At 51.8% G+C, this 230686-nt stretch carries 241 protein-coding genes, 1 tRNA gene and 11 pseudogenes (2 of these 253 cut by a window edge); 176 read left to right on the forward strand and 77 right to left on the reverse strand.

Annotated features, from left to right (window positions below; genetic code table 11):
• Together D5085_09460 and D5085_09465 are read left to right on the forward strand one after the other, a co-directional pair.
• On the forward strand, positions 1–1753 hold the 3' portion of the coding sequence (locus D5085_09460; GenBank protein ID QEP43328.1) for a caspase family protein. The gene continues 242 nt to the left of window position 1, outside the view; 1753 of the gene's 1995 nt are visible here — the last part of the coding sequence; the start codon falls outside the window, past its left edge; the stop codon is at positions 1751–1753.
• A gap of 3 nt (positions 1754–1756) precedes the next feature.
• Positions 1757–2725 carry a formylglycine-generating enzyme family protein gene (locus tag D5085_09465; protein ID QEP43329.1) on the forward strand — a complete coding sequence of 323 codons (969 nt, stop codon included), beginning with the start codon at positions 1757–1759 and terminating at the stop codon, positions 2723–2725.
• Positions 2726–2987: 262 nt separating this feature from the next.
• Here D5085_09465 and D5085_09470 read toward each other — a convergent pair whose 3' ends face one another.
• Entirely contained in the window at positions 2988–4886 is a 1899-nt protein-coding gene (locus tag D5085_09470) for a hypothetical protein (protein ID QEP43330.1), read from the reverse strand.
• Between the two features lie 188 nt (positions 4887–5074).
• Between D5085_09470 and D5085_09475 the strand changes: the two genes are divergently transcribed.
• Positions 5075–5518: a hypothetical protein gene (locus tag D5085_09475; protein ID QEP43331.1), complete on the forward strand. Its 444-nt coding sequence runs from the start codon at positions 5075–5077 to the stop codon at positions 5516–5518.
• Positions 5515–6564 carry an IS3 family transposase gene (locus tag D5085_09480; protein QEP43332.1) on the forward strand — a complete coding sequence of 350 codons (1050 nt, stop codon included), beginning with the start codon at positions 5515–5517 and terminating at the stop codon, positions 6562–6564. Before D5085_09475 ends, D5085_09480 begins: the two co-directional genes overlap by 4 nt.
• Before the next feature lie 323 nt (positions 6565–6887).
• On the opposite strand, the gene D5085_09485 is transcribed toward D5085_09480, so the two are convergent.
• A complete protein-coding gene (locus D5085_09485; GenBank protein QEP43333.1) occupies positions 6888–9344 on the reverse strand; it encodes a hypothetical protein in 2457 nt (818 codons plus the stop codon).
• 57 nt (positions 9345–9401) lie between these two features.
• A complete protein-coding gene (locus D5085_09490) occupies positions 9402–14117 on the reverse strand; it encodes a hypothetical protein (protein ID QEP43334.1) in 4716 nt (1571 codons plus the stop codon).
• Between the two features lie 292 nt (positions 14118–14409).
• Between D5085_09490 and D5085_09495 the strand changes: the two genes are divergently transcribed.
• From D5085_09495 to D5085_09520, 6 genes are read left to right on the forward strand one after another with little or no spacing between them, the layout of a single operon-like run.
• Positions 14410–14922, forward strand: coding sequence for a pre-pilin like leader sequence (locus D5085_09495; protein QEP45118.1), 513 nt, complete (start codon positions 14410–14412; stop codon positions 14920–14922).
• Complete coding sequence (gene pilV / locus D5085_09500; GenBank protein QEP43335.1) at positions 14919–15332, forward strand: type IV pilus modification protein PilV; 414 nt, start codon at positions 14919–14921, stop codon at positions 15330–15332. The genes D5085_09495 and pilV overlap by 4 nt, the downstream gene beginning before the upstream one ends.
• Positions 15329–16402, forward strand: coding sequence for a pilus assembly protein PilW (locus tag D5085_09505; protein QEP45119.1), 1074 nt, complete (start codon positions 15329–15331; stop codon positions 16400–16402). Before pilV ends, D5085_09505 begins: the two co-directional genes overlap by 4 nt.
• A 16-nt stretch (positions 16403–16418) precedes the next feature.
• Positions 16419–16931 (forward strand): hypothetical protein, encoded by a 513-nt coding sequence (locus D5085_09510; GenBank protein ID QEP43336.1) that lies wholly within the window; start codon positions 16419–16421, stop codon positions 16929–16931.
• A 38-nt stretch (positions 16932–16969) separates the two neighbouring features.
• The gene (locus D5085_09515; GenBank protein ID QEP43337.1) at positions 16970–20551 is read left to right on the forward strand and encodes a hypothetical protein; all 3582 of its coding nucleotides are present in this window, start codon (positions 16970–16972) and stop codon (positions 20549–20551) included.
• Between the two features lie 31 nt (positions 20552–20582).
• Positions 20583–21011, forward strand: a complete 429-nt coding sequence (locus D5085_09520) for a type IV pilin protein (protein QEP43338.1) — start codon at positions 20583–20585, stop codon at positions 21009–21011.
• A gap of 24 nt (positions 21012–21035) precedes the next feature.
• Here D5085_09520 and D5085_09525 read toward each other — a convergent pair whose 3' ends face one another.
• Genes D5085_09525 through D5085_09535 form a run of 3 tightly spaced genes read right to left on the reverse strand, consistent with a single transcriptional unit; the run spans position 21036 to position 23435 of the window.
• On the reverse strand, positions 21036–21473 hold the full coding sequence (locus D5085_09525; GenBank protein QEP43339.1) for a hypothetical protein: 438 nt from the start codon (positions 21471–21473) through the stop codon (positions 21036–21038).
• A gap of 10 nt (positions 21474–21483) precedes the next feature.
• Complete coding sequence (locus tag D5085_09530; GenBank protein QEP43340.1) at positions 21484–21933, reverse strand: DNA polymerase III subunit chi; 450 nt, start codon at positions 21931–21933, stop codon at positions 21484–21486.
• A gap of 17 nt (positions 21934–21950) precedes the next feature.
• Complete coding sequence (locus D5085_09535) at positions 21951–23435, reverse strand: leucyl aminopeptidase (GenBank protein ID QEP43341.1); 1485 nt, start codon at positions 23433–23435, stop codon at positions 21951–21953.
• A 74-nt stretch (positions 23436–23509) separates the two neighbouring features.
• Between D5085_09535 and lptF the strand changes: the two genes are divergently transcribed.
• Genes lptF through D5085_09550 form a run of 3 tightly spaced genes read left to right on the forward strand, consistent with a single transcriptional unit; the run spans position 23510 to position 26836 of the window.
• Positions 23510–24586 (forward strand): LPS export ABC transporter permease LptF, encoded by a 1077-nt coding sequence (lptF, locus tag D5085_09540; GenBank protein ID QEP43342.1) that lies wholly within the window; start codon positions 23510–23512, stop codon positions 24584–24586.
• A complete protein-coding gene (lptG, locus tag D5085_09545; GenBank protein QEP43343.1) occupies positions 24502–25677 on the forward strand; it encodes an LPS export ABC transporter permease LptG in 1176 nt (391 codons plus the stop codon). The genes lptF and lptG overlap by 85 nt, the downstream gene beginning before the upstream one ends.
• 7 nt (positions 25678–25684) lie before the next feature.
• Positions 25685–26836 (forward strand): MFS transporter, encoded by a 1152-nt coding sequence (locus tag D5085_09550; GenBank protein QEP43344.1) that lies wholly within the window; start codon positions 25685–25687, stop codon positions 26834–26836.
• 19 nt (positions 26837–26855) lie between these two features.
• On the opposite strand, the gene D5085_09555 is transcribed toward D5085_09550, so the two are convergent.
• From D5085_09555 to D5085_09605, 11 genes are all read right to left on the reverse strand, one after another.
• A complete protein-coding gene (locus D5085_09555) occupies positions 26856–28013 on the reverse strand; it encodes a methylamine utilization protein MauG (GenBank protein QEP43345.1) in 1158 nt (385 codons plus the stop codon).
• A gap of 5 nt (positions 28014–28018) precedes the next feature.
• On the reverse strand, positions 28019–29119 hold the full coding sequence (locus D5085_09560) for a DUF1513 domain-containing protein (protein QEP43346.1): 1101 nt from the start codon (positions 29117–29119) through the stop codon (positions 28019–28021).
• A 3-nt stretch (positions 29120–29122) separates the two neighbouring features.
• Positions 29123–30166 (reverse strand): hypothetical protein, encoded by a 1044-nt coding sequence (locus D5085_09565; protein QEP43347.1) that lies wholly within the window; start codon positions 30164–30166, stop codon positions 29123–29125.
• Positions 30163–31374 (reverse strand): hypothetical protein, encoded by a 1212-nt coding sequence (locus tag D5085_09570; GenBank protein QEP43348.1) that lies wholly within the window; start codon positions 31372–31374, stop codon positions 30163–30165. The genes D5085_09565 and D5085_09570 overlap by 4 nt, the downstream gene beginning before the upstream one ends.
• Complete coding sequence (locus D5085_09575; GenBank protein QEP43349.1) at positions 31358–31891, reverse strand: DUF3299 domain-containing protein; 534 nt, start codon at positions 31889–31891, stop codon at positions 31358–31360. Before D5085_09575 ends, D5085_09570 begins: the two co-directional genes overlap by 17 nt.
• Positions 31892–31916: 25 nt before the next feature.
• Positions 31917–33176, reverse strand: coding sequence for an ABC transporter permease (locus tag D5085_09580; GenBank protein QEP43350.1), 1260 nt, complete (start codon positions 33174–33176; stop codon positions 31917–31919).
• The gene (locus D5085_09585; protein ID QEP43351.1) at positions 33164–33853 is read right to left on the reverse strand and encodes an ATP-binding cassette domain-containing protein; all 690 of its coding nucleotides are present in this window, start codon (positions 33851–33853) and stop codon (positions 33164–33166) included. The genes D5085_09580 and D5085_09585 overlap by 13 nt, the downstream gene beginning before the upstream one ends.
• Positions 33854–33856: 3 nt before the next feature.
• The gene (locus D5085_09590) at positions 33857–34399 is read right to left on the reverse strand and encodes a DUF2796 domain-containing protein (protein QEP43352.1); all 543 of its coding nucleotides are present in this window, start codon (positions 34397–34399) and stop codon (positions 33857–33859) included.
• A 9-nt stretch (positions 34400–34408) separates the two neighbouring features.
• Positions 34409–35659 carry a peptidase gene (locus D5085_09595; protein ID QEP45120.1) on the reverse strand — a complete coding sequence of 417 codons (1251 nt, stop codon included), beginning with the start codon at positions 35657–35659 and terminating at the stop codon, positions 34409–34411.
• Between the two features lie 442 nt (positions 35660–36101).
• Positions 36102–36869, reverse strand: coding sequence for a TatD family deoxyribonuclease (locus D5085_09600; GenBank protein QEP43353.1), 768 nt, complete (start codon positions 36867–36869; stop codon positions 36102–36104).
• A gap of 11 nt (positions 36870–36880) precedes the next feature.
• Positions 36881–37114 (reverse strand): hypothetical protein, encoded by a 234-nt coding sequence (locus D5085_09605; GenBank protein ID QEP43354.1) that lies wholly within the window; start codon positions 37112–37114, stop codon positions 36881–36883.
• A 260-nt stretch (positions 37115–37374) separates the two neighbouring features.
• On the opposite strand from D5085_09605, the gene D5085_09610 reads away from it, so the two are divergent.
• Positions 37375–38769, forward strand: a complete 1395-nt coding sequence (locus D5085_09610; GenBank protein ID QEP43355.1) for a Si-specific NAD(P)(+) transhydrogenase — start codon at positions 37375–37377, stop codon at positions 38767–38769.
• Between the two features lie 31 nt (positions 38770–38800).
• Here D5085_09610 and rho read toward each other — a convergent pair whose 3' ends face one another.
• Entirely contained in the window at positions 38801–40057 is a 1257-nt protein-coding gene (rho, locus tag D5085_09615) for a transcription termination factor Rho (protein QEP45121.1), read from the reverse strand.
• A gap of 247 nt (positions 40058–40304) precedes the next feature.
• Entirely contained in the window at positions 40305–40631 is a 327-nt protein-coding gene (gene trxA, locus D5085_09620; GenBank protein ID QEP43356.1) for a thioredoxin TrxA, read from the reverse strand.
• A gap of 168 nt (positions 40632–40799) precedes the next feature.
• Here trxA and D5085_09625 point away from each other — a divergent pair, with 168 nt between their 5' ends.
• Positions 40800–42044, forward strand: coding sequence for a DEAD/DEAH box helicase (locus D5085_09625; protein QEP43357.1), 1245 nt, complete (start codon positions 40800–40802; stop codon positions 42042–42044).
• Here the strand turns inward: D5085_09625 and D5085_09630 are convergent.
• From D5085_09630 to D5085_09650, 5 genes are all read right to left on the reverse strand, one after another.
• A complete protein-coding gene (locus tag D5085_09630; protein ID QEP43358.1) occupies positions 41935–43233 on the reverse strand; it encodes a GGDEF domain-containing protein in 1299 nt (432 codons plus the stop codon). The two genes, D5085_09625 and D5085_09630, sit on opposite strands and share 110 nt — an antisense overlap.
• Positions 43230–45335 carry a hypothetical protein gene (locus D5085_09635; protein QEP43359.1) on the reverse strand — a complete coding sequence of 702 codons (2106 nt, stop codon included), beginning with the start codon at positions 45333–45335 and terminating at the stop codon, positions 43230–43232. The genes D5085_09630 and D5085_09635 overlap by 4 nt, the downstream gene beginning before the upstream one ends.
• Positions 45329–45529, reverse strand: a complete 201-nt coding sequence (locus D5085_09640; protein ID QEP43360.1) for a hypothetical protein — start codon at positions 45527–45529, stop codon at positions 45329–45331. The genes D5085_09635 and D5085_09640 overlap by 7 nt, the downstream gene beginning before the upstream one ends.
• A gap of 170 nt (positions 45530–45699) precedes the next feature.
• Positions 45700–46293: a cytochrome c4 gene (locus D5085_09645; GenBank protein ID QEP43361.1), complete on the reverse strand. Its 594-nt coding sequence runs from the start codon at positions 46291–46293 to the stop codon at positions 45700–45702.
• Positions 46294–46349: 56 nt separating this feature from the next.
• Positions 46350–46661 carry a cytochrome c5 family protein gene (locus tag D5085_09650; GenBank protein QEP43362.1) on the reverse strand — a complete coding sequence of 104 codons (312 nt, stop codon included), beginning with the start codon at positions 46659–46661 and terminating at the stop codon, positions 46350–46352.
• Positions 46662–46903: 242 nt separating this feature from the next.
• Here D5085_09650 and D5085_09655 point away from each other — a divergent pair, with 242 nt between their 5' ends.
• The 6 genes and pseudogenes from D5085_09655 to D5085_09680 all read left to right on the forward strand — a co-directional run bounded on the left by D5085_09655 (position 46904) and on the right by D5085_09680 (position 50218).
• The gene (locus D5085_09655; protein ID QEP43363.1) at positions 46904–47758 is read left to right on the forward strand and encodes a DUF3530 family protein; all 855 of its coding nucleotides are present in this window, start codon (positions 46904–46906) and stop codon (positions 47756–47758) included.
• A gap of 241 nt (positions 47759–47999) precedes the next feature.
• The gene (locus tag D5085_09660) at positions 48000–48260 is read left to right on the forward strand and encodes a hypothetical protein (protein ID QEP43364.1); all 261 of its coding nucleotides are present in this window, start codon (positions 48000–48002) and stop codon (positions 48258–48260) included.
• A 328-nt stretch (positions 48261–48588) separates the two neighbouring features.
• Entirely contained in the window at positions 48589–49056 is a 468-nt protein-coding gene (locus tag D5085_09665; protein ID QEP43365.1) for a hypothetical protein, read from the forward strand.
• 254 nt (positions 49057–49310) lie between these two features.
• Positions 49311–49658, forward strand: coding sequence for a hypothetical protein (locus D5085_09670; protein QEP43366.1), 348 nt, complete (start codon positions 49311–49313; stop codon positions 49656–49658).
• Between the two features lie 9 nt (positions 49659–49667).
• The gene (locus D5085_09675) at positions 49668–49874 is read left to right on the forward strand and encodes a hypothetical protein (protein QEP43367.1); all 207 of its coding nucleotides are present in this window, start codon (positions 49668–49670) and stop codon (positions 49872–49874) included.
• Positions 49871–50218: pseudogene (locus D5085_09680) on the forward strand (type II toxin-antitoxin system VapC family toxin). The gene D5085_09675 and the pseudogene D5085_09680 overlap by 4 nt, the downstream one beginning before the upstream one ends.
• Before the next feature lie 94 nt (positions 50219–50312).
• On the opposite strand, the gene D5085_09685 reads toward D5085_09680, so the two are convergent.
• Positions 50313–50666 carry a hypothetical protein gene (locus tag D5085_09685; protein ID QEP43368.1) on the reverse strand — a complete coding sequence of 118 codons (354 nt, stop codon included), beginning with the start codon at positions 50664–50666 and terminating at the stop codon, positions 50313–50315.
• Positions 50667–50690: 24 nt separating this feature from the next.
• Here D5085_09685 and D5085_09690 point away from each other — a divergent pair, with 24 nt between their 5' ends.
• From D5085_09690 to D5085_09705, 4 genes are all read left to right on the forward strand, one after another.
• Entirely contained in the window at positions 50691–51173 is a 483-nt protein-coding gene (locus D5085_09690) for a class I SAM-dependent methyltransferase (GenBank protein QEP43369.1), read from the forward strand.
• Positions 51152–52180 (forward strand): HNH endonuclease, encoded by a 1029-nt coding sequence (locus D5085_09695; GenBank protein QEP43370.1) that lies wholly within the window; start codon positions 51152–51154, stop codon positions 52178–52180. Before D5085_09690 ends, D5085_09695 begins: the two co-directional genes overlap by 22 nt.
• Positions 52181–53015: 835 nt before the next feature.
• A complete protein-coding gene (locus D5085_09700) occupies positions 53016–53219 on the forward strand; it encodes a type II toxin-antitoxin system HicB family antitoxin (GenBank protein QEP43371.1) in 204 nt (67 codons plus the stop codon).
• Between the two features lie 5 nt (positions 53220–53224).
• Entirely contained in the window at positions 53225–53422 is a 198-nt protein-coding gene (locus D5085_09705; protein ID QEP43372.1) for a type II toxin-antitoxin system HicA family toxin, read from the forward strand.
• 185 nt (positions 53423–53607) lie between these two features.
• Here D5085_09705 and D5085_09710 read toward each other — a convergent pair whose 3' ends face one another.
• Complete coding sequence (locus D5085_09710) at positions 53608–54003, reverse strand: hypothetical protein (GenBank protein ID QEP43373.1); 396 nt, start codon at positions 54001–54003, stop codon at positions 53608–53610.
• Positions 54000–54185: a hypothetical protein gene (locus D5085_09715; GenBank protein QEP43374.1), complete on the reverse strand. Its 186-nt coding sequence runs from the start codon at positions 54183–54185 to the stop codon at positions 54000–54002. The genes D5085_09710 and D5085_09715 overlap by 4 nt, the downstream gene beginning before the upstream one ends.
• Positions 54186–54241: 56 nt before the next feature.
• Here D5085_09715 and D5085_09720 point away from each other — a divergent pair, with 56 nt between their 5' ends.
• The 3 genes from D5085_09720 to D5085_09730 all read left to right on the forward strand — a co-directional run bounded on the left by D5085_09720 (position 54242) and on the right by D5085_09730 (position 56874).
• Positions 54242–54685, forward strand: coding sequence for a hypothetical protein (locus D5085_09720; GenBank protein ID QEP43375.1), 444 nt, complete (start codon positions 54242–54244; stop codon positions 54683–54685).
• Positions 54682–55731 (forward strand): IS3 family transposase, encoded by a 1050-nt coding sequence (locus D5085_09725; GenBank protein QEP43376.1) that lies wholly within the window; start codon positions 54682–54684, stop codon positions 55729–55731. The genes D5085_09720 and D5085_09725 overlap by 4 nt, the downstream gene beginning before the upstream one ends.
• Before the next feature lie 360 nt (positions 55732–56091).
• The gene (locus D5085_09730) at positions 56092–56874 is read left to right on the forward strand and encodes a hypothetical protein (protein ID QEP43377.1); all 783 of its coding nucleotides are present in this window, start codon (positions 56092–56094) and stop codon (positions 56872–56874) included.
• Between the two features lie 251 nt (positions 56875–57125).
• Here the strand turns inward: D5085_09730 and D5085_09735 are convergent, their stop codons facing one another.
• From D5085_09735 to D5085_09755, 5 genes are all read right to left on the reverse strand, one after another.
• Positions 57126–57605: a type II toxin-antitoxin system VapC family toxin gene (locus D5085_09735; GenBank protein ID QEP43378.1), complete on the reverse strand. Its 480-nt coding sequence runs from the start codon at positions 57603–57605 to the stop codon at positions 57126–57128.
• Between the two features lie 487 nt (positions 57606–58092).
• On the reverse strand, positions 58093–58920 hold the full coding sequence (locus D5085_09740) for a formylglycine-generating enzyme family protein (protein ID QEP43379.1): 828 nt from the start codon (positions 58918–58920) through the stop codon (positions 58093–58095).
• Positions 58917–59648, reverse strand: coding sequence for a hypothetical protein (locus D5085_09745; GenBank protein QEP43380.1), 732 nt, complete (start codon positions 59646–59648; stop codon positions 58917–58919). The genes D5085_09740 and D5085_09745 overlap by 4 nt, the downstream gene beginning before the upstream one ends.
• Before the next feature lie 297 nt (positions 59649–59945).
• Positions 59946–60155: a hypothetical protein gene (locus tag D5085_09750; protein ID QEP43381.1), complete on the reverse strand. Its 210-nt coding sequence runs from the start codon at positions 60153–60155 to the stop codon at positions 59946–59948.
• The gene (locus D5085_09755; protein ID QEP43382.1) at positions 60145–60540 is read right to left on the reverse strand and encodes an ankyrin repeat domain-containing protein; all 396 of its coding nucleotides are present in this window, start codon (positions 60538–60540) and stop codon (positions 60145–60147) included. Before D5085_09755 ends, D5085_09750 begins: the two co-directional genes overlap by 11 nt.
• 248 nt (positions 60541–60788) lie before the next feature.
• On the opposite strand from D5085_09755, the pseudogene D5085_09760 reads away from it, so the two are divergent.
• The 6 genes and pseudogenes from D5085_09760 to D5085_09785 all read left to right on the forward strand — a co-directional run bounded on the left by D5085_09760 (position 60789) and on the right by D5085_09785 (position 64466).
• Positions 60789–60881 (forward strand): annotated as a pseudogene (locus D5085_09760) (HNH endonuclease).
• A gap of 306 nt (positions 60882–61187) precedes the next feature.
• A pseudogene (locus tag D5085_09765) lies at positions 61188–61661 on the forward strand (DNA-binding protein).
• Between the two features lie 911 nt (positions 61662–62572).
• Entirely contained in the window at positions 62573–62830 is a 258-nt protein-coding gene (locus D5085_09770; GenBank protein ID QEP43383.1) for a hypothetical protein, read from the forward strand.
• Positions 62831–63051: 221 nt separating this feature from the next.
• On the forward strand, positions 63052–63717 hold the full coding sequence (locus D5085_09775) for a hypothetical protein (protein QEP43384.1): 666 nt from the start codon (positions 63052–63054) through the stop codon (positions 63715–63717).
• Positions 63718–63760: 43 nt separating this feature from the next.
• Positions 63761–64246 (forward strand): hypothetical protein, encoded by a 486-nt coding sequence (locus D5085_09780; GenBank protein ID QEP43385.1) that lies wholly within the window; start codon positions 63761–63763, stop codon positions 64244–64246.
• A complete protein-coding gene (locus D5085_09785) occupies positions 64239–64466 on the forward strand; it encodes a hypothetical protein (GenBank protein ID QEP43386.1) in 228 nt (75 codons plus the stop codon). Before D5085_09780 ends, D5085_09785 begins: the two co-directional genes overlap by 8 nt.
• Positions 64467–64591: 125 nt before the next feature.
• Here D5085_09785 and D5085_09790 read toward each other — a convergent pair whose 3' ends face one another.
• Positions 64592–64981: a hypothetical protein gene (locus D5085_09790; GenBank protein QEP43387.1), complete on the reverse strand. Its 390-nt coding sequence runs from the start codon at positions 64979–64981 to the stop codon at positions 64592–64594.
• A 32-nt stretch (positions 64982–65013) separates the two neighbouring features.
• On the opposite strand from D5085_09790, the gene D5085_09795 reads away from it, so the two are divergent.
• From D5085_09795 to D5085_09810, 4 genes are all read left to right on the forward strand, one after another.
• Entirely contained in the window at positions 65014–65478 is a 465-nt protein-coding gene (locus tag D5085_09795) for a hypothetical protein (GenBank protein ID QEP43388.1), read from the forward strand.
• A 140-nt stretch (positions 65479–65618) separates the two neighbouring features.
• Entirely contained in the window at positions 65619–65891 is a 273-nt protein-coding gene (locus D5085_09800; GenBank protein ID QEP43389.1) for a BrnT family toxin, read from the forward strand.
• On the forward strand, positions 65863–66108 hold the full coding sequence (locus tag D5085_09805; protein QEP43390.1) for a hypothetical protein: 246 nt from the start codon (positions 65863–65865) through the stop codon (positions 66106–66108). Before D5085_09800 ends, D5085_09805 begins: the two co-directional genes overlap by 29 nt.
• Positions 66109–66222: 114 nt before the next feature.
• A complete protein-coding gene (locus D5085_09810; protein QEP43391.1) occupies positions 66223–66852 on the forward strand; it encodes a hypothetical protein in 630 nt (209 codons plus the stop codon).
• Between the two features lie 140 nt (positions 66853–66992).
• Here the strand turns inward: D5085_09810 and D5085_09815 are convergent, their stop codons facing one another.
• The 4 genes from D5085_09815 to D5085_09830 form a co-directional block, all read right to left on the reverse strand.
• Positions 66993–67244, reverse strand: coding sequence for a hypothetical protein (locus tag D5085_09815; protein QEP43392.1), 252 nt, complete (start codon positions 67242–67244; stop codon positions 66993–66995).
• 177 nt (positions 67245–67421) lie between these two features.
• Positions 67422–67631, reverse strand: coding sequence for a hypothetical protein (locus tag D5085_09820; protein QEP43393.1), 210 nt, complete (start codon positions 67629–67631; stop codon positions 67422–67424).
• On the reverse strand, positions 67628–68200 hold the full coding sequence (locus D5085_09825) for a hypothetical protein (GenBank protein QEP43394.1): 573 nt from the start codon (positions 68198–68200) through the stop codon (positions 67628–67630). Before D5085_09825 ends, D5085_09820 begins: the two co-directional genes overlap by 4 nt.
• On the reverse strand, positions 68200–68856 hold the full coding sequence (locus tag D5085_09830; protein ID QEP43395.1) for a hypothetical protein: 657 nt from the start codon (positions 68854–68856) through the stop codon (positions 68200–68202). Before D5085_09830 ends, D5085_09825 begins: the two co-directional genes overlap by 1 nt.
• Before the next feature lie 189 nt (positions 68857–69045).
• Between D5085_09830 and D5085_09835 the strand changes: the two genes are divergently transcribed.
• The 4 genes and pseudogenes from D5085_09835 to D5085_09850 all read left to right on the forward strand — a co-directional run bounded on the left by D5085_09835 (position 69046) and on the right by D5085_09850 (position 70924).
• Positions 69046–69471 (forward strand): hypothetical protein, encoded by a 426-nt coding sequence (locus tag D5085_09835; GenBank protein ID QEP43396.1) that lies wholly within the window; start codon positions 69046–69048, stop codon positions 69469–69471.
• 263 nt (positions 69472–69734) lie between these two features.
• A pseudogene (locus D5085_09840) lies at positions 69735–70184 on the forward strand (transposase).
• A 51-nt stretch (positions 70185–70235) separates the two neighbouring features.
• Positions 70236–70493, forward strand: coding sequence for a hypothetical protein (locus D5085_09845; GenBank protein ID QEP43397.1), 258 nt, complete (start codon positions 70236–70238; stop codon positions 70491–70493).
• Positions 70490–70924, forward strand: coding sequence for a type II toxin-antitoxin system VapC family toxin (locus D5085_09850; protein QEP43398.1), 435 nt, complete (start codon positions 70490–70492; stop codon positions 70922–70924). Before D5085_09845 ends, D5085_09850 begins: the two co-directional genes overlap by 4 nt.
• Before the next feature lie 482 nt (positions 70925–71406).
• Here D5085_09850 and D5085_09855 read toward each other — a convergent pair whose 3' ends face one another.
• Together D5085_09855 and D5085_09860 are read right to left on the reverse strand one after the other, a co-directional pair.
• On the reverse strand, positions 71407–72456 hold the full coding sequence (locus D5085_09855; GenBank protein QEP43399.1) for an IS3 family transposase: 1050 nt from the start codon (positions 72454–72456) through the stop codon (positions 71407–71409).
• Positions 72453–72896, reverse strand: coding sequence for a hypothetical protein (locus tag D5085_09860; protein ID QEP43400.1), 444 nt, complete (start codon positions 72894–72896; stop codon positions 72453–72455). Before D5085_09860 ends, D5085_09855 begins: the two co-directional genes overlap by 4 nt.
• Positions 72897–73640: 744 nt before the next feature.
• Here D5085_09860 and D5085_09865 point away from each other — a divergent pair.
• From D5085_09865 to lpdA, 6 genes are read left to right on the forward strand one after another with little or no spacing between them, the layout of a single operon-like run.
• On the forward strand, positions 73641–74141 hold the full coding sequence (locus D5085_09865; GenBank protein ID QEP43401.1) for a hypothetical protein: 501 nt from the start codon (positions 73641–73643) through the stop codon (positions 74139–74141).
• A gap of 4 nt (positions 74142–74145) precedes the next feature.
• Positions 74146–75495 carry a UDP-N-acetylmuramate:L-alanyl-gamma-D-glutamyl-meso-diaminopimelate ligase gene (mpl, locus tag D5085_09870; protein QEP43402.1) on the forward strand — a complete coding sequence of 450 codons (1350 nt, stop codon included), beginning with the start codon at positions 74146–74148 and terminating at the stop codon, positions 75493–75495.
• Positions 75492–76106 carry a UbiX family flavin prenyltransferase gene (locus D5085_09875; protein QEP43403.1) on the forward strand — a complete coding sequence of 205 codons (615 nt, stop codon included), beginning with the start codon at positions 75492–75494 and terminating at the stop codon, positions 76104–76106. The genes mpl and D5085_09875 overlap by 4 nt, the downstream gene beginning before the upstream one ends.
• 6 nt (positions 76107–76112) lie before the next feature.
• Complete coding sequence (locus tag D5085_09880) at positions 76113–78974, forward strand: hypothetical protein (protein QEP43404.1); 2862 nt, start codon at positions 76113–76115, stop codon at positions 78972–78974.
• Positions 78975–78999: 25 nt separating this feature from the next.
• Positions 79000–80187 (forward strand): 2-oxoglutarate dehydrogenase complex dihydrolipoyllysine-residue succinyltransferase, encoded by a 1188-nt coding sequence (gene odhB / locus D5085_09885; protein ID QEP43405.1) that lies wholly within the window; start codon positions 79000–79002, stop codon positions 80185–80187.
• 10 nt (positions 80188–80197) lie between these two features.
• On the forward strand, positions 80198–81640 hold the full coding sequence (gene lpdA, locus D5085_09890; GenBank protein ID QEP43406.1) for a dihydrolipoyl dehydrogenase: 1443 nt from the start codon (positions 80198–80200) through the stop codon (positions 81638–81640).
• A gap of 4 nt (positions 81641–81644) precedes the next feature.
• Here the strand turns inward: lpdA and D5085_09895 are convergent, their stop codons facing one another.
• The 5 genes from D5085_09895 to D5085_09915 are packed head-to-tail and all read right to left on the reverse strand — an operon-like array spanning position 81645 to position 88503.
• Positions 81645–83933: a methyl-accepting chemotaxis protein gene (locus D5085_09895; protein ID QEP43407.1), complete on the reverse strand. Its 2289-nt coding sequence runs from the start codon at positions 83931–83933 to the stop codon at positions 81645–81647.
• A 20-nt stretch (positions 83934–83953) separates the two neighbouring features.
• On the reverse strand, positions 83954–85012 hold the full coding sequence (locus D5085_09900) for a PAS domain S-box protein (GenBank protein QEP43408.1): 1059 nt from the start codon (positions 85010–85012) through the stop codon (positions 83954–83956).
• Between the two features lie 24 nt (positions 85013–85036).
• Entirely contained in the window at positions 85037–86086 is a 1050-nt protein-coding gene (locus D5085_09905; GenBank protein QEP43409.1) for a hypothetical protein, read from the reverse strand.
• Between the two features lie 29 nt (positions 86087–86115).
• On the reverse strand, positions 86116–87852 hold the full coding sequence (locus tag D5085_09910; GenBank protein QEP43410.1) for a GGDEF domain-containing protein: 1737 nt from the start codon (positions 87850–87852) through the stop codon (positions 86116–86118).
• A 12-nt stretch (positions 87853–87864) separates the two neighbouring features.
• Positions 87865–88503, reverse strand: coding sequence for a thiol:disulfide interchange protein DsbA/DsbL (locus tag D5085_09915; GenBank protein QEP43411.1), 639 nt, complete (start codon positions 88501–88503; stop codon positions 87865–87867).
• Between the two features lie 155 nt (positions 88504–88658).
• Here D5085_09915 and D5085_09920 point away from each other — a divergent pair, with 155 nt between their 5' ends.
• The 3 genes from D5085_09920 to D5085_09930 all read left to right on the forward strand — a co-directional run bounded on the left by D5085_09920 (position 88659) and on the right by D5085_09930 (position 92148).
• The gene (locus D5085_09920) at positions 88659–90326 is read left to right on the forward strand and encodes a glucose-6-phosphate isomerase (protein QEP43412.1); all 1668 of its coding nucleotides are present in this window, start codon (positions 88659–88661) and stop codon (positions 90324–90326) included.
• 142 nt (positions 90327–90468) lie between these two features.
• Complete coding sequence (locus D5085_09925) at positions 90469–91125, forward strand: adenylate kinase (GenBank protein QEP43413.1); 657 nt, start codon at positions 90469–90471, stop codon at positions 91123–91125.
• Positions 91126–92148 (forward strand): ferrochelatase, encoded by a 1023-nt coding sequence (locus tag D5085_09930; protein ID QEP43414.1) that lies wholly within the window; start codon positions 91126–91128, stop codon positions 92146–92148. It abuts the gene before it with no gap.
• Here the strand turns inward: D5085_09930 and D5085_09935 are convergent.
• The 5 genes from D5085_09935 to D5085_09955 are packed head-to-tail and all read right to left on the reverse strand — an operon-like array spanning position 92108 to position 96562.
• Entirely contained in the window at positions 92108–94099 is a 1992-nt protein-coding gene (locus D5085_09935; protein QEP43415.1) for an ATP-dependent DNA helicase, read from the reverse strand. The two genes, D5085_09930 and D5085_09935, sit on opposite strands and share 41 nt — an antisense overlap.
• A 2-nt stretch (positions 94100–94101) precedes the next feature.
• Complete coding sequence (locus tag D5085_09940) at positions 94102–94629, reverse strand: hypothetical protein (GenBank protein QEP43416.1); 528 nt, start codon at positions 94627–94629, stop codon at positions 94102–94104.
• A gap of 10 nt (positions 94630–94639) precedes the next feature.
• A complete protein-coding gene (locus D5085_09945; protein ID QEP43417.1) occupies positions 94640–95359 on the reverse strand; it encodes a DNA polymerase III subunit epsilon in 720 nt (239 codons plus the stop codon).
• Positions 95346–95834 (reverse strand): ribonuclease HI, encoded by a 489-nt coding sequence (locus tag D5085_09950; GenBank protein ID QEP43418.1) that lies wholly within the window; start codon positions 95832–95834, stop codon positions 95346–95348. The genes D5085_09945 and D5085_09950 overlap by 14 nt, the downstream gene beginning before the upstream one ends.
• Complete coding sequence (locus tag D5085_09955; protein ID QEP43419.1) at positions 95816–96562, reverse strand: SAM-dependent methyltransferase; 747 nt, start codon at positions 96560–96562, stop codon at positions 95816–95818. The genes D5085_09950 and D5085_09955 overlap by 19 nt, the downstream gene beginning before the upstream one ends.
• A 62-nt stretch (positions 96563–96624) precedes the next feature.
• Between D5085_09955 and gloB the strand changes: the two genes are divergently transcribed.
• Positions 96625–97398, forward strand: a complete 774-nt coding sequence (gene gloB, locus D5085_09960; protein ID QEP43420.1) for a hydroxyacylglutathione hydrolase — start codon at positions 96625–96627, stop codon at positions 97396–97398.
• Positions 97395–98993 (forward strand): LysM peptidoglycan-binding domain-containing protein, encoded by a 1599-nt coding sequence (locus D5085_09965; GenBank protein ID QEP43421.1) that lies wholly within the window; start codon positions 97395–97397, stop codon positions 98991–98993. The genes gloB and D5085_09965 overlap by 4 nt, the downstream gene beginning before the upstream one ends.
• Here the strand turns inward: D5085_09965 and D5085_09970 are convergent.
• Positions 98990–99298, reverse strand: coding sequence for a PilZ domain-containing protein (locus tag D5085_09970; protein QEP43422.1), 309 nt, complete (start codon positions 99296–99298; stop codon positions 98990–98992). The genes D5085_09965 and D5085_09970 overlap by 4 nt on opposite strands.
• 79 nt (positions 99299–99377) lie before the next feature.
• On the opposite strand from D5085_09970, the gene mutS reads away from it, so the two are divergent.
• From mutS to ptsP, 11 genes are all read left to right on the forward strand, one after another.
• Entirely contained in the window at positions 99378–101960 is a 2583-nt protein-coding gene (gene mutS, locus D5085_09975) for a DNA mismatch repair protein MutS (GenBank protein QEP43423.1), read from the forward strand.
• A gap of 80 nt (positions 101961–102040) precedes the next feature.
• Positions 102041–103084 (forward strand): aldo/keto reductase, encoded by a 1044-nt coding sequence (locus tag D5085_09980; protein QEP43424.1) that lies wholly within the window; start codon positions 102041–102043, stop codon positions 103082–103084.
• 90 nt (positions 103085–103174) lie between these two features.
• Complete coding sequence (locus D5085_09985) at positions 103175–104356, forward strand: hypothetical protein (protein ID QEP45122.1); 1182 nt, start codon at positions 103175–103177, stop codon at positions 104354–104356.
• 8 nt (positions 104357–104364) lie between these two features.
• On the forward strand, positions 104365–106659 hold the full coding sequence (locus tag D5085_09990) for a response regulator (GenBank protein ID QEP43425.1): 2295 nt from the start codon (positions 104365–104367) through the stop codon (positions 106657–106659).
• A 19-nt stretch (positions 106660–106678) separates the two neighbouring features.
• Positions 106679–108721, forward strand: a complete 2043-nt coding sequence (locus D5085_09995; GenBank protein ID QEP43426.1) for a hypothetical protein — start codon at positions 106679–106681, stop codon at positions 108719–108721.
• Between the two features lie 5 nt (positions 108722–108726).
• The gene (locus D5085_10000; protein ID QEP43427.1) at positions 108727–109257 is read left to right on the forward strand and encodes a YfiR family protein; all 531 of its coding nucleotides are present in this window, start codon (positions 108727–108729) and stop codon (positions 109255–109257) included.
• Positions 109254–112253: a response regulator gene (locus tag D5085_10005; GenBank protein ID QEP43428.1), complete on the forward strand. Its 3000-nt coding sequence runs from the start codon at positions 109254–109256 to the stop codon at positions 112251–112253. Before D5085_10000 ends, D5085_10005 begins: the two co-directional genes overlap by 4 nt.
• Positions 112246–113523, forward strand: coding sequence for a diguanylate cyclase (locus D5085_10010; protein ID QEP43429.1), 1278 nt, complete (start codon positions 112246–112248; stop codon positions 113521–113523). The genes D5085_10005 and D5085_10010 overlap by 8 nt, the downstream gene beginning before the upstream one ends.
• Positions 113524–113544: 21 nt before the next feature.
• The gene (murJ, locus tag D5085_10015; protein ID QEP43430.1) at positions 113545–115104 is read left to right on the forward strand and encodes a murein biosynthesis integral membrane protein MurJ; all 1560 of its coding nucleotides are present in this window, start codon (positions 113545–113547) and stop codon (positions 115102–115104) included.
• A 49-nt stretch (positions 115105–115153) separates the two neighbouring features.
• Positions 115154–115693, forward strand: a complete 540-nt coding sequence (locus tag D5085_10020; GenBank protein ID QEP43431.1) for an RNA pyrophosphohydrolase — start codon at positions 115154–115156, stop codon at positions 115691–115693.
• The gene (ptsP, locus tag D5085_10025) at positions 115690–117951 is read left to right on the forward strand and encodes a phosphoenolpyruvate-protein phosphotransferase PtsP (protein ID QEP43432.1); all 2262 of its coding nucleotides are present in this window, start codon (positions 115690–115692) and stop codon (positions 117949–117951) included. The genes D5085_10020 and ptsP overlap by 4 nt, the downstream gene beginning before the upstream one ends.
• Here the strand turns inward: ptsP and waaF are convergent.
• Genes waaF through D5085_10050 form a run of 5 tightly spaced genes read right to left on the reverse strand, consistent with a single transcriptional unit; the run spans position 117928 to position 122323 of the window.
• On the reverse strand, positions 117928–118887 hold the full coding sequence (gene waaF, locus D5085_10030) for a lipopolysaccharide heptosyltransferase II (GenBank protein QEP43433.1): 960 nt from the start codon (positions 118885–118887) through the stop codon (positions 117928–117930). The genes ptsP and waaF overlap by 24 nt on opposite strands.
• Positions 118888–118925: 38 nt before the next feature.
• On the reverse strand, positions 118926–119726 hold the full coding sequence (locus D5085_10035) for an aldo/keto reductase (protein ID QEP43434.1): 801 nt from the start codon (positions 119724–119726) through the stop codon (positions 118926–118928).
• A 22-nt stretch (positions 119727–119748) separates the two neighbouring features.
• Positions 119749–121188: a bifunctional D-glycero-beta-D-manno-heptose-7-phosphate kinase/D-glycero-beta-D-manno-heptose 1-phosphate adenylyltransferase HldE gene (gene hldE, locus D5085_10040; protein QEP43435.1), complete on the reverse strand. Its 1440-nt coding sequence runs from the start codon at positions 121186–121188 to the stop codon at positions 119749–119751.
• Between the two features lie 9 nt (positions 121189–121197).
• Positions 121198–121374, reverse strand: coding sequence for a zinc-finger domain-containing protein (locus D5085_10045; GenBank protein ID QEP43436.1), 177 nt, complete (start codon positions 121372–121374; stop codon positions 121198–121200).
• A gap of 28 nt (positions 121375–121402) precedes the next feature.
• Positions 121403–122323 (reverse strand): branched-chain amino acid transaminase, encoded by a 921-nt coding sequence (locus D5085_10050; GenBank protein QEP43437.1) that lies wholly within the window; start codon positions 122321–122323, stop codon positions 121403–121405.
• Positions 122324–122498: 175 nt separating this feature from the next.
• Between D5085_10050 and D5085_10055 the strand changes: the two genes are divergently transcribed.
• From D5085_10055 to D5085_10100, 10 genes are all read left to right on the forward strand, one after another.
• The gene (locus D5085_10055) at positions 122499–124268 is read left to right on the forward strand and encodes a tetratricopeptide repeat protein (GenBank protein QEP43438.1); all 1770 of its coding nucleotides are present in this window, start codon (positions 122499–122501) and stop codon (positions 124266–124268) included.
• Positions 124219–124881: an outer membrane lipoprotein LolB gene (lolB, locus tag D5085_10060; protein ID QEP43439.1), complete on the forward strand. Its 663-nt coding sequence runs from the start codon at positions 124219–124221 to the stop codon at positions 124879–124881. The genes D5085_10055 and lolB overlap by 50 nt, the downstream gene beginning before the upstream one ends.
• Entirely contained in the window at positions 124878–125747 is an 870-nt protein-coding gene (locus D5085_10065; GenBank protein ID QEP43440.1) for a 4-(cytidine 5'-diphospho)-2-C-methyl-D-erythritol kinase, read from the forward strand. Before lolB ends, D5085_10065 begins: the two co-directional genes overlap by 4 nt.
• A 14-nt stretch (positions 125748–125761) precedes the next feature.
• A tRNA-Gln gene (locus D5085_10070) sits at positions 125762–125835 on the forward strand.
• Between the two features lie 53 nt (positions 125836–125888).
• Complete coding sequence (locus D5085_10075) at positions 125889–126827, forward strand: ribose-phosphate diphosphokinase (protein ID QEP43441.1); 939 nt, start codon at positions 125889–125891, stop codon at positions 126825–126827.
• 96 nt (positions 126828–126923) lie between these two features.
• On the forward strand, positions 126924–127535 hold the full coding sequence (locus tag D5085_10080; GenBank protein QEP43442.1) for a 50S ribosomal protein L25/general stress protein Ctc: 612 nt from the start codon (positions 126924–126926) through the stop codon (positions 127533–127535).
• 26 nt (positions 127536–127561) lie between these two features.
• Entirely contained in the window at positions 127562–128140 is a 579-nt protein-coding gene (locus tag D5085_10085) for an aminoacyl-tRNA hydrolase (GenBank protein QEP43443.1), read from the forward strand.
• A gap of 61 nt (positions 128141–128201) precedes the next feature.
• Positions 128202–129293 (forward strand): redox-regulated ATPase YchF, encoded by a 1092-nt coding sequence (gene ychF, locus D5085_10090; protein QEP43444.1) that lies wholly within the window; start codon positions 128202–128204, stop codon positions 129291–129293.
• A 167-nt stretch (positions 129294–129460) separates the two neighbouring features.
• Positions 129461–129904, forward strand: a complete 444-nt coding sequence (locus D5085_10095) for a hemerythrin (protein ID QEP43445.1) — start codon at positions 129461–129463, stop codon at positions 129902–129904.
• A gap of 16 nt (positions 129905–129920) precedes the next feature.
• Positions 129921–130349, forward strand: a complete 429-nt coding sequence (locus tag D5085_10100) for a globin (protein QEP43446.1) — start codon at positions 129921–129923, stop codon at positions 130347–130349.
• Positions 130350–130373: 24 nt separating this feature from the next.
• On the opposite strand, the gene D5085_10105 is transcribed toward D5085_10100, so the two are convergent.
• A complete protein-coding gene (locus D5085_10105) occupies positions 130374–130565 on the reverse strand; it encodes a hypothetical protein (protein QEP43447.1) in 192 nt (63 codons plus the stop codon).
• 123 nt (positions 130566–130688) lie between these two features.
• Here D5085_10105 and D5085_10110 point away from each other — a divergent pair, with 123 nt between their 5' ends.
• The 33 genes from D5085_10110 (at position 130689) to D5085_10270 (ending at position 160876) form a co-directional block, all read left to right on the forward strand.
• Positions 130689–131315, forward strand: coding sequence for a hypothetical protein (locus D5085_10110; protein ID QEP43448.1), 627 nt, complete (start codon positions 130689–130691; stop codon positions 131313–131315).
• 97 nt (positions 131316–131412) lie between these two features.
• The gene (locus D5085_10115; GenBank protein ID QEP43449.1) at positions 131413–131730 is read left to right on the forward strand and encodes a hypothetical protein; all 318 of its coding nucleotides are present in this window, start codon (positions 131413–131415) and stop codon (positions 131728–131730) included.
• 84 nt (positions 131731–131814) lie between these two features.
• Complete coding sequence (locus D5085_10120) at positions 131815–132567, forward strand: hypothetical protein (protein QEP43450.1); 753 nt, start codon at positions 131815–131817, stop codon at positions 132565–132567.
• Between the two features lie 27 nt (positions 132568–132594).
• Positions 132595–132783, forward strand: a complete 189-nt coding sequence (locus D5085_10125) for a DUF4351 domain-containing protein (GenBank protein ID QEP43451.1) — start codon at positions 132595–132597, stop codon at positions 132781–132783.
• Positions 132784–132885: 102 nt separating this feature from the next.
• Entirely contained in the window at positions 132886–133566 is a 681-nt protein-coding gene (locus D5085_10130) for a hypothetical protein (GenBank protein QEP43452.1), read from the forward strand.
• Positions 133567–133754: 188 nt separating this feature from the next.
• The gene (locus D5085_10135; protein ID QEP43453.1) at positions 133755–134111 is read left to right on the forward strand and encodes an NADH-quinone oxidoreductase subunit A; all 357 of its coding nucleotides are present in this window, start codon (positions 133755–133757) and stop codon (positions 134109–134111) included.
• Complete coding sequence (locus D5085_10140; GenBank protein ID QEP43454.1) at positions 134102–134590, forward strand: NADH-quinone oxidoreductase subunit B; 489 nt, start codon at positions 134102–134104, stop codon at positions 134588–134590. Before D5085_10135 ends, D5085_10140 begins: the two co-directional genes overlap by 10 nt.
• Before the next feature lie 2 nt (positions 134591–134592).
• Complete coding sequence (locus tag D5085_10145; GenBank protein ID QEP43455.1) at positions 134593–135222, forward strand: NADH-quinone oxidoreductase subunit C; 630 nt, start codon at positions 134593–134595, stop codon at positions 135220–135222.
• Positions 135215–136474, forward strand: a complete 1260-nt coding sequence (locus D5085_10150) for an NADH-quinone oxidoreductase subunit D (protein ID QEP43456.1) — start codon at positions 135215–135217, stop codon at positions 136472–136474. Before D5085_10145 ends, D5085_10150 begins: the two co-directional genes overlap by 8 nt.
• On the forward strand, positions 136474–136992 hold the full coding sequence (nuoE, locus tag D5085_10155; GenBank protein ID QEP43457.1) for an NADH-quinone oxidoreductase subunit NuoE: 519 nt from the start codon (positions 136474–136476) through the stop codon (positions 136990–136992). Before D5085_10150 ends, nuoE begins: the two co-directional genes overlap by 1 nt.
• Positions 136989–138254 (forward strand): NADH oxidoreductase (quinone) subunit F, encoded by a 1266-nt coding sequence (gene nuoF, locus D5085_10160; GenBank protein ID QEP43458.1) that lies wholly within the window; start codon positions 136989–136991, stop codon positions 138252–138254. Before nuoE ends, nuoF begins: the two co-directional genes overlap by 4 nt.
• A 15-nt stretch (positions 138255–138269) precedes the next feature.
• Complete coding sequence (locus D5085_10165) at positions 138270–140672, forward strand: NADH-quinone oxidoreductase subunit G (GenBank protein QEP43459.1); 2403 nt, start codon at positions 138270–138272, stop codon at positions 140670–140672.
• Positions 140673–140720: 48 nt separating this feature from the next.
• Positions 140721–141770: an NADH-quinone oxidoreductase subunit NuoH gene (gene nuoH, locus D5085_10170; protein ID QEP45123.1), complete on the forward strand. Its 1050-nt coding sequence runs from the start codon at positions 140721–140723 to the stop codon at positions 141768–141770.
• A gap of 18 nt (positions 141771–141788) precedes the next feature.
• Complete coding sequence (gene nuoI / locus D5085_10175) at positions 141789–142277, forward strand: NADH-quinone oxidoreductase subunit NuoI (protein ID QEP43460.1); 489 nt, start codon at positions 141789–141791, stop codon at positions 142275–142277.
• Between the two features lie 20 nt (positions 142278–142297).
• A complete protein-coding gene (locus D5085_10180; GenBank protein ID QEP43461.1) occupies positions 142298–142903 on the forward strand; it encodes an NADH-quinone oxidoreductase subunit J in 606 nt (201 codons plus the stop codon).
• Positions 142904–142926: 23 nt separating this feature from the next.
• On the forward strand, positions 142927–143232 hold the full coding sequence (gene nuoK, locus D5085_10185; GenBank protein ID QEP43462.1) for an NADH-quinone oxidoreductase subunit NuoK: 306 nt from the start codon (positions 142927–142929) through the stop codon (positions 143230–143232).
• Positions 143233–143241: 9 nt separating this feature from the next.
• The gene (locus D5085_10190; GenBank protein QEP43463.1) at positions 143242–145245 is read left to right on the forward strand and encodes an NADH-quinone oxidoreductase subunit L; all 2004 of its coding nucleotides are present in this window, start codon (positions 143242–143244) and stop codon (positions 145243–145245) included.
• Between the two features lie 40 nt (positions 145246–145285).
• On the forward strand, positions 145286–146803 hold the full coding sequence (locus D5085_10195; GenBank protein ID QEP43464.1) for an NADH-quinone oxidoreductase subunit M: 1518 nt from the start codon (positions 145286–145288) through the stop codon (positions 146801–146803).
• Between the two features lie 17 nt (positions 146804–146820).
• Positions 146821–148269, forward strand: coding sequence for an NADH-quinone oxidoreductase subunit NuoN (nuoN, locus tag D5085_10200; GenBank protein QEP43465.1), 1449 nt, complete (start codon positions 146821–146823; stop codon positions 148267–148269).
• 19 nt (positions 148270–148288) lie between these two features.
• Entirely contained in the window at positions 148289–149029 is a 741-nt protein-coding gene (locus D5085_10205) for a heme ABC transporter permease (GenBank protein ID QEP45124.1), read from the forward strand.
• A 31-nt stretch (positions 149030–149060) separates the two neighbouring features.
• Positions 149061–149234 (forward strand): heme exporter protein CcmD, encoded by a 174-nt coding sequence (ccmD, locus tag D5085_10210; GenBank protein ID QEP45125.1) that lies wholly within the window; start codon positions 149061–149063, stop codon positions 149232–149234.
• Positions 149218–149703: a cytochrome c maturation protein CcmE gene (ccmE, locus tag D5085_10215; protein QEP43466.1), complete on the forward strand. Its 486-nt coding sequence runs from the start codon at positions 149218–149220 to the stop codon at positions 149701–149703. The genes ccmD and ccmE overlap by 17 nt, the downstream gene beginning before the upstream one ends.
• Positions 149700–151700, forward strand: a complete 2001-nt coding sequence (locus D5085_10220) for a heme lyase CcmF/NrfE family subunit (GenBank protein ID QEP43467.1) — start codon at positions 149700–149702, stop codon at positions 151698–151700. Before ccmE ends, D5085_10220 begins: the two co-directional genes overlap by 4 nt.
• Positions 151697–152227: a DsbE family thiol:disulfide interchange protein gene (locus tag D5085_10225; protein ID QEP43468.1), complete on the forward strand. Its 531-nt coding sequence runs from the start codon at positions 151697–151699 to the stop codon at positions 152225–152227. The genes D5085_10220 and D5085_10225 overlap by 4 nt, the downstream gene beginning before the upstream one ends.
• On the forward strand, positions 152228–152710 hold the full coding sequence (locus D5085_10230; GenBank protein ID QEP43469.1) for a cytochrome c-type biogenesis protein CcmH: 483 nt from the start codon (positions 152228–152230) through the stop codon (positions 152708–152710).
• The gene (gene ccmI, locus D5085_10235) at positions 152707–153960 is read left to right on the forward strand and encodes a c-type cytochrome biogenesis protein CcmI (protein QEP43470.1); all 1254 of its coding nucleotides are present in this window, start codon (positions 152707–152709) and stop codon (positions 153958–153960) included. The genes D5085_10230 and ccmI overlap by 4 nt, the downstream gene beginning before the upstream one ends.
• A gap of 12 nt (positions 153961–153972) precedes the next feature.
• Complete coding sequence (gene rnr / locus D5085_10240; protein QEP43471.1) at positions 153973–156216, forward strand: ribonuclease R; 2244 nt, start codon at positions 153973–153975, stop codon at positions 156214–156216.
• 3 nt (positions 156217–156219) lie between these two features.
• Entirely contained in the window at positions 156220–156975 is a 756-nt protein-coding gene (gene rlmB / locus D5085_10245) for a 23S rRNA (guanosine(2251)-2'-O)-methyltransferase RlmB (protein QEP43472.1), read from the forward strand.
• A complete protein-coding gene (gene msrA, locus D5085_10250; GenBank protein QEP43473.1) occupies positions 156972–157517 on the forward strand; it encodes a peptide-methionine (S)-S-oxide reductase in 546 nt (181 codons plus the stop codon). The genes rlmB and msrA overlap by 4 nt, the downstream gene beginning before the upstream one ends.
• A gap of 8 nt (positions 157518–157525) precedes the next feature.
• Positions 157526–158647 carry a hypothetical protein gene (locus tag D5085_10255; GenBank protein QEP43474.1) on the forward strand — a complete coding sequence of 374 codons (1122 nt, stop codon included), beginning with the start codon at positions 157526–157528 and terminating at the stop codon, positions 158645–158647.
• A gap of 25 nt (positions 158648–158672) precedes the next feature.
• Positions 158673–159068 (forward strand): DUF302 domain-containing protein, encoded by a 396-nt coding sequence (locus D5085_10260; protein ID QEP43475.1) that lies wholly within the window; start codon positions 158673–158675, stop codon positions 159066–159068.
• Positions 159069–159103: 35 nt separating this feature from the next.
• Positions 159104–159694 carry a tRNA-(ms[2]io[6]A)-hydroxylase gene (locus D5085_10265; GenBank protein ID QEP43476.1) on the forward strand — a complete coding sequence of 197 codons (591 nt, stop codon included), beginning with the start codon at positions 159104–159106 and terminating at the stop codon, positions 159692–159694.
• A 9-nt stretch (positions 159695–159703) separates the two neighbouring features.
• The gene (locus D5085_10270) at positions 159704–160876 is read left to right on the forward strand and encodes a hypothetical protein (protein ID QEP43477.1); all 1173 of its coding nucleotides are present in this window, start codon (positions 159704–159706) and stop codon (positions 160874–160876) included.
• On the opposite strand, the gene D5085_10275 is transcribed toward D5085_10270, so the two are convergent.
• Positions 160828–162948 (reverse strand): STAS domain-containing protein, encoded by a 2121-nt coding sequence (locus D5085_10275; protein ID QEP43478.1) that lies wholly within the window; start codon positions 162946–162948, stop codon positions 160828–160830. The genes D5085_10270 and D5085_10275 overlap by 49 nt on opposite strands.
• A gap of 268 nt (positions 162949–163216) precedes the next feature.
• On the opposite strand from D5085_10275, the gene D5085_10280 reads away from it, so the two are divergent.
• Entirely contained in the window at positions 163217–164257 is a 1041-nt protein-coding gene (locus D5085_10280; GenBank protein QEP43479.1) for an extracellular solute-binding protein, read from the forward strand.
• On the opposite strand, the gene D5085_10285 is transcribed toward D5085_10280, so the two are convergent.
• From D5085_10285 to D5085_10295, 3 genes are read right to left on the reverse strand one after another with little or no spacing between them, the layout of a single operon-like run.
• Positions 164244–165290 (reverse strand): aminopeptidase, encoded by a 1047-nt coding sequence (locus D5085_10285; protein ID QEP43480.1) that lies wholly within the window; start codon positions 165288–165290, stop codon positions 164244–164246. The two genes, D5085_10280 and D5085_10285, sit on opposite strands and share 14 nt — an antisense overlap.
• Positions 165287–165652: a hypothetical protein gene (locus tag D5085_10290; GenBank protein ID QEP43481.1), complete on the reverse strand. Its 366-nt coding sequence runs from the start codon at positions 165650–165652 to the stop codon at positions 165287–165289. The genes D5085_10285 and D5085_10290 overlap by 4 nt, the downstream gene beginning before the upstream one ends.
• Complete coding sequence (locus D5085_10295; GenBank protein ID QEP43482.1) at positions 165649–166077, reverse strand: hypothetical protein; 429 nt, start codon at positions 166075–166077, stop codon at positions 165649–165651. Before D5085_10295 ends, D5085_10290 begins: the two co-directional genes overlap by 4 nt.
• Before the next feature lie 182 nt (positions 166078–166259).
• Here D5085_10295 and D5085_10300 point away from each other — a divergent pair, with 182 nt between their 5' ends.
• The 5 genes from D5085_10300 (at position 166260) to D5085_10320 (ending at position 169227) form a co-directional block, all read left to right on the forward strand.
• Positions 166260–166967, forward strand: coding sequence for a PspA/IM30 family protein (locus tag D5085_10300; GenBank protein QEP43483.1), 708 nt, complete (start codon positions 166260–166262; stop codon positions 166965–166967).
• A 442-nt stretch (positions 166968–167409) separates the two neighbouring features.
• Positions 167410–168027 (forward strand): hypothetical protein, encoded by a 618-nt coding sequence (locus D5085_10305; GenBank protein ID QEP43484.1) that lies wholly within the window; start codon positions 167410–167412, stop codon positions 168025–168027.
• 33 nt (positions 168028–168060) lie between these two features.
• On the forward strand, positions 168061–168558 hold the full coding sequence (locus D5085_10310; protein QEP43485.1) for a transposase family protein: 498 nt from the start codon (positions 168061–168063) through the stop codon (positions 168556–168558).
• Positions 168559–168566: 8 nt separating this feature from the next.
• Positions 168567–168974: a hypothetical protein gene (locus tag D5085_10315; GenBank protein ID QEP43486.1), complete on the forward strand. Its 408-nt coding sequence runs from the start codon at positions 168567–168569 to the stop codon at positions 168972–168974.
• 10 nt (positions 168975–168984) lie between these two features.
• The gene (locus D5085_10320) at positions 168985–169227 is read left to right on the forward strand and encodes a hypothetical protein (protein QEP43487.1); all 243 of its coding nucleotides are present in this window, start codon (positions 168985–168987) and stop codon (positions 169225–169227) included.
• Here D5085_10320 and D5085_10325 read toward each other — a convergent pair.
• Positions 169213–170328 (reverse strand): hypothetical protein, encoded by a 1116-nt coding sequence (locus tag D5085_10325; protein QEP43488.1) that lies wholly within the window; start codon positions 170326–170328, stop codon positions 169213–169215. The two genes, D5085_10320 and D5085_10325, sit on opposite strands and share 15 nt — an antisense overlap.
• Before the next feature lie 9 nt (positions 170329–170337).
• On the opposite strand from D5085_10325, the gene D5085_10330 reads away from it, so the two are divergent.
• Positions 170338–170850 carry a hypothetical protein gene (locus D5085_10330; protein QEP43489.1) on the forward strand — a complete coding sequence of 171 codons (513 nt, stop codon included), beginning with the start codon at positions 170338–170340 and terminating at the stop codon, positions 170848–170850.
• Between the two features lie 386 nt (positions 170851–171236).
• On the opposite strand, the gene D5085_10335 is transcribed toward D5085_10330, so the two are convergent.
• Positions 171237–172481 (reverse strand): hypothetical protein, encoded by a 1245-nt coding sequence (locus D5085_10335; protein ID QEP43490.1) that lies wholly within the window; start codon positions 172479–172481, stop codon positions 171237–171239.
• 251 nt (positions 172482–172732) lie between these two features.
• Here D5085_10335 and D5085_10340 point away from each other — a divergent pair, with 251 nt between their 5' ends.
• The 5 genes and pseudogenes from D5085_10340 (at position 172733) to D5085_10360 (ending at position 176009) form a co-directional block, all read left to right on the forward strand.
• Positions 172733–173086: a hypothetical protein gene (locus tag D5085_10340; protein QEP43491.1), complete on the forward strand. Its 354-nt coding sequence runs from the start codon at positions 172733–172735 to the stop codon at positions 173084–173086.
• Positions 173087–173538: 452 nt separating this feature from the next.
• A pseudogene (locus D5085_10345) lies at positions 173539–173694 on the forward strand (RNA procession exonuclease).
• 650 nt (positions 173695–174344) lie between these two features.
• A complete protein-coding gene (locus D5085_10350) occupies positions 174345–175241 on the forward strand; it encodes an Rpn family recombination-promoting nuclease/putative transposase (GenBank protein QEP43492.1) in 897 nt (298 codons plus the stop codon).
• An 11-nt stretch (positions 175242–175252) separates the two neighbouring features.
• On the forward strand, positions 175253–175495 hold the full coding sequence (locus D5085_10355) for a hypothetical protein (GenBank protein ID QEP43493.1): 243 nt from the start codon (positions 175253–175255) through the stop codon (positions 175493–175495).
• A gap of 103 nt (positions 175496–175598) precedes the next feature.
• A complete protein-coding gene (locus D5085_10360; protein QEP43494.1) occupies positions 175599–176009 on the forward strand; it encodes a hypothetical protein in 411 nt (136 codons plus the stop codon).
• Positions 176010–176023: 14 nt separating this feature from the next.
• Here the strand turns inward: D5085_10360 and D5085_10365 are convergent, their stop codons facing one another.
• A complete protein-coding gene (locus D5085_10365) occupies positions 176024–176230 on the reverse strand; it encodes a hypothetical protein (GenBank protein QEP45126.1) in 207 nt (68 codons plus the stop codon).
• A gap of 86 nt (positions 176231–176316) precedes the next feature.
• On the opposite strand from D5085_10365, the gene D5085_10370 reads away from it, so the two are divergent.
• From D5085_10370 to D5085_10395, 6 genes and pseudogenes are all read left to right on the forward strand, one after another.
• Positions 176317–177714, forward strand: coding sequence for an MBL fold metallo-hydrolase (locus D5085_10370; protein QEP43495.1), 1398 nt, complete (start codon positions 176317–176319; stop codon positions 177712–177714).
• Between the two features lie 160 nt (positions 177715–177874).
• On the forward strand, positions 177875–178288 hold the full coding sequence (locus D5085_10375) for a hypothetical protein (protein QEP43496.1): 414 nt from the start codon (positions 177875–177877) through the stop codon (positions 178286–178288).
• 148 nt (positions 178289–178436) lie between these two features.
• Positions 178437–178817 (forward strand): hypothetical protein, encoded by a 381-nt coding sequence (locus tag D5085_10380; protein ID QEP43497.1) that lies wholly within the window; start codon positions 178437–178439, stop codon positions 178815–178817.
• Between the two features lie 111 nt (positions 178818–178928).
• Positions 178929–179200, forward strand: a pseudogene (locus tag D5085_10385) (nucleotidyltransferase domain-containing protein).
• Between the two features lie 207 nt (positions 179201–179407).
• Positions 179408–179641, forward strand: a complete 234-nt coding sequence (locus D5085_10390; protein ID QEP43498.1) for a DUF1902 domain-containing protein — start codon at positions 179408–179410, stop codon at positions 179639–179641.
• Positions 179642–180018: 377 nt separating this feature from the next.
• Entirely contained in the window at positions 180019–180330 is a 312-nt protein-coding gene (locus D5085_10395) for a winged helix-turn-helix transcriptional regulator (GenBank protein ID QEP43499.1), read from the forward strand.
• Between the two features lie 66 nt (positions 180331–180396).
• Here the strand turns inward: D5085_10395 and D5085_10400 are convergent, their stop codons facing one another.
• Positions 180397–181641, reverse strand: a complete 1245-nt coding sequence (locus D5085_10400) for a hypothetical protein (GenBank protein QEP43500.1) — start codon at positions 181639–181641, stop codon at positions 180397–180399.
• 381 nt (positions 181642–182022) lie between these two features.
• On the opposite strand from D5085_10400, the gene D5085_10405 reads away from it, so the two are divergent.
• The 6 genes from D5085_10405 (at position 182023) to D5085_10430 (ending at position 185813) form a co-directional block, all read left to right on the forward strand.
• Positions 182023–182289 (forward strand): hypothetical protein, encoded by a 267-nt coding sequence (locus tag D5085_10405; protein ID QEP43501.1) that lies wholly within the window; start codon positions 182023–182025, stop codon positions 182287–182289.
• A 224-nt stretch (positions 182290–182513) separates the two neighbouring features.
• Entirely contained in the window at positions 182514–183632 is a 1119-nt protein-coding gene (gene gmd / locus D5085_10410; protein QEP43502.1) for a GDP-mannose 4,6-dehydratase, read from the forward strand.
• A 6-nt stretch (positions 183633–183638) separates the two neighbouring features.
• On the forward strand, positions 183639–183878 hold the full coding sequence (locus D5085_10415; protein ID QEP43503.1) for a DUF1640 domain-containing protein: 240 nt from the start codon (positions 183639–183641) through the stop codon (positions 183876–183878).
• 5 nt (positions 183879–183883) lie between these two features.
• Positions 183884–184834 carry a GDP-L-fucose synthase gene (locus tag D5085_10420; protein QEP45127.1) on the forward strand — a complete coding sequence of 317 codons (951 nt, stop codon included), beginning with the start codon at positions 183884–183886 and terminating at the stop codon, positions 184832–184834.
• Positions 184835–185022: 188 nt separating this feature from the next.
• Entirely contained in the window at positions 185023–185328 is a 306-nt protein-coding gene (locus D5085_10425; protein QEP43504.1) for a nucleotidyltransferase domain-containing protein, read from the forward strand.
• Between the two features lie 92 nt (positions 185329–185420).
• A complete protein-coding gene (locus D5085_10430; protein ID QEP45128.1) occupies positions 185421–185813 on the forward strand; it encodes a hypothetical protein in 393 nt (130 codons plus the stop codon).
• A gap of 197 nt (positions 185814–186010) precedes the next feature.
• Here the strand turns inward: D5085_10430 and D5085_10435 are convergent, their stop codons facing one another.
• Positions 186011–187003, reverse strand: a complete 993-nt coding sequence (locus D5085_10435; GenBank protein ID QEP43505.1) for an IS630 family transposase — start codon at positions 187001–187003, stop codon at positions 186011–186013.
• 132 nt (positions 187004–187135) lie between these two features.
• Between D5085_10435 and D5085_10440 the strand changes: the two genes are divergently transcribed.
• Positions 187136–187369: a type II toxin-antitoxin system HicB family antitoxin gene (locus D5085_10440; GenBank protein ID QEP43506.1), complete on the forward strand. Its 234-nt coding sequence runs from the start codon at positions 187136–187138 to the stop codon at positions 187367–187369.
• Between the two features lie 58 nt (positions 187370–187427).
• Positions 187428–188549, forward strand: a complete 1122-nt coding sequence (locus D5085_10445) for a hypothetical protein (protein QEP43507.1) — start codon at positions 187428–187430, stop codon at positions 188547–188549.
• A gap of 443 nt (positions 188550–188992) precedes the next feature.
• Here the strand turns inward: D5085_10445 and D5085_10450 are convergent, their stop codons facing one another.
• The gene (locus tag D5085_10450; GenBank protein ID QEP43508.1) at positions 188993–190042 is read right to left on the reverse strand and encodes an IS3 family transposase; all 1050 of its coding nucleotides are present in this window, start codon (positions 190040–190042) and stop codon (positions 188993–188995) included.
• On the reverse strand, positions 190039–190482 hold the full coding sequence (locus tag D5085_10455; protein QEP43509.1) for a hypothetical protein: 444 nt from the start codon (positions 190480–190482) through the stop codon (positions 190039–190041). The genes D5085_10450 and D5085_10455 overlap by 4 nt, the downstream gene beginning before the upstream one ends.
• Before the next feature lie 106 nt (positions 190483–190588).
• Here D5085_10455 and D5085_10460 point away from each other — a divergent pair, with 106 nt between their 5' ends.
• The 4 genes from D5085_10460 to D5085_10475 all read left to right on the forward strand — a co-directional run bounded on the left by D5085_10460 (position 190589) and on the right by D5085_10475 (position 192468).
• Complete coding sequence (locus tag D5085_10460) at positions 190589–191083, forward strand: DUF4276 family protein (protein QEP43510.1); 495 nt, start codon at positions 190589–190591, stop codon at positions 191081–191083.
• Positions 191084–191356: 273 nt separating this feature from the next.
• A complete protein-coding gene (locus D5085_10465) occupies positions 191357–191605 on the forward strand; it encodes a four helix bundle protein (GenBank protein QEP43511.1) in 249 nt (82 codons plus the stop codon).
• A 299-nt stretch (positions 191606–191904) separates the two neighbouring features.
• On the forward strand, positions 191905–192219 hold the full coding sequence (locus D5085_10470) for a hypothetical protein (protein ID QEP43512.1): 315 nt from the start codon (positions 191905–191907) through the stop codon (positions 192217–192219).
• Positions 192220–192249: 30 nt separating this feature from the next.
• Complete coding sequence (locus D5085_10475) at positions 192250–192468, forward strand: hypothetical protein (protein QEP43513.1); 219 nt, start codon at positions 192250–192252, stop codon at positions 192466–192468.
• A gap of 90 nt (positions 192469–192558) precedes the next feature.
• On the opposite strand, the pseudogene D5085_10480 reads toward D5085_10475, so the two are convergent.
• Positions 192559–193159 (reverse strand): annotated as a pseudogene (locus D5085_10480) (hypothetical protein).
• A gap of 214 nt (positions 193160–193373) precedes the next feature.
• Here D5085_10480 and D5085_10485 point away from each other — a divergent pair.
• The 5 genes from D5085_10485 (at position 193374) to D5085_10505 (ending at position 199837) form a co-directional block, all read left to right on the forward strand.
• A complete protein-coding gene (locus D5085_10485; GenBank protein QEP45129.1) occupies positions 193374–193721 on the forward strand; it encodes a MarR family EPS-associated transcriptional regulator in 348 nt (115 codons plus the stop codon).
• 84 nt (positions 193722–193805) lie between these two features.
• Entirely contained in the window at positions 193806–194153 is a 348-nt protein-coding gene (locus D5085_10490) for a hypothetical protein (protein ID QEP43514.1), read from the forward strand.
• A complete protein-coding gene (locus tag D5085_10495; GenBank protein ID QEP43515.1) occupies positions 194138–198061 on the forward strand; it encodes a hypothetical protein in 3924 nt (1307 codons plus the stop codon). The genes D5085_10490 and D5085_10495 overlap by 16 nt, the downstream gene beginning before the upstream one ends.
• A 58-nt stretch (positions 198062–198119) precedes the next feature.
• Positions 198120–199343, forward strand: coding sequence for a DUF2813 domain-containing protein (locus tag D5085_10500; GenBank protein ID QEP43516.1), 1224 nt, complete (start codon positions 198120–198122; stop codon positions 199341–199343).
• The gene (locus tag D5085_10505; protein QEP43517.1) at positions 199340–199837 is read left to right on the forward strand and encodes a hypothetical protein; all 498 of its coding nucleotides are present in this window, start codon (positions 199340–199342) and stop codon (positions 199835–199837) included. Before D5085_10500 ends, D5085_10505 begins: the two co-directional genes overlap by 4 nt.
• A gap of 133 nt (positions 199838–199970) precedes the next feature.
• Here the strand turns inward: D5085_10505 and D5085_10510 are convergent, their stop codons facing one another.
• From D5085_10510 to D5085_10530, 5 genes are all read right to left on the reverse strand, one after another.
• Entirely contained in the window at positions 199971–200444 is a 474-nt protein-coding gene (locus D5085_10510) for a hypothetical protein (protein ID QEP43518.1), read from the reverse strand.
• Between the two features lie 87 nt (positions 200445–200531).
• Entirely contained in the window at positions 200532–200798 is a 267-nt protein-coding gene (locus D5085_10515) for a hypothetical protein (protein ID QEP43519.1), read from the reverse strand.
• Between the two features lie 330 nt (positions 200799–201128).
• Positions 201129–202178, reverse strand: a complete 1050-nt coding sequence (locus tag D5085_10520; GenBank protein QEP43520.1) for an IS3 family transposase — start codon at positions 202176–202178, stop codon at positions 201129–201131.
• Entirely contained in the window at positions 202175–202618 is a 444-nt protein-coding gene (locus D5085_10525) for a hypothetical protein (GenBank protein ID QEP43521.1), read from the reverse strand. The genes D5085_10520 and D5085_10525 overlap by 4 nt, the downstream gene beginning before the upstream one ends.
• Positions 202527–202997, reverse strand: coding sequence for a hypothetical protein (locus D5085_10530; protein ID QEP43522.1), 471 nt, complete (start codon positions 202995–202997; stop codon positions 202527–202529). The genes D5085_10525 and D5085_10530 overlap by 92 nt, the downstream gene beginning before the upstream one ends.
• Positions 202998–203292: 295 nt before the next feature.
• On the opposite strand from D5085_10530, the gene D5085_10535 reads away from it, so the two are divergent.
• From D5085_10535 to D5085_10550, 4 genes are all read left to right on the forward strand, one after another.
• Positions 203293–203532 carry a DUF1640 domain-containing protein gene (locus D5085_10535; GenBank protein ID QEP43523.1) on the forward strand — a complete coding sequence of 80 codons (240 nt, stop codon included), beginning with the start codon at positions 203293–203295 and terminating at the stop codon, positions 203530–203532.
• A gap of 105 nt (positions 203533–203637) precedes the next feature.
• Entirely contained in the window at positions 203638–203760 is a 123-nt protein-coding gene (locus D5085_10540; GenBank protein ID QEP45130.1) for an alpha/beta hydrolase, read from the forward strand.
• A 27-nt stretch (positions 203761–203787) separates the two neighbouring features.
• On the forward strand, positions 203788–204987 hold the full coding sequence (locus tag D5085_10545) for an AAA family ATPase (protein QEP43524.1): 1200 nt from the start codon (positions 203788–203790) through the stop codon (positions 204985–204987).
• A 167-nt stretch (positions 204988–205154) separates the two neighbouring features.
• A complete protein-coding gene (locus D5085_10550; GenBank protein ID QEP45131.1) occupies positions 205155–205502 on the forward strand; it encodes a MarR family EPS-associated transcriptional regulator in 348 nt (115 codons plus the stop codon).
• On the opposite strand, the gene D5085_10555 is transcribed toward D5085_10550, so the two are convergent.
• Complete coding sequence (locus D5085_10555) at positions 205471–205713, reverse strand: hypothetical protein (GenBank protein QEP43525.1); 243 nt, start codon at positions 205711–205713, stop codon at positions 205471–205473. The genes D5085_10550 and D5085_10555 overlap by 32 nt on opposite strands.
• Positions 205714–205729: 16 nt before the next feature.
• Between D5085_10555 and D5085_10560 the strand changes: the two genes are divergently transcribed.
• Positions 205730–206596, forward strand: a complete 867-nt coding sequence (locus D5085_10560) for an Rpn family recombination-promoting nuclease/putative transposase (protein ID QEP43526.1) — start codon at positions 205730–205732, stop codon at positions 206594–206596.
• Between the two features lie 22 nt (positions 206597–206618).
• Positions 206619–206966, forward strand: a complete 348-nt coding sequence (locus D5085_10565) for a four helix bundle protein (GenBank protein QEP43527.1) — start codon at positions 206619–206621, stop codon at positions 206964–206966.
• Here D5085_10565 and D5085_10570 read toward each other — a convergent pair.
• Entirely contained in the window at positions 206944–207246 is a 303-nt protein-coding gene (locus D5085_10570) for a hypothetical protein (protein ID QEP43528.1), read from the reverse strand. The genes D5085_10565 and D5085_10570 overlap by 23 nt on opposite strands.
• On the opposite strand from D5085_10570, the gene D5085_10575 reads away from it, so the two are divergent.
• Positions 207227–207520, forward strand: coding sequence for a nucleotidyltransferase (locus D5085_10575; protein QEP43529.1), 294 nt, complete (start codon positions 207227–207229; stop codon positions 207518–207520). The genes D5085_10570 and D5085_10575 overlap by 20 nt on opposite strands.
• Positions 207517–207843 carry a DUF86 domain-containing protein gene (locus D5085_10580; protein QEP43530.1) on the forward strand — a complete coding sequence of 109 codons (327 nt, stop codon included), beginning with the start codon at positions 207517–207519 and terminating at the stop codon, positions 207841–207843. Before D5085_10575 ends, D5085_10580 begins: the two co-directional genes overlap by 4 nt.
• Before the next feature lie 307 nt (positions 207844–208150).
• Here D5085_10580 and D5085_10585 read toward each other — a convergent pair whose 3' ends face one another.
• Both D5085_10585 and D5085_10590 read right to left on the reverse strand, forming a co-directional pair.
• Positions 208151–209200 carry an IS3 family transposase gene (locus tag D5085_10585; GenBank protein QEP43531.1) on the reverse strand — a complete coding sequence of 350 codons (1050 nt, stop codon included), beginning with the start codon at positions 209198–209200 and terminating at the stop codon, positions 208151–208153.
• Positions 209197–209640, reverse strand: coding sequence for a hypothetical protein (locus D5085_10590; protein ID QEP43532.1), 444 nt, complete (start codon positions 209638–209640; stop codon positions 209197–209199). The genes D5085_10585 and D5085_10590 overlap by 4 nt, the downstream gene beginning before the upstream one ends.
• Positions 209641–210271: 631 nt before the next feature.
• On the opposite strand from D5085_10590, the gene D5085_10595 reads away from it, so the two are divergent.
• The 26 genes and pseudogenes from D5085_10595 to D5085_10720 form a co-directional block, all read left to right on the forward strand.
• Positions 210272–210619 carry a MarR family EPS-associated transcriptional regulator gene (locus D5085_10595; GenBank protein QEP45132.1) on the forward strand — a complete coding sequence of 116 codons (348 nt, stop codon included), beginning with the start codon at positions 210272–210274 and terminating at the stop codon, positions 210617–210619.
• Between the two features lie 19 nt (positions 210620–210638).
• Positions 210639–211118: a hypothetical protein gene (locus D5085_10600; protein ID QEP43533.1), complete on the forward strand. Its 480-nt coding sequence runs from the start codon at positions 210639–210641 to the stop codon at positions 211116–211118.
• 209 nt (positions 211119–211327) lie between these two features.
• Complete coding sequence (locus D5085_10605) at positions 211328–211921, forward strand: hypothetical protein (GenBank protein QEP43534.1); 594 nt, start codon at positions 211328–211330, stop codon at positions 211919–211921.
• Between the two features lie 31 nt (positions 211922–211952).
• A complete protein-coding gene (locus tag D5085_10610) occupies positions 211953–212858 on the forward strand; it encodes an Rpn family recombination-promoting nuclease/putative transposase (GenBank protein QEP43535.1) in 906 nt (301 codons plus the stop codon).
• A 16-nt stretch (positions 212859–212874) separates the two neighbouring features.
• Entirely contained in the window at positions 212875–213054 is a 180-nt protein-coding gene (locus D5085_10615) for a hypothetical protein (protein QEP43536.1), read from the forward strand.
• A gap of 132 nt (positions 213055–213186) precedes the next feature.
• Entirely contained in the window at positions 213187–214413 is a 1227-nt protein-coding gene (locus D5085_10620) for a flippase (GenBank protein QEP45133.1), read from the forward strand.
• Positions 214414–214685: 272 nt separating this feature from the next.
• Entirely contained in the window at positions 214686–215249 is a 564-nt protein-coding gene (locus tag D5085_10625; protein QEP43537.1) for a DUF4065 domain-containing protein, read from the forward strand.
• Positions 215250–215458: 209 nt separating this feature from the next.
• Positions 215459–215692: a hypothetical protein gene (locus tag D5085_10630; protein QEP43538.1), complete on the forward strand. Its 234-nt coding sequence runs from the start codon at positions 215459–215461 to the stop codon at positions 215690–215692.
• Between the two features lie 188 nt (positions 215693–215880).
• Positions 215881–216285: pseudogene (locus tag D5085_10635) on the forward strand (NAD-dependent epimerase/dehydratase family protein).
• Between the two features lie 34 nt (positions 216286–216319).
• Positions 216320–217438, forward strand: coding sequence for a DUF262 domain-containing protein (locus D5085_10640; protein ID QEP45134.1), 1119 nt, complete (start codon positions 216320–216322; stop codon positions 217436–217438).
• Positions 217432–218472 carry a hypothetical protein gene (locus tag D5085_10645; protein QEP43539.1) on the forward strand — a complete coding sequence of 347 codons (1041 nt, stop codon included), beginning with the start codon at positions 217432–217434 and terminating at the stop codon, positions 218470–218472. The genes D5085_10640 and D5085_10645 overlap by 7 nt, the downstream gene beginning before the upstream one ends.
• Positions 218469–219158, forward strand: coding sequence for a hypothetical protein (locus D5085_10650; GenBank protein ID QEP43540.1), 690 nt, complete (start codon positions 218469–218471; stop codon positions 219156–219158). The genes D5085_10645 and D5085_10650 overlap by 4 nt, the downstream gene beginning before the upstream one ends.
• Before the next feature lie 21 nt (positions 219159–219179).
• Positions 219180–219317 (forward strand): NAD(P)-dependent oxidoreductase, encoded by a 138-nt coding sequence (locus D5085_10655; protein QEP43541.1) that lies wholly within the window; start codon positions 219180–219182, stop codon positions 219315–219317.
• Positions 219318–219335: 18 nt separating this feature from the next.
• Positions 219336–219779, forward strand: a complete 444-nt coding sequence (locus D5085_10660; protein ID QEP43542.1) for a hypothetical protein — start codon at positions 219336–219338, stop codon at positions 219777–219779.
• Positions 219776–220825, forward strand: coding sequence for an IS3 family transposase (locus tag D5085_10665; GenBank protein ID QEP43543.1), 1050 nt, complete (start codon positions 219776–219778; stop codon positions 220823–220825). Before D5085_10660 ends, D5085_10665 begins: the two co-directional genes overlap by 4 nt.
• A 385-nt stretch (positions 220826–221210) precedes the next feature.
• Positions 221211–221945, forward strand: coding sequence for an NAD-dependent epimerase/dehydratase family protein (locus D5085_10670; GenBank protein ID QEP43544.1), 735 nt, complete (start codon positions 221211–221213; stop codon positions 221943–221945).
• Positions 221946–221970: 25 nt separating this feature from the next.
• Positions 221971–222090: pseudogene (locus D5085_10675) on the forward strand (ATP-binding protein).
• Between the two features lie 117 nt (positions 222091–222207).
• Positions 222208–223833 carry an IS1634 family transposase gene (locus D5085_10680; protein QEP43545.1) on the forward strand — a complete coding sequence of 542 codons (1626 nt, stop codon included), beginning with the start codon at positions 222208–222210 and terminating at the stop codon, positions 223831–223833.
• A 445-nt stretch (positions 223834–224278) separates the two neighbouring features.
• A pseudogene (locus D5085_10685) lies at positions 224279–225106 on the forward strand (GDP-mannose 4,6-dehydratase).
• 203 nt (positions 225107–225309) lie between these two features.
• Complete coding sequence (locus D5085_10690) at positions 225310–226566, forward strand: polysaccharide biosynthesis protein (protein QEP43546.1); 1257 nt, start codon at positions 225310–225312, stop codon at positions 226564–226566.
• A gap of 45 nt (positions 226567–226611) precedes the next feature.
• Positions 226612–227505: a hypothetical protein gene (locus D5085_10695; protein QEP45135.1), complete on the forward strand. Its 894-nt coding sequence runs from the start codon at positions 226612–226614 to the stop codon at positions 227503–227505.
• 3 nt (positions 227506–227508) lie between these two features.
• Positions 227509–228612, forward strand: coding sequence for a glycosyltransferase family 1 protein (locus D5085_10700; GenBank protein QEP43547.1), 1104 nt, complete (start codon positions 227509–227511; stop codon positions 228610–228612).
• The gene (locus tag D5085_10705) at positions 228605–229588 is read left to right on the forward strand and encodes a GDP-mannose 4,6-dehydratase (protein ID QEP43548.1); all 984 of its coding nucleotides are present in this window, start codon (positions 228605–228607) and stop codon (positions 229586–229588) included. Before D5085_10700 ends, D5085_10705 begins: the two co-directional genes overlap by 8 nt.
• Positions 229589–229600: 12 nt before the next feature.
• Positions 229601–229753: pseudogene (locus D5085_10710) on the forward strand (NAD-dependent epimerase/dehydratase family protein).
• 81 nt (positions 229754–229834) lie between these two features.
• Positions 229835–230356, forward strand: a complete 522-nt coding sequence (locus D5085_10715) for a hypothetical protein (GenBank protein ID QEP43549.1) — start codon at positions 229835–229837, stop codon at positions 230354–230356.
• On the forward strand, positions 230349–230686 hold the 5' portion of the coding sequence (locus tag D5085_10720) for a hypothetical protein (GenBank protein ID QEP43550.1). The gene runs 187 nt beyond the window's last position; 338 of the gene's 525 nt are visible here — the first part of the coding sequence; it begins with the start codon at positions 230349–230351; the stop codon falls past the right edge of the window. The genes D5085_10715 and D5085_10720 overlap by 8 nt, the downstream gene beginning before the upstream one ends.

Consider the following 230686-nt stretch of genomic DNA (forward strand, 5'->3'; position numbering starts at 1 on the left):
ACCCCTCAAACAGTTACAACAGCAGAGTGAACAGCCTTTTGCCGCGATAGCGAAGCGGGCACAGACCCTGCTGCAGCACTGGTTTGACAACTATCCGCAGCCGGTATTTAACCGCCAGCCACCGGAACTAGAGACGATGCCACCCCTACCGGAGCTAGTCAAAGGGGAGTTTGAGACCACGCCGCAGTTTCAGCAGCGGGTACAACGGGCTCAAGATGAGCGTGAAGCGACCCGCCAGCGACTACAACAGCAGTATGAGAACGAAGTGGGTGCCTATAACCGTGCGGTAGAACGGCACAACGACACCGTTAGAGAGGCGCAGCAGCAGCGCGAGCGTGAATTACCGGCACAGCGTAAAGCGATACTGAGGCAGGCGATTTATGACATCATGGGCGAACCCATCTTAACCGACCCGCAATACGATGCCGACAACCAAACCTTTAAAGCCACGCTGCAAAGCAGCTACGGTAGCTGGCGGCAGCCGGTCACGATTAGCGTTCCCCTCAAAGTCGCCCCTCAGTTCAAACAGGCAGTCACCGATGGAGAGCTACAACCGATAGTCAATTTTGACATCACCAACGACACCCTTACCCTCAAAGCTATCGACTTCCCCTACCAAAACCAGACCTATGCCGGTCTTCCCGCTAGTGGTACGACTCAAATGGCTGCGGTACGGGTAACTCTGGAGGAGGCCGCCCCGATTCAAAGCCGTGTCGCCCTAGTTGATACTAACGCCATTGAAACTCTGCAAAGCGGCTCCGAGGCGGGCTACTTTAGCGATGCGCTCAAAATGGAGCATGATCCGCAACTGGCTAAACTGCAGCAGCAGCGGGCAGAGTTAGAGCGACAGCGTAAAGAGGCGCTCTATCAACAACAGCTGGCGCAGCAGCGTAAACAACTGGAGGTAGAAAACCAACGCATTGCGGCGCAACTGGCCCAAATGGGAGGGGAAACCGGCCAGTATGAAGGGCTAAACATGAAAACTAACTGGCAATTCCCCCGGGCACGCACCCCGCAACACGATACTATTGCCGTCATTTTTGGCAGTCGGGAGTATGGCAAAGGGATTCCTATCGTCCCCTATGCTCTGAACGATGCCAAAGCTGTCAAGCAGTACGCCGAAACCACCCTCGGCCTGCCCCAAAGCCAGATTATATTTCAGGAGAACCCCACCCGTGGTCAAATGGCCGGTACCCTTAACACCATCTTACCTAGCCGTATGAAAGCGACCGGGGCTAGCAAAGTGCTACTCTACTTCTCCGGCCACGGTATGACGGCTGACAACGATGCTATGCTGCTCCCCTCCGACTCCAGCCCGCAAATCGCCAAAGATACCGGTTACTCACGCACACAACTGCTGACCCAACTAGCTAGTCTCGATGCTGACCACATCACTGTGATGCTAGATGCCTGCTACACCGGCACCGATAAAGGCGGAAAAGCGCTGCTCGAAGGCAAGCCAGTCTTTACTCCGCCCGATGTGGAACAAGTCCCGCAAAAAATCACCCTCATCACCGCCAGCAGTGGCAAACAGATAGCGTGGATGGATAAAGAGAAGGGCCACAGTCTGCTCACCTACCACCTGTTGCAAGGGCTTTCCGGTAAAGCCGATAGGAATAACGACCGTCAAATCAGCCAAAGCGAACTCGATCATTACCTTAGGCGCGAGGTGAACCGGGCGGCACTACTGCTGCACAACACTGAACAGACGCCGGAAGTGAAAGGCAGAGAGGCGATAGTGGCAAGGTATTAAATTATGAAATTATTATTTATTCTGTTACTTGTCACACTCACCGCCTGCAATAGCGCCACCAAACCGACCCCTGAACAACGGGCGGGACAGCAGCGGCAAGCTGAAGAAGTTGAGCGCAGAGGCCAGCAGGAGCTGGGCACCGTGCGTTGGGCAGCGGGAGCGGGTGAGGCATCGAAAATTCCGTATTTGAAACTGGAAGAGTACCCTGATGATCCGCTTTATAAAGAGCAGCAGCGTCAACGGCAGTTAAAGCGGGAACAGCGGGAAGAACGGGAAAGGCTAGAGAGGGAAGGCCACATGAGCGGCGAGATGGTGCGCGTCCCCGGTGGCTGTTTTCAAATGGGCAGCAACAGTGGTGACAGTGACGAAAAACCGGTGCACCGCGTCTGTGTTAATAGTTTCAAGATAGGCAAATACGAAATCACCCAAAGCCAATGGCAGGCAGTGATGGGGAGTAATCCGAGTTATTTCAGTAGCTGCGGTGGCAACTGTCCGGTAGAGAGGGTGAGTTGGGACGATATTCAACTGTACATCAAAAAACTGAACCAAAAGACGGGTCAACGCTACCGTCTGCCGAGCGAAGCTGAGTGGGAGTATGCGGCGCGAGGGGGAACGACGACTAAATACTGGTGGGGAGATAACATCGGCCGCAACAACGCCAACTGTGACGGCTGTGGCAGCCAATGGGATGACAAAAGCACGGCACCGGTAGGCAGTTTCAAACCCAACGCCTTTGGGTTATATGACATGAGCGGCAATGTCTGGGAGTGGGTGCAAGATTGCTGGAATGGGAGTTATAACGGTGCACCGGACAATGGCAGTGCCTGGGAGAGCGGTGAGTGTGGCCGGCGCGTTCTGCGCGGTGGTTCCTGGTACTACAGACCGGACAACCTCCGTTCGGCCTACCGCTACTGGGACAGCTCCGGCGCCCGCGGGTTCAACTTCGGCTTCCGTCTGATTCTCCAGGACTAACCCTTTGTCCCCCTTACCCTTTTACCCTTTAAACTCAGTGGGACGGATTAGGTGATGAGTGCCGATGGAGCCGTTACAGAGTGCCCCGCGTGCGGGGCTCGCGCGATTTTTTTAGACAGAGTTATCCACAGGTTTAGATTGATTACATGGCCAGAAGTGCCTGCCCTGAATCCGTCCAACCGCAATAGGGCACCCACAGGGGGGTGCCCCTACTCGTTTTCTGGACATGGAAATTTAATTCGGTTTTGACCCCATCTATTCCTCAATACGCCTCCATCCGGTAGTAGATGCGATCATCGCCGCGATAGATACCGAAGGTGGCGCTGGCGGCATCGTAATCGTCACTATCGTCTAAATCGCCATCACCATTCCAGTCGAAACGGAGCCATGACGGGTTGAGCAGGCGCAGAGTTACCCTACCTGTTACGCCACTGCTATCTGGCGTGAGGGTGAATGAGTTGCCTGGGGTGAGCAGAGTGCCGCTTACGCTGATATCGGCACTCGAACCATCGGTGGCGCAGCTTAAAGGGGACGGGATAGTGCAGGTGAGATCACTAGCGGCAGAGAGGAGGGTGCCACTGTCATCTGGGTTGATGATCCAGTTACCGTCACTATCGACATACTCGACATTAAATAGTATTGACTGAGTATCGGTCTCGTTACCGTAGCTGTCGGCGAGGGTGGCGCGACCGTAGCGAAGATGGTTGCCAACGGGGTTAAAGGTGAGCGCTTGGGTGTGAAGCTCATTAAAGATCGTATCGGTCAGACTAATGGTAAAGCGCGGTGCAATCGCTGCGGTAAACGGGGGGACGGGGGTGGCGGTTTTAGTATGGGTGATCTGGCCATCTAGGGTCACCGTCGCGACCCCATCGACAAAATCGGTTGCGCTGGAGGAGGGGTTAGTCAGTTGCCAAGATGTGCCATTTGACTCCGTTCCACTCGCGCTAGTCGCCGCTATGGTGGCTGGGTTAAAGCTGCTGCTCCAAGTTGAAGCAACATTTTGGGTGGTCGCACCGCCGTGATTGATAGCGGTGACGCGAAAGGTGGGGGGGGCGAGAAAGGTAACACTCTCACCGACATAGGTGAAACTGAGCTGGCTATTATCGATAATCCCCTCATCCGCACTGCCATCGACTTTGGTAATGGTGTAGCTAAAGGGGGCAAAATAGAGCTCATCGGTGACCGGGCCTATTGATCCGCTGCCCAAATAGTCCGAGAGCGTGGCGGATAGGGTAAACTGACCCGCCTCACTCCAAATCGTTGTGAGTGAAGTGGCACCTTGTTGATAGTCAGCGGAGGTGCGGGAGAGGGTCGTAGGTAGCGTTTCGCCCTCGATAGTGGCCTGCCCGGGATAGGGGTAAGCGGTTTCATCGCGAGAGTAGGTGAGTGCTAATGAGGCGGGGGAGCTCTCCTTACCAAACTGGGAGGCGGGGGTTGTGCCATCGGCTAAGAGGGCCGTGAGGGTGACCTCCCCGCCGACACCGGCTTTGAACGGTGTCGCGCTGGAGGAGCTATTTGCTAACGAGAGAGCATCTGGCTTCACCACAAAAGGGTTTGAGTTAGCGCCGGTCAAGGTCGCACCGTTGAGGCTAAGGGGGTCAGTGTGGAGTCGAATTTGACCGACATTATTATATTGAAACGAAAAAGGGGCGTAGCCATTGGCATCGAATGTCAGCGTAATGGGGCCGCCTGCGGCAGCGACCGTGGTGGGGGTTCCACTGGCAAAATCGGCCAAATTGACCAACTCTAGCTCGGCACCGGCAGCGCAGCTTGCCGGATCGATGCAGCTATAACCGACATTAACCGAACGGCTTTCGCTACTTATCGCCGCGACGCAGGCACCTGTGGTCTCATCGGTCTCGACGGCACGCAGATAGAGTGGTGTCTGGGCATGGGGGGGCTCGCTGCTGGGTTTGCCTCCGGTTTGGGTTGCGATATTGTCAAACTTGAGTAGAGCATCGACAAAAGTTATGTGAGGATCGTAACTAGGTGATTCGGCAATAGAGTGGCTATCGCTAAGATTGATATTAACAGGACTAATTGGCTCTGTTTGGGTGAGTGTTACCGTCGTCGCTGATGCACCGAGAGAGAGCGTGACTGGGTTGGGGCTGATGCTATCTATTGCTGGTATAGTTGAAATCGTGATGGGAGTATCTTCCATGACACTAAAAACATTGCCACTCTCATCATAAGCGGTTACTGTTATTTGGGTCGATTCACAGGTTAACACCGTGTTGTTATGGGTAATGCGATAGTGATCGGGACGGGATATGATGGAAGGGCAGGGTTCGTCCAGATAGTTTACTACCCCTGAGTGTCAAGATACCCTGAGACCACCCCTGATGAGAAATGAATGTAGAATCAGGGGGGCAACAGAGGAGATACACGATGCCCAAAGATACTACCGTTTTACCCTCCAACGAGGTTACCGACCCCGATGAAGAGAAGCGCTCCTACCGCAAATTTAGTGAGGAAGAGAAGCTTCGGATCCTAGCAGAAGCAGAGCAGTGCAAGGAGCCGGGTCAGCTAGGCGAGCTGCTGCGCAAAGAGCAGATCTACAGCTCCCATCTGACCAAATGGCGCCGACAACTGCAAGCACAGGGGCAGGCTGGCCTGAAAGGGAAACAGAGTGGTCGCAAACCGAGCCTAGACAAGCGAGATAAGGAGATAGAGCGTTTAAAGAAGGAAATTCAGCGTCTTAGCCAACGGTTACAGCAGACCGAAGGGGTGATTGCGCTCCAAAAAAAAGCCTTCAGCTTATTGGAGCAGATGAACACAGAGATAAGCTTATGAGATTAGTTGAAAAAGAGTGCCCCAGTTCGGTGAGCATAAGAGCCGCTTGCGATAGCCTAGCGCTCTCGCGTGCAGGCTACTACCGCCGACAGGCTCCGGTTGTCTCCCCCCGAGCGAGCCTTCCAAGACCCGTCGCAGCCAATGCGCTGAGTGAGGCAGAGAGGCAAGCCGTTCTGGGGCTTTTGAACAGCGAACGATTCTATGACCAACCTCCGGCAGAGATCTATGCTAGCCTGCTGGATGAAGGGAAATATTACTGTTCAATCAGTACGATGTATCGGATCCTTCGTGCTAATCAACAGACGGGAGAGCGGCGAGCTCAAAAACCGGCCAAATCACACGCTATCCCCCGATTACGGGCGACCCGCCCGAATGAGGTTTGGACATGGGATATCACTAAGCTTCCCACCACAGAGCAGGGTAACTTCTTGAATCTCTATGTGGTGATGGATCTCTACAGCCGTTTTATTGTGGCTTGGATGGTCTCAAGGAAGGAGAATAGTGAGCTCTCCAAGCTGTTAATCAGTGACGCAGCGGCTCGCTATCGGGTCGCGCTCAGTGGCTTAACACTGCATCAGGATAGAGGTGTGCCGATGACCGCCAGAGGCTATCTCGACTTGATGGCCGAACTGGGGATCACCTGCTCCCACAGCCGTCCACGAGTCAGTAACGACAATCCGTTTAGCGAGAGTCAATTTAAAACACTCAAGCAACAACCCGATTATCCTCAACGATTTACAGGAGTTGACCATGCCAGAATATGGTTTAGTGACTATGTTGACTGGTACTGTTTCCACCACCACCATCGAGGGATTGCGTGGTTCACTCCAGAGCAGGTATTTACCGGTCGTTACAAGGAGGTTAGCGAGCAGCGTGAACAGGCGCTGAAGCAGGCCTATCAGCAGCATCCGAAACGCTTTATTCATGGTGAGCCCAAGGTTAAGCAACCCCCTACTGAGGTATGGATTAACCCCGCTCTACCGGAGGAGGGGGTGGGGTCGCTGGAGGTCAACTATCCAACCCTGAATAGAGCGAAGGAGAGATGAGTGACGGTGCCGCTAGTGGGTCTATCGTCGATGGCTTTAGCCGGTTGTGGTGGCTGAATGACAGAGCGTTATCCATAGCCCGCCCCCCGGAGACCCCCTTATTATCGTAGGGGGGCGGGCTGTGGGTAACGCGGTGCAGGAGGGAGGTTCCTAGATTAGGGGTTGCAGTTCGCCTTGCAGCTCCCCCTTGCTGAAGGGCTTGGCTCTTGCGGCAAAGGGCCATGAGGGTCATGTTCGCTCCTTGTTGCGTCATGACTCAACATAGGCGAAATTTGCCGGTGAGGGCAGTGGCAATCACCGGCTAGATTTAGAGCTTTATTTTTTTAACAACTGGTCTCAAATTGCTTGACAGCTTCCGCTACCTCCTGCCAGCTATGACCGATGCGGATATGATCTATTGTAATGCTATCATCTGGTTGTAAGTTAACCGTTCTAAAGCCAATACTATTAAGGCTACTAATCGCACTATTGGCTATCCCGGTAGTGGTGGTAGGAGGCGGTTCACTCTCTAAAGTAGAGGGGTTCACCCATAGCTGGTAGTGGCTATAGTTAGCGCTAGGTGAATCGCTCTGTTTGGAGAGTTTACCAACAATAAAATAGGTAGAGTCGGACTGAATATCAGTGGCATAGCTATCATTGCTGCTTGTGGTTCTGACAAAAAAATCTTCAGGGCCAGAGCCGTTACCTCGGTTCATTTTTATTCCAATATTAGGGTGTGTGGTGTAACTAGAGCTATTAAACCATAGTGCCATGAATTTATTATTTTCCTGACTGCCGCTAAAGCGAACCAAGATACTGACATAGATATCTTGTTGTTCACGAGGCTGATTCAATGTACGAAGGGCCGACTGATTATGGTTGCCAAAAAGTTTTAGGGCGCGTGATCCACCCTCAACACACTCTCCTGCTGTACTATATTGCAATGGGTTGGCTTGGCTATCGATCACCTGTTGTGTTGAGCTGTTTCCATCCCATGCACTACCCCAACCGTTCCCGCCATCGTAGCCGGTAATTGAGCTGTTACCTGGGTGTTGTTCAAATGAGTCAGATATCATCTCCATTGTCGTATCACAAAAATCTTGTAGCGTCGCGGTTGTTAGTGACGCTGCGTTGTAGTGAATCGTTGTGTCGCTGCCGATCACAATGTTACCTCCGGCGCTGAGCGCACCATAGTAGTGGGCATGAGAACCAGAGTTGGAGTTAAAGTTTCCCGTCACATAGAGGATAGCAGAAACTGTTTGGTGAGAAGAGCTGTTATTCCAATCTCCATAGGCATAGATAGCCAGTTTCTCACTAGGATCAGGAACATTGTAACCTTGAGCATTGATTTTAATTCGATAGGGTATTGTTACATCATTTAAAATATAGAGGTACGCTGTGCCCGTACCGATTACCTCTATATGTTGTTCGCTACTGCTGAGCTCTAATGTCTCAATCCAGTAGGTGGCGCCTGCGCGAAGTTGCAATTTGTTTTTGTAATTTAATTTTAGGTGTTTTATATAGTATTCGCTGTAAGCTCCGTTGTCGGAAATAGTCACCTGATTATTTCCTGTAACATTAGAGTGAATAGCGTCATAATGATTGCTTCCTTGACTTCCTAATACATAGCTGTGTGGTGGTGCGGGAGCCGACCATCCAAAAGTTTTGCTAACGCTCTGATTGCTATATTTAAATGCGGGAGCAGGTAGCGAGGGTGAGGCAGAGCCGCTCGGTTGACAATCGTCAGACTCGCAGGTGTTTTGCCCATACTGGTTATAGGTTATGCTATTTGTTGTGCTGATGATAGGGGTATCTTGACCCTCGATTTGACCATTCCAGTTGAAGGTGATAGCTCCACTACTAGAATGGTTCTGAAGCCCGCTAGGAAAAATAGCTCCGCACGAGCTCGGTGTGACATTATCGCAATTAAAGGCGCTCTGAACTTCTGCTTTTACACTATCGGTGTAGGTGAAGCTAGTGTTGCTACCTACTTTGACCGTGCCCTTGCTTAAAATGGCACCAGTAATATCGTTGTTATTGTTAAATTCAATTGTTGTGTCGCTATGCGGCGTATATATAATGCCATTAAAATCGATATCTGACGAGCCGTTTTCACCATTGCCAATCTTGACATCTGCGCTACTGTAAAGATAAATAATAAAATTTTTGGTTGAGCCTGTTGAGTTAAAGTGTACTTGGTTGCCAGCATCGATTTTTGATTTTATATAGAAGTTAACCGAACCGGAAGGGTCGATAATTAAATCAACACTGTTACCAATGGTTAGTTTTTCTATGTAATAGTCTCCGGGGCCTAGATAGATAGTGTCGTTACTGCTAATGATGAGTTCTTTAATGTGGTATGTTCCAGAGTTAAATCGAACATATTGATTATTGTTTATTTGTATATCTATTTTATTGTATGTGTCGGGGGAGATGGTGAGGGTGTTTTTTATAGAAATATCGCTATTACTAGAGAATGTGGGAAATGAGTCTGGTTCAAGAGGGCTGAATGTTACGGCTACATCTTGCATAACGCCTTCTGGTGTGGGGGAGTCTAGCCCTTGGTCACCGCTAATAGCAACGCCATTAATCGTGCTGGCGCTACCCCCTTGTCCACCATACTCAAACGAATCGATGCCAATCACACCATAGTTTAATAGGGTATTTATGTTGTCGCAGTTTGCTGCAAGTATTTGCTGAGAAAATGGGGAGAGTAATAGCAGCCACAACATGGGCAGGCTCTTAATGTAATAGAGTAAACAGCCATCTTTTGAGGCTGTGTTTTTATTAGCTTTAATCATCACATTCTCCTGATGATATGAGTGTTCTGTTTTATTACCAAGACTCATCTAGCGCTCTCAATACGCTTCCCGCCAATAGTAGATGCGATCATCGCTGCGATAGATCCCGAAGGTGGCGCTGGCGGCATCGTAATCGTCACTATCGTCTAAATCGCCATCACCATTCCAGTCGAAACGGAGCCATGACGGGTTGAGCAGGCGCAGAGTTACCCTACCTGTTACGCCACTGCTATCTGGCGTGAGGGTGAATGAGTTGCCTGGAGTGAGCGAAGTGCCGCTTACGCTGATATCGGCACTCGAACCATCGGTGGCGCAGCTTAAAGGGGACGGGATAGTGCAGGTGAGATCACTAGCGGCAGAGAGGAGGGTGCCACTGTCATCTAGGTTGATGATCCAGTTACCGTCACTATCGACATACTCGACATTAAATAGTATTGACTGAGTATCGGTCTCGTTACCGTAGCTGTCGGCGAGGGTGGCGCGACCGTAGCGAAGATGGTTGCCAACGGGGTTAAAGGTGAGCGCTTGGGTGTGAAGCTCATTAAAGATCGTATCGGTCAGACTAATGGTAAAGCGCGGTGCAATCGCTGCGGTAAACGGGGGGACGGGGGTGGCGGTTTTAGTATGGGTGATCTGGCCATCTAGGGTCACCGTCGCGACCCCATCGACAAAATCGGTTGCGCTGGAGGAGGGGTTAGTCAGTTGCCAAGATGTGCCATTTGACTCCGTTCCACTCGCGCTAGTCGCCGCTATGGTGGCCGGGTTAAAGCTGCTGCTCCAAGTTGAAGCAACATTTTGGGTGGTCGCACCGCCGTGATTGATAGCGGTGACGCGAAAGGTGGGGGGGGCGAGAAAGGTAACACTCTCACCGACATAGGTGAAACTGAGCTGGCTATTATCGATAATCCCCTCATCCGCACTGCCATCGACTTTGGTAATGGTGTAGCTAAAGGGGGCAAAATAGAGCTCATCGGTGACCGGGCCTATTGATCCGCTGCCCAAATAGTCCGAGAGCGTGGCGGATAGGGTAAACTGACCCGCCTCACTCCAAATCGTTGTGAGTGAAGTGGCACCTTGTTGATAGTCAGCGGAGGTGCGGGAGAGGGTCGTAGGTAGCGTTTCGCCCTCGATAGTGGCCTGCCCGGGATAGGGGTAAGCGGTTTCATCGCGAGAGTAGGTGAGTGCTAATGAGGCGGGGGAGCTCTCCTTACCAAACTGGGAGGCGGGGGTTGTGCCATCGGCTAAGAGGGCCGTGAGGGTGACCTCCCCGCCGACACCGGCTTTGAACGGTGTCGCGCTGGAGGAGCTATTTGCTAACGAGAGAGCATCTGGCTTCACCACAAAAGGGTTTGAGTTAGCGCCGGCTAGGGTCGCACCGTTGAGGCTAAGGGGGTCAGTGTGGAGTCGAATTTGACCGACATTATTATATTGAAACGAAAAAGGGGCGTAGCCATTGGCATCGAATGTCAGCGTAATGGGGCCGCCTGCGGCAGCGACCGTGGTGGGGGTTCCACTGGCAAAATCGGCCAAATTGACCAACTCTAGCTCGGCACCGGCAGCGCAGCTTGCCGGATCGATGCAGCTATAACCGACATTAACCGAACGGCTTTCGCTACTTATCGCCGCGACGCAGGCCGCTGTGGTCTCATCGGTCTCGACGGCACGCAGATAGAGTGGTGTCTGGGCATGGGGGGGCTCGCTGCTGGATTTGCCTCCGGTTTGGGTTGCGATATTGGGCTCAAACAGCAGCATGGCGTTGACAAAATCTATTTCACAACTCCCTTCGACCCCTTGGTCAAAACAGCGGGTAACGCCGGTTGCCGCCGGTGAGCTGTTGTCCATCCCGAGCGTCACTCTCCCTTCGGTCGGGCGCTGAAGGGAGAGTGTTGTCTCACCGATGAAGGTCGGGGTATCTCCCTCTAACCACGACTGAGTGGCTGAGTTAGCCGGATTGAGTGTCAACGAAACTGAGTCGGTGTAGAGGCTATCGCAGGTCTCATTGGCGCACGCCTTAAAGGTTATCTCTGCGGCGATACAGGTTAGGGCGCTCCCTTGGTGTTCGATACGGTAGTGGTTAACGCCGGTCACCGGATTGATATCTTTGGCGCAAATCGTGAGATCATCGACTTCATGACTATCATTAGAGCCTCCCGTTGAGCCGGTGAGGGTGAGCAGAAGATTTTCGGGCACGGCGGCCTGAGTCTGGTTCGGCAGATTAAGAATATCGATAGCGGCAATTAGGGGGGTAAAGGGGGCATTAGGATCGCTATTGTCGGTGCGTCGCTCTAGTGTTAACCACGACTCTCCCGCCTCTCGGCTATCGAGTGTTAGGCGGTAGCGATGGCCGCTGCTATTGCGGATGGTTGGGGTGAGTGTGTCGGTGCCGGTAATATAGCAGTAGCCGGTGTCGCCACTGCCTGACCCTCGAATGGCTAGCGCATTGGGGACTCGGTTTGAGGAGTCATTTTTGCCGCCACAACGACCTTCGCTGTTAGCTGAGAAATTACCAAAGGTATCAAGCCCGATCCCTAACCAGCCTCCGCTAAAACCATCAACTCCTGAGCGTTGGGCGTAGCCGAGCGAGCCACCATAACCGCCGGGGGCGGGGGTGACGCTAGCATCGGAGAGGACAAAGGCGATACCGTCTGCGCCACTGCCCCCATAGGCGTAGTAGTCAAACTCGATAATGACCAAGTTATCGGCCGAGGGGATATGGCGCTGTAGTGTTGCGGCGGTGGCAACATTGCTACTATTATCGGTCAGTCGCAGGCGGTTATTGAGTATGCGTGGGTTACCGAAGCTACCGCTGCCATGGGTGACGCTCCAGTTCGCGCTCGGGGGGCTGTTATCGGTTCCGGTAAAGGCATCCTCGACACAGATAAGTTCCGGGGTGCATTCGAGGGGGGCTCTAGTGCTACCATCCCAGTTTTTGTCGCTATTTTCATGGGTATAGATAGATAAGACCTCGGCGTCATTGAGAACCTGGTCAAATATCTTTACCTCATCCAGATACCCCGCATAGTAGGTGTAATTTCTGTCATTAGTATTGACCAAACTGCCAAGCCGATTGAATGAGTTACCGATATCTCCTGTGGTCGATGTGAGCGCTTGATTGAGCGAGCCATCGACATAGACTTTGAGCTCACCCGTTGTTGCCTCTCTGGTGAGCACGACATGGTGCCACTGATTATCATTGACCGCCTGCGTTGATTTGACTCCATTGGCGTTTCCTACCGCAACCCCTATCTTGCCATCTGCATCGAGCCAGCCCCAAAAGATATCATCCGAACCACCACTCTGTTCAACGCCGGTAACCACTGGCGCACTCCAGCGAGTGTTGTTGCCTGGTTGTGTGGTTTTTAACCAAAAACTGAGCGAGGCGGTGCCCTTTAAGTAGTCATCTAGTTGCGCTTGAGTGAGGTATTGATTGGTGCCGTTGAGTTGTGCGGCGTAGTGGATTTTGCCCTCTTCTATCGTGGTAGCGCCATTCATGGGGGTTGCATGATAGTCGTTGCCGCTGCTATCGGTAACCTCACCTGCCGCATCGTTCCATTCGCACTGATCAAAGCGATAGTCGATGACGGGGATTAAATCGGAACATAGTCGCACACTTAATCCATCAGTATAGTAAGGGTAGCCACCATGGATAACGATACGATCAAAATTGCCACTATAGTCGCTATCGGCACGGCTAGTCACGGTAGCTAGTTCACTACCTGCGGCGTTAAAGATAGTTAGGCTAAAGGTGTTGTCATCGTTAGCTTTAAAACGAAAGCGGTACCACTCATCGTCTGTTCTGCTCCAGTCAACTGCCGGGCTAATATCGGTTGCCGCGCCCGCTGCCCTTTTTTCAATACCAATTTTGCTACCCGTTACCCTGAATCCATAGCCATTGTAGTTACTATCGGTAACCGATAGGCGATCTTGTTTCCCTCCGTTTCTAACCGAGGGGCTATATAGCCACCCCTCAAACACATAGTTTCTGTCAACCTCTCTGCCTAAAGCTCTCCAGCCACCATTTGGATCATTATTGCTATCTTTTTTGAGTGAGTGTGACCCATACTTTTTCTGTTCCATCGAGGGGGATAGCGTTCCGCTGCCGTAATCACTCCAGCCAGTGGTGAAGGTGTAATCTTCCAGAATCTCCTCCCATCTGCAGGCGCTGTAGCGGTACTCCCCTGTCGGCGGCGGTTCCGAGTTGGCGCTGCAGTTGGCGTGGGCGGGTTGACAGCTTCCGGTGACGCTAGTCGTGCCTAGTGATAGCTCTCCTCCTGCGGTTAGATTACCCTTGACGATGCCATTATTATTAATCGTAATATTTCCACCGGCAGTCATATTGCCGGTATAGCTTAGGTTGTTATTTATATCAATACTGCCCCCAACGACTAAGTTAACTGTATGGCCATTCGCAATAACTTCGAAATTGTTGTTTGCCTTAAAATCACCCGCTATAGTTATCTCTGTATCAGCCGAGAGGTTGAACTCTAAATTGTTATTGAAGACAAGATTGCCGTTGCAATCGTAGTTAGATGATGATTGTGAACAGTTAGGTATGGTATCGTTAGGTAAGTTATAGGCAAGTAGATCTGTCGAGAGCGCCATGACTAATGGAGCGATGATAGTGGTAGGTAGATAGCGTTTGATTATCAAACAGCGGTTAGCAAAGAGACTCTTCATCAATCCTCCTCCCCCATACGACCTAAATAGACAAGCTAAATCGGCTTGTTCGTGCTCTGTTGTTTGTGCCATAAAATTGAAAAAATAACGCGACAATAGCTAAATTTCGCCACAGATTGTAGCAATATTAAAGAGCTAAATGGTAGGCCATACTAGCCGCCGTATGTCTTATTTCAATGGCATCTATGTTAATTATCTGTTTAAAATTATGTAGTTATAGATGAAGCCTCTGTTTTTGATTGATGGCGTTTCAGCTAAAAGTCGCGCCGTTAGGTGGCAAATATGCGCCGTCTGTCACAAAATAAGATAGAGATCGCTATTTTTCGTTGACAAAACCGAGCCCGCTACCTAACCTGAGACTGTGAGCAGTTAACAGCAGGTAGCAGTAATGCGTGTCGCAGTGGGTGGATTTACTTTAGTTGAGCTGATGGTGACGGTGGTGGTCTTGATGATTTTGACCACTGTTGCCACCCCTAGTATGGTGTCGCTCATTGCCGATAACCGTGCTACTTCAGTGGCGAGCTCTTTGAGCTCCGCCTTTAGCCTCGCTAGGAGTGAGGCGGTGGTGCGGGGGCAGAGTAGCGCTGTCTGTAGCAGCAGTAACGGCAGTAGCTGCGGCGGTAGCTGGAACGATGGCTGGATGGTGTTTGTCGATGAGGATGGCAACGGCACCCATAACGGCTCGGAGGAGATTTTGCGACTCTGGCAGACCCCGACGGGCGAGGCGACCATTAGCGCTACCACGACAGCGGTTAGCTATCTGCCACTCGGCGCGGCCGCCCACGCTAGCCCGATTGAGCTGGTGCTCTCGTTTACCCCTTGTGAGGGGGAGCAGCAGCGCCGCATCACTCTTCATCCGATGGGACGAGTTACTGTAGATGAGGAGGCGTGTGGCACATGATACGACAGCAAGCCGGTTTTGGTCTCATTGAGGTACTTATTACTGCGCTGATTTTGGCCACTGGACTGTTGGGGCTCGCCTCGCTACAGGCGGAGAGTCTGCGTGCTAACCATAGCGCCTCGCTCCGCTCCCAGGCGAGCTATTTCAGTTATGACATTATCGACCGAATGCGCGCGAATCGGCAGCAGGCGCTCAATGGTCAGTACGATATTGCGCTAGGGGTGGTGCCAACTGGCGGCAGTGTCGCTGAAGTTGATCTGCTGGAGTGGAAGATGGCACTAGCGGCGACCCTCCCGCTAGGGGATGGCGCGGTGGAGCGCAGTGGTAGTCAAGTGACGGTAACCATTCAGTGGGACGACTCGCGCGGTCGCGAGTCGCTACAGCAGTTTGATCTAGATATGCAGCTATGACAACAGGACAGAACGCGAAGGGGATGACGCTGGTCGAGGTGATGGTGGCCTTGGTGGCCGGCCTGTTTCTGTTGGGGGGGCTCGGACAGCTCTTTGTCAGCAGTAAACAGATCTACCGCTCGCAGGAGGCGTTGGCTCATCTACAGGAGTCGGCCCGGTTTGCCACCTTCATTCTCAACCGCGAGCTTCGTAGTAGCGACTTTTTAGGGTGTCAGTCTGATCTGGTGCCGGAGAGTCCTCGTGGTAGTGGGGTATTGATGTCGGGGCAGCTACGCAATACCCTCAACCCCGCCCCGCCGGCAGATCCGGGGTATCTGTTTGACTTTAACAATACCCTGCTCGGTTATGAGGCCAATAGCAGCGCTTGGGTGCCGGCGCTGCCAACGGCTATTAGTGGTCATAACCCGCTACTAGGGCACGATATTGTCACCTTTCGCGGCAGTGAAGCGACCGGTGTGGTGGTGACCGCCCATCCGGGCGGCTCCCCCCCGGGCTCGGCCTCGCTGCTGATTACCGCCGGTAGCAATATTGTCAGCGGTGAGACTCTGTTAGTTGCAACTTGTGATCAGGGGGCGATTTTTCAGGTCTCAGCCGGTCATCCGGGCACTTCAGGGCAGATCCCCCACAATACCGGTGCCGGTTCACCGGGGAACTGGACTAAAGCGTTAGGGCGTGACTTTACCGGTGCCGAGATCTTTCGTACCTTCTCCCGTAGCTACTTTATTGCCGCTGGAAGTGGCGCGGCAGCGACCCCGACACTCTATCGGCTTAATCAAAATGGTAGCGCCGATGAGCTGATAGAGGGGGTGTTTGATCTACAGGTGAGTTATGGTGTCGATAGTTCACTGATTGCCAATGGTCGTATCGACAGCTATCAGACCGCCGATGCGGTGACTAACTGGGATCGGGTGTTGGCGCTACGACTCTCGCTCTTGCTCGGCTCGATTGAGGCTGGGGTGGCCGATGCGCCGATGAGCCTCTTCTATAATGGGGCGACCTGGACGGCACCCGACAGACGGCTCTACCAAGTGGTAACCACCACGGTGGCGCTGCGTAACCGTTTGCCCTAGGGGCGGGGAGGTAGAGATGATGAGCTTGCATCGAGAGGCGGGGGTGGTGATGATCACCGCGCTGCTGTTTCTGTTTGTCATGACCCTGCTTGGGGTGGCGGCAATGCAGAGTAGTCTGCTGCAAGAGCGGATGGCGGGCCATCTGCGCGATAGTCACATGGCTTTTCAAGCGGCGGAGTCGGCGCTGCGAGGGGGGGAGGCGTGGCTCGATAGCTCGGCGACGAATCGTGCCACGGCGGAGGGTAATTTGCCACTCGCGACCCCTGCGGCGTGGGATGGTAGTGGTGCGATGGGGAGTGTCGCCCTTAACCCTGAGGCGGGGCTCTTCGCCGATCCGCAGTTCCACCTTGGGCCGCCGCAATTTGTCCGCTCCCCCGAAAGTATGGATCTGAATCAGGCGCAGCTACTCTGCCAGCGACTCTATCCGGTGACCGCCCGGGCAAGCGGCGGTACAGCGACTAGTGTGGTAATTTTGCGTTCCACTTACGATCCTCCGATGGGGGGCTGGGTGAGCTGCCCAAATCCTTGAGGTTCAGTTTGGCTCTGCGTCTGGAGGCGCGATTCGCGATGATACGGTTAACACTCTCTATTTTAGTCGGGCTACTACTCACCCTGAGCCAGCCGCTATTGGGCGCGGTGGAGCTATCCTCCGCCCCGCTCAATGTGAATCCGCCGGTAGTGCCGGCGCTGATTTTAGCGGTCGATAATTCGGGCTCAATGGATGCCGAAATTTTATTGCGCTCTAACGATGGTGCCGCTTGGTGGCATACGGGGGATGACTCCTTTAGCGGGCGGGATATGAACGATAATTGGGTGGCCGGCGGCGGGGTGAACTTTAACCGTGCTGGCAGCGCCAGCTCGACCTGGAAGAAGTTTATCTACCTCTTTCCTAATGGTACCGGATTGACCAGTGGTCGTCGGGCGTATGGGGATAGCAGTAACGACCACTTTGCGGTGCCGCCGATAGGGGCGTATGGCTATGTGCGCTCGCACCAATATAATAACTCCTACTTTAACCCCTTTAGTCTCTATACACCGTGGCCAAGCTTGGGGGGCTATACCTTTGGTGATTCCGATCCGACGGCCGCTAAGACCGATCCGACCCGTGGGAGCGAGACGCTTAATCTGACGGTCAATATCGAGAGCAATGAGAGCAACCACCGTTTTCGCTTCTACCCGACGATGAGACTACCGTTTGGAGTTCGCTATCGTGACTGGAGTGACGGCAATTGGAAGAGTGTTACCGCTATGGGCGGCATTGAGCCGGGTGATCGGCAACTGGCGGTCTCCTACTACCCGGCCACCTTCTATCTGACTGAAGATCAATCGCTGCCGGCCGATTTTGGCTATCTGCCCGAGCGCAGCGTGGTCGAGGGGGTCATCGGCGCTGAGGCGCTACGGGATGGGGCAACTCCCGATGGCGCGGCGATGATTCGTTATGAGATTCGAGCTGAGAACTTTATCTCTGCCGACCACTATCAGCGGGCGATACAGAATTTTGCCAACTGGTTTACCTACTACCGTAAACGCCACGCGGCGGCGCGGGGGGCGATTGGTGCCGCTTTTGCCGATATCGATGGTTTTCGGGTCGGCGCTTATACTATCAATAGCCGCCCCAATCCGGCCTCTGATCTATTGATTCGGGATCTGGCTATCGGAGCGGAGCGGGAGGCCTTCTTCTACCAAATTTATCGTAACTTTATCGGTAAAGGCGGGACACCAAACCGTGAAGCGGTCAATGCGATGCGGGCACAGTTTAGCCGTACCGATGCCAATGCGCCGATTCAGCAGCAGTGTCAAATGAACTTCGGCCTGCTCTTTACCGATGGTTACGCCAATGTCTGGACCGGTTCTGGCGTGGGCAATCGAGATGGTGCGATGGGCTCCCCCTTTGCCGATAGCCAGTCAAATACCCTAGCCGATATCGGCGCGGCACTCTATCTCGATAACCCCCGCCCCGATCTGCCGACCGGTCGGGTGCCGACGCCGTCGGCCTGTAGCGGCGCCGATCCCGATCCGGCGCTCGACTGTAATAGCAATCTCCATGTCAATCTGTTTGCGCTAACGATGGGAACCGTGGGCACGATCTTTAAGGTCGATCTGCTCGCTACCGCCGATCCGTTCGCTAATCCGCCGAACTGGCCGACCCACTTCTCGACCCGTAATCCGGTTCATGTCGATGATCTCTGGCATGCGACAATCAATAGTCGCGGCATGATGGTCGATGCCGAGGTGCCGCAGGAGCTGGGGGAGCGCTTTCGGGAGATTTTGAACGAAATTGCCGCCCGGCTCGATTCGGGGGCGACCTCTGCTGCGGCTAGCTCTGCTGTATTGCAGAGCGATACCCTGCTCTATACCGCCGGTTTTCGTAGCGGCGACTGGTCGGGGACGCTTAAGGCGCGGCGCATCTATGCTAACGGGTCGTTAAGTAGTGAGTCGTGTGATGACGGCTGCTGGGATGCTGAGGAGCAGCTACGCCTTAAGGGGGCTCATTTTCGTAACCTTGTGGCCGGTATCGGTGGCGGGGCGGCGGTTTCTTTGCAGTTTGATCAACTGACGGCTGCGCAGCAGCAGGTGCTTAACCACCATAGTGACAACAGTAACGATGGCTTAGGCGCCGCCCGGGTTGCGTGGTTGCGCGGGGTCGAGCACGGCTCACTTCGCAGCCGTAGCGATTCGGGTCAGCTACGGCTGCTGGGCGATATTGTCCACTCCGATCCGCAGTATCGACACGATATCCTCTATGTCGGAGCCAATGATGGCATGGTACACGCTTTTGATGCTAGTAGCGGTGAGGAGCTGTTTGGCTATATTCCCACTCCGCTGCTACTGCCGGAAGCAGGACGCAACCACGCCCCCCTAAGCCGACTAACCGATCCTAACTACGCCCACAGCTATTTTATGGATGGCACGCTAACGGTGGTCGATGTTAGCCTCGGTGGGAGCGCTAAAACGATTCTGGTCGGTGGCATGGGAGCGGGCGGGCGGACGCTGTTTGCACTCGATGTGACCGATCCGGCCAACTTCTCCGCTAATGATGTGATGTGGGAGTTTAGCCACGCCGAACTCGGCTATAACTCCGGCGCACCGGCGGTGGTGCGAACCAGTAGCGGTACTTGGGCGGCTATCGTTGGCAACGGTTACAATAGCGATAGCGGTAAGGCGTCGCTGTTTGTGATCGATCTTGCCAGCGGTAACTTAATTAAGCGCATTGGGACTGATAATCAGCTTAATAACGGCTTAGCGACCCCGTTTGTGACCGACTGGGCGGTCAATAATCTTCGCGCTGCCCGCGTCTATGCCGGTGATCTCTTTGGCCGCTTATGGAGTTTCGATCTCTCTTCAACCAACACCAGCCACTGGACGCAGTCGAGTCGGCGTAAAATCCTCTTTACCGCCACCGATAGCGGGGGCAGCCCGCAGCCGATCACCTCCGCCCCCTATGGTGCCCAAGTGAATAGTGATGAGGCGGTAATCGCCTTTGGCAGCGGCAGCTACTTTAGAGCGAGCGATGGTAGTGACCACCAGACCCAATCGATTTACGGTATTTTAGACCATATCGACTTTAGTCAAGAGAGTGAGTTAGCGCGGGATCAACTGCTACAGCAGTCGATTCTCCACCGCACTACGGTAACCGCTGTCGATGGTAGTGAACGAATTTTACGCATACTCTCCGATCTCGCTTTTAATCCAGCGATACATAAGGGGTGGTATCTCGATATGGGTGGCGTTGCCGATCTGGGGGAGCGGGTGATTAACGGGCCGCGTACCTTAGGCAGAGAGGAGCGACGGGTTCGCTTTACCTCATTAGTTCCCGATAGCGATCCCTGCGGTACCGGTCAGCGCGGCTTTCTGATCGATGTTAATCTATTAACCGGCGGCAGAGCCGAGGCACCGGTATTTGATCTCAATGAAGATCAGAAGTTTGATGATAACGATACGATTGAGTTGATTGTCGATGGTGAGCCTGAGAAGATAGCCCCCTCTTCTATCGATTTTGGTGGGGGAGAGCTGCCGATTACTATTCGGGTGGCCGATCCGCTGAGTGATGACTATGAGCTTATCTGTGATGGCGAGGGCAACTGTGAATTTACCCGCCCCTCAGATGCAACGCTTACCGGCCGTCAATCTTGGCAGCAGTTGCGATAGGTGGGTTTTTTAATGAAAGGGGCGTGGTGTGATGGTTGAGAGTCGGAGAGTTCAGAGCGGTTTTTCGCTCATGGAGCTGATGATTGCGGTGGCGATTGTCGCTATTTTGGCCTCTATCGCCTACCCCTCTTATGTGGGTTATATTCAACAGGCACGGCGTGCCGATGCGGTCGCGAGTTTAATGGAGTTAGCGCAGTTTATGGAGCGCTACTATACCGAGAACCACCGCTATCGTCAGAGTGACGGGAGTGCGCCTGTGCTCCCTTTTACCGAGGCACCTAAGAGTGGCGCGACCAAGTTCTACGATCTGACGATTACCACGACGGCCGATAATAGCTATACCCTGACGGCAACGCCTAAAGGGGGACAGAGTGGCGATGGTTGCGGCAGTTTTAGTTTGAACCATCTTGGGGTGCGTGGCCATAGCGGTTCGTTATCGGCCGATAACTGTTGGTTATAAAGGCGCTAGCTAGCAGCCTTTGGTTTAGGCACCGCTCTGCTGCTGTAGATGGGGGATAATCTGCTTTAGCTCGTCCATAATAATCTGCTGTAGCTGCCGTTGTAGCTGCGTCGTGCGCCGCTCAATGAGCAGTTCGACCAGCGCTTCGATCTCCTCTCTATCGAGCCGACTATTCGCTTCGATGAGCCCTTTGGCCGGATCGTCGGGCTGAGGGGCGGCCTGAATGAGCGTTTCGGTAAGTGTCGGGAGCGAGGGCTCTGTTGTTGTCGCCGTAGTCGCTGGCGTTGGGGGCTGTTGGTCACGCCTCTCCCGTTTTGTCGCTGCTTTCAAGGGCGGTTTGGGGGGGCTGTCTGGCGCTGGTGCAATCGCTTCCGGTTTTAACGCCGGTAGTGGGTCGTTAAGCATACCGAGCACATCGCTCAAGTCGGTCAAAATTTGGTTGCGGGCAGTCTGTTTGTCCATCGCGATCTCTTCACAGGTTATGGGTTTGCATCGGATAGCCTCGCTCCTGATAGTAGCGATACCGTGCTCTTGCTAGCTGTTTGCCGTTCTCATCTAAAGGGACTACCTCGGCCACTTTATCGAAGCGGCTGAAGCAGGCCGGCGGGGTTGGGGTATCGGCCAAATTGACCATCGCCGAGGGGGTGTTATTGTCGATAAGCTGCGGTCGCTGCAGTAGCTGATCTCCGTAGCCGATATAGATTCTAATCCCCTCGGCGTCACTTCGTTCATTGAGGCGTTGGTGGGGGAGGAAACTGACATCGTCAAAGCACCAGAGCAGATCATCGATTTTTGCGGCGGCGAGGCTATCCTCGGTGTGGAGATAGAGCAGACTCCCCTGCTGCCACCCCTTGGCCACAATTTTACACGCCAGTAGCTGCTGAGACAGCCGCTGCTGGATATAGAAGTTGACCTGAGTCATGGGGGGAGTCCCGACTATCACCGCTGTAGTAGATAGTTGACTAGCAGCGGTACTGGCCGACCGGTCGCCCCTTTGTTATCGCCACTTAGCCAGGAGGTACCGGCGATATCGAGGTGTGCCCAGCGCATCTTTTTGGTGAAGCGGGCTAAAAAGCAGCCGGCGGTAATGGTGCCCGCTTTCGGGCCGCCGATATTGGCCATATCGGCAAAGGGGCTTTTGAGCTGCTTATCGTACTCCTCCCACAGCGGCAGTGGCCAGAGGCGATCATGCGCCTTATCGCCCGCCTGTCGCAGCTCTTCAATCAAGCGCTCATCATTCCCCATGAGAGCGGAGGCGTGGCTGCCGAGGGCGACAATGCAGGCACCGGTGAGGGTGGCGATATCGATAATCGCCGCCGGTTTGAACCGTTCACTGTAGCTGAGCGCATCACAGAGGATTAATCGCCCTTCAGCGTCGGTATTCAATATTTCGATGGTCTGCCCCGAGAGGGAGGTGACGATATCGCCCGGTTTATTGGCCTGACCATCGGGTAGATTTTCGCAGCTCGGCACGACACCGACCAGATTGAGGGCTAGCCCCATCTCGGCAACGGCTTTCATAACGCCAAAGACCGTGGCGCCACCACACATATCGTACTTCATCTCATCCATATTGGCACCCGGCTTGAGCGATATCCCGCCGGCATCGAAGGTCACCCCCTTACCGACTAGCACCACTGGTGCCTCTTCTGATTCACCGCCGCGATACTCCATCACAATCAGTTTGGCCGGTTGGCGTGAACCGCGAGAGACCGAGAGCAGCGCCCCCATGCCGAGCTCCTCCATCTTGGCCTCATCGAGAATGGTGCAGGTTATGGGGGAGTAGCTCTCGGCTAGCCTCTGGGCCTGTTCGGCTAGATAGGTTGGGGTACAGATATTTCCCGGCAGATCGGCGAGCTCTCGGGTGAGAGCCATGCCGGCGGCAATCGCCTTACCCCGCTCAATCCGTCGTTGTATCACGGGCTGCTGTTTGGGCTTGGGGAGGTGGAGCTGATAGCTATCGGCTATTTTGGGGGGGTGATCAGGGTCACTTTTGCAGCGGGTAAATTGGTAGTGGCTGTTTAGCAGTAGCTGCACTTCGGTTTGGGCGGCCCATTTGGCGCTGCGCTGCTCGATTGGACTCTGGTGGAGCGTGGAGGTGATCTGTTTTAACGGTAGCGCCTTGAGGGCTGTGGCGGCAGCGGTGACAATATCGATATAGCTAGCGGCGGTAAGAGTCCGCAGATCGCCACCACTGACGATGAGTAGCCGTTTGGCTTTTAACCCTTTCGGGTGGTGTAGCAGCAGGGTTGAGCCTAACTTGGCGGCCAACTCACCGGTACGGATATAGTCGCTAAGCTGCCCCTCCATCGCCTTGTCGATAGCGGCAGCCTCCGCCGATAGCTTGTTGTGGCAGGGGAGGGTGATAACTAGACAGTCGGTGGTGAGGCTCTCTAAGGGGCCGGTAATAGTGGAAATCTGCATCTCTCTCCTCGCGGTAGTGGGTGATAAACAGTAACGATGATACCATAGCCGTTTTGCAAACGGATATTTAAGGGATGATTGCTGGACGCTATCTGTTCAAAGAGCTGTTGCTGACCACGGTGGCGGTGACCGCGGTGATGCTGCTCATTCTGCTATCGGCCACGCTGGTGAAGGTGTTGACTGGGGCGGCCGGGGGGGAGTATCCCGCCGAGCTGCTGCTGGCGCTGTTTGCTCTAAAGCTGATCGGCCCGTTGGCGGTGATTCTGCCGTTGGCGCTCTTTTTGGCGGTGTTGTTAGCGCTAGGGCGACTCTCGGCCGACTATGAGCTCTACGCCCTGTTTGCCTGTGGCGGCGGCTATGGTCTGTTGCTGCGAAGTGGCATGGGATTGGCGCTATTGGTCGCACTGCTGCTGTGGTTGATTGAGTTGTGGTTCGCCCCGTGGGCCGATGAGCAGCGCTTTCAGCTACTCGATCAGGCTCGGGCCGAAACGGGGGTCGATGGGGTGGTGGCGGGGCGCTTTCAGTCGCTAGGTAGTGAACAGACCCTCTATGTGACCGAGGCGCTGGAGCCGGCACAGGGCGAGGCGCTGGCGAAGGTGATGCTATTTAGTCGCCAACCTGAGGGGGGGGTGGAGATATTAACTGCCGAGCGGGTCGAGCAGCAGCGCGATAGAGTGGATAACTCGATGGCGCTGAACTTTAGCCAAGGGGAGATCTATCGCGGCAGTGAGGCCTCATTAGCTTGGCAGAGGGTGACCTTTAGCGAGTATTGGCTGCGGTTACCACACCGACCGGTGGTTAGCTCGACGCGACGGGATAATGCGATACCGACGCTGCAGCTACTTCAGCAGGCGGATATCGTCTCGGTAATGGAGTTGTATTGGCGTCTGTCGGGAGGGGTGATGGCGTTAGTGCTGGTGCTGTTGGCGATTCCACTGGGGCGCTCCGAACCGAGGCAGGGGCGCTTTGGACGCTTTTTTTACGGACTGCTGCTCTACTTTGTCTATTATAACGCGCTGTTGACCGCCCGCTCTCTGATCGAAAAAGAGGGCGGGGGCGCTGAACTATTTTGGCTCATCCATCTGCTATTTGCCGCCTTGGCACTTATAGGGCTGTGGCAATTGCAGCGGCTGCCTCGGGTCGTGGAGTAGCGTGCGTGGTCGGTTTTAATCAACTAGAACGCTATATTGGCCGCCAGGTGTTAAACCATACGACATTAGTGTTGGGGGTGGTGGTGGCGCTAATTGGGCTGATCAACTTTTTGGATGAGGTTGAGGTGATTGGCCAACACCACTATACCCTCGCCTCAGCGGTGCGGTTTACGCTAATGGTGTTGCCGGCACAGCTCTATCAGCTCTTTCCGGTCGTGATGCTGGTAGGAACGCTGCTGGCGCTAGGGACGCTGGCAGCGAGTAGTGAGTTGACGGCGATGCGTGCTGGCGGTTTTACCTTGAGCCAGCTAATGTTGGCGCTAATTAAGAGTACTCTGCTGCTGCTGGTGGCGGTCGCGTTGGTGGGGGAGCTCGGGGCACCGCGCTGGGAGCAGCTAGCGCGACAGGCGCGGTCGGTCGAGTTAGGGCAGACTCTGCACCACACCCAAGCGCAGGGGTACTGGTTTCGGCAGCAGCAGGCGTTTGTTAATGTCAAACGGCTGCTGGCGGATGGGTCGATTTATGGTATTGACATTTTTGAGTTTAATTCGCAGCAGCAGCTCAGTCGCTATATTCGGGCGCAGCGGGGGCTCTTTACCGGGCAGAGCTGGCGTCTGCAGCAGGTCGAGCAGATCGAGTTTGGCGCCGATTTTTCGCTACAACGACGGTACCACCCACAGTGGCTATGGCCATCGTCGCTAACACCGCAGATGATGGGGCTGGTGGCGGTGCGTCCGGAACACATGCCGCTGTTGGAGCTTATCGACTATATCGCCTACCAGCGACAGCATCAGTTAGAGGCGCTGCCCTATGAGCTCTCCTTCTGGAGCCGAGTGTTCGCGCCGCTCTCATCGCTAATGATGATTCTGCTAGCGGTGCCGTTTGTGATGGGGTCGGTTCGCAGCGCCTCTACCGGCCTACGGGTGGTGCAGGGGGTGCTGTTAGGGGTGGCGTTCTATCTTATTAATGCCGTGTCGCAAAATTTGGGGCTGGTCTATCAGCTACCGCCGCTGCTAAGCGCCATGGTACCGATGTGGGTACTGGTCGGGGTGGGGTGGAGCTTGATTCGACGACTGGCCAGACATTCATAGATTTAATATGGCAGCTAAACTACCCTACTGGCGACTATCGGCCTTCTACTTCTTCTATTTTGGCTGTTTGGGGACGCTAGTCCCCTACTGGGGGCTCTATCTACAGTCGCTTGAGTTTACTATCGTCGAAATTGGCCAGTTAATGGCGCTGTTAATGGGCACTAAAATTGTCTCCCCTAATATTTGGGGCTGGATTGCCGACCATACTGGCGAGCGGATTCGGGTGGTGCAGCTCGGTTCGTTGCTGTCGCTGCTGACCTTTAGCGGTATCTTTTGGGTGGAGAGTTTTTGGGGGGTGGCGGGGGTGATGCTGCTGTTTAGCTTCTTTTGGCACGCGACCCACCCGCAGTTTGAGGTGGTGACGCTGAACTATCTGCATCACGATCACCATCTCTATAGCCGCATTCGACTCTGGGGCTCGGTCGGCTTTATTCTGGCCGCCTCGACCTTTGGGCCGTTGCTGGAGTGGGCGGGCATTGAGCTGCTACTGTGGCTGCTGGTGGGGATCTATAGCGGTATCTTTATTAGCAGTCTGCTAGTACGAGAGTGTCGTCCGATAAGCGATAGCGACTCGCCGCCGATCTGGCAGGTGCTCTCCCGACCGGAGGTGATGTCTCTTATTGGGGTCGGTTTTCTGATGCAGGTTGGCCACGCCCCCTACTACGCCTTCTTTACCCTCTATATGGAGCAGCATGGGTTGAGCCGTGGCTTTATCGGTCAGCTCTGGTCATTAGGTGTGGTGATGGAGGTGGTGATCTTTTGGGTGATGCATCGGCTGATTGGCCGCTTCGGGTTACGGACGCTGTTATTAACTTCGCTGCTGCTAACTATCGTGCGCTGGCAGCTAACCGCTTGGCTGGCCGACTCATTAGCGGTGATTTTGTTAGCGCAGATGTTACACGCGGCTAGTTTCGGTCTCTTTCATGCGGTGATGATAGCGCTATTTCACCACCACTTTACCGGTAAGCTACAGGGGCGGGGACAGGCGCTCTTTAGTAGCTTAAGTTATGGGGCGGGTGGGGCGGTCGGTAGCTACTATGCCGGTCTATTATGGAGCGGTTACGGGGCGATGATGATCTATCAGATGGCCACGGTGGTGACCGTGGTGGCACTGATAGTGGCATGGCGGTGGCTGTTTGATCCCCGCATAGGCAAGTAGATACTGTGTCGCTCGTTTATTACTGTTGACCACTGTCGGTCTCATAGAGGCTATCGGTCAATAGTCGCATAAAGGCGACTAGAGCATCGATCTCTCTATCCTTGAGTGCCGGCCCATGCTCTAGTTCGGTGAGGGCGAGGTTGGCCTCTATCTCTGGTGCCTGCCACGGCTGGCCGGTTTCGGGGTTAAGCTGCCGCTCAGGGCTGCGGCTATTATATTTATTGTAAAACAGCACCACAGTGCGTAGCTCTTTAAAGATGCCGTTGTGCATGTAGGGGGCGGTGACGGCGACATTGCGCAGCGTAGGGACTTTAAATTTTCCCGCTTGAGCCGGATCGTCGATAAGCGGATGGTTGAGAAGACCCTGATCAAGCGTGGTCACGCCGTTAGCTAGACGCAGTGGTCGGTTTTCGGGCACGCCGATATTGTGGTATTCGTAGTTAGTGAAGAGCTCTTGCGCTGCTCCCGGGCGGGGTTGGAGCTGGTGGCAGAGGTTACAGTTGGTAAACTGCTGGGAGAAGAAGAGGGTCATGCCTAGATCCTCCTCTGGTGTTAGCTGGTACTCACCACGCAGGTAGCGATCGTATTTAGAGTCAAAGGGAGCGAAGAGGGGGCTCTGCTGCTCAAAATCGGCAATGGCTGTCGCCATGGCGTGGTAGGCTAAATCGATATCGTTAAATATCTCGTCGCCAAAGTGGGCTTTAAAGGCGGTGATATAGTGGGGGTTCTCTTGCAGCCGTGCTATCGCGGTCGCTTTATTGGGTAGGCCCATCTCAATCGGATTTAAGGGGGGACCTTCGGCCTGTTCGGTCAGATCGGCCGCCCGTCCATCCCAAAACTGGCCGCCGACATAGCTGCCGTCACTCCGTTGATGAAACATGGGGGCAAAGCGGGCGTAGCTAGCGGTAGGCGCTGAGCGATCACCGAGTGAGCGACCATCATCGCCGAGTGAGGCGGCCCCCTTCCAACCGGCATTGTCACGCCCATCGGCGAGACCGTTGGCCGGTGCGTGGCAGGTGGCGCACGATTGAGTGCGGTTGAACGAGAGATTGGTGTCGAAGTAGAGTAGCTGTCCTAGCTCCCATAGTTGCAGCGGCTCTCTCTCTGTGGCTAGCGTGGTCGTGGTCGTGGTAGAGGAGAGTAGTAGTAGTAGCGGTAGTGTGAAGGGGGGAATCATGAGGGTTAAACTCCTGACAGGGTGAGGTGGTTATCCCAGCGCCGCTGAGACTCTGCGGCGCTTATGAGGGGGGTGAGCTGTTGCGGTTGACTCTGGTAATAGAGTAGTTCGCCATCGCCGCTGCTAAAGAGAAAGTCGCGGCTATCGATGGCGGTGATGCCACAGCCATCATTAACGGTAAGTGAGGTGAGATAGCGCCGTTCAGCGAGTGACCAGAGCACGATGCGATTGCCTCTGGGGGCGGAGAGGGCGATGAGTTGGCCATCGTGGCTACAGCGAATGGAGCCGATGTAGTTTCGTAGCTGCGGCTCTATCTTAGCTGGGGCACTCAAAAAATCGATTCGCTGCTGTAGTGTCTCGATCACGCCTAAGAGGGGCGGGTTCTGATTCGCGGCTCCTTGGTACTGCATCGCTACCACTATCGTATCGCCGGTGACATCGAGGTGGCGCATACTTAACTGGTGCCAATGTTCAGGCGGCTCAAAGCGGTGCAGTAATCGGCCATCGCTAAGGTCAATAAGGGCGACATTAGGGCGCATAGTGGCCAAATTGAGCTTGGTGCGGCCATAGTCGGGGTGGGTCTGAATACCGCCGTTTGCCACCGCAAGGGTGGTGCTATCGGGGAGTGGTTTCAGCTCATGGGGGCCGATACCGCCGCTTGGCCACTCGCTAAGGGGGTTGAGCTGGTTATCGTAGCGGATAATGACCCCCCGCCCTTCGGGATGGTCAAACTCATTTGCCGTGAGGAGTAGCTCGCCTGTGGCGGTAAATAGCCCATGGCCATAGAAGTGGTACCCTTTAGGCGCTTGAATTGTGGCTAGCGGGGTGCCGCTGTGGCTCTCAAACAGCGCTAACCACGACTGTGGCCGTCGGGCGACTACCGCGACTAAAGGCTGGTAAGGATGGAGCAGCACCGCATGCCCCCGTCCGGGCAGTGGCTGTTGAAATAGCGGCTCGCCCCGCTCGGTCACTGCCGACAGATAGGGGTGGTTAGCGTGGTTAACGCAGCTATAGAGCTTTGGTGCTGCCGGCGCGGCTGCCTGACTGGCCGGCGTAGGCCAGAGAGGGAGTGTGGCGAGGGTTTTTAATAGCGTTCGCCGTTGCATGGCTTAATCTCCATCGAGCGAATTAAACCCTAGGCTGATGCCGAGCTGTGCGGTCACTTCAGTCGCGATGAGTTGCTGTAGCTGTTGTAGCTGTTGTCGCAGTACCTCTAGCCGAGGGCGCTGCTCTGGATCGGAGACCGCTCGTGTTAAGGGGATATCGATGCTGTTGAGGGTCGTTTGGGCTTGGTGAAGCTGCTGTTGTAGCGCCGTTTTGAGTGGTCTCCCCTCTAGCTGTGGCAACAGCAGCAGCTCGATGACCTGTCGTAGTGAGAGGAGATTTTGGGCCAGATTATCGAGCGAGCGTTGGCTGCGCCACGACTCAGCTAAGCGGCCATTGGCCTTGGCCGGTTCGGTGCCGAGCGGCTTGGTTAGCTTATGGTCGATCATGAACTGTAGCTGGGTATGGAGTTGGTTGAGTAGCTGCGATTCGACCTCACTGCGGCTCTCAAAAAAGGCGTTACCCTCGCTTGCTGTGGCGATATAGTGGCGAAATGGGGGGGCGTTTTCGAGCGGTTGCGTCCAGCCTTGATAGAGGGCGGTAGCGTTGTGGTGCAGTTCGGTGGTGATGGCGGCAATCAATTGGCAGCGATAACTATCAGGCGGTGCGTTAGCGAACAGTAGCTGCTCTAATGCCGTTAACCCTTGTAGGGCGGCGCTTTGGTGGGCAAATTGTGCCGGCTGTAGCGGCTCAAGGTCGGCTGCGGCGAGAAACTGTAATAGCTGTCGGGAGCCGCTACCCCGTTTATCGGGCCAGAAGTGGATACGGTAGTGGCGTAGATTGAATTCGGCCGGGCCGAGGCGGAGATATTGGATCTGTTGCCAGGCCGCCATGGTGGTCTGAAAGTGCTGTTTAAGTGCGGTAGGTGGCTGTTCGGGCTGACACTGCTCGCCCTGCTGTTGCAGCGCTGCGCTTTGGTGCTGTAGCTGCTGATAGGCGGGGATAATCTGCCTATCGACCACACTGAGCAGCCCCTCCAAGGCTGCCGATAGGGAGGGGGGGAGTGTTAACAGAAGTAGTGTTAGCCAGAGGGGTAGGTGTCGGTTCATAACTGCTCCAAAAGGGTAAGAAGTTGTTGGCGTTGAGAGGCGGAGAGGTTGATAAAGCGCTGTTTAGCTGCGGTTGCCTCTCCTCCGTGCCATAAAATGGCTTCGGTGAGTGATTTTGCACGACCATCGTGCAACAGGGCAGAGCGGTGAGCGACGGCGATAAGGGGCGGTGTGCGCCACTCATGGCCGCTAGCCTGCTGTTGTGGCAGGTTATCGGCGAGCGCTTGACCCATGTCGTGCAGGAGTAGATCGCTATAGAGGGTGACGGCTCTGCCGTGGCGATCTGGGAGTTGGGGGGTATGGCAGTGGTGGCAGCCGCTTTGCGCAAAGAGCTGCTCCCCTTGGGTGACTATCTCAGATGTGGCAGGCTGAGTTGTCGTTCGAGGTGGAGTGAGACGCTGTAGGTAGTCGGCGATGGCGTTAACCATCAGCGGCTGGACTTCGACCCCCTCATACTGCAAAGAGTTACCGTCAGGGGCGGCACGGCAGGCGCTCTGCGCTGCGGTGCAGTCAGCGAATCCTTTGGGATAGCGGCGGGTTGAGAGCCCCATATCGTCCCGTAGCGCTCGTTCGATTTGAGCCTCTAGCGTAGGTTCGGTCGCCCGCCAACCGAACCGCCCTAGCTCCCCTCCTAGCTGCTGTAACCGACCGGAGATACCATCGCCGTTCTGATCTGTCGCATCAGCCTGCGCCGCTACGGCGCTAGGATCGATGCGGGCTATCGCACCTATTGTCCATAAAGGCGGAGCGATACGGACAGAGTAGCGTTGTGGGGCAGCTAGAGGGCCATAGCCGAGACTCTCAAGCTGGTAGTGGGGCTGTTGCAGTGAGAGGGTCGTTCCATCCGCTAGCGTGACCGGGTTGGGTTGGAACTCTCTTTTCAGTTGCCCTTCGGCGAGATGAGTGGCAATCGCTTGGGTCTGTAGCTGGGCACCATAGATGGGATCGGTGTCGAGTTGGACGACTAAACCGTTGGCAAGATCGCCCCCAGCGGGGTGGCACTGACTACAGGCGCGGCTATTGTAGAGGGGGCCTAAGCCGTCGGCTGCCTGAGTCGATGCGGGAGCTGAGACCCAAATTCGTTCAAATAGTGCCTCCCCTAGGGCGTAGGCGAGCGGGTCGCTATCGGCCTGAAGGGTGTGAGGCACCATAGCGATAGTCGCTATAAATAGTCGCTGTGGCGTTGAGTGTTTAATTGCTGCTCTCATCGCGCGTGACTCGTCTAGGTTGCATCTGATATCCAACGCTGGAAAATTCGCTCTCTATCGATTCGGTAGTCAATACCCCCTCTACCTCGACCCAGTCGAACAGGTTGAGTTTTTGAGCTCGGTCAGGGGGGAGGGTGAGATAGAGCTGCTGGTTAGCCGGTGGCGGCGGGACATGGATGCAGGCCCCGATAAAGGGGACCAGTAAGAAGCTCTCTACCTTGCCGCTGCTATGGCTCTCTAACGGGACAACATAGCCGCTTAGGGTGATATATTGGCCATCAAGGGTCGTATTGACAGGAGGGTTAGGATCTTGTAGTAGCTCTCTAAAGGCGATGATGCGCGGGTCGTCCTCACCGATCTCCCCCTCCTGATAGAGGCGTACCAGTTCGGGATCGGGACGCCAGCTATCGGGCAGTAGATCGTCCCACACCAAAGGTCGCGGGGTCGCTGCACTGAGCCAAAGTGGCAGTGCCAGTAAAATAGGCGCACTTATATGCCAGAAAAATCGGTAGCGCACAAGCTAAGCTCCCTATGTCGGTTAGTTAGAGGCGGATTCTCATCCCATCGCTAAGTGAGTAGCGATAGGCTCGCCAAGCCGGTAGTAGCGAGGCGATAAGCGTAAAGAGTAGTAGTAGCAGCAAAATCGACCACTCATTCCCCCCCGGCCAGCCAAGAGGCAGAATGAGGCCAAACTGCTGCTCAAGTAGGGGGGTGAGTAGCAGCAGCAGGGTATATAGCAGCCCAAAAGCGATAGTGATTGCCGTCAGGGTGAGCAGCAGTGCCTCGCCCATAATTAGCCCTAAAATGTGGTAGGGGCGTGCCCCTAAAGCTCGTAAGATAGCCATCTCTCGCCGCCGTTCATTGAGCGAGGTTAATAGTACCGAGACCAACCCGAGCAGGCTAATAGCAACCACCAGTAGCGAAATCAGCCGCAATACCTGCTCAAATATTCCCACCAGCTCCCATAGCTGTTGCAGCGTGACTCCGGGAATAATAGCCATTAACGGCTCTTTAGGGTATTGGTTAATCAGACGCTGCATCTGAAAGGTGGCTAGTGGGGATTTGAGCCCTAGTAGGGCGGCGGTCATTGTCTTTGGGGTTAAGTCGTGCTGTAGTGCCTGCTCGGCCCCTAGCTGAAAACCGGGGGTGCGTACTCCCCCTTGCCAGTCGATATGGATAGCCTCCATACCGGCGAGGGGGATATGGATGGTGTTATCGACGGGGGTGGCGGTCGGAGCCAGAATCGCGATAATACGAAACGGCTTATCGCTATGTTGTGGCAGGTGGGTTGCGCCGCTACCGTGGGCGATAATAAGCTCATCATCGATCCGATACCCTAGTGTGGCGGCTACACTAGCCCCTAAAACGGCCTCATAGACACCGTTAAACTCCCCCCCTTGGGCGAAGGAGAGGGGCTCTTTTCTGCCGTAGCGGTAGTGTTTAAAGTAGCTATTAGTTGTGCCTAGCACCCGAAATCCGCGGTGGGAGTCCCCTAGCGCAATCGGGATGCTCCAGGCAACTTTGGGGTGAGCTGCGAGCTCTTGGTAACTCTGCCATGAGAGATTATGGGTAGCGTCACCGAGACGAAATACTGTATAGAGTAGTAGTTGTATGGCACTGCCTCGCGCCCCGACGATGAGATCGGTACCGGAGAGGGTCTGGGTAAAGCTGTTTTTGGCCTCTAGGCGTAGCTTCTCCACCCCTAAAAAGAGCAGTACGCTTAAACTAATCGATAGCAGCGTTAATAGCAGGGTGGTGCGGCGGTTATAGAGACTTTTAACGGCTAGGGTTATGAGTGACATCGATTGATCTCAGCTAACGGCACAATGCGGTGAAAATGGTTCTGTAAGGTGGCATCGTGGCTGACAAAAATGAGTGAAGTTGACTGCTGTTGGCACTCCTGTAGCAGCAGCTCAATAAAGGCGTGCCGCCTATCGCTGTCGAGAGCCGAGGTCGGTTCATCGGCGATAATGAGCTCCGGATGGCCAATTAAGGCGCGAGCGGTCGCAACCCTCTGCTGCTGGCCGACACTTAGATCGACAACGGCGCGAGACCAGAGTGTTGGGGCGATATCGAGCTCATGCAACAGTCTCTCTGCCTCCTGCTGTGGGCTCTGTTGCAGACGCTGACGCCTGAGCGGGGAGAATGTTAGTGGTAGTAGGATATTTTCGATCACAGAGAGGTAGGGGATAAGGTTAAATTGCTGAAAAATAAAGCCGATATGGTCGGCGCGTACTCTGTCGCGCTTAGCGCGACTTAGTGCGGTGAGCGTGGTATTGAGCAGGGTAATGGTGCCGGAGTGGGGCAGAGTTACCCCCCCTAACAGCGAGAGTAGGGTAGTTTTGCCGCTACCACTAGAGCCGTAGAGGAAGAGCCGCTCTCCTGCATCGAGGCGTAGGGTCTCGATATCGATAAGCGGCAGGTTCGGTTGCCAGCCGAACTTGAGCTGATCGATCTGTAACAGGGGGGCGGCACTCATCCGTTAGTGGCGATGGGGTGATGAGAGGGGGATAGTTGCCGAGGCAGGCGTTAAACGGGCTGCCGTTTGGTCGCTGGCGCTAATCGCTTGCAGCTCAATCTCTGTGAGCGATGGGAAGTGTTGAAACAGATCGACCCTAAGCGATGTTGGCGCTTGGTGGCACTGAAAGTGGTAGTGGATCTGAAATTCGCTATGGGTCTCTTCATGCTCATGCTCATGTTCATGTTCAACTTCGGTAAGCTGACACGATTTTTGGGGGGTAAAGTGAAACAGCACCTCCCCTTGTTGTAACTGCTCTATCGCAGTCGCCACCCTCTGCCGCTGCGCCTCGGTGCGGGGCTGGTGTTCAAAGCCGACAATATCCAGCGCCGGCGAAATAAACTCTAGCCATAGCCGCCCCTCCTGATGGGCTAGATTGAGTTGGGCCGTGCCGTGTTGATGGCGAGTTTGGGGGGGCAACTCATGGTCATGGTCATGGTCATGGTCACTGGCGACTAGAGGCTGCGATAGCATTAGGGTGGTTAGGGTGAAGAGGGTTTTTTTCATCAATGGCTCCTATTTAAGACTGTCAGAGCCTTCAAAGGCGATCTGCTCTAGACCTAACACCGCGACGACCCGCTCTAACTGTCGCGTCTGTTCGATGAGTGCCGTAACGCCATCTAAAATAAGCTGGTTTCCGGCCCGATTACCGGCAGCGAGTAGTTGATCATAGGCGATTCCCCTCTTTTCAGCGCTCTCTACGAGTTGATAGAGTTGGTTGACCGTTTGGCTTAATTTTATCCGCATAGCGTTATCGATGGCTCTATCTTGGCTATAGACCCAGCTTGACAGACTTGGCCCTTCGAGTACCGAACCATCTAGCCGCTGGTAGCGACCTAAATAGACATTTTGGATCCCAAGCCCGTTATTATAGTGTGACCAGTGGGTGTTATCGCTGAAGCAGTCGTGCTCCTCCTCAGGATCGTGTAACAGTACCCCTAGTTTCATCCGCTCTCCTGCTAATTCACCAAAGCTTAGACTACCCATGCCGGTAATCATCGCCGCGATACCTTGATTAGGATTGGTGAGCAGCGCGGTGCGGGCCGCACCCTTTTGTTGCCACTGCACTGTCATCCAGCGCAGATCGTCCACTAGCTGGTCAGTCACGGCTTTTAAGTAGCCACCGCGGCGGTCGCAGTTGCCATGAGTGCATTGAGTGTGGCTAAAATCGGTGGCGGGGCGGTTACCCGCTCCGGGGCCGCTGCCGTTGAGATCTTGTCCCCAGAGCAGAAACTCGATGGCGTGGTAGCCGGTGGCGACATTGGTCTCTATCTGTTCTAATTCGTGGAGCTCTGTGGCGATAAATTGGCTATTGAGCACGGTGGCATCAATCGCTTTGCCGGCCACTGTTAGCTGCGGGTTAGCGATAATATTGGCGCGATAGTAGGGGTTCTCCGCCGACTCTTCGCCGTAGTGGTCGATAGCGACATAGTCGATCAGCCCCTCATCTAGCGGCCAAGCGTTCACCTTACCCTCCCACTCATCGACAATCGGATTGCCAAAGCGGAAGACCTCCGACTGTTGATAGGGGTGGCGAGCCGTAATCCAGGCCACTTTGGCCTGTTCGAGAGTCGTTTCAGTAGGGTTGGCAAGCAGACGGTTGACCGCCTGTTGTAGCGCCGTGGCGGTGGTGAGCGAGTCGCTGTAAACGGCGTGGGCGATATCGGCATAGTGGTTGACAATAGCCTCAGGTTGAGGCGGGGCAGCGGCAGCGCGACTCTCGGCTTGATGGGGGGCGGTTGCACTACAGCTAGCTTGCAGTATCAGGGTGGTGGTTAGTGTCAGGCTTAAAGAGAGGCGGGATAGTGTCACAGTGGTAGCTCCATTTAGTCAATGAGTTACGGATAGTTAAAATTACAAATGCCATTTTACACAAATGGGATTAATTTTCAACTAAAAGATGGAGGATCAATGTTTGATCCCGCCGCAGCTCTCCCAACCTCACCCCCCGACCCCTCTCCATGAATGGAGAGGGGGAGTTTTATCGGTTTGTGGTGAAGATTGGTAAGCCGCCGGCGGGGGCTGAGGAGGGGACGAAGCTATCACCCCCCTCTCCATTCATGGAGAGGGGCCGGGGGTGAGGTCCATCGCCCCGGTTGACCTCGCCCAAGCCGCCATCGGCCCCGGTATGGGCAATCTAATCTTCCGTGTGGCTGAGCGCGAAGTAGAGAGGCAGCGCAGAATTTGAGGAGGAGTCGAAAAACTAAAGCTACTTGAGGGCAAAGTGGCGTTTTAGATTGCTAGTGGTTATTTGGGCTAACTCCTCTAGCGAGAGCTCTCTTAGGGTGGCGATAACTTTTGCCGCTTCGATAAGATAGGCCGGCTCGTTGCGCTGTTGATGGTAGCGGGCAGGCGCCATATCGGGTGCATCGCTCTCTAGTACGAGGTGATCGAGCGCTAGGGTGGCGGCGATGCGGCGTAGTCGTTGTGCACGCTCAAAGGTGATGGTGCCGCCAAATCCGAGCAAAAAACCGAGCTCGATGAACTTTTCAGCCTGTTGCAGACTGCCGCTAAAGGCGTGCACCGTGCCGCCGAAGGTAAACTTCTGTCGCCTTAGTAGGCTATAGAGCTGATCGTTAGCGTTACGGCTGTGCAGAATGAGGGGTAGCTGCGCTTGGGTAGCGATGGCGATCTGTTGCTGTAGTAGCTGTCGCTGCCTGTTGAGATCGCTAGCGGGGGAGTAGAGATCGAGCCCTACCTCGCCGATCGCAAGAATAGAGCGATGGCTAGCGAGCTGCTGCTCTAGTTGAGGGATATCGGTGCTATGGTGGTGAGCGAGAAAGAGGGGGTGGAGCCCTAGTGCCGGATAGCAGTTCGGGGTGGTGTGGCAGAGCTGCAACAGCCTAGGCCAGCGCTTGGCTTTGACCGCTGGAATGATAAAGGTATCGATATTGGCTTCAATAGCCCGCTGTCGCACCGCCTCTCTATCCGCATTAAAGGCGGTAAAATCGAGATGGCAGTGCGAGTCGGTAAACAAGTCGCGCTATTTTAGTAGTAGCCCTTTCGACTCTGTCGTAGCCCTAACCGGGCCTTAACTGCATTACTAAACTGTAGCAGTTCGGCTATCTCTCTCACACGGGAGCGCATCATTAGCGGCACCTCACGATTAAGGTAGTTGTGCTGCTCTTCGGCGGTAGAGAGCTGTAGTAGCTCTGTGGCATAGGCCTCCGCACGCTTAATAGTGCTCTTTTCGCGCTGAAAGGTGATTCTATCATTCATCATCTATACCCCTGCTTTGCAGAACCTTGGTGAAAACAGACCGCTGTAGTATAAATTTGGGCTTCTATACCACTCAACCATTTTGTTAACTCTTTCCAGTATATTATTGATTTAAAAAGATAGCTCTATTTTAACACGGCGCAATAGTGCGCTTGATATCGTGCTGTCATTGACTGCCATAGTGACTATATCGGTAACTAGGTGGCCTCCCTTTAGTGGGAGGTGGTAATATTTTGACTCTGATCACAATCACGGGGGAATTTATGACTCACTACGACTTAATCGTTATCGGTAGCGGGCCGGCAGGACAGAAGGCGGCGGTGCAGGCGGCAAAGCTGGGAAAGCGGGTGGCAATTATCGATCGCATGGAGAGTATGGGGGGGGTCTGCCTCCATACCGGCACCATTCCGAGCAAAACTCTCAAAGAGGCGGTGCTCTATCTAAGCGGCTGGAGTCAGCGGGGGCTCTATGGCGATGACTACCGCCTAAAGAGCGATCTGACCATGCAGGATCTACAGCTACGGTTAAAAAAGACCATTGAACGGGAGGTAGAGGTGATTAACCACCAGCTACACCGTAATGGCATTGAGACCGTGCAGGGGGTGGCTAGCTTTATCGATCCGCACCTTGTTCGAGTTGAGCAGGCGACGGGGAAGTCGCTCCAGCTAAAGGGCGACTCTATGGTTATCGCCACTGGCACCCACCCCTATCGGCCGGAGTCGATTCCGTTTGATGGCGAGCGGGTACTCGATAGCGACGACATTTTACAGCTACAGCAGCGGCCACGAAGCTTGACTGTGGTTGGTGCTGGGGTGATTGGGGTGGAGTATGCGGCGATCTTTAGCGCCATGGATGTGGAGGTGACGCTGCTCGATGGCCGTCAGGAGCTATTGGGGTTTTTAGATCGGGAGATAACCGATGAGTTCATCCACTCGCTGCGCCAGCGCGGGGTGAGTGTTCGGTTAGGCGAAACGGTGGCGACCATGAGGGTCGATAGCGCTGCCGGGCAGGTGGTGACTGAGACGGAGAGCGGTAAAAAAATTGTCTCTGAAGTGGTGCTGTTTGCCGCCGGTCGTAGCGGTACGACCAATTCGCTACAGCTCGATAAGGCCGGTATTCGGGTCAATAAACGGCACCAAATTGCGGTCAATGATGACTATCAGACCGAGGTTCCCCATATCTATGCCGCTGGGGATGTGATCGGCTTTCCTAGTCTCGCTTCGACCTCTATGGAGCAGGGGCGGCGTATCGCCTGCCACGCCTTTGGCAAGCCGTTAGTCGGTAAGTTGGAGAACTTTCCGTTCGGTATCTACGCTGTGCCGGAGATGAGTATGGTCGGCGAGACCGAACAGCAGCTAATGGAGCGCGGGGTGGCCTATGATGTCGGTATCGCCCGCTTACGAGAGACGGCCCGAGGGCAGATCATGGGGATCGAGGAGGGGATGCTGAAGATGCTCTTTTCGCTGGAGGATCAGCGTCTGCTGGGAGTGCATATTTTGGGCGAGGGGGCAACCGAGCTGATCCATATCGGTCAGGCGGTGCTCTCTTTGGGGGGAGGGATCCACTACTTTCTCGACTCGGTGTTTAACTATCCGACCTTAGCGGAGGCATACAAAATAGCGGCGCTTGATGCTTGGAATCGTATCAGTCGTCTGTAGTGTTATTGAGGGGGGGCGCGAGCCCCCCATCTTAACGCTTCATAGAGTCGAAAAATTCGCTGTTGCTTTTGCTAACCTTCATCTTATCGTGCAGAAACTCCATGGCCGCTAACTCATCCATCGGGTGGAGCAGTTTGCGCAAAATCCACATTTTCTGTAGTTCATCGGCCGAGGTCAGCAGCTCTTCGCGACGGGTGCCTGAGCGGTTGATATGGATAGCGGGGTAGATCCGCTTTTCGGCAATTCGGCGATCAAGGTGGAGCTCCATGTTACCGGTGCCCTTAAACTCTTCATAGATAACATCGTCCATACGGGAGCCGGTATCGATGAGTGCGGTTGCGATAATGGTGAGGGAGCCCCCCTCTTCGATATTGCGCGCGGCACCAAAGAAGCGTTTCGGGCGTTGTAATCCGTTCGCATCGACTCCGCCGGTGAGCACTTTGCCCGAAGCGGGGACGACGGTGTTGTAGGCGCGGCCAAGACGGGTAATCGAATCGAGCAGAATCACGACATCGCGTTTGTGTTCAACGAGCCGTTTGGCTTTCTCTATCACCATCTCGGCGACTTGGACATGGCGAGCCGCCGGCTCATCAAAGGTACTGGAGATCACATCTCCGCGCACCTGCCGACTCATTTCGGTTACCTCTTCGGGTCGCTCATCGATGAGCAGTACCATCAGATAGACATCGGGGTGGTTATTGGCGATAGAGTGGGCAATATTTTGAATGACCATGGTTTTACCCGCTTTCGGGGGGGAGACGATAAGTCCTCGCTGGCCTAAGCCGATGGGTGAGACCAAATCAATGACCCGGGCGGTGATATCTTCGGTGCTGCCATTGCCCTGCTCTAGGCTGATGCGCTGATTGGCGTGTAGAGGGGTTAAGTTCTCAAAATGGACTTTGCGTTTGGCATTTTCGGGGGGTTCATAGTTGATTTGGTCGATTTTAACCAGGGCGAAGTAGCGCTCATTATCTTTAGGGGAGCGAACCTTGCCCGAGACAGTATCTCCGGTGCGGAGATTGAAGCGGCGAATCTGGCTAGGGGAGACATAGACATCATCGGGGCCAGCCAGAAAGGAGCTATCGGCGGAGCGTAAAAAGCCGAAACCGTCGGAGAGGATCTCCAATACACCATCAGCGAAGATCTCCTCACCGTTTTTGGCGATCGCTTTTAATAGGGCAAAGACCACCTGCTCCTTACGAATACGGTGGACATTTTCCAGTCCCATTTCACTGGCAATATCGAGAAGTTCAGCAGCCGATTTCTGCTTCAATTCAGAGAGGTTCATAGGTTTTATTCGAGTATTAGAAAAAGTAAATATTAGGTAAGGACATTTGTTAGGCTCAAGCATTCCTGATAGCGCAGCTCAATAGCTCCTTAGGCATACTAGGCATAGATTGGGCGTGCTATTCTGAATCAAGAGTGGGGAAGGGCGCTAAAATAGCACCATAAGCTGTAAAAATCCACCCCTTTGAGGTAATGGCGTGAATTTATCCCCCGCAGTAGTCGCTGCGGGGGAGCTGAAGCTGTGGCAGTTAGAGATTACTATCGATAAACGCCGCGAGCTGCGATTTGGAGACGGCCCCCACCTTGGTCGCCTCGACACTACCGCTTTTGAAGATCATCAGGGTGGGAATGCCGCGAATCCCATATTTGGGGGGGGTGTTGGGGTTCTCATCAATGTTAAGTTTAACAATTTTGATCCGGTCAGCGTACTCGGCAGCAATTTCGTCCAAAATAGGGGCGATCATTTTGCAAGGACCACACCAGTCTGCCCAGTAGTCAACCAGTACGGCTTTGTCGCTTTTTATTACTTCCTGCTCAAAGCTATCATCGGTTGCATAGACGATTTTGTCGCTCAATGGCTCTCTCCTTAAGTTAAATCAGGGCCGGCAATTATGGCAAAAATTGCCCCTATTGCCTAATGTTGTTAAAAAAACTTGCGGGGAAGTCGCCCCATGGGGCTAATTTGAGCCCAAATGGGGCGATATTGCAACCCATTTACTCACCTTTTTTGGTATTCTTGCCAAATGAACACAACGCCCTCCTCAGAACTCCTCTTCTCCTCCCTGTCGTTAGCGCCACAACTGCAACGGGGACTCGATCAACTCGGCTTTAGTCTCTGCACGCCGATTCAGGCAAAGACGCTGCCATTAACGCTCGCCGGTTATGATGTCGCCGGTCAGGCGCAGACCGGCACCGGCAAAAGTGCCGCCTTTTTAGTCGCGATGTTTCAGCAGCTACTGCAGCGCCCTTTGGCACCAGGGGCAGTGGCCGTGCGGGGGCTGATTTTGGCCCCTACCCGCGAGCTGGCGATCCAGATTCACAAAGATGCCGAGGCGATAGGTCGCTATAGCGGCCTGAGGCTAGCGCTTATCTATGGCGGTACCGGTTATGAGCAGCAGCGGCGCTCATTGGAAGCCGGTGCCGATATCTTAATCGGCACGCCGGGGCGACTTATCGACTACTATAAGCAGCGGTTCTTCTCCCTCAACCAGCTTCAGGTGATGGTGCTAGATGAGGCCGATAGGATGTTCGATTTGGGTTTTATTAAAGATATCCGCTATCTGCTGCGGCAAATGCCGCCTCCGACGCAGCGGCTGACTATGCTCTTCTCGGCCACTCTATCGCTGCGGGTAACTGAATTGGCCTACGAACATATGAACAACCCGCAACGGGTAGAGATAGAGTCGGCAGAGCTCACTGCCGACAATGTTGAGCAGCAGCTCTTCTATCCGGCTAGTGATGAAAAAATCTCCCTGCTGCTAGGGCTCCTGCAACAGTGGCAGCCGCCGCGGGCGATACTGTTTGTCAATACCAAGCGGGTCGGAGAGCGGCTCTGGGGCTATCTGGAGGCGAACGGCTACAAAACAGCTATTTTGAGCGGTGATGTGCCGCAAAAAAAGCGCCAACGGCTGCTACAGCAGTTTGAGCGGGGGGAGTTTTCGCTCTTGGTGGCGACCGATGTGGCCGCGCGGGGGTTGCATATCGCCGATGTCAGCCATGTCTTTAACTTCGATCTGCCGCAAGACCCTGAAGATTATGTCCATCGTATCGGTCGTACCGCCCGCGCGGGCGCTTCAGGGGTGGCGGTTAGCTTCGCCTGTGAGGAGTACGCCTATAATCTTATCGATATTGAGAGCTATCTAGGGCGTTCACTGCCGGTCACGGCGATTCAGAGTCAGCTACTGCTGACTCCGAAGCCGCCGCTAAGAGACTCCTCGCCTGTGGCGGGGCGTCGTCGTCGCCGTCAACCTCCCTTAACTCCGTCCTGATCAGCCACTCGCCCTCTCCAAAGCAGAGTCGGTCTCTGCCCGCCTGTTTGGCCAGATACATTCTCTGATCGGCCAGTTCGATAAGATCGCTCCAACTGTTAGCGTTATCGCTATGCAGGCTAGCGACGCCGATAGAGGCGGTGACTGGTGAGCCATCGGGGCGCCTCCCCAAGCTGGTCTGGAATAGTCGTTCGATAAACGCCAACCGATTGTGGCGTGCGACGCCGTCGATATGGGGGAGGGCGACCAGAAACTCCTCCCCTCCCCAGCGAATAATAATATCCTCTTTGCGAAACCATTGGTTAAGATTGGTTACGAACTGAACTAGGACTAGATCGCCGGCATCGTGGCCGTAACGGTCGTTAATTGACTTAAAGTGGTCGAGATCAAAAAACATCAGCGTTAAGGGGCTCTGGTTGCGCTGCGCTAGATGGAAATACTTCTCCAGAAGCTCCGAGCCGCTGGCGCGATTAAAGGCCTTTGTGAGTGGATCGTGCGCCGATTTAAGGATAATTTCGATAAGATAGTGGAGCTGACTCATGCCGGAGATGATCGCAACTCCGGCGATCATCGCCATTAGCCACAACATTCCGAGTTGGGTATCCCACTCATTCGCCGCCGCGTTACTTAGGCCGGTGTAGGCCATAATCGCCATAGCAGGTAGTACAAATATCATCCCCTCTAGCGCTGAGAGGGGGAAAATGGCCAATCCGGCGACCAACACAAAGGGTAGATAGGTGTAGCCTGCAATGAGGGTCATCGCTAGGCCTGTCTGTGTAGTCTCAAGATTAAGTAAAATCGTGTGGGCGTAGAAGTAGAATAGAGTGGGGATTAAAAAGAGGAGTATGGTGCCGATATAGGCGTGCAGCAGGCGGTCGGAGCGGCGAAACGTCAAGAACAGGCCGGCAAAGGCGAGTGAGGTGATGATTCGTGCGGCGGCGAGCTGGAGTCCGACCGAACGGGGGAGTAGCTGTAGATCGACCATAATCCATAGTGGGGTTAATACGGCAAACATGAGCGCAATTAAGCGTACTCGGGAGATAATCAGGTAGGCCCGTTGCGGCTTAATCAGCTCCGGCTGTCGCCACGGTAGGAGTAGCCCCCACATATCGCTACCGCCCTCTCCGAGCAGATCCCGAACCGCACTGCGAGCCCGCTGTTTTAGCTCAGCTACACTGGATAAGCTCACGCTACGACCCTACTGTGGCCGCTGATCGTCAACTGATCGACTTCACGCTGCGTGTGAATGGTGAGTGCAAACGGGCTCATATCGGCAAACTCCTGACCAATAATCCAGAACTGGCTCAGTTTGGGGCTAATATGGGGCAGAGTATCGATCGCCCCTCGTAGTCGCTTGCTATCGTAGAAGGCAAACGGTTCATCGAGAATAACACACTGGCGATTTTGTTCGCCACTGCCCTCGGCCAGAGCCGCCACTAGCGCTAGTCGTAGTGAGAGCAGTACCTGCTGCTGGGTGCCGGCGGAGATCTCCTCCCAGCGAACAAAGTCATGCTTTTGTTGCGAGAAGATAGTCACCTCTAGTGATTCACTGAGCTGCAGAAAGTGGTAGCGGTTGTCGGTTAGCTGTGGCATCACGCGGCTGATAAAGCGTTTCATATCCTGATTAAACAGCACCATCGCTTGGCGGCTGGCGCCGTGAAGTAGCTCAATCGCCACCTCTCGGGTGGCATTTTGCAGCCGTAGCTCACTCTGTCTGTTTAAAATGGTCTCTTTGGTTCGATAACATTCGACCCCCAGCGCGAGGCGAGCCACTTCACTCTCTAACTGCTGCTGTAGCTGCCCACTAGAGTCGTGTAGCTCAGTGGCTAATAGCTGACAACCGGCCGGATGGAGCAGCTCGGCCGCTGGGGTCGCTTTTAGCTGCTGTAGCGCCTCTAACAGGGTCTCAGCTTCACTCTCCTCAATGCGTTCAGCTAGAGTGAATATCGGTCGCTGCTCTAGCCGCTGTAGCTGGCGTAGCTGCTGCTGGTAGATCGCGATCTGTTGCTCTAGCGCGAGATTGTGTTGCTGTTGTCGGCCAATGAGGGGTTTTGTGCGATGGGCGACTATGAGTAGCAGTAGCGCGAGCAGTAGCAGTATCGCACTGATCGGGAGTAGATAGGGTTGCAAGAGAGGGGAGAGAAGCGGTGCAGGGAGAGTGGTCTCAATACCGGCGTGGATCATGGCAAATAGGGTGGCAGGGATAAGCCCAAGTAGTCCGAACAGCCCGCTTAGACGGAAGTGGCGCCGGCGCTGGCGCTGATATTTTGTTAGCTGCCGCTGCCCCTGTTGTCGCTGTTGCGGTAGCGGGGGCTCCTCCTGCTCATCACCGCTTTCGATCTCGCCAAGCGATATCTGGAGTTGGGTAATATAGCGACTACAGCGCTGCTGTAGCTGTTGTAGCTGACCGAAGCGCTGCGTCATGTCGCTAAGCCGCTGCTGTAGGGGGAGCAGCCACGGATGCGGCTCTTGGAGTGCAAAGCTAAGCTGCTGATAGTGATCTGTGAGCCGTGTGAGTTGCTGTAGCCAGTGGGAGAGGGGTTGAGCCGATTGGGGCAGCGCGTCAAATTCGCCGCTCACCTGTCTTAAACCTTCGAGCTGCTGCTGTAAGTGTTGGTGCCGCCGGGCTAGCTGCTCAACCATCGCCTCTCGTTCCAGAGGGGAGGGGCTACTTTGCAGCTCTATGGCAAAGTGGTGCTCTTGTAACTGCTGTTTGATCTCGGTTAGCTGCTGGCTGAGGGTGCGATGGTGGTGCCGATTGGCCTCTATCTGCTCGGTCAAGGTGGCAATGAGCTGCTGCATCTGCTCGACCCCCGCAATAGCACCGGCAGTGTGGTGGCTAGGGTGGTGGTTGGCGGCATCGCGCTGGGCTAGATAGATCGAATCGACAAACTCACTGTAGTTAAAGCCGATGAGGCGCTCTATCTGCTCCTGCACCGAGCGGGGGCCTTGGGCCAATATCTCACCGCTATCGCTTTGTAGTAGCCGCGCCGAGACTCGACGATCAATATCGAAGCTGCGCTCAATGCGGTAGCGGTTACCCTCATTGCCACAGAAAGCTAGCTCAACCCGACCATCGCTCTCCCCCCAGAGGATCACCTTATCGAGTTGTGAGGCATCAATTTGAAAGGTACGGCCAAAGAGGGCTAAGGCGATGGTCTCAACAATAGCGGTTTTGCCCGACTCATTGACGCCGAAGATGGCAATCGTCCCCGTCGCGGGGAGTTGATTCAGTCGAAGCTGGCGATACTTGAGGATATTGTCAGATTGCAGCGACTCAATAATCACGATTTTATCTCCGCCTGTCTGTTCTTTAGGTAGCGTAAGACTAGCTCAGTCGCACGGTTAAACATCTCTAGGTCAGTAATCGGATCATCACTGTTTTGGCGTCTCTGTCGCTCTTTAGCGACAAACTGTTCAAAAACGGCGGCCGCATCAGTGACGCGAAAATCGCGCCGTTTCGATTCAGTGGCGTCAGTTAGCATAAGGTTAGGCTCCTCCTCAATCGTGAGGGGTGAGGATACCTTGCTAACGGAGGAATGTCATCTGCTGTCAGAGGGGGAGGAATCGGCGAGATAAAAAAAAGGGGAGATTAACTCGAATCTCCCCTTAATCTAGGTAGGGTTGTGTGATGAGAAAGGGGGGGTAGATAGATCTAGTGCAGGCCGCTGATGAAGTCAGCGACGGCACCGATTTCAGTATCGTTCATCTTGTCGGCAATCGGGTTCATCATCGGATGAACTCGGAGACCGGAGCGAAAATCTTGTAGCGCCTTGACGGTGTAGTCGATATGCTGCCCCGATAGCGAAGGGAAGAGCGCCGCAGGGTTACCCACACCGTTCGGGCCGTGACACGACATACAGGCGGGGACATTTTTATCCTTGTCGCCGGCGTAGTAGAGCTGTTTCCCGAGTATCGCTTTTTCAGGCGTGGCCGAGCCGATGGCGGTGGTTTGGGTGGCAAAATAGGCCCCTAAATCGGCCATATCTTGCTCACTTAGCGGAGCGGCCATTCCAGCCATAATCGGATCTTTGCGTTCGCCACTTTTGAAAGCGGCGAGTTGATTGGCGATATAGCTAGCGTGCTGACCCGCTAGTTTGGGGTATTGGGCCAGCGTGCTGTTACCATCGGCGTTGTGACAGGCAGTACAAGTGGCCGATTTGGTTTTGCCGGCAGCGGCGTTGCCGGCAGCGAGAGCAGAAGAGCTCAAACCGACCAGCACAAGGGCTGCGAGTATCTCTTTTTTCATCATCAATTCCGGTGGTTACATTCTCTTATCAAGGGGAAAGGTCGTTGCAGCAGCCGTTACTGGCTCTGGGAGATCATATACTCCACAGCCGCTCTAAGATCGTCTTCGGTGCAGGTCATGCAGGTTCCCTTCGGAAGCATGGCGGTACCGGGAATCCCGTTCAGAGCGCTCTGCATGAGCGCGTCCATCCCTTTGGCAATCCGAGGAGCCCAAGCGGCGGTGTCACCCAGTTTAGGCGAGTTGGCAGCCCCTGTCATGTGGCAGTTGACGCAAAATTTATCATAGGTGGCTTTGCCATCGGCGGCCATCAGAGAGTGGCTGGCCAATACCATGGCGCTACCAAGCAAGATAGAGGTAATCTTCTTCATCGTTAAAAACTCCAAAAGTCGGGCTGGATAGAGTGGTAAATAGAGTCGCTTGCCAAGGGGGGCTGCTGACTCAATGTGGCCAGTATAGCATTGATGGGCGATAATCGCTATATCAAAAATTACCGTTACAGTTTGTCGCTCAACGGGCCGATTGGGTGGGTGAGGGATTTTTTTGGCAAACCGGCTGCGGTACTAGGGTTAACATCGTGCAAAAAGTGTCAGTCTGGAGTGGAATCATCGGGGTGGGGGGGCTGCTGATCTCGCTGATGCTGGAGGGTGTCGCGCTCGACGGTAGCCGCTACTGGGATGAGTCGCTGCGCCAGCAGCTACCTGAGTCGGATATTATGCCGTTAACGGTCGAGGGTGAGCCCTTTCTAGCGCTCTACCACCACGCTGAGACCGGCAATTTAAGTGGCGGAGTGGTTATCGTACCCGATTTTCACGCCCATCCCGATTGGCCCGGCGTGGTGCAGACGCTGCGCAATCAGCTACCCCGTTTCGGTTGGAGTACGCTGTCGATTCAGTTGGCGCAAAGAGCGGTCGCGACGGTGACTGAGGGGGAGAGGAGTTTAACGCAGCCGCTGCCGATGGCGCAGCTATTGCAATCTACCCCCGCCCGCATCGATGCGGCTATTGCGGCGATGGAGCAGATCGGGGTCTCTACTGTGGTGCTATTAGGACATGGGGTGGGGGCTCAATTGGTGGTGCACTATATGCGGGACAGGGCGCAGTCGAAGATTCGTGGCATGGTGCTGGTGAGTCTGGATGGTACCGCAGCGCCTGAGGGTGAGAGCGATACGATGCTGCTTTTGCGTACTATTGGCCGGCCGATACTCGATATTTTTGGGGAGCTGGGGCCGGAGGCGGTCGTCGCGTCGGCGAGACGGCGTAAAAATATCGCGGTGACAGCACCGCCGGGGGAGCGGCGTATCCATCGCAGCGCCGAGGAGTACGCGAGGCTCTATCACCCCTCGGTGGCGACTAAAATTAGCTATCGACAGGTGGTATTACCGGCAACAGGGCATCAGTTTCATGGCAGCGAGTCGCTACTATTGAAGCGGGTGTTAGGGTGGCTGCGGCGCTATATCGCTGAATAGGGGGGCTGCCATTGCCACTGAAAAAAATAATGGTTTTCGCGGATTTCTGTATGACAATACCTTCGCCAAAAATGGCCCTTACCCGGTATCTTTAAGGGGTTGATTAATCCGACCTCGGTTAGCTGCTTGTTCAATGATTTGCTCAATAACAATCAAACTATTAGCTCCCTCCCCCAGCGGGGGAGGGTTGGGGTGGGGGCAAACAATGGCGAAACGATGAACAAGGCCGCGCTTTGAAGGCGTGACTTACCAAACTGACGATCAGGTTATTATCTCAGATGATCACTGCTTTATAAGCCACCCGGATTTGCTAAGCGAGCTGCAAGAATTAGTAAGAACATCGAAGCGCGCAGACAAAATTATTGCTTCTCGCGCGTACATGCTAGCTCAAAGAGCTAAGGAGGCGCTAATTGATTGGCAGTTTGATGTTGGCTCGATAGATCGGAAGAAGCATATCACATTTTGCTATAACAGTATTCAGCGCTATTTTAAACGGGTGTAACATGAAAAACCCATATACTTGTGATAACTGCCTATTTAACCCATCCCAATATCAGGATGTTGGTACGAAAATAGGATACTGTATAAAGCACAGTCGTCTATTAAAGAACGCTTCTCACACAACGTGTCACTACTTTCGCAGAAAGGATCTTCCTTATTTCGTTGATGAAGGTGGCCATAACGAACACGCCAAAGAGTTTCCACGAAGCAATGGTGTCGTTTTTTATCACTCTAGGTATGAAGATGAGCCTAAGTATTATTCTGAACGCCAAGCTTGGCTAACTAACTCATACGACCCGCATCTACACGAAGTAGTCGTTTACCATCGAATGGAAAAGAAATGGGCATACATTCAAGCTTTTTTATCTTCTAGGAATCCCACAAAGAGCATCATTAGTTCTTCTTTAGTTCGTCGATACATTCAACAGTGCGGTGCAAAGAATGATAATTATCGACTTTTGCTTTCGCTTGCCAATGACCTTCGAGAAAAGATAGACATCCGCATGAGCGACTTTAGATATGAAATAGAAAGCGATGAGTTTTTTCTTCTGAAAGAAAATTACATGAAGGACATAGCTTTATTGAAAGTCTACGCTATCCAAGAATATGGAGCGATAACAGAAAATGAAGAGTTAATGTGGGTATCTGATGAGCTGAACGGTTCTCTTTTGTCTTCGTGGAAAGAATTCGAGGTAGATATTAAGGCGTTAGCTCCGGTTGCTACTAGCTACATTATAGCTTCAGCTCAGCGTCGTGGAAGTTTCTTTCCAGATAGTAGTGCTGAAGCTATCGCATGACAAGGAAAATGCACTCGGATGGTAAAAAACGCTGCTCGTTTCATCTCTACTCTTTTTGCCGTCGGTTATTTGTAATGTCAGGTAAAGAAACAACACATGCCAACATGTGCGTACTGTAAAAAAGAAGCCGTTCTTACTAAGGAACATATCTGGCCAAATGGATTTATTCGGCACATGAGGGGGGGCAAAGGCTAAAAAGCAATGTTTTTGGCATTAATCACCATCGCCTGCTGTTAGTGATGGCAAGAACGCTGGTGGAGCCGGTGATTGATGAAGGGGGCGTTCCGCTACAGCTACAACGCTTTTTAACTCGTGAAGGGTTAAAACTGAACGATATTAATCTCCCTCTGGATGAGGAGAGCGGTGCCAAAATCGCGCTACTGGCTCGGCTGCAATCCAGATTACACCACCCTGATCGTTTAGAACTGATCGCCCGTCGATTGCACCGCTTTAGTCGTGAAGAGGCAGCCTACTGGCTCGGTCGCACCACCCACTTTGGTCGTGATGCCAACCGCTGGGCAATTTCAGGGCTACGTGTGATGCTAGCTGGCGGCAGCAATCAAGATAAGGGGATTGAGCGGCAACTCAAACGACTACGCTAGGAGACCACCATGAATCGTCAGCAACTACACCACTGGATCGATAACGCCGAAGAGCAGCAGCTTATTGCGCTAGGTCATATTGTGCAGCTTTTTGATGCTCCCCGATCAGCCGCTCTGCCATCCTCTGAGAGCAGCCATAATCCGCTAAAAAATAGTATTGTCTCCGAGCAGGATATCCTCTCCCCCATTGATGAGGTATGGACTAGCTGTCAATGATTGTACTCGATACACATGCGTGGATTTGGTGGGTATCGGAGTCTCCCAAACTGCCGCACCGGGCTTATCAAGCGATTGAGTCGAGTCAAACAATTTGGGTACCGGCTATCTGTTGCTAGGAGGTGGCGATGTTAATCGCTAAAGGGCGAATTGAGTTTAATATGGATATTGAGGTATGGCTCGATCTGGCGCTGTAGCGGTCGAAAGTTAAGTTGCGTCCGCTCGATCCGGCTATTGCGACGCTCTCGCCCCGACTACTAGGCGACTTTCATGGTGAACCGGCTAATCGCTTAATTGTCGCTACCGGGCTAACCCACCAACTGCCGTTAGCGAGCAGGTGTTGAACCACGGGGCGATGAGACCGGTTAGGGCGACTAGCTAGAAGAGGGTCAGGCGGAAGCGGTGCATCATTGAGACAGAACTGAGCCGCTTACCGTGTCATGCAAGCGGGCGTTGCCGGATATGGGTTCGATCGACGGTGGTAAATTTCCCTTCCAACACGGCTCCTGAGGCGATAAGTTGCAGCAGATGCGCTGCCGACTCTTGCAGAGTTTGCGGCGCAAAACGCAAATAGACAACACCGGCAGGCTGTGGCAGGCGGTAACGAAATACCAATTCACCATAATCCCGCTCAAAAGTGACAATAACTCTTCGTTCCCGGTGCACCAAAGCCATCACATCTTCATCACGACTGCCGAGCGAGTGCTCTTTAATCGCCAAGACATCGTGTCCCGCTGCCTCAAGTTCGCGGATGGTCGTCAGGGGGATGCTTTCGTTTAATAACCAGCGCATCAGGCGGCCGTTTGGGTAATGTAGATTGCTGCGGGGCATATTCTCGATGTTGGTTGTGGCTCGGGGCGCGATAGCCGTGCCTTTATGCAGCAGGGCTACAGCGTGACCGCCACCGAACCGGTTGAAGCGTTAGCCGAACTGGCCGAAGCGTGGCTAGGCCAACCGGTACGCCGCCAAACGGTGCAAAACCTGACCGATTGCGCTCTGTATGATGGCATTTGGGCGTGTGCCTCGCTGCTCCACCTGCTGCCGCAGGCGCTGCCGGACGCATTTTTGCGACTGGCCAGAGCGCTAAAGCCTGACGGGGTGCTTTATGCCTCATTTAAGCTCGGTAGCGGGGTGCGCCAAGCCCATGGCCGCACCTTTACCGATCTGGATAGCGCCACACTGGCCACTCTGACCCCCGACTGGCACCTTTTAGAGAGCTGGATTAGTGACGATAACCGCCCCGACCGTGCCGACCAGTGGCTTAACGCGATTCTCCGATGTCCCGCTTCTACGAAATAGACCCCACCCCCGAAAACTACTGGCGGGCGATTATTCTGTTTGGCCGCAATACCGCCAGCTATAAATTTGCGCTGGCCAAAGCGCTGCTGGAGTTACACGGTAACGGTAAAAGCCAAGTCAAGCTGGAGGAGTTAGCCGTACCCTACGCCAAACATCTGGCGCAGCACATCAAGCAACAACCCAAACAGATCACCAGCAAACGCAGCTCCTTTTTAGAGCAGATAACCGCCTACAACCAAGGCCAACTCGATCACGATGGCCTGATTCAGCAGACCACCCGACTCGGGTTTAATAATGTAATTGACGCCTTTCACAAAGTGCATGGCAACGATGTCGGCAGCCGCTTTTTTATCGACCAGCGCCGCAGCCACGGCGGGATTGAGCTCACCGACAACCTGAACCACCTGTTAGAGCAGCTTTCAGCCGAAGATTTGGCCGGAGAAGTCGAAGCCCGATGGCGCTTAGTCGAAGAGGCGTGGGCGAATAACCTCTCGCGCCAACTGATGCTGGTAGAGTATGAAGAGCACGACCAGCAGCTTATCGGTATTCACAGCCAGCGGCGTATCTCGCTCACCTCCGCCCGACCGGCGCTCAACGGCTACCAAAAGGGGCGCTGCTTCTACTGCTACCGCGAGATTTCGATCCTCTACGGCAGCGACACCCCCGCCGATGTCGATCACTTCTTCCCCCACAAGCTGAAACGGTGCGATGACGGCAAACCGATTGATGGCGTGGCCAACTTGGTGCTGGCCTGTACCGACTGCAATCGCGGCGCACAGGGCAAATTCGACCAAATCCCCGCCCTACCGCTGCTGGAACGGCTCCACACCCGCAACGAGTACCTGATTAGCTCCCACCACCCGCTGCGGGAGACCCTTATCGCCCAAACCGGTGCCAGCCGTGAAAAGCGGCAGGATTACCTGCAAGATGCCTACAACTGCGCCACGGTGTTTACTGGTAGCTGGCAGAAGTGGCAGCCGAGGGCTGAGGGAGTTGCGGTTTTTTAGGGGGTTAGGTGGGATTTGGGTGAATTTCTGTGGATTTAGGCTGGACATGGGATGCGGGGTTGATACACTGGATTAGGTAGGCTAGGAGTGGACAACGGTTTCTGGTGATCCCGTTAAATCCGAAGTTAACCCGTTAGAAAATCGCGGTTTTGGCTGTCAGAATGGGGAAATAGGCGGGTCTGGAGCGGAGTTATACGGATCTGTTTAATGACTTGTTAGCGGTAAATCGCCCACCGCTGACAAGATTTTATTAAACTGGGCGTGGAGATTAAGTAAATGAAGAAATTTTCATATTTAGCTGTTATATTATTAGCTCTTTCAGGTTGTAATAGTTCTGATGATAATTCAACCGATACTACTGATAATTCAAACACATAAACAATAACTGATTGCTACACAGCAAGATACATCAACAGAACAGACAACAGAGTCAACTGTATTAACTCATCAGATGATTTCTGCTAACCCGTGGTATGTTATTAGTAATGATGAAAATGCTGAATGTCGTGGAAAATTTGATTATGATGTTAACGGTAATATAACTGCATATATTTTGGAAAATGGTACTGAAAATACCTATTTGGGAACCTACTCATTAGAGGAGGGAATAGTATCTTTTCCTCCTGATGATCGTGGGACATAAAATATGAGCCTTACTGAAAAACAAGAGACAAAGTTATATGTTTAAACAACTTTAATTAAGCCTGATGGTTCGGAAGAAATAGATAATACTATATGGTTTATGATTTGTGATGATGCATTAGAGTTTGCAATATCAAAAGGAAATAATTGTAATGAATTACTGCCAGGCTAAGAAAAAAATTTGAGACAATTTATGAAATTAAAAGTCATTATCCACGAAGCAGAGGAAGGCGGCTATTGGGCAGAAGTACCATCAATCTTGGGCTGTTCTACACAAGGAAATAGCTTTGATGAGCTACTCCATAATATTTATGAAGCGGTAGAAGGCTGTTTATCTGTTGATATTCAGGAAATTCAATTGGAACCACATGATAAAGTGATGGAGATTGCTGTTTAAAGTCAATCAGCGGAAAGCAACTTTGTAAACTACTTGAGGCACGAGGTTGGATTTTACAGCGAGTGAACGGTAGTCATCACATCTACTCAAAAGCAGGAAATATAGCTCGAATATCGGTTCCTGTGCATGGTAATAGCTCACTGAAAATTGGGCTTTTGTGTCATTTAATGAGGATAGCAGAAATAGATGAAACAGAGCTGTAAATTTATCGCTAACCAGTCGCTCCACCTGACCGTCAACTGCGTCGCTTCGCTTGCGGTTGGCGGCAGGTGAGCTTGGTCGTTACCCCCCAGCCCGCCACCCCCAAGGCTGCTGTTGCCCCCCCTCAACCGCCCAAACCCCTAATTTAGCCGCCCGAGCCTCCCTCTCAGCCGCAAAATAAGCGGCCTCACCACAATACCGCCCATAAACCGCCGCCATCCCCGCCCGCCATCGCCAGATTAACACTCTGGCCGGTCGCATCAAACACCTCCGCCACCACCCGCCCGTAACGGTCAGTATCATGGCGTTTGAGGGTAACTTCAGTACCAATAATCCCCCGCAAGTGATCCCGACTCTGCTCTCCCCACGGCTTCTGCCCCATCTCTGGGGTATCAATGCAGTAGAAGCGGGTTTTAATCGTTTCATTGCCACAGCTCAGGGTAGCGGTATCGCCATCATAGACCGATTTCACCCGACACGATTCGGCAGTGGCGGTCATCGGCAGCGGTATCCCGCCATCGAGCCACGGTACCATCAGTCCGGTGAGGGCAACGCCCCAAAACAGAATCAGGCGGGCTCTCATGGCATTCCCACCATCCGCCCCATCATCCCCATCGGGCTGCTCATTTGGCCGATATTGCGCCGCATCGCGCCAACATTGCCGGTCATGGTGTGCATTTGGGCGGTGAGAATACCGAGATTGTGCCCCATACCGGCCACGCTCTGGCTGAGGTGGGCTGTAGTCTGGCGGAAGCAGTAGCCCACATTGACAGGTTACCCCCCTGAGTGTCAAGATACCCTGAGACCACCCCTGATGAGAAATGAATGTAGAATCAGGGGGGCAACAGAGGAGATACACGATGCCCAAAGATACTACCGTTTTACCCTCCAACGAGGTTACCGACCCCGATGAAGAGAAGCGCTCCTACCGCAAATTTAGTGAGGAAGAGAAGCTTCGGATCCTAGCAGAAGCAGAGCAGTGCAAGGAGCCGGGTCAGCTAGGCGAGCTGCTGCGCAAAGAGCAGATCTACAGCTCCCATCTGACCAAATGGCGCCGACAACTGCAAGCACAGGGGCAGGCTGGCCTGAAAGGGAAACAGAGTGGTCGCAAACCGAGCCTAGACAAGCGAGATAAGGAGATAGAGCGTTTAAAGAAGGAAATTCAGCGTCTTAGCCAACGGTTACAGCAGACCGAAGGGGTGATTGCGCTCCAAAAAAAAGCCTTCAGCTTATTGGAGCAGATGAACACAGAGATAAGCTTATGAGATTAGTTGAAAAAGAGTGCCCCAGTTCGGTGAGCATAAGAGCCGCTTGCGATAGCCTAGCGCTCTCGCGTGCAGGCTACTACCGCCGACAGGCTCCGGTTGTCTCCCCCCGAGCGAGCCTTCCAAGACCCGTCGCAGCCAATGCGCTGAGTGAGGCAGAGAGGCAAGCCGTTCTGGGGCTTTTGAACAGCGAACGATTCTATGACCAACCTCCGGCAGAGATCTATGCTAGCCTGCTGGATGAAGGGAAATATTACTGTTCAATCAGTACGATGTATCGGATCCTTCGTGCTAATCAACAGACGGGAGAGCGGCGAGCTCAAAAACCGGCCAAATCACACGCTATCCCCCGATTACGGGCGACCCGCCCGAATGAGGTTTGGACATGGGATATCACTAAGCTTCCCACCACAGAGCAGGGTAACTTCTTGAATCTCTATGTGGTGATGGATCTCTACAGCCGTTTTATTGTGGCTTGGATGGTCTCAAGGAAGGAGAATAGTGAGCTCTCCAAGCTGTTAATCAGTGACGCAGCGGCTCGCTATCGGGTCGCGCTCAGTGGCTTAACACTGCATCAGGATAGAGGTGTGCCGATGACCGCCAGAGGCTATCTCGACTTGATGGCCGAACTGGGGATCACCTGCTCCCACAGCCGTCCACGAGTCAGTAACGACAATCCGTTTAGCGAGAGTCAATTTAAAACACTCAAGCAACAACCCGATTATCCTCAACGATTTACAGGAGTTGACCATGCCAGAATATGGTTTAGTGACTATGTTGACTGGTACTGTTTCCACCACCACCATCGAGGGATTGCGTGGTTCACTCCAGAGCAGGTATTTACCGGTCGTTACAAGGAGGTTAGCGAGCAGCGTGAACAGGCGCTGAAGCAGGCCTATCAGCAGCATCCGAAACGCTTTATTCATGGTGAGCCCAAGGTTAAGCAACCCCCTACTGAGGTATGGATTAACCCCGCTCTACCGGAGGAGGGGGTGGGGTCGCTGGAGGTCAACTATCCAACCCTGAATAGAGCGAAGGAGAGATGAGTGACGGTGCCGCTAGTGGGTCTATCGTCGATGGCTTTAGCCGGTTGTGGTGGCTGAATGACAGAGCGTTATCCATAGCCCGCCCCCCGGAGACCCCCTTATTATCGTAGGGGGGCGGGCTGTGGGTAACGCGGTGCAGGAGGGAGGTTCCTAGATTAGGGGTTGCAGTTCGCCTTGCAGCTCCCCCTTGCTGAAGGGCTTGGCTCTTGCGGCAAAGGGCCATGAGGGTCATGTTCGCTCCTTGTTGCGTCATGACTCAACATAGGCGAAATTTGCCGGTGAGGGCAGTGGCAATCACCGGCTAGATTTAGAGCTTTATTTTTTTAACAACTGGTCTCAAATTACTTGACAGGTTACCCCATGAAATACCAAAACCACCACAGAAACCACGCCATCGTTCCCGGTCGGGAGAGCGCCCTTGATGCCTTTATTCAGCAAGACTACAAAGGGATGCGGCACAAGCTCAAAAACGCCTACAGCTCCAACAGTGAAGATGCCCTCACCTGGTCATGCTTCGATACCCTGGAGCACCTGCCATCACTCGATAAAATCGCAGCGCTCGATGAGATATTGTTTGACGCCTATGGCGGCGCACCCCCTGTCACACTGGCCGAAAAAGGGTTGAGCAATAGCGATGTGACCATCCACATCGGCAAAAGATACGATGCCCCGACCCTTAAAGAGTCCACCGAAGTCGATGCCAGTATTGAAGCCCCCAACACGCTGATATTTATTGAAGCCAAACTCTACTCCGCCATTAGCCCGGCACAGCCACCCAAAAAGCCGCATGATCAAATCGCCAGAAAACTCCGCGTAGGCATTGATAGCGCCAAAGCGACAAACAGTGAGTTCTATTTCATCTTTCTGGACATCGCACCACTGGAAAAAATGAACCAAAGAAGGTCAAAATCAGAAGTCATGGAGGGCTCTGGCAGTGGCTACCATGACAAATGGAAAAGTGCATGGCTGTTTAGCTACTACAAAAAAGGCCGCGCCAACAGCCTTAAACCACTGGAAGAGGCGCTAACAGAGGTAGCCGATAAGTCAGCCATCCCCGACATCGCCGCCAATATGGGCTGGCTCACTTGGGCTGACCTGTTTAAATGCACCTTACGCGCTACTCTTAACGCAACGAGTACCTGATTAGCTCCCACCACCCGCTGCGGGAGACCCTTATCGCCCAGACCGGTGCCAGTCGCGAAAAGCGGCAGGCGTATCTGCAAGATGCCTACAACTGTGCCGCAGTGTTTGGCAGAAGTGGCAGCCGAGGGCTGAGGGAGTGGCGGTTTTTTAGGGTTTAGGCTGGACAGGGGATGCGGGGTTGATATACAGGCTGGAGTCGGAGTTTTAATTTTACTCTGACCCCGTTTATTTGCTTAATCTGTTGGCTACCATCATATTGGTGATGCTGTGGTAGTACTGGTATAGAGCGATCTGGCTCTCAACTCCGGGATTTTGAAAAATGGTTTGGTCGGTTTTTCTAGGGTAATGAATTCATCTGCCTGTGCCAATATCGCTATAGCGGCATGTAGTGAATCCATCGGCGTCAAATCATACTGGCCAGCCAGTGCAATCGCTTTGGGAAGCAGTTCTGTCGTTGAAATCACCACTTTTTCGGTCAGATCGAAAAGCTGCTGCAGAATTACCGCTTGTTCACGCTGATTATGAAACATTGGTTTCGGTAACACCTCCAGAATCACATAATCGCTAATGACCAACTGCAAATCAACCGCTTGTAGTGTGGTATAGATCGGCTCAATCACAGCGCTGTCGCCCTGTACCGCGCTAATCCAGATATTGGAATCGACATAGACCCGTGATTTAGCCATCGGCAGGCTCACCCCGCCGCTGCCGCATTTCTGCCAAAATTTCATCCTGACTCATGGGTTTACCACCCTGTTGCAGATAGTTATTTCGTGCAGCCATTGCTAAATGAGCTATATCACTCAATGGTTCAGAGTGAGGGGGGTGATCGCTCAATGGCTCGATTGTAATTTTCACAGTTAACCCTTCGGGTAGCTCGTCAGGCAGATGTAGCAGGTGGTCAGCCTTTATGGTCGATTTGAGGGTAATGGTCTGCATTTTTATTCCATCCATTCAGTTGTTAAAAGCGCTATGCTCAAATTGGGTAGTTACGCTAATCTGGTCATACATATTCATTACCACGCAGCGTGGGAATGAGATAATTCGTAACCTTACGCCACCGTAGCGTAAAAAGCACCGCAAAATTTGTTTCACTACTCCCCTGATGAACCACAGAGGAGAACAGAGATGCCGACCCTTATCCCGGAGATATGCAGCATGGACAGAAGGTCGAGTCGTTGGTGATTATTAATCCGTTGTTAGTGGGTTGAGGTAACCCTACCTCGCAAGGCGTAGACCGATGCTGCCATAGCGGTCGCCCGGCCAGAGGCTGCTGCGACCAGCGCAACGCAGACTGTTGGCGTCGTAGCCCCAGCTACCGCCACGATTGACCCAGAGGGAGGCGCTCGCCGTATATATAGGGTTGTAACGGCTGTGTTGGTTGTAGGCATTTTTGTCATACCAATCCTGCACCCACTCCCATACATTGCCACTCATGTCGTAGATACCTAAACCATTGGCCTGCTTTCCGCCTATAGCATGATGTCCATCTGCCCAGCTTTCTCCATGCCAGCCCACGCTATCGACACTGTTGCTGCCACTGTAGGGTTCATTTTTACCACCACTGCGGCAGGCATACTCCCACTCCGCTTCAGTCGGTAAACGGTAATTACCGCCCGTTTTTTGGTTCAATTTTCGAATAAATTGCTGGCTATCTTCCCAACTTACCTGCTCGACCGGATGGCTACCCCCTTTTTTAAATTTGGAGGGGTTGCTCCCCATCACCGCCTGCCATTGGCTTCGAGTTACCTCATATTTGCCTATCTCAAAACTATCGAGACACACTTCATGTACCGGCTTTTCGTTACTGCCGCCACTGTTACTGCCCATCTGAAAGCAGCCACCGGGGACGCGCACCATTTTACCCGTTAATAGCTCTCGCTCCCGTTCTCGCCGCTCCCGTTCTCGCCGCTCCCGCTCCAACCTCGGCTGCTGAACCTTCTCAATAAACCGATTCATCCGCTCCACATTATCCCGCAGCATCTCATCCGCCTGTAACGACACCGGCACTAACGACAACAAAACAAGTAAACCAAAGCGTCTCATTTCAAATCCTCTCTAACCATCTTTTGCCGTGCCCCGCGCTGGATGCGCTGTTGCTGAATCGTCACCTCACACCCCTCTGCCAGTATAAGCAGCTTATCCAGATGGTGGCTGTGGTAGCGCTCCCCCTTGCGGGTGGATATCGGCTCAAACGGGGTTAAATTTCGCGGCTCGGGGCAGAGCAGCAGCCAGTGGCTGACAGTATCAGAACGCTGTTCCGGTCGCAGTTCGGTGATTAAGCCATCAAACTGCTCCGGATTGGGGTAGATGAGCTGTTGATTTGCCTCTACCGGATAGTTTTTCCGCAGTGCTACAGTCGCCCCCTCACTCAGTAGCTGTAGGTAACTTAAATACCCCGCTTGCCGGCTCTCTATCTGGAGTTGAAACAGCATTTCAGGGGGATAGTCGGGTAGTTGGGGTTGCAGCGTCAGTTGTAGTGATTGCGAGGTCACATCAGGAAATAGCTGTATCAGCTCATTTTGACGCAGTACCACCTGTTGTTGGCCATTGCTGATAAAGTAGGTGCGCTGGCTGCTCTGCAACTGTAGCTGAGGCGGGTAACCGAGCTGCTGTTGTAGCGGTTGCAGCAGCGGGCTTTGGTGCAACAGCGTTTTGTTATCAGCAGGCTGCCAAGTGAGTGCAGCCAGGCGCTGTGCCAGCGGTCGGTGGTCATAGCCTAACGCGACAAAGTAACGCCCCTGATGCTGTTCACTCTTTACCACAGTTAACATCTGTTTTTTGCTCCAGCGTCGCGCGGCTCGCCTGTTCCAGCTGCTGTTCACTCTGTCGGGTAACGCTATCACCACTCACTTGAGTCTTTTGGGTGAGAGTAGTGCTAATTTGGCTGGAGAGCGTTTGGCTTAAATCGGCTCTGGCCAGCTACTTCGCTTGTTGTAGCTCTGGCGCATCACCATAGCCAATCCACACGCCCTGCTGCTGCAGGCTCTGCTGGGCATACCACTGCGGTACAGTATCGGGGCGTGGCTGGCATCCGACTAATAGCGCCACCAGCAACAGTATGGCAGGCATTAAAAGCGTAACGCGCGATTGCCCATTAAGACCGGGGTTTGTCGGTTCAGCCCACCCAAATCGAGGCTGGTTCGGTTCACATCCCCACTCACCTGTAGCGCTAAGTCTCCGATATGGGTCGGTGGCTTGAGTAACGCTTTCATCAGGTAGTAGCTAAACAGCCGGTGCCCGGTTTCGGGGTAGCCGTTAGAGAACTGTTTATAAGCCATAGACCGCTTTAACAAAGCCGGCAACATCGAGCGTCTGCCGCTGGTAGTCCACTGTCAATGTGGCATCGCCGCCTTTCTCTAATGCCAGTTGTAGCAGTTGTGGTGAACGGCTGGCCGCCAGCATCATAAAAGGGGTGATTTTGTCCTGATTGGGCTGATTCAGCTCTGCTCCCTGCTCCAGTAGTTGCTGTACTACGCTATCGGCTGCTCCCTGCTGCAGCGCTTCGGTGAGCGATAGCTGTGCTGAGACACTTTGCCGGGAGGCTGCTGGTGCAGCTGTTTTCTGCTGGGAGTGCTGTTGTGGGCGGCTGACTTCGCTGTTACAGCCGGTTAGGGTCATCAAGCCCAACAAAGAGAGTATTAAAAAGGCATAAATTGAAGTCATGGCACACGGGCTCCGCTAGCAATATAACCCGGTTCGGAGCGGGCTATCTGTTAAAATCGCTGGTCAATTAATCTTAAACAGCGCCGGATCATATATCACTTGCGAATCTTGTCAATGGATGGCGGACGGCAAAACCTTGTCCTAATTTAGTTGAATGTAGCGGAGTCTGTGCTCTGTTTGAGCTTGCTTAGGCTATTATTTTTAGCATTCCGGAGCCTTAATTAACTGCGATCCTTTAGTGTTCCAGGCGTTAGGAGTACCTGATTAGCTCCCACCACCCGCTGCGAGAGACCCTCATCGCCCAAACCGGTGCCAGCCGTGAAAAGCGGCAGGCGTACCTGCAAGATGCCTACAACTGCGCCACGGTGTTTACCGGTAGCTGGCAGAAGTGGCAGTCTAAAGCGGAGGGAGTGGCGGTTTTTTAGGGTTTAGGCTGGACAGGGGATGCGGGGTTGATATACTTATTGGGGTTAGCCGTGAATGATCAGCGGTTTCTGGTGACCCTGCTAAATTCGGAGTTATACCGTTAGCAAATCGCGATTTTGGCTGTCAGAAAGAGGAAATAAGCGGGTCTGGAACGGAGTTATACAGGGGCTGTTTAATAACTTGTTAGGCAATATCACATTTCCACATTGAACGGTATAGGTATGAAGGCAAAGGTTTATATTGAAACCAGTATTCCCAGTTATCTATGCGCCAGACGTAGCCGTGATTTGATTATGGCAGCAAACTAGGAAATAACTGTGGAATGGTGGGATGAACGGAGCCAATTTGATTTGTATATCTCCGCGCTTGTTATTCAGGAAGCCAGTGCGGGAGACCCGGTAGCTGCACAAAAGAGAATTGAGCAACTAGATGATATTCCTGAGCTTGATGTGACAGATGATGTCGAAAATTTTGCCGGGATACTCATTCAAAAAGTGCCTCTTCCCGAGAAGGCCAAAGTTGATGCATTGCATATTGCTGTAGCAGCATTAAACGGCATGGATTACCTACTGACCTGGAATTGCACTCATATTGCAAATGCTGTTTTGCGCCCTAAAGTGGAGGCGGTTTGTCGTGAATTCGGTTGTGAACCACCGACAATTTGTACACCCCGGGAATTAATGAGGTATGACTGATGTGGAAAGACCCAGTTGTAGAGGAAATCCGAAAATATCGTGATGAGTATGCAAGTCAATTTAGCTATGACCTCCATGCAATCTGTCAGGATATACGGAAAAAACAGGGGCAGGCTGGACGGCGTGTTGTTTCTTTAAGTCCAAAACCGGCAAAACGAATACCCAAAGTCGCCTAACGAATCGCTCAAGGCCGACCACCCGCCGTTGGGCTTTTTCGGTTTGTTTTTAGCTAAGTGGCGGCGGGTGTCGGCTTAGCTCAGGCGTTAGCGCGCCGCGCAAAGCGTGGCGCATCTGGTCGGGTGAGAGTCCCGGCATGGAAAGGGTTAACCACCCACCATTACCGAGTGTTGCGCCCTTGGCGAAACGGTGAATTGGCAATGAAGGCTGAGACATTCGTGAACAAGAAGGGGGAAGCGTACACAGGGTATGTTGCAGGCTGTTTGGATACGTAAGTCCTTAAAGATGGTATCGCGTCGAAATGAACAGTTCCGGCTGGCCAGCGTTGTAACGCACGCGAAGCCCACGCGAAGCAGGCGCATTGGTGAGCCTGTGGAGAACCGGCGGAGTTCTCGAGCTGCGGCATGTAACAAAAGATGCGTCATGAACGCGGGAGATCCCATGGGCTCCAAAGGAGGGATAAGTTATTCAGAACCGCTACAAACGGAAATGATGACTGAAGGCCCTTAGGAAGTCGAATCACCTCATAGTACTCTGAGACGGTAGGGTCGATCACATGGGGAAGGGGGTGACAGTCATGTGTATTCGTCAAAGGCAACTCGCGCCGGACACTGTAGGGCCGGAGCTCGACGAGCCAACCTTCTTGGCGGAAACATCCACGGGGTGCTTGTCGCCCTCTACGAGAGTGAGCATGGCTGAGGAGCCCGGTGCGGGAAAACCGCACGCCGGGATCTGTGCAGGGGGCGCCGGGTAACCGGTGTCAAGGCAAATTCGACCAAATTCCCGCACTACCGCTGCTGGAACGGCTCCACACCCGCAACGAGTACCTGATTCGCTCCCACCACCCGCTGCGGGAGACCCTCATCGCCCAAACCGGTGCCAGCCGTGAAAAGCGGCAGGCGTACCTACAGGATGCTTACAACTGCGCTACGGTGTTTACTGGTAGCTGGCAGAAGTGGCAGCCGAGGGCTGAGGGCGTGGCGGTTTTTTAGGAGGTTAGGTGGAAATCGGGCTGGACATGCGATGCGGGGTTGATATACTGGTTGAGGCCGGTATGCGTGGGGGGAAATGAGGCCGATATTAAGCTTTAATTCCGCTCTGACCCTATTTAACGGCTGTTCAAAGAGAAATTAAGAGTTTAAGTGCTGGCATCACCAAAGTAAAAGTTCTTGATGAGAAATGGAATGGTAAAACCTACTATGTCAAAGCCAGTGTGACCATCAACGAACAGCGAACTCTCAACCTGTTACTGGAGAGCATCAAACAAAAAGCTACCAGAGAGGATGTAGATCGTCTTAACCGGATACTAGCCGAGCAGGAGCAGATACTATCGCAAAAAGACCAACAGCTTCAGGAGATGAATAAACAACTGGTTGCGAAAGAGATTATGGGGCAGGCTCGTAAGCAGGAATTGGCTGATATGAAAAAACAGATGATTCAGTATAATCAGGAGGAGATTCAGCAGAAAGAAGAGGCTGCTCACTATAAAACAGAACTGGAAAGAAAATTAGCCCAAATTCAGCAGATGAATCAGCAAGCGAACAATCAGGATCAACAAGAATTGAGTGAATGGAAAAATACGGTAAAGGTGCTGTGTAGTTTTCTACCAGGATTCAAGGCTTCAAATATGTCTTCTTTTACTTCTTTTACTTCTTTTACTTCATTTAAGTTTATTGATGCAGACAGGATGGGTTGGGTGCCGAGCTATCCCGAAAAAAGAAATTCAAAAAATCACACTATTCGCTCAAATAACATTTATCAATTACGGGTTTGCCCATCAGATTACCTAAACAATCAAGGTTGGCACTGTATTTACTTTAATATTGAAGATGGCAAGCTGGTAAAAACGGGTGGTTGTAATTTGGAACAGTTATTGTGAATAGATTTAATTTAAAACCTTGCTTGCTTATTAGAGATAGCAAGTGAAAAGAAGAATATATCTTGAAACTTCAGTTATCAGTTACTTGACTGCGAAACCAAGCAAAACCATTATTGGTGCTGCTCATCAGCAGATAACGGCGGCGTGGTGGGACAAACGAACAGATTATCAGTTATTTGTTTCAGAATCCGTCTTAAAAGAATGTGCTGCAGGTGATCCGGTAGCAGCAAGTAACAGGTTGGTGATAGCCGAAAAGTTACCTTTGCTTCTTATCACTGAAGAGGCATTTCAAATAGCTCAATCGCTGCTGGATCGAAAAATAATACCCCAAAAAGCCGCAGAGGATGGCTTGCATATAGCCATTGCGACCATTCACCAAGTCGATTATTTACTAACATGGAACTGCAAACATATTGCTAACCCTGAAATTCAGAGAAATATATCAGCCTATCTTGATGAAATAGGTTTGTTTCTCCCATTCATCTGTACTCCAGAAGAGTTATTAGGAGAGGATAACAGTTATGACTGATGATGAAATTCTTGAGGAAGTTCGCAAAAACAGAACGGCTCATGCAGCTCAATTTAATTATGATCTGCGAGCCATTTACGATGATCTAAAAAAATCAGAGTCTGAACATATACGAAACGGATATGAGTATGTTGAGCCGCCAGTAACCCATATATCTGCTAACCAGACACTCCAGCCGACCGTTACTGCGTTGCGCCGCTTTCGCTCTGCAACACAGTAACGGCGGCTGAGTTTTAGCGTTACCCCCCAGCCCGCCACCCCCAAGGCCGCTGTTGCCACCCATCAGCCGCACAAATCCCTAACTTAGCCGCCCGAGCCGCCCTCTCAGCCGCAAAATAGTCCGCCTCACCACACATAAACCGCCGCCATCCCCGCCCGCACCATCGCCAAATTAACACTCTGACCGGTCGCATCAAACACCTCCGCCACCACCCGCCCATAACGGTCGGTATCATGGCGTTTGAAGGTAACTTCAGTGCCAATAATCCCCCGCAAGTGATCCCGACTCTGCTCTCCCCACGGCTTCTGCCCCATCTCAGGGGTATCAATGCAATAAAAGCGGGTTTTGATCGTCTCACCGTTGCAGCTCAGGGTAGCGGTATCGCCATCATAAACCGATTTCACCCGACACGATTCGGCAGTGGCGGTCATCGGCAGCGGTATCCCGCCATCGAGCCACGGTACCACTAATCCGGTGAGGGCAACGCCCCAAAACAGAATCAGGCGGGCTCTCATGGCATCCCCATCATCCCCATCGGGCTGCTCATTTGGCCGATATTGCGCCGCATCGCGCCGACATTGCCGGTCATGGTGTGCACTCGGCCCGACCGGTGCTCAACGGCTACCCAAAGGGGCGCTGCTTCTACGGCTACCGCGAGATTTCGATCCTCTACGGTAGCGACACCCCCGCCGATGTCGATCACCTCTTCCCCCACAAGCTGAAACGGTGCGATGACGGCAAGCCGATTGATGGCGTGGCGAACTTAGTGCTGGCCTGTACCGACTGCAATCGCGGCGCACAGGGCAAATTTGACCAAATCCCCGCGCTACCGCTGCTAGAACGGCTCCACACCCGCAACGAGTACCTGATTCGCTCCCACCACCCGCTGCAAACCGGTGCTAGTCGTGAAAAGCGGCAGAATTACCTGCAAGATGCCTACAACTGCGCTACAGTGTTTACTGGTAGCTGGCAGAAGTGGCAGCCGAGGGCGGAGGGAGTGGCGGTTTTTTAGGGTTTAGGTGGGGGTTGGGTAAATGGCTGTAGATTTAGGCTGGACATGGGATGCGGGGTTGATATACTGGGTGGAGTCGGGGTTTTAATTTTACTCTGACCCTGTTAACCCTGTTTATTTAAACCGATCAGGCTTAAATCATGAAATTTGAATGGGATGACAAAAAAGCAGTCAAAAACATGAAAAAGCATGGCATCTCTTTTCATGAGGCAGCTACGGTTTTTGGCGATCCTTTGGCACTCACATTTGATGATCCTGATCACTCCGGTGATGAAGAGAGAGTGTTGACATTTGGTAGAACAAGAACAGAAAAATTAGTCATTGCTTCCCATACGCAACGCAATGGTTCAATACGAATTATTAGTGCCCGTCTAATGGATAAACATGAGAGGAATATTTATGAAGAAGGCTAAAGATAAAGATGAAATGAGACCGAGCTATAGCAGAGAAGATTTAGGAAAGGGCGTAAGGGGTAAATATTATGACGATTATAACGCAGATCATAACCTTGTTTTGCTTAATCCTGAAGTAGCGAAAGCATTCCCGACTGAAGAGGCAGTGAATGAGGCTTTGATGTCTCTGATTAAGATAGCACAAACATCAACATCACTAACCAATCGCTCCACTTGACCACCATTCCGCTACGCTTCATGGTGGCAAGTGAGCTTGTCGTTACCGCCCAGCCCGCCACACCCAAGGCCGCTGCTACCCCCCCATCAACCGCCCAAATCCCTTTGCGCTTCCTTGCTCAGCCGCAAAATAAGCCGCCTCACCGACCACCTGCACCAACTGTTACAGCAACTCTCAGCCGACGATTTAGCCGGAGAAGTCGAAGCCCGATGGCGCTTAGTCGAAGAGGCGTGGGCGAATAACCTCTCGCGCCAACTGATGCTGGTGGAGTATGAAGAGCACGACCAGCAGCTTATCGGCATCCACAGCCAGCGGCGTATCTCGCTCACCTCGGCCCGACCGGCGCTCAACGGCTACCCAAAGGGGCGCTGCTTCTACGGCTACCGCGAGATTTCGATCCTCTACGGCAGCGACACCCCCGCCGATATCGATCACCTCTTCCCCCACAAGCTGAAACGGTGCGACGACGGCAAGCCGATTGATGGCGTGGCGAACTTAGTGCTGGCCTGTACCGACTGCAATCGCGGCGCACAAGTCAAATTTGACCAAATCTCCGCGCTACCGCTGCTAGAACGGCTCCACACCCGCAACGAGTACCTGATTCGCTCCCACCACCCGCTGCAAACCGGTGCTAGTCGTGAAAAACGGCAGAATTACCTGCAAGATGCCTACAACTGCGCCACGGTGTTTACTGGTAGCTGGCAGAAGTGGCAGCCGAGGGCGGAGGGAGTGGCGGTTTTTTAGGGTTTAGGTGGGGGTTGGGTAAATGGCTGTGGATTTAGGCTGGACATGGGATGCGGGGTTGATATACTTATTGGGGTGGGGTGAACCCGAACTAAGGTTTAATTCTACTCTGACCCTATTTATTTTGACCCTATTTATTTTCAGCGGGACGAGTCTGTGATGGGTTTGTCCCGTTTTGTTTTAGCGTGGGACTTTGCTTCTGTCTCATCTAAAAAAGGGCGGGACAAATCTCCTTGGAGAGTGTGGGACGGTACAAGCAGCGCTGCACCCTGACAATTCGGAGGCTCACCAACCCTACCGCCTGATCGGACTCGGCTTCGCGCGCTCTTCTCCGAGTTCTCCTGCCAATCTTTAAAGGCCTGCGATACGGCTGCCAGGGTGGGGTTCGGCATCTCTATTCTCCTTTGTGGTTCATCAGGGGAGTCGTGAAACAAATGTTGCGGCGTTTTTTACGCTATGGTGGCGTAAGGTTACGATAATTTTACCTACGCGGGAGCCGGTAATAGAGCCGGTACGCAGGGCATGCCACTCGGCACTGCCTTGTTCAATGTCGGTTATGATGTTATGGGTCATTCTTTTGGATCTGGCGGTCTCTGCTGCAGGTCATCACTACCTTCTAATGGTGCATCTTCACCGATAAATTGTGGTTTACCGTCCTGCCAAAAAACAGCATAGTGACCCAAACGCCGTTTGGTGTTAAGGGCCTTGTTTACTGCAGTTTTTAATGCTTCCAGTGCTTGTAATGCTTCAGCAGAGGGAATGGTATCCTGATCTGTCATAGAGTAGCCTTTTGTTGTAATAGCTGAAAATAGTTGAGATGAACCACGCGACGAAGTTGTCGGAACTGTTCAAAAATTAATACGGGTTCACCTCCGGCATTCATATAGCAGCGACAACTATCCACATTAGCACTATAGTGATTTAGCAGATTATTCAGACTTTTTGGAAATCGTCGTTCAATAGCTGCTATAGGGATATCATGCCCTCCGTGACGAACCCGTTCAAGAACGCGTAATCTGGATAGTTCAACATCGGGAAGCGCCAAATAGAGCAGATGAACACGCCAGCCATTTGACTGCAACCGGCGAATCAGGCGTAAATAACCGCGTCCGGAGAGCGTAGTCTCAAATGCAAAATCGTGCTGTAATGTCAGATGATTTTCAATAGAACTCAAAAACATTCGACTTGCTGCCACTGTCGCTTGCTCCGGTGCTAACGGAGAAAGACCTGCTGCAATTAAATCAGCATTAACAAACTGATAACAGCCGATCACCTTTGGTAGATACTCCAGCGCAAATGTCGTTTTACCCGCCCCATTCGGACCGGCAATGATCCAGCAAGATGGCACTATAGTCTCTCCAACGCCGTTTCCGCCGCCTGCCGCACCCATTTGTTACCATCTTTAGCCAGGGTTTTGAGGCTATTAGGTGGCGCTTTGGGGTGAGTCGCCACCGCAAGCCGTTCGACCCAGTCACTGGAGCGTACCGCTTTGGCAATGACATCAGTCGGGCATTCATCGAGCAGCAGCGCCATCAGGCGGTTAAATGAAGGCTTAGTGCTTTTGGCAAATTTAGCCGCATAGTTTTCGGCAAAGGTTTTGGCGTATTGCTGCTGTTCGGTTTCGCTCATAAAGCTGAATAGGTTGGCGGTCTGCTCCGGGGGCAGGGTGCTGAAAACCTGTTCCAGATGCTGGGTTGCTTTTTTGTAGAGCGACATATTGCTGGCCAGCCGAGTCAATAGTTCGGTATCGATCGCAATCGGTTTAGCTGCTTTTTTAGGCTTTGGTGGCAATTCATCAAATTCATTATCGAGCTGTTGGCGTACCTCAGCAATCAAATCGGGCTGTTTCCATAGCACTTGGCGCACTTTGGCATCGCTATCCTGAACTAACTGCTGTTGTACCGTCGGTTTCAGGGTTTTATTGGCCGCCAGAGCTTTGCGTACCGCCACTTTCTCATCCTGCGCTAGTTGCAGTTGTATCGCTTCATTCAGGGCCTTATTCATCGTTTCGTCAGGGACAGCCACAAACCGGCAGCTTGCCCGATTTTACAAGTGACATGACACCCACTCTTCTGAGGCGTAAAATCTGTTGAGCAAAACCATTTATCGCCACAAAAGAGGAAGTGTCATGTCAGAAGCGAGTGTAACTGAATCGATCGCAAACCCCAAGCAGAAACCGCGCCGTATGAGCAAATGACTCAGGAGCTGAGTGAAGCCGACATTGCACAGCACTTGGACATTCTTCGCACCACACTGCGTCACTGGCGTCAGCGCTCACCGGTGGTGGCTGACTTTTTTGAGCACCCGGATGGAATTGTGTTTCTGCATCGATTGATTATTACACTTTATTTTGTGCTGAGTTATCAACCACAGGATCTGCGGGGCGTGATGCAAATGATTCAGCTCAGTGGCTTGGATATTTTTGTGGCTAACTCACTGGGGGCTCAGCAAGCCGTTACCCAGCCAATTGAACAGCAAATCCTTAGCTATGGAGCCGAGCAACGCGAACAGGCTGTTGCTCACCGCAGCCAAGCGCCGGTAAAGCCTATCAGTTTGATCGAAGATGAGACCTTTCATCCTGACATTTGCTTAGTGGCGATGGAAGCGGTCAGTGGCTAGATTTAGAGCTTTATTTTTTTAACAACTGGTCTCAAATTGCTTGACAGCTTCCGCCGGTGTCAGTCGTGAAAAGAGGGAGGCGTACCTGCAAGATGCCTACAACTGCGCTACTGTGTTCACTGGTAGCTGGCAGAAGTGGCAGCCGAGAGCGGAGGGAGTGGCGGTTTTTTAGGGGGTTAGGTAGGGGGTGGGTAAATTACTGTAGATTTAGGCTGGACATAGGATGCGGGGTTGATATACTTGGCGGAGTCGGATTTTTAATGGTTGTTGATAAAGCCGCCGTGATTGCGGCGGAAGAGCTCACCGCCCCGATGTCGGGCAAGTCCTTCGGCAAGAACGTCAATCGTCGGCTGGCAAGCTGGACGAAAGGCGTTATTGCCGAAGCACTTGACACTGTTTCAAACCGCAGAGGTTCTGCGGTCGTTCTGGTCAATCCTGCCTACACATCGCAAATCGATTCCCGCAACGGATGCCTACTCGGCAAACGCCAGGGGGATCGGTTTTACTGTTTCGACGGGGTTGTGTTGCAGGCAGATCAGAACGCTGCGCGAAATGTGCTGGCACGCTTGTCCGACCCTGACATCGATCGGTTCATGCCGTACCGACAGGTGAAGACGATCTTGCAAGCACGGACTGAGCGCCTCCGGTTGGGACTGCTCAACTAGGACTCCAGTTGCTCGCCCGCACGGGTGTTATCAACGGAGCGCGAATGACCGAAAAACTGCCATGAGCAACTTTGCTTAGGTGTTTAGGAACAGATAAACATGAGTACACCACAAATTTTACCGATGATTCAGGCTCTGCCTCATGCCGAAAAAATACAGCTTATGGCACTTTTGGTGCAAGAGATTGCTAAAGAGGAGCAAATTCCTCTCCAGCAAGTCGAATCGGTACATGCTTCACCTGTAAGCGGCGCAGAACGATATGCCAAAATTCGGCAGTTGGTGGAGCCATTGCATGGAATTGAACTGGAACTTCCCACACGCAATGCCATGCCTCAACCGCCTGACTTTAGCGAATGATTATTCTCGACACCAATGTGCTGTCTGAGTTGATACGGTTACAACCTGACATGCAAGTTATCCATTGGTTTCGTAGTTTACAAAACCAACAATGTGTCACGACCACGATCACTCGTGCCGAAATCAGATACGGCATCGGCTTATTGCCCGAAGGCAAGCGAAAACACCAACTCCAACAGGCAGTCATTGCTCTGTTTCAACCAGCGATTGTTGAACAAGTTCTCCCTTTCGATACCGATGCTGCCGATTGTTATGCCGAAATAGCCATACTAAGACGACAGCATGGTCTGCCGATCTCGCAGTCTGATGCCATGATTGCTGCAATTACCAAAACTCATACTGCCACGCTGGCAACGCGTAATATCAAAGATTTTCATCACTGCGGTATTGCTCTCATTGATCCATGGAATAGGGAGGAACAGGTTCGATGAAACGCGTCAAAAAACATCAAATAATAAACAATTTGCCCACCATCAAACTTGAAGGAGCACTATTTCTCGCCGATCAACTGGAGCGGGCAGCATTGGGATAAGCCAGTAGTCAGACTGCCAGTGACGGAAGCTGTCAAGTAATTTGAGACCAGTTGTTAAAAAAATAAAGCTCTAAATCTAGCCGGTGATTGCCACTGCCCTCACCGGCAAATTTCGCCTATGTTGAGTCATGACGCAACAAGGAGCGAACATGACCCTCATGGCCCTTTGCCGCAAGAGCCAAGCCCTTCAGCAAGGGGGAGCTGCAAGGCGAACTGCAACCCCTAATCTAGGAACCTCCCTCCTGCACCGCGTTACCCACAGCCCGCCCCCCTACGATAATAAGGGGGTCTCCGGGGGGCGGGCTATGGATAACGCTCTGTCATTCAGCCACCACAACCGGCTAAAGCCATCGACGATAGACCCACTAGCGGCACCGTCACTCATCTCTCCTTCGCTCTATTCAGGGTTGGATAGTTGACCTCCAGCGACCCCACCCCCTCCTCCGGTAGAGCGGGGTTAATCCATACCTCAGTAGGGGGTTGCTTAACCTTGGGCTCACCATGAATAAAGCGTTTCGGATGCTGCTGATAGGCCTGCTTCAGCGCCTGTTCACGCTGCTCGCTAACCTCCTTGTAACGACCGGTAAATACCTGCTCTGGAGTGAACCACGCAATCCCTCGATGGTGGTGGTGGAAACAGTACCAGTCAACATAGTCACTAAACCATATTCTGGCATGGTCAACTCCTGTAAATCGTTGAGGATAATCGGGTTGTTGCTTGAGTGTTTTAAATTGACTCTCGCTAAACGGATTGTCGTTACTGACTCGTGGACGGCTGTGGGAGCAGGTGATCCCCAGTTCGGCCATCAAGTCGAGATAGCCTCTGGCGGTCATCGGCACACCTCTATCCTGATGCAGTGTTAAGCCACTGAGCGCGACCCGATAGCGAGCCGCTGCGTCACTGATTAACAGCTTGGAGAGCTCACTATTCTCCTTCCTTGAGACCATCCAAGCCACAATAAAACGGCTGTAGAGATCCATCACCACATAGAGATTCAAGAAGTTACCCTGCTCTGTGGTGGGAAGCTTAGTGATATCCCATGTCCAAACCTCATTCGGGCGGGTCGCCCGTAATCGGGGGATAGCGTGTGATTTGGCCGGTTTTTGAGCTCGCCGCTCTCCCGTCTGTTGATTAGCACGAAGGATCCGATACATCGTACTGATTGAACAGTAATATTTCCCTTCATCCAGCAGGCTAGCATAGATCTCTGCCGGAGGTTGGTCATAGAATCGTTCGCTGTTCAAAAGCCCCAGAACGGCTTGCCTCTCTGCCTCACTCAGCGCATTGGCTGCGACGGGTCTTGGAAGGCTCGCTCGGGGGGAGACAACCGGAGCCTGTCGGCGGTAGTAGCCTGCACGCGAGAGCGCTAGGCTATCGCAAGCGGCTCTTATGCTCACCGAACTGGGGCACTCTTTTTCAACTAATCTCATAAGCTTATCTCTGTGTTCATCTGCTCCAATAAGCTGAAGGCTTTTTTTTGGAGCGCAATCACCCCTTCGGTCTGCTGTAACCGTTGGCTAAGACGCTGAATTTCCTTCTTTAAACGCTCTATCTCCTTATCTCGCTTGTCTAGGCTCGGTTTGCGACCACTCTGTTTCCCTTTCAGGCCAGCCTGCCCCTGTGCTTGCAGTTGTCGGCGCCATTTGGTCAGATGGGAGCTGTAGATCTGCTCTTTGCGCAGCAGCTCGCCTAGCTGACCCGGCTCCTTGCACTGCTCTGCTTCTGCTAGGATCCGAAGCTTCTCTTCCTCACTAAATTTGCGGTAGGAGCGCTTCTCTTCATCGGGGTCGGTAACCTCGTTGGAGGGTAAAACGGTAGTATCTTTGGGCATCGTGTATCTCCTCTGTTGCCCCCCTGATTCTACATTCATTTCTCATCAGGGGTGGTCTCAGGGTATCTTGACACTCAGGGGTGATTACCACATTCCCAAAGGGTTGCAGTTCAAAGATGAGTGCAGTCGTGCGTTTCAGATTGCTACGGCATTGTGGCACACATTTCAGACTGCTTGTTAGCGTACTGACAAGGATCCACAAGGGATTACCAAGAAGTTTGTTAGCAAATTATTACGCGACGCATTCGGTTATCATGGGATGGTACGAACTGAGAGTATAACTATTCATGATCGCCGTTTTCCCATATCGCTGCGCTATCAAACCATACCGGTCGTGATTGCTCCGCATCAGTCAACAATTACTTTCCAACAGGAATTTATAGTATGTATTTGGGAGCGAATGCCGTATTAGCACTACGGTCGATGCACTCTAGTCGTTGATGGGATGGCTTTAGTCCCTTTTATATCGAACGCAAACAGCAGAAGCGTTTTCCAAACCTACCGCTGGATATGGAGGCCACAAATGAGGCGTTGGCCTGTGAGTTGTTGCGAGCTTGATTTGAGGAGCGGGAGGCGGGTTGCACCCCTTTGCCGGAGAATTGACTGGCGGGCTCTGTAGGGGGAGAAGATGGGGCCGCAGGCGGGGCTGTAGAGATGGCTAGCATCTTCTCTGCTGTGGCGGCATAATAGCGACTTAAATTAATTGTCGGAAAATTTTAGGGGGACGCAGATGACCGATGAAGAGTTTCTAACCCCACGAGTAAAGATCAACACGAAACCACTATGCAACGCCTTCTGTTTGCCTTTATCGAATTAGTGCTGCTACAGCGCCCGCCGCAGTCGCTGCCGGCTAACTCTCTGCTATTTGTGTTGGCGGTGGGGTGCCATGGCTTGACCGGCTGGTTGATTGGCCGACTCTCACTCGCGCCTGAGTTAGCGGCGGTGGCGGCACTTTATGGTACCTTTATCGTCTTACTCTATATGGTGGTACTACTTGAGGTCGCGCAAAAACGGATTCGGCTGATGCAGTCGCTGACCGCCCTGCTCGGGGGGGAGGCGGTGATCGGCATCGTGGCGCTACCGATAGTCTATGTCAGCCTCACAGGGGAGAGCGGTGGCGTCGCTGCCCTGCTATCGTTATCGATAGTGATCTGGAACCTCCTCTTTGCCGCCCATATCTTTCGTCATACCTTGGCCGATGGTAAAGGCAGTGGGATGACGGCGGCGGTGCTCTACATGGTTACCTCGTTACTGCTCGGCGCCATGCTGCCGCTGGAGGGGTAGCGCGATGGGACGCTCTCTCCATATTCTCGGTATCTGCGGTACTTTTATGGCAGGGCTAGCGGTGCTGGCGCGAGAGCTAGGGTATCGGGTAACCGGTCAGGATGCCAATATCTATCCCCCCATGAGTACCCAGCTACAGCAGGCGGGGATTGAGCTCATTGAGGGGTATCGCGGTGCCGATATCCCTACCGATAGCGAGTTAGTGCTCATTGGTAACGCCCTATCGCGCGGGAACAGTGCCGTCGAGTGGGTGCTCAATCGGCGTCTGCCCTACCGCTCCGGCCCCGAGTGGTTACAGCAGCAGCTACTAGGGGAGCGCTGGGTAGTGGCGCTCTCGGGGACGCACGGTAAAACCTCGACCACCGCCATGGTGACAACGATGCTACAGCAGTGCGGTTTTGAGCCGGGATTTCTAATCGGTGGCGTCGCCCCCGGTCTCGGGCTTTCAGCTCGTTTAGGTCGTCCGCCCTACTTTGTTATTGAGGCGGACGAGTACGACTCGGCTTTTTTCGACAAAAGGAGCAAATTTCTCCACTACCGGCCACAGACGCTAGTGGTGAATAATCTTGAGTTTGATCATGGTGATATCTTTGCCGATTTGACGGCGATAGAGACCCAGTTTCACCATCTGCTCCGAACCGTTCCGGGGCGGGGGAAGATTATCTACCCTGCGGGAGTCGCCGCGATTGAGCGGGTACTCCAGCGCGGCTGCTGGAGCGATACCGAGCGGCTGCACCACCCCGATGGCTGGCAGGTAGAGCGGCAGGAGACGCCGGCGGGGCAGCAGCTACAGTTTTGGTGGCAGGGCGAGCGACAGGGGGAGCTGCTGTGGAGCCAAGCGGGTGCCCACTCAGCCGCCAATGCGCTAGCTGCCCTTGCTGCGGTGCGACACGCCGGTATCCCCCCGCCTGAGGCGATTGCGGCGCTATCGCACTATCAAGGGGTTAAACGGCGGTTGGAGACTATCTGGCAGCGCCACGGGATTGTGATCTACGACGACTTTGCTCACCACCCGACCGCGATTGCGACCACTTTAGCGGGGGTGCGGCAGCGCTATCCTAAACAGCGGCTGATTGCGGTGGTGGAGCCGCGCTCGAACACCATGCGCCTAGGGGGGCATCGGGATAGCCTGCCGCAGGCGCTGGCGGTGGCCGATGTGGCATTTATCTATAGCGGTCAGCTAGCGTGGCAGTTAGCGGCGGGTGAGAGTATCGCCGTTAACGAGTTATCTGAGCTAGTCGAACAGGTGGCCGACGCCGCCGTGGCAGGGGGGCATATTGTGGTCATGAGTAACGGTAGTTTTGACGGCTTTCACCAGCGCTTAATCACAGCCCTAGAGCAGCGACTGGGGTGAAACAGATCACGCTCGCCTTGACTGGTGCCTCGGGAGCGGCCTACGGTCTGCGGCTGCTACAGCAGCTACTGCTCAGTGAGTGTGAGGTCTTTCTCATCTACTCTAAGGCGGCGCAGGTGGTGCTGGCGACCGAAGTTGAGCTAAAACTCAGTTCGCGTCCCGAACAGGCTAAGCCGCAGCTATTAGACCATCTGCAGCTCCCACAGCGAGCGGAACAGTTGAGTGTATTGGGGCGGGAGCAGTGGTTCTCGCCCGTTGCGAGTGGATCGTCAGCGCCGGCGGCGATGGTCATCTGCCCCTGTTCGACCGGAACACTGGCGGCGGTGGCGCACGGTCAGAGCAGTAATTTAATTGAGCGGGCTGCTGATGTGGCGCTTAAAGAGCGGCGTCAGCTCATTTTGGTGCCTAGAGAGAGCCCCTACAGCACCATTCAGCTACAAAATATGTTGACCTTAAGCCAAGCGGGGGCGACGATTTTGCCCGCTAGCCCCAGCTTCTACCATCGGCCCGAGTCGATAGAGGCGTTAATCGACTCGGTTGTGGCCAGAGTGCTAGATCATCTACAGTTAGAGCAGCAGCTAGTGCCGCGTTGGGGCCGTGGCGTTGGATAGGGCTCGATGTCCCTTTGGCATACGCTAACGACCTATCTGCAGCCGCAGCTATGGCGGTGGCTGTTGCAGCAGCGGCTCGATCGCTGGCGGGCCGATTGGGCGCTACTGCTGGAGCGGGAGACGATTCGGCAAAAACGGCGGCTTATCGAGTGCTACGATACGCTACAACAGCAGCGACGCGAGCGAGCCGAACTGGTGCTACCGCCGAAAAGACGCCCATTTTTACGCTTAGTGCCGCTCTACTGGCACTGTAACCACCCCGGATTGCCCGGTTTTATCGATCGGCGTGGGATGCCGACCGGTATCTACCGCTTTACCCCCGATGAGGAGCTGCTACAGTTAGCACACCAGCAGCATCCGCTGTTTGAGTACCTCTCGCCGCTGCTGCCGCGTTTTGGAGCGCTGTTTGAGGTCAACGGCGCCGGTACCCTGACTCAGACAGCCGAGCATCGGTTTCGCTTCTGGATCTGTCACGAAGCGGCTCTCATCGAACAGGAGCTGCTATGGTTGCAGTATAAGGCCGATGCGTTACAGCAGTTTGCCGAGCACCAGCGGCTACAGGCCGAATTTATCTTAATCAATAGCAACAAGGTGGCAGCGGGGCTACTCAATCCGCTCTATCCGTGGCTCGATGGCTCCTCGGCCCTGCTGCTCATGCGCGATACCCTCTACCACAATGCTCTGCAGTTAGCTGGGCAGATACCGTTATGGTGGCTCATCGCTCCCGAACAGGAGGGGGAGTATCAACCGAGCCGCGAGTCGCTGGCGCTAAAACATTTCGATTGGTGTCGAGAGGTGATCGACTTAGGGCCGCTGCCGCAGGTCGCTGCGGGGGATTTTTTTGCAGTGGCGCTACAGCTGCTGCAGCGAGGAGTCGCCGAGCCCTACTCCCATCTGATTGAGCTACAGCGGGTAGAGTTCTACCTGTTTCAGCAGCCGTTGGTGGACTATCTTAGCCACCAATTGAAGCGGGAGTTGGTATTAAACGGTAGTCCGAGTACGATTGATCCTTGGCAACAGCTAAGCGATGCTCTATTGGGGCAGGATGGGTCGAGGATGGCCACAGAGGAGTGGCAGATGGTGCGTCAAGCGCTCTTTCTACAGCTTAACTGGACCGGTGTCTCAGCCCACTACCAGCCGCAGTGGCGCCTCTCAGCGCTAGCGAAGTGGCAGCAGCAGTGGCAGCTATCGGCCTCTGAACGACAGCAGTTGCAGCGCTACGCTAACTGGCCTCTCTCCGCGCTGCTCCGTGAGCGCCAGCTGCTCTATCGCTATTTTTATCGCCAGCTACAGCGTCTGCTGAGTTTAGCGAAAGAGCGGGACGATATTGAACACTCACGCATCGAGCTGTCGCTGCTACAGCGGCAGTTAACGACGATCATGCAGCTACGAGAGGGGAAGGTTCTCTGGCTAGGGCGGGGAGTGCCCCACCTGCCTCAACCACACTCCCTGCTGCTGCAGGAGCAGCCGTCGCCACGAGATAGGCGACCGCAGTGGCAGCTACTTAGCGTGCCGTTGGTAACTGAAGGTGAGGGTGGCGACATTACGCTGTGTCTGCAACGACAAAATCTTGTCGAGCTGGTTAGCTGGTGCAGCTTTAACCACCTTAATCAGGGCCCAGTGGCGCTGCAACGGCAGCGAGTTCGGGTTACCGAAAAGCAGTTAAACCAGCTATTACAGCGACAGCAACGGGGGTTTCGCGACTGGCTCGACTATCAGCCTAAGGGTAGCGATTTTCGGGTACGGGAGCAGCCGCTCGTCTCGCAGCTAGTGATCAATTTTGGCCTGACGGCAGAGGATCAGCCCGAAGGGTTGAGCACCGAGGGGGGGGAGCCGTTGCTTCACGGCGATAGCGCCACTTCACTCTTTAGGTCTCTTGACTGGGTCAGCCTCACTAATTGGGGGGAGATAGCGTGTCGCCACTACCATGGCGAGCAGGGGCTGGCCGACTGGGTGTGTGACTATCTGCGCCTCTATCCGCTCTCGGGGGCACTCCATCCGCCGCTGCCGCAGCTACTGACCTTGGGGCCAGATTGCCATAGCAGTATGAACGGGGCGTTTACACAGTGGTTTAATGCCATTGTCGAGCTCTTTTATGTGGCCAAAAACCGCTTTTTTAGCCGTCTGATTTGGCAGCAGGGGCAGCACTACTACCTCTTTTATATCGACAAGGGGCAGCAGGTGGGGTACCACTGCGGTAGCTGGACGGCACTGCTGCTGCAACTACAGCAGCCGCTATCCCATTTCACCACCAGCCGCTATGTTCCCAATACGACTACCGAGCCGCTGGCGCTCATTGTCACCCTCAATCGCCCCCAATTGGTGCAGGCCTTTGGTTGGCAGACGGCGGGAGAGTTTAAGCTATGGGTGGCGGATGAGCGGGGCAGCTACTACTATCTACACGAAAAGATCGCCGCCCATCCAGAAGAGCAGTGGCGGCGATATCAGCGGCTACTGCAGGCGCTGGTTGTGCAGCAGCAGCGGCTGGTTAAACGCAAGGTGGTGCGCAGTGCCCCTAGACGGGTCGCGTGGTATCGGCTTGAGTTGTCTCAGGGGGAGCTAGATTGGGTGGCCACGCCATTGAACATAGGCATCCAACGGCAGAGCAGGCCGCAGCTACAGCTACAGCTACAGGGGGAGGGGGTCGTGTTGCGGTTTAAATCGGAGCGTCTGGCTGAGAGTGAGTATGGTGAAAGATTAGCTGGCGAGCTAGTTGCCCGCTGGCGGCGTCACTGTGCCCAAGCGCCGCAGATTAGCGCTGTCGTGGTCGGCGGGAGCTATTTGCGCCGCTATGCTGCCAAACGGCTGCAAACGGTGCGGCTGTTGCGCTATTATCACCATTGGCAGAGTCGATTGGATGCTATTTAGATAAAAGTCTTAGGGAGCGGATAAGATGAGTATTGAGGTAAAACTGTCCCAATTTCCCGAGTCGGTGAGCGAAGGGACGCTATTGAAGTGGTACCGCCAGACGGGAGAGAGGGTGAAACAGGATGAGTCGCTAGCGGAGATTGAGACTGATAAGGTGATTCTCGAAATCCCCGCGCCGGCGGCGGGGGTATTGAGCCAAATTTTGGTACAGGAGGGGGAGAGCGTAACTAGCGAGGCTCTGCTAGGGCGGATTGAGCCGGTGAACGAGATTGACACGGGCACCGGCACTGAAGCTGCTAGCATAGCCCCCCCGCAGCAGCCAGCGATGAGCCCAGCCGTACGAGCGCTGCTACAGCAGCACCAACTCAATCCGACAGCCGTCGAGCCGAGCGGCAAGGGGGGGCGACTACTAAAAGAGGATGTCCTAAAGGCGGTGGCCGACAAAGAGCCTCCAGAGGTGGCAGCGACAGCCGCGACCACGCCTAATCTGTCAGAGCCGACGCCTCACGGCGAGCGACTGACACGCAAAGAGCCGATGAGCCGTATTCGGGCTCGCATTGCCGAGCGTTTAGTCGAATCGCAGCAGAGTAGCGCGACCTTAACGACCTTTAACGAGGTCGATATGAGTGCCGTGATGGCGTTACGGCAGCGCCACGGCGAGGCGTTTGAGAAGCGCTATCAGATTCGGCTAGGCTTGATGTCTTTCTTTGTTAAGGCGGTCACGGCGGCACTACAGCAGTTTCCAATCATCAACGCTTCGACCGAAGGGAGTGATATTCTCTACCACCCATTTTACGACATTGGCATTGCGGTTAGCTCACGGCGGGGGCTAGTTGTGCCGATTCTGCGCGACTGCGATAGACTCAGTTTTGCCGCCATTGAGCAGACGATCGCCCGCTTTGCCAATGAGGCGAGGGAGGGGAGCTTGGCGCTTGAGGATATCACCGGTGGCACCTTCTCCATCTCCAATGGCGGCGTATTTGGCTCGCTTCTATCGACCCCGATCCTCAATCCACCCCAAAGTGCCATTTTAGGGCTGCACAAGATCGAAAAGCGGCCTAGGGTGATCGACGAGGAGATTGTGATTCGACCGATGATGTATTTGGCACTATCGTATGATCATCGCATTATCGATGGCAGCGATGCGGTACGCTTTTTGGTGACCGTAAAGCACTACATTGAACAGCCCGTTACCCTACTGTTAGAGTTATAGGAGATATGTCATGAGTGAGACTACCCACTACGATGTTATCGTCATCGGAGCCGGAACGGCCGGCTATGTGGCGGCGATTCGCGCAGCCCAACTCGGACTAAAGAGCGCCTTAATCGATGAGTGGCGCGACAGCCGTGGCGAGCAGCGCCTTGGCGGCACCTGCCTTCATGTCGGCTGTATCCCCTCTAAGGCGCTACTAAAGAGCTCAGACTACTACCATAAGGTGCGGCACGAGCTAGCCGAGCACGGTATCACCTGCTCTGAACTGACACTCGATTTAGCGCAGATGATGCGGCGTAAACAGCAGCTCATCGACAAACTGACCGCCGGAATCAAAACGCTACTACAGGCCAATGGCGTGCAGCTAATCGCTGGCCGGGGACGGCTGCTGCCAGAGAAGCGGGTCGAGGTGACCACTTTTGAGCAGCGCGTTGAACAGCTAGCGTATGAACATGCGATTTTGGCCACCGGCTCTCGACCGGTCGAAATAACCCAAGCGCCGGTCGATCACCAAAATATCGTCGATTCGACTGATGCGTTGGCATTTGACGAGGTACCTAAACGGTTAGGGGTGATCGGTGCCGGGGTGATTGGGTTAGAGCTCGGCTCGATTTGGAGTCGGCTTGGGAGTAAAGTGGTACTGCTAGAGGCGCAGGAGAGCTTTCTATCGATGCTCGATGAGACGATTGCCCATTTAGCGCTGAAAGAGTTTCGCCGTCAGGGACTCGATATTCGGCTAGGGGCGAGGGTGATCTCTAGTAGTGTTGGCAAAAAACAGATCAGCGTCAGCTATCAGCAGGGAGAGGAGGAGTTGCGAGTACTGGTCGATAAGCTCCTAGTCGCTGTCGGGCGCACACCTAATACCGCCGATTTAACCTCGGATGAGCTGGCGCTACTGTTAGATGAGCGCGGTGCGATTCATGTCGATAGCGCCTATCGTACCAATCTGCCCGGTGTCTATGCGATTGGGGATGCGATTCGTGGTCCGATGCTAGCCCATAAAGGATCGGAGGAGGGGATAAGGGTTGCCGAAATGATTGCCGGTAGTGGTATGGGAGTGGCACCGGTGTCGATTCCTGGCGTGATCTATACCTCGCCCGAAATCGCCTGGGTTGGCGAGAGTGAGCAGAAGCTACAGGCGGCAGCGACCCCCTATCGAGTCGGCCAATTTGCCTTTGCCGCTAATGGCCGAGCGGTGGCGATGGGAGAGGGGCAAGGGCTGGTTAAAATCATCAGCCACGCCGAGAGTGATCGCATTTTGGGGGTGCATATTATCGGCCCGATGGCCTCAGAGCTGTTAGCGACTGCCGTGGTGGCGATGGAGTTTGAGGGCAGCGCCGAGGATTTGGCTAGAACGATTTTTGCCCATCCTACCCTTTCCGAAGCGCTACATGAGGCGGCACTGGCAGTTGATGGACGGGCGATTCACTGGGTTGCAACAAAGCGCCCGTAACCGTTCACACCCCGCGGTCACTGACCCGAAACTGGCCGACCTCACGGACGAGGCTATCAAATTCATGTTTCATCGACTCATTTAGGGCGTTAATCTGTTCGACCATGGAGGCGTTCTGTTGCACCGCCCCATCCATCTGCGATATCGCCTGATTAACCTGGCTAATTCCCTGCGCCTGTTCACGGGAGGCGGCGGTAATTTCGCCGATATAGTCACTCACCCGCTTCACACTGTTAATAATCTCCCGTAGCGACTCATCTGAGCGCACGACTAGCTGATTACCGTGTTCGACTTTAGTCAGCGAGTCCTCAATTAACAGCTTAATCTCTTTCGCCGCTGCGGCGCTGCGCTGGGCTAGATTGCGCACCTCACCGGCAACGACCGCAAAGCCGCGCCCCTGCTCACCGGCACGGGCCGCCTCGACGGCAGCGTTCAGCGCGAGCAGATTGGTCTGAAAGGCGATCTCATCAATGGAGCTAATAATATTGGCAATCTTATGGCTAGCCTGATTGATCTGCGCCATCGCGGTGGTGGTCTGGGTCAAAATATCACCGCTTGCCGTCGCTTGGGTGCGGGTCTCCTGCGCGACCCGATTGGCTAGCTCGGCATTATCGGCATTTTGGCGCACAATGGTGGTGAGCTGCTCCATACTCGATGCTGTCTGCTCTAGCGAGGCGGCCTGCGACTCGGTTCGTTGCGCTAGATCGCTGTTACCGCTATTTAACTCGGCAATGCTGCGCTGAAGCTTAGAGGCGTTCTGTTTGATAGTAATGACAATAGTCTCGATTTTATCGCTAAAGCGGTTAAATGCCGCCCCCATTTGGGCGATCTCATCACGACCTTGGGCCTCAAATCGTTGGGTGAGATCGCCCTCTCCTTCGGCGATATCATCTAAAAACCGAATCGAGTCTCGCAGCGAACGGGTAACCGACAAGGCGATAGTGGCCGATAGCAGTAGGGAGAGGATGAGGGCGGCAAGGCTGAGGGTCAGCATAAGCGTCACCTGCCACAGGGTGTGGTGATAGAGGCTATCCATCTCACGCTTTAACTCGGTTGCGAGCCAATCATCCATCTGTTTGAGGAGATCGATTTTTTGGGTCTGTTTATCAAACCAATAGGTCGAATCGATACCAAAATTGCCCTTAGTGAGCTGTTTGATAGCCTTGAAGGCGTTGCTATCTTCAACTTTGATACGCAGCATAAGCTCCTCAATCGTTGCACCCGCCTCTTTGAGCGCAATCGCCTGCGCTAGCCCCTCTCGGTAGCGGTTTAGGGTGGCCGTTACCGTGTCGAGTCGGGTGAGAGTGTCGCGATTGAGATTATCGAGCTTTCGATAGTGCTCTATCACAGCGATAGCGTTACGGTAGCTGTGGTTAAACCGCTCTATGCTCTCGGCATGGCCACGAAGTAGATAGTTGTGATAGTGGTGGATGAGGCCGCCATAGCCGATATGCTCTTCAAGATTTTGGATAAGTTGCGACTTTTTAAAGGCGCTAAAGGCGATTTGGCGCATCCGTTCGGTCTCTTGCACTACCGGATTTTGTATCAGTTGGCGGTAGTGGCTGATCTGCGCTGGGGTGGCTAGACTTAAAAAGACCGCCTCATAGCTATTTTGCTCGCTAACTAGGGCGCTGAACTTAAGGTACATGCCATCGGCGAACTTATCTTGAGCGAAGGTGTTAGCGAGGACTGCCCGCTCTATGCCCGAGCGCTCCTTAGCGAGTAGAAAGTTGGCGTAAGCGCTGAGGTTACGGCTAAAATGGCCGTTATTGATAACATCCATTTTAGAGCTAATTAGCTCTAAAAAGTCGCCGTTAAGGGTAGTGTAGTAGCTTAACGCTTCGGACAGGGGTAGCTGGAGGCCGATAACTTGGCCTCGAACCTCGTCTAGCCGCTCTAGTTGAGTCAGTAGCCTATTGATCTCTTGTAGAAAGCTGGCGCCTAAATGGTGGAGTGCCAACTCAGAGCGTCGCTGTTGTAGCTGCTGTCGTTGCCGATCGGTAAGTTGATGCTGCTGTGGCAGTTTATCGCGAAACTGGGCACCGGCTGAGCCGATATAGCCGGCCGACATTCCCCGCTCTTTCTGGAGCTCATGAACCAGGGCGCTTATGGAAGTGGAGAGCTCGACGAGGGGGATGAGTTGAGCGCTCTCCTGCCAGACTAGCCAGCGCTGATGCAGATTAGTGGCTGCAAAATAGAGCATCGCTGCGAGTGGAATGAGCAGCATTAGCGCTAGCTTCTGGTTCATCGATAGGTGGCTAAGCAACGAGGTCGAGAGTCGATGAGTTCGCATGGTTATCTATCCCAAACTATCTAAAGAAATTGAAAAATCAGCTGCTTGGTCGAGGCAATAATCGTGGCATCATATTCGTGAATGTTGCGGCTCGTTTTTTCGATAAAGATCGCTCGCAGCCACTCTCTGAGATCGTGACTGAGTCCTAGAAAGGTCTCAATGAGAAAGGGCTCGGCTTCAATATCGGTTTTAGTGCGAATGATGGTGGCAAGTTCGGCGAGGGTGGTGGCCATATCGTTAAACTCATCTAAAAAGAAGAGTGTATTGGCCAAATCTTGTAGATCATCTCCTATATGATGAGTGAGCGATGTCTGCTGAAAGCTCTCCATACTGTGCAGGGTGTCCTCAATATCGGTTAAGAGGGCGGCGATTTCGTTAGGGTTGAAATAGTGACTATCCTTATTGCTGATATAGGCCTCTGCCGAGAGTGTCGGTTTCGGTTCGTTATCGATGAGGACGCCGCTATCATCGATGGAGAAGTCGAAAAATTCACCCTCTTCAAATAGCTCAATACTCTGCTCCGAGCGCAGCGCAGGGGTAAAGAGGCGGGCATTGTCGATTAAAAGTTGGGTCGTTTTCTCTTCAGTATCGAGTCGATTATTGTGGCTGATTTGGCGCAAAAATTGGCGAAAATGTTCATTCGTACTCTTTAGGCGGCTAGTGACTGCTTTGAGGTTGGTTAGATCTTTTTGGATGGAGATATAGCAGAGTATGTTGCCGTTACGCTCTTTAATGGGGGTAATATTCCACTCGACCGGATAGCTAGAACCATCTTTGCGATAGTTGGTGGTCGAGCCGTGGAAAGGTCTATCCTCACGCAGGTTAGCTACTAGGCGTTGAATCACTTTATGGTTGGTTTTCGGCCCTTGAAATAGCTTTGGGGTCTTCCCTCGTAGCTCTTCGAGGGTGTAGCCGGTCATTTGGCAGAAGGCGGGGTTGGCGTAGAGAATCTGTGGCTGGTCGATATCGGCTGTGGTAATGACGATGGAGTGAAACGAGCTGTTAAAAAACTGCATTAAAAATTGTTGCAGTAGGTCAGGGTCGTTATTTAGAATCGAATTAAATAGCTGTTCTGGCATGGGAACACTCCTAGGTTTGCCCAATTAGAGGCGATGCCTCAGTTCGTGGTAGATCACAATAATTTTACTTAAATAGTCAACGGTACTTTGAATCACCGGAATGCGGCCATAAGGCTCGTAGAGCGATTGGGCTTTGGTACGGCTTAGGCCGGCGTGGTAGCCGGCTGCGGCAATAAGCATATTGCCCTTTCGTGCCCGCAGATGTTCGGCTAGCATCTGTACCATCGCCGGTACCGGTTTTTCGTGAGTTAGCCGCTCATCGAGGGCGGCTAAGGCCGTGCTATCTTTCAATATCGACTTACCGGCGCTATTTAGGCGCAAAAAGTCGCGATATTCGTTGCGACTGCGTTTAATTTGCGCCTCATAGTGCGCTTTGGCGGCGTAGTAGTTGTCGTTCTCCTGTAGCCGTTGGCCTATTTTAGCCAGATCACCGGCTGCCATCAGTTTTAAACACTCCTCGCGTTCGAGCGCCTTTTGCCAGTTTTTATCGCGATAGCGGCTCAATTCGCGTCGAAATTGGTAGTAGTCATCGAGCGATTTGGCATACTCGGGCTTAAGAAAGGGGGGGTGGCGATGTTCGGCTCGATCACCGGCGCAGACCATCTGATAGGATTGGGCCGTGGGGCGGATAAATTGGCAGACGCCAACGGCTGAGGCCCAAGAGATGGCGCGTTCGTAGAAGAACGACTCTAACATCATCTGCGCCATAATCCAGACCGGATCGACCGGATAGATAGCTCGGTGTTGTTCACACCCTTTGACTAGCCAGTGGCTAATACTCTCTAGTCTCGGTGGTAGGTTGGCCTCTTTAAATGAGACTGACCATACCGGTAAGCTATTTTGATTGTAGTGCTTTTGGATAATATCGAGTATCGCTTGCACTAGCTTGCGCTGAAATTGGGGCGAGAGATCGGCGCTAAACCCTTTGTCAATCGTGAACTGGAGGGCAAAGGGGTTGGGTGGCGACTCTGCCTCTGTGGCAAGGGCGGTTGAGGTGGAGGTGGCGAGTGTGGTGGGTATTAGCGCAGCGGTCACTGCTTGCTGAATCCATTGGCGGCGATTGATAGAGGGCATAAGCGATACTGAGTGGGGTTAGGGGGGGGCTAGCTCTGGTTAGCTGGGAGTTGATATTGGTGGCAACAGCGGTTGCGCCCCCCCTTTTTGGCTAGGTAGAGGGCATCATCGGCACGGCGAAAGAGAGTCTCTAGGGTATCCTCGGCGGTAAATTCGGCGATACCGCAGGAGGAGGTGATGGGGACTCGCTGGTTACGAAAACGAAATTCGGTCTTTTCGATTCGCTTACGCAGCCCTTCGACGACCTTAATGGCTGCATCGAGGGTGGTCTCTGGTAGTAACAAGATAAACTCCTCGCCTCCGAAACGGGCGACAAAATCGGATTTGCGAATATGGCGTCGCAGCAGTTTAGCGATGACGGTCAATACTTTGTCACCGGCTAGGTGGCCGTAGTTGTCATTCACCCGTTTAAAGTGGTCGATATCCCATACCGCCATGCAGAGGGGGTGCTGGTAGCGCACGGTGCGACTTAGCTCCTGCTCTATACGCTCGTTGTAGGCTAAGCGGTTGGGGATGCCGGTGAGTGGATCAATGAGAGCGATCTGGAGATGGTTGCGCACCTCCTCTTTTAACTGTAGCGACTCCTGCTGTACCTGTTGCAGTTGGGTGGTGAGTTGGGTGATTTGGGTTTCGGCCTGCTGTAGTCGCGCCTCTTCGGTATCGGTAAACTGCTCCATGCGGTCACGCAGCTGCTGTAAGTAGTGGCTGATGCTCTGTTTTAGTTCGGGTAGATTACTGGCGTTGGCAACATGATCGGCGAGCTGGCTGACATTCTTCTCCATATCTCGCTGTAGCTGGCCATCGACTTCACGGCTCTGCTGGTTAAACTCTAGGTGGGCTCTGATATGGTTGTCGATATCGCTTAGGTAGCCGGTGAGCTGTTGCAAAAAGCACTCTAGTTCGCTCTTCTCCTGCTGCTCGCGGTGGCGCATCGCCTGAATCAGATCGGCTATCGCCTTGAGGATCGTCTCAAGATTGTCGCTACCGAGGGTTCCCTGTTGTAGTCGTTGTTTGATCTCCTCTAACTCATCGTGGAGTCCGAGAGGGATATCAAGCCGCTCTAGCAGTCGAATTAGAATCTCATTCGGGGCGAGGGTGCCGGGGATGTTGAGCTGGATCGTGGTGGCTAGATCCTCAATGAGCTTATGGAGTGAGCTCTGCTCCCGAATCGACTCTAGCCGACGGTAGAAGAGCTGCTGCTGTTTGGCATCGCTGAGGGTGTAGTTGATCAGCTCTAGCAGAATCTGTTTAATTGAGGGCAGGCTACCGATGGGGGTCTGCTGCTGCTCTTGTGCCTGTAGGTGGCGAAAGATCTTCTGCAGCAGCTCATCGAATAGGTGTAGTGCTGTCTCCTCCATCGCTGGGGTATCACCACTGAGCCGCTCTAGTGCGGTGCGACTCTGTTTGAGATAGCCTTGGTACTCTACCGGAAGGTGCCACTGCTCTAACATCGCTAGGAGTTGCTGGACTAGATCTTGCCGCTGGCTCGGTTTTTTCTGGCTAGCTTGCTGAGCTGGGCCGATATTAGAGACCGTCTCGTTAAACAGCGTCTCAAGACGCTCGGCGCTGTTGTCTGGGGTCAGATTGAGCCCTAGCTCGTGCAGACGCTGATTGAGACGGTAGCCACCGCTATGGGGAATCGCCGCAGCGATTGAGGCGAAGCCTCTGCGGGTGGTGGTCTGTAGCGTCTGCCACTGCCGCTCAAGCTGCTCAATGTGATCCAGAGCATCCAGATAGCGTGCTTTCCAGTCGGGAGGGGAGCTCATGGCTATCTCTAACTACTTTGTGGCTGCAAGATGTTCCTGTTCTGCCAGTCTATCGACAATCTTCAACAGATTATCGTAGCCGCCAGCGAGGGGGCCATCGATACGAAATTTGCCGTTAACGACCACGGCAGGGACGCCGTTAATACCCGATTTTTTGCTCAAATCGGCGGCGCGAGCCGTTTTGGCGCGAACGCTGAAAGAGTTGAAGGTCTTATCAAACGCCTCCCCCTTAATGCCGTGTTCGATGAAAAAGTCGCGTAGCTGCTGTTCGGTTTTTAAGGGCCGCTTAGTCACATGTAGAGCGCGAAACAGCGCTTCGTGTAGCTGACCTTCAACACCTAAAATGTCGGCGGTGTAGAAGGCGGTGGCGTGGAGCTGCCACAGCGGGTTGTTAAAGATGGCCGGCACGCTGATAAATTCGATATAGTCGGCCTTGCGTTTTTTCCACGCAGCTAGCTTAGGCTCAAAGGTGAAGCAGTGGGGGCAGCCATACCAAAATAGCTCTATCACCTCGACTTTACCAGCGCTTCCCCCCGGCAGCGGTGGAGTGACCCGCTCGTAGTGAATGCCTTCGATAAACTCCTCCTCTTCAGCGGCCCAAAGCGGCAGTGCCAATAGCGAGAGGATTAGCCATGGAATGAGTCGTAACATAGTGATAGCCCTCATTAATTTTATCTAAACGCCAAAAGAGTGCCCCTGCGTATTCGCGCTAGGGCCATAAATTGGGGCTATTATGCTTGATAACGGCGGTTTATGATACCCTTTATCTTAATCGATCCATCCAATTGACAGGGAATCCAGACATCATGAATCTCTACACCTCATCTCACCGAGCAATCTCCTCTTCTCTCACCGACTCACCCGCTTGGCAGCGGCTTGAGGGGTTGGCCGAACAGATGGCGACTACCTCGTTAGTGGCGCTATTTGATAGTGATCCGGAACGCTTTAGCCGTTTTTCGTTACAGCAAGAGGGGCTGCTGCTCGACTACTCCAAACAGTGGGTGACTACCGAGATACGAGAGGCGCTACTGGCGCTGGCGAGACAGCAGCAGCTACCACAGCAGATTGAGGCGATGTTCGGGGGGGAGAAGATTAACCATACGGAACAACGCGCGGTACTCCATACCGCACTGCGTGCGCCGGCATCGAGCGATAGTCGTGTCGATGGCGACAATGTCGTGCCTAAGGTGCATCAGGTATTAGAGCAGATGGCGCGGTTTGTCGCCGCCGTCCACTCCGGTGAGCGGCGGGGGGCGACCGGTAAACCGCTGCGTCAAGTGGTCAATATCGGCATCGGCGGCTCCGATTTAGGCCCCCTCATGGTCTGCGAAGCGCTAAAGGCCTACGCCCATCCTGAGAGGGAGGCGTACTTTGTCTCTAATGTCGATGGCACCCATATAAGCGAAACGCTAACACGGCTCGACCCCGAGCAGACGCTGTTTGTGGTCGCCTCCAAAACCTTTACCACCCAAGAGACGCTGACCAATGCCCATACCGCTCGTGCGTGGCTAGTCGAACAGCTAGGCGAGGCGGCTGTCATCCACCACTTTGTCGCCGTTTCGACCAATGCAGCTGAGGTGGCACGATTTGGTATCGATACGGCCACGATGTTTCCGTTTTGGGACTGGGTAGGGGGGCGCTACTCCCTCTGGTCGGCGATTGGGCTGCCGATTGCCCTCTATTTGGGCATGGATCACTTTCGCCAGCTTTTGGCCGGTGGCCATGCGATGGATAACCATTTTCGTACCGCCCCGTTAGATCAAAATATGCCGGTGATTATGGGGCTGTTGTCGGTCTGGTATAGCAGCTTTTTTGGGGCCGAAACGCAGGCGGTTTTACCCTATAGCCAATCTCTGCATCGCCTACCGGCCTACCTACAGCAGGCGGTGATGGAGAGTAACGGTAAGCGGGTCAATCGTGAGGGGGAGCTTGTCCCCTATGCCACCTCAGCCATCGTTTGGGGCGAACCGGGGACGAATGGTCAACACGCTTTCTACCAGTTAATCCATCAGGGGGGGCGCCTCATTCCGATCGATTTTATGGCACCGATTCAGAGCCAAAATCGGCTCGGGGATCACCATGCCATCTTGCTAGCGAACTGTTTTGCCCAAAGTGAGGCGTTAATGAACGGCAGGACACAGTCGCAGGCGCTCGCTGAGTTACTCGATAAGGGGCTCGCCCCGGCTGAGGCAGAGCGGTTAGCGCCGCACAAGGTGATGCCGGGTAACCAGCCTAGTTCGACGCTGCTATTTGCTAAACTCGATCCGATGACATTGGGGCGGCTGATTGCCCTCTATGAGCACCGTATCTTTGTTGAAGGGGTGGTGTGGGAGATTAACTCTTTCGATCAGTGGGGGGTTGAGCTAGGTAAGCAGCTAGCGGCGGTGATTCTGCCTGAGCTACAAGGGGGGGAGCCCCAGCGACACGATAGCTCTACCCGTGGTCTGATGGCCTACTATCGACAGCTATCCTAAACTGTTGTGCGCCTTGAGTCGATTGAGTGGGGGGCTATCATAAATAAAATCGCAAAACTCATTGAGTCAGCTTATTGGTAATCTGCTTGAGAACTGTTCATAATTGCCCCCGTCAATTAACAACTCACAGGAGTCAAACACGATGCGTCTTATTCTGTTAGGTGCCCCGGGTGCGGGCAAAGGGACTCAAGCGCAATATCTTTGCGAGCAGTATGCTATTCCACAAATCTCTACCGGCGATATGTTGCGAGCCCATGTAAAGCAGGGCACCGACTTAGGGGTGGCGGCAAAGAAGATTATGGATGAGGGGGGGCTGGTCTCCGATGAGATTATCCTCGGTATGGTCAAAGAGCGTATTACCCAAGCGGATTGTCAAAACGGCTTTCTGTTTGACGGCTTCCCGCGCACCATTCCGCAAGCTGAGGCGATGCGGGAGCAGGGGGTGCCGATTGACTATGTGGTCGAAATTGAGGTGGCCGATGAGGAGATTATTAAGCGCATGAGTGGCCGTCGAGTCCACCCCGCATCGGGGAGAACCTACCACCTCATCTTTAACCCCCCTAAAAGCGAGGGTAAGGATGATGTGACCGGTGAAGATCTGATTCAACGCGATGATGATCAGGAGGAGACAGTACGCAAGCGCCTTGAGGTTTACCACTCACAAACTAAGCCGCTGGTCGATTTTTACGCCAAGTGGGCGGAGTCGGGAGATGAGAAGGCGGCTAACTATATCAGTATCCCTGGTATCGGTTCGGTCGAGGAGATTAAAAACGCGCTCTTTGCTGCGCTGGAGAGATAGTTGAGCGAGACCGTTGCGAAACAGGGGGTGCTGCTGACCAATCTCGGTACCCCCGATGCTCCGACAGCGGCCGCACTACGGCGCTATTTGGGGCAGTTTTTATGGGATCATCGCGTGGTCGATCTGCCGCGTCCGCTCTGGTGGTTGGTACTGCATGGGGTGATTTTACGCTTTCGTCCCGCCAAATCGGCGGCAAACTATGCCAAAATTTGGCTGCATGAGGGCTCACCGCTGTCGGTGATTAGCCGCCAGCAGCAGCAGCGACTACAGCAGCGACTCGATCGGGAGCAGGGGGAGGGGCGCTATCTGGTCGTACTCGGCATGCGTTATGGTAACCCCTCTATCGCCTCAGCACTGGATGAGCTGGCACAGCAGCAGGTAGAGTCGATAACGGTACTCCCGCTCTATCCGCAGTTCTCCTGCTCGACAAGCGCCTCTACTTTTGATGCGATAGCCGACTACTATCGCCACCGCCGCTCGATGCCCCCGATGAGCTTTGTCAATAACTACCATAGCCACCCGGCCTATATTGCTGCGCTAGCCAGATCGGTGCGTGACTATATCGACCAGCAGGGTCAACCGGATAGGCTGCTGATCTCATTTCATGGCACGCCAGAGCGCTATCGTGCCGAGGGCGATCCCTATTTTGGCCACTGCCAAACGACAGCGACGCTATTGGCTGACGAGCTTGGATTGAGACCGTCACAGTGGTTATTAACCTTTCAATCCCGCTTCGGGCGTGAGCCGTGGCTACAGCCCTATACTGATCTGACTCTGGAGAGGCTCGCTAAGGAGGGGGTTAACCACATAGCGGTCATCTGCCCGGGCTTTGCTGCCGACTGTCTGGAGACGCTGGAGGAGATCGAGGGCGAAAATCGGCAGATTTTTATCGAGCATGGCGGCCAGCAGTTCGGCTATATTCCGGCACTCAATAGTCGGCCAGAACATATTGCCCTGATGGCGCAGCTAGTGCAGCCGTGCGCTACCCCTTGTCGCCGTTTTTGTGGTGGTTGTTCGAATTGAGCGACTCTCTATCGTGTCGCATCTCACGATGCCAGCGATAGAAGCGCTCTATCACCTCCGCTTTACGGGTACGGGTCATCGGTGGCAGACTCTGAATGAAAGTGGCACCGTAGCTGCGGCTGGTGAGGCGAGGATCGCAGAGCATTAATACGCCATAGTCGTTAACATCGCGAATCAGTCGCCCCACCCCCTGCTTTAGGGTAATGACCGCTTGGGGGAGCTGATAGTCAAAGAAGGGGTTGGCCCCTTCGCGGCGCATCTTATCGATTCGCGCCTGTAGTACCGGATCGCCGGGGGAGGCGAAGGGGAGTTTGTCGATGACCACTGCGGTGAGCGCCTCACCCCGCACATCGATCCCCTCCCAGAAGCTGCCAGTCCCTAGGAGTACCGCGTTGCCGTGCTCTCGAAACTGCTCTAATAGCGCCGAGCGGGAGCTCTCCCCCTGCACTAATAGCGGGTAGCTTACCCGATCTTGAAGCAGCTTAGCCCCCTGCTGTAGGGCGCGGTAGCTGGTAAAGAGCAGAAAGACCCCCCCCTTTGACTGCTCAATGAGCGGCACGGCGTGGTCGATAACCGCGTGGGTATAGTCGGGGTGGGAGGGCTCTGGCATGGCGGTCGGGACATAGAGTAGCGCCTGATAGCGATAGTCGAAGGGGCTCGGCCAGCTATGGGTGGTGGTTAGCCGCTCATCTAGGCCGAGTTGGCGGCAGAAGTGGTCGAAGCGGTTATCGACTGCGAGTGTTGCCGAGACGAAGATCCAGCTACAGCCAGGCCACTGCGCCATCTGCTGCTGAAACTGCTGCTCTATCTGTAGCGGACTGCTGTAGAGGCTGAAGCTGCGGCTGAAGGTCTCAAACCACTGAATATGCTCCTCCTGCGGCTCGCCGGTGAGTCGTTGTAGCTGGGTGGCAAACTGTTCACAGCGGTGGTGGCACGACTCCAACCCCTTGCTGCGCTCCTTTTGGGGCTCTAACTGCTGCTGTAGCTGCTGTAGCTGCTGCTGTAGCTGCTCTAGTGCGGCGATAACCGGTGCCTGATGCGCTAGTTCGTGCCATGGCGAACGCTGCCCCTCTCTTCCTAGGGTCTCGCGAAAGGCTTTGAGCTGCTGTTCTAGCTTCTCTGCCTCTAGCGGTAACTGGCGATCCTCGCCGCCGGCGGCCCTATCTTCGTTGAGGGTATCGCGCACTAGCGCTAGCATCTGGTTACCGCTTAGGCTCTCGCCAAAGAGGCGGGTGGCGGTCTCGTAGAGCTGGTGCGCCTCGTCGAAGATGATCGTATCGGGTTCAGGCAGTAGCTCTGAGATGCCGTCACTTTTGAGAGCCGTGCTGGCAAAGAAGAGGTGGTGGTTTATGACCACGAGATCGGCCTCCTGCGCCTGTCGTCGGGCTTGCTGTAAAAAGCAGCGTGAGAGATGTTCGCACTCAGCGCCGAGGCAGTTATCGGCCGTCGAGGTCACTTTGCTCCAGATAGGGGCGCTATCTGCAACGGTATCGCACTCGGCGATATCGCCGTGACGGCTCTTGCCGGCCCACTGGAGAATCTGTTGCAGATCGGCCGCTTCGCTGCGGGTTTGAAAGCGTTTTCCGAGCTGGGTTAACTCCAGACGGTGGGGGCAGAGGTAGTTGGCTCGCCCTTTGAGTAGTGCGGCTCGCACATTGCTCTTTAGCGCCTTGCGAACTAGCGGTAGGTCTTTAAAAAAGAGCTGATCTTGTAGATTGCGGGTGCCGGTGGAGATGAATACCTTGTGGCCGCCGAGTAGCGCAGGGATAAGGTAGGCGAAGGTCTTGCCGGTGCCGGTGCCCGCTTCAGCGACTAGCGTCCCTTGGGAGTCGAGGGTGGTTTTGACCGCCTGCGCCATCGCTAGCTGTGCCTCTCGTGGCTGAAAGCCCTGAATCACGCTAGCTAGAGCGCCTGGGAGGGTAAATATCGATTCGAGTGTGGCGGTGGCCATGGCTAAACGGGCGATTCAGGGTGGTTAAACCAGATCTCATCGTCGATTAGCCCCTCATCGGAGCTCCAGACTAGCCGTGAGATCATTTTAAATCGCGCCACCGACATCGCCCCGCGTGAGGTGCGGCGACTCTTTAGGGCCTGCTCTAGCGCCTGTTCAACCTCCTCTCGGGTCGCCTCGTAGATGCTAACTGGGTGGAAGGTCTCATCGAGCAGCACTAGCAGTACGGCGTCCCAGCTCTGTTCTATTTTGAGCTGGCCGATACGCTGCCCCTTTCTATTTTCATCGAAAATGGCTCGCCCCTTAATTTGGTAGCGCACCCCCTGCCGAGGGCCATCGGTACCGATAGCGTCATAGCCGCCGGTACCGAGGGGGACGGGTTGTAGGTGGAGCTGTTTAATGGCGTCGTGGGTGGCGATTTCAGAGGTGACCGGTAGCGGTTTACCGGTCGTCAGTTTGTACTCCGCCGCGAGTTGGCGTGTCTGCTCAATCAGACTCTCAAGTTGGTAGATATCACTCATTTGGGGCATAACAGTAGGATCAGGCGAAGAGGCGCTGCCATACGCTTTGGCCCGCGAGCTGTTCGATCTCTGCTAGTTTATTGAGGTGAGCTTGACTCTCCTCAATGCTAGCACGAACCACTCGCAGCGGAGGGCGATTAGGCGGTAGGCGACGAATTGTCGCCCCCCCTTGACTCTGACCCTCAGCACCCTCTAGGTTGAGGCTACGCTGGCCGCCGGTCATAACGAGATAGAGGCTGGCCAAAATCTCAGCATCGAGCAGGGCACCGTGGAGTTCGCGGTGGCTGTTGTTGACCCCGTAGCGGTTGCAGAGGGTATCGAGATCGTTCTTTTGCCCCGGGTGGCGTTTGCGAGCCATGGCGAGCGAGTCGGTAATGGTGCAGCGCTGCTCTAATGGCTTCGAGTTGGGCTGCCATCGCTGTAACTCGTGGTTCAGAAAGCCGGTATCGAACGGGGCGTTATGGATAATCAGTTCGGCATCGCCTAGGTAGTCGAGCAGCATTGGGGCAATATCGGCAAAACGGGGTTTATCGGCCAAAAAGTCGTTGCTAATGCCGTGGACGGCGATGGCACCGGCATCGATCTGGCGCTCTGGATTGAGATAGAGATGGAAGTGGTTCCCCGTTAGGCGGCGATTGACTATCTCAACGCAGCCGATTTCGATAATGCGGTGCCCCTCTTTAGGCTCTAAGCCGGTGGTTTCAGTATCAAGTACAATCTGTCTTTCAGGACGCTTCATCCTGCTCTACCCCTCTATCTTTAGCTCGATTAGAGCGCTTCATCTCGTCAATAGCCCGATTGGCTAGAGCATCGGCGCGTTCATTCTCCGGATGTCCGGCGTGTCCTTTAACCCAGTGCCACTCGATCTGGTGCGACTGGGTTAACTCATCTAGCCGCTGCCATAGATCAATATTTTTTACCGGCTGTTTCGCGCCATTTCGCCAGTTGCGCCGCTTCCACCCGGGCAGCCACTCCTGTATCCCCTGTAGCAGGTAGCGTGAGTCGCTGGTGAGCGAAACGGCGCAGGGGCGATTGAGTGCCTCCAGCGCTTGAATGGCGGCGAGCAGCTCCATGCGGTTATTGGTCGTCTCCGCTGCAGCACCATAGAGCTCGCGCTCGTGGCCGTTATAGCGTAGTAACGCCCCCCATCCGCCTGGCCCTGGGTTGCCTCGGCAGGCTCCATCAGTAAATATCTCTACTCTATTTTGCGACATGTTCGATTAGGTTGTTCTATTTGTGATCCCCTCAGACCGATATCCAGTAGCGCCGGTTGCCGCCATTTAGGTCTAACTATCGATAAGGGTATCACTCTTTTTATCGCGCTGACCATATAGCCGCCATTAAATGCGCGATTAAGGCGCTGCAAAGGGCTCTTCCAGCGGGGTAGGGCAACGGGGGAGGCAGGCAGATAGTCGTGACGATAATCAATTTTGAGCCCTAATAGCCGTAACCAATCGAAGAGCCGTAGCGAGGCGATGAGCTCTGCGCCGCGCTGAGAGGGGTGGTGCTGGTGGATAAAGTGGTTTATTCGCCACAGTCTCAGCGGCTGAAAGCCTAGGATGATAACCGCCCCCTCCGGACGCAAAATGCGTTCGACTTCACGCAAAATGGCGTGGGGGTGGTCGTTAAACTGCAGCAGATGGCCTAAAATAACTAGGTCGATACTATCCGATGCGACTGGGAGGTGGTGATAATGGCCGACCAAACTGGTAAACTGCTGCCACTGTTCGGTCAACAGCAGCCTTTTAGGGATGGGCGAGTGGCGGCAGGTATCAAATAGCAGTGGGCTCCCTAGCTGTAGCAGCAGATAGCCAAAGTGGTGGCTCAGCCGCTCGGCTAGGAGCTGCTGCTCCTGCTCTAGCCAGAGCCGACCGGTTGGCGTAAGGTACCAGTGTTGTAGCGCCCGTTCGCTGCGGGGGCGCTGTTGGTGTGGGGTGCTCATGGGTAAACCTTGGTGGCACTGATGAGAGTGAGTGGGTTAGACATAGATTTTTGGGAGTGAGTGTGGTCTCTGTAACAGCCGTTAACGCATTTGATGATAACTATATTTGGGTGTTAAGTGTAAAGGAGGAGGGGGCGGTTGCGCTAGTCGATCCGGGCGATGCGACACCGGTGATTGAGCTATTACAGCGCCGTCACTGGCAGCCGTGTGCTATTTTGATTACCCATCACCACTACGATCATACCGGTGGGATAGACGATCTGGTCTCGCGCTACAGTGTGCCGGTCTATGGTCCGGCTAAAGAGCAGATCTGCAACCTAACCCACTCCATGCGAGAGGGGGATGTGGCCACTGTGCCAAAGATGGGGCTCAGTTTGAGCGTTATCGACACCCCCGGCCACACTCGTGGCCATATCTGTTACCACACCGATGGGGCGCTCTTTTGTGGGGATACCCTCTTTACTGGCGGCTGTGGTCGTATCTTTGAGGGGAGTGCGCCGCAGCTCTACCACTCACTAGAGAAGCTACGGGCGCTGCCCGATACGACTCGGGTCTATTGCGCTCATGAATATACCGCCGATAACCTCCGCTTTGCCATCGTGGCAGAGCCTGATAATGAGAGCTTGCAGCAGCGAATCGATACGGTGGCAAAACAGCGGCAGCGGGGAGAGGCGACCGTGCCGGCTACGCTGGCGGAGGAGAGGGCGACTAACCCCTTTTTGCGCTGCCACCTACCGCAGCTCAAAGCGGCGGCAGAGAGCTTTTGTGGCCACGAACTGCCGACTCCGGCGGAGGTCTTTGCGACTGTGCGCCGCTGGAAGGATAGCCTCGATTGAAGCCCTCTTTGGCTGTTGCACTCCCCCTTGCGCTGCTGATCGCCCTGTTGGGCGGCTGTAGTTCGGTGAGCGAGCGCGAGGGTGTGGTAGAGGAGCGGCTCAATCGCGCTGAGATTGAGATCGATATGGGGCAGTTAATCGTCCCAGGACGGGCCGAGCCCTCACCGAATCGCTCGTTGCAGCCGACTCTAGCTGCCGATGCCCCTGCGCCAGAGCCGCTAGCCGGTATCTGTCTGCGACCGGATGATCTCTGGAGTCGTATGGGGGAGAGGCTACAGCTAGTCGGGTACCCGCAGCGTCGTGTCACCGAGCAGGTAGAACGCTATCTGCGCCACCCCGACTATTTAGTTCGTATTGCCGACAGAGCTCGCCCCTATCTCCACCTGCTAGTGAGTGAGGCGGAGCAGGCCGGAGTCCCGCTCGATTTTGTGCTGCTGCCGATGGTGGAGAGCGAGTTCGATCCCTTCGCCTACTCGGCCAGTGGCGCGGCGGGGTTGTGGCAATTTATGCCGGCGACCGGGCGCCGTTTTGAGCTGAAGCAGACCTGGTGGTACGATGGCCGGCGCGATATTCTCGCCTCGACTCGGGCGGCCTACGCCTATTTGACGCTACTGGCTGACCACTTTGATGGCGACTGGCTATTGGCGCTAGCGGCCTATAATGCCGGTGAGGGGCGGGTGCTTAAAGCGATAAAACAGAGCCGTGAACGGGGAGGCTCTGGCGATTTTTGGTCGTTAGCTAACTATCTACCGCAAGAGACGGGGAGCTATGTGCCCAAACTGCTAGCGCTGAGTGACATTATCGCCAATCCGGCCCGCTATGGGATTAGCCTAAAGGCGATCCCTGATGAGCCGCAGTTAGCGTCGGTGGCGGTGGATGCCCAAATTGAGGTGATGCTAGCGGCCGAGATGGCTGACATTTCGGTGGAGGAGCTGCATCGGCTCAACCCGGGTTTTAGCCGCTGGTCAACCGATCCCGATGGCCCCCATCGTCTGCTGCTACCGCGCAGCCAAGTCGATACTTTTACCGCAGCGTTAGTTAACTATCCGGCCGAAAAGCGTGGCTCATGGCAACACTATGTGGTCAAAAAGGGTGATGTATTGGGTAAGATTGCGGTTACATTTAAGACCACGGTCGAGACGCTGCGCCAATTAAACCAGCTACAGGGCAACACCATTCGGGTAGGGCAGTCGTTAAAGATACCGCAGCCGCCGACTGCGGTGAGCGAGGTGCTCGAACGCCACCTCCCCCAGCACCAGCAGCGGCCGGAGCAGGCAACGGTGACTGAGCATCAGATAGTGAGTGGGGATAATCTGTGGGATATCGCGCGTCGCTACGGGGTTAAGGTCGAGCAGCTCACGCGCTGGAACCAACTTACCCCCAAAACGGTACTGCGTCCGGGGCAGCGGCTACAGGTTTGGCAGCAGCCACAAAAGAGGCGGATCATTCACTATACGATTCAAAAGGGGGACTCGCTCTATGAGATTGCCAACCGCTTTAAGGTCACCCCTGATGAGATTAAGCGCTGGAACAATCTACACCAACGGCGCTATATCCATCCGGGTGAGCAGCTAAAGATTCACATTAGTGGCTAGGGGGTCGGTAACATCTCAATGATATTGGCTCCGATATCGTAGCCTTGCGCGACTGAATCACAGCGAATCACCTCGACCACCGCCTTAAGTGGCGGTACGATCATCTTCTCTGGTTGGAGATGGATGGTGAGACGGGTGCCGGGAGAGAGTGGGTTGTCGGTCATTAGCCGAATGCCGGTCGCGCTTAAGTCGAGTGTGGTGGCCAGATAGTGGTTCGGGTCACCCTCTAGTTGGTAGGTGGTTGGACACTCTACTCCCATACGAATAAAATCCCGTTTTTCGGTAAAATCGCCCCGTGTCAGCACAATAGCTCCTCCTTAGGATGAAAAATTTATCTATTTGTATCAAACCTTGTTATCAATGACAACTGTAACGACACCGGCGATGGCCGGATTTCCGGCTCCAGCCGACTTTGAGCGCCACACTCCAGTGATGCGTCAGTATCTACAGATCAAACAGGCGTACCCCGAGACGCTGCTCTTTTATCGCATGGGTGACTTTTATGAGCTCTTTTTTGAAGATGCGAAGGAGGCGGCGCGGCGGCTCAATATCACCCTAACCTCCCGTGGCAGTTCGGGGGGGGAGGCGATTGCGATGGCCGGAGTCCCCTACCATGCTGTCGAGAGCTATCTGGCGAAGCTGTTACGACAGGGGGTGGCGGTCGCGATTTGTGAACAGATGGGAGATCCGGCTCAGAGTAAGGGGCCGGTAGAGCGGGAGGTGGTGCGGGTGGTGACTCCCGGCACGGTGACCGATGCCGCTTTTTTGGAGGAGCGGCGCGATAATCTGCTTGCGGTCGTGGGGGGGGGAGAGCCGCAGCTAGCATTAGCGACCCTAGAGTTAGCTAGTGGCCGGTTACAGGTGCGGCGCTTACGCAGTGAGACGGCGCTAAAAGATGAGCTACAGCGGCTCCAGCCGGCGGAGCTGCTGCTGGCCGAACATCTACAGTTAGCGCTGGATCACCCCTGTCAGCGGCCGTGGCCGGCGTGGTATTTTGAGCTTGAGAGCGGATACCGCCTTATCTGTGAGCAGTTTGGAGTCAACTCGCTGCATGGCTTTGGGCTGGAGGGGGAGAGCGCTGCGATAGTGACCGTGGCGGCGCTACTGCGCTACGCCTCTCAGACTCAGTTACGCTCCTTGCCCCATATTCGTAGTATTCAGTTTGAACCTGATCGGCACCAAATTCGTATCGACGCCCATAGTCGTCGCCATCTGGAGATCGATACCAGTTTAAGCGGGCAGCCGCGCCACACGCTGCTCGCGGTGGTCGATCTGACTGTCAATCCGATGGGGGCGAGAGAGCTGCGGCGCTGGCTGAATACGCCGTTAAGGGAGAGCGCTACGCTAGGTAAGAGGCAGGCGGCGGTAGCGGCACTGCGACCGCTAATCGATTCGCCGTTAGGGGAGCTGCTGCACCGGATGGGCGATTTGGAGCGGATCTGTGCCCGTATCGCACTTAAATCGGCTCGCCCACGCGATCTACTCCAGCTTCGTAACGGGTTAAGAGAGCTACCGAGTCTCATCGAGCGGCTCCAGCAGCTACAGGAGCCGCTGCTACAGCAGATGGCGCTTGAGTTAGCGCCGCTACCCTCGCTATGCCAAGCGCTACAGCAGGCTCTGGTAGAGGAGCCGCCGGCACTGATTCGTGACGGAGGGGTGATCGCCGCCGGTTACCACGCTGAGCTCGATCAGCTACGGGCGCTGCAGGGCGATAGCGATCAATTTTTGCAGCAGTTAGAGCTTAAGGAGCGCCAACGGAGTGGCATCGCTACGCTAAAAGTCCGTTATAACCGAGTTCACGGCTACTATATTGAGGTCGGGCGCAGCCATAGTGAGGCGGTTCCGGCTGACTATAGTCGCCGCCAGACGCTAAAAAATTATGAGCGCTATGTTACCGAGGAGCTAAAAGCGTTTGAGGAGCGGGCGTTAAGTGCCGCTGAGCGGGCGCTGGCGTTGGAGAGGGCGCTCTATGAGCAGCTACTAGAGCAGATAGGGGAGGAGTTAGAGCCGCTGCAACACAATAGCGCTCTTATCAGTGAGCTCGACTGCTACCTCTCGATCGCCAACGCGGTGCAGCGGTATCGGCTAGTTGCCGCCGACTATACTACCGAGGCGAGGCTGACCATTCGTCAGGGGCGTCACCTAGTGGTCGAACAGGCGGGCGAGAGCCACTTTATCGCCAATGATACCGATATCACCCCGACAGCGCGGCTACAGCTCATTACCGGCCCTAACATGGGGGGGAAATCGACCTATATGCGCCAAATCGCCTTGATTGTGCTGCTCGGCTACAGCATCGGTTTCGTTCCGGCCGAGGCGGCGCGACTTGGGCCGGTGGATCAGATATTTACCCGTATTGGGGCGTCGGACGATCTGGCGGGGGGGCGCTCGACCTTTATGGTCGAAATGAGCGAAACGGCTCATATTCTCCACAACGCCACCGCTGAAAGTTTGGTGTTAATGGATGAGATTGGTCGGGGGACATCGACCTTTGATGGCTTAGCGCTAGCATGGGCGGTGGCGACCGAGCTGAGTGCGATTGGGGCGGCAACGCTCTTTTCGACCCACTATTTTCAACTCACCGAGCTGGCGCAGCAGCTAGCGGGGGTGGCCAATTTTCACCTTGATGCGATAGAGCATCGGGGGACGATTATCTTTAAGCATCAACTAAAATCGGGGCCAGCTAGTCGTAGTTATGGCCTACAGGTGGCGGCCTTAGCAGGGGTGCCGTCGGCGGTGATTCAGCAGGCGCAACAGCAGCTACAGCGACTGGAGCGGCAGTCGTTAACTGAAGGGGGGCCGGCTGAGACTGCGCCCCCCCCTGCTATCGACGACTGTAGAGAGCAGGAGGCGGCACTTGAGCTCTATCAGGCGCTGTTGCAGCTTAAGATCGATGATCTAACGCCGAGAGAGGCGCTACAGTGGCTTTATGAGTGGCGTGAGCGGGTGATGGGCGATATAGTATAAGATAAGGATAGGCTAGAGGGTACACAACACGATGACTTCCGTTGCGGCGGCGATGTTTATCAACATAGGAGCAGAGTGAGATGTCTTTAGAGGTGACGCAGTTAGGTGAGAGTGCACTGTATGTCTCAAAAATAGGTCTAGGAACCATGACCTTTGGCGAACAAAATAGCGAGGCCGAGGCGCATCAGCAGCTCGATTATGCGCTAGAGGCCGGCATTAACTTGATCGATACCGCCGAGATGTATCCGGTGCCCGCTAGGGCCGAGACGGTACACCGTACCGAGTCGATCGTTGGTCACTGGTTAGCACGCCAGCCACGGGAGAGGATTATTCTATCGACCAAGGCGACCGGCGGCGGGCGCGGTATGGGGTGGATTCGAGGCGGAGATCACGCCTTTACTCGCGCGAACTTGCGCCGAGCGCTCGAAGGATCGCTAACACGGCTGCAGAGTGACTATATCGATCTCTATCAACTCCACTGGCCAGAACGCAACACCCCGATGTTTGGTCAGTTTCGTTTTCATCCAGCCTTAGAGCACGACTCTACCCCGATTGAGGAGACACTCGCGGCCCTCTCCGAGTTGGTCGATGAGGGCAAGGTGCGGGCGATAGGGCTCTCTAATGAGTGGCCGTGGGGGGTGATGCGGTTCTTACAGGCTGCGAAAGAGCACAACTTACCGCGCATCGTCTCGGTACAGAACTGCTATAATCTACTTAACCGTACCTATGAGACGGCGCTGTTAGAGCTTAACTACCGCGAAAAGATCGCCCTGCTAGCCTACTCTCCGCTCGCCTTTGGCCACTTAAGCGGCAAATATCTGCACCATCCGCTGGCCGACGGGCGCGTGACCCGCTTTGGTGCCTTCTCCCAGCGTTATGCTAAGCCGATGGTTCCTGTTGCGCTTAAGGCTTACAGCGAGGCGGCAGCGCAGTTTGGCCTCTCTCTCACTCAGTTTGCGCTAGCCTATGTTTACTCGCGTTGGTTCTGTGCGACGACCCTGATCGGTGCGACTACCATGGCGCAGCTACAGGAGAATATCGCGGCGATAGAGATTCATTGGAGTGAGGCGATGGAGCAGGCGGTGGATGAGATTCAGTTGAGTTACTTTAATCCAGCGCCCTAATAGCGTTATGATGGCGCTACGGTTGGGTGCTTAACAATAGACTAGGGGAGCTTTTTGGCGATGATTGAATTTTTTTCTGCTAGCACACGGATGGTCAATTCGGTTCGAGCGATGACTGAGTGTATGGAGGCGGCACTAGGAGAGGCCAATCAGGCGTGTGATCTGGTGGTCATTCACGCCTCACTAGGCCACCATTTTCAGCAACTAGCTGAGACGGCAATAAAGTTAGCCCCCTCGGCGAGGGTGGTCGGTAGCTCCTGTTGTGGCGTTATCGGCAGCGAAGGGGTGAGCGAGTCGATGAAAGATGTGGCGATTATGGCGCTGCGCGGTAAGGGTGAGATCGTGGTGGCTCATGTCGATGGTATCTATAGCGGTAACTCGTTCGAGAAGGCGGTGGAGCTAGCAGAACAGCTCAAAGCGGCCAATCCGGCTATCAATATGGTACACCTGCTCGCCTCTGGTATCGATATTAACGACGATCTCTGCATCGCCGGCTTAGAGAGCGTTCTTGGGCCGGAGGTGACCCTTTTTGGGGCGACTTCGGCCGATAATATGCGCGGTAAGGTGAGCTACCAAATTGTGGATGATAAGGTCTATGAACATGCGGCTTGGGCGGTCGGCTATGCCGATCCAACGCTCAAAGTCGATACTCAAGCGACTCACGGCTTTATCGCCGTCGGTGAGCCGTTGGTGGTGACCCGCTCTGAGGGGAATCGGATTATTGAGTTCGATGGTCGCCCGGCGTGGGAGGCCTATACCGAACGGCTCGGGCTGAGCGCTGCGGCAAACTGTGGCGATACCATTCCGGTAGGTGCTCTGGCAGAGAGACTACCGGCCGAGTTGGCGGCGGAGTATGGCAACGACCATATTTTGCGGGTGGTGACCCAAAAGAGGGACGATGGCAGTATGATGTATGCCACCTCCTGCCCCGAAGGGAGCGAGCTCTGGATTACTATTCGCGATGAAGAGCGAATTTTTAACGATATGAACCGCATGATTGAGCAGATGTTGCAGCGCATGGGAGGCAGCAGACCGGTGGCGGTGTTCCATGCCGACTGTTTAGCGCGGGGGCGATTTCTGTTTAATCGGGTCATGAAGGAGGAGCTAGTCGGGCAGATGCAGTATCCGTTAGCGACCGATGGCGAGATTCCCCCGTGGTTGGGGATGTACGGTTTTGGTGAATTTGCCCGTCTGGGCGGGAAAAATACCTACCATAACTACTCTACCGCTATCTACGCCCTCTATCGTGAGGGGGCTAATACGAGCGCTTAGGCTGTGATATGCCGCGCATAGAGAGGGAGAGAGAGCGAAGCTACGCTGAGCTAGAGCAGGCCTATGCCGCGCTCAAAGAGCAGATTAGCCACTTTTCGGTGGTGCAGCAGCAGCTAATTAATACCCGCGACCAGCTCGATCGGGAGCTAGTTCGCTTCGGTTCTATGCAGCGCTATAACACCTTGGCGCTACAGCAGCAGGATATTGACCACTTTGCGCTCACTACGGTAGAGGCGGTGATCGAGATTTTTGAACTTGAGTTCGGTCTGTTATGGTTGGTCGAGGAGGAGGGGGGGGAGCTTGCCCCTGATCCTAACGCGGTAGAGGGGTTGGCGACGGATCAGATCGAGTGGCAACCGCTGCGAGGCTGGTTGGCGCAGCTATCCATCGACTCGGGAGGCGCGATTGTTGAGAGCGACGCCCTGCCGCCGGCGCAGGCATCGTTGTCGCTGTCGCAGCTACTGCTCTACCCCTGCATGAGTGAACGAGGCCTGTTAGGCTACCTCTTTACTGGGGTGACGCTGGAGGGGGCCGACTTCTATGATCCGGCTAAGCCTGAGCTTCTCACCTCATTTAATGTCTTTGGCCAACAGGTCTCGGCGCTACTCGATAACCGTCTTGATGCGGCGGTGATTAAGCTGCAGATGGAGCGAATCCGTATCTCAGAGCAGCAGCAGCGTCTCGCTAAGGAGGAGGCGTTGCAGGCTAATGAGGCCAAAGGGCTCTTTTTGGCCAATATGAGCCACGAAATTCGTACCCCGATGAACGGCGTGTTAGGGATGATGCAGATGTTGCAGCAGACCCCCCTCAATGAGCAGCAGCTAGAGTATCTGACCACTGCCATTGAGTCGGGGGATTGGTTGATGCGGGTGATTAACGATACTCTCGACTACTCCAAAATCGATGCCGGTAAACTAAAGGTCGAGTCAGCACCGTTTGCGCTTGCCCATGAGATCGAGGCGGTGGCGTCGCTGCTACAGCCTCGTGCTGAGGCGAAGTCGATCACGCTTGACGTCGCCTTAGATCCCGCTTTGCCAGAGGCGGTTGCGGGGGATTCGGTACGCCTGCGGCAGATTTTGACCAATCTGGTCGGTAATAGCATCAAGTTTACCCAGCAAGGGGGGGTAATGATGGCTGTGGTGCGCCTTCCCGCTTCGACCGCGCAACAGGTGTGGATTCGGTTTGATGTCAAAGATAGCGGTATCGGTATTAGCAAGGAGGTACAGAGCGAAATCTTTAACGCCTTCGCCCAAGCCGATAACTCCACCACCCGTAAATTTGGCGGTACCGGTCTGGGATTGTCGATCTCCAAGCGGCTAGTTCAGCTAATGGGTGGTGAGCTGCTGCTAGAGAGCGAACCGGAGCAGGGGGCGCGCTTTTGGTTCGAGCTGCCGTTTTCGGTTGCCGCCACTGCGCCGCAGGTCATTACCGCTAGCCAAGCTGAGGAGCGGTTTGAGGGGGAGGTTCTGCTAGTCGAGGATCATTGGGTTAACCAAAAGCTTGCACGCTCGTTGTTTGAGAGTCTCGGCCTGAGTGTGACTGTGGCCGACAACGGCCAAGTAGCGGTCGATACTATTAAACAGCGCAGTTTTGGTGCGATCTTTATGGATTGCCAAATGCCGCTACTCGATGGCTATGCCGCAACTAAGCTGATTCGTAAGTGGGAGCAGGAGCGCAATCTGCCTCGTAGCCACATTATTGCCCTGACGGCCAATGCCACTTCGGAGGAGCGGACGCGCTGTATCGCTTGTGGCATGGACGATTTTTTGACTAAACCCTTTAATCGTAACGATATTATTGCTCGGTTACAGGCTATTTTTGCCGCCTCTGCTAAGGCGTCGTCTGAAGCTGGGGCTGATTTTGACTCTAAATCTGAATCGGCTCAGGTCGCGGCAGAGCCGCCGAGCACTGCCCCGTTGCCGGAGAAGTTCAGTGGCGAACTGCTTCTGGTTGAAGACAATTTGGTGAATCAGAAAATTGCCGAAGTGGTGTTTAAGAGTCTTGGCTTAACGGTGACGATTGCCGCTAATGGTGAGGAGGCGGTGGCTATCTGTCGGCAGCGGCGGTTTGATATTATCTTTATGGATCTACAGATGCCGGTGATGGATGGTTTTGATGCCACGATCGGTATTCGCCACTATGAGCGGCAGCAGGGGCTCTCACCGACGCCGATTATTGCGCTAACTGCGAATGCAACCGATGGCCATCGTGAACGCTGCTTTGCGGTCGGGATGGACGACTTTTTAACTAAGCCGCTCAATCGTGATGAGATCGTGCAGCGACTAGCAACGAGACTCGTTTAGAGTCGGGGGTTACAAAAGGATGATAGTGATGACTCACCGACCATTCGCGGTAGCGTTACTGGTGATCTTGCTCTGGCCTAGTTGTCGTGCGGTGGCGGGGCATGAGAGCGAGCGGCTACTAACGCTCGATCTGGAACAGCTACTGTCGGTAGAGGTGACTACCGCTAGCGGGCGTGAGACTCGTTGGCGTGATAGTGCCGCGTCGGTCTATGTGATTCAGCGCAGCGATATTGAGCACAGTAGCGCCACCACCTTGCCCGATCTATTGCGCACTGTGCCGGGGGTCAATGTGGCGCAGATATCTTCGCACAACTATGCCGTCTCGATTCGTGGTCACAATGATCTGATCTCGACTAAACTGCTGGTGTTGATCGATGGCCGAACTATCTACGAGTGGTACTTTAGCGGCACCTTCTGGTTTCGGCACGATATTCCGCTGGAGCTCATTGAGCGGATTGAAGTCGTGCGTGGATCAGGGGGGGTGCTGTGGGGGGCTAATGCGGTCAATGGCGTGATTAATATTATTACTCGCAAAGCAATCGGCCAAGATGGTTGGTTAGTCCATGGGGCCGGTGGTAATGTCGAGCGCCAGCGGCTGAGTGCTAGCTATACCGGTCGAACCCGAGAAGGTACCGACTATCGCCTCTATCTTGCCAGCCGTGAGCGCGAGGGGCTGGAGGAGACTCCGACCATCAATGGGATGCAGGCAGAGGATGGCTGGCGCAATCGGCTCGTTGGGATGCGGTTCGATAACGATCTGGTGTGGGGGGGGAAGCTGGCGATAAGTAGCCAGTTGACTCAAGGTGAGATCGATCAGTGGCAGTGGTATCCGCAGCAGCCGCTGCCGGGGAGCGACTATAGCGATTTTTATCTACAGGGGCGGTGGGTGAGAAGAGTCTCCTCTGGCGCTGAGCTCGATATTAGTGGCTATCTAGATCGATTTGAGAATTACTTTCCGCTCCCCTATTTAGGGACATCGCAGGCGCTTGAGGTGAAGTTGAGTTGGCTCAATGTTCCCGGCCATAGCGTGCAGCTTGGTCTGGGCGGGCGCAATATGAGGATGCGTGGTGAGCTTAACGAGGCCTTTTTAAACGGTAACAGGGTGAGTCACTATCTGTTACAGGGCTTTATTCGGGATGAGATTGAGCTGGGGACGCCTGATCTTACCCTCACTTTGGGAACTAAGCTGGAGTATTATGATGAGATTGATAGGAGCTTTCTCGCCCCCTCTGCTCGCCTAAAGTGGCGTCTGGGGGAGGAGGCGTTGAGTTGGGCGGCCTGGTCGCGGGTCGAGCATGTGGCGAGCCCGCTAAATCGTGGGCTGCAGATGCGTCTGGCCGATGTGGTGGTTGGCGATGCCTCATCAAGCACGCCGCAGTTGAGTTCGGTTTATATCTGGAATAATCCTCAACTGGAGTCGGTGAGTGTCGAGAGTGTGCAGTGGGGGGTACGGCTGACGCCATCACGGCGACACTATATCGATCTGTCGCTATTTACCTCTCGCTATCGGGGATTGTGGCGGCGGATTGAGGAGCTATCACAAGAGGCGTTGTTATTGGATGGCAATGTGGCCGCGACTCTCTTTCGTCCCCTCCCTATTATTGATGAGCGCAACTTTGGTGGAGAGTTGACCCTCGGCTGGCGCTCGGTGCCGTGGCTAGTTGAGGTAGGGTACGCGGCAGCACGGGAGGGGTGGTTTAGAACAGAGGAGAACACCACACCGGCGATTAAAGTGGCTCCTATCAAAACGGCTAGTGATACCGTGACTCTGCGTGGTGGTTGGGAGCAGGGGAGGTATAGCGCTAATCTCTGGATCCGTTATGTCGGTGAGCTGTCTGAGGTCTTTGCCAATGCAGTACAGCCGCTTGAGGGGGGCTCTATTCCCGCCTATACCGCTGTCGATTTGAGTTTAAGTTGGCGTCCGTCTAAAGCGACTCGGCTACAGTTGAGTGGCCGTAATTTGGGGGCAGATCACCATCAGGAGTTCGACTCTTTTGGGGGCGATACGATGATAGGTTATCTGCCACAAAGCTGGCTATTATCGCTATCACACCAGTTTTAGCCGCTATGCGTCCACTCTCATTGCTGTTTGCGCTGCCACTGTTGATGGGGCTCTCTATCCCGACGGTTCGACTCAACGCGCTGACTGTCGGCGGAGAGGAGGTGGTGGCGGCGCTGCTGTATAACTTTGCCAAATTTGTCGAATGGCCACAGGAGTCTGCGACGAGTGAGCTGCGTTTTTGTATTGCCGAATCGAGACCACTGGTCGATAAGCTACAGCGACAGGGGTTGTCGGTGCGGGGGATGAGGTTGGCGATTGTTGATGTCGATCGCTACACGATGGATAGCGAGATAGTGCGCTGCCATCTGCTCTATATTCCGGCTGAACGCGCTTTTATCGAAGAGCGGCTACTACCTAGGCTACAGCAGGCACCGCTACTACTGGTGGGGGAGTCGGAGCAGTTTTTAGAGCACGGGGGGGTGATTCGGCTCTTTATGCAGCAGGGGCGGATCTGGTTTGATATTAGCCCCGATAGCGCGAATAGACGGCAGCTCTCGATTGCCGCGCAGCTATTAGATTTGGCGCGCAAGCCGTGAGTCTGCGGCAGAAGTTACTCTTTATCGGCGGCGTCTCGGCGCTCGTGGCGCTGCTACTCGTCAGTGGCGTGCTCTATCTCTATCAGCAGCACAGTGCGACCGATTTAGTGACCAAATCGCTACAGGGACAAGCGCAGATTATCGCCTTTAACAGCCGCGCTGCGCTGATCTTTAATGACAAAAAGAGTGCCGTTGAGATTTTGCAGGCGCTGGCGGCGAGTGAGCCGATCCACTTTGGGGTGCTGTTTCGCCACAATCAGGCTGAGCCCTTTGCTAGTTATGTGAGTGAGCAGTTTCTTAAACTCGCCGCTAACGGGGCACTGCCACAGCAGCCCCCCTCTTGGTTGGGGGTGAGGCAGCAGCCAGATCGAATCTTGGTGAGTCAGCAGGTGATGCTCGATGGTGAGCGGATAGGTCAGCTCTACATCGAATCGGGTCGTCACCATCTGCAGCAGCTAAGCTACGACTGGTTAGTGGTGACCCTAGGCGCGACCCTGTTCGGACTCTGTATCGCCTTTATTCTGGTGTGGCGCTTGCAGCGGCTAGTGGCCGAACCGTTGCAGCAGCTACTCGATGCGACGCGCACCATTAGCCACAGCAATGACTACTCGCTCCGGGTGAAGACGCAGAGCAGTGACGAGTTAGGGCAGTTGGTGGATGGCTTTAACCAGATGGTGGCGATGATTGAGCAGCGAACCGCCGAGTTAGCGCTGCATCGTGACCATTTGCAGCAGCGGGTGGAGGAGCGAACCTGCGAGTTGCGCCAAGCGAAAGAGGAGGCGGAGGCCGCCTCGCGGGCCAAATCGGCCTTTCTCTCCACCATGAGCCATGAGATTCGCACCCCGATGAATGCGATTATCGGCTTCTCCCATCTAGCTCGGCCACGGGTAGAGCAGACGCTGGTGGCCGACTATCTCGATAAGATTATCGACTCCTCTAAAATCCTGCGCTACATTATCGACGATATTCTCGACTACTCTAAATTTGAGGCCGGACGGCTGACGCTAGAGATAACGGAGCTCGATGTGCCACTACAGATAGTTAAGGTCATTAATCTGTTTAGCGATAAGATGGCGGAGAACGGCAACCAGCTCATCGGCTATGTCGATCCGGCCATTGTGGTCAATCTAAAGGGGGATCCGACTCGACTGGTGCAGGTGTTGACCAATTTGGTCAGTAACGCGCTGAAATTTACCCACCAAGGTGAGGTGGTCGTGCGAGTCGATCTAGTGGACGCCGCGCCAGAGGCGCACCAGATCCGTTTTACGGTGCAAGATAGTGGCATCGGTATGGATAGCGAGCAGATTGAGACCCTCTTTCAGCCCTTTATTCAGGCCGATGCCTCCACGACCCGTCAATATGGCGGCACCGGGCTGGGGTTAGCGATTAGCAAAAATCTGGTACAGATGATGGGGGGGGAGATTAGCGTCACTAGCTCACCCGGTGAGGGGAGCTGTTTTGAGTTTATGCTGACGCTGCCGCTCTCGTTGTCGGCAGAGGGGGCGATCTCTTGGTTGGCGGGGCATGAGATATTGCAGCAGCGGCGGCTACTGCTTTTTGAACCGAATCAGACCTTGGCCGCTATTATGCAGCAGCAGCTCGGTGGCTATGGTCTAATGGTGAGTCGGGTAGCTAGCGCCGAGGCGGCACGACAGCAGCTCTCGCAACAGCGTTTTGACCTACTGCTCATCGATATGGTGCAGCAGGGGAGCGGGGAGGCGCTACAGTTCGTTGACGCCTTAGGGCCGCGATCTCAAATCGAGAGGCCACGAGTGCTGTTAATGGGGTCGGCGACCCAAATTGAGGCGGTTAGGCTCGATCTTCACCCCTCTGTGGTGCAGGGAGTGTTGCGTAAACCGCTAGCGGCACCGGAACTCTTAGCCGGTTTACTAGCCGCTTTTGATGTGAACACTAGAGAGTGGACAGCGGTTAAGCGTCCTAAAACAGAGACAGAGCATCTCTCCTTCAGAGGGGCCAACATTTTACTGGTCGAAGATGTCGAAATTAACCAAAAGGTTGCGATAGGCTTTTTGAGCGAGTGGGAGGTGGCGGTAACGGTCGCGGCCAATGGCGCTGAGGCGCTAGAGAGGCTAGAGCAACAACCCTTTGATCTGATCTTAATGGATATTCAGATGCCGGTGATGGATGGCTTTGAGGCGACGGCTAACATTCGGCAGCAGCCGCAGTGGCACTCGCTACCGATCGTAGCGATGACAGCCTATGCGATGGTAGAGGAGCGGCAGAAGTTTTTAAGCGCCGGCATGAATGACTATATCAGTAAGCCGTTTGAACCCGATGAGCTGTTTAGCGTACTCTCTCGCTGGCTAGAGGCGGTGGTTGAGGTTGAGGTTGAGAATGAGAATGAGGCGGTGTTGGCGGGAGGGTGGCGACCGCCGCCGCAGATCGATCCACACCATGCGCTGTTACAAAATTCGGAGCGACGAGGGAATTTACGACAGCTACTTATCGACTTTGTCGAGCGTTACCAAGCCCTACCTGAGCAGCTAGCGGCACTGCTTGAGGCGCAAAACCATAGCGAAATTGGCCATTTAGCCCATCTTATGAAAGGGGTGAGCGGCAATTTAGGGATGGGAGCGCTGCATGAGGCGGCCAAAAAGTTGGATCACTGCCTGAAAAAGGAGCCGTTTGCAGTCTGTCAACCGCAGCTAACACTCTTTATCATTGAGCTGCGAGTGATCGTGGCGGCGATTGAGGCGACGCTTGATGAGGAGGGTGTCGAGGAGCTGGCCGAGGGGGGGGATATCTCTCAAGAAGAGGCATTAGCGCTGTTACAGCAGTTAGCGCAGGAGCTACAGCACTATAACTTTTCGGCAGTCGATACGATGGAGAGGCTCTATACTCTCCTAGCTCCTCTAAGAAGCGAGCAGGTGCGCAGAGTGCGTCAATTGGTAAAAGATTTCGATTTTCAGCAAGCTCAGATGGAGCTAGCTAAAGTAACCGCCTTAGTCAATGATGGAATGATAACTAGTGAATGAAAATAGCCGTAAACCACGCATCCTTTTAGTTGATGATGAACCGATTAGTCTGACCACTGTCGCGACTTTTCTAAAATATAGCTACCAGACCTTGGTGGCTAAAAGTGGCGCTGAGGCCTTAATCATCGCCTCCAGAGAGCCCTACCCCGATATCATTCTGCTCGATGTCGAGATGCCGGGGATGGATGGTTTTGAGATCTGTCGCAAGCTCAAATTTAACCCTGATACGCGCGATATTGCGGTGATCTTTGTCACCTCCCGCGAGAGTGATGAGGATGAGCGTGCTGGCCTAGAGCTCGGAGCGGTCGATTTTATTACCAAACCGGTGAAACCCGATATTTTGCGGGTACGAATTAATACCCAAATGAAGTTACAGCAGCAGCGCCAGCAGCTACAGGAGAGTGAGGAGCTGCTCAAAGCGACGCTCGATTCGACTCGCGATGCAATTGCGCTATGGCACCAAGGGGAGAGCACCCCCTGCCTGACTAACGATAACTTTCAGCAACTGTGGCAGAGAGATAGCGGGAAGCTGTCGCCGCTAACGCTGGCAGATATCTCGACCCGATTTAAAGAGGGGGAGCAGTGGCTACAGGAGATGGAGCAGCTACTACTGCAAGATAGCATCGATGAGCGGGTGATCTGCTGCTGTGAAGAGAGCCGCTATATCAATCAATACTCCCGACCGATGAGGAGAGGCAGTCGCATAACCGGACGAGTGTTTAGCTTTAGCGATGTGACCGAACAGGTGCTGTTAGAGAACAGTCTGCGCCAGATGAGTACCACCGATGCACTAACCGGTCTGCGTAATCGACGCGATATGTTGACTATTTTAGAGCGGGAGGTGGCGTGGGCGCGACGCAATCTCGCCGATTTAGGGGTCATGCAGCTCGATATTGATCACTTTAAGCAGGTGAATGATACCTATGGTCACACCTTGGGGGATGAGGTGTTACGAACGGTGGCCGAGATCATTAAAACAACCATTCGGAGTGATGACTACGCCTTTCGAACCGGCGGGGAGGAGTTTTTGATCTTTGTGCCGGCTATTGAGCGCTGCTCGCTCCTAGAGATGGCTGAGCGGTTGCGAATGGGGGTAGAGAACGGCAGCTATGCGATCGAGAGCGGCTGTACTATCAGTATCGGTCTGGTGCTGCTGTCGCAGTTAGAGCCAGAGAACAAGGAGGATAGGCTGCTAGTGATGGCGGATGCTCAGCTCTATCGTGCTAAAGCAAAGGGGCGCAATCGGATCTGCATTAGCGAATCGGGGTAGGGGTAGAGGGGCTAACGCCGCATGAGACTGTTTCGCTCTACCGCGATTGTCAGCGCCATGACGCTTATCTCGCGTATCTTCGGCTTTATGCGTGATCTGCTGTTTGCACAGCTATTTGGTGCCGGTTCGGCAACTGATGCCTTTTTTGTCGCCTTTAAGATTCCCAACTTTATGCGCCGCCTCTTTGCGGAGGGGGCGTTTGCCCAAGCCTTTGTGCCGGTATTAAGCGAGTATCGCACACAACGAACACCGCAGGAGGTGCGCGAGCTGATCGGGGCGGTCAGTGGTACCTTAGGGACGCTGTTATTGGGGTTGACGCTGCTAGTCTGGATGGGGGCGGGGACAGTGGTGTGGCTCTTTGCCCCCGGATTTGGCGACGATCCGTTTCGACAGCAGCTAACGACTGAGATGTTGCGCTGGACTTTTCCCTATCTTTTGTTTATCTCGCTTACCGCTCTAGCGAGCTCGGTTCTCAATAGCTACCAGCGCTTTGCGATACCGGCACTCACCCCGATCTGGCTCAATATTATTTTAATGACAGCCGCACTCTACTGGACTCCCTATAGTCGGGAGCCGGAGTTAGCGCTAGCGTGGGGGGTGGCGTTGGCCGGTGTGGTGCAGCTACTGTTTCAGCTCCCCCCCCTGTGGCGAATGGGGTTACTGCCGCTGCCGCGCTGGGGCTGGCGTGATAGGGGGGTACGGCGGGTGATGACATTGATGTTGCCAGCGATGTTTGGCTCCTCAGTGGCGCAGATTAATCTGCTGTTTGATACTATTTTAGCCTCGTTTCTCATCGCCGGCAGCGTCTCTTGGCTCTACTACTCAGATCGATTAGTCGAGTTTCCGTTAGGACTCTTTGGCGTAGCGCTAGGCACGGTTATTCTCCCTACCCTGTCGCGCCACCACGCCGAAGCGACGCCTGAGGCGTTTAGCCATACGCTCGATTGGGCGCTGCGTTGGCTGTTTTTAATTGGCACGCCAGCGATGATCGCGTTAATGGTTTTGGCCGAGCCGCTGCTAATTACGCTCTTCTATTATGGTGAGTTTGATAGCCATAGTGTTACTATGACGGCGCTGAGCCTTCGCGCCTACAGCGTGGGGCTGTTGGGGTTTATGCTGGTTAAGGTCTTGGCGCCGGGGTTTTATGCTCGTCAAGATACCCGTACGCCGGTGCGTTATGGGGTGATCTCGATGGGGGCGAATATGGGGCTTAACCTACTGTTTGTGGTACCGTTGGTGTGGTGGCAGGTGGAGGGGACTCACGCCGGTCTGGCGTTGGCGACCTCGCTGGCGGCCTATTTGAATGCGTTTTTGTTGGGGCGATACCTCTATCGGGAGCAGATCTATCGGCCACAGCTCGGCTGGGGTCACTTTGCTCGGCGGCTGCTGTTGGCCAATCTCCTGTTAGCGTTGGGGTTGTTGTGGGGGGTGCCGGCCGCTGAGGCGTGGATGTCGTGGCCGTTTGAGCAGCGGTTGGCGATGATGGTTCTGGTGGTGGTTGTCGGGATGGTGGGGTATTTGGGGCTGCTGTGGGGGTTGCGCTTGTCGTTAAAGCAGTTACTGCGCTACCAAATTAATTGATTGAGAGACAACATTTGCTCCGATGGATAGAGTGTGAAAAAATGGATTCATGGTGGCTGATTCGGTAATCGACAGAGATGGTTTTCGTGCTAATGTGGGTATTATCCTAACCAATCGTGAGGGTAAGCTGCTGTGGGCGCGTCGTTGTGGCCACGATGGCTGGCAGTTTCCTCAAGGGGGAATTTTGCGTAGTGAAACGCCGGAGGAGGCGCTATTTCGTGAGCTTAAAGAGGAGATTGGGCTGGAGCCGGCGGATGTGGAGCTGTTAGGGCAGACTCGTGGCTGGCTGCGCTATCGGCTGCCAAAGCGCTATATTCGCTACCGTAGCCGCCCCCTCTGTATCGGCCAGAAGCAGCGCTGGTATCTGCTGCGCCTGTTGGCTAGTGAGAGCAAAGTACGGCTCGACCTAACCGAAAAGCCGGAGTTCGACCAGTGGCGCTGGGTGAAGTACTGGAAGCCGCTAGATGAGATCGTCTTCTTTAAACGCCGAGTCTATGAACGGGCTCTGACTGAGTTAGAGGGGCTACTCTTTCCCGAGCAGGCGAAAAACGCCCCCCCTGTCTGTCGCGAACTATCACGCCGTCGATGAGAGATAGCCTCAATCAACTCCACCTAGAGCTAGAGGCGGCGACGACGCTGCCGTTGGCGCTAGAGCTGACGGTCAACGGTCTGCAGCAGCTACTGGATGTCGCGGTCTGCTCTATCTATCTGCATGATGAGTCGAAGCACGATTTGGTGATGGTCGCTACCGCCGGCCTAAACCACCACTCTATCGGCCAGGTGCGGCTGACGCTCGATCAGGGAATTGTCGGGCTGGTGGCGCAGCGAGCCGAGCCGATTCATCTAACCGATGCCCCCGAACACGCCCGTTTTCGCTTCTTTCCCGAGATTGGTGAGGAGGGGTTGACCACCTTTTTGGGGGTGCCGATTATCGATCGGCGCGAAAATATGGGGGTGATGACGCTACAGCAGCCCACTGGTGCCTTTTCAGATGAGGTGTCGAGCCAGTTAGTCACCTTTGCCGCTCAACTCGCCCGCATTGTGACCCGTTTTAACGGCCTAGAGGCGCTCAATCTGCCCGGTGGGGGGCGGCTGAAGCGACGAGACGCCGCGGAGAGGCGCCACTATCAGGCGATTAGCGGTGCCCCTGGGGTCGCCTTTGGCAAGGCGGTGGTGATCGATAGTGAGCTTGATCTCGCCTCGGTGACTGAGCAGAAGCCGGGCGATAGTGCGACGGAGCTACAACGGCTGCGTCAGGCGATCGACGCGGTAGATCTAGATCTCCATGCGATGCGAGATAACTGGGATGAGCTGCTGCCTGAGGGCGATAGGGCGCTATTCGATGTTTACAGTATGATGCTACAGAGCAGTAGTTTTGCGGTCGAGATGGAGCGCCACATTGTCAACCAAGGCTGTGGCGCGGCGACTGCGGTGCGCAATGTGGTGGCGAGCCACATGGAGCTATTCGCCCAGATGAGCGATCCCTATCTGCGCCAGCGGGGGGAGGATGTCTATGAGTTAGGGCGTCGTATTGTCGAAAAGCTACAAGATGGCACTGCCGGGGCGGAGAAGCACTACCCCCGCAACACTATTTTAGTTGCACGGGAGATCACCGCCGCGATGATGGCGGAGGTGCCGGCTAAACGGCTAAAGGGGATTATTTCGCTCCAGGGCTCTCGCACCTCCCATAGCGCTATTTTGGCGCGGGCGCTAAAAATTCCGGCGATTTTGGGGCTGGAGAATCTGGCAATGAACCAGCTCTCGGGGATGGAGATCGGCATGGATGGTGCTAGTGGCGATCTCTATATCAAACCCTCGACCATTACCCGCAAGGCGCTGCGGGTGAAGCAGCAGCTACGACAGGAGGAGCAGCAGCAGTTTGAGACGATTCGAGAGCTACCGGCCGAGACGCTAGATGGTGTGCGGATAAAACTCTACGCCAATTCGGGCCTCATGGCCGATCTTGATGATGCGATTAGCTGCGGCGCTGAGGGGATAGGGCTCTATCGTACTGAATATCCATTTATGATTCAAAATCGCTTCCCCGGTGAGGAGGAGCAGCTAAAGATCTACCGTAAGGTGCTACAGACGCTCGCCCCCCAGCCGGTGACGATGCGCACGCTCGATATTGGCGGCGATAAGGCGCTGCCCTACTTTCCGATTCAAGAGTCGAACCCCTTTCTAGGCTGGCGCGGGATCCGCTTTACCCTCGACCACCCCGACATCTTTCTAGTTCAGGTGCGAGCGATGTTGCGGGCTAATATTGGGTTGGGAAATTTGCGAATTTTGCTGCCGATGATTACCAATTTGAGCGAGCTCGATAGTGCGCTAATGCTGATTCAGCAGGCCTATCAGGAGCTACAGGGGGAGAGCAAACGGGTCGAGTTACCGCCGCTCGGAGCGATGATTGAGGTGCCCTCAGCGGTCTATCAGGCCCACTGTATTGCTCGTAAGGTCGATTTTCTCTCCATCGGCAGTAACGATTTAACCCAATATCTGCTGGCGGTCGATAGAAATAATGCCCGGGTCGCGGGGCTATACGACTCGTTTCATCCGGCGGTTATTCAGGCGTTAGCCCAGGTGGTTCGGGCAGCGAATGAGCAGCGGACCGAGCTGAGTATCTGTGGCGAGATGGCCGGTGATCCCGATGCGGCGAGGTTGTTAATCGGTCTTGGGATTGAGAATTTAAGTATGAACGCCTCCTCCATTCCGGAGGTGAAGCAGTCGATTCGCCAAACGAGCATGGCACAGCTACGAGAGCAGGTGGAGAGGCTGCTCGATGCCGAGAGCGCTAGCGAGGTGGCCTCGGGGTTACAGAGGGTTTTAGGGCGGCAGCGCCTCTACTAGCTGGTGTGGAGTAAGCCGCTGTAGGCAGTCGGTATGGCCTAGCGGGCAGTGGCGTTTAAAGCAGGGGCTGCACGGTAGCTTTAGCGTCATCATGGTGCGCTTGGGCGTGAGTGGCGGGGTGTAGTCGGGGCTGGAGGAGCCGTAAATGGCCACAACTTGGATGCCGACCGCGGCGGCGATATGCATTAACCCCGAATCGTTACTCACCGCGCAGTGGCAGAGGGCGAGTAGATCAATCGCCTCGGTGAGTGAGGTTTTGCCGCAGAGGTTTTGCAGCGGCCGTTGGCTTAAGGCGGTAATTGTCTCGGCGTTGGGGCGATCTTTGGCCGAGCCGAGTAGCCATAGCTGATAGCCTCTATCGTATAACTGCTGTGCTAAGGTGGCAAAGTGGTGCGCCGGCCACTGTTTGGCTGGGCCATATTCGGCACCGGTGAGCAGCGCGATAGCCGGAGAGTCGGAGGCAAGGCGCAGCCGCTGTCGTAGCTGCTGTTGCTGCTCTCTATCGACCCTTAGTTTGGGAAAGGGGGTGGGGGGCGGCAGGGGAGCGTTAGTCGGGTAGCCGAGGGCGACATAGCGCTGTACGGTTTGGGTCAGTAGGCGCCTGTTTAGGGGGCGTAGATCGTTGAGTAGCCCGTAGCGCATCTCACCACGATAGCCTGTGCGCAGGGGTGTCTGGGCTAGCCACGGAATGAGTGCCGCCTTCCAAGCGCGGGGCAGGGTTATCGCCTGCTGGTAGTGTTGTTGACGCAGCGAGCTACCGAGGCGATAGCGCTCGCTCCAACCAAATTGGCCGTGGCCGACCGCCAGTGGCAGGGCGCGATCCACCTCTGGCATTCGTTGCAGTAGCGGTAGTGACCAGGGGGGGGCAACGACATCGATAAGGGCTCCACTGTGGCGCTGTTTGAGGCTGATAAACAGGCTCTGCGCCATGACCATATCGCCAATCCAGGCCGGTCCGATAATGAGTCGCCTATCTATTGACTTAACTCGTGGTGTCGCTGCCACTGCGCTACTGTTGCGATATTGGCCTGTAGATGCTTTGGGTTGATAGTTCCCACAATCATGGAGCTCACCGCCGGTTGCGAGAGCACAAACTGCAGTGCCGCCTCCACGCCGCCACCGCCAGCGGCACGATCCGCATGGCCACTCTGTAGCCCCTTTTTTATCACCACACCCCGATTTAACTCAGCCGCTCGTTGTAGCACCGGCAGCTCATCGGTATAGGCGGGGTTGATGGTTGCCATCACCACATCCATGTTCTCGACACACCAGAGCCCGCCGGCAACCGTTTTGGTGGAGAGCCCTACTGCTCGAATTAAGCCGCGTAGCTTCAGCTCTAGCAGGGTGTCACAGATCGGTTGCTGCTCAATAATCGCCATGTCATCGCCGTGGGAGTGGACTAAAACGACATCAAGATAGTCGCGTTTAAGGCGACGCAGGCTCTGTTCGACAGAGGCAATGGTGGCGTGACGGCTAAAATCGAAGTGGGAGTGGCCGTCGATAAACTGCTCTCCGACCTTCCCGATTACGACCCAGTCGTGACGGTGGGGGAGGAGTTGACCTAAGCGCTCCTCCGAGCTGCCATAGGCGGGGGCGGTATCGAGGGTATTGATGCCGCTCTCCCACGCGAGCTCTAGCAGTTGTGCCACCGCTCTATCGTCGGGGAGTTCAAACCCTTGGGGATATTTTACCTGTTGATTGCGACCGATTTTAACCGTTCCTAGCCCTAGCGGGCTGACGCTGATTCCGGTCTCTCCTAAAAGATGGCGTTGCATGGGCGCTACTGTTAATCGCTCTTTAGCCACGCTTTTTTGTGGTTCGAATTGAGCCGATAATTGCGGTGGTGGAGAGATTATCGAGATAGCTCATCACGCTAACCTCGCCGCCGGCGGCGCGAACGCACTCGCCACCGGGTATGTTATCGGGATCGTTATCCCCCCCTTTGACTAAGATATCGGGGGTGACTGCGCAGATCAGGCGGGTTGGGGTATCTTCACTAAAGCCGACGACCCAATCGACACAGTGGAGCGCCGCCACGACCTGCATCCGTCGGTTCTGGCTGTTGACTGGGCGCTCTTCGCCTTTAAGTCGCTTGACGGAGGCATCATCATTGATGGCGACGATTAACCTCTCCCCTAGTCGAGCCGCCTCCTCTAGGTAGGTGACATGGCCGGCGTGTAGAATGTCGAAACAGCCGTTGGTCATCACGACCTTTTCACCGTGGGCTTTGGCCTCCTGCACCAGCGCTAGGAGCTGGGTTTCGTTAACGATCCCTTTATCGACACTATCTTGCTGTCGTAGCGCCTGGCTTAGTTCGGTGGTGTTGACCGTTGCCGTACCGAGCTTACCGACGACAATGCCGGCAGCGAGATTGGCCAGTTCGGTCGCCTGTTTGAGCGAGTAGCCGCTCGCTAGTGCCGCACCGAGGGTGGCAATGACCGTATCGCCCGCGCCGGTGACATCAAACACCTCCCGAGCGCGGGTGGGGCAGTGGAACGGCGGCTGATTAGGCTCTAACAGGGTCATGCCCGCTTCGCTGCGGGTAATTAATAGCGCCTCTAGCTTAAGGTGCTCCATGAGTTGGCTCCCTCTGCTAACCAGAGTCTGCTCATCGGGACAGCTACCGACGACCCGCTCTAGCTCGTGCAGATTAGGGGTGAGTAGGGTGGCGCCGCGATAGGGGGTAAAGTCATCCCCTTTCGGATCAATTATCACAGCTTTGCCGGCAGCACGGGCTGCGCTAATAAAGGGTTGCGGGGCGGCGAGAGTCCCCTTGCGGTAGTCGGAGAGGATCACGACGTCGCACGCTGAGAGCTGTTCATGGTAACGAACTAGTAGCTGCTGTTGTGAGGCGGGGGGGAGCGTCTGCTCAATATCGAGTCGAATGAGCTGCTGGTGGCGGCTCATGACCCGCAGTTTGACGGTGGTGGGGTGCTGTTTGAGCCGGTTGAAGTGGCACTCTATCTGGGCGTGGCCTAACTTGAGCTGGAGCGCCTCTGCCGCTTCGTCATCGCCGGTGGTACCGGTTAGGCTGACCCGACAGCCGAGGGCGGCTAAGTTGAGAGCGACATTCGCTGCCCCGCCGGGGCGCTCTTCACACTCACCGATGTTGACCACCGGTACCGGTGCCTCAGGTGAGATGCGGGAGGTATCGCCATGCCAGTAGCGATCTAGCATTAGATCGCCACAGACGAGCACTCGGTGGTGGTGAAACGGGGGCAGCAGTAGGGTCTGCATCGGGCTACCTTAATCACTCTCCGGAAGATGGTACTCGGCACCGCAGTAGGGGCACTTCGCTCTACCGCTAGCCTCAATATCGAGAAAGACGCGGGGGTGGCTATTCCAGAGGGTCTCGGCGGGGCGAGGGCAGTGGAGCGGTAGCTCGCTGCGTTCAATGGTGATAGGGGAGGTAGCGGGGATCATGATTCGACTCCTGACAATTTGAATAGCGCTATAGGTAGCTTAACCAACTATCGGTGACCGGGTGGCGGCCGTGGACGGCATCAAAATAGAGGCTCTGTAGCTTTTCGGTGATTGGCCCGCGGCTACCGGAGCCGATAGGGCGGTTATCGACTTCACGAATGGGGGTGACTTCGGCGGCGGTGCCGGTAAAGAACGCCTCATCGGCGATATAGACCTCATCTCGGGTGATGCGCTTCTCTTTGACCTCAATGCCTAACTCTGCTGCGAGATGGAAAATGGTCTTGCGGGTGATGCCATCGAGCGCTGAGGTGAGATCGGGGGTAATCAGTCTGCCATCTTGGACGAGGAAGATATTTTCGCCACTCCCTTCGGCGACATAGCCTTCGTTATCGAGCAGCATCGCCTCATCGTAGCCGCAGCTAATCGCCTCCTGTAGGGCGAGCATCGAGTTCATGTAGTTACCGTTCGCTTTCGCTTTACACATGGTGATGTTGACATGGTGGCGAGTGTAGGAGGAGGTGCGAATGCGAATGCCCCTCTCCATCCCCTCGGCCCCTAGGTAAGCTCCCCAAGACCAAGCGGCAACGATGGTATGCACCTTTAGGTTATCGGCTCGCAGCCCCATCCCCTCCGAGCCGTAGAAGCACATCGGACGGATATAGGCCGATTCGAGGTTGTTCTCTCGCACCGCCTGTCGCTGAGCCTGATTGAGCGTCTCTTTATCGAACGGCAGCGCCATCTGCAAAATATGGGCCGACCGAAAGAGGCGGTCGGTGTGATCCTGTAGCCGGAAGATGGCGGTTCCCCGCTCGCCTTTATAGGCTCTCACCCCCTCAAACACCCCCATGCCGTAGTGCAGGGTGTGGGTTAGGACATGAGTCTGCGCCTCACGCCAGGGAACCATCTCACCATCCATCCAAATTACGCCGTCACGATCTGCCATGCTCATGGGTCGTCTCACTCCTCTGCAAAATTGACTATTGACGCTATATTGCACCATAAAACTGAGCGTGGGGATACTCCATTTTGTGCTCTAGTTGCTGTTTTGATGCCCTCTTTTCGGTTAAAGTAGCGTTCAGATTGGTAAGGGTGGGTCGAGTTGGTTATGGCCTACGCAAAACGGGATGGTTTTAAAGATAGGTAAGATGATGCGTTTGCTTCTCTCTTTTTGGCTGCTAATGGCAGTGGTGCAGTTCGCTGGTTGTAGTTCGCTGCAGGTTGATTCTGAACTTGAGGAGCCGGCTATTACCGTAGTCTCCCCCTCTCCACAGCAGGGAGAGAGCCCGGCCGTTAGTGTCAGTGCGCGATCGCGTGAGCTGCCTGAGGTGGAGCTGACCGCGCCGTTGATGATGGAGCTACTTATCGCTGAGATGGCCGATGTGGAGGGGCAGTACGGCATAGCAATGATCTACTTTTTTGATACCGCTCAAAAGAGCCGTGATCCCCGCCTAGCGCAGCGGGCGACGCGGGCGGCGGTCTTTGCCAAAAACTACCCCTTTGCTGTTCAGGCGGCGGCGTTTTGGGTCGAGCTAGAGCCGCAACATCAGGAGGCTCGACAGGCGCTAATCTCGCTGCTGGTATCGCTTGATCGTTATCAGGAGGCGAAACCCCATCTACAACAGCTAGCAGAGGCGCAGAGGCTACAGCAAGTTAGCAAGATACTGGCGCGAGCCGCTGACGCGAAGCAGGCGCTGGCGCTGTTCGATGATCTCTATCTGCCAGCAGAGCGCACTGCCGCACAGCACTATGTCGGTGCCGAGCTCGCTTTTGAGCTAAAGCAGTATGAGAGTGCGCTATCGCGGCTTAAATTAATGGGGGAGGAGGAGACCCTGACGCTGGAGCAGCGGCAGCTACAGGCGAATGCGCTCTACCATAGCGGCGATATAGCCGCGGCGATTGAAGTGCTAGCGGAGCTGTTGCAGCGCTCTCCTGACGCGGCCACCATTCGGCTGCGCTACGCTAGAATGTTAATCGATAATAACCAGCTAGAGCAGGGGTATCAACAGCTTAAAATGCTCTCCGAGCAGCTACCTGATAACAGTGATGTGATCTACGGTCTAGGCCTTATCGCCTATAACGCTGGCCGCTATGATGAGGCTAAGGAGCAGTTTGAAAAGCTGCTGGCACTCAATAACCGTGTCGATATGGTTCGGCATACCTTAGGGCAGATTAGTGAGTTACAGCAGCAGCTAGCGCAGGCGATTGAGTGGTATCTCCAGGTTGAGAAGGGGGAGTACTACATTCAGTCGCAGCTCCGGGCGGCAGTGCTGATGGCAGAGACAGGGTCGTTACAGCAGGCCCTAGCCCATCTCCAGCAGCTTCAGGTTGAGAGTGAACAGGAGCAGCTACAACTAGAGCTGATTCAGACCGAGCTGCTGGTGCAGGCTGGGCGGTATGATGAGGCGATGGCGCGTTATACCACCTTGTTGCAGCAGACGCCCGATAGTATAGAGCTGCGTTACGCGCGGGCGATGGTGGCTGAGAAGCTAGAGCAGTTAGCGCTGTTAGAGCAGGATTTGCGCCATGTGTTACAGCTAGAGCCCGATAACCATCAGGCGTTAAATGCGCTGGGCTATACGCTGGCAGATCGCACCGAACGGGCCGAGGAGGCGTATCAGTTAATCGAGAGGGCGTATCAGATCTCTCCCGATGATCCGGCGATTCTGGATAGTATGGGCTGGGCGCTCTACCGACTCGGACGCCTTGAGGAGGCGCTACAGTTTTTACAACAGGCAGCTGAGGCGCTCGAAGATGGGGAGATATTTGCCCATTTAGGCGAGGTGTTGTGGATGGCAGGCGAGCGCGAAGCAGCGCAGCAGGTGTGGCAGCGAGCGAAAGAGATCGATCCCGATAATCGAGTCCTGCGCCGTACTCTGCAGCGGCTGCTGCCTTGATGGTCGAGCCCTTGTCGTGATCATCGTCGTTGTCGCTTTGGTTCTGCTGCTAGGGGGGTGTGCTGTTTCGGTAGCGCCGGAGCTGCCCTATCTCTCCCATCTCACCCCGCAGCAGCAGCAGCAGCGCTTGATCGCTTGGGAGTTTGGTGGCCGAGTGGTGGTCAATATGGCTAGCGAGAGCTGGCCGGCCTCGCTACGCTGGCAGCAGGTGGCTAGTGGCTACCGTCTGGCGATTGAGGCGCCCTTAGGGCAGGGGAGCTTGCGACTGAGTGGGGGGGGCTCTGAGGTGTTGCTAGAGAGTGACACGGGGGAGCAGTGGCGAGCTGGTTCGGCCAGAGAGCTACTACAGCAGCAGTTAGGATGGGAGCTGCCGCTGGAGAGTCTGCGCTACTGGGTTGTCGGGGTGCCGGCACCGGGCGAGTTTCGCCAGCGGTTGAGCCGAGAGGGCGATATGGCGCTGTTAGAGCAGCAGGGGTGGCAGTTAGAGTTAAGCGGCTACCGCCCCTACGACGGCTACCGCCTGCCGCATAAAATTATCGCCCGCGCTGAGGATAGTAGCGTTAAAGTGGCGATTAGTCGCTGGCAGCTCGGCCTTGGTGAGCTATCGTTATGAGTCGTAGCGCTCTAGCGGCAGCGGGGTATTGGCCAGCACCAGCCAAAATTAACCACTTTCTTCACATCACTGGCCGCAGAGCCGATGGTTATCATCTGTTACAGACGGTGTTTCAGTTTCTCGATTTTGGCGATCAGCTCGCCTTTGAGATCAATCAGACGGGTCAAATTGGGCTAACAAGCTCGCTCTTAGGGGTGGCGGATGAGGATAATTTGGTACTTAGAGCGGCGAAACGGCTCCACTCTCATTGCCGCTGCCGCTATGGGGTAACGATTGATCTCCGAAAACAGATCCCTGCCGGTGCTGGCCTAGGGGGAGGTAGCTCCGATGCGGCGACGACGCTGGTGGCATTAAATCGGTTATGGCGCTGCTCGTTATCGGTTGATGAGTTGGCGGAGCTGGGGCTAACGCTAGGTGCTGATGTGCCGGTATTTGTTCGCGGTGAGGCGGCTTGGGCGGAGGGGATAGGGGAGCGATTGCAGCCGATAACGCTGCTAGAGCCGTGGTTTTTGGTGGTGGTGCCACCGGTGTCTATCGCCACTGCGGAGCTTTTTTGTCATCAGCAATTGACACGAGACCAATCTGCCATCACAATATGCGCATTCCTGACGGGGTCTGAGAACACCATCAATGTGTTCCAGCCACTGGTAAGTCGGCTCTATCCAGAAGTGAACCGAGTTATTCAATGGTTAGATCAATTTCAGACTCCCCGCATGAGTGGTACCGGTTCGGCTGTCTTTGCACCGTTTGCCAGTCGCGCTCAGGCGCTAGAAGTTGCGGCAACTTGCCCCGACTCTAGCTGGAAGAGTTTCGTTGCCAGAGGGATCAACTCCTCGCCATTAAAGCAGCGATTGCTTTTGGAATAGCTTAATCATACTTCTGGGGTATCGCCAAGCGGTAAGGCAGCGGGTTTTGATCCCGTCATCCCAGGTTCGAATCCTGGTACCCCAGCCATATTTTCATATTTCGTTGAGGTTGTTACCATTAAACAAGAGGCTAGCAGAGCTATGATGGTCTTTGCAGGCAATGCCAACCCCCAACTGGCACAAGACATCGTAGGCTATTTGGGAATCCCGCTCGGTAAAGCGATCGTCGGCCAGTTTAGCGATGGCGAGGTGATGGTTGAGATCCTCGAAAATGTGCGCGGTCGCCATGTCTTCATTCTGCAACCGACCTGTCAGCCGACTAACGACAATCTGATGGAGCTACTGGTATTGGCCGATGCCCTAAAACGCGCCTCGGCCCATACCATTACCGCTGTGATTCCCTATTTCGGTTATGCGCGTCAAGATCGGCGTCCTCGCTCTAGTCGCGTCTCGATTACCGCTAAGGTGATCGCCAATATGCTCGCCTCCGCTGGGGTGCATAATCTGCTGACGGTTGATCTCCATGCCGATCAGATTCAGGGCTTTTTCGATATCCCGGTCGATAATGTCTATGCTTCACCGCTACTGTTAGGCGATATTTGGCGCAGCAGCGACCCCGATCTCATGGTGGTCTCTCCCGATGTCGGTGGCGTGGTGCGAGCTAGGGCGATAGCGAAGCGGCTCGATGATGCCGATCTGGCTATCATCGATAAACGGCGTCCCCGCCCTAATGTGGCGCAGGTAATGCATATTATTGGGGATGTTAAGGGGCGCAGTTGCGTGCTAGTCGATGATCTGGTCGATACCGCCGGAACACTCTGCCTAGCCGCTAAAGCATTAAAGGAGCATGGCGCGGCTAGAGTGAAGGCCTATATCACCCACCCCGTTCTCTCCGGCCCGGCGATTGACAATATCAACGGTTCGCAACTCGATGAGTTGGTGGTAACCGATACCATTCCCCTAGCTGAGTCGGCACGACATTGCGAGAAAATTCGCCAAATTTCGATTGCTGAGATGTTAGGTGAGACGATTCGACGCATCTACAACGATGAGTCGGTCAGTTCACTTTATATGGATTAGCCGCCGCTTTTTTAGTAGAATCCGCGCTCTTTTTTGGATGGCTGCTCTCTGGTCGCGGAGAGGTAGCCTTTTTGCTCTATTATCAGGAGAACAAGTATGAGTAGTGTTAACTATAAACTGACTGCCGAAGTTCGCAGCGATACAGGTAAAGGTGCGAGCCGCCGCCTGCGCAAAGCGGGCAAAATTCCGGCAATTATCTATGGCGGCTCTGGAGCGCCGCAGTCGATTATGATGGATCATGATAAATTGATGCACCAGCTAGAGCATGAATCGTTCTACTCCCATATCCTAGAGCTAGATATGGGGGGGCGTAGTGAACAGTGTGTCCTCAAGGATCTACAGCGCCATCCGGCCAAAAACAGGATTCTTCATGCCGATTTTTTACGCACTAATCCCGAAGAGCGGTTGCGTATGAGCGTGCCGATCCACTTTATTAACGAGGATATCGCCCCTGGAGTGAAGAAGGGGGGAATGGTCTCCCATAACATTACTGAGGTGGAGATATTCTGTCTGCCCAAAGATCTGCCCGAGTATCTGGTGGCTGATCTAAGTCAGCTAGAGATTGAGCAGACGCTCCATATCTCCGATATTCAGCTACCCGAAGGGGTCGCTTTAGTGGAGCTAAGCCACGGGAGTGAACACAATCTACCGATTGCCGCGATTCATAAGACTCGTGCGAGTATCGAGGCGGAAAAAACGGGCGCTTAAAGCTCGTCTCGTCTCTGGCCCGATTGATGGGGGCGATACAGATAATAGCTGGTCTAGGAAACCCTGGGCCACAATACCAGCAGACCCGGCACAACGCCGGGTTTTGGTTAGTCGATGCGCTAGCTGAGCGCTGCGGTGCAAGCTGGCAGAGGCAGAGCCGTTTTCAGGCCGAAGTGGCTCAAATCACTCTCAACGGCGAACCGGTGTGGCTGCTCAAACCGATGACCTTTATGAATCGTAGCGGTAGCGCAATAGGTGCCTTAAGCCGCTACTACAAAATTGAGGCACCCGAGGCGATATTGGTCGCCCATGATGAGCTCGATCTGCCGCCCGGTAGGGTGCGCCTAAAGCAGGGGGGAGGGCATGGGGGCCATAATGGCCTGCGCGATACTATCTCTCATCTCAATAGTCGTGATTTTTGGCGGCTGCGACTCGGGATCGGCCATCCGGGCAGCGCCGCCGAAGTTACCCCCTATGTCCTAGGGAGTGCGCCTGTTAGCGAACAGCCGCAGCTATGGCAGATGGTGCAGCGCACGGTGGAGGAGATAGAGGCTATCGTCGCCGGTGAGTTTCAAGTGGTGATGAACCGACTCCATCGCGATTGAGAGCAGGATCGGTTGATGGGAGCAATTAACAGTTTAACTTTGTTGAGCGGGAAGAGAGTCTATGGGAATTAAGTGTGGCATTGTGGGTCTGCCTAATGTGGGTAAATCGACCCTGTTTAATGCCTTGACCCAAGCCGGTATTCAGGCAGAGAACTACCCCTTCTGCACCATTGAGCCTAATGTCGGGGTGGTGGCGGTACCGGATGAGCGGTTATTGCAGCTAGAGCAGATTGTGAAACCACGCCAGAGAGTCGCGACGACGATGGAGTTTGTCGATATCGCCGGTCTGGTCGCGGGAGCCTCTAAAGGCGAGGGGTTGGGGAATAAGTTTTTAGCCAATATTCGCGAAACCGATGCCATTGCCCAAGTGGTACGCTGTTTTGACGATGAGAATGTGGTTCATGTGGCCGGTCGGGTTAACCCGCTGGACGATATTGAGACGATTAACACCGAACTGGCACTTGCTGATCTGGAAACGGTGGAAAAAGCGGTGGTAAGAGTCTCTAAGTTGACCAAAAGCGGCAATAAAGAGGCCAAAGCGAAGCTAGAGACGATTGAAAAGGCGCGTGCTCACCTAGAGCGAGGAGAGTTGGTTCGTACGCTAACGCTTGATGAGGAGCAGCAGAGCCACCTCTATGATCTCCATCTTTTGACAGTCAAACCGACGATGTATATCGCCAATGTGGCCGAAGAGGGTTTAGAGAATAACCCCCATCTGGAGGCGGTAAGGGAGCTAGCTAAGGGTGAGGGGAGTGAAGTGGTTCCGGTCTGTGCCGCTATCGAAGCGGAGCTAGTCGAGCTAGAGGCACAGGAGGCGGCGCTATTTTTGGCCGAAATAGGCCAGAGCGAACCGGGACTCAATCGGGTCATTCGTGCCGGTTATCGGTTATTGGGGTTGCAGACCTACTTTACTGCCGGCGAGAAGGAGGTGCGTGCTTGGACGGTGAAGGTGGGAGCGACCGCACCGCAGGCGGCGGCGGTGATTCATACCGATTTTGAGAAGGGCTTTATTCGTGCTGAAGTAATAGCCTACCACGACTTTGTCGCCTGTGGAGGGGAGCAGGGGGCAAAGGAGGCGGGTAAGTTTCGGTTGGAGGGGAGAGAGTATATCGTCAATGATGGTGATATTATGCATTTTCGGTTTAATGTGTAACTTTAAGAGTTAGCTCACCCCATTTAGCCCCAGCATAGGTACCGAACGGGTGAACAGGGCCTCATGTGGCGATAAAACTGGCCAACAGGGCATAAGAATGTCATAATTATTGCATATTCTAACGAAGAGATGGCCTTTTAGAAATGAAACATGGGGTTTAACCGAATATGTTAGTAGAGTGGGATGATGAACTGAGTGTCGGTATTCAGGAGATTGATGAGCAGCATAAAGTGCTAGTCGGTCTAGTGAACGAGATGCATGATGCCATCCACGAACACCAAGGTCGCGAAGCGTCGATCGCGATTTTGGTGAAGCTAGTGGACTATACCAAGATTCACTTCGCCGTTGAAGAGAGTCTAATGCGGATCTTTGAGTACCCAGAGTACGAAGAGCACAAAGAGCAGCATGCCGCCTTGCTAGATGAGATTGCGATTATGCAGGAGAAGATTGACGCAGGTGGAGCCATTAGCTTTCAGCTACTCCACTTTTTGAAGATGTGGCTCACTAAGCATATTGTCGATTCAGACAAGAACTATACCGAACATTTTCTAAATACCGGCGTTAAGGCCACAACCAAAAACCAGAGCTGGTTCTCTCGCTTATGGCACTAGCGTTTAGGTGCAATGGATGACACGACTCACCCCTCAAGAGAATTGCATAGTTCATGACAGCCTCAATCGGGCTAGTCAACATGAAGAGTTTATTGATATTTTTTACGATGACTTCTTTCATAACGCCACCGGTGCCCTGCAGTTTTTTAAGGTGGTCGATATGGAGCGGCAGAAGAAAAAGCTCCGCTCCACCCTTAAAACCCTCATTCAAGCGATAGACGAAGAGCCGGGGCTGGAATTCTATCTGGAGTATCTGGCTCGAATGCATCAACGGTTTCATATTCCGCCGGAGATGTATGAGGTATGGGTCGATTCACTGATGGTGGCGCTGCGCCGCTGCGACCCGCTCTTCTGTCAGTCGCAGGAGGAGTTGTGGCGCAGAGTGTTACAGCATAGTGTCGATATCCTCTCTGGCGTTGAGGTCGAGCACTACCACTCTGCCTAAGAGAGGTGTCTAAATTTGCCTTCCTCAGCGGGGGAGGCTAGGGGCTAAGACCGTTAATTTGACATCAACAAGATTGATTTTGTCCCCGAGGTTTAGCGCAATTCGTTGCTGCGCCGGGATGAAAATAGTGTCAATGACCGAACGATGTCCGGTAATCAACGGCGTGTAGGTTTCAAACCCGCCCCTACGAAACCCGAAACATCCTCCATCCTCCATCTGGCGATAGGCGAACCGCTCCTCATCAATGTGAACTCTATTTTTAGAATGCCACTGTCTTGAGCTAGACTAGCGATTGCAGTAGCATGGACAGCCCTGAGCTGTGATTGGAGAGATATAAAGATGAAAACGATGATTATCACCTTGCTATTATTAAGCCATCTATCGAGCGGCTATGCGCTGGAAGTCGCGCCACGCTTAACAGATCGAGAGATTATCGAATCGCTAGCCGATCTAAAGAGCGACATAGCGCGGGTTGACCAGCGTTTTGATGCTGTTGACCAGCGTTTTGATGCTGTTAACCAGCGTTTTGATGCTGTTAACCAGCGTTTTGATGCCGTTAACCAGCGAATCGATTCGCTAGAGAAGCAGACCTCAGAGCGTTTTGATGCGATGGAGAAGCAGACGGCAGAGCGTTTTGACGCAATGGAGAAGCAGACCAACGCCCGTTTTGACGCGATTGACCAGCGTTTTGAGCAGATGAATGCTCAATTTGATAAGCTTTGGAATCTAATGCTGGTCATCATTGCCGGCGTCTTTGGCCTCATTGGTTTTGTGGTTTGGGATCGTAAAACGGCATTAAAGCCCCTAGAGCAGCGGTTAGAGCGGCTTGAGATGAGTCTGCAACAAGATTTTGAGATTCAGCATCGGCAGGGCTCAAAGATGACCCGACTGATAAACGCCCTCAAAGAGCTCGCGCAAAGCGACCCAAAACTGCAAGGGGTGCTGCGCAGCTTTTCTCTGCTGTAGTTAAATTATTCAGGCCTTTTTTAGCCCCACCCCAACCCTCCTCGCTGGGGGCAGTGAGTCACAATACCTGTTTTTTGCTCTTGAGAGAGACGACCCGATGAGTACCCTAGAACAGCATCAGACCCCGCTACCGGCCAACTATCGACTACACCGCTACCACATACAGCGCCAGCTAGGCAAAGGGGGCTTTGGGATTACCTACTTAGCGCTAGATACCGAACGGAATCGGTCGGCAGTGATCAAAGGTGGTTTCAAACCAAACCCCTACGGTCTCTACGATATGTTAGGCAATGTGTGGGGGTGGTCCTGCTTAGGGTATGATGAGCGGTATAGTGGAGGCGAAAATCAATGTCAAAATCGTGTAGATTCCGGCGGCTGCGCCCTCCGTGGCGGTTCATGGTTCGGCAGCCCCTGATCGCGATATTTTCAGGCAGAACGCATGAGACAGAAAATGACCACCAGCATACAAGGCTAGCTGCCAGAAACTACCCACCACCACATGAAAAAACCGCCCCACACCACCCTCACCGACCCCCACGATCGCTTCTTTCGCGAGAATTTCGAACGCAAAGAGCTAGCGCAAGACTACCTGCAACACTACCTACCGAACGAGATAGTCGCCCTCCTAGATATGAGCACCCTAACCATCGCCAAAGATAGCTATGTCAGCAAAGAGCTACGCAAATCGTTTTCAGATCTAGTCTATCGCGTAGAGTATCGTCACGAACCCGACCTATCCGAGGAGGAGAGGCCAGAAGGGGTTCACATCTACCTGCTGTTTGACCACAAAAGCACCCCCGACCGCTGGGTAGCGCTACAACTACTGCGTTATCAAGTGCTTAGTGCAGAGGCCTATCGCAAACAGAATCCGAAAGCCAAATACCTGCCACCGGTCTATCCGATAGTGCTCTACCACGGCCAATCGCGCTGGAATATAGCCCGCGACTATCAAGCCCTAATCCGACCACTCCCCGCAGCACTCACCCCCTATATCCCCCAATTTCGTTACGATCTACACGACATCTCCCCCCACGGAAAACTGGAACTCAAAGGGGAGGTGTTGACCCGTATGGCCTCATTAGCGTTACGCTATATCTATGATAAGCAACCGCTACAGCGACTGCTAGAGCTGATTGACCTAATCCGGCAAATTCAAGATCGCGCCACAGCGGTAGATGTATTAGAGTGCCTATTGCGCTACTATGTACAAGCCACGGAACGAGTTAGCGAAACCGAAGCGCGTGAAGCATGACAGACCCTACCCGATGGAGAACCACTGATGCAGACATTTATCGATAAATATGTGCAACAAGGTGAGGCAAATATACTCATCCGCCAACTGAAAACCAAATTTGGTATGGTACCTGGTGAGACGATGGCAAGGATCGAACAGGCCGATGCCGACACTTTGCTGCGTTGGTCTGAACGCATCCTGACCGCCGAAAAGCCCGAAGATCTATTTCATTGAGGTGGCAGTAGCATGGACAGCCCTGAGCTATTGATCGATTAACTTAAGCCATGAAAAGCGCGTTTATTTAACACCACCACCGTATTAAGGAGAGATATAAAGATGAAAACGATAATCATCACCTTGCTGTTATTAAGCCATCTATCGAGCGGCTATGCGCTGGAAGTCGCGCCACGCTTAACAGATCGAGAGATTATCGAATCGCTAGCCGATCTAAGGAGCGACATAGCGCGGGTTGACCAGCGTTTTGATGCTGTTGACCAGCGTTTTGAAGCCGTTAACCAGCGTTTTGAAGCCGTTAACCAGCGTTTTGACGCCGTTGACCAGCGTTTTGACGCCGTTAACCAGCGGATCGATTCGCTAGAGAAGCAGACTGTAGAGCGTTTTGATGCGATGGAGAAGCAGACTAACGCTCGTTTTGACGCGATGGAGAAGCAGACGGCAGAGCGTTTTGACGCGATGGAGAAGCAGACCAACGCCCGTTTTGATGCGATTGACCAGCGTTTTGAGCAGATGAATGCTCAATTTGATAAGCTTTGGAATCTAATGTTGGTCATCATTGCCGGCGTCTTTGGCCTCATCGGTTTTGTGGTTTGGGATCGTAAAACGGCATTAAAGCCCCTAGAGCAGCGGTTAGAGCGGCTTGAGATGAGTCTGCAACAAGATTTTGAGATTCAGCATCGGCAGGGCTCAAAGATGACCCGACTGATAAACGCCCTTAAAGAGCTCGCGCAAAGCGACCCAAAACTGCAAGGGGTGCTGCGCAGCTTTTCTCTGCTGTAGTTAAGTCGTTCCGGCCTTTTTTAGCCCCCATCCAACCCTTCTCTGTTGGGAAAGAGGGCTAAAAAAGGCCACAAAATCTTGACAACCCCCCCGCCTCTGGTAGAGTGGTCAAGCTTTTTTGCGCTGCGCCTCGCCACGACTTAGGCTGAGGGTGCGGTGGAGGTTTAACCGAAATGTCTGTGTAACTTATGCTGGAAAACTATCTGCCCGTTTTGATCTTCTTGGTTGTCGGCGTACTCTTTGGTGCGGTGATGCTTGGCATGGGTTTTCTGCTCTCGACCTCTAAGCCCGACAGAGAGAAGGACTCGCCTTACGAGTGCGGCTTTGAGGCGTTTGAAGATGCCCGTATGAAGTTCGATGTCCGCTTCTATCTGGTGGCGATTCTGTTTATTATTTTCGATCTGGAGATCGCCTTTCTCTTTCCTTGGGCGATTGTGCTGCGAGATATCGGCCTTTTCGGCCTACTAGCGATGGGGCTCTTTTTGGCAATTTTAGTGGTTGGGTTCATCTATGAGTGGAAAAAAGGGGCACTGCGGTGGGAATAGAGGGCAAGCTGAATGAGGGGGTTGTAACTACCTCTCTTGATAGCCTAATTAACTGGGCGCGAACCGGCTCAATGTGGCCGATGACCTTTGGGCTAGCCTGCTGTGCGGTGGAGATGATGCACGCTGGGGCGGCTCGTTACGATCTGGATCGTTTTGGAATCATTTTTCGCCCCAGTCCGCGCCAATCCGATGTGATGATTGTGGCCGGAACCTTATGTAATAAAATGGCTCCAGCGCTGCGTAAGGTCTATGACCAGATGGCCGAACCGCGCTGGGTGATCTCTATGGGCTCTTGTGCTAATGGCGGCGGTTACTACCACTACTCCTACTCAGTGGTGCGCGGCTGTGATCGCATTGTACCGGTCGATGTCTATGTCCCCGGCTGTCCGCCGACGGCTGAGGCGCTGCTCTACGGCATTTTGCAGCTACAGCAGAAGATCCAGCGCACCAATACCATTGCTCGACCGAAGGTGGCTTGACGATGTCTGACTACTATCTTGCCCTCTCTGAGAGCGTCAGTTCGGTGTTAGGCGAACTCTGTGGCGAGAGAGTTGTCGCCCATCGGGAGCTAACAGTGACGCTCAGTGCGGCCACTCTGCTCGCCGCCATGACGCGGTTACGCGATGATGAGGCACTCAAGTTTGAACAGCTGATCGACCTGTGCGGTGTTGACTATCTTGACTACCATGGTAAACAGCAGCTACAGCGTCAGGGCCGTTTTGCCGTCGTCTATCATCTACAGTCGATTAGTCTAAACCATCGGCTGCGAGTGCGCTGTTTTTGCGAGGAGGAGGCGATGCCGCTGCTCCCCTCGGTGACCACTATTTGGAGCTGTGCCGACTGGTTTGAGCGAGAGGCGTTTGATCTCTATGGCATCCTGTTTGAAGGCCATCCCGATTTACGCCGCATTTTGACCGACTATGGCTTTATCGGCCATCCGTTTCGCAAAGATTTCCCGATAAGTGGCCATGTTGAGATGCGCTACGATGAGCAGAAGCAGCGGGTTGTCTATCAGCCAGTGACGATTGATCCCCGTGATCAGATCCCAAAAGTGGTTCGGGAAGATCACCGCTACCTCTCTCCTGCTGCCGAGGAGGCCAAGAATGGCTGAAATTCGTAACTATACCCTTAACTTTGGCCCACAGCATCCGGCCGCCCATGGCGTGTTGCGGCTCATTCTGGAGATGGATGGCGAGGTGATTGAGCGAGCCGATCCCCACATCGGTCTGCTCCATCGCGGGACTGAGAAGCTGGCCGAGACTAAACACTATCTACAGAGTTTGCCCTATATGGATAGACTCGACTATGTCTCCATGATGTCTAACGAACACGCCTACTGTATGGCGATAGAGAAGGCGTTAGGGTTGGAGGTGCCGCTGCGGGCGCAATATATTCGGGTGATGTTTGACGAAGTGACTCGCATTTTGAACCATCTTATGTGGCTCGGTGCCCACGCCCTTGATGTCGGTGCGATGACGGTGTTTCTCTACGCTTTTCGGGAGCGAGAAGATCTGATGGATTGCTACGAGGCAGTCTCTGGGGCGAGGCTCCACGCCGCCTACTATCGCCCTGGTGGAGTCTATCGTGACCTACCCGCTAAGATGCCGCAGTTTAATCAGCAGGCGACTAAATACCACTCAGCGGAGGAGCTGCGACGGCTAAATGAGCCGCGACAGGGATCGTTGCTCGATTTTATCGAAGATTTTACCCACCGTTTTCCCGGCTATATTGATGAGTATGAGACCCTGTTGACCGATAACCGTATCTGGAAACAGCGCCTAGTCAATATTGGCGTTGTGACCCCGGAGCGGGCGTTGCAGCTCGGGTTAAGTGGGCCGATGCTGCGCGGTTCGGGGATAGCGTGGGATCTACGCAAAAAGCAGCCTTATGAGGTCTATGATAGACTCGATTTCGATATCCCCGTCGGGGTTAACGGCGACTGTTATGATCGCTATTTAGTTCGCATTGAGGAGATGCGCCAGTCGAACCGCCTCATCAAGCAGGCGATTCAGTGGCTAAGAGAGCACCCAGGCCCGGTGATTACCGATAATCGCAAGGTAGCGCCACCGCCACGAGAAGAGATGAAGCAGGAGATGGAGGCGCTTATTCACCACTTTAAGCTCTTTAGTGAGGGCTTTACCATCCCTGAAGGGGAGGTCTATGCGGCAGTGGAGCACCCAAAAGGGGAGTTTGGTATCTATCTAATCTCTGATGGAGCGAATAAGCCCTACCGCTTAAAGATTCGTGCCCCCGGTTTTGCCCACCTTGCCTCAATGAATGAGATGGTTTCGGGACACATGCTCGCTGATGTGGTGGCTGTGATTGGAACCCAAGATATTGTATTTGGAGAGATTGATCGCTAATGAGTGCTGCTGACCAGAGTCTGTTAACCGAGGAGTCTCGTATTGAGCTCGATAGCTGGATTGCCAAATATCCCCCCGAGCACAAAGTCTCGGCCGTGATGGCTGGGCTGCGTATCGCCCAAGAGCAGAATGGGGGTTGGCTCAGTAATGAGTTAATTGAAGCGGTTGCCGACTACCTTGAGATGCCCAACATTGCCGCCTACGAAGTGGCTACCTTCTACTCAATGTATGAGCGTGAGGCGGTAGGCAGACATAAGCTCTGCCTCTGCACCAATATCTCCTGTATGTTGCGCGGCTCGGATGAGTTAGTTAACCATCTACAGCAGCGGTTGGGGATTAAATTAGGCGAGACCACGGCCGATGGGCGGATTACCCTAAAAGAGGTGGAGTGTCTCGGTGCCTGTGTCAATGCGCCGGTAGCGCAACTTGGCCGCGACTATTACGAAAATCTGACTCCGGATGCGCTAGATCGCATTTTGGATCAACTCGATGAGTCTGTTTTGAAGGAGCCGTCGTGACAAATCAGGTCTGTTTCCGAACCCTAGATCAAGAGACCCCTTGGAGATTGGAGAGCTACGCGAGTGCCGGTGGGTATGAGGTATTCAAACGACTCTTGACAGAGAAGACCCCGGCGGCGGAGATTATCGACGAACTGAAGAGGTCGGCGCTACGGGGTCGCGGTGGTGCCGGCTTTCCGACCGGACTGAAGTGGAGCTTTATGCCCAAAGATGAGCGGCAGAAGTATATCGTCTGCAACTCCGATGAGGGGGAGCCGGGCACCTGCAAAGATAGAGATATACTGCGCTACAACCCGCACCAACTCATTGAGGGGATGGCGATTGCCGGTTATACCATCGGTGCCTCCATGGGCTACAACTACATTCGGGGCGAGTTCTGGGAGCCGTATGAGCGCTTTCAAGGCGCGATAGAGGAGGCGCGAGCTGCGGGCCTACTAGGCAGAGATATTCTCGGCAGCGGTTTTGATTTCGATCTAGAGGTACACCTCGGTGCCGGTGCCTATGTCTGTGGCGAAGAGACGGCGCTATTAGAGTCGTTAGAGGGCAAAAAGGGGCAGCCCCGTTTTAAACCCCCCTTTCCGGCCAACTATGGCCTCTATGGGCAGCCGACAACCATTAATAATACCGAAACCCTCGCCTCAGTACCGATCATTTTAGCCAAAGGCGGAGAGTGGTTTCTCAACTTAGGCAAGCCGAATAATGGGGGTGAGAAGCTCTTCTGTCTGTCGGGTCATGTTAATAAGCCGGCTAACTATGAGATTCCGCTAGGCACACCCTTTAGTGAGCTACTAGAGATGGCTGGCGGCGTGCTCGATGGGCGCCAGCTCAAAGCGGTGATTCCCGGCGGCAGCTCAACCCCAGTACTTCCTGCCGCTAAGGCGATGGCGATGAGTATGGATTACGACTCGATCGCAGCGGCCGGATCGATGCTAGGGGCGGGCTCAGTGATTGTGATCGCTGAGGGGACCTGCATGGTCAAAGTGCTGGAGCGCTTAGCCTACTTCTACCATGAAGAGTCGTGTGGCCAGTGTACCCCCTGTCGTGAGGGGACTGGCTGGCTCTATCGAATCATTCACCGTATCGAAAATGGTCAGGGGCGGCCAGAGGATTTAGACCAGCTCGATGATGTCGCCAGTCGTATTATGGGCAATACCATCTGTGCGCTAGGGGATGCGGCGGCGATGCCGGTGCGCAGTTTTCTGGAACACTTTCGCCATGAGTTCGAGTACCATATCGAGCATAAGCGGTGTATGGATAGCTAGACGGGCGGAGAAGAGATGAGACAAGTTACAATTGAGCTTAATGGTCAGCCACTACAGGTCGATAGCGACCGCTATGTGATCGAGGTAGCCGATGAGTATGGCGTGACCATCCCTCGCTTCTGTTACCACGGCAAACTCTCACTCGCGGCTAGCTGCCGGATGTGCCTAGTCGAAGTTGAACGGGCACCTAAACCGATGCCTGCCTGCGCCACACCGGTCGCCGAGGGGATGAAGATTCATACCCGTTCCCCCAAAGCGATTGCAGCACAGCGCTCAGTGATGGAGTTTCTGCTTATTAACCACCCGCTCGATTGTCCGATTTGCGATCAGGGGGGGGAGTGTGACCTACAAGATATCGCCGTCGGCTACGGTAATAACGCCTCTCGTTACCGTGAGAGCAAGCGGGTGGTGGTGGATCACGATATCGGGCCGTTAATTAGCACCGATATGACACGCTGTATTCAGTGTACCCGCTGTGTCCGTTTTGGGCAGGAGATTGCTGGGGTGATGGAGCTAGGGGCACCGGGTCGGGGCGAGCATATGCATATCGCCACCTATTTAGAGGGATCGGTCGATGCCGAAATATCGGCTAATGTGATCGATCTCTGCCCAGTCGGAGCGCTGACCTCAAAGCCGTACCGCTTTAGTGCCCGCTCGTGGGAGTTGAGCTCTATGACATCGATCTCCCCCCACGATATCTTAGGCAGCCATCTGCGGGTCGATACGCTGCGGGGGGAGGTCAAACGGGTTGTGCCGGCAGAGTGCGAGGCCTTAAATGAGTGTTGGCTCTCAGATAGAGACCGATTTAGTTATCAGGCGTTGACCCACCCCGACAGGTTATTAACTCCCGAAATTAAACGGGATGGTCGGTGGCAGAAGATCGACTGGGATAGTGCACTAACCTATGCGGCCGAAGGGTTGCTAGGGGTGGTCAAAGAGTCGGGTAGCAGCGCTCTCGGAGCGTTACTCAGTGCTGAGTCTTCAGTAGAAGAGCTCTATTTAGCACAAAAACTGCTGCGTGGTCTCGGGAGTCACCATATCGATAGCCGCCTCTGGCGTAGTGACTTCTCCACCCAACAGGGCGATCCGCACCGCCCCGGTTTTGCCAAACCGCTGGCCGAACTGATGGCGGTGCCGTTGCTGCTGGTTATCGGTAGTGATCTGACTAAGGAGCAGCCGCTACTAGCCCAGCGGGTTCGTCGTGCAGCGCGTGAGTTACCGTGTGAAGTGGTGGCGCTCAATCCGATAGACTTCGACCTGCGTCTGCCAGCCTCGCCACTGTCGCAACACCTCGCACCACTGGTGCTAGAGGGCCACCTTGCCGGTACGGTCAAACAGTTGGCTAAGCTGAGCGGTAGCGCAGTCGCCGAACCCCATCGGGAGTGGATAGAGCAGGCAAGTGTCGGTACACGCGAAGAGGCGCTGGCCGACAAATTGGCGCAGCAGCACGGCCAGATTTCGATCTTATTAGGGGCACACGCCATGGCGCTGCCGAACTATGGCCGCCTGCAGCAGTTAGCCGCACTGCTAGCTAAGTTAAGTGGTGCCTCCCTGTCGCTACTGCCTACCGGGGGGAATAGTGCGGGCGCGGCATTAGCAGGGGCACTCCCGCACCGCCTTGCTGGCGGGGCGACTATTGAGGGTGGCGATGCGGGGATGAGCTGGCCACAGATGTTTAGCGAGGGGCTTAAAGGGTATCTGCTACTCAATGTCGAACCGGTAGATGATTGTCTCGATAGTCAGTTAGCCTATCAAGGGCTAGCTAAGGCCGATTTTGTGGTAGCGTTAAGTAGTTATGGGAGCGATTTGCTGCGAGAGCAGGCCGATCTACTGCTGCCGATTGCGCCATTTTTGGAGTCAGAGGGGACTTTTATCAATGGCTTAGGGGAGTGGCAGAGCTACTTTGCGACGGTTCCCCCGCAAGGTGAGAGTAAACCGGCTTGGAAGCTGCTGCGGGTGCTGGGCAATCTGTGTGATCTGGCCGGATTTGAGCAGATGGAGCTGTGTGATGTCACGGCCGAGCTACGGGAGATCGTCTCACCGCTCGATGATAGCGACTCTGTGGCAGTGACAGCCGTTAGTGTCGCCGACCCTTCGCCCTCAGCGGGGCTACAGCGTCTCGCCGCCGCCGCTATCTATCGCGCCTCGCCGATGCTGCGGCGGGCCACGGCGCTGCAAGCGACTCAAGACGGTGTGCGGGCCGATACTCTGCGTCTCTCAAGTGCGACAGCGACCGCTGCCAAAATTGATGTCAGCGCCACTGACATTGAGTTAAAAGCGGCAGATCTCTCGCTAACCCTCAATTGGGTTGTGGATGAGGGTGTGCCGCCGGACTGCTTCTATCTGGCAGCTGGCAGTGAAGCGGCACGCAGAGTGCCGCTGCAGGGCCGTTTTGAACTCAGTCGCGTAGCGGATTAACAGGGAGCCACAAGGGAGAGCGTTATGGTGGAGTTTCTACAGTCGATAATGACCACAATCGGTCTGCCCGAGGGGCTGCAATATCTGCTAATGACCCTACTGAAAATAGCGGCTATTTTGCTGCCGCTGCTCGCTGCCGTCGCCTACTACACGCTGGCAGAGCGCAAAGTGATAGGCTACATGCAGGTTCGTATCGGCCCGAATCGAGTCGGCCCTCGGGGGCTGCTGCAGCCGATTGCCGATGCGGTTAAGTTAATGTTTAAGGAGATTGTGATCCCCTCTCGGGCCGATAAGCCGCTATTTATTATCGCCCCTATCTTATCGATGGCACCGGCGCTAGCGGCTTGGGCGGTGATTCCCTTTAACAGTGAGCTGATTTTGGCCGATGTCGATGCCTCGCTGCTCTATGTGCTAGCGCTCACATCAATTGGTGTCTATGGGGTGATTGTGGCCGGTTGGGCGTCGAACTCTAAGTATGCTCTGCTAGGGGCGATGCGTTCGGCGGCGCAGATCGTGTCGTATGAGATTGCGATGGGCTTTGCCCTAGTCGGCGTCTTAATGGCCGCCGGTAGTATCAATTTAGGTGAGATTGTCAATGGCCAGCAGGGGGGGATTTGGCACTGGTACTGGCTGCCGCTGCTGCCGCTGTTCTTGGTCTATTTTATCTCCGGTGTCGCCGAAACCAATCGTGCCCCCTTTGATGTCGCTGAAGGGGAGTCGGAGATTGTGGCCGGCTTCCATGTCGAGTACTCTGGAATGGCGTTTGCAGTCTTCTTTTTGGCCGAATATGCCAATATGATCCTTATCTCGTTACTGACAGCACTGATGTTTATGGGGGGGTGGCTGTCACCGTTTGAGGGCTTTGAGGCCTTCGCCGGAACGCTATTAGCGGAGTCGAGTATCGTCTGGTTGCTTCTAAAAACGGCGCTCTTTATGTTTCTGTTTCTCTGGTTTCGGGCTACCTTTCCCCGCTACCGTTACGATCAGATTATGCGGTTGGGGTGGAAGGTCTTCATTCCGATCACCCTCGTCTGGATTGCCGTCGTCGGGGTCGCGGTGGTGGCTGAATTAGGCCCCTGGTTTACACTCAATGGATAACCAAGCAGGTAGGCAAGCATGAGCGCAATGTTACAACTCTTAAAGAGTCTGACTCTCGCCGAGCTACGCAAAGGGCTAGGGGTCACTGGCCGCTACTTTTTTAAGCGCAAATTGACGGTACAATACCCTGAGGAGCGGGCACCTATCTCGCCTAGATTTCGTGGTCAGCACGCTCAGCGGCGCTACCCTAATGGTGAGGAGCGCTGTATCGCCTGCAAACTGTGTGAGGTGATCTGTCCGGCGCAGGCGATTACGATTGAGGCCGAAGAGCGCAGCGATGGTAGCCGTCGAACCACTCGCTACGATATCGATCTAGCTAAGTGTATCTTTTGTGGCTTTTGTGAGGAGGCGTGTCCGGTCGATGCTATCGTTGAGACTCATCTCTACGAGTATCATGGCGAGTCGCGTGACGATCTACTCCTTACCAAAGCGAAGTTGCTGGCGAATGGTGATAAGTATGAGACCCAAATCGCCGCCGCTCGTGCCGAAGATGCCCCCTACCGTTAGCGTGTGGAGTTTATAGCGTTATGTCATTAGAGCAGTTGGTCTTCTACTTTTTTGCCGGGGTGCTGCTTGTGGCCGCACTGATGGTGGTGACGGTGAAAAATCCGGTGCGTGCGGCGCTATTTCTGGTGCTCGGCTTTTTTGCCAGTGCGGCACTATGGCTGCTACTAGAGGCGGAGTTTCTCGCGATTACCCTCATTTTAGTCTATGTCGGTGCGGTGATGGTGCTGTTTCTGTTTGTGGTGATGATGCTCGATATTAATCTTGCTATCCTGCGAGAGGGGTTTGCCCGCTATCTGCCGCTAGGAGTCGCTGTTGCTGTGGTCATGGCGGTTATGATGGTGATGGTCGTGGGGGGGGAGCCGTTCGGACTAGAGCACGCTGCTGCACCGGAGCGACAGGGGGCTGAATTTAGCAATACCCGTCTGTTAGGCAGTGTCCTCTACACCGACTATCTGTTTGCGTTTGAGTTAGCTGCCGTGGTGCTGTTAGTGGCGATTATTGCCGCGATTGCGCTAACGCTGCGCCACCGAGATACCACCAAGTTTCAGGAGGTGGGTAATCAGGTGGTAGTGAGTCGTGAGGATCGGGTTCGCCTGGTTAAAATGGAGCCTGAGCAGCGGCGTTAGCCCTGTTCAATAAGGAGAGCGTTGTGATAGCACTTGCCGATTATTTGACTGTGAGCGCCATACTCTTCAGTATCAGTATGGCTGGGGTTTTTATTAACCGTAAGAATCTGATTATTCTATTAATGTGTATTGAGTTAATGTTACTGGCAGTCAATATTAACTTTATCGCCTTCGCCCACTTTTTGGGGGATAGTGCCGGGCAGGTGTTTGTCTTCTTTATTCTGACTGTGGCGGCTGCGGAGGCGGCGATAGGGCTGGCGATTCTGGTGGTGCTGTTTCGTAACAAACGCACTATTAATGTGGCTGATCTGAATGGGTTGAAAGGGTAGGAGCGCTTCATGTTTGAAAACTGGCATCAGGTCACCATCGCTACCGTTCTCGCGCCGCTTATCGGTGCTATTATCGCTGGGCTGTTTGGGGCAAAAATTGGCCGTAAGGGGGCGCATCGAGTCACTATTATCGGTGTCGCTATCGCCACGCTGCTCTCGCTTGCACTGTTTGTCCATATTGTCTTTGAGGGTGGGGCGGTGATAAATCAGACCGTCTATCTCTGGATGATCGCCGATGGGATCTCGTTTGAGATCGGCTTTTTGATTGATGAGTTGACGGTGATGATGATGGTGGTGGTCACCTTCGTCTCGCTGATGGTGCATATCTATACCATCGGCTATATGGCCGATGATGAGCATAACTGGCCTGCGGAGAGCCGGGCCGGTAAACATAGCTATCAGCGCTTCTTTAGCTATATTTCGCTCTTCACCTTCTCAATGTTGATGCTGGTGATGGCCAACAATTTTATGCAGCTCTTCTTTGGCTGGGAGGCGGTCGGGCTGGTCTCCTATCTGCTGATCGGTTTCTGGTCAACCCGAGAGTCGGCGGTCTATGCCAATTTAAAGGCCTTTTTGGTCAATCGGGTGGGCGATTTTGGCTTTATTCTCGGTATTGCGGCGGTCTTAATGTACTTTAATTCGCTCGACTATATGACCGTCTTCGGTAGTGTCGATCAATTTAAAGAGGTGACTATCTCTATCTGGCCCGGAACCGAGTGGTCTTTAATGACTGTGATTGCGATTCTGCTCTTTATCGGTGCGATGGGAAAGTCGGCGCAAGTGCCGCTACATATCTGGCTGCCCGACTCAATGGAGGGTCCGACACCTATCTCGGCGCTTATTCATGCCGCTACCATGGTGACCGCCGGTATCTTTATGGTAGCGCGGATGTCGCCTATCTATGAGCTCTCTGAAACGGCGCTGTCGTTTGTGTTAATCATCGGCGCGGTGACGGCGCTATTGATGGGCTTTTTGGGGCTGGTGCAGCACGATATTAAGCGCGTGGTGGCCTATTCGACCCTGTCGCAGCTCGGTTATATGACGGTGGCGCTCGGTGCCTCAGCCTACTCAGCGGCGCTGTTTCATCTGATGACTCACGCCTTTTTTAAAGCGCTTCTCTTCTTAGCCGCCGGGTCAGTCATTATTGCCATGCACCACCAGCAGGATATGCGCCAAATGGGCGGTCTGCGTCGATATATGCCGATTACCTGGATCACCTCGCTCATAGGCTCGTTAGCCCTTATTGGTGCCCCCGGTTTTGCTGGTTTCTTCTCTAAGGACACCATTATTGAGGCGGTAGGTTATAGCCAAATAACGGGGTCTGGTTTCGCCTATGCGGCGCTTCTTATCGGGGTGTTTGTTACCGCCCTCTATAGCTTTAGAATGTATTTTCTGGTCTTTCATGGTCAGGAGCGGATGGATGAGCATACCCGTCACCATCTACACGAAACGCCATGGGTGGTGACGCTGCCGTTGGTGCTGTTGGCGATCCCCTCGGTGGTGATAGGCTATCTCTATGTCGATGAGATGGCCTTTGGGAGCTTCTTTGGTAGTGCGATTACGGTGCTGCCGCACCATAGTGCCCTGGCTGAGTTGGAGCAGCAGTTTCATGGGCCGTTGGCGATGATAGAGCACGGCCTTGTGACCGCCCCCTTCTGGTTAGCGTTAGCTGGGGTGGTGACTGCGTGGCTGCTCTATATGAAATTTACCTCAATGCCGGCGCTTATCGCCGAGAGGCTGGCACCGCTACACCGCCTGCTGCTCAATAAATACTATTTTGATGAGCTGTTCGCCGGTCTCTTTGGTGGCGGGAGCCGTGCACTAGGGGGGGGCTTGTGGCGTGTCGGTGATCGGGTGCTAATTGATGGGTTGATGGTTAATGGCAGTGCATGGTCGGTCGGTTGGATAGCCTCTATTGTCCGTCATATTCAGTCGGGTATGCTGTTTCACTACGCCTTTACCATGATTTTGGGGCTGTTGGGGCTCTTCATCTGGTCTGTTCTGGTCTGGTAACGGTCGTTGCTGGTTATGACAACAACACAGGGAATGAGGAATGGTTGCTGATCTTCCGCTATTAAGTCTGGTTATCTGGATGCCGATCGTCGGCGGCCTGCTGGTGCTCTATTTGGGCAGTGGCGGTAATGCCTTTCATGCAAAGGTGGTGGCGTTACTTGTCGCTATCGCTACCTTTTTAATCTCGCTGCCGTTGTGGGGCGGGTTCGATACGACCACTGCGGCGCTACAGTTTCAGGAGCAGGCGCTCTGGATTGAGCAGTTTAAGGTCAACTACCATTTAGGCGTCGATGGCTTTTCGATGCCGTTGATTCTGTTAACCACCTTTATGACGGTGATTGTCATCCTCTCGGCTTGGGAGGTGATTAAGGATAGACCGGCGCAATATATGGCCGCGTTTTTGATTATGGAGGGGTTGATGAACGGCGTCTTCGCCTCCCTCGATGCGATGCTCTTCTATGTCTTTTGGGAGGCGATGCTGATTCCGATGTTTATTATCATCGGGATATGGGGTGGCGATAATCGGGTCTATGCGACGATTAAGTTCTTTCTCTACACCTTTCTCGGCTCAGTCTTTATGCTGGTGGCGTTAATCTATCTTCGCTTTGAGACCGGTAGCTTTTCGATTCTCGACTACCACGCGGCGGCTATTCCGCTAGAGGCGCAGATAGCTATCTTCCTAGCCTTTCTAATCGCCTTTGCGGTTAAAGTACCGATGTGGCCGGTACACACATGGCTACCCGATGCCCATGTGCAGGCCCCGACGGGGGGGTCGGTGATTCTGGCGGCTATTATGTTAAAACTCGGTACCTATGGTTTTGTCCGCTTCTCTCTGCCAATTACTCCTGACGCCTCTCACGCCCTCGATGGCTTGATGGTCGCGCTGTCACTGATTGCGATCACCTATATCGGCTTTGTGGCGCTGGTGCAGCAGGATATGAAGAAGTTAATCGCCTACTCCTCCATTTCGCACATGGGGTTTGTGACCCTCGGCTTCTTCATTCCGTTTATGATCTATGAGGCGACCGGCTCGTTTCATGGGGCGGCGATGGGTATTGAGGGCGGTTTAGTGCAGATGATTGCCCACGGTTTTGTCTCTGGGGCGATGTTTCTCTGTGTCGGGGTGATGTATGACCGAGTTCACAGCCGTGATATCGATAGCTACGGCGGTGTGGTTCATGTGATGCCCCTGTTTACCGGTTTTATGGTGCTATTTGCGATGGCAAACGCCGGCCTGCCTGGGACGGCCGGTTTTGTCGGCGAGTTTATGGTGATTTTAAGCGCCTTTAAAGCTAACTTTTGGGTAGCCTTTATTGCTGCTACTACGCTGATTCTTGGTGCAGCCTACACCTTGTGGATGGTCAAGCGGGTACTGTTTGGTAAGGTAGTCCATGATCACGTCGCGACGATGGAGGATCTCTCAAGGCGGGAGTTTCTGATAATGGCGATACTAGCGCTAATGGTGCTGCTGTTGGGCCTTTGGCCCGCGCCTCTGCTGGAGGTGATGACGCCAAGTGTCGATAACCTAATCCAACACCTTGCGACACCTAAAATTTAATAGAGGGAACGACATTGATGAGCTTTAGCCTGCCTCAGTTTGCCGCAGCGTTGCCGGAGATATTTGTACTGGGAATGATCTGCCTCATTCTGCTGCTAGATCTCTTTTTGAGTGATGAGCAGCGAATTGTCACCTATCTATTGTCGCAGTTGACCGCTGTCGGCGTAGCGCTATTATCGTTCGGTTATCTCGGCAGTGAGACGGTGGTGACCTTCTCCGGCCTATTTATTATGGACGATATGGCGGCGCTACTTAAGGGGAGTGTCGGGCTGATGATGGTGGCTATCTTTGTCTATTCGCGCCACTATCTGTTGCAACGAGAGCTCTTTAGCGGTGAGTTTTTTACCCTCTCTCTGGCGGCGATGCTAGGGATGATGGTGATGATTTCGGCGCATAGTCTGTTAACTATCTATCTAGGGCTGGAGTTGATGTCGCTGTCGCTCTATGCGCTGGTGGCCCTGCAGCGCGATTCGATGCAGGCCTCCGAGGCGGCGATGAAATATTTTGTCCTCGGTGCGATGGCTTCGGCGATGCTGCTCTACGGCATGTCGATGCTCTATGGTATGAGCGGTACCCTTAATCTTAACGATATGAGCGCAGTGTTAAGCGCGATTGAGGGGGAGGGGGAGCTGTCGGTATTGATCTTTGGCTTGGTTTTTGTGTTGGTCGGGGTGGCCTTTAAACTCGGTGCGGTGCCGTTTCATATGTGGGTGCCCGATGTCTATCACGGTGCGCCGACGGCGGTGACGATGCTCATTAGCACCGCCCCGAAAGTGGCCGCTTTGGCGATGTTAATGCGGCTGGTGGTGGAGGGGATGGGGCCGCTACAGCCGCAGTGGATCGATATTTTGACCCTTTTGGCGCTGCTGTCGATTATTGTTGCTAATGTGATTGCGATAGCGCAGACCCATTTGAAGCGAATGTTGGCCTACTCTGGTATCTCCCATATCGGTTTTCTGCTGCTAGGGGTGATCGCCGGCACGGCAGAGGGGTATGGGGCGGCGATCTACTATGTCATCGTCTATGCGATCATGGGAATGGCCGGTTTCGGTCTGGTGATTCTGCTCAGTCGGCGCGGTTTTGAGGCGCAAAATATTAGCGATTTAGCCGGTCTGCACCGTCACCACCCTTGGTTTGGCTTGATGGCGCTGCTGATTATGTTCTCCATGGCCGGTATGCCACCGCTGCTCGGTTTTTGGGCTAAACTGGCGGTACTACAGGCGGTGGTTGAGGTCGGTTTAATCCATTTAGCCATTATTGCGGTCATCTTTTCGGTCATCGGGGCGTTCTACTATCTGCGCGTCGTGAAGGTGATCTACTTTGATGAGCCGGCAGAGGGGGCACCTAAGTTGTCACCTCCGGAGGATTTGCGGCTAATCTTCACTCTCAATGCGTTGGCTATTCTGGTCTTAGGGTTGATGCCCGATGGCTTGTTAGAGCTCTGTTTGGCTCTGTTTGTGGTTTAAGGTTGGCTATCGATTTTGCATGAAAAAAAAGCTGATTAACTGGTTTCACTTCTCCTCTCCGGCGACCTTCTACCCGTTGGCGGGGCGGTTAATTCCTTGGTTCGCGCTGGTGACGGTGGTGTTGATGGCTATCGGGCTCTATATGAGCTTCTTTGTGGCACCGACCGACTATAAGCAGGGGGAGGGGTATCGGATTATCTTTATCCATGTTCCGGCGGCGTGGATGTCGATGTTTATCTATGTGATTATGGCCGGCTGGGCCGCCGTTGGGTTGGTGTTTAATACTCGTTTGTCCTCTATGATGGCGAGTGCGCTAGCACCGACCGGAGCGGCGATGGCCTTTTTGGCGCTCTGGACTGGTGCCTTTTGGGGTAAGCCGATGTGGGGCACTTGGTGGGTGTGGGATGCGCGGTTGACCTCGGAGCTAATTCTGCTGTTTCTCTATTTGGGTTTTATGGCGTTACAGGCTGCGATTGATGATCCGCGTCGTGCTGATCGAGCCGGTGCGGTATTGGCGATTGTGGGCGTGGTCAATATTCCGATTATCTACTTCTCGGTTAAGTGGTGGAATACGCTCCATCAGGGGGCGACGCTGACGATGCAGGGGAGTTCGATGAACCCGACGATGCTAAATACACTACTCATCATGACATTCGCCTTTTGGGGCTACTGCATTGTCATGGCGTTAATGCGGGTGCGAACTCTGATTTTGCAGCGAGAGCGCCACACTAGTTGGGTTAAAGAGTTAACCGGAGGGTAGTCGATTGGACGGGGTGAGAGAGTTTTTCTATATGGGGGGGTACTGGCTCTATGTTTGGGGCTCATTTGTGGTTACCGCTCTGTTTATGGTGGCTGAACCGGTGATTCTCTATCGGCGTCAGCGACACATTGAAGGGGCTCTGCGCCGCCAACAGCGGCAAGAGAAGGCGTTGGTTGATGGAGGATTAGATGAAAGCACGACATAAACGATTATCGATACTGGTCGCGGGGGTGGCCGTTCTCTCTTTAGCGACGCTATTTATCTTTAAGGCGTTAGATAACAACCTCTCCTACTTCTTCTCCCCTACCGAGGTGACGCAGGGGGTAGCACCGGTTGAGCATATTTTTCGCTTAGGGGGATTGGTCGAGGTCGGTAGTGTGCAGCGGGGGAGTGATGATCTCATGGTCACCTTCGTCGTCTCCGATGGGCCGCACCAGGTGAAGGTGAACTACAGCGGTATTTTGCCCGATCTCTTTAGCGAAGGGCAGGGGGTGATTGCCCAAGGGAGGCTAAATGATCAAGGTATTTTTGTTGCTCAGGAGGTGCTGGCTAAACACGATGAGACCTATATGCCGCCAGAGGTGGCAGAGGCGCTAGAGAAGGGGCATCAGGCCGGAGAGGCGCAAAACTATCAAAACTATCAAAACCATAACGCGGCAGGTCAGAGTATATGATTCCAGAACTTGGTCACTTTGCGCTTATTCTGTCGCTAGCGTTTGCCATTATGCTGGGGACACTGCCGTTGATTGGTGCTCAGCGAGGGGTAGCGGCTTGGATAGCGCTGGCACGGCCTTTGGCGTGGGGAGTGTTTGTCTGTATGGCGCTCTCCTATCTGGCACTCACCTGGTCGTTTATAGTGCACGACTTTTCGGTCGCTTATGTGGCGCAGAACTCCAATACTAAACTGCCGTTTATCTACCTTATCTCAGGGGTATGGGGGGCACATGAGGGGTCGCTGCTGCTGTGGGCGCTGATTTTGGGTCTCTGTGGTGCTGCGGTGGCAAGCTTTAGCCGCAGCGTGCCGGACGCGATGGTGGCGCGAGTGTTGGCCGTTATGGGGCTGGTGAGTGTCGGTTTTCTGCTCTTTATGCTCTTAACTTCTAACCCGTTTGAGCGGCTATTCAATCCGCCGGCCGATGGGCGTGATCTCAATCCGCTGCTGCAAGATCTTGGGCTCATTATCCATCCGCCGCTACTCTATATCGGCTATGTCGGCTTTGTGGTGCCGTTTGCCTTTGCTATCGCCGCGATGCTTGGGGGGCGGCTCGATGCCGCTTGGGCTCGCTGGTCGCGGCCGTGGACTAATATCGCATGGCTCTTTTTGACCCTCGGTATTGCGCTCGGGAGTTGGTGGGCCTACTACGAGCTAGGGTGGGGCGGCTGGTGGTTTTGGGATCCGGTCGAAAACGCCTCGTTTATGCCGTGGCTGGTCGGAACGGCGCTGATGCATTCGCTAGCGGTGACTGAAAAACGGGGGGGCTTTAAGGCGTGGACGGTACTTTTGGCCATCTTTACCTTCTCGTTAAGTCTATTGGGTACCTTTTTAGTCCGTTCGGGGGTTTTGACCTCCGTTCACGCCTTTGCAACCGATCCGGAGCGGGGGCTGTTTATCCTAATCTTTTTGGTGGTCGTGGTGGGGAGCTCACTGCTGCTCTATGCGGTTCGTGCGGCTGATATTCGTTCTCGGGTGCGGTTTGAGCTAATCTCGCGGGAAACTGGCCTGCTACTGAATAATGTCATTTTAGTCGTTGCCGCCGTGAGTGTGCTGCTCGGAACACTCTATCCGCTTATTATTGATGCGTTGGGCTATGGCAAGATTTCGGTCGGGCCGCCCTACTTTAATACAGTGTTTATCCCTCTAACCGCGCCTTTAGTGGTGTTAGTCGGTATCGGTATTTTGGTGCGCTGGAAACGGGATAGTGTGGCTAATCTACTGCCTCGTCTCTGGCCGGCTGCTGTGGCTGCGATAGCCGCAGGACTGGTGTTACTGCTGCTCTTTGCCGACTCTTTTAGTCTGTTGGCATGGTTTGGGGTGACGCTAGCGGTGTGGGTGGTGCTAATGACTCTGCAGGGGGTACGGGAGCAGCGCTCTAACCGTCGTTGGCGAGATATCAGCCGTGGCTACTGGGGGATGGTGCTAGGCCACATCGGTCTGGCGGTGTTTGTGATTGGCGTGACGCTGACCTCTATCTACAGTACCGAAAAGGATGTCAGATTAGCCCCGGGAGAGAGCTATCTTATGGGGGGTTATACCTTTGTGTTTCAAGGGGTTAAAGAGCTTACTGGGCCAAACTATACCGCTTGGCGGGGGGAGGTGGATGTCTTCTATGGCGATGAGAAGGTGACTCACCTTAGCCCTGAAAAGCGGACTTATTGGGTTCAGACGATGCCGATGACCGAGGCGGGAATCGATCCTGGACTGTTTCGCGATCTCTTTGTCGCCATCGGCGAGCCGTTAGGAGAGAGTGGGGCGTGGAGTGTGCGCCTCTACCATAAACCGTTTGTGCGCTGGCTCTGGTTTGGGGCGTTAATAATGGCGTTGGGGGGCGGCTTAGCGGCTTTTGATAAGCGCTATCTGCGTATGGCCAAACTGGCTCGTGGCACGGTTAATAGTGAAAAGAGCGAGCCACATTCGCGCCCCATCGCGACACCACAAGAGTCGTTGGGATGAACCGCTATCTGTTACCGCTAGTTATCTTTATCGCCCTGTCACTACTGTTAGCGATCGGGTTGAAGCTCAATCCGCGTGAGGTACCTTCGCCCTTTATCGGTAAGGTGGCACCGGCGTTTACCTTGCCGCAGCTACATCAGGCAGAGAAGTCGTTCGATCCGGTACAGATGCAGGGGCAGATCTGGTTGCTCAATGTCTGGGCTTCGTGGTGTGTCTCCTGTCGGGCTGAACATAAGGTGATCACCTACATGGCTGAGGTGGAGGGGGTGACGATTATCGGTTTGAACTATAAAGATGAGCGGGGCGATGCGATTCGCTGGTTAGGGCAGTTTGGTAACCCCTATCTCTTAAGCGCCCACGATCTGGCGGGCGAGGTTGGTATCGATTGGGGGGTCTATGGGGTGCCGGAGACCTTTGTTATCGATAGAGAGGGGGTGGTTCGCCATAAACATATCGGGCCGGTGACGATGGAGTCGTACCGTAGCCAAATTAAACCGCTGCTTGAGCAGCTACAACAGGAGAGTTAAGTGCGCTGGATTGTTCTGCTACTGTCGGGGCTGCTGCTCTGCTCTCCTCTTAGGGCTAAAGTCGATATCTACCACTTTGACCAGCCAGAGCAGGAGGCGCTCTATAAAGAGCTAATCGCGGAGCTGCGCTGTTTGGTGTGTCAAAATCAGAATCTAGCCGATTCGAATGCCGAACTAGCACAAGATTTGCGCCGTAAAACTTATGAGATGGTGGTTGCAGGTAGCCGTCGCGAGGCGATTATCGATTATATGGTAGAGCGCTATGGCGATTTTGTCCTCTATAATCCGCCCATGGGGGGTAAGACGCTAATGCTCTGGATTGGGCCATTTATGATTCTGCTACTGGCGCTATTTGTGGTTGGGCGTCTAATTCAGCAGCAGCGTCGTAGGGTGAGTCTATCCGATGAGGAGGCACCCGATCCGGTGGCGTTGCAACGGGCAGAGGCGCTGCTTCGTGATGGCTCAAAGGAGGGGGGCTTATGATAACCTTTACCCTCTTGGCCGCACTGCTGCTGCTAGTGGCTGTGGTGAGTGTGATTCTGATGATGCGCCGTTCAGTGACCCATCTCACTAACATCGATGGCGAGGCGCAGAATATCGCCATCGCCAGAGAGCGCTTAGCTGAGCTAGAGGCGATGCAGCAGCAGAACCAGCTCTCTGATGAGGAGGTAGCGCAGATTCGTGCCGAAATTGAGCAGGTCTTAGCGAGCGAAATTGCCACCCCAGTGGCCAATAACATTGCGCAAAGCGGCGCGGGGCGGGGGCGTCGAAGCGCGATCGCCTTAGCTATCTTTGTGCCGCTGTTTACGGTGCTGCTCTATCTGCAACTCGGTTCGCCCTCCCATCTTACCCCCGCTGAGGAGCGGCAGGCACAGCAGTTAGCGGCCGCTGGCGAGGTGCCGGCCTCAATGGAGGAGCTGGTGGTTCAGCTCGAAAAGCGGCTACAGCAAGAGCCCGATAATATCGATGGCTGGTTTATGCTCGGGCGTAGCTATGCGGCGCTAAATAACTATCCTAAAGCGGTTGAGGCGTATGAGCGGGTCTATGCTGAAGTTAAAGATAACCCGATGGTACTGCTAGCGCTCGCCGATGGTTTAGCGATGCTGCAAAACGGCTCGATGCAGGGGCGGCCGCAGCAACTGATTCAGCAAGCGCTCGATATTGAGCCGCAAAATGCGATTGCGCTCTGGTTAGCTGGCCACGCCGCGACGGAGACGGGTGAGAGTGAGCAGGCGCTACAGTTCTGGTATCAGGCTCGGCGGGGGTTACAGCAGCAGCCCGATGAGCTAGAGGTATTAAACCAGCAGATTACAGCACTAGAGCAGCAGCTCGGTGTGGAGCCGCCGGCCCCCTTGACCCCCTTGGCTGCTGTAGCCGAGGGAGACGAGGTAGCGTTACAACTACGGGTCGAGCTCGATGCGGCCTTGCAGAACGACATTCGTGGGGATGAGGTACTCTTTATCTTTGCGCGGGCGGTATCGGGGCCACCGATGCCGTTAGCTGCGGTACGAAAACAGGCCTCCGATCTCCCCTTGACAATTACCCTAGACGACTCACAGGCGATGATGCCTGAGATGCGACTCTCCAACTTTGAACAGGTCAATCTAGTCGCCCGTATCTCCAGAACGGGGCAGCCAACGGCCCAAAGCGGTGATCTCACCGGTGAGCTAGATGCCATTACTACCCGTCACCAACAACCACTGCTGATAACGATTAACCGCAAGGTTCCCTAACGATAACTGCTAATGACCGATACGCCGATTCAAGATCCCTACGCTGAACGCGAAGCCGAAAAATATACCAACCCGATCCCCAGTCGGGAGTGTATTTTGCAACTACTACAAGATAACCGTGGCCCGATGCGCTACAAGGAGATTGCCTCGGCCCTCTCCATTGACGATGAGGAGCAGCTAGAGGGGTTACGACGACGACTTAGGGCGATGGAGCGCGATGGCCAGGTGCTATTTAACCGTCGGGGAGGCTATGGGCCGATTGACCGTATGAATATGGTTCGTGGCCGTGTGATTGGTCACCCCGATGGCTTCGGCTTTCTGGTACCGGAGGAGGGGGGCGGTGATCTCTTTCTCTCGGCACGGCAGATGCACCGCTGTTTTCATGATGATCGGGTGCTGGTGCATATTACCGGTGTCGATGAGCGCGGGCGACGAGAGGCGGCGATTATCGAGGTGTTAGAGCACGCCCACCACACCATTGCCGGGCGCTACTTCGAGGAGGATGGGGTCGGCTTTTTTGAAGCCGATAACCGCCGAGTCAACCAAGATATCTTAATTCCGGCTGAGCACCGTCATGGCGCTAAACATGGCCAACTGGTTGTGGTTGAGATTATACAGTACCCCGATCAGAAGCGCCAAGCGTGTGGTCGAGTGGTGCAGGTCATGGGGGATCACATGGCCCCGGGGTTAGAGATCGATATGGCGATTCATAGCCACTCACTGCCACATGAGTGGCCGCAAGAGGTCGTGGCGCTCACGGCGACGATGAGTCATCAGGTGAGTGAAGCGGATAAAGAGGGGCGCATCGATCTGCGTCATATTCCGTTAGTGACTATCGATGGCGCCGACTCGAAAGATTTCGATGATGCCGTCTATGCTGAGGCGATGGGGAAGGGGTGGCGGCTACTGGTAGCGATTGCCGATGTCTCCCACTATGTGCTGCCCGATACCCCGCTGGATCGTGTCGCTAAAGAGCGCGGTAACTCGGTCTATTTTCCGGGCCGGGTGGTACCGATGCTGCCCGAAATTCTCTCTAACGAACTCTGTTCACTTAACCCCCTAGTTGATCGACTCTGTCTGGTGGCCGAGATTGAGCTGACCGGTACCGGTAAGATGAAAAAGTCGCAGTTCTATCCGGCGGTGATGAACTCCCACGCCCGTCTCACCTACGATCAGGTAAACGCTATTTTAGTCGAAAGAGATGCGGCGCTAAGTCGTCAGTTTGAGGCTGTTCGCCCCCCACTAGAGGAGCTCTACCGACTGTTTAAGGTGCTGCATAGTGTGCGCTTACAGCGCGGCGCTATCGACTTCGATACCACCGAGACCCGCTTTGTCTTTTGTGATAACCGTAAAATTGATCAAATTGTACCGGTCGAGCGCAACGATGCCCATCGGCTGATCGAAGAGTGTATGCTGCTCGCTAATACTGCTGCGGCTGAAAAGCTGCTCAAGTCGAAATTAGCCGTCCTCTATCGTAACCATGAGCAGCCCTCGGTAGATAAATTAACCGCAGTGAGAGAGTTTTTAAGCGAGTTAGGACTGCAACTTAAAGGGGGCGATAGCCCCGAGGCGAGCGACTACGCCACGCTGCTCGACGCGATTCGTGACCGAGAGGATTACCATCTGATTCAAACAGTACTGCTACGAAGCATGATGCAGGCGAACTATAGCCCCGACAATATCGGCCACTTCGGGCTAGCCTATGAGGCCTATACCCACTTTACCTCCCCGATTCGGCGCTATCCCGACCTTCTGATCCATCGAGCGCTGAAACATCGCTATGAGCATGGGCGTAAATGGAAAAATTACCGCTACTCCCATGACGATATGGTGTTAATGGGGGCGCACTGCTCCATGACCGAGCGCCGTGCTGATGAGGCGACCCGTGACGCCTGTGACTGGCTAAAGTGTGAATTTATGCTCGATCGAGTCGGGCAGGAGTTTGAGGGGATTATTAGCAGTGTCACCTCGTTTGGCCTGTTTGTGGAGCTAAAATCGATCTATGTCGAAGGGTTAGTCCATATCTCTGAGCTAAAGAACGACTACTACCACTTCGATCCGGCCAAACACCGCCTGCTAGGGGAGCATAGCCGCAAAATCTACCGCCTCGGTGATGCGGTACGAGTGAGTGTGGTGCGGGTCGATCTAGATGAGCATAAAATCGACTTTGCCCTAGCGGCGTCAGAGCTGCCAGCGGCACCTGCGCCTAAAAATCCTAAACGCAAAAAGCGCTCTAATCGATCAAAGAAGTCGTAGCCTTTGAGTAGTACGATTCGGCTTCTTTTGGGTCGCCATGCGGTAGAAGGGGCGCTAGCGCGGCAGCCAGAGCAGCTAATTCAGCTCTGGTTTGATAGTCGCCTAACGCCGCCACTGGCGGCTCTGGAGCAGCAGGTGGTGGCGCTCGGTATTCGTTGTCATCGAGTCTCGCGGCAGGAGCTGACCAAGCTGGCGGCGAGTGAGCGTCACCAAGGGGTGGTGGCCGAACTTAAAGCGCATCCTTTGGGCGGCGAGCGGGAGCTGGAGCGCTGGTTAGCGCAGCTACCGTCGGCACCGCTGCTGCTATTTCTGGATGGGGTGCAAGACCCCCACAACCTAGGTGCCTGCCTCCGAACGGCGGCGGCGGCCGCTGTTGCCGGGGTGATCTTCCCTAAAGATCGTAGCTGTGGTCTCACCCCCGCCGTCAGCAAGGTCGCTAGCGGCGCGGTGGAGCAGTTAGTGCTGTTTCAAGTGACCAATTTAGTGCGTTCGATGGCGCTCTGTCAGCAGGCGGGAGTCTGGCTCGTTGGCACCACCTTGCACCAGCAGGCAGCATCACTCTATCAGCTCGATATGCGCGGGCCGATCGGCATTGTCATGGGGGGCGAAGGTAGGGGGCTGCGCCGGTTAACCGCCGAGCAGTGCGACTATTTGGTTGAGATTCCGATGCCCGGTGCCATTGAGAGCTTGAATGTCTCGGTAGCTAGCGGCATAGTGCTATTTGAAGCGGTGAGACAGCGTTTGCAGCAAGGGGGATGAGAGTGAGTGAGTTGGCAACTTTAGGTGGCGGCTGTTTTTGGTGTCTTGAGGCGCCCTTTAATGAGTTGGCGGCTGTGACGATGGCCATATCGGGCTACGCCGGTGGCGAGCTGGAGGATCCCTCCTATGAGATGGTCTGCACCGGTCAGACTGGGCACGCAGAGGTGGTGCAGGTCGAGTTTCAGCCAGAACTGCTGGAGTATCGGCAGCTATTACAGCTCTTTTTTGAGCTGCACGATCCGACCACTTTGAACCGTCAGGGTAACGATAGTGGGACTCAGTACCGTTCTGTTATCTTTACCCATTCGCAAGAGCAGGAACAGACGGCAACAGAGGTGATAGCAGAGCTAACTCAGCGTCAACTCTGGCCTAATAGGTCGATTGTGACCCACATTGAGCCACTATATCAATTTTGGCCGGCTGAAACCTACCATCAGCAATTTTTTCGCCACAACCCCTATCAAGGCTACTGCCGAGCGGTCATTGCGCCGAAGATGGCGCAGTTCAGACGGCGCCATGCCGCACTGTTAAAGGGGCATTAACCCGCCTTATGACGCAGCTAAAGAGCGGGCAGGCTCAACTGCGGCTACAGCGGTTGCAGTTAGAGTATGCGCTACAGTGGCATCAGCAGCAGCAGCAGCTAACGCAGCAGCTACAACAGGCGCTAGCCGTTCAGCACCAGGCGGAGCAGGGCTATCGTGAGGCGGCGTCGCGACGGCAGCGATTACAACAGCTTAATCAGATTCAGCCGCTGCGCCACCAGCGCCAGAAGATAGCGCGGTTACAGCAGCAGTTAGTGCAGACCGAAGAGGGGCAGCATGGGGCGGAGTTGAAGTTAACCGAAGTGGATGAGTGTCGGCAGATTGCGCTCGATAATCAGCACCATGCAGCAGAGCTGCTGCGAGAGCACCTGCAGCAGTGGCAGGCGCTGCAACCGCAGTTTGAGCAGGCGCGGGCGCTCAACAGCCAGATCAATGCCCTACAACTGCCGTTACAGCGCCGCCGTAACCAGCTACACGAGCTAGAACGGGAGTTGCAGCTACTTAAACAGAGCGGCCCTCAACCCCTCTATGAAGCGCATGAGCTGATGGGAGAGGAGAGTAACTACTGGCAGCAGGAGCTCTCCTTTCTGCAGTCGCAGCTAGAGGAGACGCAGGCGCAAGTTAATGAGATGGAGCACCAGCTCGAAGCGTTGCAGCTACAACGCAAATCGCTGCTCGATGGTCGGCCAGTGCCGGTGGTAGAGCGCCAGCAGCAGCAGCAGCTATGCCGTTTTCGGGAGAGCTTTGAGCAGGCCGATAGAGAGCTAGAGCGGGTCTTGCTGGAGCTAGAGCGGGCGCGTACCATCGTTGAACAGAGTCGCGCTGAGCTGCGCTACTGTCGTGAACGGCTCGATGAGGCCGAACACCATCTACAGCAGGCGTTAGAGGAGATGGAGTTAAGTTGGGAGCAGCTAGAGCAGTGTCTGCTCTATGGTGACGATTGGCTGCAGGAGGAGGCGGTCGCATTAGAGCAGCTCTATCAGCAGCAGCTCGATGCGAGAGCCGTGGTCAAACAGTGCGAACGGCTGCTCCGTTCCCACCAGATGCAGAGTGAAGGGGCGATGCAGTTGACTGTGCGTGAAATTGAGCAGCAGCTACAGCGCCTGACACAGAGTTTTCCCCCCGTATAAGATACGCAACGACAGAGGAGTTACGATGATGACATATGGTTTTACAACGACGGTAGCGAGTGATTTTGAGACGGCAGTAGCGCAGGTGATTGAGGCGTTAAAAACCGAAGGCTTCGGCATCATGACTGAGATTGATGTGCAGGCGACGATGAAGAAGAAGCTCGATATCGATAAACGCCCCTATAAAATTTTGGGGGCCTGCCATCCTTTATTAGCGAATCGGGCGATTGAGGCCGAGCCCGATATCGGGCTGCTGCTCCCCTGTAATGTCATCGTGAGAGAGGATGAGAGTGGCAAAGTGGTGGTCGGTTTTATGGATCCGATGACGGTACTAGGCTTAGTGGAGGGGAGCGCTGCGGTGGCGAGTCTCGGCGCTGAAGTGAAGGCCAAAATGGAGCGTGTCTGCCAGCAGCTTAGTTAGCGTTAGGCTAGGCTAGGCTAGGGTTAGGAGTTGTGGTGAGCGAGAGGGCACTATTTGAGCTGCGCTATCAGACCCCATCGCCGTGGTTAGAGGCGGTGCTGGCCGACTTCGATACCTTTTTGGCCGACCACGCTACCTGCGAAAAGAAGGCCTCCGGTATGGCGATGTCGATGATCTCCCACTATCCTAACCGGCCGCAGCTTATTGAGGCGATGCTCGACTTGGCCGTTGAGGAGCTACAGCACTTTCGGCAGGTGAGCCACTATCTCTACCAGCGCGGTAGGCAGCTACAGGCCGATGAGAAAGATAGCTATGTCAATCGATTGCGGCAGGCGATGCGGGCGAAGAGTGAACACTATCTGCTCGATCGGCTGCTTATCGGCTCAATAATCGAAAAGCGGGGTGTGGAGCGGTTCGGTCTGATTGCCGCTGCCCTGCCCGACGGTGAGGCGTTGCAGCTATTTTACGCCGCGCTTACTCGCTCTGAAGAGCGTCACTATGAGATCTTTTACCGTCTAGCCGAGGGCTACTTTGCCGCCGATTGTGTCGCGGCTAGAACGGCTGAACTGCTCGATATTGAGGCTCAGATTGTCGCCTCACTGCCGTTTCGAGCCGCGCTGCACTGACCCCCCTCTTTGGCCGATTATCGTCGCCAATACTTCTGTCGCTACGCTGAGACGGAGATTACCGCCTTAGCTAGCTGGGATCGTGCTATGAGCTACCAGCGGGTGCTGGTGATTCCCGCCTTTGCTGAGCCGTTTGTGGCGCTACAGCGGTTGGTGGACTCTATTATCCAGAAGCCGCAGACGCTGCTGCTGTGGGTGAGTAACTATCCTAGTGGCTGTGCTAGCGCCGATCGACGACTAACCCTTGAGACCGCACACCGCGCCCAAGCGAGCTATCCGCTGTTATGGCGCAACTCGCCCTATTCGCTGCACGACTGTGGTAACGGCTCGGCGCTGCTGCTGCTCGATATGGGCGCAAGGGGGCTACCGGTTAAAGAGGGGGTCGGTCTGGCACGAAAGTTAGGGGCCGATAGCGCCTGCTGGTTAATTGAGCAGGGGCAGATCGCCGATCGCTGGTTCTACTGTAGCGATGCGGATGTCGAGCTACCGTTAACCTACTGGTTAACGACATTCAAGGCCGGTTTGGGGATCTACCCCTTTCGCCATCTGCCGCTGAGTGATACCGCTTGCCAACGCTATGAGGCCTCACTGCACCACTATGTTAACGGACTGAAGGCGGCTGGGTCACCCTACGCTTGGCATACCATCGGCAGCCTATTTGTGATGAGTACGGCGGCCTATCTACAGGTGCGGGGGTTTCCGAAGCGGGCGGCGGGGGAGGATTTTTACCTATTGAATAAGCTTGTTAAAGTGGCACCGGTGGTGGCGATTGAGGGGCATGGGCATCTCATCCTCTCTTGCCGTCGCAGCCATCGGGTGCCGTTTGGAACCGGCGTCGGGATTGGGAAGCTGGCGGAGGCGGGGCAGAGATCAAAACGCCACTACCCCCCCCACTGTTTTCAGCGACTACGGCAGTGGTTAAGCTACCTTAATGACTGTGGCCAGGCGTTGGCCGCAGGGGAGGGAGGGGCGACCCTCTGGTCTCAGATGCCGCCCCAGTTAGTGCCCTACGCTGAAGCTAGTGGATTGCAAGCGAAGCTATCTCGTTGGTCAGGGCAGCGGCTGCATCGCGCTCAGGCCGATAGACAGCTCATGGAGTGGTTCGATGGCTTTAAAACCCTGAAGTTTATCCATCAGTGTCGCGACTCGCTGAGACCGGCCTCCTCACAGCGGCCGCCGTAGCGCTCACAGAGCGCCTTTAGCGCCGACTCTTTATCGGCGTAGAACGACTCTCTACCTAACTCATCGATCAGACCGCTAAGCTCAAATATCTTCCATACCTGATGTTTAAGGCTACTAAAGACTAAAGTCACACCGACCTCTTTGAGCCGTTTAGCTACCTCTCGCACCTTCTCCTCACCCGAGGCGTCCATTTCGTTAATACCGCTGCCAACGACCATGATGACTTTGGCATTAGGGTATTCGCTGTGGGCTTCGAGGATAATATCTTCAAAGTAGGCGACATTAATAAAACTTAACGAGCCATCGAACCGAACGGGGACAAAGGCCTCACTAATCGGCTCTAGGTTATGGGCGCGAATACCGCCGAGTGTGCCATCGTGTTTACGAGAGACGATTTCGGCTCTAGGTTTCATAATTCGCACCATATAGTGGAGCACTGTTAACGCGACCCCGATGAGGATTCCGTTAGCGATTGCCGGTGCCATGAGCAGCGTGGCGATAAAGGTGATCATGCCGATAGCGGCACTGCCCCGATCGACTCGCCAAGCCTGAACTAGGGGGGCAATGCGAATCAGGCTAAAGACTGCCATCATCACGATAACAGCCAGCACCGCCTGCGGCAGGTGGTAGAGGTAGTCGGTAAAAAAGAGCAGCACTAAGACCACCGCTAGTGCGCTGATAATAGCAAACAGCCCCGTTTTTGCACCAGTTTTAGCCGCCACAGCAGAGCGGGAGAAGGAGCCGCTGACGGTGTAGGAGCCGAAGAAGCTGCCGGCGATATTGGCCAGCCCCTGACCGACTAGCTCTTTACTCGTATCGACCCTATCACCGGTAGTGGTGGCAATCGCTTTAGAGATAGAGGTCGCCTCCATAAAGCCGATAAGCGCCATCACCATTGCTGCCGGCAGGAGTGCAAGTAGCAGATCCCACTGAATCGTCGGCACAGCGAAGGAGGGGAGGCCGGATGGTATCTCGCCCACAACCGCACCGCCGGAGGAGAGGATAACTTGACTCTCTTTAACGCCGCTAAAGCGCCAAGTGAGGCCATCACCTCTAGCATCGGAGGGGAGGCTCTCGGTACGGTAGAAACGCACTCTCTGAGACTCTGCGGTGGTGACCCTTTCGAGCTTCATCGCATGCAGCACCACCCGGCGCGACGTATTATCACTCTTTAGACGGCGTAGCTGCTGCTCTAGCACCTCTGCCTGACTATGGAGCTGGGCGAGCTGTTTAATACTCTCCATCGCCTGCTCACTTCGCAGCGCATCGGCTTGGCGGTTGAGATCGGCAATGGTATTGGTGAGCTCGTCGATATGTTGAGTGGTCGTGTGGTAGGCCTGCACCGCAGCGACCACTTCACTATCGGCTATCTGCTCGATATCGATTTGAACTCGGTTTTCATAGCCGATTAGCGCACTGATTAGCGTTGTCAGGACGACGGCTACTAATACTCCGGGCAGTGCGGGCAGCTTTTTACGCAAGATAGCGATTAGCGCCCAAGCGGCGATGGCAAATAGCAGCGTGGCTAGATGGAGCTCTGGGATCTGCATCACCACCCGACTCAAATCCTCTAAGTAGTTCTCGGTACGAGGAAAGGGGACGCCGATCACTTTACTCAACTGCGATAGACCGATGATGAGCGCGGCGGCATTAGTGAAACCGACAATAACCGGACTAGAGAGGAGATTGACAATCGTGCCGAGCCGAAATAGCCCAAGCAAGAGCCGTAAAATACCGACCATCATCGCTAACATAATCGATAGTTCGATAAAATCGACACTTCCCGGGCTCGCAAACGGAATGAGTGCGGCGGCGCTCATTAACGAGAGCATCGCCACCGGACCGGTATGGAGCTGGCTGCAAGAGCCCCAGAGTGAGGCGATAATGACCGGCACAAAGGAGGCATAGAGGCCATAGACCACCGGTAGCCCTGCTAACTGTGCGTAGGCCATGCTCTGGGGTACGAGGACTAAGGCGACGGTAATGCCGGCGAAGAGATCGGCGCGTAGGCCCTCACGAGAGAGCGGAAACCAGCGCAGGAAGGGGAGGATATGGTGTAACATCGTGTGCATAATCAACTTTTCCCACTCTACAGAGTTCGTTTAGAAGGTATCCCCGTCTCTGATTTGGAGCATACCCGACGATTTGCGCTATTATCTCGCTTCCATAGAGGGCTAACCAATTGATAATAGCTGCCATAACTATCGACTATTATCTATATCAAATTGGCAAACATATCAATGGGGCTCGAAACACTACCGTTATCGGGCCACTCTCTGGTATAAGGTCTTTTCAAGATTGAATCTAACCGTCAATTAAGTTTATAAAAGGAGCCATTGAATGCGTATCATGTGTTGGGTAGCGGCGCTGGCCGTCTCGATTTCGATTGTCACGGCAACAGCTGCCGCAGCGGATAAGCTGGTGATCTATAACTGGACTGAATATATCCCCGATGGGATGGTGGAACGATTTAGTCAGGAGAGTGGCATTGAGGTAGAGTATGCTACCTTCGATAGCAATGAGACGATGTATGCCAAAGTCAAACTACTCAATGGCGCAGGTTACGATCTTATCGTCCCCTCAAGCTACTATATCTCTAAAATGGCGCGAGAGGGGCTACTGCAACCGATCGATAAACGTCAGTTAACCGAGCTAAAAAATCTCGATCCGGCGCTACTGGATAAACCCTACGACCCCGGTAACCGCTATAGTATCCCCTATCTGTGGGGCAGCACCGGTATTGGTGTCGATAGCAGTCGGGTCGATCCGGCGACAGTGACCCGCTGGGCCGATCTCTGGAAACCCGAATTTAAAGGACAAGTTCTCCTAACCGATGATGTGCGTGAAGTCTTCCAGGTGGCGTTAAGTACCCAAGGCTACTCCGCCAACACCACCGATCCGGATGAGATTAAAGCGGCCTATGAGCTGCTACAGCAGCTCATGCCGTCGGTACGGCTATTTAACTCCGATGCACCACGCATCCCCTATCTAGCCGGAGATGTTAGCGTCGGTATGCTCTGGAATGGCGAGGCGTGGATGGCCAGAGAGGAGAGTGAAACCCTCAAATATATCTACCCTAAAGAGGGGGCGATCTTTTGGGTTGATAGCTTTGCGATCCCCGTTAATGCCGCCAATCCCACCGCCGCACACCGCTTTATCGACTATATTTTGCGCCCAGAAAATGCCAAAGAGGTGATCGAGTACACCGGTTTTGCCGCCCCTAATCTCCCCGCCATGCGGCTACTAGATAGCGCCGTATTGGCGAGCCCGACCATCTTTCCCGATACCGCAACGATTGCTAAAGGGGAGTTCCAAAAAGATATCGGCGATGAGACCCTCCAGCTATACAACCGCTATTGGCAGAAACTTAAGAGCCATTAGCGAGCTGCTGTAGCCTCTTGTGGCGCGCCTCTCTATCGAGAGAGGCGAGCGGCTGGAGCTGCTGATAGAAAAACTCCCATGAACGGCTGCGCTGCCGGACTCTCTCCAAGAGCGGTACATAGGCGTGGTACTCTGCCACCAGCGCTAAGTGGGCGTTATTGAGCGGTTGCGCCATCCAGCTATCGTAGCCACTGTCGCCCTGCCACTGCTGTTTGAGCTGTTGATAGTGCTGCTGTAGCTGTCGGAACAGTTGCTGTTTCTGTGCTATGGTGGCGCTGCGGTGGTGCGGGTCGGCGGCGGCATAGAGTTGAGCTAACTGCTGGCGGATCTGTAGCAGCAGCGCTCGAAACTGCTGTCGCCTCTGGCGTGAGCTAAGATAGCCCTCAGGGAGAGCCGTGGCTTGATGGCGATACCACGCCTCGACCCCAGCTTGGGCGACTGTGGTGGCGAAGGACTCATTAAACATCGTATCATCGGCAATATAGAGCTGCTGATGGGCTAACTCATGAAAGATCACCTCTAGGAGATCGGCATCAGAGCGGTTGATCATAGTGCTCAGTAGCGGATCGCTTAACCAGCCGAGCGTCGAATAGGCCGTTGCCCCACTGACAGCGACATCGAGCCCCTGCTGCCTTAGCTTATCGGCGTAGGCTTCGGCCGCTTCGCGCCGATAGTAGCCGCGATAGCTAAGACAACCGACGATAGCAAAACACCACTGTTTAGGGATCAAGCTATCGGCGGGGGTGGCGACCACATTCCAGACCACCGCCCGCTGTGAGCCGAGATCGACGAAGCTGCGGTAGCTGCCGTTATCGGGCAGTTTTAGCTCTGAGTGGGCAAATTCGAGCGCCCGCTGACTAAGTTGTAGCTGCTGCTGTTGCTTAGGTTCGAGAGTAGGCTGCTGTAGTAGCTGCTCAATCGATTGACGCTGCCAGAGTAGCTGGATATGGCCCCCCACCGCCTGCGAATAGTAGCCAAGGTGGCTACAGCCGCTGAGTGCGGCCCACAGCAGCGCAAACCACACCGCTCTCACGGCGAGATCACCTCTAGCCGTAGCTGATGCGGATCGGCGGTAGCGCCTGGCAGCAGCTCAATCCGATGCAGCGGCAGACCGAGGGCGGTAAGCCAGTCGGCTAGCTCTTTGGCCCACATCAGCCCCTGTTCATGGCCGAGATAGCGGATCCGCAGCCGTTTGCGCTCATCGGTCAGCAGTTGTGGCATTAGCTGCCTTAATAGCGGTAGCGAGGCGAGATGCGCACCGCTACGAGGCTGTAGCCGTAGCCAGTCGCTATAGTGCAGCAGCGCGGTTGAGTGAGGCAGTTCGACGGCGCTCACCGTCAGCGGTAGGCAGAGCAGCACCGCCATCAGAGCGGTTGGGATTAGGGAGAGTCTCATGCGCGACTAAAGAGCCCCTGCCACCAGCGTCGGCGACCGCCAGGATTAGGAAAACTGGCTCGTAGATCGATGGGGGGGGTATGGCTTAGCACCCAGCCGGGAAGAATTTTCAGCCCACGACTACCGCAAGAGGAGCCGAGATGGTTGGGATCATAGATTTTGATAAACGAGGGGGTGGGGCGGTGATCGACATAGACGATACCGAGATACTCCTCTTGGTGATCCTGTCGCAGTAGTTTATCGATCTCAGCCAGAAAATGGCGCAGCTCATCGATCGAGAGCGGCTGTTCAGGAACCGCCTCACCGACAAAATAGACGAACCACGGCTGCTCGCTCTGCCAGAGCTGTTGTCGCAGTTGATCCCACTCCTGCCACTGTTTAAGACCACTAAAATAGCCGTTAAATTGTGCTAAAAAGTCGCTCACACCAGACACCTCATCGATTGACTGCTTAAGGAATAGGCCATAAGCATAAGGCGCGATGAGTGGGCGATGCAAAAAAAATTTGCCCCATCCCTTGATTTAACATCGGGAACCCGATATATTTTAGCCATGAGTTATCGGGAGCCCGATAATTTGTTCTCTCAAAAACCCTTAACTTTAGGAGTATGACAATGGGTTGGTTATCGACAGTGATTGATGCGGTTCGTGGTAGTATGAATGAGGCCGGTGAAGCGTTGGCAGATCGTCACGCTATCACCGCTTTAGAGCAATCGATACGGGATGCAAAGAGTGAGATGCAACAGGCAAAAGAGGCGTTAACTGAAGTGATGGCGCAAGAGAAGCTAGCGCACAAGCGGCTTAAGGAGCTACAACAGTCACTTGCTGAGTATGAGACTTATGCTAAACAGGCGGATGACAAGGGGGATGAGGCGCTATTTAACGATATTGCCGACAGAATTATCGATATCCAGGAGGAGGTTGATGCCCAGCAGGAGCTCTACAGCGGCTATGCGGAGAATGTGCGTCAATTGAAGCAGGTTATCTTAGAATCAGATCGTAATGTCAAAACCTTTGAGCGGGAGATCAAAAATCTGAAGGCGAATCATGCAGCACAGCAGGCGGCGCAGATGAGTGCCGCCAAATATTCGGGGGCCTCCTCGGCGATGCTAACCGCCTCAGAACGCATTGGTAGAGTCAAGGAGAAGCAGCAACAGCGTTCAGCTAGGATGGCAGCTGCACGAGAGTTAGCTCAAGCTAGCTCGGGTGATGAGCTAAAAGATCGGATGCGTAGTGCTGGGATTATTCGTGGTAAGAGCAATCGGGAGGAGGTTCGCGCTCGGCTTAGAGCGAAGAGTGAGTCCCCTGCTGTCTAGGTGATAATTGAGGCCGAGAGAGCGCCGCTGACTGCGGCGCGGTCTCGAACTTTAATGTGCTGATACATCTAATGATGCTATCGTTGCCTGCCGAAGCGCTCGCCCTCACTGCGTTCCAAAAAATTTAGAGACCGTTGTCCCTAAATCGGTTATATTTGTTCGGCAATGAACAAAAATCAACACACCCAACTCACTCTGAACGAGACACAGAAGGGCGGTAGCGTGCCTAAAGTGGTTAAATTAAACGGATATTAATATTAATGTTGACATCTGACATCTGAAATTGTACTATTTACACAAGATAAGATAATTCCTTTTTCAAATGCCCGTGTATGAGAGCTTCCACGCTCATACCACGAAGGGTTTTGGGTTGTTGTCGATTGTCCCTTACCTTCAAATTCGATTCTAACTGGTCTGATCATGCTGGGTATTGTGCAGATAAATGGCTTTGATTCTAGACCTGACCCCGTTCCCTCCTGATACTGGATTAATTTACAAAATGTTAAATGACAAACCAAACATAAACGAAAATACTGATTTTGTCTATTCTATGATTGAAAAATATACTAAAAAGAGCCATGCACCCATCAAGAATACCTCTATAAATATAGAGGCAAAAGAAATAGTATATAAACTGGTTCGGTTAAATGATGAACAATTTTATTTATTGCACAAAAACAGTATTCCTATATTTGAAAATTACACCCATTTAATGTATTTATCTACGGATAAAGACATAATTTTTTCAAGTTTTTCAAAAATGTATATAACATTGAAAGATCTTTTTGGGGAAAGCGGCAAACATTACGATGACTGGAAAGGCTCATTTTCTTTTCCATTTTTAATCTATTTTCGAAAAGAAGAAAAAGAGTTCGGGTACATAATGAATATCCATAATATCAGATCATCAATAGAATTTAACATTGCCAAACTGATTCATGCAGATAATGAAAATCTTGAAAGGCACATCCTTCACAATCCATTTGACGAATTTCCACGAGAGGAAATTACCTATTTTATTAAAGTTGTTTCCCAATCAAACCATATAGTTTATAATTAATTTTTTTAAACAATTTTTTGAAAGGTTTTAATGATGAAATTTAGCACATCAGAGTTAAATACTGATAGAGGTTGGGCTGCTGCTACTGGCATAAAGAAAAAGCAGTTTTACTTAATTTTGGAAACTTTCGAAAAAAGCCACTCTAGTATTATCGAATCGAAATTACTTAAAAATACGATTGAAATTGGTGATGAATTCTGTATCAAAAACACAGAGGAACTTTTATTTTTTACGCTGTTCAGTTTAAAGAGTGGATTAACTTATGATAACTTGGGTTTTGTGGCTGGAATATCATCATCTTATGCGCACAAAATTCAAGCATTTGGTCTCTCTGTTTTGGAGCACGCATTAAATGAGTTAGAATGTATGCCAATTAGAAAATTTAAGGATCCCACTGAATTTAAAGAGTTTTTTGAGAAAAATAATATCGAAAACATACTCATAGACGCAACCGAGCAACCGAAACAAAGACCATCAGAATATGATAGACAAAAAGAACATTTTTCAGGTAAAAAAAAAGGCATACAGTAAAGGCTTTAGTGATTGCAACCTCTGGAAGAAATATCCCATATATAAGTATGCCATATGCAGGTAGTGTACATGATTTTTCAATGATGAAGCAAGAATTTGATCCGATGGAAAACTGGTTTGAAAATATGAATGCAAATGTTGATTTAGGGTTTCTTGGTATTGAGTCTGTTTATGATTTTAACTCAATAAAAATTCCACATAAAAAACCTAAAAATGGCTCATTGACAGATGAGCAAAAAGCAGAAAATAAAATGGTTGGTTCTGAGAGGATTTTCGTTGAACATAGCATTGGTGGGCTAAAACGTTTTAGAGCTTTAGCTGATAGATTAAGAACTCATTCCGTCAAGTTATATAGCAAAATACTAGGAATATGCGCTGGAATCTGGAATTTCTCTCTCGCTAACCCATTGATTTAAAAAAAGAAACATGTCTATTAATTACATCGTCGGATTTCTTACTGGATATTTTGAATCTGTAAACAAAGGATATGATGAATTTTTCTTTCACACAGTGAGATCGAACCTTATCCTATTCGGTTATAAAGATGGTAACTTTTTCGACAATCAATACGAAACTGAAGAAAAATTTAATGAAGCACTTCAAGAGGTATCCTCTCCAAAAGTCAGGGTAGCCCCCGCCCCCATGACCGAGAGCTCAGGTACTGTCTAATACCGAGCTGGCTTTGAGCCTGATGATTTCGGCCAGTGATGGCAGGTTTTTGGCAGAGCTAAGTCGATCGTAGATGTAATCGAACAGGTTGACCCCCAGCTTTTTGGCGATTTGCGCGATCGTCATCATTGTATCTTTGGCCTCGGTACCCTTTGCGTTTTGAGTCTGAAAGCTCACATCCCGTTTGCGCGCCTGCGCACGGGCGGCGAGTTCGGCCGAGTTGTTATGCAGCGGTAGCTCCGGATACTTTAACACGAGCAGCAGATTCGACTTTTTAGCCGCTGTTTTCCGTAACCGGTCATCCAACGGTGCATCGCCCGTCGTTTGAGTGAAGAGCTCATCAAACCGGTTAGAGAGGCGCTCCGATTCCGTTTCAGAGGGCGCCTCTTTATAACTGAGCAGCTCACGGTAGTAGTCCCAGAATTCACCCAAGACCCGTTCCTGCTGCGCTTGATGGAGTTTTAGAAACGGACTGAGCCGTTTGTAGTGCCGACCTTCATGAATCCAGCAGAGCATCAGGTCGCTCAAGATCCCCTTAAATTGTGGCGCATCATCGCAGATCAGAATAAACAACAGCGGATCCCGCTGCAGAAAAGTCATCAGCGCCGTAGCTTCCAGAATGCGACGGCGATTCGTCAACTGCCCGCCTGATACTGGATACAGTTCGTCCAGAAGCGTCTCTATCTCTAAGCGTTGCATCAGCTTAGCACTGATAAGCGGCTGTAGCCGCTGAAGTTGCTTCTCCGACAGCGCGTAGATATGAGTGAGTAGCTCCAATGTTGACTGATCTAACAGGTAGCGCATGTCGTCTTGAACCGGATGGAGCAGCTCTAATATCGTGAGACGGTCTTTGTGGCGGCGAGTAAAATAGGCGGTGTAGTACGGATTGCAGAGAATGTGGTTGTAGTGGTTGACGCCGTTCACCCGGGCACTTGTGTCATCAATGTGCTGGTAACACGTCGACTGGAATCCCGCCGTGACAATCTCCTGTTTCTCCGAGTGGAACTGAGCCGCATCATCCGTAATGATGCGGGAAATCATCGCCTTCGAGATGACGATACCGATGGTTTCTAACAGCGCGTGGATGTTGGGCTGACTCATGTTGGAGTCGTGGTAGAGGCACAGGACCAGGGTTCTGAGGCCGGGGCCGTAGCTACCGTGGTAGCCCGGTGGCAGTGCGCCGATGAACCGCCGATGAGACGAGGGGGAGTAGTAGACTTCACGCAGGAATTCGGTGTTCTCGGGACGCAGGATCACATCTTGAACCACATACGACTCGTAGCCCTTAAATTGAGCATCATTCGGCAGCGAGAGGCGATCGACCGGACAAAACGCCTGTTTCTGGATCTTCACGGTGTTCTTTTTGGAGGTTTTGGTTTTCGGTGGCTTCTTGGCGGTTTTGCGCTCCTGTTCCGACGAAATATCGCCGCTTCCCTTTTTCTGTGGGCGGATATCGGGTTTTCCCTGTTCGCCCTTCAGGCGATTGTTCTCATCCCTGAGCGCTTGGTTCTCTGCTTTCAGGCTTGGTTCTCCGCAGCCAAGACTTCAATCAGATTGAGCAGGAGCACCACACTGGAACGAGTGACCTCATCGGAAATGGTGTCGATGTCGATACGCAGCTGACGGAGTGTTTCGAGAAGTTCAGGGTTCATGGGGATATGCTGCACCGAATCGCGTCACGATTCAATCTCGAATTTTGTCCGAGGCATCAGGAGCAGATGGCGCTCGGGTGGGCAGTGACCCTAGGATTTGGAGAGGATACCTTCAAGAGCTTATTAAGAAATAACATAACTCCTCATAAACCGTTAGCATCCTCAGCAATTCAGAGTCACCGCCAAACCAGCATCACTACATAGCCTTGCTTTCTTGGCGACAATACCCCCCCTCTTCTCAACATTTCCTTGTTGAAAAGTCAACTATTTCAAATTGTACAGCGGTGTTGAGTGAGCTTGTCTCCAGTGTGTAATGAGGGTTATCCCGAATTTCGGAGCGGGGATCTCCATCGTCTTTTAATTGATGAGTCGAATCTGGCAGGGGCGCCCGGTGAGTTGGGCTAATTTCGTTACCGACAGTTTTCGTTCAGTCATAACGGCAATCATCTTTCCCCAGATGCGCTTTAAGGTCATCTTCCCCTGCATAACACTTTGAAATGTCTTGCTAAATACCAGTAACTGATTGATGATGTGAGCTATTTGCAAGCACTGGTAGTAATTCTTGGTCGCCAGATAACTCACCCGTGAAAATTTGTGCTCTAATGCATATCCATGATTTTTTTGGGTATTAAAGCCTTCGTTCTCTATTTTCCAGCGTAAGCGTCCGGTACGGCTCAATTCCGGTGCCGTATTCCAGTTGATGGGATAGGAGCTAATGTGAACGAACCGATTTTCAATTATCTGCCCCTCTTTGTCGGTGGTTGTCTCTATGCATTCCAGCCAGTGTAGTTTCACGCCATGATAGTCAATATCGTTAATCCATGTATAGTTTTGCTCAATGACATTATCCTGTTGCCGTAGAATGATTTTTCGTTGATTGCCGGATGTTAACTGGCACAAGGATTTAACCTCTTCCCAAACAGATGGCAGATTGCCATCCTTGAAGGTGACTATCCAGCCCCAACCATACTCTGAGCAAATTTCGAAGAATCCCTGATAAGGATAGAGTCCATCGGCAACCAGACAGATGGGTAGACGCGGAAACGCCGATTTCAACTTTTTTGCTAGGCGTTTGAATGCCTTACGCTCACAATCCTGTTTGTCATAGTTGCCCTCTTCGGGGTTTTCCAGCCACTCTGTGGCAATGGAGATGGCGAAGCCGTTAGCGGTAATCAGTTTGGCCTCTAAAACCATGTTATGCCAGCTACTTTTACCGCTGCTGTAGTCTTTGTGCAGCGCCTGTTCATGGGGACACTCTGTAAAACTATGAATCCCGCTCGCATCCACCGCAATGACAAACCATTCACCAAACAGCCGTTGATTGTGGAATATCTTCTTTTTCAACAGCGCCCTAACCATGGATTGAGTCAGTTTTTGCAGTTGATCCTCCGTGAGTTGTCGCATGACATTATCGACGGTATCCATATGAGGTAGCGGCATTTTGAACAACCGCTGGTAGTTTTTGCGAAAGCGTTTCTCTTCGCGCAGATTATTCATTTCATTACGAGAACCGGCTTTAAAGAGAAACATGGCAATGCAGGCCGTAATAAGAGCCGCCAAATCATAATTAGTAGATGTCCGGCACTCATCCAGCTCTCTCATCTGCTCAAAGAGAGCAGGAAAGAAGTGTGTGATGGTCAGGTGGAGTTGATAGACGACATCTTTGCGCTGTAATTTACGTTTATTCCGATTCTTTTTTTAGACCGGACGGATTGGTTCGAAGCTGATTTTCGTGCAGTTGACATGCGGTTACCTCTCAAAATTGGAGATATATGGGCTATTTTTGCTGGAAAAAATAATTTTTTTGCCAATGTAAGTTTATGAAGTTAGTCGGTTATGGAGCTGCCCCTGAATTGCTGAGCATCCTCACCGCTGATTTTGTTAAGATTGATGCCGCCTGTGTGGGTGAGTCTGGCGTAATCGTCACTATTCCATCCACCCTCAAGCCGCTCGCTATTGCCGCAGTCGGACGCGGCTCCCGACAAATGTGCTGCATGAATCGCTATGGATTCCCCCGTACCGCTGCCAAATCGGTCAAGCGGGTGCAGGGCTTTCAGACGGGCGATATCGTGAAACTGCAACAACCGACCGGCAAATATGCCGGATGCTATACCGGCAAAGTTGCAGTTTGGAAACGGGGCGCTTTCGACATCACCACCACAATCGGCGGTGTCAAAACCAAGATTACCTCGAAGGACAAGCGGTGATCCATAGCTGGATGGGGGTTTGACTGTAAAAAAGTAGGGTCGTGGCGATTGAGCCGATGGAACAGATCATTCAGCAGACCCGGTTAGACAACGCCAATCTGCCCAATTGAGGCGAGACGGCTCATGATGAAGGTAAAGATGAAGGCAAACATGAAAAGGCGGTCGAGGTTGCACAAAAATTGCTGCCCATAATGGAAGATGCGGCGCAGATAGCCAGTATTAGTGAACTGACCATCGAAGAAGTCGTTGCACTAAGAGAATCAACCCAAAAAACGTAGCGACAGTAGACCCCAAAGCAGTTATACTTGTTCGGCAATGAACAAAAATCAACACCCCCTACTCACTCTGAACGAGACACAGAAGGGCGGTAGCGTGCCTAAGTTTGCAGAGCTGGAAGTCTGGAAACGCTCTGCACAACTAAGCATGAAAATATACAAACAGTTAGCAACAACATGCCCGACTACTCCCTAATCCACCACGGCGCCATCGACGGCGTCACCGGCTCCTGTCATCAGTTCAAGCTGGCCGATGGACGATCGCTGCTGATCGATTGCGGGCTGTTTCAGGGTGCCGAAGTGTCGCAGCAGGGTGCCGGTGCCGAAAACCTCGCCATCGAATTTCCCATTGAAGACATCGGCCTTGTTCATCGTCTCGTCACCCTCATGAGGCATGACTCCCTCGCCTTCCCTCTTCGCCTCTCCCAGCGGGAAGTGGAGATGAGCAAGGCCCGATTGGCCGAGCGCACCCTGTCTGTGATGCTGTAGCTGTTAATTGCTCTTGTTGCAGTTTAACTAGCTCCTGCTCCAGATTGAGACTAAACCACAGCATCGACCCCTTGTGGCGCTTGCCCCGCCGAGCCATGACATTCAACTCCAGCGCCAGTCGCCACAGGTGTTTAACCCGCTACAGGCGTAGGTTAGCACGATTAAGCGCCGTGGCCGATCGTTTACTATAGGCCGCTTCGACCAGCGACTCCAATACATCCAGCAGTCCCGATTCGATACGCTCACCCAAGGTAAAGCCCCTACACGCCGTGGATTACCGGAAGAGATGGTCGTTTAAAAAGCACGGTTTGAATCACACTTGGTTGGAGGGGCATAATAGAAACCGCAAGCCTGACGGAACGATGAACAAGGCCCATTAAGAGAATCAATTCAAAAAATATAGACTATTGATTTCAGTTTGCAGTTATCAGTTGACAGAACCCAGCACCCGCTAAAATAGCAGCCTACTACCCACTACCCACTGGATTCTTGCAATGCCCGACCGTTACATTAACCTCTTCACCGACTTCGGCTTCAAAAAAATTTTTGGTGAAGAGGCAAGCAAGCCAAACCTAATTAGCTTTCTAAATACGCTCTTGCCGGAAAAGCACCATATTATCGACCTCAGTTTTAGCAAAAATGAGCAGTCGGGTTCGACGGTATTAGATCGCAAAGCGATTTTTGACCTAAGCTGTGTCAGCCAAAATGGCGACTACTTTATTGTCGAATTACAAAAAGCGAAGCAAAACTTCTTTAAAGATCGCAGCCTCTACTATGCGACTTTTCCGATCCAACAACAGGCGCAAAGAGGGGAGTGGAACTTTAAATTAGCGGCGGTCTATAGTATCGGTATTCTCGATTTTATTTTTGATGAAGATAAACAAGATAAGAACGAGAAGCATCGGGTGATTCATCAGGTACAGCTAAAAGATCAAGCGAACAAACTGTTTTACGATAAACTAACCTTTATCTATTTAACCCTACCGAACTTTAAAAAGAGTATTGATGAACTAGAAACGCTGCAAGAGAAGTGGTTCTATCTATTTCGGCATCTGCATGAGTTAGATAATATTCCGCAAAAGCTACAAGAGACTGTTTTTGAGCAGTTATTTGAACAAGCGCAAATCGCCCGCTTTGAACCACAAGAGCGTGAAGCGTATGAGAGCAGCCTGAAGTACTATCGTGATTTAAAAAATGTCATCGATACCGCTCATGATGAAGGTAGAACTGAGGGTAGAGTTGAGGGTAAAGTAGAAGGCAAATACGAGAAGGCAGTAGAGGTTGCGCAAAAATTGATACCGATAATGAAAGATGACATACAGATAGCTAGCATTAGTAGACTGACCATCGAAGAAGTCATTGCACTAAGAGAGTCAACCCAAAAAACATAGGCTACCAACTAATGAAATTGACAAAAAAAGTAACAATTACTGTTGATGAAGTGGAAGAAATTGTTTGTGACCGATGTGGTAGGAAAACTAAAAAGGATGACGAATTATTCGAGTTTCAGGAGTATCTTTCTATCGAACACGAATGTGGGTATGGTTCAGCGATAAGTGATGAAACGATGTTATTCGTGGATCTTTGTCAGCATTGCGTTAAAGAGATGCTCCTACCTATAGCAAGAATGGAAGAAATACACTGATAAGAGGGGCGTTAAGATGGAGCGGTTTCGATACAGTAACGATAAGGTCGAATATGCCTATCTACTCACGCCTTTAGGCAACAGCTAAGGTGAAAAAGAGACAATGAATAAGACCAAAGTCGATGACATGCTAATCGAAATGATTAGTCCGCGAATCAAAGAAATTGAAGAGCGCTTTAGTCGGGGAGAGGGGTTGCAGCAGAATGATATCAACACGCTTCTGCTTAAATCGCAATATAACCACATCAACCATCTGGATGAAAAACTGAATGAAATCACCGCTGATGTCGCTAGCCTTAAGGGTGAGTTTAATAGTTTACGAGGAAAGTTTAAACTCCTCGAAACCAATGTAAATAATCGTCTGGATCTCTTTGAAGAACAGATGCAGGGCTTTAAGAAAGATATTGAACTCAAAATCAGCCAAGCGATTAACACCAACATGCGCTGGTCGATAGGTATTATTGCGTTAATTGTCATCGTGCTGAAACTGGCAGATATGTTTATAGCGAAGTAGGGAGTTGGCAGTTATCAGTTATCAGTTTGCAGTTGACAGCTAAGGATTCTAGCTAAAAACTGCCCACTGCCCACTGCCCACTGCCCACTGCCCACTGCCCACTGCCCACTGCCCACTGCCCACTGCCCACTGCCCACTGCCCACTGCCCACTGCCCACTGCCCACTGCCCACTGCCCACTGCCCACTGCCCACTGCCCACTGCCCACTGCCCACTGCCCACTGCCCACTGCCCACTGCCCACTGCCCACTGCCCACTGCCCACTGCCCACTGCCCACTGCCCACTGCCCACTGCCCACTAAAAACTCATGTACACCATCCATCACCACGGCGCCATCAACGGCGTCACCGGCTCCTGCCACCAACTCAGGCTGCAAGATGGTCGCTCGCTGCTAATCGACTGTGGCCTGTTTCAGGGTGCGGAAGCCGCCGACAGCGGGGCCGCGGCCGATCGTCTCGCTATCGAGTTCCCGCTTGACGACATTCAGGCACTTATCGTTACCCACACCCACATCGACCATGTCGGCCGCATCCCCTACCTGCTCGCCGCCGGATTCAACCAGCCGATCTACTGCAGCCACGCGACGGCCAAACTGCTGCCGTTGGTGCTCGAAGATGCGCTTAAGGTCGGTGTCACCCGCAACGAACGCCTTATCAAACAGGCAATCGGTAAAATTGAGGCGCTGATTGTCCCGCTCGGCTATAAACAGTGGCACACCATAGCGAAAGGGTGGCAGATTAAACTCCATCCTGCCGGCCATATCCTCGGTTCGGCCTATGTTGAAATAAAACTCAGCGACGGTCTAGCTCCTAACAGCGCCGATGGCCGTTGGCATATCCTCTTCAGCGGCGACCTTGGCGCACCTTATACCCCGTTGCTACCGGCACCGAAATCGCCATGGCGTGCTGATGATGTTATTCTCGAATCGACCTATGGCGATCGCACCCACAGTGGCCGTGCCGCACGAGTTAAACAGCTGCGCAGCATCGTTGAACGGGCGATGCGCGACCGGGGCACGGTGATTATTCCCGCCTTTAGCATCGGTCGCACCCAAGAGCTACTCTACGAATTTGAGTCGATTCTCCATCGCTATGGTCAACAGCCCGTCGCCGACGGTATCGACTGGAGCGAACTCGACATCATCATTGATTCGCCCTTGGCGGCAAAGATGACCCGCGCCTACCGTGAACTGCGTGACGAATGGGATGCTGAAGCCAAGCAGCGCCTCGCTCGTGGCCGCCACCCGCTCGCCTTCGACACCCTGCTCACCGTCGAAGAGCACGCTGCCCACCTGCGCATTATCGACTACCTCAAACGCAGCGGCCGCCCCGCCATCGTTATCGCCGCTAGTGGTATGTGTGCCGGTGGGCGCGTGGTGAACTACCTCAAGGCACTGCTCGATGATAGCCGCACCGACATCCTCTTCGTCGGCTACCAAGCTGCTGGTACGCCCGGCCAAATCATTCAAAAATATGGCCCCCGTGGCGGCTATGTCGACCTCGACGGTCAGCGCATTACCATTCGGGCACAAATTCACACCCTCAGCGGTTACTCGGCTCATGCCGATCAAAACGATCTGCTCAAATTCGTCAAACGCATTCGTAAGGGGCCGCAACGGATACGCCTCGTACACGGCGATGCAACCGCCAAGCGCACCCTCGCAAAAAAGCTAAGCGAAACAATGCAGGGAGTGGTGGTAGAGTAGGGGATAACCACATCTGAAAGCTGCCCACTGCTCACCCAAAAGTATAGCGACAGCAGACTCAAAAATATTTATACTTGTTCGAAAATGAACCAAAATCAACACCCCTACTCACTCTGAACGAGACACAGAAGAGCGGTAGCGTGCCTAAAGTGGTAGTTGAATGCGATTTGAAAATTTGGATGTGTGGAAGCGAGGTGAAAAAATAATGAACAAGACTAAAGTAGACGACATGTTAATTGAGATGATCTCGCCGCAGATTAAGGAGATTGAAGAGCGCTTTAGTCGTGGCGAAGGATTAAGTCGGGATGATATTAATACTCTATTACTAAAATCGCAATATAACCACATCAACCATTTGGATGAAAAACTGGATGAAGTCACAACTGATGTAGCAAGTTTAAAAGGAGAGTTCAAACTCCTCGAAGCTAATGTAAACCGCCGCCTGGATGTGTTTGAAAAAAATATCGAACTCAAAATAAGTCAAGCGATTAACACCAATATGCGTTGGTCGATAGGTATTATTGCGCTAATTGTCACCGTACTGAAACTGGCAGATATGTTTATAGCGAAGTAGGGGGGCAGTTATCAGTTGACAGAACACAGCACCAGCTAAAATAGTCGACTACTGACTACTGACTACTGACTACTGACTACTGACTACTGACTACTGACTACTGACTACTGACTACTGACTACTGACTACTGACTATGGTCGTGGTCATTTGAGTGAAGAGAGCCTTGCTGCGTTTAGTCGTTTTTTTCTTGAGACTGCGCTGGATGAGATTAAATTTATGGAGCAGTTACTACAGCCTGAGCAGATGCGCGAACGAATTTTACGCTGGGCAGAAGAGTCAACTCGTGCGGGGCAGCTTCCTCAACATAGTAGGCGGGTTATTGAGGCACTGCTATATCGGGGATCGTTACCTCGTGGTGAAGTTGCCGGCTTGATGGGAAGCAGTGATCGCCATGCGCGTCGCATGGTTGCTAGTTTGATTGAAGCGGGTATTATGGATAGTGAGACACCAAGAAAACCGTTACAGTTTGCCTTTCCTGCTCAGCTAGCTCCCTATTGGTTGCCTGGGTTGTTTCCTGAGCATCATTAAGAGTTTTGATCGGCCTTGTTCATCGTTTCGTCATCTGGCGATTGGGCAAAGCATAGCGTGCCCAACCCCTAACGGACTGATGAAAGCATTGAAAGCATGAACAGGGCCAAAATGCGTTTAAATTAAAACCAGCGTCAAACGATCAAACAAGCCGCAATTGAGTGTTTTAATGAGCGAGCTGTTGTGCGTCTGTTTGGGTCGAGGTTAGACGATAGTAAGCGCGGCGGCGATATCGATCTGCTTATTGAGACAGATATAAGTCAGCCGGATGAGTTGGTTAAAGCTAAAAATCTGTTTTTGGCTCAACTCTATCGTGAGCTAGGGGAGCAGAAAATCGACCGGCAATCTATTCTATTGCGTACGAAAAAGGGGTTGCATTGTAATGAACGAGCGCGAGAGCAAACTTCTTATAAGTTGGCAGCAGTGTCAGCGGCACTTGCACTATGTCAATTACGCATTAACTTAATTGAAACTAATGTTACCTCTGCATGCAGATCAGCTTGATACAATGGATGATGATGCAATACAGGCGTGGGATCGGTTTATTTTACGCTTTATTGATTTTGATGTTAGCCAAAGGAGTTATGTGAGTGGAACATATCGTCAATATTCATATTGAGGCTTTGGATGACGGAGTCGGTTATTTAGCTACTTCAGATGAGATACAGGGTTTAGTTGCACAGGGACAAACCGTGGAGGAGACTTTAACTATTGCGCGTGATGTCGTTAAACAGTTATTGCAAGCCCAAGCAGAGCGGAATAGTCAGCTACCATTGCGAAAGATAAGCAGTTCTTTTGATTACCCGCTGTTGATTGGTGGATAGACATTAGGCTGCGCAGTACCAAAGCAGCTATGCGGATGAAAAACAGTTGGCACGAACAGTTTTTCGTAAAAAGCGTATTCGTGTGGTATGTCATCTTAAACAGCCCCATAAACCATCGCGCCTGCGTCCGCAAATAATCGAACCAGATAAACTACAGCATAAACTGAAGTCATTACTTCGGGTGATAGATCCCCATCCTAAGGTCGTTAATCTATTGCCCACTGCCCACCAGAAAATGTAGAGACAGCAGACCCTAAAGCAGTTATACTTGTTCGACAATGAACCAAAATCAACACCCCCCTACTCACTCTGAACGAGACACAGAAGGGCGGTAGCGTGCCTAAAGTGGCTCAATTAAACGGATATTAAATCTATATATGGCCAATCGTCAGCATCTTCGTCAGGAAGATAACCATTTTCGTCTGTTGCGCCTGTTAGAGCAGAACCCGACCCTAACCCAGCGCGAGTTAGCTGAACAGATTGGTATGAGTCTCGACGGGGTTAACTACTGTCTTAATGCCCTTATCGATAAGGGTTTTGTCAAGATGGATAACTTTCAGCAGCAATTCAGAGTCACCGCCAAACCAGCATCACTACATAGCCTCGCTTTCTTGGCGACAATAACACCCCCTCTTCTCAACATTTCCTTGTTGAAAAGTCAGCTATTTCAAATTGTACAGCAGTGTTGAGTGAGCTTGTCTCCAGTGTGTAATGAGGGTTATCCCGAATTTCGGAGCGGGGATCTCCATCGTCTTTTAATTGATGAGTCGAATCTGGCAGGGGCGCCCGGTGAGTTGGGCTAATTTCGTTACCGACAGTTTTCGTTCAGTCATAACGGCAATCATCTTTCCCCAGATGCGCTTTAAGGTCATCTTCCCCTGCATAACACTTTGAAATGTCTTGCTCAATACCAGTAACTGATTGATGATGTGAGCTATTTGCAAGCACTGGTAGTAATTCTTGGTCGCCAGATAACTCACCCGTGAAAATTTGTGCTCTAATGCATATCCATGATTTTTTTGGGTATTAAAGCCTTCGTTCTCTATTTTCCAGCGTAAGCGTCCGGTACGGCTCAATTCCGGTGCCGTATTCCAGTTGATGGGATAGGAGCTAATGTGAACGAACCGATTTTCAGTTATCTGCCCCTCTTTGTCGGTGGTTGTCTCTATGCATTCCAGCCAGTGTAGTTTCACGCCATGATAGTCAATATCGTTAATCCATATATAGTTTTGCTCAATGACATTATCCTGTTGCCGTATAATGATTTTTCGTTGATTGCCGGATGTTAACTGGCACAAGGATTTAACCTCTTCCCAAACAGATGGCAGATTGCCATCCTTGAAGGTGACTATCCAGCCCCAACCATACTCTGAGCAAATTTCGAAGAATCCCTGATAAGGATAGAGTCCATCGGCAACCAGACAGACGGGTAGACGCGGAAACGCCGATTTCAACTTTTTTGCTAGGCGTTTGAATGCCTTACGCTCACAATCCTGTTTGTCATAGTTGCCCTCTTCGGGGTTTTCCAGCCACTCTGTGGCAATGGAGATGGCGAAGCCGTTAGCGGTAATCAGTTTGGCCTCTAAAACCATGTTATGCCAGCTACTTTTACCGCTGCTGTAGTCTTTGTGCAGCGCCTGATCATGGGGACACTCTGTAAAACTATGAATCCCGCTCGCATCCACCGCGATGACAAACCATTCACCAAACAGCCGTTGATTGTGGAATATCTTCTTTTTCAACAGCGCCCTAACCATGGATTGAGTCAGTTTTTGCAGTTGATCCTCCGTGAGTTGTCGCATGATATTATCGACGGTATCCATATGAGGTAGCGGCATTTTGAACAACCGCTGGTAGTTTTTGCGAAAGCGTTTCTCTTCGCGCAGATTATTCATTTCATTACGAGAACCGGCTTTAAAGAGAAACATGGCAATGCAGGCCGTAATAAGAGCCGCCAAATCATAATTGGTAGATGTCCGGCACTCATCCAGCTCTCTCATCTGCTCAAAGAGAGCAGGAAAGAAGTGTGTGATGGTCAGGTGGAGTTGATAGACGACATCTTTGCGCTGTAATTTACGTTTATTCCGATTCTTTTTTTAGACCGGACGGATTGGTTCGAAGCTGATTTTCGTGCAGTTGACATGCGGTTACCTCTCAAAATTGAAGATATATGGCTATTTTTGCTGGAAAAAATAATTTTTTTGCCAATGTAAGTTTATGAAGTTAGTCGGTTATGGAGCTGCCCCTGAATTGCTGCATTAAATAGTGAATGCCATAATCCACTAGATTTACCCTATAAACTTACGCTAGAAAATCAAAAAAGTTATGTGTTACTGCGCGCCAAAAGAGACACTGCAAAACGATTTGAACTTTCAAGATTATTGGCCGATTCACTCTTTTGCCAGCAAGATAATTTGGCGTTAGCTACGAGAACCTATACCTACCGCCAGAAACTTCAGCGAGCGTTTGCCGCTGAATTATTGTGTCCAGCAGAACAATTAGTAAATGAAATGAGAAATGACTACTCGGATGAAAACCAAACGAGTGTTGCGGATACCTTTGGTGTTTCCCCGCTTACGGTAAAAACGATTCTGACGAACCATGGCTATATCGAGCGCGACTTTGACTCCATACTGAGCGTTGCATGAAAAAACCTACAATGTTCCAATTTGCGTGTTGGGATACCAACAATGGTCACCGTCTTCACAAATGACCTCCCACTGATCACCTCGGGAAGTTATATGGTAAAGTGCGCCGTCAGATTGGATTTTGACTGGTCTAGTCATAAAGTTTTTGTAACCAATATGATACTTTATTTTTAGACTTAACCCCGTTATCTCTACTCAATTTTATAGTAAGGGAATATACAATTATGACCAAAAAAGCATTAATCACCGGCATCACCGGTCAAGACGGCTCCTATCTCGCCGAATTTCTACTCGAAAAAGGCTACGAAGTCCACGGCATCAAGCGCCGCGCTTCCAGCTTTAATACCCAACGGGTCGATCACATCTACCAAGACCCGCACGAACCGAATCCGAAGCTGAAACTGCACTACGGCGACCTCTCCGATACCTCTAATCTCACCCGCATCCTTAGCGAAGTGCAACCGGACGAAGTCTATAATCTTGCGGCGCAGTCGCATGTAGCGGTATCGTTCGAATCACCGGAATACACCGCTGATGTCACTGGATTAGGCACGCTGCGCCTGCTGGAGTCGATTCGCTTTTTAGGGTTAGAGCAGAAGACCCGTTTTTATCAAGCAAGCACTTCAGAGCTGTTTGGTTTAGTACAAGAGGTACCCCAGCGCGAGACCACGCCATTCTATCCGCGTAGTCCTTATGCCGTAGCAAAGCTCTATAGCTACTGGATAACGGTTAACTATCGCGAAGCCTACGGCATGTACGCCTGCAACGGTATTCTGTTTAACCACGAATCGCCACGCAGGGGTGAGACCTTTGTTACCCGTAAAATTACCCGCAGCCTCGCCAATATTGCCCAAGGGTTAGAGAAGAAGCTCTATCTGGGCAATATGAATGCCCTGCGCGACTGGGGACATGCGAAAGATTATGTGCGCATGCAGTGGATGATGTTACAGCAGGATCAGCCGCAAGATTTTGTGATTGCCACCGGAGTGCAGTACTCAGTACGCCAATTTGTCGAAATGAGTGCGCAACAGCTGGGGATTACCTTGGCGTTTACGGGTGAATGTGTGAACGAAATCGCGACCGTCACTGCGATTGCGGGAGATAATGCCCCGGCATTAAAAGTGGGCGATACCATTGTTGCGGTCGATCCGCGCTACTTCCGTCCGACTGAAGTCGAGACCCTGCTCGGCGATCCGGCTAAGGCTAACTCGGAACTCGGTTGGGTGCCGGAAATTACGCTACAGCAGATGGTGGAGGAGATGGTGGCGTATGATTTGGATCAGGCCAAACGTCATGCGCTATTAAAGCATCATGGTTATGAAGTGGCGGTAACTAAGGAGTGATAACCCATGAGTACACTAACTTTTGATACGCATCAGTTTGTAAAAAAGTTACAGGCGGTTGGCTTTTCAGAAGAACAGGCTGAGCTCTTTGCATCAGAACAGAAAAGACTTATTGAAGAGCAGTTAGTTAGTAAAGAACACTTTGATATGAAACTCAAAGAGTTGGAGTATTCGTTAACGATTAAGTTAGGATTAATGTTGGCTGCCTCAATGGCACTTATTGTGGGTATTCTGAAAATAGCATGATTCAATTGAGTGACAGAGTTTATATTGCGGGTCATCGTGGCTTAGTCGGTTCGGCAATCGTCCGTCAGTTACAACAGCGCGGTTTCACCAATCTGGTTACCCGAAGCCATAACGAACTCGACCTTACCAATCAACAGGCGGTAAACGACTTTTTTGCGACGGAACGACCCGATTATGTCATATTAGCAGCCGCTAAGGTGGGTGGGATTCATGCGAATAACACCTATCCGGCGGAGTTTATCTATCAAAATTTGATGATAGAGGCTAATGTGATTCATGCGGCCTATACCCATCAGGTTAAACGGCTACTCTTTTTAGGTAGTACTTGTATCTATCCGCGAGCGGTGCAGCAGCCGATGCAGGAGCAGGCGCTGTTAACTGATACGCTAGAGCCGACTAATGAGCCCTATGCGATAGCAAAAATTGCCGGAATTAAGCTGTGTGAAAGTTATAACCGGCAGTATGGTACCGATTACCGCTCGGTGATGCCGACCAATCTTTATGGCATAAATGATAATTTTCATCCCGAAAATTCGCATGTCATTCCGGCTCTAATGCGCCGTTTTCATGAGGCGAAGCTGCAAAATCAGCCGGAGGTGGTGGTGTGGGGTAGTGGCAAACCGATGCGGGAGTTTCTCTGTGTCGATGATATGGCGGCGGCGTCACTGTTTGTGCTGGAGCTAGATGAGGCAACTTATCAGGCGAATACCGAGCCGATGTTATCGCATATTAATGTCGGGACGGGTAAGGATATTACCATTCGGGAGTTAGCCGAGACGATGGCCGAGGTTGTGGGATATAAGGGGCAGGTTGTATTTGATAGCTCTAAGCCTGATGGACCACCGCGAAAACTGATTGATGTGAGTCGATTAACGGCGATGGGGTGGCGGTATCAGATAGAGTTGAAGCAGGGATTAGCCCAGACCTATGCTTGGTATCTACAGAATGTAGATTAAGTTCTGACTAAGGGCTATCCGATGAACAAAACCAAAGTTGATGATATGTTAATTGAGATGATCTCGCCGCAGATTAAGGAGATTGAAGAGCGCTTTAGTCGCGGTGAGGGGTTAAATCGGGATGATATTAACACACTGCTGTTAAAATCGCAGTACAACCTAGCAGTTGTGAGCAGGGTTGCTATAAAATGCGTTTAAGTCAAAAACAACGGGCAGTTATCAAACAGGCGGCAATAGATTGTTTTAGTCAGCGGGCTGTTGTGCGTCTGTTTGGATCGAGGCTGGATGACAGTAAGCGCGGCGGCGATATCGATCTGCTTATTGAGACAGATATAAGTCAGCCGGATGAGTTGGTTAAAGCTAAAAATCGGTTTTTGGCTCAACTCTATCGTGAGCTAGGGGAGCAGAAAATCGACATTTTAGTCGATTATCCTAATCGGGAAAATCGACCGGCAATCTATTCGGTTGCGTACGAAAAAGGGGTTGCATTGTAGTGAACGAGCGCGAGAGCAAACTGGTTACAAGTTGGCAGCAGTGTCAGCGGCACTTGCACTATGTAAATTATGCATTAACCGAGCTAAAGCTAATGTTGCCTCTCCAAGCAGATCAGTTAGATACGATGGATGATGATGCAATACAGGCGTGGGATCAGTTTATTTTACGCTTTACTAAATTACAGGATAGTATGGGAGGAACGCTGTTTAATGCACTCTTACGCTATCTGCAAGAACCCTATGAACATCGACCGATGATCGATAAATTGAACCGTTTGGAACAGTTAGGATTTGTCGATAATGTAACTCGGTGGCAAGAAGTTCGTGCCTTACGAAATCAGTTTTCACATGACTATCCTGAAGATAATTATATTAAAGCGAGTTATCTTAATGAAGCCGTTGCCACAATAGCCTATCTGGCCAGCATACTGGATAACATTGCATCAATTATTGAATCGATAGAACAACAGGGTAAGAGTGTATGACCGAGGATTATAAATTATTTACTCTGGATGCTGATTACAGCACCACCCGCTTGGTCACCTAAACCCGCTATTTATTGATTAATTGTTGTTTTATGGATTTGTATTTATGCCGATAATATCAATGCAATGTTCTATGGGGTTGTTGTGTATATGTGTTTTTACGATATACTCACCGCAGCTTGAATTTCCCGTTTTCACTATGTTCTAATAATCTGAAAATTTTCAGTTAACAATGATTCCAAATCCTCGATATAATTTTGACTGTTTTCCAAGACATTTAAGCAAGCGGCTTTAAACTCTTTAAATGTTGAATAGTATCGGTTAGATTTCACCTTCTTTTTAAAAAATTTCCAGTAACGCTCAATTAAATTCAGGTTCGGTGAATATGGGGGTAAAAAGATTAACTCAATTTTGGAGTTCTGTAGAAATTCTGTGACTATCTTAGCTCTGTAGTAGCGGGCATTGTCTGCAATCACAAAAACCTTTTCTGCTTCAGGATGTGCTTTTTCCAGTTGAATAAACAGCTCAATCGTTGATTGTGCATTGATGGTATCATCCAGCCGATATTCCAGATGAAAATGGGTTAACTCGATCGCCCCATTGATATTCAGGCGTTGTCGACCTGTATTACTTTCAATCAAGCGATCTTCCCCTTTCTTAAACCATCCATAGTCACTATGTGTATTGTGCTGCGGGTGTGTTGCATCCATGAAATAAATAGGCTCGTTTTCCTTTTTGTCACGCTTGAGTTGCTGATAACGCTCAATAAATTCCTCCTGAGCCGTTTCGTCACTTTTGGCCGGGACTAAGTGGTATTTTTTGTAGCAGAAACCTAATTGATGCAAAAGATAGCGCATACCACTCTCGCTATAAGCAATTCCCCATTGCTGATGAACATAGTCAATAACCGCATCAACGGTTGGGTAAATATTTATGTTGAGCTCAGCTATCAAATCAAGTTGCTGCTCTTCGCTTAATCGACATGTACGCCCTGTACAATTTGATTGTAAAAGACCTTCAAGTGAGTACTCCTGATAGCTATCAAAGTAGTGGCGGGCGCTTTTCTCGCTGATCAAAAGAGCCTCACAGACATCACCTACTGACCAGCCTGACCCTAATAGATATACGGCCTTTATCTTGTACAAGTTGGCAGCAGTGTCAGCGGCACTTGCACTATGTAAATTACGCATTAACTTAATTGAAACTAATGTTATTTCTGCATGCAGATCAGCTAGATATGATGGATGATGATGCAATACAGGCGTGGGATCGGTTTATTTTACGCTTTATTGATTTTGGTGTTAGCCAAAGGGGTTATGTGAGTGGAACATATCGTCAATATTCATATTGAGGCTTTGGATGACGGAGTCGGTTATTTAGCTACTTCAGATGAGATACAGGGTTTAGTTGCACAAGGACAAACCGTGGAGGAGACTTTAACTATTGCGCGTGATGTGGTTAAACAGTTATTGCAAGCCCGGACAGAGCGGAATAGTCAGCTACCATTGCGAAAGATAAGCAGTTCTTTTGATTACCCGCTGCTGATTGGTGGATAGAAATTAGGGTGGCTTTCCTCAATACGTTAATGCAAGACCTGACACCGTTTGTAAGTTGATGGCGAATAAATCAGTGATAAAAGGTCACATTCAATCGATCTCAATAGAGGGATTCCGGAGCATTCTTCAGGTTGAGCAACTTCAACTCGGTAATTTGAGTGTGCTGATTGGGGCAAATGGTGCGGGTAAATCCAATTTTATTCGGTTGTTTGAGTTAATCAGTTGGATGTTGAAAGGGAAAAAGTTACAGGAGTTTGTGATTACCCATGGCGGTGGGGATGATCAGTTTTTTATGGGGGCAAGAAAAACTCCCCGTATTCGGATTGAGATATCTATCCAGACAAATAAGGGAGATAATGACTACCGCTTTGCATTAACTCATCTGCCAGCTGGTGATAGTGTCTTGCTAACCGAAGAGGCCTATCGTTACTCAGATAGCCAAAAACGGACTACCGCCCGCTGGACAGAACTTGCCAGTGCAAGCAAAGAGGCGCAGCTGCCAGATCAAGTGAACCCAACCGCAAAAATAGTTGTCCATTTGCTACGCAACTGCGCAACCTATCAGTTTCATGATACCTCGGCACAAGCCTCTATACATAATCGTTGGGATGTGAACGATTTTAGCTGGCTGCGTAGTGATGGCGGTAACCTTGCTGCAGTGCTTCTACACCTGCAAGAGTGTGATCCCATGCGATATCGTCTGATTACCCGTCAGATAGAGCGCGTTCTTCCTACTTTTGATGACTTCGTACTCGTACCCGTTGCTGGTAGAGTCGAGCTGCGTTGGAAAAGTCGCCAAAGTGACAAAACTTTTGGTGCCCATTTAACTTCCGACGGCTCTTTGCGGCTTTTCTGCCTGCTTACGCTGCTTAATCTTCCCACAGATCAGTTGCCTGATGTGATCTTCATTGACGAACCCGAATTAGGGCTGCATCCATCGGCAATTACCCTGATTGCAGCGATGATTCGTCGACTTGCTGCAAAGCGTCAGCTTTTTATCGCTACCCAGTCGCCGGCGTTGGTGGACTGCTTTGAACTGGAAAATATCATAGTTGCCGACCTTTATGATGGTGCGACTACATTACGCTCTTTAACTAGTGCTGACTATCAACGCTGGCTGGAGCAAGACTATCTCAACTCCGAAATTTGGCTAAAAGAGCCATTAGTTCGCAATCAGTGAAGCGTATTTGTGTTATTTGTGAAGGGCTAACTGAAAGTCTGTTTGTGCAAAATGTGCTTTATCACCACCTTTTTGCACAAGGGGTCGGAAGCTGTCAAGTAATTTGAGACCAGTTGTTAAAAAAATAAAGCTCTAAATCTAGCCGGTGATTGCCACTGCCCTCACCGGCAAATTTCGCCTATGTTGAGTCATGACGCAACAAGGAGCGAACATGACCCTCATGGCCCTTTGCCGCAAGAGCCAAGCCCTTCAGCAAGGGGGAGCTGCAAGGCGAACTGCAACCCCTAATCTAGGAACCTCCCTCCTGCACCGCGTTACCCACAGCCCGCCCCCCTACGATAATAAGGGGGTCTCCGGGGGGCGGGCTATGGATAACGCTCTGTCATTCAGCCACCACAACCGGCTAAAGCCATCGACGATAGACCCACTAGCGGCACCGTCACTCATCTCTCCTTCGCTCTATTCAGGGTTGGATAGTTGACCTCCAGCGACCCCACCCCCTCCTCCGGTAGAGCGGGGTTAATCCATACCTCAGTAGGGGGTTGCTTAACCTTGGGCTCACCATGAATAAAGCGTTTCGGATGCTGCTGATAGGCCTGCTTCAGCGCCTGTTCACGCTGCTCGCTAACCTCCTTGTAACGACCGGTAAATACCTGCTCTGGAGTGAACCACGCAATCCCTCGATGGTGGTGGTGGAAACAGTACCAGTCAACATAGTCACTAAACCATATTCTGGCATGGTCAACTCCTGTCAATCGTTGAGGATAATCGGGTTGTTGCTTGAGTGTTTTAAATTGACTCTCGCTAAACGGATTGTCGTTACTGACTCGTGGACGGCTGTGGGAGCAGGTGATCCCCAGTTCGGCCATCAAGTCGAGATAGCCTCTGGCGGTCATCGGCACACCTCTATCCTGATGCAGTGTTAAGCCACTGAGCGCGACCCGATAGCGAGCCGCTGCGTCACTGATTAACAGCTTGGAGAGCTCACTATTCTCCTTCCTTGAGACCATCCAAGCCACAATAAAACGGCTGTAGAGATCCATCACCACATAGAGATTCAAGAAGTTACCCTGCTCTGTGGTGGGAAGCTTAGTGATATCCCATGTCCAAACATCATTCGGGCGGGTCGCCCGTAATCGGGGGATAGCGTGTGATTTGGCCGGTTTTTGAGCTCGCCGCTCTCCCGTCTGTTGATTAGCACGAAGGATCCGATACATCGTACTGATTGAACAGTAATATTTCCCTTCATCCAGCAGGCTAGCATAGATCTCTGCCGGAGGTTGGTCATAGAATCGTTCGCTGTTCAAAAGCCCCAGAACGGCTTGCCTCTCTGCCTCACTCAGCGCATTGGCTGCGACGGGTCTTGGAAGGCTCGCTCGGGGGGAGACAACCGGAGCCTGTCGGCGGTAGTAGCCTGCACGCGAGAGCGCTAGGCTATCGCAAGCGGCTCTTATGCTCACCGAACTGGGGCACTCTTTTTCAACTAATCTCATAAGCTTATCTCTGTGTTCATCTGCTCCAATAAGCTGAAGGCTTTTTTTTGGAGCGCAATCACCCCTTCGGTCTGCTGTAACCGTTGGCTAAGACGCTGAATTTCCTTCTTTAAACGCTCTATCTCCTTATCTCGCTTGTCTAGGCTCGGTTTGCGACCACTCTGTTTCCCTTTCAGGCCAGCCTGCCCCTGTGCTTGCAGTTGTCGGCGCCATTTGGTCAGATGGGAGCTGTAGATCTGCTCTTTGCGCAGCAGCTCGCCTAGCTGACCCGGCTCCTTGCACTGCTCTGCTTCTGCTAGGATCCGAAGCTTCTCTTCCTCACTAAATTTGCGGTAGGAGCGCTTCTCTTCATCGGGGTCGGTAACCTCGTTGGAGGGTAAAACGGTAGTATCTTTGGGCATCGTGTATCTCCTCTGTTGCCCCCCTGATTCTACATTCATTTCTCATCAGGGGTGGTCTCAGGGTATCTTGACACTCAGGGGGGTTGTGGTTTATCCTTCCATTTTACAGGCTCGATCAGGTCGCCACCGTGGTGGCAGAGTAACGATGGAACGGTTAGTGACGCAAATGGTAACGGAGTATTATCAGGCAGATGGAGTGACCAGTTTAGTCGATTATTACGGATTCAGGGATTTAGCAGGAAGGAGTCGAAGTGACCTGGAAAATGAGATTATTAAGCAGATAGTCAATCAAGCCCCTCAGATCGAGCGGTGGCGTATTTTCCCTTATGTACAGATGCATGAATTTGAAGGATTACTATTTAGTGATATCAATCACTTTGAGTGGGTGATTGAGGGTTGGTCAGAAGAAATTAAAAGCCTGTTGCAAGAGATTAGGAACGACTTTTCATCGCCGGAAGAGATTAATAATAGCCGTGAAACAGCACCATCAAAGCGACTGGAAAAAATTTTTCCTGACGGAATTTACAGCAAAACAGAACATGGACCGATTATCGCAGAGGCCATAGGCATTGATGTGATTCGTAAATATTGCCCACAATTTAATCAGTGGGTTAGGCAGTTGGAACAGTTTACATCTTGATGGTAACAATATTTTTATGAATGTACTTGTTGTTAGTGGTTGCGGTTACATTGGTTCCCATACAGTCGTTACTCTGATTCAAACTGGTTATTCAGTCATGTTACATCGCGGGGCGATGGCGAGAGGATATTTATCTGACTGATGCGGATCGCCATTGCTGGTTGACTGTATTTGAACAGGTATGCGAGCGGTTCCATTAGACTGTGCTGTTATTGAGTATATGCACGCAACGAGGGTTAAGGCAGATTTAAGACCTTATGATTCTGTGCCCAAATGAGATTCGAAGACCTGGAAGTTTGGAAACGCTCTGCCCGGCTCAGTGCTGAAATCTACAAACACTTTGCAGAGAGTCGCGACTATGGTTTCAAAGATCAAATAACTCGTTCCGGACTATCGATACCATCAAACATTGCAGAGGGTATGGAGCGAAGCAGCAATAAAGAAAAAGCACACTTTCTCGATATCGCCAAAGGGAGCTGCGCAGAACTGAGAACTCAAATTTACATAGGAATAGAGATATAAGGAAGAAATGGGGTCAGGTCTCGAATTGTAGTGTAGTGTCGAGAATATTCATCATTGCTAATGGTTAGATGTGTTAGGTGCACAAATGTCGTGCCTAGCCGATGGTTTTGTCAGAAAGGTACTCTTTACCCCCTTTGACTCTTGGCGGTTAACCGATTATGCCCTGTGCCCGCCTCTTCTGCCAAGCGGGTGAGGGACTGCGGATTCATTGCGAATTTTTTATCCCGTAATAGTTACAAATTTTCTTGTGTTAAATCGCATATGTAATAAACTAACCATTATGGTTATCTGGAGTTTGGGTGGCTCAGTACAATCTTGAGGATGTAAAGACGGCTGCTATTGCTAGCCGGATTGAATATCGAGGGCTTAAAGTGCAGCGAGATATTGCGAACTTGGGCTATGACATCAATGATGTTATCGATTGTTTGATGCACTTGAGCCCTGCAAACTTTCGTAAAACTCACTATTACGATGACGGCAGTCTACCAGATGATGATTATATTTTCCGTTATACAAGGTGCGTTGATGATGAAGAAACGACCGATAAATTGTATGTAAAGTTTTGCTTGGTGGATGATTGCTTAATGATTGACTTGGGGTCTTTTCATTTGTAGCGAAAACCAGAGCGTAAGAGGAAGGCAGAAGTGAGTGAATGTAAAATTTGTAAAAGTAAAGCGGTTGTGGCCGCTCAAGCAAACGAAAAAATCAGCTATAAAGGTGCAACGCTAAGCGTGCCGATGGTGTTTTCATCTTGCCAAAATTGTCACAGAGAGTTTGTTGGAACCGAACAAATTATTGAAAATGACAAAGCTATCCGTGATGCAAAGAAGGCCTATGATGGCTTGTTTAGCGAATTTGCCTAAACCAATTATTCCTTTTTTTAGAAAGTGAAGCGTGAGGGGTGAAGTGAGGAAAGAGACGGGGTCAGGTCTCGAATTATAGACTGGCAAGTCTTAATCATCAGTCCCCGTATCCTGTGATTTCCTGGCCTTACGCAGTATCTTGCCAATAGTGGTGAAGTGAACCTCATAAAAATCGGCAATCTGTTGGTAACTGTACGCACCGGTTGCATAGGCCGCCACCGTCGGTGGCCAACCATTTGGACGCATCTCTCGCGCCGATCATCTCTGGATAGCTGCTCCATGGCCACTCTCCGTGGGATTCCACCATACCCGCCCGAACCAGATTCAGCACGACATAGCGGGACAGTTCGAGCAGATAGGCATCACTATCAACCAGAATCGCTTTATACCGTCCCTGAAAAAGATGACCTACACGACGATACTTGCGATTCATCAACTGGGTATAAACGCCATTAAGCTGCCTCATGCCCTTCGACAAATTACCGTCTGGCGTCTCAACCACCAGATGGTAATGATTAGTCATCAGACACCAGGCGTGGCACACCCAGTTGAAGGTTTCGATAACATTTTCAAGAACATCAAGAAACGCTACGCGGTCGGCATCCTCTTCAAAAATCGCCTCCCGCCGATCGCCACGGGAGGTGACATGGTAGAGTGCGCCTTCAAATTCAATTCGTACGGGTCTGGTCATGCGGAGTAGTGTAGTCGACAAATAGGTTCGATTCTAGACCTGACCCCGTACCCTCACTGCCCACTGCCCACTAAAAAATATAGCGACAGCAACCCCAAAAGCAGTTATACTCGTTCGGCAATGAACCAAAATCAACACCCCTACTCACTCTGAACGAGACACAGAAGGGCGGTAGCGTGCCTAAAGTGGTTAAATTAAACGGATATTAATGTTTATGGCCAATCGTCAGCATAGTCGTCAGGAAGATAACCATTTTCGCCTGTTGCGTCTGTTAGAGCAGAACCCGACCCTAACCCAGCGCGAGTTAGCCGAACAGGTCAGTATGAGTCTCGGTGGGGTTAATTACTGTCTTAACGCCCTTATCGATAAGGGTTTTGTCAAGATGGAGAACTTTCAGAAGAGTCAAAATAAGCTAAAGTATGTCTATCTATTAACGCCGCAGGGACTTACCGAGAAGGTATCGCTCACCCAACGCTTTTTAAAGCGCAAGATGGTGGAGTATGAGGCGTTAAAAGCGGAGATTGAGGCACTCAAAGCAGAGGTGGAAGGAGAGGGTCTGTAGTCTATAGTCGAATGCGATTTGAAGATTTGGATATGTGGAAACTAAGGTGAAAAAGAGACGATGGACAAGACCAGAGTAGACGACATGTTAATTGAGATGATATCGCCGCAGATTAAGGAGATTGAAGAGCGCTTTAGTCGTGGCGAAGGATTAAGTCGGGATGATATTAATACTCTGTTACTAAAATCGCAATACAACCACATCAATCATTTAGATAAAAAGCTAGATGAAGTCGCCGCTGATGTGGCTAGCCTTAAAGGTGAGTTTAATGATTTAAAAGGTGAGTTTAGTGATTTGAAAGGTGATTTCAATAGCTTACGAGGAGAGTTCAAACTCCTAGAAGCCAATGTAAACCGCCGCCTGGATGTGTTTGAAAAAACATCGAACTCAAAATCAGCCAAGCGATTAACACCAACATGCGCTGGTCGATAGGTATTTTTGTGAGCGAGTTTGAATCTACAGCGTTAAGCCTTGAGATTACAGCAGCTAACCTCACCAATCCCGATTTAATCGCACTTGCGTGGAAAAAAGCGCATAACACTATTCGCACGACTAATTGGTATGCCGACAATTTTGAACTGGATAAATCGGCGCTAGATTTGCATGACGTGTGTGAAGTTTGGGCGAATGAAGTCAAAGATGGCAATGTAATTTTTCAACCACTTCATTTGGTTCCCGCTCCAAAAACGCAGGGGTGGCATTTTGAGCCGTCAAGAATTTCAAGTAATAATAAGCCTTGCCTTGATTGGCAGCCAGTAACCATGGAGTCTAAACAAGATCAAAAGAGTGGAACGGATAAAGATTATAACTATCCCGTAAAACTCCGCCCGCTTGCTCATATTGGCATCAAAGAACAAACCATTATGACCTTAGTTATGATGTGTTTGGCAAATGATATCGAAACTCAGCAAGGTGATCCGGCGACCGAATATGAAGAAGTCCACGATAAAAGAATTGTCAGTTATGGCAATCGAATCTATTGCACCTATCGTGATGGAAAAGCCGAGCATAGTTATGGCGCGACCACGATATATAGTAAGTTTTTCCAAGATTATCAAAAATTTCTTCAACGTCCCTATTTCTTCGCAAATCGGCACCTAACGGAAAAAGCACCGGATGAAGAGGTGTACTTGGTTGAACTGGATTTAAGGCAGTTTTTTGATTGTGTAGATCGAAAAAAGTTGATCGAAAAAATTCAAAAGTTTGCCGAGATGGAGACTAACAAACATTTAAAGAAGAAAGTTGTACCATCGGTTCTGAATGCTTTTGAAAACTGGGATTGGGTTAAAGAAAACAATGACTCGTATGAGGTATGCGAAACTGATTTAATTAAAGACTATCCGAGTGGTATTCCACAAGGTTTGGTAGCAGGTGGATTTTTAGCCAATATCTATTTACTGGATTTTGATAAAGAGCTGGCTGGGTATATTGGTCATAACATGAATAATGAAGGTGTAACCAAAATCAAACTTATCGACTATTGCCGCTATGTTGATGATATGCGTTTGGTGCTGGTAGGACCTAAACGAGACAAAGACAATCACATCAATCCGACTGTTGAAATTAAGACATCTATAAACAAGTGGTTTAATCAAAAACTAGAAAGTCTTGAACTCAATTTGCAAATTAACGAAAAAAAAACCAAGGTCGAAATTTATCGTGGTAAAACGGTCGGCATCTCCAAACAGTTGAATGAAATTCAAAGCGCTGTGAGTGGCCCGGTATCGTTCGAGGACGCGCAAGACCAACTTACCCAGCTAGAGAGTATATTGTCGATTTGTACGCAAATTGATACCGAACAAGATGGCCATCAGTGTAGGCTCAATCGCTTAGCCGACATTGAAAAGAGCATTTTTGATGTGCGCGATGATACCTTGCGCCGGTTTGCTGCTAATAAAATTTCAAGAATGCTAAATACCCTACGCCATTTCACGGTACACGAAGTCGATGAACATAATCAAGCGGTTCCCCGCGATTGGGATTATCTACAAGAGCGCATGGCGCGGCGCTTGATTGCGGTGTGGAGTCGTGATCCATCTTTGGTGCTGTTGCTTAAAAAGGGGTTAGAGTTGTTTCCAAGTCCAAAGTTATTGGAACCCGTGTTAGAACAGTTTGATGCGATTTTAGCCATGTCTGGTGGCCAAGTTGAATTAAAAAAACAACAAGCCGTTATACGCTATTTGTTATCAGAAGTTTTCCGCCATTCAGCCACCGTGATTCACAAAAAGGATCGCCAATCCTTTCCGGCGCAAGCGGATGTGGAGGGGTATTTTGAGAAACTGCAAGATTGCGCGGTGCAATATACCGACACAAAAGACCGCATTAATTGGCTTTTGGAACAACAGGCGCGATTTTTATTGCTTGTGCGTTTGGATACGGTTTTAGAAGCGTCTTGCGGGGATTTTGAACAGGATTTGATTTTCAAACTGGCTAAAGGCTTTAGAAAAATTACCCTACCTGTTACCATTGATTCAAAACAACTTGCGCATTGCATCATTATCGCAAGTCAGTTAATCGAAGATCGAAAACCTTTAGTTAGAGCGGTTAATTCTATTTTCAATAATGTAATATATGAAAATATATCGCCATTTCAAACTCTAAAATATATCGCCTATCACGATATGGCTTTGGTCAAGAACCACGTTAAAAGTGCGCGTGCATTAAAGAGTAAATGGGTATTTGAAGAGCAGGTCACGGATCTGGTTACTAAACTTCATTTAGACAGCCAGCCTTCTAGAAAGTCGTTAGATAAAATTACCTCGCCAATGGGCCTGTTGCAGTTGATTAGCCGTGAAGACAATCCATTCGCCAATGAAATCATGGCGCTTAAACTTATGCAGGCGTTATTGAAAAAACAAGCTGATAGCCAAGATGAGATTCACGCAGGCAAAGAAAATCAGGCAATTGATTTGGCGCTTACTAAAGTGGCTTTTTCGTGCGGTTATAGCGATCCACCCAAATATGCGTGCTTTGATCATGCACTAGAAGTCACAGTTAACTTTCGGAATTCGGTTTTTGAACAGGCTAGTCATTTAAAATCCGAACATCAACAACGCCTATTGCAGAATATCGCTTCAGTGATTCGTGCTGCACTTACAGGATCGGCTGATGTTACCGGTTTTGGGCAGGTCTTTGAACCAAAAGTCGGCTATCGCGGGATTAAATCAACCCGATATAAACGCCAATTTGGATTATTCACCACGCCGCAATCGTTGGCAGGTGAAGCGGCAGCTTTTTCAAGCTGGCTGACGACCTTGCTCAGCAAACTGCTCAAATGGCCGGGGATTCGGGTTAATGATCAAGCTTTTGAATGGCCGGAACTCTCGCTTGAGAATATTTCAAAATTAGTTAATGAACGACTTACAAAGCTTAAAAACAGCTATTGTCAGCTTTCACAAATGCCAACATTTATAGAAACCATTCAGCCTGATTGGCAAGACAAAACCAACTTAACTATTGCGATGGTGCAATCCAAGCTACCGCACAAAGCCGATTTTGCAAAGGCAGGCCTGCTACTGGATGCACCGCAATATCGCGTCAAACACCGCAGACATGTCGCGCGTGTTGCGCAATTAGTGTTAAAGCATATCGAAGCCCAGCGAACCAATGCCAGTGATAAAGACAATAAAAAACATCATATAGATTTGATTATTTGGCCGGAGCTTTCTGTGCATCCTGAGGACATGGATATTCTCAAACACCTTGCACAAAAGACTCATGCGATTTTATTGGCCGGCATAGGTTTTGAGCGTCAACAGGGTATAAAAGGCCCAAATAACCGTGCGGTGTGGATAGTGCCGAAAAAACATAACGGTAATCAAAACGAATTGATTCGCTACCAAGGTAAATTTCACATGATGGAAAATGAGCGCGAAGTTGGCATACAATCGTGGCGACCCTATCAGTTTATGCTTGAGTTAATGCATTCGCAGTTTCCGCAAACAGATGGTTTTAAACTAACCAGCGCCATTTGTTATGATGCTACCGATATTAAACTTAGTGCCGATCTCGCCGATAAATCCAATGCATTATTGATTCCTGCACTCAATATGGATGTAAATTCATTTGATTCTATGGTTGAGGCATTGCACTACCATATGTATCAGCCTGTAGTACTGGTGAATACTGGTGAATTTGGTGGTTCTTACGCTATGGCGCCCTATAAAAACCGTCACCATCGACTCATTGCCCACTCAAGCGGCAATCACCAAGTAGCGATTAACACATTTGAAATGAATATGTTCGACTTCAGACGCGATGGCGTCGGAAAGTCGTTTAAGTCAAAAGACAAAGCAACCAAAACTCCGCCGGCGGGTATTGTCATGAATGAGCCCGTTTAGAATTTAAAATTATAAACATCCGTGCCTAAAGAATATAATTTATGATAAAAGCAATGCCATGAAACTTAGCCATGTTACCTTGGAAAACTTTCGTGCGATCGAGCACTTAAGACTTGAATTAGGCCAGCGCTTGACGCTGTTGATGGGCGAAAATGGTTCAGGTAAAACCAGTATCATTGATGCCATATCGGTCGGTTTTGGAGCAGTTGTCACCTATTTGCCAAATGTATCAGGTATTTCTTTTAAGAAAACTGATCCCCGAATTTTTGAAAACCGCATCGCCCCTTATACGCGTATTCAGATTGAAGCATTCAATGGTGTGAAGTGGGATCGAATGGTTAAGCGTGATCAAAACCGTTCAACAGCAAAGCTATTGCCTAAAATGATTGGGCAGAAGCATTTAGAGCAATTTTTAGATCAAACTATTGTTGAACCGTATAACCGTCGCCAGGCTTTCAGATTACCAGTTATTGTGTCTTATGGTGTAAGTCGAGCCCTACTTAACCCGCCCCTCACTCGAAAAGGCTTTCCAAAAACCTATACGCGTTTTGATGCCTTGGCAGGTGCGTTCCAATCTGACAGCCGATTCAAATCCGCTTTTATTTGGTTTTATAACAAAGAACACGAAGAACTCCGGCTACAAAAAAAACAGCAGAGTTTTGATGTCGCTTTGCCAGAGCTTAAAACCGTGCGCCAAGCCATTGGCAAAATGTTCCCGGATTTGTCTGAGCCACACATCGAAACCAATCCATTGCAGTTTGTTATAAATCAACATGGTCAATTTTTGAACATCGACCAGCTCAGTGATGGTTATAAGACCTTATTAGGTTTAGTGATTGACCTCAGCGCCCGCATGGCGATGGCAAATCCTGAGTCATCTAACCCATTAGCAGAAGAATCGATTGTGATGATTGATGAGGTCGATTTGCACCTGCACCCTGTCTGGCAAATAAAGGTGGTAGGGGATTTATTGCGCACCTTCCCAAATACCCAGTTTATTTTAACGACACATAGCCCTTATATTGTTGAATCGATAAACAACAATCTGAAACGATCGCAAATTGCAAAATTTCTTGATCAAAGCTCGCAAAATAACGCGATAAAAAAAATCGAACCGCTCGCTGGCCAGCAAATCAAGGCTTATCTAATTCAAAACCAACAAGTTGAATCTATATTAGACCAAGAAACAGGATTGCTGGATGATAAGCTTATTGCCAGTTGGAATGAAATGAATGCGGTCTATGAGCAAATGCGTGATTTGGAATGGGGTTTGAAGCAATGAATATTGCTCCATTTCAACACTGCGTTTGTAATCGAATGGGCCATAGCCTTGGTTTGTGCGATGGTGTAAATCAGTTCTCAGAAAATGGCATTAAAGTGCGGCACTCTACCAAACTCGGTGAAAAACTTGTAGCCGTAGTTTTAGATGGTTGTGTTTTTACGGATAACCAAACAAAATGCGATGGAGTGTTTATATTAGCATCACAAAATAGCGATGTAATCAGCCTGATAGAATTAAAAGGCAGAGATATAGAACACGCATTTGAACAAATTGCTTATGTTAAAAATCATAGACCCGAATATAGGCAGATTAAACAAATGGTCATTCGGCAGATGTCAGGTGATCTTAACGAGAAAGCCTTTGTCGTCAGTAGCGCCTTAATCAGTAAGTCAGAAAAAGAAAAATTAGAACTTCACTACCAATGTCGCATAACTGATATACTACACAGCACAGCCACAACTCCCGTACCGGATATACGCAAATATATAAACTGAAATAAAGCAAGAAGGTTAGGGTGTAGAACGAATCTCAACATGAACCCCGAGATGCATTGCAAGTCGTTTACGCTGAATTTGTGCTGTATTTTATTATGATGCTCTACCAATACCTTCGCCAAAATTATTCATGCTAGGCAGCCTTAGGTATCTGATTAATACGGCCTCTATTAGCCGCCTGCTGAATAATTTGGTCAATAATAACCGCATCCGGCATTTCTGGAAGCAAGTTTAAAGCTTCCAAGACATATTGGCGCCCTCTGAACTGCGCTTTGAGATCGTTCACACTGAAGTCTGGACACTCTTCACGCATGGTCTGGCGTAATATATAAGAGAGGTTAACCATCAGCATCGCAAGATTAGCACTGTTGTAAACTGGTGTTTGTTTGACGGCCATAAAATCTTCCAGTCCCCAGTACTGCTTGGCATCCCGAAAATTGAACTCAATTTGGAATCTGAGTCGGTAGTAGTCAACCAACTTCTCATAGCCTAATTCCACATCACTGCTGAAGAGAATGACATGAGAGTGTGCACTACTCATTTGATTCGTTTTGACAATGATTACAACATTCAGTAAATCGGCAAATGTCTTGTGGAAAACAGGCATCTGATAGATATCCGTTCGAATATGGTCTTCAGTCGATGTGCTTTTGAGATAGGCTTGTGGCAGGTTGCGATAATCAAGCCGTTCACCCTATTTGCGTCGCCGGCCTCGGCCACTGTAGGGACCGTCATAGGGGAGATAAAGTGCTGAATTGCAGCGTAGCTTTGAGATGAGGTGTAATTTCAATTGTTGAACCATTTGCAGGGCGTTATTGTGTCCAAATGCGCCATCGAAAACAAAATAGCGGATTAAAACCCGGCCATTGATCCGCGTTAATACCTGATTTATCAATCCTTTTGCAAACTGCAAATAAGGAGATAACTCGACTTCGGAAGCTGTCAAGTAATTTGAGACCAGTTGTTAAAAAAATAAAGCTCTAAATCTAGCCGGTGATTGCCACTGCCCTCACCGGCAAATTTCGCCTATGTTGAGTCATGACGCAACAAGGAGCGAACATGACCCTCATGGCCCTTTGCCGCAAGAGCCAAGCCCTTCAGCAAGGGGGAGCTGCAAGGCGAACTGCAACCCCTAATCTAGGAACCTCCCTCCTGCACCGCGTTACCCACAGCCCGCCCCCCTACGATAATAAGGGGGTCTCCGGGGGGCGGGCTATGGATAACGCTCTGTCATTCAGCCACCACAACCGGCTAAAGCCATCGACGATAGACCCACTAGCGGCACCGTCACTCATCTCTCCTTCGCTCTATTCAGGGTTGGATAGTTGACCTCCAGCGACCCCACCCCCTCCTCCGGTAGAGCGGGGTTAATCCATACCTCAGTAGGGGGTTGCTTAACCTTGGGCTCACCATGAATAAAGCGTTTCGGATGCTGCTGATAGGCCTGCTTCAGCGCCTGTTCACGCTGCTCGCTAACCTCCTTGTAACGACCGGTAAATACCTGCTCTGGAGTGAACCACGCAATCCCTCGATGGTGGTGGTGGAAACAGTACCAGTCAACATAGTCACTAAACCATATTCTGGCATGGTCAACTCCTGTAAATCGTTGAGGATAATCGGGTTGTTGCTTGAGTGTTTTAAATTGACTCTCGCTAAACGGATTGTCGTTACTGACTCGTGGACGGCTGTGGGAGCAGGTGATCCCCAGTTCGGCCATCAAGTCGAGATAGCCTCTGGCGGTCATCGGCACACCTCTATCCTGATGCAGTGTTAAGCCACTGAGCGCGACCCGATAGCGAGCCGCTGCGTCACTGATTAACAGCTTGGAGAGCTCACTATTCTCCTTCCTTGAGACCATCCAAGCCACAATAAAACGGCTGTAGAGATCCATCACCACATAGAGATTCAAGAAGTTACCCTGCTCTGTGGTGGGAAGCTTAGTGATATCCCATGTCCAAACCTCATTCGGGCGGGTCGCCCGTAATCGGGGGATAGCGTGTGATTTGGCCGGTTTTTGAGCTCGCCGCTCTCCCGTCTGTTGATTAGCACGAAGGATCCGATACATCGTACTGATTGAACAGTAATATTTCCCTTCATCCAGCAGGCTAGCATAGATCTCTGCCGGAGGTTGGTCATAGAATCGTTCGCTGTTCAAAAGCCCCAGAACGGCTTGCCTCTCTGCCTCACTCAGCGCATTGGCTGCGACGGGTCTTGGAAGGCTCGCTCGGGGGGAGACAACCGGAGCCTGTCGGCGGTAGTAGCCTGCACGCGAGAGCGCTAGGCTATCGCAAGCGGCTCTTATGCTCACCGAACTGGGGCACTCTTTTTCAACTAATCTCATAAGCTTATCTCTGTGTTCATCTGCTCCAATAAGCTGAAGGCTTTTTTTTGGAGCGCAATCACCCCTTCGGTCTGCTGTAACCGTTGGCTAAGACGCTGAATTTCCTTCTTTAAACGCTCTATCTCCTTATCTCGCTTGTCTAGGCTCGGTTTGCGACCACTCTGTTTCCCTTTCAGGCCAGCCTGCCCCTGTGCTTGCAGTTGTCGGCGCCATTTGGTCAGATGGGAGCTGTAGATCTGCTCTTTGCGCAGCAGCTCGCCTAGCTGACCCGGCTCCTTGCACTGCTCTGCTTCTGCTAGGATCCGAAGCTTCTCTTCCTCACTAAATTTGCGGTAGGAGCGCTTCTCTTCATCGGGGTCGGTAACCTCGTTGGAGGGTAAAACGGTAGTATCTTTGGGCATCGTGTATCTCCTCTGTTGCCCCCCTGATTCTACATTCATTTCTCATCAGGGGTGGTCTCAGGGTATCTTGACACTCAGGGACTTCTTTAAGGTTTCGATTGCTACTCCCTTTCGGACGACCGCTCTTTTTTTCTTTAACGCTACTCGTTCCTTTAGGACAACTCGCCGCTGCCTCTTTTATAATCGGCTCTAGCAGCATCGGGTGCGAACTTCGTCGCTTTACATTAATAAGCGATAGACTGAAAAAGCACAATCTGGGTACCGTCTTGCCATATATTGAAGAAAAAAATCGTTCCAAGCCATACGTTTTTTTACCCGATTTCGTGACCACAACCTCATCCGCAGCCATCACCCATTCTGTATCCTCTCCTGAAAGATGACTCTGAAACAGCGACCAATTCAGTTGTGGCCAATTAATCGTGCTATGAAAAAAACGCTGAAGTGTACGATAACTCCCCCCTCGACCGCTCTAACGCGAAAGTCCCAACATGGTGACTCGGCCTGTCATCGACAGCATCGCTTCAGCGATTCGAACTAAACGACGCTGATTTGTTTTTCCTAACTCGTAGCTTAAACAGGTTAAAAGTAGCATAATGTCTGGCATGGGCTGGGGCTCCGGTGTTCGCTTGTTGTTTCGTCACTTAAGCTTATCACCTTAGCCCCTCGCCCTCCTCATTTTTTTGGCGAAGGTATTGACCAAGGAGTGATGATTAATGAGCACAATGACCTTTGATACTCATCAATATGTAAAAAAGCTTCAATCTGTTGGCTTTACCGAAGAGCAAGCGGAACTTTTTGCGTCGGAACAGAAAAAGCTGATTGAAGAGCAGTTAGTTAGCAAAGAACATTTTGATATGAAGCTAAAAGAGCTTGAGTACTCATTGACGATTCGGCTAGGGTTGATGTTAGCCGCGTCAATGGCGCTAATTGTCGGTATTCTTAAAATAGCGTGAGCTAAGTTCAAGAAATTTGTTATTTACAGTTGGCAGTTGGCAGTTTGCAGTTTGCAGTTTGCAGTTTGCAGTTTGCAGTTGACTGCTAAGGAATCTAGCTAAAAACTGCCCACTACCCACTACCCACTACCCACTACCCACTACCCACTACCCACTACCCACTACCCACTACCCACTACCCACTACCCACTACCCACTGCCCACTACCCACTGCCCACTGCCCACTGAACCCCGTCCAATGGCTAATAACGATAGATGAGTGATAACTACGGCGATATTGCCGAGCTAATTGCTCAAGGCGAAGATAGTTTTACCCAATATAAGGCCAACATTCACGATTCGAAAAAGCTGGCAGAAGAGATGGTTGCCTTCTCTAATGCCGAAGGCGGAGTCATACTGGTAGGGATTGGCGATAACGGTGAGATTATAGGCGTAACCTCAGAAGATATTCACCGATTGAATCAACTCATCTCCAATACTGCCAATGAAAACATTAAACCGCCGATCTATCCGTTGGTGCAACTGGAACAGCTATCTGGAAAACAGATCCTCATAATCAGGGTTCGCAAAGGGAGCGCCAGACCCTATGCCACCAGCAGTGGACACTATTTAACCAAATCTGGTGCCGATAAACGTAAAATGTCGCCCGAAGAGTTAAAACGCCTCTTCGCCGAAAGTGGCGGCTTATCGGCTGATGAGTCGGTGATAAATGGCAGTACAATGGGTGATCTGAACAGTGAACTCATCTATCAGTTTCTGGAAAAAAGAGATAATCCCATCTATCAGGATTTGGTAGCCGAACGGATAGCGCTGACCACTGTCTGTGAAAATCTTGATTTGATTAAAAATAATGAGATAACCCTAGCGGGAAATTTACTGTTTGGTAAGGTGCCGCAGCGATTAAGCAGATCGTTTTATGTGCAGTGTGTCCATATAGATGGCAATGACATCAGTAGTGAATACTACCTGTCACGCGACAACTTCTATGGCACGCTCTCTTCACTCTATAGCCAGACCCTTAACTTTATTAAAAGTTCACTACAGCGAAGACAAAACGGTAACCGCTTCAATAGTCCCGGAGAGCTCGAGATCCCGGAAATCTGCTTAATAGAGGCGATCATAAACGCACTGATCCATCGGGATTACTACATTAACTCGACGATAAAAGTGCTACTGTTTACTAATCGTCTTGAAATAATCAGCCCGGGAAAACTCCCTAACTCGCTCACTGTAGACAAGATCCGAAGCGGGCTATCGATTCATCGAAACCCTATCCTAAACTCCATCGGGCAATATCTATTGCCCTACAGTGGTCTGGGGAGTGGTATAAGACGAATCGAAAAAAATTATCCCGAGGTAGAGTTCCTGAATGATAGTGACAAAGAGCAGTTTTGTTGCCGATTCTGGCGAGATAACGGGTCAGGCATACTACCCACCGCTCAAAAAACACAATGACTAATCAATAACAACCCGCACACTAAAAAATATAGCGACAGCAACCCCAAAAGCAGTTATACTTGTTCGGCAATGAACCAAAATCAACACCCCCTACTCACTCTGAACGAGACACAGAAGGGCGGTAGCGTGCCTAAAGTGGTTAAATTAAACGGATATTAATGTTTATGGCCAATCGTCAGCATAGTCGTCAGGAAGATAACCATTTTCGCCTATTGCGCCTGTTAGAGCAGAACCCGACCCTAACCCAGCGCGAGTTAGCCGAACAGGTTGGTATGAATCTCGGCGGGGTTAACTACTGTCTTAACGCCCTTATCGATAAGGGTTTTGTCAAGATGGAGAACTTTCAGAAGAGTCAAAATAAACTAAAGTATGTCTATCTACTAACGCCGCAGGGAATTACCGAGAAGGTATCGCTCACCCAACGTTTTTTAAAGCGCAAGATGGTGGAGTATGAGACGTTAAAAGCGGAGATTGAGACACTCAAGGCAGAGGTGGAAGGAGAGGGTCGGTAGTCGGGAGTCGAATGTGATTTGAAGATTCGGATGTGTGGAAACAAGGTGAAAAAGAGACAATGAACAAGACCAGATCAGTTTGCAGTTGACAGCTAAGATTTCTAGCTAAAAACTGCCCACTGCCCACTGCCCACTGCCCACTGCCCACTGCCCACTGCCCACTGCCCACTGCCCACTGCCCACTGCCCACTGCCCACTGCCCACTGCCCACTGCCCACTTAGAAAGAATGAAAGACCGCTACATCAACCTCTTCACCGACTTCGGCTTCAAAAAGATCTTTGGCGAAGAGCAGAGCAAACCGAACCTTATTAGTTTTCTGAATACACTTTTGCCGGAAAAACACCATATAGCCGACCTAACATTCAGCAAAAACGAACAGCAAGGAATGAGTGCGCTTGATAGAAAAGCAATTTTCGACCTCAACTGCACCAGTAGCAACGGCGACCACTTCATCGTCGAACTGCAAAAAGCGAAACAGAACTACTTCAAGGATCGCAGTCTCTATTACGCCACCTTTCCTATTCAACAACAAGCTCAAAAAGGAGAGTGGGACTTCAAACTGGCAGCGGTCTACACCATCGGCATCCTCGACTTCATCTTTGACGAAGACAAACACAATGAAAAAGAACACAAACAGGTAATCCATCACGTCCAACTAAAAAACCAGCACAACCAAATCTTCTACGACAAACTGACATTTATCTACCTAACGCTCCCGAACTTCAAAAAAACGGAACAAGAGCTGGATACCTTGCAGGAGAAATGGTTCTACCTCTTTCGCCACCTTCACGAACTGGAAGAGATACCGCCCAGACTCCGGGAAAAAGTGTTTGAGCGACTGTTTGAACAAGCACAAATCGCCCGATTCCAACCCGAAGAGCGCGAAGCCTACGAAAGCAGCCTGAAATACTACCGAGACCTCAAAAATGTCGTCGATACCGCATGGGATGAAGGTCATGCAGAAGGTCATGCAGAAGGGGAGCATCACAAAGCTGTTTTAATCGCACGAAAACTCATTCATATGATGGATAGTGACAACGAGATCGCAGCGATAACCGGACTGATGCCTGAAGAAGTTAAAGCATTGCGGTAAACAGATTGCATATTAATCGCAAATGAGATTCGAAGACCTGGAAGTTTGGAAACGCTCTGCCCGGCTCAGTGCTGAAATCTACAAACACTTTGCAGAGAGTCGCGACTATGGTTTCAAAGATCAAATAACTCGTTCCGGACTATCGATACCATCAAACATTGCAGAGGGTATGGAGCGAAGCAGCAATAAAGAAAAAGCACACTTTCTCGATATCGCCAAAGGGAGCTGCGCAGAACTGAGAACTCAAATCTACATAGGGATAGAGATAGGCTACATCCCCAAAGGCAATCCATGGATCAACGAAACTCAAGAAATCTCGGCCATGCTTGCAGGACTCAGAAAAAGCATCAAAAATAGTTTTGAAAACTGAAAACTGAAAACTGAAAACTGAAAACTGAAAACTGAAAACTGAAAACTGAAAACTGAAAACTGAAAACTGAAAACTGAAAACTGAAAACTGAAAACTGAAAACTGAAAACTGAAAACTGAAAACTGAAAACTGAAAACTGAAAACTGAAAACTGAAAACTGAAAACTGAAAACTGAAAACTGAAAACTGAAAACTGAAAACTGAAAACTGAAAACTGAAAACTGAAAACTGAAAACTGAAAACTGAAAACTGAAAACTGCTATGACCCAGTTATACGACATTTTACAACAGCATAAGTCTGAAATAGTGACTATTGCAGAACAGTGTCATGCTGTTAATGTCAGGCTTTTTGGTTCAGTAGTGAGGGGTGAAGAAAGCGCATATAGCGATATCGATTTATTGGTTGATTTTCTGCCTGGATCAACCCTGATTGATCAGATAAACCTAACAGAAAGACTAACTACAATATTGGAGCGTAAGGTAGATGTGGTTAGCTCAAGATCGCTGAACAAATATCTACGCCAGCAGATACTCGGCGATGCTCAGCAATTATGAAAGATCGGGCAATATATATTGCTGCAGCACTCGAAAGCATCGAGCTTATACAGGAATATACAGACGGATACACACAAAATGAATTTCTTGCAGATCGAAAAACTCAGGATGCAGTGATTCGAAATCTTGAGATTATAGGGCAGGCCCTGAAGGACTATGGAATCAATGAACTTAGCCAGCAGAGACCTGAGATTTCATGGCATCAAATTTCAGGAATGCGCAATATATTGGCACATGAATATCTTGGAGTGGATCTTATAATGGTTTGGGAGCGGAAGCTGTCAAGCAATTTGAGACCAGTTGTTAAAAAAATAAAGCTCTAAATCTAGCCGGTGATTGCCACTGCCCTCACCGGCAAATTTCGCCTATGTTGAGTCATGACGCAACAAGGAGCGAACATGACCCTCATGGCCCTTTGCCGCAAGAGCCAAGCCCTTCAGCAAGGGGGAGCTGCAAGGCGAACTGCAACCCCTAATCTAGGAACCTCCCTCCTGCACCGCGTTACCCACAGCCCGCCCCCCTACGATAATAAGGGGGTCTCCGGGGGGCGGGCTATGGATAACGCTCTGTCATTCAGCCACCACAACCGGCTAAAGCCATCGACGATAGACCCACTAGCGGCACCGTCACTCATCTCTCCTTCGCTCTATTCAGGGTTGGATAGTTGACCTCCAGCGACCCCACCCCCTCCTCCGGTAGAGCGGGGTTAATCCATACCTCAGTAGGGGGTTGCTTAACCTTGGGCTCACCATGAATAAAGCGTTTCGGATGCTGCTGATAGGCCTGCTTCAGCGCCTGTTCACGCTGCTCGCTAACCTCCTTGTAACGACCGGTAAATACCTGCTCTGGAGTGAACCACGCAATCCCTCGATGGTGGTGGTGGAAACAGTACCAGTCAACATAGTCACTAAACCATATTCTGGCATGGTCAACTCCTGTAAATCGTTGAGGATAATCGGGTTGTTGCTTGAGTGTTTTAAATTGACTCTCGCTAAACGGATTGTCGTTACTGACTCGTGGACGGCTGTGGGAGCAGGTGATCCCCAGTTCGGCCATCAAGTCGAGATAGCCTCTGGCGGTCATCGGCACACCTCTATCCTGATGCAGTGTTAAGCCACTGAGCGCGACCCGATAGCGAGCCGCTGCGTCACTGATTAACAGCTTGGAGAGCTCACTATTCTCCTTCCTTGAGACCATCCAAGCCACAATAAAACGGCTGTAGAGATCCATCACCACATAGAGATTCAAGAAGTTACCCTGCTCTGTGGTGGGAAGCTTAGTGATATCCCATGTCCAAACCTCATTCGGTCGGGTCGCCCGTAATCGGGGGATAGCGTGTGATTTGGCCGGTTTTTGAGCTCGCCGCTCTCCCGTCTGTTGATTAGCACGAAGGATCCGATACATCGTACTGATTGAACAGTAATATTTCCCTTCATCCAGCAGGCTAGCATAGATCTCTGCCGGAGGTTGGTCATAGAATCGTTCGCTGTTCAAAAGCCCCAGAACGGCTTGCCTCTCTGCCTCACTCAGCGCATTGGCTGCGACGGGTCTTGGAAGGCTCGCTCGGGGGGAGACAACCGGAGCCTGTCGGCGGTAGTAGCCTGCACGCGAGAGCGCTAGGCTATCGCAAGCGGCTCTTATGCTCACCGAACTGGGGCACTCTTTTTCAACTAATCTCATAAGCTTATCTCTGTGTTCATCTGCTCCAATAAGCTGAAGGCTTTTTTTTGGAGCGCAATCACCCCTTCGGTCTGCTGTAACCGTTGGCTAAGACGCTGAATTTCCTTCTTTAAACGCTCTATCTCCTTATCTCGCTTGTCTAGGCTCGGTTTGCGACCACTCTGTTTCCCTTTCAGGCCAGCCTGCCCCTGTGCTTGCAGTTGTCGGCGCCATTTGGTCAGATGGGAGCTGTAGATCTGCTCTTTGCGCAGCAGCTCGCCTAGCTGACCCGGCTCCTTGCACTGCTCTGCTTCTGCTAGGATCCGAAGCTTCTCTTCCTCACTAAATTTGCGGTAGGAGCGCTTCTCTTCATCGGGGTCGGTAACCTCGTTGGAGGGTAAAACGGTAGTATCTTTGGGCATCGTGTATCTCCTCTGTTGCCCCCCTGATTCTACATTCATTTCTCATCAGGGGTGGTCTCAGGGTATCTTGACACTCAGGGGGAGACCGTCATAGCGTACACAGAGCCGTTACAACAGACCCTGGAGCAAATTTTAGAAATGACATCCTTACAAAGTCGACTTAAATAAATTGATGACTTATGACTAAACATATGGTTACTAGGAAATATTATGTACTATCGGAACAGATGTTACACAACATAGGGGAAGCGGATATGACACAGCTGGAACAATGGGCTGGTAATATTCTTGATGCGCAAACAATAGAGGATGTATTTCGTTAATAGCGAAGCATTTTGCAAATAGCGACAATCCCAAGTTGACAGCGAACCGCAACTCCAAAAACTTGTTTTTGCCCACTACCCACTACCCACTACCCACTACCCACTGCCCACTGCCCACTGCCCACTGCCCACTGCCCACTGCCCACTGCCCACTGCCCACTGCCCACTGCCCACTGCCCACTGCCCACTGCCCACTGCCCACTAAAAAATATAGCGACAGCAGCCCCCAAAAGCAGTTATACTTGTTCGGCAATGAACCAAAATCAACACCCCCGACTCACTCTGAACGAGACACAGAAGGACGGTAGCGTACCTAAAGTGGTTAAATTAAACGGATATTAATGTTTATGGCCAATCGTCAGCATAGTCGTCAGGAAGATAACCATTTTCGCCTGTTGCGTCTGTTAGAGCAGAACCCGACCCTAACCCAGCGCGAGTTAGCCGAACAGGTGGGTATGAGCCTCGGCGGGGTTAACTACTGTCTTAACGCCCTTATCGATAAGGGTTTTGTCAAGATGGAGAACTTTCAGAAGAGTCAAAATAAGCTAAAGTATGTCTATCTGCTGACCCCGCAGGGGATTGCCGAGAAGGTATCGCTCACCCAACGCTTTTTAAAGCGCAAGATGGTGGAGTATGAGGCGTTAAAAGCGGAGATTGAGGCACTCAAAGCAGAGGTAGAAGGAGAGGGTCGGTAGTCTTTTAGTCTTTAGTCGAATGCGATCTGAAGATTTGGATGTGTGGAAACAAGGTGAAAAAGAGACAATGAACAAAACCAAAGTCGATGACATGCTAATCGAGATGATTAGCCCGCGAATCAAAGAGATTGAAGAGCGCTTTAGTCGGGGAGAGGGGTTACAGCAGAATGATATCAACACACTCCTGCTTAAATCGCAATACAACCACATCAACCATTTGGATGAAAAACTGGATGAAGTCACAGCTGATGTCGCTAGCCTTAAAGATGAGTTTAGTGATTTGAAAGGTGATTTCAATAGCTTACGAGGAGAGTTCAAGCTCCTAGAAACCAATGTAAACAATCGCTTGGATCTCTTTGAAGAGCAGATGCAGGGCTTTAAGAAAGACATTGAACTCAAAATCAGCCAAGCGATTAACACCAATATGCGCTGGTCGATAGGTATTATTGCGTTAATTGTCACCGTACTGAAACTAGCAGATATGTTTATTGCGAAGTAGAGGGCAGTAATCAGTTTGCAGTTGACAGAACACGGCACCAGCTAAAATAGCCGACTACTGACTACTGACTACTGACTACTGACTACTGACTACTGACTACTGACTACTGACTACTGACTACTGACTACTGACTACTGACTACTGACTACTACCCACTGCCCACTAATAACGCACATCAGGAACGAAAAATGTTCAGAACAGTTGTCATTTTGCTACTCGTATTTGCCAATAGCACCCAAGCGGTCGAGGTGGCACCACGAATCAGCGACAGGGAAATTATTGAATCACTGGCGGAAATCAAAGCGACCATAAAAACTGAGATAGGAGCGGTAAACCAACGCTTTGATACTGTAAATCAACGCTTTGAAGCAGTAAACCAACGCTTTGAAGCAATAGACCAACGCTTTGAAGCAATAGACCAACGCTTTGACATGATGGAGAAACAGACCAAAGAGCGGTTTGACGCCATGGAAAAACAGACCAATCAGCGGTTTGACGCCATGGAAAAGCAGACCAATCAGCGCTTTGACCAAATGGACAAACAGTTTGATAAAATCTGGAATTTGATGCTCGTCATCATTGCCGGTATCTTCGGGTTAATTGGTTTTATCGTCTGGGATAGAAAAACCGCACTTAAACCACTGGAACAACGGCTGGATCGAATCGAAAACGAACTGCACCACGATCTGGAAATCCAACATGAACAGGGTTCCAGAATGACAAGACTGGTAAATGCGCTACGCGAGTTGGCTCAAACCGACCCAAAAGTCGCCGGAGTACTACGAAGTTTCTCGTTATTGTGAAGTAGATTGCCTACTGCCTACTTGGTAAAAAATGAAAGAACGCTACATCAATCTCTTCACCGATTTTGGATTTAAGAAAATCTTCGGGGAAGAAGCGAGCAAACCAAACCTGATCAGCTTTCTCAACACCCTGTTGCCAGAAAAACACCACATCACCGACTTAAGCTTCAGTAAAAACGAACAACAAGGCGCCACCGAACTCGATCGTAAAGCGATATTTGATTTAAACTGCACCAGTAGCAACGGTGATCACTTCATTGTAGAACTGCAAAAAGCCAAACAGAACTACTTTAAAGACCGCAGTCTCTACTATGCGACATTTCCTATCCAACAACAGGCACAAAAAGGTGACTGGGACTTCAAACTGGCAGCGGTCTATACCATCGGGATACTCGATTTTATATTCGATGAAGATAAAAACGATGCGAAAGAGAGCAGACAAGTCATACACCATGTACAGCTTAAAAATCAGCGCAACCAAATTTTCTATGACAAGCTGACCTTTATCTACCTGACGCTACCGAATTTCAAAAAAACGGCAGAAGAACTCGAAACCCTGCAGGAAAAATGGTTCTACCTGTTTAGGCATCTGCACGAACTGGATGAAATCCCGCCGAAACTATGTGAAAAAATCTTTGCACACCTGTTTGAACAAGCACAAATTGCCAAATTTCAACCCGCAGAGCGAGAAGCGTACGAAAACAGTTTAAAATACTACCGAGACCTAAAAAATGTTGTAGATACGGCATGGGATGAAGGTCATGCAGAAGGTGAAATCAATGGTGCGAGAAATCTACTGATTCGCCTGATAACCAAGAAATTCGGTGAACCTAATGAGCAGATGGTAAAAAAAATATCAGCAGCAAATCTGGCGCAACTAGAGCAATGGACAGATAACATCTTAGATACTCAAATCTTCGATGAGATATTCGATTAGTCGCGCGGAAAAGAACATGAAACAGAGTAAAATAAAAGTATTAACGCAAGACCTGACCCCCATGCTGCTACGGCATTTATGCTTGGGGTTACTTGATCAAGATGCCTCAGTTAAAGGGAGCTTGGCCAAGAAAATTCGCAAAGCGGGGTGGAATGATCGATACCGCGCTAAGGTTGTGTTTGGTGGAGATTTATAATGCGTTTGCCCTGCTGACTACGATTATAGACTTGACATTGTCACCCGTTTAACTAACCGAAAAATGCTCACAAAATTAAAAGCATTACAAAACCACGCAGGCTTTATCCGCTACTTTAAAAATACCAGTTGGATGATGGGCGAGCAGCTCCTGCGTATTATCGCCGGTCTGTTTGTCGGTATTTGGGTGGCGCGATATTTAGGTCCGGAACAGTTCGGCCTGTTTAGCTATGCGCTTGCCTTTACAGCTATTTTTGGTGGCATAGCTAAACTTGGTCTGGATGGGATTATGGTACGCGAGCTGGTTAACCATCCCGAAAAACGAGACATCTATCTTGGTACCGCCTTTTGGCTCAAAGTAGTTGGTGCATTGGTTGTTATGGGGTTAATGGCCGCTATTGTGCCCTTTACCAGTAACGATGCAGCTACCAATCTATATATTTTTATCATCGCTGGTGGATTAGTATTCCAAAGTTTTGAAGTAGTGGAGTTTTACTTTCAGTCACAAGTGCTGGCTAAAATCGTCTCCATTTGCAAGGTAATTCAGCTTGGATTATCGTCTATAATTAAGATTTATTTGGTGCTGAGTGAGTCTGAATTAATCTATTTTGTACTGGTTATTGTTTTTGATGCGCTCAGCTTAGCTATTAGTTATGCCATTGCCTATAAACTGTATAAGCGTCCGGCATTTTATAGATACTTTAATTTTAGTATCGCGCAGCAACTGCTGAAGGATTCGTGGCCACTGATATTCTCTGTGATTGTGATAATGATCTATATGCGTATTGATCAGATTATGATTAAAGAGATGCTTGGTGAATATGAAGTGGGGATTTATTCAGCAGCGATAAGGTTAAGTGAAGTTTTCTACTTTATCCCTATGCTAATAACTGCGTCTCTATTTCCGGCAATTGTTAATGCTAAAAAACAGAGCGAAGAGATCTATAAACAGCGATTGCAACGACTTTACACTTTCATGGTTTGGATAGCAATTGCTATTGCTTTACCCATGAGTCTGTTAGCTGATTGGTTAATTGTACTGTTATTTGGTCAAGCCTACCAGGAAGCCAGTCAGGTGCTAATGATTCATATATGGGCATCGGTTTTTGTATTTTTAGGTGTTGCCAGTGGGAAGTGGTTTTTGGCTGAGAATCTGCAAAAGCTCACATTAATTAATACTATGTTTGGCGCTATTTTTAATGTTTTACTAAACTATAAATTAATACCTGTTTTGGGTATAATTGGTGCGGCATATGCCACACTAATATCGCAGGCTATTGCATCATATTTTATGAGTTTTGCATGGAAGAAGAGTAGAGAAAATTTTTATATGCTGTCCAAAAGTTTTTTTGCAATTTAGGAAATTAAGATAGATAATGAAAAAATATTAAAAATGTAACTAAATCATGAATAACAACATCAGATAAATAACAGATCAATCGCAAGAAGAAGAGCCACTAGAAGCAGAACAAGGCCTGACCGCCTCCAACGAAGGTATCTATCCAAACGCCGTCATCAAGATTAATCGTGATCAATACAGCGCTTTTGAGATAAAGCGCATGGTCGAAACCACCCATGAGCTTCGTCTCGATCCTGAGTTTCATATCGCCGTTTTTATAAGGGGTTTTTAATATGTTCAATGAGTCGAAAGTCACACACATGGCGGCTTATTTATTGAAAAAAGCCGAGGAGTTTACTTTACCGCATTTAAAGTTAATGAAACTGCTTTATTTAGCAGAGCGCAGGTCTTATCTTGAGCATGGTTATGGCATTTCAGATGATACGCTTGTATCCATGCCTTATGGTCCAGTGTTATCCTCAACCTTAAACCTGATGAATGGTGAGTTAGGGCGTGAGCGTGTTTGGCAAGCTTATATATCCGATAAGGCCGATCATAAAGTTTCGTTAGTGAATGCTGACATTATGATTGAAGATTTAGATGAACTCAGTCAATCCGACAGAAAAATCCTTGATGAAGTTTGGGCGCAGTTTAAGGATTTCAGCCAGTTTGAGTTGTCTAACTATACGCATGATCCAAAAAACTGCCCGGAATGGGAAGATCCTAACGGTTCTTCTTTCCCGATTGATTTGAAAAGATTGTTTGCTTCAGAAGGTCGAACACCAGAACAAGTTGCAATATTAGCGTACCAAGTACAAACACAGCGTAATTTAGAAACCATGTTCAATCGTCATTAAGTAATGAGGTGAAGAATTTGTTTCCAATTCCATTGATGCTGAGAGCCACTTTACTTATACCCTCTGGTCCTGATGGAAATGAAGACACAAAACACCTGTTTATTCTTTTAACAGACCCGCATAGTAATGATGTTTATCAAGAGCCGCATTGTTTAATGGTAAATATTTCAACAGTCCGCAAGTAGGTTCCATGCGACACAGCATGTGTTTTGAAATCGGGAGATCATCCTTTTGTAAAGCAAGACAGCTTTGTATTCTATGCAAAAGCAAGGGTTGAAACGCAAGCCAAAATTAATGCGATGTTAACTGATGGCACATTTATCAGAAAAGAGATGTTAGACCAAACTATTTTTGACCGAGTGATTGCTGGCCTATACGCATCTGAACACACCATCCCAAAGCACATCAAATTTTACGAATCGTGCTGCGCCGGAATGACTTAGAAAAACCGAAAGATAACTAACTGTCGCAAACTATTGAATCATATTTTATGATTTTTGCATGGAGCAATAGTAGAGGAAATTTTTATATGTTGTCCAAAAGTTTTTTTGCAATTCAGGAATTTCAAATGGATGACGGGAAAAATTTTGAAGTGTAAATTACGGATAAAAACTAAATTTAGGAGCGTTTTTTGGCAACAAGTAAAAAAATTCTGGTAACTGGCGGCGCCGGCTTCATCGGCTCTAACCTCTGTGAACGGTTATCTCAAATACCCGACCATCAGGTCTGGTCACTCGATAACTACTCCACTGGTAGCAAGGCTAATCACATTGATGGCGTCATCTATATCGAAGGTGAAACGGCTAACATTGCCGACTAAATCGATTTTAACCCCGACTATATTTATCATCTGGGCAAATACTCACGGGTAGAGCAGAGCTTTGATGATATCGAAAAGGTGTGGCGTTATAACAAAGATGGCATCTTCTCTGTACTCCAGTTTTGTCGTAAAACAGGATCGAAACTCATCTACGCCGGCAGTAGTACTAAATTCGGAGATGGCGGCTTAGGTCGCAGTCAAAGCCCCTATGCCTAGACTAAAGCAAAAATACTGTTGTTTAAAACAAATTATGGATAACAACCTCACGCCAGAAATAGATCAATCGCAAGAGGAAGAACCATTAGAAGCAGAACAAGGTTTGACAGCCTCCAACGAAGGTATCTATCCAAACGCTGTCATCAAGATTAATCGTGATCAATACAGCGCTTTTGAGATAAAGCGCATGGTCGAAACCACCCATGAGCTTCGTCTCGATCCTGAGTTTCAGCGCCATAATGTCTGGGTGCCATCACAAAAGCGTGAATTGATTGAAAGCCTGCTGATGGGTATCCCGATTCCAGTCATCTATGTCTTTGAAAACGAACAGGGAATCAAACAGATGGTCGATGGTCGCCAGCGTATCTCGGCGATTATCGAATATATGAACGGCGGTTTTACACTCGATAACCTCAACATGCTACCCGATTTTAATGGCAAAAAATTCGATCAGCTCGATCCCCTCTATCGCAGTAAACTAGAGCGTTATCAACTCCTAGTCTATGTCATCGAACCGCCAACCCCTGAGCGGGTAAAATATGACATCTTCGATCGGGTTAACCGTGGTGGTACTCAACTTAATAATCAGGAGATGCGTAACGCACTCTATTACGGTCAGGCGACCCAGCTACTTAATGAGCTGGCCAGTCTGGAGGTATTTCATAAAGCGACCGGTGGCGCAATTAAACCTAAGCGTATGCGCGATCAATATATCATCCTGCGTTTTATCGCCTTCTATCTGCTTCGACAGGGTAAAATGGTTGTTGAATACAGGAGCAATATGGATGAGTTTCTTGCAACCACGATGAAGTGGCTGAATCAGGCCGATGTGAGCGAGCTTGAACATATAAAACAGGTATTCTCCCATGCGATGCAAAGCGCTTGGCACTACTTGGGTGAAGATGGTTTTCGTTTCGACATGACTAATATTAATCGCCGTCCCATCAATATGGCGTTGTTTGAAGTGCTTGCCTACTTCTTTGCCATTACGCCACTCGATGCAGTCGAGCCAGAGACAATAGTGGTTGCCATTAATCAACTTAAACAGCGTTTCGATCACAGTAATGAATTTAGCGGCAGGGTCGATACTTCCAATGGTGTCGCCTACCGTTTTAATCAGGTAGAGCAGTTAAAGGAGCAACTCACATGCTGAAATCGCTCACCATTACCGCCTATAAATCGGTCGCTTATCAATCTTTTGTCCTCGCACCACTCACCGTACTGACGGGCACCAATGCCAGCGGCAAATCGACGCTGATTCAAGCAATCCTGATTGCGCTGTCGCTCTATGAGCAGAAAAACCGCCCCTACCTCGATCGGGTCGTTGATCCCTACCTCGACTATGATGCAGTTCACTGCCGTTGGTCAGACACGCCAAGTGTAAAAATCGCACTTAGCAATGAATTGGGTGAAGTGGGCGGTGAGCTGAATCCGGACGGAACATTCATTCCGGCAATCGATGGCACAGAAGCACTTACCTATGAAGAGGATTACTACTACCTTTCGGCTAACCGTTTGGGTCCTGAAGAGGTCAGTCAGGCAGATAAACACCTGAAGATAGGGGAACAGGGTCAATTTGTGCTAGCGACATTTGAAGCGCTGAAAGACAAACCAATCGAAGATGCCCTGACTGTAACGGCGGCGAGTGCACAGACACTGAAGGCGCAGACCGCTTGGTGGCTATCCGAGATTCTAGACTTACAACTGGCGTTAAAGAGCGAAAAGATTACCTCAAGTAGTGTTAAAAATAGCTTTGATTTTGGCGAAATCGGCACTATTTCGCCCCTCAATACCGGCGCAGGCAATAGCTATCTGGCCAAAATCATCATCATGGGTCTGGTCGCCAAGCCTGGTCAGTTTCTGCTGATCGAAAATCCGGAAATTCACCTCCACCCGAAGGCACAAGCCAAAATTGCTTTGTTTATCGCTCATCTGGTATCTGCCGGCGTGCAGGTGATCATAGAGACTCATAGTGAACACCTCCTGAATCGGCTACGTTACCAAATCTATCAACAGCATCTGTTGTCTAAACAGGTAGCGATCTACTATAAAGCCGATGAGCGTGCGCCGTTTGAATCGCTCTATATCAATGCACAAGGCCATTTTGTAAACAATACCGGTCAGCTTCAAACATTCCCCAGCGGCTTTTTTGATGCTACGCTTGCACAATTGTTGGAGATCGGGTGAAAGCAAACCAAGTGTTAAGCGATGAGTTGTTGTCACTATGGCATCAGTTCAAACACGGTCAGGTGATAGATAATCGCCTGCTTGAGAGATTTTTGCGCTACTACCACCCGCCACATCTGACCAATGTTAGCCAACTCAACCGCTGCGGAATTGATGACGGTGCGCTTCAACAACAACTCGCGCAATCTGGTTTCGTCTCGCAAACATTGGCAACGCTTGCTGCGCAAACACGCTTTCAGATTGTGTTGGGGCAGAATCATGGCAATTATCCCTATATCAGTATTCACAATAAAGCGATTACTACCGAACTTAACTACAGCTTCCAACCACAAGAATCACGACAACCACTACATCAACATCTACAGGCTTTGATGGCAAAGGCGAAGGTTATTGTGTTGGCCGATCGATATATTCGAGATCATCGACATGCGGCACTAGCATTCGTTAAACTACTTCCTGATGCTTGTACCCTATGTTTAACCCATAAGCTGGGTAGTGAACTGCAACACGAATTAAAGCAGGATAAACCAAGGGTTAAATTTATCCTAGATACCCGAACCGACTATATCAACCGCCACGATCGCTACCTATTAATCGACAACCAGATTGAAGTGATTCTTACCAGTGGCATTGACTATCTGTTCGATACTACCAAAGAGTGCACGGCGATTATTCGTGCGCTATAAAAACTAATTTAGGAGCGTTTTTTGGCAACAAGTAAAAAAATTCTGGTAACTGGCGGCGCCGGCTTCATCGGCTCTAACCTCTGTGAACGGTTATCTCAAATACCTGACCATCAGGTCTGGTCACTCGATAACTACTCCCTGAGTGTCAAGATACCCTGAGACCACCCCTGATGAGAAATGAATGTAGAATCAGGGGGGCAACAGAGGAGATACACGATGCCCAAAGATACTACCGTTTTACCCTCCAACGAGGTTACCGACCCCGATGAAGAGAAGCGCTCCTACCGCAAATTTAGTGAGGAAGAGAAGCTTCGGATCCTAGCAGAAGCAGAGCAGTGCAAGGAGCCGGGTCAGCTAGGCGAGCTGCTGCGCAAAGAGCAGATCTACAGCTCCCATCTGACCAAATGGCGCCGACAACTGCAAGCACAGGGGCAGGCTGGCCTGAAAGGGAAACAGAGTGGTCGCAAACCGAGCCTAGACAAGCGAGATAAGGAGATAGAGCGTTTAAAGAAGGAAATTCAGCGTCTTAGCCAACGGTTACAGCAGACCGAAGGGGTGATTGCGCTCCAAAAAAAAGCCTTCAGCTTATTGGAGCAGATGAACACAGAGATAAGCTTATGAGATTAGTTGAAAAAGAGTGCCCCAGTTCGGTGAGCATAAGAGCCGCTTGCGATAGCCTAGCGCTCTCGCGTGCAGGCTACTACCGCCGACAGGCTCCGGTTGTCTCCCCCCGAGCGAGCCTTCCAAGACCCGTCGCAGCCAATGCGCTGAGTGAGGCAGAGAGGCAAGCCGTTCTGGGGCTTTTGAACAGCGAACGATTCTATGACCAACCTCCGGCAGAGATCTATGCTAGCCTGCTGGATGAAGGGAAATATTACTGTTCAATCAGTACGATGTATCGGATCCTTCGTGCTAATCAACAGACGGGAGAGCGGCGAGCTCAAAAACCGGCCAAATCACACGCTATCCCCCGATTACGGGCGACCCGCCCGAATGAGGTTTGGACATGGGATATCACTAAGCTTCCCACCACAGAGCAGGGTAACTTCTTGAATCTCTATGTGGTGATGGATCTCTACAGCCGTTTTATTGTGGCTTGGATGGTCTCAAGGAAGGAGAATAGTGAGCTCTCCAAGCTGTTAATCAGTGACGCAGCGGCTCGCTATCGGGTCGCGCTCAGTGGCTTAACACTGCATCAGGATAGAGGTGTGCCGATGACCGCCAGAGGCTATCTCGACTTGATGGCCGAACTGGGGATCACCTGCTCCCACAGCCGTCCACGAGTCAGTAACGACAATCCGTTTAGCGAGAGTCAATTTAAAACACTCAAGCAACAACCCGATTATCCTCAACGATTTACAGGAGTTGACCATGCCAGAATATGGTTTAGTGACTATGTTGACTGGTACTGTTTCCACCACCACCATCGAGGGATTGCGTGGTTCACTCCAGAGCAGGTATTTACCGGTCGTTACAAGGAGGTTAGCGAGCAGCGTGAACAGGCGCTGAAGCAGGCCTATCAGCAGCATCCGAAACGCTTTATTCATGGTGAGCCCAAGGTTAAGCAACCCCCTACTGAGGTATGGATTAACCCCGCTCTACCGGAGGAGGGGGTGGGGTCGCTGGAGGTCAACTATCCAACCCTGAATAGAGCGAAGGAGAGATGAGTGACGGTGCCGCTAGTGGGTCTATCGTCGATGGCTTTAGCCGGTTGTGGTGGCTGAATGACAGAGCGTTATCCATAGCCCGCCCCCCGGAGACCCCCTTATTATCGTAGGGGGGCGGGCTGTGGGTAACGCGGTGCAGGAGGGAGGTTCCTAGATTAGGGGTTGCAGTTCGCCTTGCAGCTCCCCCTTGCTGAAGGGCTTGGCTCTTGCGGCAAAGGGCCATGAGGGTCATGTTCGCTCCTTGTTGCGTCATGACTCAACATAGGCGAAATTTGCCGGTGAGGGCAGTGGCAATCACCGGCTAGATTTAGAGCTTTATTTTTTTAACAACTGGTCTCAAATTACTTGACAGCTTCCGTACTCAACAGGAAGTAGGGAAAATCACATTGATGGCGTCATCTATATCGAAGGTGAAACGGCTAACATTGCCGACTTAATCGATTTTAACCCCGACTATATCTACCATCTAGGCGAATATTCACGGGTAGAGCAGAGCTTTGATGATATCGAAAAGGTGTGGCGTTATAACAAAGATGGCATCTTTTCTGTGCTTCAGTTCTGCCGCAAAACCGGAGCGAAGCTCATCTACGCCGGCAGTAGTACTAAATTCGGAGATGGCGGCTTAGGTCGCAGTCAAAGCCCCTATGCCTGGACAAAAGCCAGCAATACCGAACTGGTCGAAAACTATGGCGACTGGTTTAATATCCCCTATGCGATTGTCTATTTTTACAATGTTTACGGTAAGCGAGAAATTGCTACCGGAAAATACGCCACGCTCATCGCCCTGTTTAAAGAGAAAATGTTACGCGGTGAACCGTTAACCGTGGTTAGCCCGGGCAGTCAAAAGCGCAACTTTACTCACATTGATGACATCATTAACGGCTTAGTCTTAGTCGGTGAGAATGGTTACGGCGATGAGTTTGGGATCGGTAGTCCCGAATCCTATACCATTTTAGAGATTGCACAGATGTTTGGCGGCGAAATTGTGATGTTACCCGAACGCAAAGGTAATCGTATGACTGCAGATGTGGTGACCAGTAAAACAGAGGCGCTTGGTTGGTGTGCGCAAAAGACGATACAAGACTATATTGATGAGTTTAAGCAACAATTAGAAAAGTAGTCTTCATAATTTCTCTATTATGATTAGCTCATTGCACCCTACTGCCATTGGTGGTTTTATCGATATATTATTGCTCCTAGCGCAACAAGGCATACAGCTTTTTATTAGTAGTCACTCCTACTTCGTAGTAAAAAAACTCTATCTTCATGCTCTGCAAACCCGACACTCCGCACACCTTGAGCATCAGGAACTATTTCCCCAGATCTAGTTATTTTCAGCGTTAGGTGAGACTCACATGGCATCACACATCAGCACGGGTTCAATGGAATCCCCTCAATATTACCGTAGCGAAAACCTGGATCATCTGGGTTTGGTTGCAGGCATGTACGATGAGCTGGGGATCGGCAGTCTCATCGATGCATTGATACTTCAAGACGGGAAAAAACGTGTCGTCTCGATTGGCCAGGCAGTTAAAGCCATGGTTTTAAATGGTTTGGGCTTTGCCAATCGCGCGCTGTATCTGACAGAGCAGTTCTTCAGCAATAAACCCGTGGAACGCCTCATTGGCCCAAATATTGAATCAGCGCATCTGAATGACGATGTATTGGGGCGCGCTTTGGATGCGATATGGAACTACGATCCTTCAGTGCTCTACCCACAGCTCGCATCACAAGCGGTGCACAGGTTGGGATTGTCGTGCCGTTTTGGACATCTGGACTCGACCAGTTTTCATGTTGATGGTCGGTACAACAGTGATGAAGAGCCGGAAGAGGGTGTCATTCAGCTCACCAAAGGCTACAGTCGTGATCACCGCCCCGACCTGAACCAGGTGGTACTGCAACTGATTTGTGAGCGTCAAGCCGGAATCCCATTACTGATGCAGACGCTGAATGGTAATAATAGCGATAAAGAGAGCTTTCGTGAGATGGTGACCGATTTCACCGAACAGATGGATAGCGATTTCAGTATCGAATACCTGGTTGCCGACAGTGCGTTGTATACAGCCGATACACTCAGTTCGATGAATCACCTGCTGTGGATTAGTCGGGTACCGGAAACGCTGAATTTGGCACGCGAGATCATCGATATGACGGCTCCTGAATGGATACACACTCCGGAACAACCCGCCTTCCGCGCGCTGGGGGTCAACTATGGCGAGGTTAGGCAGCGTTGGGTCGTTGTGTTTTCACCAGAAGCCTACCAGCGTGCTCAGAAAACTATCAATAAACAGTGTGGCAAACAAAGTCTGGCTGAGTTGAGGGCATTTACCAAGCTATGCAAGCAAAATTTTGCCTGCGACGCTGATGCCCGCCAAGCGTTGACTCAATTTGAAACGACGCTGAAGCTGAATACTCTCAGTGAGGTGGAGATCAACGCTATCCCGCGCTTTAAGGGTAAAGGCCGACCCGCACAAGGGCGGCAACCCGACTATTTCGATTATCGCATTGAGGGTGCGATGGCTGTAGATCTTCAAGAACGCACCCGTCGCTTGCAACGCAAAAGTTGTTTTATCCTCGCCAGTAATCAGCTCGACGATCAAGCCTTACCGCATGAAGAACTCATTGCGGCCTACAAAGACCAGCAAAAAGTCGAACGCGGCTTCCGCTTTCTTAAAGACCCAATGTTTATGGCATCGACACTGTTCCTTGAGTCACCTAAGCGCATCATGGCGCTGATGATGGTCATGACTCTGAGTCTGATGGTGTACGCCGCTTTGGAACATCGTATTCGGGAACGACTGGCGGCCTGCGACGAAACCTTCCCCAACCAAAAAGGTAAACTCATCAACAATCCTTCTGCACGCTGGGTTTTCCAATATTTTTCGGGTATTACATTGCTTGTTATTGCGGAAACGCAGGAGCTTGTGCTGAATCTGAATGAGTATCATATCGCTCTGGTAAACATGTTGGGTGAGCGCTATTCCAAGTTATATTCTGGAAGTGGATGATGTCGTGCGGAGTCCCGGGCAAACTCAAAGATCACTGCCTATTTTCTGCGCAACGCCAGCCTGCACATGGTAACAGCACGATCTGCTGGATGGAATACCGGATAATGAAATTATTAATGAATCGATCCGGCTGTTTGATCAAGAGATGGCAATTGCGCTATGACAAAATCGATCACGGTTACCGAATCAGGCATCGATTTTAGTCCGTATGATAGCGATGATCTATTTCAGATAGAAAAATCACCCCGCGCTAGGTGACTCTGGTTATTCCAGCCATACCCGATGGCATGATGCCAGCAGCTAGTGACAGCTTTCGTCAGCACTGGAAAACGGAGTGTTTACTCTGGGGGATTTCACAAAGCGATATTTGGGTCATAAACCAGAGTCGTGCTGCGCGGATTGGATTGATCAAAGTGTAGTGGAACCTATACTGATACAGTCATAATCGCCCGAATACACTGCCGATGTCACCGGCTTAGGCACACTGCGCCTGCTTGAATCGATACGGTTTCTCGGTTTAGAGAAAAAGACCCGTTTCTACCAGGCCAGCACCTCCGAACTTTACGGACTGGTGCAGGAGATCCCACAAAGAGAGACCACTCCATTCTATCCGCGCAGCCCCTATGCTGCGGCAAAGCTCTACAGCTACTGGATCACCGTCAACTACCGCGAAGCCTATGGTATGTACGCCTGTAACGGTATTCTGTTTAACCACGAATCACCGCGCCGTGGCGAAACCTTCGTTACCCGTAAAATAACCCGCAGCCTCGCCAATATCGCCCAGGGCTTAGAGAAAAAGCTCTACCTTGGTAATATGAACGCCCTGCGTGACTGGGGCCATGCCAAAGACTATGTGCGGATGCAGTGGATGATGCTCCAACAAGAGCAACCGCAAGATTTTGTCATCGCCACCGGCGTACAGTACAGTGTGCGCCAATTTGTCGAAATGAGTGCTAAAGAGCTAGGTATTACGCTTGCGTTTAGTGGGGAAGGGGTAAATGAGACAGCTACTGTCAGCGCTATCGAGGGCAATAATGCCCCCGGTCTGAAAATCGGCGATGTAATTGTCACTGTCGACCCACGCTACTTCCGTCCAACCGAAGTGGAAACTCTGCTCGGTGACCCAACCAAAGCCAAGCAAGAGCTGGGCTGGATACCGGAAATCACCTTACAAGAGATGGTTAAAGAGATGTTTGCCTACGATTTGGATCAAGCTAAACGACATGCACTGCTGAAAAAACATGGCTATGATGTGGCAGTTACAAAGGAATAAAAAAGTTATCCTTTGTAGTGTGCGGCTATCTGAACCGAAATAACCCAACTACCGCCGAAAAATGAAATTTGAATATAGCGCTTACAAATAAATTACGGCTGTTACAGTTCAAACCCTTTGATACTTCAACCGAAGCAGGGCGAGCAAACGAACGCTATCGTCTAGCACTTTGGGGAAGCATAGCCAATGTGCTAAGTAGTGCAATGGGCCTACTTGTGCTAATTATCACTGTGCCGATGACACTCGGATATCTGGGAGAAGAACGCTTTGGTGTCTGGATGACCTTTGCAAGCATGGCGGCTATGCTCTCATTTTTAGATTTAGGTGTTGGTAATGGTCTGATATCACGGGTAGCGCAGATGAGTTCTGGACAGATTGAGTTGCTGCAACTAACGATTAGTCGTGGTATTACTCTGCTGTTTATTATCGGGCTGGTAATCGGGCTGATTGCGGCATCAATAAATAGCTACTTTCCATTAGCTGATTTAATAAAAGTCGAGTCCGAGTTAGCTCGTTCGGATGCGGAACAGTTGGCTTGGTATTTTATAACGCTATTTTCGTTAAGTATTCCTCTGAATGGAATTGGAAAAGTGATGCAAGGACTGCAAAGAAGTTATTGGAACTATTTTGCTCGCTTAGCGGGGTCAATTATTTCACTTTTCCTGATTTTTTGGCTATCGAGTATTGAGGCTCCACCTAGTCTGTTATTATTAGCGACATACGGTGTGCAAGTGATCCTCTCCGGCAGCTTGGTGTTATATCTCTATTATCACAACCTATTGACAGCCAAGCTATTTAATTCAGCGGGTACGAAAGCAGAAATGCTTCATCTGCTTAATACCGGTGGGCTTTTTTTGGTTTTACAGGTTGGTACGATGATAGGCTGGGGGGCTGATGCGCTAATTCTCTCTTCATTAGCCGGTGCTGTTGCGGTGACGCAATATACCATTGTGCAACGAATGTTTCAGTTTGTCTCTTTACCGTTAAGTATCATGAATAGTCCGCTATGGGCGGCTTATGCAGAAGCAAAAGCGAGAGGGGATATTCGTTTTATTAAGCGTACGCTAGCCATCTCATTTTTTGGTACGTTAGGTTTGGCAGTGATTATCAGTAGTTTGATTTGGTCTGTGTCAGGGTTTTTATTGCAACATTGGATTGGGACTAGTGTAGATATACCGGATGGACTCATACTGGCTTTTGCGATTTGGGCTGTTTTTGAGGCGTCTGGCACAGCTTATGCTATATTTTTAAATGGTATTCATCTTGTTAGGCCGCAGGTGTTGGCAGTAATTATATTTTGCGTAATCGCTTTACCGGGTAAAATTGCCCTTGCTCCAATATTTGGAAGTCAATCTGTTGTGTTTGTAACCATTGGCGCCTATTTTTTTTCAACAGTAATTGTGTACATATATGTGCACTATGCAATAGTGAATAACGCTTTATTTTTGAATAAAGCATGAATAAAATTTAGTATTTATTTTGGAAGGTTTATTTTGATAAATAAAATTAATGCTCTTATAAAAAGAGGGCTGGGCCCAGTTTCTCAAAAGATTGATAAGTTAAATTATAATCAAGGAAAAATGGCGATAAAATCCTTATTGGAAATGAAGTCAACGAATCTTACTGATTATGAGTTTTGTGTGTTTTCGCAATTCGGTGAGGACGGAATAATTCAAAAATTAATTTCTGATATTGATATTCAGCATAAACGTTTTATCGAATTTGGTGTTGAGAATTTTTCAGAGTCAAATTGCCGTTATTTAATGATGAATAATAACTGGTCTGGTTTTGTTATTGATGGTTCAGAAAGCAACATAAATGAACTCATGAATGCGGAATATTTTTGGAAATATGACCTGCAGGCTTGCGCGAGTTTTATTACCAAAGAAAATATAAACACTTTGTTAGATAAAAGTGGGTTTGATGGTTCGTTGGGACTTCTTAGCATCGATATAGACGGTAATGATTATTGGATGTTGTCGGAGTTGAACGAGAAATGGAAGCCTGAAATCTTAATTCTTGAGTATAATGCTGTTTTTGGTGCGACAAGAAATATAACTGTGCCATATGATGCAGGTTTCATAAGGTCTAATGCGCACTACTCTAATTTATATTTTGGCGCTTCGCTTGGGGCATTAACCAAGTTAGCCAAGAAAAAAGGATACTCTTTTATAGGCACAAATAGCGCTGGAAATAATGCATTTTATGTGAGAGATGATGTATTGCAAAAAACTACTATTCCTGAGGTAACAGTAGAGCAAGGTTTTACTGATTCTAAATTTCGCGAATCACGAGATGCAAATGGTAAATTAACATTTTTCAGAGGCAGTGATAGAAACAAAATCATTAAAAAAATGGTGGTAATTAATGTGGATACAGGAAAAGAAGAACTGTTGTAGACTATGAAAATCGCCCTCGACTACCAAACCTTCTGTAACCAAAGCTACGGCGGCATCTCCCGTTACTTTGTCCGCTTAGCCGATGAGCTAAATAAATTAAATGTAGAGACAAAAATCTTTGCACCCCTACATCGAAATCGCTACATTTCGGAATTAGATGAAAAGTTGGTAAAATGCAAAGAGATTAACCGCTATCCCCCGAAAACGACCCGACTCTTTTTACCTTTTAATCGTCTTGTTACTCAACAGTGGCTAAAAAGTTGGCATCCCGATGTAGTGCATGAAACCTACTATGCCCGAAAAACAGCAGCACCAAACACAACGCCTAAAGTCATTACTGTTTATGACATGATTCACGAACTCTATGCTAAAGAGTTCTCCCCTCGCGATAATACGAGTGAGCTTAAAAAGATAGCCGTTCAACGCGCTGACCATATTGTCTGTATCTCAGAAAATACCCGCAAAGATTTAATCGAAATATTTGATCTACCGGCAGAGCGTTGCAGTGTGGTCTATTTAGGCTTTGATCGATTTAGCCACCCGTATAGACAGCAACAGCCACTCTCTACTCAACCATATCTGCTCTATGTCGGCGCAAGAGGGGGGTATAAGAATTTTACTGCCTTATTGAAAGCAGTAGCCGCATCGGCATGGCTAAAGCAGAATTTTCATATAGTCGCATTTGGAGGGGGGCGGTTTAGCCAAACTGAGTGTGAGCAGATTAGACAGTTAGGCCTATCACCAGAACAGGTGAAGCAGGTTCAGGGCGATGACCAACTGCTCGGTCGATACTACACCGAGGCGACTGCTTTTATCTATCCCTCTATCTATGAAGGCTTTGGCATTCCTCCGCTTGAGGCAATGGCGCATGATTGCCCTGTGATCTGTAGTAACAGCAGTTCAATGCCCGAAGTGGTGGGTGATGCGGGGATCTATTTTAATCCCAACAGTAGGGAAGAACTGACTGCTCGATTAGAAGAGACACTACAATCCACAGAGCAACTCCAGCAATTAAAAGCGAAGGGTCAGCAACGACTTAACTTCTTCTCTTGGCAAAAATGTGCGCAAGAGACACAACAGATCTACCAACAGGTATTAAATGGCTAACACAGGGCAAAAAAGAGCTTTGATTTGTGGGGTTTCCGGACAGGATGGCAGTTACCTCGCGCAACTACTATTAAATAAGGGCTATGAAGTATGGGGAACCTCGCGTGACGCAGAGGGTTCATCATTTAATAATCTCAAAAGGTTAGCTATCCAATCAAAGATTCGTTATCTGTCCATGGTGCCAGAGGATTTTCGTTCGGTTTATGTAGCTGTTACTAAAGCCGAACCTGATGAAATTTACTATTTGGCGGGGCAATCTTCCGTAGGTCTGTCGTTTGAACAACCGGCTGAAACGATACAGAGCACCACCATTGGAACGCTCAATTTGCTCGAAGCATGTAAGCTCTTTAACCCAAAAATCCGGTTATATCATGCCGGTTCAAGCGAATGTTTTGGTGATACTGAGGGCGTGCCGGCAATAGAACAGACCCCATTTTCGCCGCGCAGCCCTTATGCAGTTGCTAAAAGTTCCGCCTACTGGCTGGTGGCTAATTATCGTGAAGCGTACCATCTCTATGCCTGCACCGGTATCCTATTTAATCATGAGTCGCCTCTGCGTCCATCTCGATTTGTTACCCGAAAAATAGTCGATACGGCAATACGCATTGCCGCAGGAAGTGATGAAAAGCTGATATTAGGCTGTACTGACATCAGTCGTGACTGGGGTTGGGCACCGGAATATGTGGAGGCGATGTGGTTGATGCTACAGCAAGATCAACCGGAAGATTACATTATCGCGACAGGTGAAAGTCACTCATTACGCTACTTTGTTGAGCTGGTGTTTGACTATTTTCATTTAGATTGGCAAGCCTATTTACAGAGTTCATCCGATTTTATTCGCCCTTCAGAGCTATTAGTGAGTCGTGCGAATCCGAAAAAAGCGGCTGAAAAGCTCAATTGGGTGGCGCAGAGTAGACTAAAAAGCGTGGTTGAACAGATGATTACCGGTGTGATGGCGCACCAAAAATTACTTTAACCTTTTAACTTTATGAATAATGTAGTGACCAAAAAAGCATTAATCACCGACATCACCGGTCAAGACGGCTCCTATCTCGCCGAATTTCTACTCGAAAAGGGCTACGAAGTCCACGGCATCAAGCGTCGTGCCTCTAGTTTCAATACCCAAAGGGTGGATCATATCTAATCGGCATGAACCAAGTGCGCAGGCGGGTTCAGCTCTCTTGACCATGCTTTGAGATTTTGATTCGAAAAGGAATGTTTAATGACATCAGAAAAATTTATGGCCTTTCTACAATCAACCAAGCAGTCAAAACCGTGCATTGATTGGGATGCTAAAAAGTCTAAGTGGCTCAAGCAGGTTGATACATTATATTGTTTGATTCAGGAAAGTTTTTCAAGCTTTGAAAAAGAGGTTTCTTTGAAGCGCTCGACAATAGATATTAATGAAGAATTTGTTGGGTGTTATGAGACCGAACGGCTAACACTTGAGCTACCGAGTGCAGAAGTTACCTTTACACCTAAAGGCTTAAATGTCATTGGTGCGCAGGGTCGTGTCGATATAGAGGGGCCTGCGGGCAAGGTTAAACTTGTTTTAGTACCTAAATCGGCTTCTAAAGCAAAAATACAGATTGATTTTGAGTCTGAATCATCTGAAGAGTTAAATGAAAACTCAGCACTGGAAGATATTGTTTGGAAAATTGCCACGCCTGCGCCAAATATTCGTTTTATCGATTTGACTCAAGAAAATTTGCTGGATGCCATTATGGAAGTTGTTAATGGCTAAACATTTGCTTCGCTCGAATGAACATCAATCTCTTGACGATATTGTGGCTTTTCGTTTAGATATGGTTGATGGGGTTACGCTTTTGTATCAAAGTGTATCTCAATATGAGCGCTTTCGATTAATGAACAGACAGGAACTACAGGCGCAAAAGCAAGCACGCTTAATGGAGTTGGGTTATCAAACTACTTTTTCAGTATTGTCAGCGATCGAGGCAGTTTTAAAGTTAGACTATGATCAGAGAGTCATAAATCGTTTAAAAGACCCTTTGAGCAGAGAGTTTCGGAAACTGCATAAATCAAAAGGGCATCGTATTTTATTGGAGGATGACAT

It is taken from the genome of Ectothiorhodospiraceae bacterium BW-2, from assembly GCA_008375315.1.
GTDB lineage: Bacteria > Pseudomonadota > Gammaproteobacteria > Thiohalomonadales > Thiohalomonadaceae > BW-2.

Excerpts from the sequence above, each read along its gene's own strand:
- D5085_10205 (QEP45124.1), top strand. The coding sequence starts at position 148,289 with ATGAAAAAAAAGCTGATTAACTGGTTTCACTTCTCCTCTCCGGCGACC.
- D5085_10065 (QEP43440.1), top strand. The coding sequence starts at position 124,878 with ATGAGTCGTAGCGCTCTAGCGGCAGCGGGGTATTGGCCAGCACCAGCC.
- D5085_10435 (QEP43505.1), bottom strand. The coding sequence starts at position 187,003 with ATGCGTAATTTACATAGTGCAAGTGCCGCTGACACTGCTGCCAACTTG.
- D5085_10550 (QEP45131.1), top strand. The coding sequence starts at position 205,155 with ATGGCCAATCGTCAGCATAGTCGTCAGGAAGATAACCATTTTCGCCTA.
- nuoI (QEP43460.1), top strand. The coding sequence starts at position 141,789 with ATGAGCGCAATGTTACAACTCTTAAAGAGTCTGACTCTCGCCGAGCTA.
- D5085_09915 (QEP43411.1), bottom strand. The coding sequence starts at position 88,503 with ATGTTACGACTCATTCCATGGCTAATCCTCTCGCTATTGGCACTGCCG.
- D5085_09845 (QEP43397.1), top strand. The coding sequence starts at position 70,236 with ATGAGTACACCACAAATTTTACCGATGATTCAGGCTCTGCCTCATGCC.
- D5085_10190 (QEP43463.1), top strand. The coding sequence starts at position 143,242 with ATGTTTGAAAACTGGCATCAGGTCACCATCGCTACCGTTCTCGCGCCG.
- D5085_10590 (QEP43532.1), bottom strand. The coding sequence starts at position 209,640 with ATGAATGTAGAATCAGGGGGGCAACAGAGGAGATACACGATGCCCAAA.
- D5085_10680 (QEP43545.1), top strand. The coding sequence starts at position 222,208 with ATGGAATCCCCTCAATATTACCGTAGCGAAAACCTGGATCATCTGGGT.
- D5085_10110 (QEP43448.1), top strand. The coding sequence starts at position 130,689 with ATGAAAACGATGATTATCACCTTGCTATTATTAAGCCATCTATCGAGC.
- D5085_09550 (QEP43344.1), top strand. The coding sequence starts at position 25,685 with ATGGCAGCTAAACTACCCTACTGGCGACTATCGGCCTTCTACTTCTTC.
- nuoH (QEP45123.1), top strand. The coding sequence starts at position 140,721 with ATGACCACAATCGGTCTGCCCGAGGGGCTGCAATATCTGCTAATGACC.
- rho (QEP45121.1), bottom strand. The coding sequence starts at position 40,057 with ATGAACCTCTCTGAATTGAAGCAGAAATCGGCTGCTGAACTTCTCGAT.
- D5085_09665 (QEP43365.1), top strand. The coding sequence starts at position 48,589 with ATGGAAAAGAAATGGGCATACATTCAAGCTTTTTTATCTTCTAGGAAT.
- D5085_10615 (QEP43536.1), top strand. The coding sequence starts at position 212,875 with ATGAAACAGAGTAAAATAAAAGTATTAACGCAAGACCTGACCCCCATG.
- nuoE (QEP43457.1), top strand. The coding sequence starts at position 136,474 with ATGAGTGCTGCTGACCAGAGTCTGTTAACCGAGGAGTCTCGTATTGAG.
- D5085_10455 (QEP43509.1), bottom strand. The coding sequence starts at position 190,482 with ATGAATGTAGAATCAGGGGGGCAACAGAGGAGATACACGATGCCCAAA.
- D5085_09860 (QEP43400.1), bottom strand. The coding sequence starts at position 72,896 with ATGAATGTAGAATCAGGGGGGCAACAGAGGAGATACACGATGCCCAAA.
- D5085_10715 (QEP43549.1), top strand. The coding sequence starts at position 229,835 with ATGACATCAGAAAAATTTATGGCCTTTCTACAATCAACCAAGCAGTCA.
- D5085_10325 (QEP43488.1), bottom strand. The coding sequence starts at position 170,328 with ATGAGTCAGCCCAACATCCACGCGCTGTTAGAAACCATCGGTATCGTC.
- D5085_10485 (QEP45129.1), top strand. The coding sequence starts at position 193,374 with ATGGCCAATCGTCAGCATAGTCGTCAGGAAGATAACCATTTTCGCCTG.
- D5085_09940 (QEP43416.1), bottom strand. The coding sequence starts at position 94,629 with ATGCCCCAAATGAGTGATATCTACCAACTTGAGAGTCTGATTGAGCAG.
- D5085_09565 (QEP43347.1), bottom strand. The coding sequence starts at position 30,166 with ATGAACCGACACCTACCCCTCTGGCTAACACTACTTCTGTTAACACTC.
- D5085_10350 (QEP43492.1), top strand. The coding sequence starts at position 174,345 with ATGCCCGACCGTTACATTAACCTCTTCACCGACTTCGGCTTCAAAAAA.
- D5085_10100 (QEP43446.1), top strand. The coding sequence starts at position 129,921 with ATGACACGACTCACCCCTCAAGAGAATTGCATAGTTCATGACAGCCTC.
- D5085_09625 (QEP43357.1), top strand. The coding sequence starts at position 40,800 with ATGAACACAACGCCCTCCTCAGAACTCCTCTTCTCCTCCCTGTCGTTA.
- D5085_10195 (QEP43464.1), top strand. The coding sequence starts at position 145,286 with ATGGTTGCTGATCTTCCGCTATTAAGTCTGGTTATCTGGATGCCGATC.
- D5085_10520 (QEP43520.1), bottom strand. The coding sequence starts at position 202,178 with ATGAGATTAGTTGAAAAAGAGTGCCCCAGTTCGGTGAGCATAAGAGCC.
- ccmE (QEP43466.1), top strand. The coding sequence starts at position 149,218 with ATGAAAGCACGACATAAACGATTATCGATACTGGTCGCGGGGGTGGCC.
- D5085_09985 (QEP45122.1), top strand. The coding sequence starts at position 103,175 with ATGGTCAATTCGGTTCGAGCGATGACTGAGTGTATGGAGGCGGCACTA.
- D5085_10490 (QEP43514.1), top strand. The coding sequence starts at position 193,806 with ATGTTAATTGAGATGATATCGCCGCAGATTAAGGAGATTGAAGAGCGC.
- D5085_10610 (QEP43535.1), top strand. The coding sequence starts at position 211,953 with ATGAAAGAACGCTACATCAATCTCTTCACCGATTTTGGATTTAAGAAA.
- D5085_09685 (QEP43368.1), bottom strand. The coding sequence starts at position 50,666 with ATGCGCTGGTTATTAAACGAAAGCATCCCCCTGACGACCATCCGCGAA.
- rnr (QEP43471.1), top strand. The coding sequence starts at position 153,973 with ATGACCGATACGCCGATTCAAGATCCCTACGCTGAACGCGAAGCCGAA.
- D5085_10225 (QEP43468.1), top strand. The coding sequence starts at position 151,697 with ATGAACCGCTATCTGTTACCGCTAGTTATCTTTATCGCCCTGTCACTA.
- D5085_09820 (QEP43393.1), bottom strand. The coding sequence starts at position 67,631 with ATGACAGATCAGGATACCATTCCCTCTGCTGAAGCATTACAAGCACTG.
- odhB (QEP43405.1), top strand. The coding sequence starts at position 79,000 with ATGAGTATTGAGGTAAAACTGTCCCAATTTCCCGAGTCGGTGAGCGAA.
- D5085_10130 (QEP43452.1), top strand. The coding sequence starts at position 132,886 with ATGAAAACGATAATCATCACCTTGCTGTTATTAAGCCATCTATCGAGC.
- D5085_10145 (QEP43455.1), top strand. The coding sequence starts at position 134,593 with ATGTCTGACTACTATCTTGCCCTCTCTGAGAGCGTCAGTTCGGTGTTA.
- D5085_10525 (QEP43521.1), bottom strand. The coding sequence starts at position 202,618 with ATGAATGTAGAATCAGGGGGGCAACAGAGGAGATACACGATGCCCAAA.
- D5085_09950 (QEP43418.1), bottom strand. The coding sequence starts at position 95,834 with ATGTCGCAAAATAGAGTAGAGATATTTACTGATGGAGCCTGCCGAGGC.
- D5085_10050 (QEP43437.1), bottom strand. The coding sequence starts at position 122,323 with ATGAGCATGGCAGATCGTGACGGCGTAATTTGGATGGATGGTGAGATG.
- D5085_10055 (QEP43438.1), top strand. The coding sequence starts at position 122,499 with ATGGTTTTAAAGATAGGTAAGATGATGCGTTTGCTTCTCTCTTTTTGG.
- D5085_09525 (QEP43339.1), bottom strand. The coding sequence starts at position 21,473 with ATGGACAAACAGACTGCCCGCAACCAAATTTTGACCGACTTGAGCGAT.
- D5085_09475 (QEP43331.1), top strand. The coding sequence starts at position 5,075 with ATGAATGTAGAATCAGGGGGGCAACAGAGGAGATACACGATGCCCAAA.
- D5085_10585 (QEP43531.1), bottom strand. The coding sequence starts at position 209,200 with ATGAGATTAGTTGAAAAAGAGTGCCCCAGTTCGGTGAGCATAAGAGCC.
- lpdA (QEP43406.1), top strand. The coding sequence starts at position 80,198 with ATGAGTGAGACTACCCACTACGATGTTATCGTCATCGGAGCCGGAACG.
- D5085_10300 (QEP43483.1), top strand. The coding sequence starts at position 166,260 with ATGACAATGGGTTGGTTATCGACAGTGATTGATGCGGTTCGTGGTAGT.
- D5085_10150 (QEP43456.1), top strand. The coding sequence starts at position 135,215 with ATGGCTGAAATTCGTAACTATACCCTTAACTTTGGCCCACAGCATCCG.
- D5085_09850 (QEP43398.1), top strand. The coding sequence starts at position 70,490 with ATGATTATTCTCGACACCAATGTGCTGTCTGAGTTGATACGGTTACAA.
- nuoN (QEP43465.1), top strand. The coding sequence starts at position 146,821 with ATGAGCTTTAGCCTGCCTCAGTTTGCCGCAGCGTTGCCGGAGATATTT.
- D5085_10220 (QEP43467.1), top strand. The coding sequence starts at position 149,700 with ATGATTCCAGAACTTGGTCACTTTGCGCTTATTCTGTCGCTAGCGTTT.
- D5085_09725 (QEP43376.1), top strand. The coding sequence starts at position 54,682 with ATGAGATTAGTTGAAAAAGAGTGCCCCAGTTCGGTGAGCATAAGAGCC.
- D5085_10660 (QEP43542.1), top strand. The coding sequence starts at position 219,336 with ATGAATGTAGAATCAGGGGGGCAACAGAGGAGATACACGATGCCCAAA.
- D5085_10085 (QEP43443.1), top strand. The coding sequence starts at position 127,562 with ATGGGGGCGATACAGATAATAGCTGGTCTAGGAAACCCTGGGCCACAA.
- D5085_09990 (QEP43425.1), top strand. The coding sequence starts at position 104,365 with ATGCCGCGCATAGAGAGGGAGAGAGAGCGAAGCTACGCTGAGCTAGAG.
- ptsP (QEP43432.1), top strand. The coding sequence starts at position 115,690 with ATGAGAGATAGCCTCAATCAACTCCACCTAGAGCTAGAGGCGGCGACG.
- D5085_09720 (QEP43375.1), top strand. The coding sequence starts at position 54,242 with ATGAATGTAGAATCAGGGGGGCAACAGAGGAGATACACGATGCCCAAA.
- D5085_10305 (QEP43484.1), top strand. The coding sequence starts at position 167,410 with ATGGCTTTGATTCTAGACCTGACCCCGTTCCCTCCTGATACTGGATTA.
- D5085_10415 (QEP43503.1), top strand. The coding sequence starts at position 183,639 with ATGAGTACACTAACTTTTGATACGCATCAGTTTGTAAAAAAGTTACAG.
- D5085_09695 (QEP43370.1), top strand. The coding sequence starts at position 51,152 with ATGTCCCGCTTCTACGAAATAGACCCCACCCCCGAAAACTACTGGCGG.
- D5085_10375 (QEP43496.1), top strand. The coding sequence starts at position 177,875 with ATGCGATTTGAAAATTTGGATGTGTGGAAGCGAGGTGAAAAAATAATG.
- D5085_09485 (QEP43333.1), bottom strand. The coding sequence starts at position 9,344 with ATGATTAAAGCTAATAAAAACACAGCCTCAAAAGATGGCTGTTTACTC.
- D5085_09945 (QEP43417.1), bottom strand. The coding sequence starts at position 95,359 with ATGAAGCGTCCTGAAAGACAGATTGTACTTGATACTGAAACCACCGGC.
- D5085_10510 (QEP43518.1), bottom strand. The coding sequence starts at position 200,444 with ATGCCTGTTTTCCACAAGACATTTGCCGATTTACTGAATGTTGTAATC.
- D5085_09895 (QEP43407.1), bottom strand. The coding sequence starts at position 83,933 with ATGCGAACTCATCGACTCTCGACCTCGTTGCTTAGCCACCTATCGATG.
- D5085_10135 (QEP43453.1), top strand. The coding sequence starts at position 133,755 with ATGCTGGAAAACTATCTGCCCGTTTTGATCTTCTTGGTTGTCGGCGTA.
- D5085_09745 (QEP43380.1), bottom strand. The coding sequence starts at position 59,648 with ATGTTAACTGTGGTAAAGAGTGAACAGCATCAGGGGCGTTACTTTGTC.
- D5085_09980 (QEP43424.1), top strand. The coding sequence starts at position 102,041 with ATGTCTTTAGAGGTGACGCAGTTAGGTGAGAGTGCACTGTATGTCTCA.
- D5085_09740 (QEP43379.1), bottom strand. The coding sequence starts at position 58,920 with ATGAGACGCTTTGGTTTACTTGTTTTGTTGTCGTTAGTGCCGGTGTCG.
- D5085_09750 (QEP43381.1), bottom strand. The coding sequence starts at position 60,155 with ATGGCTTATAAACAGTTCTCTAACGGCTACCCCGAAACCGGGCACCGG.
- D5085_09800 (QEP43389.1), top strand. The coding sequence starts at position 65,619 with ATGAAATTTGAATGGGATGACAAAAAAGCAGTCAAAAACATGAAAAAG.
- murJ (QEP43430.1), top strand. The coding sequence starts at position 113,545 with ATGAGACTGTTTCGCTCTACCGCGATTGTCAGCGCCATGACGCTTATC.
- D5085_09910 (QEP43410.1), bottom strand. The coding sequence starts at position 87,852 with ATGAGCTCCCCTCCCGACTGGAAAGCACGCTATCTGGATGCTCTGGAT.
- D5085_10460 (QEP43510.1), top strand. The coding sequence starts at position 190,589 with ATGGAACGGTTAGTGACGCAAATGGTAACGGAGTATTATCAGGCAGAT.
- D5085_09605 (QEP43354.1), bottom strand. The coding sequence starts at position 37,114 with ATGATGAATGATAGAATCACCTTTCAGCGCGAAAAGAGCACTATTAAG.
- D5085_10620 (QEP45133.1), top strand. The coding sequence starts at position 213,187 with ATGATGGGCGAGCAGCTCCTGCGTATTATCGCCGGTCTGTTTGTCGGT.
- D5085_10105 (QEP43447.1), bottom strand. The coding sequence starts at position 130,565 with ATGGAGGATGGAGGATGTTTCGGGTTTCGTAGGGGCGGGTTTGAAACC.
- D5085_10465 (QEP43511.1), top strand. The coding sequence starts at position 191,357 with ATGAGATTCGAAGACCTGGAAGTTTGGAAACGCTCTGCCCGGCTCAGT.
- D5085_09645 (QEP43361.1), bottom strand. The coding sequence starts at position 46,293 with ATGAAAAAAGAGATACTCGCAGCCCTTGTGCTGGTCGGTTTGAGCTCT.
- D5085_10095 (QEP43445.1), top strand. The coding sequence starts at position 129,461 with ATGTTAGTAGAGTGGGATGATGAACTGAGTGTCGGTATTCAGGAGATT.
- D5085_10705 (QEP43548.1), top strand. The coding sequence starts at position 228,605 with ATGGCTAACACAGGGCAAAAAAGAGCTTTGATTTGTGGGGTTTCCGGA.
- D5085_10370 (QEP43495.1), top strand. The coding sequence starts at position 176,317 with ATGTACACCATCCATCACCACGGCGCCATCAACGGCGTCACCGGCTCC.
- D5085_09580 (QEP43350.1), bottom strand. The coding sequence starts at position 33,176 with ATGTCACTCATAACCCTAGCCGTTAAAAGTCTCTATAACCGCCGCACC.
- D5085_10120 (QEP43450.1), top strand. The coding sequence starts at position 131,815 with ATGAAAAAACCGCCCCACACCACCCTCACCGACCCCCACGATCGCTTC.
- D5085_10165 (QEP43459.1), top strand. The coding sequence starts at position 138,270 with ATGAGACAAGTTACAATTGAGCTTAATGGTCAGCCACTACAGGTCGAT.
- D5085_10275 (QEP43478.1), bottom strand. The coding sequence starts at position 162,948 with ATGCACACGATGTTACACCATATCCTCCCCTTCCTGCGCTGGTTTCCG.
- mpl (QEP43402.1), top strand. The coding sequence starts at position 74,146 with ATGGGACGCTCTCTCCATATTCTCGGTATCTGCGGTACTTTTATGGCA.
- D5085_09465 (QEP43329.1), top strand. The coding sequence starts at position 1,757 with ATGAAATTATTATTTATTCTGTTACTTGTCACACTCACCGCCTGCAAT.
- D5085_09495 (QEP45118.1), top strand. The coding sequence starts at position 14,410 with ATGCGTGTCGCAGTGGGTGGATTTACTTTAGTTGAGCTGATGGTGACG.
- D5085_09505 (QEP45119.1), top strand. The coding sequence starts at position 15,329 with ATGACAACAGGACAGAACGCGAAGGGGATGACGCTGGTCGAGGTGATG.
- D5085_10500 (QEP43516.1), top strand. The coding sequence starts at position 198,120 with ATGAAACTTAGCCATGTTACCTTGGAAAACTTTCGTGCGATCGAGCAC.
- D5085_09995 (QEP43426.1), top strand. The coding sequence starts at position 106,679 with ATGATAGTGATGACTCACCGACCATTCGCGGTAGCGTTACTGGTGATC.
- D5085_10125 (QEP43451.1), top strand. The coding sequence starts at position 132,595 with ATGCAGACATTTATCGATAAATATGTGCAACAAGGTGAGGCAAATATA.
- hldE (QEP43435.1), bottom strand. The coding sequence starts at position 121,188 with ATGCAGACCCTACTGCTGCCCCCGTTTCACCACCACCGAGTGCTCGTC.
- D5085_10320 (QEP43487.1), top strand. The coding sequence starts at position 168,985 with ATGTCTATTAATTACATCGTCGGATTTCTTACTGGATATTTTGAATCT.
- D5085_09815 (QEP43392.1), bottom strand. The coding sequence starts at position 67,244 with ATGCCGAACCCCACCCTGGCAGCCGTATCGCAGGCCTTTAAAGATTGG.
- D5085_10430 (QEP45128.1), top strand. The coding sequence starts at position 185,421 with ATGTTGCCTCTCCAAGCAGATCAGTTAGATACGATGGATGATGATGCA.
- D5085_10700 (QEP43547.1), top strand. The coding sequence starts at position 227,509 with ATGAAAATCGCCCTCGACTACCAAACCTTCTGTAACCAAAGCTACGGC.
- D5085_10665 (QEP43543.1), top strand. The coding sequence starts at position 219,776 with ATGAGATTAGTTGAAAAAGAGTGCCCCAGTTCGGTGAGCATAAGAGCC.
- D5085_09900 (QEP43408.1), bottom strand. The coding sequence starts at position 85,012 with ATGCCAGAACAGCTATTTAATTCGATTCTAAATAACGACCCTGACCTA.
- D5085_10080 (QEP43442.1), top strand. The coding sequence starts at position 126,924 with ATGAGTAGTGTTAACTATAAACTGACTGCCGAAGTTCGCAGCGATACA.
- D5085_09585 (QEP43351.1), bottom strand. The coding sequence starts at position 33,853 with ATGAGTGCCGCCCCCCTGTTACAGATCGATCAGCTCAAGTTCGGCTGG.
- D5085_09510 (QEP43336.1), top strand. The coding sequence starts at position 16,419 with ATGATGAGCTTGCATCGAGAGGCGGGGGTGGTGATGATCACCGCGCTG.
- D5085_10600 (QEP43533.1), top strand. The coding sequence starts at position 210,639 with ATGCGATCTGAAGATTTGGATGTGTGGAAACAAGGTGAAAAAGAGACA.
- D5085_09480 (QEP43332.1), top strand. The coding sequence starts at position 5,515 with ATGAGATTAGTTGAAAAAGAGTGCCCCAGTTCGGTGAGCATAAGAGCC.
- D5085_09925 (QEP43413.1), top strand. The coding sequence starts at position 90,469 with ATGCGTCTTATTCTGTTAGGTGCCCCGGGTGCGGGCAAAGGGACTCAA.
- D5085_10445 (QEP43507.1), top strand. The coding sequence starts at position 187,428 with ATGGCGAATAAATCAGTGATAAAAGGTCACATTCAATCGATCTCAATA.
- D5085_09535 (QEP43341.1), bottom strand. The coding sequence starts at position 23,435 with ATGCAGATTTCCACTATTACCGGCCCCTTAGAGAGCCTCACCACCGAC.
- D5085_10180 (QEP43461.1), top strand. The coding sequence starts at position 142,298 with ATGTCATTAGAGCAGTTGGTCTTCTACTTTTTTGCCGGGGTGCTGCTT.
- D5085_10545 (QEP43524.1), top strand. The coding sequence starts at position 203,788 with ATGAGTGATAACTACGGCGATATTGCCGAGCTAATTGCTCAAGGCGAA.
- D5085_09520 (QEP43338.1), top strand. The coding sequence starts at position 20,583 with ATGGTTGAGAGTCGGAGAGTTCAGAGCGGTTTTTCGCTCATGGAGCTG.
- D5085_10570 (QEP43528.1), bottom strand. The coding sequence starts at position 207,246 with ATGTCGTATAACTGGGTCATAGCAGTTTTCAGTTTTCAGTTTTCAGTT.
- D5085_09710 (QEP43373.1), bottom strand. The coding sequence starts at position 54,003 with ATGAGAGCCCGCCTGATTCTGTTTTGGGGCGTTGCCCTCACCGGACTG.
- D5085_10625 (QEP43537.1), top strand. The coding sequence starts at position 214,686 with ATGTTCAATGAGTCGAAAGTCACACACATGGCGGCTTATTTATTGAAA.
- D5085_10425 (QEP43504.1), top strand. The coding sequence starts at position 185,023 with ATGCGTTTAAGTCAAAAACAACGGGCAGTTATCAAACAGGCGGCAATA.
- D5085_09700 (QEP43371.1), top strand. The coding sequence starts at position 53,016 with ATGAAATTAAAAGTCATTATCCACGAAGCAGAGGAAGGCGGCTATTGG.
- D5085_10535 (QEP43523.1), top strand. The coding sequence starts at position 203,293 with ATGAGCACAATGACCTTTGATACTCATCAATATGTAAAAAAGCTTCAA.
- D5085_09560 (QEP43346.1), bottom strand. The coding sequence starts at position 29,119 with ATGCAACGGCGAACGCTATTAAAAACCCTCGCCACACTCCCTCTCTGG.
- D5085_09865 (QEP43401.1), top strand. The coding sequence starts at position 73,641 with ATGCAACGCCTTCTGTTTGCCTTTATCGAATTAGTGCTGCTACAGCGC.
- D5085_09470 (QEP43330.1), bottom strand. The coding sequence starts at position 4,886 with ATGGAAGATACTCCCATCACGATTTCAACTATACCAGCAATAGATAGC.
- D5085_09790 (QEP43387.1), bottom strand. The coding sequence starts at position 64,981 with ATGAGAGCCCGCCTGATTCTGTTTTGGGGCGTTGCCCTCACCGGATTA.
- D5085_09920 (QEP43412.1), top strand. The coding sequence starts at position 88,659 with ATGAATCTCTACACCTCATCTCACCGAGCAATCTCCTCTTCTCTCACC.
- D5085_09835 (QEP43396.1), top strand. The coding sequence starts at position 69,046 with ATGACTCAGGAGCTGAGTGAAGCCGACATTGCACAGCACTTGGACATT.
- D5085_09590 (QEP43352.1), bottom strand. The coding sequence starts at position 34,399 with ATGAAAAAAACCCTCTTCACCCTAACCACCCTAATGCTATCGCAGCCT.
- msrA (QEP43473.1), top strand. The coding sequence starts at position 156,972 with ATGAGAGTGAGTGAGTTGGCAACTTTAGGTGGCGGCTGTTTTTGGTGT.
- ccmD (QEP45125.1), top strand. The coding sequence starts at position 149,061 with ATGGGGGGGTACTGGCTCTATGTTTGGGGCTCATTTGTGGTTACCGCT.
- D5085_10595 (QEP45132.1), top strand. The coding sequence starts at position 210,272 with ATGGCCAATCGTCAGCATAGTCGTCAGGAAGATAACCATTTTCGCCTG.
- D5085_09880 (QEP43404.1), top strand. The coding sequence starts at position 76,113 with ATGTCCCTTTGGCATACGCTAACGACCTATCTGCAGCCGCAGCTATGG.
- D5085_10020 (QEP43431.1), top strand. The coding sequence starts at position 115,154 with ATGGTGGCTGATTCGGTAATCGACAGAGATGGTTTTCGTGCTAATGTG.
- D5085_10575 (QEP43529.1), top strand. The coding sequence starts at position 207,227 with ATGACCCAGTTATACGACATTTTACAACAGCATAAGTCTGAAATAGTG.
- D5085_09555 (QEP43345.1), bottom strand. The coding sequence starts at position 28,013 with ATGATTCCCCCCTTCACACTACCGCTACTACTACTACTCTCCTCTACC.
- D5085_09755 (QEP43382.1), bottom strand. The coding sequence starts at position 60,540 with ATGACTTCAATTTATGCCTTTTTAATACTCTCTTTGTTGGGCTTGATG.
- D5085_10260 (QEP43475.1), top strand. The coding sequence starts at position 158,673 with ATGATGACATATGGTTTTACAACGACGGTAGCGAGTGATTTTGAGACG.
- D5085_09730 (QEP43377.1), top strand. The coding sequence starts at position 56,092 with ATGAAATACCAAAACCACCACAGAAACCACGCCATCGTTCCCGGTCGG.
- D5085_10690 (QEP43546.1), top strand. The coding sequence starts at position 225,310 with ATGGGCCTACTTGTGCTAATTATCACTGTGCCGATGACACTCGGATAT.
- D5085_09830 (QEP43395.1), bottom strand. The coding sequence starts at position 68,856 with ATGAATAAGGCCCTGAATGAAGCGATACAACTGCAACTAGCGCAGGAT.
- D5085_10560 (QEP43526.1), top strand. The coding sequence starts at position 205,730 with ATGAAAGACCGCTACATCAACCTCTTCACCGACTTCGGCTTCAAAAAG.
- D5085_10645 (QEP43539.1), top strand. The coding sequence starts at position 217,432 with ATGCTGAAATCGCTCACCATTACCGCCTATAAATCGGTCGCTTATCAA.
- D5085_10045 (QEP43436.1), bottom strand. The coding sequence starts at position 121,374 with ATGATCCCCGCTACCTCCCCTATCACCATTGAACGCAGCGAGCTACCG.
- pilV (QEP43335.1), top strand. The coding sequence starts at position 14,919 with ATGATACGACAGCAAGCCGGTTTTGGTCTCATTGAGGTACTTATTACT.
- D5085_10360 (QEP43494.1), top strand. The coding sequence starts at position 175,599 with ATGAATAAGACCAAAGTCGATGACATGCTAATCGAAATGATTAGTCCG.
- D5085_10335 (QEP43490.1), bottom strand. The coding sequence starts at position 172,481 with ATGAGAGAGCTGGATGAGTGCCGGACATCTACTAATTATGATTTGGCG.
- D5085_10450 (QEP43508.1), bottom strand. The coding sequence starts at position 190,042 with ATGAGATTAGTTGAAAAAGAGTGCCCCAGTTCGGTGAGCATAAGAGCC.
- D5085_10290 (QEP43481.1), bottom strand. The coding sequence starts at position 165,652 with ATGAGACTCTCCCTAATCCCAACCGCTCTGATGGCGGTGCTGCTCTGC.
- D5085_09610 (QEP43355.1), top strand. The coding sequence starts at position 37,375 with ATGACTCACTACGACTTAATCGTTATCGGTAGCGGGCCGGCAGGACAG.
- D5085_09570 (QEP43348.1), bottom strand. The coding sequence starts at position 31,374 with ATGAGAGCAGCAATTAAACACTCAACGCCACAGCGACTATTTATAGCG.
- D5085_09805 (QEP43390.1), top strand. The coding sequence starts at position 65,863 with ATGAGAGGAATATTTATGAAGAAGGCTAAAGATAAAGATGAAATGAGA.
- D5085_10355 (QEP43493.1), top strand. The coding sequence starts at position 175,253 with ATGAAATTGACAAAAAAAGTAACAATTACTGTTGATGAAGTGGAAGAA.
- D5085_09785 (QEP43386.1), top strand. The coding sequence starts at position 64,239 with ATGACTGATGATGAAATTCTTGAGGAAGTTCGCAAAAACAGAACGGCT.
- D5085_10310 (QEP43485.1), top strand. The coding sequence starts at position 168,061 with ATGAAATTTAGCACATCAGAGTTAAATACTGATAGAGGTTGGGCTGCT.
- D5085_09640 (QEP43360.1), bottom strand. The coding sequence starts at position 45,529 with ATGCTAACTGACGCCACTGAATCGAAACGGCGCGATTTTCGCGTCACT.
- D5085_10400 (QEP43500.1), bottom strand. The coding sequence starts at position 181,641 with ATGAGAGAGCTGGATGAGTGCCGGACATCTACCAATTATGATTTGGCG.
- D5085_10495 (QEP43515.1), top strand. The coding sequence starts at position 194,138 with ATGCGCTGGTCGATAGGTATTTTTGTGAGCGAGTTTGAATCTACAGCG.
- mutS (QEP43423.1), top strand. The coding sequence starts at position 99,378 with ATGGCCGGATTTCCGGCTCCAGCCGACTTTGAGCGCCACACTCCAGTG.
- D5085_09530 (QEP43340.1), bottom strand. The coding sequence starts at position 21,933 with ATGACTCAGGTCAACTTCTATATCCAGCAGCGGCTGTCTCAGCAGCTA.
- D5085_09855 (QEP43399.1), bottom strand. The coding sequence starts at position 72,456 with ATGAGATTAGTTGAAAAAGAGTGCCCCAGTTCGGTGAGCATAAGAGCC.
- D5085_10640 (QEP45134.1), top strand. The coding sequence starts at position 216,320 with ATGGATAACAACCTCACGCCAGAAATAGATCAATCGCAAGAGGAAGAA.
- D5085_10395 (QEP43499.1), top strand. The coding sequence starts at position 180,019 with ATGGCCAATCGTCAGCATCTTCGTCAGGAAGATAACCATTTTCGTCTG.
- D5085_10075 (QEP43441.1), top strand. The coding sequence starts at position 125,889 with ATGATGGTCTTTGCAGGCAATGCCAACCCCCAACTGGCACAAGACATC.
- D5085_09935 (QEP43415.1), bottom strand. The coding sequence starts at position 94,099 with ATGGCCACCGCCACACTCGAATCGATATTTACCCTCCCAGGCGCTCTA.
- D5085_10280 (QEP43479.1), top strand. The coding sequence starts at position 163,217 with ATGCGTATCATGTGTTGGGTAGCGGCGCTGGCCGTCTCGATTTCGATT.
- ccmI (QEP43470.1), top strand. The coding sequence starts at position 152,707 with ATGATAACCTTTACCCTCTTGGCCGCACTGCTGCTGCTAGTGGCTGTG.
- lptF (QEP43342.1), top strand. The coding sequence starts at position 23,510 with ATGATTGCTGGACGCTATCTGTTCAAAGAGCTGTTGCTGACCACGGTG.
- ychF (QEP43444.1), top strand. The coding sequence starts at position 128,202 with ATGGGAATTAAGTGTGGCATTGTGGGTCTGCCTAATGTGGGTAAATCG.
- D5085_10255 (QEP43474.1), top strand. The coding sequence starts at position 157,526 with ATGACGCAGCTAAAGAGCGGGCAGGCTCAACTGCGGCTACAGCGGTTG.
- D5085_09515 (QEP43337.1), top strand. The coding sequence starts at position 16,970 with ATGATACGGTTAACACTCTCTATTTTAGTCGGGCTACTACTCACCCTG.
- D5085_10035 (QEP43434.1), bottom strand. The coding sequence starts at position 119,726 with ATGCAACGCCATCTTTTAGGAGAGACCGGAATCAGCGTCAGCCCGCTA.
- D5085_10505 (QEP43517.1), top strand. The coding sequence starts at position 199,340 with ATGAATATTGCTCCATTTCAACACTGCGTTTGTAATCGAATGGGCCAT.
- waaF (QEP43433.1), bottom strand. The coding sequence starts at position 118,887 with ATGGTCATGGCGCAGAGCCTGTTTATCAGCCTCAAACAGCGCCACAGT.
- D5085_09905 (QEP43409.1), bottom strand. The coding sequence starts at position 86,086 with ATGCCCTCTATCAATCGCCGCCAATGGATTCAGCAAGCAGTGACCGCT.
- D5085_10580 (QEP43530.1), top strand. The coding sequence starts at position 207,517 with ATGAAAGATCGGGCAATATATATTGCTGCAGCACTCGAAAGCATCGAG.
- gmd (QEP43502.1), top strand. The coding sequence starts at position 182,514 with ATGACCAAAAAAGCATTAATCACCGGCATCACCGGTCAAGACGGCTCC.
- D5085_10000 (QEP43427.1), top strand. The coding sequence starts at position 108,727 with ATGCGTCCACTCTCATTGCTGTTTGCGCTGCCACTGTTGATGGGGCTC.
- D5085_09955 (QEP43419.1), bottom strand. The coding sequence starts at position 96,562 with ATGAGCACCCCACACCAACAGCGCCCCCGCAGCGAACGGGCGCTACAA.
- D5085_09735 (QEP43378.1), bottom strand. The coding sequence starts at position 57,605 with ATGAAATTTTGGCAGAAATGCGGCAGCGGCGGGGTGAGCCTGCCGATG.
- D5085_09675 (QEP43367.1), top strand. The coding sequence starts at position 49,668 with ATGAATCGTCAGCAACTACACCACTGGATCGATAACGCCGAAGAGCAG.
- D5085_09650 (QEP43362.1), bottom strand. The coding sequence starts at position 46,661 with ATGAAGAAGATTACCTCTATCTTGCTTGGTAGCGCCATGGTATTGGCC.
- D5085_10115 (QEP43449.1), top strand. The coding sequence starts at position 131,413 with ATGAGTACCCTAGAACAGCATCAGACCCCGCTACCGGCCAACTATCGA.
- D5085_10565 (QEP43527.1), top strand. The coding sequence starts at position 206,619 with ATGAGATTCGAAGACCTGGAAGTTTGGAAACGCTCTGCCCGGCTCAGT.